The following is a 230,686-nucleotide window of genomic DNA, read 5'->3' on the forward strand; positions in this document are numbered from 1 at the left end:
CTGGAGGGCGCGCACAGCACCGAACGACTTGCTCACGTTGACCAGTGCCAATGTCGGTGGTGCCGACCGGCCGGGTGCACCCATCGCGGCCCTCCTCGCGGGGCAGGTCTATGACGTACTGATGAAAAACGTTTTAACGAGATGTTGCGGAGGACGCTAGAGTCAGGCCGCGCAGCCGTCAAGAGGGAACCGGCCTCCAGATTCGGCTCGATCCAGCGAGAACCGCGTCGACACAGGGGCGCGGCGCATTTCGAAGTCACTCGCGGGCGGGGCTCGCGGCCCCGTCCGGTACCCCGGCGCGGCGACAGCGGGCTTGACACGTTTTAATTCGATGACCACAGTTTCGATGACCACACTTCACCGACCACACTTCACCCACCACAGCTCGACGACCACAGCTCGGTGATCACGCTGAAGCGGCACCACCACGCGGACGGACCGGGGGCACACAGATTGAGCACAGACGGCCGCACAGACGGCCGCACGGACGGCCGCACGGACGGCACCGGGCGTCCCGGGCCCCTCAGCCGGACCGTCGGCATCAAGCAGGTCGCGGCGCACGCCGGCGTCTCACCGGGCACCGTGTCCAACGTGCTCAACCGGCCCGAGCGGGTCGCCGAGCCGACCCGGATCCGGGTCGAGCAGGCCATCCGCGAGCTCGGGTTCGTCCGCAACGGCTCGGCGTCGACGCTGCGCGCCGGGCACAGCAGCACGATCGGGCTGATGGTCCTCGACCTCGCCAACCCGTTCTTCACCGACGTCGCCCGCGGCGTCGAGGACATCGCCAGCGAACGCGGCTACGCGGTGATCCTGTCGTCGTCCGGCGAGTCGGACGAGCGCGAGCAGCGCAACCTGCGGGTGCTCGCCGAGCAGCGGGTCCGCGGCGTCCTGCTGACCCCGGTCGGCGATGACGGCGAGGCCGCCGACCGGCTGCAGGAGCGGGGCGTCCCCGTGGTGCTGCTCGACCATCCGACGCCCCGCGCGAACCAGTGCTCGGTCGCCGTCGACGACGTCGCGGGCGGCGAACTCGCGGTCGGCGAGCTGCTGGACGGCGGCGCCCGCACGCTGGCGTTCGTCACCGGGCCCAGCGTGCTGCGGCAGTGCACCGACCGCCGCAAGGGCGCGCTGCGGGCCCTGCGCGCCGCCGGTCTCGGCCGCGAGGTGATGCGCGAGGTGACCGTCGGGGCGATGAACGCCCGGTCCGGGCAGGAGGCGGCGCGGCGGCTGCTGGAGGCCGGCCCGCCGCTGCCCGACGCGATCTTCTGCGCGAACGACCTGCTCGCGCTCGGGGTGCTGCGCGTCCTGCTGCAGGCCGGGCTGAAGGTCCCGGCCGACATCGCGCTGATCGGGTATGACGACATCGAGTTCTCGGCGGCGGCCGCGGTCCCGCTGAGCTCGGTGCGGCAGCCCACCTACCAGCTCGGCCGGATCGCGACCGAGCTGCTGCTGGAGGAGTGCGACGAGGCGGGCGGGCATGCTCACCAGCAGGTCATGTTCCAGCCCGAGCTGGTGGTCCGCGAATCCAGCCGGCCGGGGACCGGAGGCGACGCGGGCACCGCGGGAGGCACCACATGAAGGTCGCACTGTTCCTCACCTGCGTGAACGACACGATGTACCCGGAGACGGGCAAGGCGATGGTGCGGCTGCTGCGGCGGCTCGGCCACGACGTCGAGTTCCCGGCCGGGCAGACGTGCTGCGGGCAGATGCACCTCAACACCGGCTACCGGCGGCAGGCCCTCCACCTGGTGAAGGGGTTCGCGGAGACGTTCGAGCCCTACGACGCCGTCGTGACGCCGTCCGCGTCATGCGCCGCGATGATCCGCGACTGGCATCCGAAGCTGGCGCCGCGGACCGCCGGGGTGGCGTCGCGCGTGCGTGAGCTGTCGGAGTTCCTCGTGGACGTGCTGGGCGTCACCGATGTGGGCGCCTACTATCCGCACCGCGTCACCTACCATCCGACGTGCCATTCGCTGCGGATGCTGCGCGTCGGGGACCGGCCGCTGCGGCTGCTGCGGGAGGTCCGCGGCATCGACCTGGCCGACCTGCCGGACGCCGCCGAATGCTGCGGGTTCGGCGGGACGTTCGCGCTGAAGAACTCCGAGGTGTCCGCCGCGATGTGCGCCGACAAGGTCACCGCCGTCCGGAAGACCGGCGCCGAGACGCTGTGCGCCGCCGACAACTCCTGCCTGATGCACATCGGCGGCGCCCTCACCCGGACCCGCGCCGGCGTGCGGACCGTCCATCTGGCCGAGATCCTGGCCTCCACCGAGGAGGACCCCTCATGACCTCCGGTTCCGCGATGCCCACGTACGTCGGGATGCCGTCCTTCCCGGACGCGGCCCGCCGCGCGGTGGCCGACACGCGGCTGCGCGGCAACCTCGCCCACGCGACCACCACGATCCGGGGCCGGCGCGAGTCCGCCGTCGCCGAGCTGAGCGACTGGCCGGAGCTGCGCGAGGCGGGCAAGCAGATCAAGGACCACGTCCTGGAGAACCTCGGCCACTACCTGCGCCTCCTGGAGGAGAAGGTCACCGAGGCGGGCGGGACGGTGCACTGGGCGCGGGACGCGGGCGAGGCGAACCGGATCGTCGCCGGCCTCGTGAAGGCGACCGGCGAGACCGAGGTCGTCAAGGTCAAGTCGATGGCCACACAGGAGATCGGCCTGAACGAGTTCCTCGCCGGGGAGGGCGTCACCGCCTACGAGACCGACCTCGCCGAGCTGATCGTCCAGCTCGGCGACGACCGGCCGTCGCACATCCTCGTCCCCGCCATCCACCGGAACCGCGCCGACATCCGCGACATCTTCCTGCGCGAGATGGAGGACGTGCCGGAGGGGCTGACCGACTCCCCCGCCGCGCTGGCGGAGGCGGCCCGCCGGCATCTGCGCGCCAAGTTCCTGTCGGCGAAGGTCGCCGTGTCGGGCGTGAACTTCGCCGTCGCCGACAGCGGCACCCTCGTCGTCCTGGAATCGGAGGGCAACGGGCGGATGTGCCTCACGCTCCCCGAGACGCTGATCTCGGTGATGGGCGTGGAGAAGATCGTCCCGAGCCTGCGGGACCTGGAGGTGTTCCTGCAGCTGCTGCCCCGCTCGTCCACGGCCGAGCGGATGAACCCCTACACCTCCACCTGGACGGGCGTGCACCCCGGTGACGGCCCGCGCGACTTCCACCTCGTCCTGCTGGACAACGGCCGTACCGACACGCTGGCCGACGAGGTGGGCCGGCAGGCGCTGCGCTGCATCCGCTGCTCCGCGTGCCTGAACGTGTGCCCGGTCTACCAGCGCGCGGGCGGTCACGCCTACGGGTCGCCGTATCCGGGGCCGATCGGCGCGATCCTGTCCCCGCAGATCAGGGGCATCGGGTCGGACGTGGACGCCTCGCTGCCGTACGCGTCGACACTGTGCGGGGCGTGCTTCGACGCGTGCCCCGTCGCGATCGACATCCCGGAGGTGCTCGTCCATCTGCGGGCCCGGGCCGTCGAGAAGGGCCCCCGCCATCCGCTGGAGCGGGTCGCGATGACGGCGGCCGGGTGGACGCTGCGCTCCCCCACCCGGCTCGGGCTCGCGCAGCGCGCCGCGTCCGCGAGCCGCCGCGTCGTGGCGCGCGGCGGCCGGATCCGGCGGCTGCCCGGCCCGCTCGGCGCGTGGACCGAGACGCGGGACGCCCCCGCGCCACCGCCCGAGTCGTTCCGCGCCTGGTGGGCCCGCACGGGCGGACGCGAAGACACGGGCGGACGCGAAGACACTGGCGGACGCGAAGACACTGGCGGACGCGAAGACGGACGCGGCGGACGCCGCGGGGAACGCAGAGCCGGAGAAGATCACTCAGGGGGGAACCCGTGAACGCGCGTGAGGAGATCCTCGGCCGGATCGGGGAGATCGTGCCCACCCGCCCGGCCGCCGAGGTCGCCGCCTCCTACGGCCGGATCGACCGGAACTACCTGCGCCGCCACCACGACGGGTCGGCGGCGGCGGGCGTCCTCGACCTGTTCGCCGAGCGGGTCGCCGACTACCGCGCGACGGTCCTGCGGGTCTCCCCGTCCGGCGTGCCGGCGGCGATCGCGGAGCGGCTCTCCGCCCGGCCCGGAACCTACGGCGTGCCCGGCGACCTTCCCGCCGAATGGCTCGCCGCGACCCGGCCGGTCGCGGGGACGGGCGTCCCGCTCGTCCGGGACCCGGAGATCGCGTCGCTGGACGGTCTGGCGGGCGCGGTCACCGGCTGCGCCGCCGCGATCGCCGAGACCGGCACGGTCGTCCTCGACCACGGCGCCGCGCAGGGGCCCCGCGCGCTGTCGCTCGTCCCCGACTACCACCTGATCGTCGTCCTCGCCGATCAGGTCGAGCCGGACGTGCCCGAGGCCCTGGAACGGCTCGACCCCCACCGGCCGCTGACGCTGGTGTCCGGCCCGTCCGCCACGAGCGACATCGAGCTGTCACGGGTGGAGGGCGTGCACGGCCCGCGCACGCTGGAGGTACTCGTCGTCTCATGAGCCTCGCGACCTTCGCGGCCGTCGACCTCGGGGCGTCCAGCGGGCGCGTCATGGCCGGACGTGTCGGCCCGCACACCCTGGAACTGGACGAGATCCGCCGCTTCGCCAACCGTCCCGTCCGCGTCAACGGCACTCTGCACTGGGACATCCTCGGGCTTTACGGCAACGTCCTCGACGGTCTGCGTTCGGCCCCGCCGGGGCTGGCCTCGGTGGGCATCGACTCGTGGGCCGTCGACTACGGCCTCCTGGATGCGGGCGGGCGCCTGCTGGGAAACCCCGTCCACTACCGCGACGCCCGCACCGACGGCGTCATGGACCGCGTGCGCGCGGAGCTGAGCGACGACCTCCTCTACGGGACGTCGGGTCTGCAGTTCCTCCCGTTCAACACGATCTACCAGCTGGTGGCGGACGACCTGTCCCGGACGGGCACGCTGCTGCTGATCCCCGACCTTCTCGCCTACTGGCTGACGGGAGAGATCGGCGCCGAGCGGACCAACGCGTCCACGACCGGCCTGCTGGACGTCCGCGGCGGCACCTGGTCGCGTGATCTGCTGACGCGCCTGAACCTTCCGGCGGAGATCCTGCCGCCCCTGCGGAATCCGGGTGAGATCGTCGGGACCCTGCGCGGGGACGTGGCGGGCGAGACCGGCCACCCCGGTCTGCGGGTCGCCGCCGTCGGCTCCCACGACACCGCCTCCGCCGTCGCCGCCGTCCCCGACACCGGCGAACGGTTCGCCTACATCTCCTGCGGCACCTGGTCCCTGGTCGGCGTCGAACTGGACGCGCCCGTCCTGACCGAGGCGAGCCGCAAGGCCAACTTCACCAACGAGGGCGGCGTCGACGGGACGGTCCGCTACCTGCGCAACGTGATGGGCCTGTGGCTCCTCCAGGAGTCCCTGCGGACCTGGGGCGACGCCGAACTGCCCGCCCTGCTCGCCGAGGCGGAGCACGTCCCGGGCCTGCGCCGCCTCATCGACCCCGACGACCCGGAGTTCCTGCCGCCCGGCGACATGCCCGCCCGCATCGCCGCGCACTGCCGCCGCCGCGGCTTCCCCGCGCCGGTCACCCGCGCCGAGACGGTCCGCTGCATCCTGGACAGCCTCGCCCTGGCGCACCGCGCGGCACTCCGCCAGGCGTCCCGGCTGTCCGGCCGGGAGATCGACGCGGTCCATCTCGTCGGCGGCGGCAGCCGCAACGACCTGCTGTGCCGCCTGACCGCCGACGCGGCCGGCCTCCCGGTCGTCGCAGGCCCGGTGGAGGCGACCGCGCTCGGCAACGTCCTGATCCAGGCCCGTGCGCACGGTGTCATCGGAGACCTGGCGGAGGCCCGTGCCCTCGTCGCCGGGACGCAGGCGCTGCGCCGCTACGCACCGTCCGGCGACGAGTCCGCATGGGCGGCCGCCGCCGCCCATCTCGGCCTGGAGCGCTGACGGATCGGCCTGGGGCGCTGACGGAGCCGGCCGGGCCGGATAAGGATGTCACGACGACGAGACGGTTTACCCTCCCGAGGTTGACATGCGGCCCCCCAGGACGGTTGATGGCAGTGAACGTTGGTGGCAGTGACATTGGTGGCAGTTGAGCATTGGTGGCTTGAGCACTGGTTGCTTGAGCACTGGTGGCAGTGAACGCCGATGTCATTGGGAGGAACGGTCACGGAGGAGACCGGTCCGTGGGATGGCGCGCTGGCGGGAGGCGGGTTGTCCCACCTTATTGACGTTCCACCCGATAGGGTGAGTCTCGCCAGTTCTCAGGAACCGCAACGATGAGCAAGATCACGGCGTATCGGCCGCCTGTCGCTGTTGGGGTGTGGACATGGAGGGTCGTTCGGCCCGCGATGCCGGGGATCGGTCCGGCAACTCTCCGCTGGTTGGGCGACAGGCCGCGCTGCAGGACATCGGCCGCGCTCTCGACGCGGCCGAGCGCGGCTACAACTTCTTGGCGCTGATCGGCGAGCCGGGCGCGGGCAAGACGCGGCTGCTGAACGAGCTGGCGGACGCGGCCATCGCGCGGAAGCTGCCGTTCGTGGCGGGCCGCGCGGCGGAGTTCGAGCAGGAGATGCCGTTCGGCGCGGTGGTCGACGCCCTCGACGACCACCTCGAAGAGCACACGCTGAGCCTGTCCCCCGCGGCGCTGCGGCTTCTCGGGACGGTCTTTCCCGCGCTGGGCGACCTGTCCGACCCGGCTCAGATCACCGGCGGCGCCGGCTCCCCCGACTCGCACGTGGCCCGGTACCAGCTGCACCGCACCGTCCGGCACCTGCTGGAGCACCTCGCCGACCCGCACGGGCTCGTGCTGATCCTGGACGACCTGCACTGGGCCGACGACGCGACGATCGAGCTGATGGACCATCTGGTCCGGCATCCGCCGCGCGCCCGGGTGCTGGTGGCGGTCGCCTACCGCCCCGCGCAGGCGTCGCCGCGGCTGGCGGCGCTGGTGGACGCCGCGGGGCCGCAGGGCGCGCGGATCACCGCCGACCCGCTCACCCAGACCGAGGTGGCGGAGTTCCTCGGGCCGGGCGTGAGCCGGTCGCGCTGCGAGTCGCTGTTCAAGGCCAGCGGCGGCAACCCGTTCTACCTGGAGGCCCTGTCCAAGATGGGCGAGGGGGCCGGCCCGGCGGGACGTGACGAGACGCGGTTGCAGGACGAGAACGGTGTCGCGAGCCTGACCGAGGTGCCGCCCGCGGTGCGGGCCGCTCTGCAGGTGGAGCTGAGCGCCCTGCCGCCCGAGGCGCTGCTGATGGCGCGGGGCGCCGCCGTCGCCGCCGACGTGTTCGAGCCCGCCCTCGCCGCGGTGGCCGCGGAGATGGAGCAGAACGCCGCCTTGACCGCGCTGGACGTCCTGACCGGCCATGACGTGGTCCGTCCAGCGCCGGGTGGGCGGTTCAGGTTCCGGCATCCGCTGGTGCGGCACGTTGCCTACGCGTCGACGGCGGCGGGCTGGCGGATCGCCGCGCATTCACGGGTGTCGTCGCGGCTGTCGGAACTGGGCGCCCCGGCGGCCGTCCGCGCCCATCACGTGGTGCGGTCGGCGCGGTTCGGTGACCGCGAGGCGATCGGGACGCTGGTGGAGGCCGCCCGCGTCGTCGCGCTCCAGGCGCCCGGCACCGCCGCGTACTGGCTGAAGGCGGCGCTGGAGCTGATGCCGGACGCCGCCGGCGCGCAGCACCCTGACAAGACCCGCTCCCCAGATCAGACCGGCTCCCCGGACAGGACCGGGTATCCGGACAAGGTGGAACTGCTGGTCGAGCTGGCCCACATGCAGGCCGTCAGCGGCCACGCCGAGGAGGGCCGCGAGACCGCCCACACACTGCTGGGCCTGCTGCCGCCCGACGACACCGTCCGCCGCGCCCGGACGGTCCACATGTGCGCGATCATGGAACGGCAGGTCGGCCGGATCCACGAGGCCCGCGCGATCGTCCTGGACGAGCTGCGCCGCACCACCGACCGGCAGACCCCCGAGGCGGTCCTGCTGCGGATCCGGCTCGTCGCCGACCGCATCCAGCGGGCCGACGGCCGCGGGTCGCAGGCCATCCTGGACACCATCCCCGACAAGGCCCCCGGGTGGGGGCCGGGGCTGACGGCGGCGGTCGCGTCGATGCGCCCGATCGTCGCCTACGTCCGGGGGGAGGTCGAGGAGGCCATCGGGCACGCGCAGACCGCCGACCAGCTGTTCTCGGCCGCGTCCGACAACGACTTCGCCGACTGCCTGGACTGCTTCGCCTGGCTGGTGTTCGCCGAGTCGTTCCTCGGCATGTACGACCCGGCGCTGCGGCACGCGGAGCGGCTCGTGTCGATCACCCGGACGACCGGGCAGACGTTCATCCTCGGCTACATGCTGGCCGGGCAGTCCCGCGTCCTGGCGCAGCTGGGCCGCATGGAGGAGGCCGCCGCCGTCGCCGACGAGGCCGCCGCGGTCGGCCGTGACCTGCGCTCGCAGGAGGTACTGGCCTACGGGCTGATCCAGCAGTGCCTGACGGCGAGCTGGATGGGCGACCACGACCGGGCGCTGCGGGCCGGTGCGGAGGCGGTCGCCAACGACACCGGGTCGGGCGAGTGGTGGACGCACATGGCGCACGTCGCCCACGCCCTCGCGGTCGTCAACGAGGGCAGGCTGGAGGAGGGCGCCGCCGCGCTGATCGCCGCGTGCGGCGACGGCACGCTGGGCCTGGACTTCAGCACGCTGGTGATCTGCGCGGAGGCGCTCGCGGGGGTCCGCGCCGCGCAGGATGACGCCGGCGACGCCGCGAACTGGGCCGACATCGCCGAGGCGATCGCCGATCCGATGATGACCGGTGACGTCGGCCTGGCGCGGCTGACCCGCGCCCACGCGATCCGCGCCGCCGACCCGGCCGGGTCGGCGGCGCTGGCCGCCGAGGCCTCCGAGCTGCTCGCCAAGGCCGGGCGCCGCCCGGATGCGGGACGCGCCGACCTGGCCGCCGGCCTCGCGCACGCGGCCGCCGGCGACCGCGCCCGGGCCCGTGAGCGGGTCCGCGCGGCGGCGGAGACCTTCGAGGCGTGCGGGCTGCGGGGCCTGCACGCCCAGGCCGTCCGTGAGCAGCGGCGGCTCGGTGTCCGGGTGCCGGGCGGACGCTCCGCTTCGGGCACGGCCAAAGGCGCGAAGGGCACGAAGGAGAAACTGCGGTTCGGGCTGTCGCCGCGCGAGCACGAGATCGCCATGCTCGTCGTGGAGGGCTGCAGCAACCAGCAGATCGCCGAACGCCTCTATTTGAGCGTCCGGACGGTCGAGACCCACCTGTCGCGGGTGTTCGCCAAGATCGGCGTCTCCTCGCGAGTCGGGGTGGCCACCAAGATGAACCGGCCGGAGTAATCGGGCCGGAGTGATCGGGCCGCAGCGAACGGACCGCAGTGAACCGGGCGGAGTGAACCGGGCGGAGTGAACCGGGCGGAGTGAAGTGGCAAGGGTGAAACGCCCAGAGTGAACCACGCGGGCCGATTTCGACTCTTAGTTCACGTAGGTCCCGTAGGTTCGGCGCGCCCGGCGACGCACGTAAGTACGGGTTCTCCACGATGCCGAGCCGTTGTACGCGTTTGGCAAGGTTAGGGCGTCAGGAACCGGAGGGGATGGACACATGGACCAGCAGCGGATCGCGCGCTTCACCCGCGCGGGCGTCGCCGACGCCGAGGTGTCCGCCCACCCCTTCTCCACCGAGGACGGGATGGGCCTGAACCTGACCCGGTTCCGCCGCGCCGACTGCGACGATGTGGTCCTGCTGGTGCACGGGCTGACGACGTCCAGCGACATGTACATCATGCCGGAGCACACCAACCTGGTGAACTTCCTGCACGACGCCGGGTTCGGCGACGTGTGGGCGCTGGACTTCCGGATGAGCGGGCGGTTCCCGTACAACGCCGAGACCCACCGCCACAACCTCGACGACGTCGCGCTGTACGACCACCCGGCGGCGCTGGCCGAGCTGCGCCGCCACGTCGAGGGCAGGCGGGTGCACGTCATCGCCCACTGCCTGGGCTCGGTGTCGTTCTCGATGGCGCTGTTCGCCGGGACGGTCACCGGCATCACCAGCCTGGTCTGCAACAGCGTCTCGCTGACCCCGCGGACGCCGGCCTGGTCGAAGATCAAGCTGGGGTACGGGCCGGCGCTGATGGAGTACGCCGTCGGACCGTGCCACCTCGACCCGCGCTACGGGAAGGCCCCCGTGCTGACCCGCGGCTGGATGCTCGCCAAGGCGGTCGCGCCGTTCCATCGCTCGTGCGACGAGCCCGCGTGCCACATGCTCAGCTTCATGTGGGGCGGCGGGAAGCCGATCTTCTCGCACGACAAGATGTCGCCGGTCACGCACGGCCGCCTGCCCGACCTGTTCGGGGCGTGCAACGTCCACTACTACCGGCACATGCACACGATGGTGAAGGCCGGCCGGGCCGTGAAGTACGACCGCGGGAACCCGGGCCACGCGGACCTGCCGGACGACTATCTCGCGGACGCCGCGTCGGTCACCACGCCGATCCTGTTCCTCACCGGAGACCGCAACAACGTGTTCACCGACTCCAACATCGTCTGCCACCACCTGCTCGAATCGATCACGCCCGGTCTGCACGAGCTGGCGATCCTGCCCGGATACGGCCACCAGGACCCCTTCATGGGCGCGAACGCCGACGCCGAGGTGTTCCCCCAGGTCCTCGACTTCCTGAAGCGGAAGGCGAGCTGACCATGGAGCATGTAGGCGGGGAGCATGTAGGCGGAGGGCATGCGAGCGGAGCGCATGTAGGCGGGGAGCATGTGGACGCCGTCGTCGTCGGGTCCGGGTTCGGCGGGTCCGTGGCCGCGTACCGGCTGGCGGAGGCCGGACGGTCGGTCGTCCTGCTGGAGCGCGGGCAGCCGTACCCGCCGGGCTCCTTCCCGCGGTCGCCCCAGCAGATGGGGCGCGCGTTCTGGGACCCGGCCGCCGGGCTGTACGGAATGTTCGACGTGTGGCGCTTCAAGGGCTGCGACTCCGTCGTGTCGTCGGGGCTGGGCGGCGGCTCGCTGATCTACGCGAACGTGCTGCTGCGCAAGGACGAGAACTGGTTCGTCCACGACCGGCCGCTGCCCGGCGGCGGGTACGAGCCGTGGCCGATCTCGCGCGCCGACCTCGACCCGCACTACGACGCGGTCGAGAAGATGCTGGGCGCGACTCCCTACCCGCTCGACCAGGTCCCCTTCGACGACACCCCGAAGACGCACGCGATGCAGGACGCGGCGGCGGAGCTGGGGCTGCAGTGCACGCTGCCGCCGCTGGCGGTCAGCTTCGCGTCGCAGCCGGGCGGCACGCCCGCGCTGAGCCTGCCGATCGCGGACGCCGGGTACGGCAACATCCACGGCGTCCCGCGGCGGACGTGCCGGCTGTGCGGCGAGTGCGACATCGGCTGCAACGAGGGCGCCAAGAACAGCCTCGACCACACCTACCTGTCGGCGGCGGCGCACCACGGCGCCGACATCCGCACGTCTCGCGAGGTGAAGGCGCTGCGGCCGCGGCCCGGCGGCGGGTACGAGGTCGACTACGTCCACCACGCGGATCTGACGGCGGGTGAGAGCCGCCCGCCCGTCCGGACGATCACGTGCGACCGGCTGATCCTGGGCGCCGGCACCTACGGCACGACGTTCCTGCTGCTGAAGTCGCGGGAGGCGTTCCCGGGGCTGAGCGACGCGCTCGGCACCCGGTTCAGCGGCAACGGCGACCTGCTGACATTCCTGATGCGGGCCAAGGACCGCAACCGGGTCCGGCCGCTGAACGCCAGCCGCGGCCCGGTGATCACCACCGCGATCCGGCTGCCGGACGAGCTGGACGGCGTGCCCGGCGCCGGCCGCGGCGCCTACATCGAGGACGGCGGCTACCCCGGGTTCACCGACTGGATCGTCGACGGCATCGACATCGGCAACGACTTCGAGCGCGCGGTGAAGTTCCTGTGGGACCGGTTCACCGACCTGTTCCGGGACGCGCCCGACACCAACCTGTCCAAGGAGATCTCGGACCTGATCGGCAACGGGGCCCTCACGGTCAGCTCGCTGCCGCTGCTCGGCATGGGCCGCGACTCCGCCGACGGGCGGCTGCACCTGAAGGAGGGACGGCTCGCCGCCGACTGGACGGCGGAGACCAGCGAGGAACTGTTCAGCCGGGTCCGCAAGACCATGCAGCGCATCGCGGACGTCCTCGGCGCCGACTACGCCGACAACCCGATGTGGTTCCGCAAGCGCATCATCACCGTCCATCCGCTGGGCGGCGCCCCCATGGGCGTCCACCCGGGCGAAGGCGTCTGCGACGCCTTCGGCGAGGTGTTCGGGTTCCCGGGCCTCTACATCGCCGACGGGGCGGCGATGCCGGGACCGGTGGGCCCGAACCCCTCGCTCACGATCGCCGCGCAGGCCGACCGGCTGGCCACGCGGCTGCTTGAGGACGCGTCCGCACAACGGGGTGCGGGCGGCTCCGCCACGACCGTCCCGTCTGCCACGGGGGCCGAGCCGGTCGGGGGAACCGGCTCGCCGGACGGGGCGGGGAACGGCTCGGCGTACGGTCCGGATTCGGGGCGCCACGGAGGGACACGGGGACCGTCCACCGTGGCGGCGGACCGTACGTCGCTGTCGTTCACCGAGGAGATGAAGGGGTTCGTCACCTACGGGGAGACCGATCCGCGGATCGGTGAGCTCGCCGACGGCCGCCGCCCGCTGTCGTTCCGGCTGACGATCACCGCGGAGGACACCGACCGGTTCCTGTCCGAACCGGGCCACGAGGCGCGCGCCGAGGGGTGGGTCGACGCCGCCGGCCACGGGGGCCGGTGTCCCGTGGAACGCGGCACGTTCAACCTGTTCGTCGCCCCCGGCGGGCCCGGGGCGGATGACGGGCGCGGGCAGGTTGACCGGCGGCTGATGAAGTACCGGCTGTTCTACACCGACGGCGATGGCGCGCGGCGCACGCTGAGCGGGCAGAAGGACGTCCTGCACGGGCCGCCGACGCGGATCTGGCCGGACACGTCCACGCTGTACGTGCGGGTGCTGGACGGCCATGTCGGTGAGGACGAGGAGGACGGCGCCGAGGTCGTCGCGGCGGGTGTGCTGCACATCCAGCTGACGGACTTCGCGCGGCAGCTCACGACGTTCCGGACGGCGGGGCCGGGCGGAGTGGAGAAGCTGCTGAGCTTCGGCAGGTTCTTCGCCGGTGAGCTGTGGGAGGTCTACGGCCCCGATCCCGTGTGAGCGGGAGGGGCCCGACGGGGGCCATGTTCGTGCAGGCCGAGGGAACTGCGGGGTGCTCTCGGCCTGCACCTTTTCGCCGGAGGTCGCGCGGGGGGTCGCGCGGCCTCCGGCCCCATGGTGTCCGGGGGGACGCCGCCGGACCCTGGCGTGTCCGCCGGGCTCAGATGTCGCCGGCCTGGCGGGCGGGGCAGTCCGGGGGGCACTTCTCGACGTGCGCGGGCAGCCAGCGGGTGAAGGCCGAGATCATGTGCCGGAACACGAACCGCATCAGCGGGCCGGTGCCGGGGATCAGCGGCTCGAGCTCCGCCTCCCAGCGGATGGCGGTACCGGAGTCGCGGGCCTCCAGGTGGACGTCCGACCGGTAGCGGCGGACGGGCAGCCCCGACAGGGCGATGTAGGCGAAGTGCGTGTACGGCTCGCAGACGACGGTCTGCTCGCTGGCGGGCCCGATCTTCTTGACCGTCCCGACGCCGTAGGTGGTCGTGTCGCCCTTGCGTGTCTGCTTGGCGGAGGTGGGGAACCTGCCCCACGCGCTCCACGCCTCGGGGACGGCCAGATGCCGGAACAGTTCCTCGGGCGTGGCGGTGGACGTGGCGGTGGCCTGGATCATTACCGAAAGGTAGCCAGCCGGGCACCGCGGACACAAGCGCCCCTCCCCGTCTGTGTCAGTGACCACTTGCATGCGTGCAATTCGGTGCGCCCGTATCGGTGCGCCCGTATCGGTGCGGACGCGGTCAGCGGGCGATGCCGTACAGGCGCTCGACGCGGAGGCGGATGACGAGGCGGCGGTCCTCGACCATGGCGCGGCGGTAGTCGTCCCAGTCGGGGTGTTCGCCGCGGATGTCCCGGTACACCGCGACGAGTTCCTCCACGGCCGCGTCGCCGGGGTCGGCTGCGACGGCCGACAGGTCGGCGCCGCCCTCGGCGACCGCGTACGACCAGCCGTCCGGTGAGCTGACGTGCAGGCTCGCCCGCGGGTCGCGGGCCAGGTTGCGGGCCTTGGCGCGGTCGGCGGTGACGGAGATCCGGACGAGCCGGCGGTCGGGATCGAAGTGGTAGTTGATGTTGGACAGCTGTGGCCGCCCGTCGCGCTTGAGGGTGGCCAGCACCCCGAGGTCGCGTTCCGCCACCAGCTTCGCCAGCGCCGCGTCGTCCGCCATCGTCCGCCTCCGTTGGGTAGTTCCGGTTTCCGTCGACAACCCCGCGGCGGATCGATCCCTTCCCGCCCCCGGGAGGGGATCCGGGCGGGCTACCTGGACGCGAGGGCGGGGAAGTCGAGGACGCGGGCGCCGGGGGCCGGCCCGATGTCCGATCCGTCCCGCTCACCGCCCGCGTCGCCCGCATCGTCGCGGCCGTCGCGGCGGGCCGCGCGGCCGGTGAGGATGTGGCCGCGGAACGACGCGCCCTTCGCGGTCACCTTGATGGCCTGGAACGCCCCCGGCGGCAGTGCGCAGAACCCGGTGCGGACGACGTCCTCGAACAGCGAGTCGGAGACGACGTAGGCCAGGTCGCGGTCCGCGTCGTCCACCAGCAGGCGGCGCAGCGGCGCGGCGTCCAGCAGCCGCTGGACGACGATGGGCGCGTCGCCGGCGGGCCCGAACGGCCCGGCCGTCAGCGTGCCGTGGTGCAGGGAGAGCCGCACCCGCAGCCTGAAGCGGCCCGCGTCCCGGTTGACCTCCCGCAGTGCCTCGGCGAGGCGGATGACGAAGTCGCCGGCCACCGGTGCGGGGTCGATCCCGTCCGGCAGCGTGGCGAGTTCGCCGTCCCCGCCGACCTGTTTGTCCCAGCGGCCGCGGTCGAGGCCGACGCCGCGTGCCGCGTGGTCGAGCGCGTCCGACAGCTGTCGCTGCGCGAGCAGCTGCTCGCGTGTGTCGCGCTTGCTGTACCCCTGGATGTCCACCGCCAGCAGCAGGCGGTAGATGAGCTGCGTGTTCCCGTTCCCTTTCATCACCATGCCGATCCGCCCCTCGGTCCTGTGTGGGCAAATGGGCCTGATGCCCGCATTCGCTCCAAGCGTGGAGTGAGCGTTGCCCGGCGGAGGTCCGCCGCGGTGGGTCGTCTGGCTGGTGGGTCGTCTGTGGGTCGTCCGGCATTAGGACGCGGCCGGCGGGCGGCACGCGCCAGAGGTAAGGAAAAGGTAGCGAACTAGTAAGGGCTGAACTGGAAAATCCATGGTGAATCCATGGTGAATCGTGCGCCGTTGAACCTCCGGCCGCCGGGATCCCGTACTGCCTCCCAACGTGACACCAGGCTCACGGTCACCGCGTCGCCCAGCCCCCGCACCCGCCGGAGACCCCCGATGGCCCACAGATCACCGACCGCCGTGTCGGCCGCGCGAGAACGACCCGCCGGCCCGTGGAGCTGGTTCCGCGGCCCGCAACCCTCGGGCGGTGTCGACGACCAGGTGATCGTGACCGAGCTGTACCGGGTGTACGGCCGCCCGCTGCTGTCGTTCGTGCTCCGCCTCACCGGCGGCGACCGGCACTGGGCCGAGGACGTCGTGCAGGAGACCATGATCCGCGCGTGGCGCAGCGCGCACCAGCTCGACGAGAACGCGGCCTCGCTGCTGCCGTGGCTGGCGACGGTCGCCCGCCGGATCGTCATCGACGACCAGCGCCGCAAGAACGCCAGGCCGCAGGAGGCGGGCGAGGGCCCGCTGGAGAACATGCGCGTCCCCGACGGGTTGGAGGATCTGCTGCGCTCCGTCGTCGTGTCCGAAGCCCTCCTCGCGCTGTCCCCGGCCCACCGCGAGATCCTCAACGAGACGTTCTTCCGGGACCGTTCGGTGAACGAGGCGGCCAAGCATCTCGGCATCCCCGTGGGCACCGTGAAGTCCAGGGTCTACTACGCGCTCCGGGCGCTGCGCGTCGCCCTGGAGGAGAGGGGTGTGACGCCATGAGCGCGGACATGCTGCACATCGACGTCGGCGCCTACGCCCTCGGCCTGCTGGAGGAGCCCGACAGGCGCGCGTTCGAGGCGCACCTGCCGACGTGCGCCGCCTGCCACGAGGAGCTCGGCGAGCTGCGCGGGATCGCCCGGACGCTGGACGGCATCGGGCCGATCGCCGAACCGGCGGGCGCGATCCCGGTGCCGCCGGAGCCCGCGGTCGTTTCGGACCTGATGCGGCACCGGGTCCGCAAGCAGCGGCGGTACCGCGCGGCGCGGGCGTTGGCCGCGGCCGCCGCCGGGGTCGTCCTGCTCGGCGGGGCGCTCGGCACCGGGTTCACGCTCGGCGCCGACCGGGAACAGGAACCGCCGGCACAGCCCGACACCGGCACCGCCGCGCTGCTGCGGGACGGCGACCAGGTGTCGGCGTCCGACGCGGGCACCGGCGTGACCGGGACGGTCGCGATGCAGGGCAAGGCGTGGGGGAGCCGGATCGGGCTGAAGCTCAGCAAGGTCCGCGGACCGCTGCAGTGCGAGCTGGTCGCCGTGGACGGGCGGGGCGACGCGCACACGGTCGCCGGCTGGTCCGTACCCGCCAAGGGGTACGGGCTGCCCGGGTCCGCGCAGCCGCATCTGACGCTGCAGGGCGGCACGGCGTTGAACCCCGAGGAGATCAGCCGGTTCGAGGTCCGGACCATCGGTGAGGGCCGCACGCTGCTGACCGTCCCGGCGTAGGCCCGGCGGATACGACCGCGCAGGCAGACCAGCGGCGCGTTCCCACGGCCCGGCCGCACCGGCCCGCGGGAACGCGCCGCCGCCCTGCGTACCGGGGCCCTGCGTACCGGGGCCCTGCGTACCGGGCCCTGCGTACCGGGGCCTGCCTACCGGGGCCTACCTACCGGTGCCTGCCTACCGGGGCCTTACGTACCGGGGCCGCGTGTCTCATAGGCTGATGTGGTGAGTGCGATCCGATCGTCCGCGAGCCCGGAGCTGATGCTGCCGGGGCTGCGCGAGGTGTACGCGGCCTACGTCCGGGAGGCCGGCGCCCTGCCGTCGCTGCCCGGCCCGCTGCAGGCGGAGGTGTGGGTGTCCGCGCAGCTCGGCGGCCTGGAGGCCGCGGCCCCGCACGTGCAGGGGCGGCGCGCCGCGCTCGGCGACCTGATCACCTGCCTGCGGGCGGCGGCGACTCCGGGCGCGCGAGCCTTCCTGCGGGCACTCGCCGTGATCGGCCCGGTGGAGGGACGCAAGGCGGCGGGACGCGCGGCCGACGGGCTCGGGGACGTCCCGGCGGCGCCCTGGGAGGGGTCGCTCGGACGCGTCGTCCCAGGCCAGGTGTGGCTGATCCAGGAGGGGCCGCTGGACGGCGACCGCCTCGTCTGCGAGTTCCGCTACGAGGACGCGGGCACGCGCGGCATGCACGCACTGGCGGTGCGGATGTCGCACGGGGACGCCCCCTCCGAAGTGGTGATCGTCGGGGACGTCCCGGCGCTGATGGGGGCGGCGCGGCAGGCGATGCAGGCGGAGCTGTGCGTCGTCCAGCCCTACGACCCCGCGGCCGTCGGGCCGAGGCTCCGCGCCGCCCTCGGCAACGCGGAGCCGCTGCCCGAGGGGTGTTATCCGGCGCTGGCGCTGGCTCGCCACCGCGCCGCCCTCCTGCCCGGCGGCTGACCGGGCGGCCGGGCCGGCGGCGTGGCACCGGCCTCGTGGCCGAGTACGGCTAGCGGCCCATGGCGCGGTAGCGGCGCACCGACAGCGGGATGAACACCGCCGCGATCACCAGCGGCCACACCAGGGCCATCAGGACGCTGTGCTGCGCCGCCCACGAGGCGCCCGTCTCCGCGTGCCCCGGGGCGCCGAACAGGTCCCGGCACGCGGTGACGGTCGCCGACATCGGGTTCCACTCGGCGATCGCGCCCAGCCAGCCCGGCATCGTGCTCGGCGCGATCAAGGCGCTGGACAGGAACCCGATCGGCCACACCAGGATCTGGATCGCCGCGACCGACTCCGGTCCCTTGGCGATCAGGCCGAGGTAGATGCCCAGCCACACCAGCGAGAACCGCAGGAGCAGCAGGAGCCCGAACGCGGCGAGGGCGCCCGCGGCGCCGTCGTGGACGCGCCAGCCGATCAGCACGCCGCACACCGCCATGACGGCCAGGGCGGCGACCGAGTGCAGCATGTCGGCGGTGGCGCGTCCCACGACGACGGCGGACTGGGCCATCGGCATCGCCCGGAACCGGTCGGTCACCCCCTTGGCGGCGTCACCGGCGACCGCGGCGAACGTCGTCTCCACGCCGAACGCCATCGTCAGCGCGAACATGCCGGGGACGATGAACTCGCGGTAACCGCCGCCGCCCGGGACGTCCATCTGGCCGCCGAACAGGTAGCCCATCATCAGCACGACCATCACGGGGAACAGCAGCGCGAGGGCCACCTCGCCGGGCCGCCGCGCCCAGTGCGCGAGGGCCCGCCCGGTCAGCGTGCGGCCGTCGGCGACGGCCCACCGCAGGGTCTGGACGCTCATGAACGCACCCCCTCCCTGTCGTCGCCGGCGTACTCGTCGCCGGCGGTGTCGGTGTTGTCGGTGTCGGTGTTGTCGGTGTCGGTGTTGTCGGTGTCGGTGTCGGTGTCGGTGCCGGTGTCGGTGCCGGTGTCGGTGAGGTGCAGGAACACCTCGTCCAGCGTGGGGCGGCGCAGGCCGATGTCGGCGACGGTGATGCCCGCCTCGTCCAGGGCCCGGACGGCCTCGGTCAGCGTCGCGGCGCGGCCGGTCACCGGCGCCCCGATTCGCAGGGCCTCGGCGTCCACGTCGACCTCGCCGGACGCGACGCGTCCGACGATCGCGGCGGCGGCGGTGAGCGACCCGGGGTCGTCCAGGACGACCTCGATCCGGTCGCCGCCGAGCCGTGCCTTCAGCGTGTCGGGGGTGCCCTCGGCGATGGCGCGGCCGTGGTCGATCACGGAGATCCCGGTGGCGAGCCGGTCGGCCTCCTCCAGATACTGGGTGGTGAGCAGGACGGTCGTGCCGCCGTCCACCAGGGTGCGGATCGCGTCCCACACCTCGTTGCGGCCGCGCGGGTCGAGGCCGGTGGTGGGCTCGTCCAGGAACAGCACGGGCGGTGCGAGGATCATGGACGCGGCCAGGTCGAGGCGGCGCCGCATGCCGCCGGAGTACTCCCCGGCGGGCCGGTCGGCGGCGTCGGTGAGCCGGAACCGCTCCAGCAGCTCGTCCGCCCGCCGCCGCGCCCGTTTCGCGCCGAGGTGGTAGAGGCGGGCGAACATGACGAGGTTCTGGCGTCCGCCGAGCACCTCGTCGACCGCCGCGTGCTGCCCGACGAGGCCGATCCTGGTGCGCACCTCGGCGGCCTCGCGCACCACGTCGTGCCCGGCGACGCGGGCGGTCCCCCCGTCCGGCGCGGTCAGGGTCGTCAGGATCCGGACGGCGGTGGTCTTGCCGGCGCCGTTCGGGCCGAGCAGCCCGTGCACGGTGCCGGCGGGCACGCGCAGGTCGAGCCCGTCCAGGGCGCGGGTACCGCCGTAGCGCTTGCGCAGGCCCTCGGCTTCGACCGCGAACCGTGATTCGGCCACGCGTCCTCCCCAGCTGTGTGCGCCAAAACTATGTACGCAGTACGGATTTACCATCGGGAGCAATATAACGTACTAGGTACAGAGTTTCATCCCTGGAAGGATGCAGCGGGTGACGACCGAGTACAGCGGGGCCGGTGATCCCCGCCGCAGCCTGGAGCTTCTCTGGGGGGTCAGGGAGGCTCCCAAGCGCGGCCCCAAGCCCCGCCTGACCGCCGAGAAGATCGTCCGCGCCGCGATCGGGGTGGCGGACGCCGAGGGCCTGGACGCCCTGTCCATGCGCCGCATCGCCGAGGACCTGGACGTGTCCGCCATGTCGATCTACACCTACGTCCCGGGCAAGGCCGAGCTGATCGACGTGATGGTGGACCGTGCGTTCGGCGAGCTGTCGCCGCCGTCCCACACCGGCTGGCGGGCGCGGCTGGACCACATCGCCCGCGACAACTGGGCGCTGTTCCACCGCCACCCATGGCTGCTGCGGGTGACCCTCGCGCGCCCGCCGATGGGCCCGAACACGATCGCCAAGTACGAGCACGAGCTGAGCGCCGTGGAGGGCGTCGGCCTCACCGACCTGGAGATGGACTCGGTCGTCGCCCTCGTCACCGGCTTCGCCGAGAGCGCCGCCCGGGTCTCGGTCAACGCCGCCGAGGCCGAGCGCCGCAGCGGCATCAGCGACATGCAGTGGTGGGAGGCCGTCGCACCCGTCCTGGACGCTTTCGTGAACGAGGACGACTACCCGCTCGGCACCCGCGTCGGCACAGCCGCCGGGGCGGAGTACGGCTCCGCCATCGCACCCGGCCGCGCCTTCGAGTTCGGCCTGGCCCGCGTCCTGGACGGCATCGAGGTCCTGATCAGCTCCCGCTAGCGCGCTTGGTCCGCTTCGTCGGGACGGCCCCGGCCGGGTCCTCGGGCCACGGATGCTTCGGGTAGCGTCCGCGCAGCTCGGCCCGGACGGCCTTGTAGCCTTCGCGCCAGAACGAGGCCAGGTCCGCGGTGACCGCCGCCGGGCGTCCCGCCGGGGACAGCAGGTGCACGACCAGCGGCACCCGCCCGCCCGCGAGCCGGGGCGCCGCGTCCCACCCGAACAGCTCCTGCAGCTTCACCGCCAGGACGGGCCGCTCCGGCGCGTAGTCCACCCGGATCCGCGACCCGGACGGCACCTCGACCCGCTCGGGCGCGTACTCGTCGAGCCGCCTCGCCTGCTCCCACGGCAGCAGCCCGCGCAGTATCGCCGCGACGTCGAGGCGCCGCAGGTCGGCCCGGCGCCGCGCGCCCGCCAGCCACCCGGGGGCGCCCTCCAGCAGCGCATCGTCGCCGACGTCGGGCCACGGCTCGCCGAGCGCCTCATGCAGGAACGCGAGCCGCTCCCGCAGGGCGACGGCGGCCGGCGTCCAGTTCAGCAGGCCGAGCCCTTCGGCGCGCACCCCGTCCTGCAGCGCCGCCCGCACCCGCTCCGGATCGGGGTTCCGCAGCGGCGCCGCCTCCAACTCGATCGCGCCGAGCCGCTCGACCCGGCGGGCCGCCACATCCCCGTCCCGCCAGGCGATCTCCTCGGCGGTCTCCAGCAGCGGCGCCGCGGCGAACCGCGCCACGTCCTCGTCGATCACCACGGCCTGCCGCACCCGCGCCGACGCCGACCCGGCGGGGCGGTCGGCCGCCGCGACCGCGAGCCACTCCGGCCGCGCCGCGGCCAGCGCGGACCCGCCGGCGAGCACCGCCCCCGTCCCGGACGCCATCAGGTGGCCGCTTCCCCGCCGCGCCCGCGCCACCCGCTCCGGGAACGCCAGCGCCACCACGACCCCCGCAACGGCGTCGTCCCCGCGCCCCGCCCAACGCGAGGCCGTCCGCCTCGCCGCCGGCGCTCCCCGGCCGGGCGGGCGGTCCCGCCGGGACGTCCCGCCACCGCCGGCGTCTCCCCCGCCGACCACGTCGGCGCCGGCGGCCGCGCTCACATCGGGCGGCGCGTCCCCGGCGGGCGGTCGGCCGGCGGCGTGGAGACGTGCCGTGAGGGCGTTGCGGAGGCGTTTGGTCTCGTCGCGCCAGCGGGCCGCGTGGGCGTCGGCGGGGCGGCCCGCGCGGCGGAGCGCGCGCCAGGTGGCGGTGAGGTCGTCACCGGCGGAACGGGGCGGAGGTTCGGACAGCAGGGCGACGATCTCGGCGGCGGCGCCGGCTCCGACCTCGGAGGCGCCGTCGATCAGGGCGCGGGCCAGGCGGGGGTGGAGGCCGACGCGGGCGAGGGCGCGGCCGCGGTCGGTGACGCGGCCGCCGTCCACGGCGCCGAGGGCGCGCAGGGTGGTCCGGGCGGCGTCCAGGGCGGCGGGCGGCGGCGGGTCGGGGAGGGCGAGGCCGCCCGCGCCGGGGTCGCCCCAGCAGGCGGCCTGGAGCGCGAAGCCGGTGAGGTCGGCCAGTTCGATCTCGGGGCGGGGCCGGGCGGGCAGGCGTTCGTGCTCGGCCTGCGTCCAGCAGCGGTAGACGGCGCCGGGGGCCTCGCGTCCGGCGCGTCCGGCGCGCTGACCGGCGGTGGCGCGGGACGCGCGGACGGTCGTCAGGGCGCCGAGGCCGCGGGCGTGGTCGGTGCGGGGTTCGCGGGCGAGGCCGCAGTCCACGACCGCCCGGACGCCGGGGACGGTGAGGCTCGACTCGGCGACGGAGGTGGCGAGCACGACGCGCCGCTGGTCGGAGGGGGCGAGGACCGCGTCCTGCACCGCCGGCGGCGCCTGCCCGTGGACCTGCAGGACGTCGGCGGGGACGCCGCCGAGCAGGCCCGCGACGCGGGCGATCTCACCGGCGCCCGGCAGGAAGCACAGGACGTCGCCGGCGCGTTCGGCCAGGGCGCGGCGGACGGTGGCGGCGACGTGGTCGAGCAGCGCCGGGTCGACGCGCATGCCGTGCGGCGGCGGGACGGGCCGGGGCGGCGGAGACCAGATCGTCTCGACGGGGTGCAGCGCGGCCGCGGTCTCCACGACGGGGGCCGCGCCGCCGTCACCGCCGAGGAGGCGCGCCCACGGGCCGGTGTCGGCGGTGGCGGACGCTGCGACCAGCCGCAGGTCGGGGCGGAGGGCGGCGCGGACGTCCAGCAGGAACGCCAGCGCCGTGTCGGCGTCCAGGTGCCGCTCATGGCATTCGTCCAGGATCACCGTGCCGATGCCGGCGAGTTCGGGGTCCGACTGGAGTCGCTGCAGGACGACGCCCGTGGTGACGACATCGACGCGGGTGCCGGGACGGGTCTCTCCGCGGACGGTGACGCCGACCCGGCCGCCGGGGCGTTCGCCGAGGAGCCAGGCCATGCGGCGGGCGGCAGCGCGGGCGGCGAGGCGGCGCGGTTCCAGAACGAGGACCTTGCCGCTGGTGGGCGGGCCGGGGGCGCGCGGGCCGTCCTGCCGGGGCGCGAGCGCGAGTCCGGCGAGCGCGAGGGGGACGAGCGTCGTCTTGCCCGTCCCGGGAGGCGCCGCGAGCACGGCCGCGCCGCGCTCGTCCAGGGCCGCGCGCAAGGCGGGGACGGCGTCGCGGACGGGCAGGCTCTCGGCGGCGCGGAGGTGCATCCGACCAGTGTGCCCGGTGCCGGTGAGTGATCGTTCATGCCGGAAAAGCAACCGAAACGAAAAAGGCTCCGAGCGTTGCGGTGATAGTTGCACCGTGCCTTTCAGCCATTCGTGGTGGACACTTAAAAGTTTTCCCCGGGAATCGGAGCCGCAACCACGGGAAACGCCAGGTGGGCAATGATGTCAAGACCCGCGCTTGCCTTTCCGTTTGGTTTACGTCACCTTGCGAACTGTAGCGACAATGCCGAACGCATCCCCATAATGAGGGCGTCATCGCAGGGTGCTGGGAGGTTCGTCATGATCGGCAGCTCCATCTACCTGAGGGACCGGGCCGCGTTCACCGGCGGTTCCCCCCAGGCGGTATACGAGGAGCTCTGGCAGCGCGGCCGAAAAGGTAGATTGCGGACCCGCGCAATTCTGGCGGGCGCGACGCTCATACTGTGCGGACTGCTCGTCAACGCCGTATTCGGAATCGCGATGGCCGCCGCGGTGGCGTCCGCGGACGCGTTCGTCCATTGGCGCCTTTACAGCGCGTCCAGCGTGTGGCGGCGCGGGCTGCGCGGCGAGCAGCGGATGAACCGGCTGCTGCGCCACACCCTGGAGCGGCGCGGGTACCGGGTCCTGTACGAGCGGACCGTCCCCGGGCACGGGCAGGCCGACGAGCTGGTGGTCGGGCCGGGCGGCGTGTGGCTGGTGCACAACGAGGCGTGGCACCCGGAGGCGGAGATCTCCCAGCACGGGGGCAGGCTGTTCATCGACGGCCGGACCCAGTCCAAGCTGGTCGGTGCGGTGACCGCCCGCGCCGACGCCGCCGCCGAACTGATCTCGCAGGTCACCGAGGTGCCGGTGAAGGTGACGCCGGTACTGGCCGTGCACTGCGGCAAGCTCGTCAGGACGCCGTTCACCGCGGACGGGATCGTGTTCGCGCCGCCGCTGAGGCTGATCCGCTGGATGAGCCGCAACCCGTCCGCCGACCGCTCCCCCGACGAGGTCGAGGCGATCACCAGGGCCGCCGTCCACGCGCTCCCCATCGGCGGCCGCATCACCCCGCCCGCGGCCGCCGCGTGACCGGGCCGGCGGCCCTCACACACCTGTGGCCGGAGGGCTCACACGCCGCCGCCCACAGGGCGCCCACCGCCCGTTTCGGGCCCGCCACCCAGACGGGCGGTGCGGCGCAACCACAGCAGCCCCGCGACCGGGAGCACCAGCGGAACGAATCCGTACCCGCGCCCGAAGGCGGACCAGACGGTCTCGTCGGGGAACGCCGCGGAGTCGGTGAGGCTGAGCGTTCCCACGATCAGCACACCGGCCAGCTCGACGCTGCAGGCCGCTACGGCGACCCGGAACGACGTCCGGCCGCCGAGGGCCAGCGCGACCGTCGCCAGGACGTAGACGGCCGCGGCGAACGCCGACAGCGCGTAGGCGGCCGGCGCGTCGGCGAACCGGGTGGCGATCTGCACACCCGCGCGCGCACCGGCCGCGAGCGCGAAGATCCCGTAGACGGCGACCAGCACCCGTCCCGGCCCGCCGCCGGTGCTGGGGCGGGCCGCGCTGGGGCGGGCCGCGCCATCCTTGCCGTCCTTGCCGCCCGTGCGGGCGTCGGCGCCGGCGCGGATGCCGTCGCCCGCACGGGCCTCGCGGGCGCCGTCGGGTTCAGCCACCGGTGCCGCTCCACAACTGGTTCATCCGAACCATCATGACGGCGACCACCAGCCCGGCGACCACGATCACGCCGGGCCCCCACCGGGTGCGTTCCAGCAGGCCCCACCCGGCGCCCGCGAGGGGGATGAGCAGGACGCCGACGAGGTAGCCGATGAAGGTGGCGGAGCTCTCGGGGCCCTCGTCGCCGGACAGCCTGACGAACCCGACGACGGCCTGCGCGATCAGGAGGACCTCCAGCACGCCGAGGGCGGCGAGGTCCCCGGTCCCCATCGGACGGTTGCGCAGGGTCGTCACCAGGGCGTAGCCGGCGACGAGCAGCGCCACCACGATGATCACGGTGGCCAGGACGTTCGTCACGGCACAGAGAGTACTACCGGTCGTAGAGGACGGCACCGCGCCGCCGCCCGATTTGCGGCGGCATGTGGAGCGGCATGGGGGGCGGCGTGGCAGCATGGCGGGGGATGAACGCGCTGCAGTGGCTGAACATGACCCGGCATGGCGAAAGCACCGGCAACCTCGCCTACCGGGCCGTGGAGGGCACCGACGCCGAGGAGGCCGGCATCCCCGAGCGGGACGCCGACGTGCCCCTGTCGGACACCGGCCGCGCCCAGGCGGCGACGCTCGGCCGCTGGCTCGCCGCGCTCCCCGAGGACGAGCGGCCGACGCTGGTCGTGTCCTCCCCCTACGTGCGGGCCCTGGACACCGCGACGATCGCGCTCGCCCAGACGGCCTACGCCGCCCCGCAGGACCCTGGCGGGCTGCGGCCGCGGGTGGACGAGCGGCTCCGCGACCGCGAGCAGGGCGCACTGCAGGGCCTCACCGCCGTCGGCGTCGAACGCCGGTTCCCCGACGAGGCGGAACGGCTGCGGCACCTCGGCAAGTTCTACTACCGGCCGCCCGGCGGGGAGTCGTGGGCCGATCTGGCCCTGCGGCTGCGCAGCTTCTACCGCGATCTGGAGGCCGAAGCCCCAGGCGGGCGGGTCCTGGTCGTCGCGCACGACGCGATCGTCGTGATGACCCGCTATCTGGTGGAGGACCTGACCGAGGAGGAGGTCATGGAGATCGAGAAGGAGACGGTCGGCAACGCCTCCATCACCCGGTGGTGCCAGGACGGCTCGGGCCTGCAGGCCGTCCGCTACAACGACTGCGCCCACCTGGTCAACGCGGGCATCTCCGCCCCGTGACCCCGGCGCCGCGCCGCCGGCCGGCCGCGCGTCAGATCTCGCCGTCGAGAAGGCGGTCGCTGCGGGAGGCGACGGCCGCGAGCCGCGGGTCCCCCGGCGGCAGGACGGCGCCGAGCCGCTCCAGCACCTCCAGGTCGGCGCGGCCGGGCTCGGTTTGGGCGTAGGTCCACAGCGTGTCGCCGCATCCCCGGTCGAGCACCTGCCGCCGGACCCGCACCGCCAGCTCGTCCCGCTCGGCCCGGACGGCGGGCGCGTCGGAGCGGGGCAGCAGCTCGCCGGTGTACAGCCGCACGGCCGCGGCGACGTCGCCGCCGTCGTCCAGGAGCCGCCGCACGGTGAGGAAGTCGGCCTCGACCACGCACCCGAGCCGGTAGGGGCGGGCGGAAACGATGCCGCCGAACTGCTGGCGGAGCCGGTGGATCTCGGGCCGGACGGTCGCGGCGCTGCCGTCGTCGCCGTACAGGCACAGCGCCAGCCCGTCGCCGGTCAGGCCCCGGGGGTGCAGGGCGAGCAGCGCGAGGATCTCGGCGTGCCGCAGCGTCAGGATGACCGGCCGGCCGGCCAGGCGGGCGTGCGGGCGGCCGTCGCCGAGGAACGACAGTGTCAGCGGCGGCCCCCCGCCGGCCGCGGTCCGTGCCGCGTCCCGCGCGGAGGGGCGCCGGCCGGGCGGTACGTCGCGGCCGGGGCGGGCGCGGAGACCGGCCGGGCGCAGCAGGAACGCTTCGCCGAGCGGCTCGGCGACGGCGGCGCGGCCGTCGGGCAGAGTGACCGTCCCGCCGGACTCGGGGACGTTCACACGCCGCCCCCGCCACCCCGCCGGACCGGAACCCGCGGAGCCCGCGGAACCCGGGGCGGCCGGGTCGGCCGGGTCGGTGAGGATGCGGCCGGTGGCGGTGACGAGCACACCGCCGTCCCGCAGCCCCCGCAGGTGCGGCAGGAGCCGCTCGCGCAGCCGCTCGTCCCGCTGCCGCATCTCGTTCTCCAGCCGCGACTCGGCGAGCCGCGCGGCGGTCGCGACGAGCGCGACGGCCGCAGGATGCAGCGCATGCACGGTCGCGCTGACGTCGATGCAGCCGATCACCCGCCCGGAGTCGGGGTCGGTGATCGGGGCGCCCGCGCACGACCAGCAGTGCAGGACGTGCGCGACGTGCTCGGCGGCGTACACGAACTCGGGGCGGCCGGTGGCCAGGGCGGTGCCGATGCCGTTGGTCCCGACGGCGTCCTCCGCCCAGCGGAACCCCTCGGTCAGCCCGATCGCGTCGGCGGCGCGGCGCGCGGCGGGCGGGCCCTGCGTCCATAGCACGTGCCCGGCCTCGTCGGTGATCACCATCAGGTGCTCGGTCTCGTCGGCGACCCTCCGCAGCAGCCCCTCCAGCATCGGCAGATGCCGTTCGAGGGGGTGGGCGCCGCGCGCGTCGGCGACGACGTCCCGGTCGAACACCAGCGGCGCCGCCGGCACGGTCACGTCGACGCCGGCGTCCCGGGAGCGCCGCCACGACTCGGAGATCGGCGGCCGCACGGCCACCGGCTTGCGCACCATGAGCGAAACCTTTTTCGTCCTCGGCAGGAGCTGCAGGGCAGGGCTCTGGCGACACGCCCGGCGAAAGGCTCAGCCCTTTCCCCGGAGCGAACCTCGGCCCGTCCGAGGATCAGCCCATCCGCGGGGGCGGCGCAACCGATTCGCGATATGTCGCCAACCCGAATCCGGCACGGTGCGTGACCGAATCGTCGCAACGTGCATGCAACCTGAGCATGCGTACCGTGGGCCCGCGCTGGGAGCCGACGGGCCATCGTGCGGCCCCGCCGTCCCGCACGCATCGGGGGGGGAATGCGGGCGGGACGGCGGGCTCCCGGCATCACGGGGAGGACGAACGACGCATGCTCTGCCTGACCTGTCACCGTGTCCGCCCGGCGCTGAGCCGGGCCGACTACACCGCCGAACGCGCCTGGCTCATCGTCCGGCGGGGCCTGTGCACGTGCAGCGGGCCGCCGCCGCACGCCACCCGCGCCGCGGCCGTTCGAAAACCCACCCGGACCGCCAAATAAACAACGCGGTTCATAAAATGTTCACGCCCGGTTGGCCTAGAGTTTAAGGAGAATCCATTCGCCCTGCCCCTTGGAGGGAGCGCCATGACCTTGATCCCGGGTCTCGTCCGCCGCGCCGCCGCCGAGGCGGAGCGCCATGTGCGCGAGGGCGCCTGCCTGCTCGGCAGGCTCGGGCGAGATCTGGAACGGTCGGCGGAACTCGGGCGGCTCCTGCCCGCCTACATCGAACGCATGGCGAGTCTGGAGCAGGCCGTCCGGCACCAGGACGCCGAGCTGCGGGCACTGCGCACCGAGCTCGACTCGCTCGTCGGGCAGCTCAACGACCGGCTGCTGCCGCGCATCGACGAGCGGATGGACGACACCGAGCGTGACCTGGCCTCCGTCGCCACCAGCCTGATCCGCACCGGCCGCGACACCGCCGCCCACCGCACCCGGCTGGAGACCGCCGAGCGGCGCATCACCGACCTGCGCACCAAGATCGCGCAGCTGGAGCAGCGGACCGGCCTGTGGCGCGACCTCCAGGCCACCATGGCGCGGCTCGGCGACGACCTCGACGCCGTGCGCGCCCGGATGGCGCTGCGCTCCGCCGATCCCCCGGCCGACGCCGCGCCCGCCCCGGTGCAGAACATCACCGACCGTCCGGCCTGACCCGCGGCCCCCGCCGGACACGGAAAACGCACGGGCACGGGAATGGCACGCCCGGGTCCGCGTGAATGCCCCGGGGTGAATGCCCCGGGGTCCGCTTCAATGCCCGAGTCTCAATGCCCGAGTCCTCAATGCCCGAGTCCGCGAGAATGCCCGGGGTCCGCGTGAATGCCCCGGGTCCGAGAGAATGGAACCATGACGCAGCCGCCGGCCGAGCACCGATCCAATGGCAGTCCGACCGCCGCGCGCGGTTTCGCCAGCGACAACCAGGCGGGCGTCCATCCGGACGTCCTCGCGGCGCTGGCCGCCGTGAACGACGGGCACCAGCCCGCCTACGGCGACGACGACGTCACCCGGCGGCTCCGCGAGGTCGTCCGGCGGCATTTCGGCGACCGCGCCGAGGTGTTCCCCGTGTTCAACGGGACCGGCGCGAACGTGGTGTCGCTGCAGGCGATGTCGGAGCGGTGGAGTTCGGTCGTGTGCCCCGAGTCCGCCCACATCAACACCGACGAGTGCGGCGCGTCCGAGAAGATCGCGGGCCTGAAGCTGATCACGGCGCCGGCACCGGACGGCAAGCTGACGCCCGAGCAGGTCGAGGCGCACGCCACCGGCTTCGACAACGTGCAGCGCCGCCGCCCCGCCGTCGTGTCGATCACCCAGAGCACCGAGCTCGGCACCGTCTACACCGCGCGGGAGACCGCGGCGGTCGCGGCGGCGGCACACGAACGCGGCCTGTCGGTGCACATGGACGGCGCGCGGATCGCCAACGCCGCCGCGTCCCTCGGCCTGCCGCTGCGCGCCCTCACCACCGACGCGGGCGTGGACGTGCTGTCGTTCGGCGGCACCAAGAACGGGCTGCTGCTCGGCGAGGCGATCGTCGTGCTGAACCCGGACGCGGTCCGCGGGGTGGCGTACCTGCGCAAGTCGAGCATGCAGCTGGCGTCCAAGATGCGGTACGTGTCCGCGCAGCTCCTCGCGCTGCTGGACGGCGACCTGTGGCTGCGCAACGCCTCCCGCGCCAACGCCATGGCCGGGCGTCTCGCCGGCGCCGCCCGCGCGGTGCCCGGCGTCGAGATCACGCAGGCCGTGCAGGCGAACGCGGTGTTCGCGACCATCCCGAAGGACGTGGCGGAGCGGCTGCGCAAGCGGTTCCCGTTCTACACGTGGGACGAGCGCACCGGGGAGGTCCGCTGGGTGTGCTCGTTCGACACCACCGAGTCCGACGTGGACGCGTTCACCGCCGCGCTCGCCGGCGAGATGTCCGCCTGACCGGCGGGTTCCCCGCACCGGCCCGGGGGCGTCCCGGCCATCGGGATGCGCGACCGGCGCGCGTCCGGGCCGGCACGTTATCGTGGCACCGAACATGATTCGGTACAGGAGGCGAGCCTGATGGCCAACCGCACCTTCGTCGTCGGCGTGGGCATGACCAAGTTCGAGAAGCCGGGCTCCCGCGACTGGGAGTACCCCGACATGGCCAAGGAGGCCGTCGGCAACGCCCTGCAGGACGCCGGCGTCGCCTACGACCGGATCGAGATGGCCTACGCCGGCTCGATGTACGGGTCAATGGGCCAGCGCGCCCTTTACGAGACCGGTATGACCGGCATCCCGGTGATGACCGTCCAGAACGCGTGCGCCACCGGATCCAGCGCGCTGTTCCTGGCCCGCCAGGCCGTCCGCGGCGGCCTCGCCGACTGCGCGCTCGCGCTCGGCATGGAGAAGATGAAGAAGGGCTCGCTCGGCGCGGGCATGGGCGAGTCCAAGGTCACCATCATCGACCACCACCTCACCTCGATGGCCGCGGGCCGCGCGTGGGAGATGGACAAGGCGCCGATGCCGCAGATGTTCGGCAACGCCGGCCGCGAGCACATGGAGAAGTACGGCTCCACCCCCGACCACTACGCGTGGATCGGCTGGAAGAACCACAAGCACTCGGTCAACAACCCGTACGCGCAGTTCCAGACCGAGTACTCCCTCGACGACGTCAAGAACGCCACGATGATCTTCGACCCGCTGACCAAGCTGCAGTGCTCCCCCACCTCCGACGGCGCCGCCGCCGCGGTCGTGGTCAGCGAGCGGTTCGTGGACGAGCACGACCTGTGGGACCAGGCCGTCGAGATCGCCGGCCACCACATCGCCACCGACATCCCCGAGAGCTTCGCCGACAACTCCTCCATCCAGGTCGTCGGCGCCGGCGTGTCCCGGCTCGCCGCCCGCAAGGCGATGGACGAGGCGCAGGTCTCCATCGAGGACGTCGACGTCATCGAACTGCACGACTGCTTCAGCGCCAACGAGCTCATCACCTACGAGGCCCTCGGCATGGCCGAGGTCGGCGAGGGCCACAAGCTCGTCGACGACGCCGCGACCACCTACGGCGGCACGTGGGTCGTCAACCCGTCCGGCGGCCTCATCTCCAAGGGCCACCCGCTCGGCGCCACCGGCCTCGCCCAGTGCGCCGAGCTGACCTGGCAGCTGCGCGGCCAGGCCGGGAACCGCCAGGTGGACGGCGCCCGCGTCGCCCTCCAGCACAACATCGGCCTCGGCAGCGCCTGCGCGGTGGCGGTCTACAAGCCCGCCACCGTCTGACACCCGACTCCCGTCTCCGTGCGGTGTGTCGCCCTTATGACGGTGTTCCTACAGCGGGGCTCGTAAGGGCGGCACTCCGCAGGCGGGTACGGCACGGCCTGGACGTGTGACAAAGATTGACTCTTGTCTCATCTCGGCTATCCTCGCAGTAAGTGGTCACTGCCAGGAGGTGCGATGCCCGCCTCGTCCTCGCCCCCGACGGTCGTCACCGCCGCCGCCCGGACGTCACGGCACACCGCCGCGCACGCACCGCTCGGACCCGGGACGCTGCTGTGGCGCCACGCCGCCGACCTGCGTTCGCTGCTGCCCGGGGCCGCGGCCGGGCTCATGCAGCTCATGCATCCGGGCATAGGCGCGGGCGTCGCCGAGCACTCCGCGTTCTTCGACGCCCCCTTCGACCGCATCCACCGGTCCGTCCCCCAGATCTGGGCGACGATCCTCACCCCCGACGGCGCCGCCCCCGACGGGACCGCCCGCGCCCGCACCATCCGCGACCTGCACCGCGCCATCGGCGGCGTCGACGAGCACGCCCGCCGCTACCACGCCCTCGAACCCGAGACGTTCTGGTGGGCGCACGCCACCTTCACCTGGGAGATCTTCAAGGCCGCCGAGACCTTCCACCCCGGCACCCTCACCGCCGAGGACCACGAGCAGATGTACGCCGAAACCGTCACCTGGTACTCCCGGTACGGCGTCAGCATGCGTCCCGTCCCCGCCGACTACGCCGCCTTCCAGTCCAAGTTCTGGCACATCTGCACCAAGCGACTGGAACTCACCCCGGCCGCCGCCCGCGCCCTGGAGATCGCCAAGCACGGCTCCGAGACCATCACGATCCTGCCCGTGGGCGGGCCCCGCCTCGACCGCGCGGGACGCCTCGTCATCGAACGCCCCCTGCGCCTGCTCACCTTCGGCTGCCTGCCCACCATCGTCCGGCAGCGCTTCGACATCCCATGGACGCCCCTCGACCAGGCTCGGTTCGCCGCGCTCGCCCTCGCCAACCGGCAGGGCTACCGCATGATGCCCACCGGCATCAACCACTGGGCCCTCCGCAGCATGCTCCGCTACATCGGCGCCCACACCCGCCCCCACCGCTACCGGCCGGCGGCGTGATCCACCGGGGGTTCAGCCCGCCGGGGCCGGGGCGGCGAGTTCGGTGACCAGGCTGCGGCAGGCGGCGACGATCCGGTTCACATCGTCGTCGGTCAGGCCGGCGTGGGCCGAAAGGCGCACCAGGGTGCGGCCCACGGACGCCGTGGGCGGGAACAGTGCGGCGCTGAAGATGTCGCGCGCGACCAGCGCGTCCCGTATGAGGGTCGCGTCGGCCTCCGAGCCGGTCTCGAGCGCGATGATCTGCGTGTCGGACTCGACGAGCCGGTAGCCGAGACCGGTCAGGCCGTCCCGCAGGCGGCGCGTGACGGCGTGCAGGCGGTCGCGGCGGCGGCGCTCCTCCCGGACGACCTTCAGCGCCGCGGCGAGGCCCGCGACATCGTGCGGCAGCAGCGTCGAACTGAACACGGACGGCAGCGCGGTATGGACGAAGTAGTCCGCGAAGCCGGGACGGTCGCAGGCGATCAGCCCGGCGCGTCCGGACAGGGCCTTGGCCAGGCTCGCGGTGCGGAAGTCGACACGGCCGGTGAGGCCCAGCGCCGCGACGAGTCCCTCGCCGCGCGCACCGTGTGTGCCGAGCGAATGCGACTCGTCCACCACCAGGAGGCAGTCGTGCTCCTCGGCCACCTCCACCAGGCCGGGCAGCGGGCACACCGAGCCGTCGGTGCTGTAGACGGCGTCCACGGCGATCACTCCGGAGCCGCCCACCTCGATCCGGCGGCGCAGGTGGCCGAGGTCGTTGTGGCGGTAGTAGGCGAGCTCCGCGCCCGCCGTCCGCGCGCCCTCCCACAGCGACATGTGGGCGAGGGTGTCCAGGTAGACGGGGACGTCCGGCCCGGCCACCACCTGCATGAGCCCGGTGTTGGCCGCCCAGCCCGACGGGCACAGCACACCGGCCCGCGCGCCCATGTGCCGGGCGAACTCCGCACCGAGGACGATCTGCGGGTGGTCGTCGGGCAGGCACGGGCCGGGCACCGGCGCCGCGCCGTCCGCCGCCCGCAGGCTGGCGATCATGGCATCGGCGATCGCGGGATGCTCGGAGAGGGCGAGATAGTCGCTACAGGTCAGCATGATCGTCCGGCTGCCGAGGGCCTTGGCGGGCGAGGGGCGCCGGCCGCCCCTGGTGCCCCGGAAGCGGCTGATGCGTTCGCCCAGTCGCTGGTGAGCGCTGGTCATGGTCGTCACTCTCCCCCGGCATGTGATCGTCACATCCTGTAGCGGACCCTGATCATAGTGTGAAAAGAATCTAAGGTGTCGACCAAAACCCGCGCTCCGCACGGGAAGAATTCCATCAGCGGAACGAATCATTCCGTTCTGCCATGAGGCCCGCATGAACGAGATCACGCCCTCCGGCTGGGCGTCCTCGACACCGCCCACGAGGCCCTGCGCGTCATCGTCCGCGACCCCGGCTGGAGGCCTGAGAACCCGCCGTGCCCGCCCGCCGGCCACGGACGTCCGTCAGCGTTCGCGTCGAACCACCCTGGCCGTCGCATACTCTTCAACCAGGCAGCCGAACAATAAGGTGTGGAGACGATCGCCGCAGGCGCTGAAACCGCGGCGCCCGCCAAGCTCCCCGAACTTGGCGGAAACGCCGCCGCCCCACCCCGCGTCCGGCGGATCCCCCGGGTCCGCTGGGCCGTCCTCGGGACCCTGCTGACCGCCCTCGTCACCGCGGGGCTGGTGACCGCCGGCGCGCCACGCCCGGCCCTGTCGGAGCTCCTGACGCCGATCGGCACGATGCACTGGGCGTACCTGCCCGTCCTGCTCCTGCTGTCGCTGCTGCACTTCGTCTGCTCCGCGGTCGCGCTGCGCGCCGCGTCCGGCCGGCCGATCCCGCTCTACCAGACGACCCTGACGCAGTTCACCGCGGCGGCCGCCAACCGCGTCACGCCGGGCGGCCTCGGCGCCGTGGCGGTCAACACCCGCTACCTCGTCTGCCGCGGGCTCCCGCTCCCTCAGGCCGCCGTCACCGTCGCCGCCGTGCAGGTGGCGGGCGTCCCCGCGGACCTGCTGCTGCTGGGCGCGGTCGTCGGGCTCGGCGGCGGGAACGGCCGGCTGCTGGACGCGCTCGGCCGGCACGCCGCCGACGCCGCCGGGCTCGTCCCTCCCGTCCCGCTGCTCATCGCCGCCGGTGCGCTGCTCCTGGCCGCCGGGCTGTGGGGCCGCCGCGCCCTCCGCTCCGCCGTCGTCGGACGGGCCGTGGCCGGGCTCACCGGGCTGTGCCGCCGGCCGCGCGACCTGGCGGTGGTGCTCGCCGGGTCGGCCTCGACCACGCTCGTGCTCGGCCTGGCGTTCGCGCTCAGCGTCCTCGCCGTGCCCGGCACGGCCGCGGGCCCGGCCGACGTCCTCGCGCTGGTGGCCGCCTACCTGGTGGGGGCCGCCGCGGGCTCGGCGGTGCCGTCCCCGGGCGGCGTCGGCTCCACCGAGGCCGCGCTGGTCGCAGCCCTTGCGGCCCTCGGCATCGCCGCCGGCCCGGCCCTGCACGCCGTGCTTCTGTTCCGGGCCGTCACGTTCTGGGCGCCCGTTCCGCTGGGCCTGATGGCCTGCCGGACGCTTCGCCGCTGAGCGCCTTTACATTGTAGATCATTAAGTTGTCCAAGATCAACTTTGGCGTCGTCAGAGGTGGAAGACGTGCTTGGCGTTGCCCGACAGGAACGCCTCCTTCGCGTCGTCGCTCAGCCCCAGGTCGTCCAGCCCCTTGAGGGCCCGCTCCGCCGTCATCATCGGGAAGTTCGTGCCGAACAGGACCTTGTGCCGCCGGTCCTGGGTCATGTAGCGGACGAGTTCCGGCGGATACCTCCGCACCGTGTAGGCGGACGTGTCGATGTAGACGTTCTCGTGCTTGCGGCACACGGCGACCATCTCCTCCGTCCACGGGTAGCCGATGTGCCCGCCGACGATGACGAGCTCCGGGAAGTCGAGCGCGACCTGGTCGACGTAGGGAATCGGACGTCCCGTCTCGCTCGGCCGCAGCGGACCCGTGTGCCCGACCTGCGTGCAGAACGGGATGCCCAGCTCAACGCATTCGGCGAACAGCGGGTAGTAGCGCCGGTCGGTGGGAGGCAGCTCCCACAGCCACGGCACCACGCGCAGCCCCCGGAACCCCAGTTCGCGAACGCATCGGCGTAGCTCCCGGACGGCGTCCATGGGCTTGCGCAGGTCCACCGACGCGATGCCCAGCAGGCGTCCCGGGGCCTGCTCCACGTACGAGGCGACCTCGTCGTTGCTCACCAGGGCGCCCTCCGGGCCGTACCAGGCGCTGATGAGCCCGACGTCCACTCCCCCGGCGTCCATGGCGCCGACCGTCATCTCGACCGGCACCTCCTCCTCCGGAGGCTTCTGCCCGGTCCACCGCCACAGCGAATCCAGCATCTCGTGCTGGAGGAACCGCACCGTCCCGTGCTGCATCCACGCGTCAATCACCATGGTTACCTCCCACCGACCGCCATGCGGCCTCGCTAAGCAACACGACCTGTTCGTCGACCGGCTCCCGGGTCTGGCCGTTCAGCCACAGCCGGCTCAGTTCCTGCGCGGGCCCGAGCCACAGCACGAACGCCGTCACGACGTCCACGTCGGCCAGTTCCCCGTGGCGCACCTGAACGCGCCACCAGCTGCGCACCTCACGGAAGAACATCCGGTTGCGCTCGTCCAGCCCGGCACTCCCGGACGGACGTTCCGTGAACATGAACCTCGCCTGCTCCGGATGCTCCCTGCACCACCGCACATGAAACGCCACCACCCCGGGCACCGCCCCGCGCGCGCTGTCATGCGCCCGAAGCTCTTCCAGGAAGGCGTCCTGATACCGCGCAAGGCACTCGATGAACAGCGCCTCCGCGACCTGTTCCTTGCCCGCGAAATGGTGGTAGAAGCTGCCCACGCTGACGCCGCTCGCCGCCCGCAGGCTGCTCAGCGTCGTCCCGGCGACCCCGTCCCGCCCGAACAGCTCCAGCGCCGCGCGCAGCACCTTCTCCCGGCCGGCCTCGCTCATAGAACATTATTCTGCCATCACAGAACAATATTCTGTCAACTCACGGCTCACCGGACATGCCCGGGCCCCGGCCTCCGCTCGCCCGTGGGGGCGGAGGTGACCGGGGCCCGCGGCCGCTATGGCGTCGCGCTCGTGGCGCCGGCCGTCACCCTTCGCTCTTGGAGGAGGTCTTGGCGGGGCTCTTCAGGGCGGTCCGGGCGGAGCCGGTCAGGGCGGGCAGGTAGCCGAGCCGGTGGCCCCGCGCGGTCGGGTGGTAGGACGACTCGATCGGCCACGTCACCGCGTTGAGCCAGTCGTCGCCGGAGCACAGCTCGTGCCCGGAGAACTCGTCCCGGACGTCGGACCAGGTGAAGCCGGAGCGGCCCGCGGCCTTGGCGGTCACGCCCGCCAGTGTGTCGGCGGCGTCGTTGAGCGCGGTGCGCTTGGCGTTGCCCAGCCCCACGCACCAGTCGACGATCGTGTAGAGGCGCGGGTAGCCCAGCACCACCACGCGCGCCGACGGCGCCTTCGCCCGGATCTTCGAGTACAGCGAGTCGAGGCGTCCCGGCAGGGTGTCGCGCATGTAGGTCTCGGCCTGCGCCGCCCTGCTCTGGCACGTCGAGGTCGAATACAGGACGCATGTCTGCATCACGTCGCTGAAGCCGGCATCGTTGCCGCCGGCCGTGATGCTCACGAGCGTCGTCGAGGAGTTGAGCGCGCCGAGCTGGCCGCTCGCGACGTCCGTGGTCGTCGCCCCCGAGCAGGCGACGAACCTGAACGACTCCGTGGTGTGCGACGCCGCCCACAGGTTCGCGTAGGCGTTGGCGCTGCGCTTGCACGACCCGCTGTCCGGATCGTAGCTTCCGGCCCCCGTGCCGGACGAGTAGGAATCCCCGAGTGCGACGTAGCTGGGCCCGGCCGCATGAGCGGCCCCGGACCACACCATTGAACCGGCGGCGAGAGTCACCGCACCGAAAGCGGACAGAAGGGGGCGGGAGAGACGCATCTGCACTCCGGAGCGACGAAGCGAATTGGGTCGCCCGCCTTATACCCGCGCCACCATTCTCCCAAGCTTCAACTCTGATCAACAACATTTGTCATAATTTGCCGCAGAAATCCGCGAATCTCACCGATTCGCCGCTGTCAAGACGCAAAAGGTAACAACCATTTCAGTCCAAATCACAATAGCCCCAGAAACCCCAGGAGCCCATTCTTCACACCGCGTCCTCCACGTCCACTGGACGGTATGACCGGCGCGACCTCCCGGCCCCGCAACCGGTGCCGCGACGCCCACATGTGGCCTGGCACCGACCCGATCACCTGATCGGCTATCCAACGTCTTGATCAAGTGCTAGCCTTCGCGTTGATCGAGTTCACAGCAAGCATCTGGTTCGGATCGCGCGTGAACACGTGCGCGGCATACGCCGTCCCACGAACCAAAGCGCGCCACGCTCCCCGCGCTACCGCTGCCGCAGCGACCAAGAAAGGGCGGGCCTCCGCGTGCACGCTTCACCCGCACACGGCCAGGAGGCGGTGGCCGGCTGGCCACGGCGTCTTCCACCCGGCCGAGGACGAGCGGGACCATCACGCGCCTGCTGACGCACATGTCACATCGTCCGAGAACGCGAAAACGGAGGTCTCCCTAGATGCAGGCTCACGAAGTCGCCTTTTTCAAGCTCATCGAGGGCGAGAAGCAGTTCCAGATCCCGCTGTACCAGCGCACCTATAGCTGGGGGCACCGGGAATGGACGCGGCTGTGGGCGGACGTGCTCGAACACGCGGAGATCATCGCGGCCGGAGAAGACCGGACGCCGCACTTCATCGGCTCGGTCGTCCTGGCGCCGGGCACGATGTCGGCCGGAGACATCCAGCGGTGGCTGGTCGTCGACGGGCAGCAGCGCCTGACGACGCTGATGCTGGCGAGTTGCGCCCTGCGCGACAGGTTCCGCGAGATCGCGCCCCGTGAGGCCGACCGGATCCACAAGCAGTACCTCGTCAACGAGTACCGCGAGGGCCTCGACCGCTTCCGGCTCCTGCCCACCCAGGCCGACCGGGAGGCGTTCACCGCGTGCGTGGAGAGCGGGGCGACGGCCGGAGGCAGCGACGGCATCGGCGCCGCGTACCGCTTCTTCAAGCAGGCCCTCATCGACTACGCCCCCGACGGTGACGTGGCGGCGCTCAAGCGGCTGGAAACCGTCGTCCGCGGCCGGCTGTCCGTCGTGGAGATCACCGCCGAGCAGGGCGACAACGTCTACCGGATCTTCGAGTCGCTCAACAACACCGGCGTCAAGCTCAGTCAGACCGACCTGCTGCGCAACTACGTCTTCATGCTGCTGCCGACGATCGGCGAACGCGTCTACACCAGAATCTGGCTGCCCATGCAGGAGGAGCTGGGCGCCGGCAGCCTCGAACTGCTCGGCTGGCTCGACCTCGTGATCCGCGGCGACTACCGCGCGAAGCAGAGCGAGGTCTACCGCGCCCAGCAGCGGCGCCTCGGCGAGATCGTCGAGCGGGGCGGCGAGCCGGCCCTCGAAGGGGAGATCGCCGAGCTCTACCGGCGCGGCCGGCTGCTCATGCGGGTGATCGAACCCGCGCGGGAGACGGACCCGCACCTCCGCGCCGTCCTCATGCGTCTGCAGGAGTGGGGCGGGCAGATCACCTTCCCCATCGCCCTGCACATGCTCGACCTGCTCGACCACGAGCGGGCGACGGCGGCCGAGGTCACCCGCGGGCTGTCCTACGTCGAGAGCTTCCTGGTCCGCCGGATGATCGCCGGCATGCCGACGAACAACCTCAACCGGATCCTCAACAGCGCCCCGAAGGAACTGGAGACGGACCGGCCGATCGACGAGTCCGTGCACCGCTACCTGTCGGGGGAGCGCCGCTATTGGCCGACCGACGAGCAACTCCGCACCGCCATAAGGACGAGGCCGTTCTACTGGTCCGGCCGCCCGAACCAGCGCTTCTTCGTGTTGAAGCGGCTGGAGCAGAGCCACCGGTCGAGCGAGCCGGTCGATTTCGCGGCGGCCAAGCTCACCATCGAGCACGTGATGCCGCAGACCGCCACGCAGGAGTGGATGGATCTTCTGTCCGCCGAAGTGACGGACGAGGACGGGCCCGCAGAGCTCCATGCGGAGCTGCTGCACACGCTCGGCAACCTCACATTGACGGCGGACAACTCCAAGCTCTCCAACAGCCCGTTCCACCGCAAACAGGAGATCTACGACGCCAGCGCGCTGCGCATGAACCGCGAGATCGCCGACGCGCCGGGCTGGGGCAAGGCGCAGATCCTGGAACGCGCGGAGAGCCTGACCGAGCGTTGCGTGTCGCTGTGGCCGGCACCGCTGCGCGGCGGGTCCGACCTCGAGGACGAGCGCCGCACCTGGATCCTGCTCCGGCGCCTGCTCGCCGAACTCCCCACCGGCTCCTGGACGACCTTCGGCGACCTGGCCACGGTCATCGGCTCGAACCCCGCCGGTGTCGGGACGTACATGGCCTCCCGTCCCGGGCTGGAGCACGCCCACCGCGTCCTCACCTCCGATGGGACGGTGTCACCGTCGTTCCCCAGGCCCGACGACCGCGCCGCGGCACCTCGCGACGTCCTCGAATCCGAGGGGGTGGCCTTCTCCGGAGGCGGCGCCGCCGACCCCGCCCAGCGGCTCACCGCGAAGGACCTCGCCGGGCTCATCGGCATGGACGCGCCCGAAGACCCCGACGACGAACGCGACAGCCCCGAGGACCGCTTCGCGCGCCGGCTGTCCCTCCTCGGCGACGACATCTCCGACCTCGTCGGCCAGGCCCTGCGGCACTGGACCGGCCGGGGCGGCGAACTCGACTTCGGTACGGCGGAGACGAACTGCCTCCCCTGGCTCCACCACCCCGGTGCCCACGACTGGATCTGGCCCGTCGTCTTCTATCCGCGCAGCGCGAAGATCGAGGTGGTCTTCCAGCATCTCGCGAAGCGCCCTCCGTTCGACGACGACTCCGTGCGCGACGAATTCCGCCGCCGCCTCAACCGCATCGGCGGCGTGGACATCCCCGAGGACCGCCTCACCAAGCGTCCCAGCATCCCCATCGCCGTCCTCTCCGGCGGCGGCCTCACGCCCTTCCTGGAAGCACTCGACTGGTTCATCGACCAGGTCGGCACCGCCGTCCCCCGAGACGAGAAGCCAGAGGACACCGAAACGGCCGACGCGGACCTCGCCGCCGAGTTCCACAGCGCGATGCTGCTCCTTTACGCCCGCACCAAGACCGAGGCCGTATACAACGCGTCCGCGTTCCTGGGCATGGTCACCGAGCACGGCGGCGTCGGCGCCGCCAAGCGCCTTCTGGCGTCCCCGCACATCTCGGACGGCTTCACCGCCCTCCACGAACGCGGCCGCCTCGACCTCACCGTGGAAGCCCACGCCATCGACCCGCGCTTCGTGCCGCTCTTCACCGGAGACGAACGGGACAGAGCCCACCACCGCCTGACCGAGGCCGGCTACCGCCCTTAGCGGCAGCGGGTGATCGCCAGACCATTGCGGCTTGGACGCGGCGCGGCCGACGTGGCATCGCCATGAGCAACCCGGCCGAGACGTCCGCCGAGCCGACGCCCACCAAGGCGTCGCCGTCACGCAAGGCGACTCCATCGCGCAAGGCGGCTCCCAGCCCGACGCGTAAGCGTCCGAGCAGGCCCGCCCGGACGAAGGCACCGGCCGCGCCCACGGGCGGAGTGCCATTCTGGACGATTTTCCGGCGGAGGGCGGCCCGTACGGTATCTGCTACCGCGACCAGTACCTCATACTGCTGCGCGACCCGGTGAGGTTCCCGGACGGCCGGATCGGCGCGTATCTCCGGGTGGTGCATGCGAACAGGCAGGCGGGAGCCGCCGTCCTCGCGACCTGCGACGGCAGGGCCGTTCTCATGCGGCACTTCAGGCATGCGACCCGTGAATGGCACTGGGAGATCCCGCGCGGCTCCCCCGAACCGGGCGAGACACCGGAACAGACGGCACGCCGGGAACTCGAAGAGGAAATCGGCGTACCGGCACGGTCGATCGAGTTCCTCGGTGACTTCTACGCCGACACCGGTGTCGTCGGAAGCAAAGCGGGCCTCTTCTGGGCGGACGTCGCCCACCCCCGCGATTCGCACCCCGAAGAGGGCATCGACCGGATCGAACTGTTCTCCCCGCAGCAACTCGACCTCATGCTGGACCGGGGTGAGATAACCGACTCGTTCACCATGGCGGCGCTCCTGCACGCTAGGCGGCGCGGCCTCGCCCCATTCTCGTTCTGACCTGGCGCCACGCGGCGCGGGCGTAGCCGTTCACGCGTTCGCTGATGCGGCGTGCCCGGGGGAACTCGGTGCCCAGCAGTCCCAGCCCGGCGAGGATCGCCACGATGCCGGGGCCGGGCAGCACCAGCATCGCGACCCCCGCCGCGATCAGGCCGGCCCCGACGACCGCGACGCCGATCTTCCGCAGCAGCCGGACGGGCACCCTGTGCCGCGGTACCGGCGCCGAATCGGCCTCCGTCTCTGGTCGGTGCATCACGCTCGCGGTCAAATCGGCCCCCAGGGTCGTCAGCTCTTTCCTAAGGGACGAACCGGAACGTCCCCGAAGATCCCGATCAAGCCGTGGTGTGGCCGAAGCCACATCGGCCCGGGACGGCTAGCATTCCGCAATGAAGATCCGGTTTGCCGCGCTGCGTGCGCGAAGGCGCCTCGGGACGCTGGTTCACCGGACGGCCGCGCGGATGTGGAAACGCCTCGGCGGGCGGATGCAGTGGCGGCTCGCCCGGCTGAGGCATCGGACGTTCCTGGTGTACGCGGGCGGGATCGTCCGGGATGATCAAGGGCGGATCCTGCTGCTGCGGCACCGGCTCTGGCCCGCCTACCGCGCGTGGGGGCTGCCGGGCGGATACGTCAACGCCGGCGAGCGGCTCGAGGACGGCGTCGCCCGCGAGATCCGGGAGGAGACGTCCCTCGAAGTGGCGGTCAGCGGGCGGCCGGTCGGCCTCGCCAGCGGGTTCCGGCACCGGGTGGAGGCGTACTACGAGGCGCGGGTGACGGGCGGGCGGCTGGAACTCGACGCGGCGGAGATCCTGGAGGCGCGCTGGTACGCGAGCGACGAGCTGCCGGACGAGATGTCCCCGCGTCTCCGCACCCTGATCGCGTCCCTGTAGACCGCCGCCTGCCTCGTGCAGCGGCCGCAGCCGCCTTGGCGGCCCGCTCCGGACCGGCCGATCAATCCGGTCGATCACCGGACACGCGCCCCGCGCCGGTCTGCGCGGCCTACGGCTCCTCCCCCGGCTGCGGCTCCGACGGCCCTGTACCGGGTCCGGCGGGCGGCTCTTCCTCGCTCGGCACCGGGGCGGACGGCTCAACGCTCGTCTCACCGTCCGAAGGCTCCGGTGCCGGAGTCGACGACTCCGGGCTGGACGGCTCCGTGCTCGGGCCCGGCTCCCCCGTCTGCCGGCCGGGCCAGGGCTCGCAGTCAACGCCATCGTGGTCGGCGTCGATGTACCAGTCGTACTCGGGGTCCACATCCTTGACGTACGGGCCGTACCCGTGGGCGTTGGCCTCCGCACACGTGTCGAAACGCGGATCGAGGGCGTACCCTTCGCGCGGCTCCCGGGTGGGGGGCTCCTCGCCGGGTGCACCTGGCAGGGCGGGCGGTGGTCGTCCTTCGTCCGGCGTACCCGGGGTGGACGGCGCCGCGGATCCGGACGGTGTGCTCTGCGGGGCCTGCCCGTTCTCCTGACCGCACGAGGCGAGACAGCAGAGAAGCAGGACCGCGGCCAGTGCGGCGAGAGCCGCTGAGAATCGCCGCTTCGGACGAGTGCGGCGTGCGAGGCGCCCCGGAGTCGATGCGGGCATGGCGGGACCTTCATCCGTGGAGTCCGCCGCACCAGCCTCATTCCATCCCAACCATCCCAATATGGACATAAGTAGCAGATACCGCAGCAGCAAACATCCATCTAATTATCGGGCGCGCGTGTTCGGCCCGGCGTCCACGACACTTGACCTCAATCATGATTGAGGTCGCAAGCTGGCGACATGAGCTTCACAGACCTCGAACGCGAGTACCTCGCCACCCAGCGGCTCGGCCGCCTGGCCACCGTCGGCCCCAAGGGCGACCCGCAGAACAATCCCGTCGGATTCACCTACAACACCCGGACCGGCACCATCGACATCCGCGGCTACGACCTCGCCAACACCCGCAAGTACCGCAACCTGCGCGACAACGACCGGGTCGCCCTCGTCGTCGACGACCTGGCCTCGGTCAAGCCCTGGCACGTCCGCGGCATCGAGATCCGCGGCCGCGCCGAGACGGTCGTCGAAGACGTCCCGCAAGGTTCCCACGTCACCGCCGACCTCATCCGCATCCATCCGGACAAGATCTTCACCTGGGGCATCGACCCGTCCGCCAAAGGCATGACCACGCGCACCCTCTCTCAGCCCCGGTGAGCCGAGGACGCGCGGGGCGGCGCGGTCCGCCCCCCTCGTCCGGCGGTCACCAGGACGCTCCGAAGCGGCGGGACAGCCGTGGATGAACGTTCGAATCTCACACCCCGCCGTTTAAGAGAGTCATTCATGCAAGTTTTTCATGGATGTTGACAAGACAGTCGAGTAGTCATAAGAATCCCCGCGAAGCCGAGCTTCGCACCCTCCCCGGGCGCACCCCGCCGAGCTCAGGCATCTCTGCCGCCGATGCGGAGAACAGGCCGTCGCACGGCTGCCGTTCGGACACGCCCTCGGGAGAGTGATGAACGAGAAGTTGGAAGAAACGCGACCGTGGCTGCGGGTGGAGAGGGACGACTGCCCGGTCAGCACGCCCCAGCAGGCGTGGATCGAAAGCTCGATGAAATGGTTCGCCGGCGAGTTCGGCCCGGCACCGCTGTCCGGCGGCATCGTGCTGCCGGGCCCGAACCTCACGTCCGGTTACACCGGGACGTCGCGGCAGATCAGCCGCTTGATCACGGGCGTATGCACGGTGATGTCGGTCGATCCGTCCGAGCTCACCGTGGAGTTCTTCGACCTGCGCGACGAGGACGATGCGCAGGCACGCAAGGGCAGGCGAGCGGTCGGGCACTACTACGTCCGTGACGGCCGTCCGGTCGTCGGGCTGGACGTGAGCGAAGCGTCCGACGCCGACTACCTGACGGCGATCATCGCGCACGAACTGTGCCACGTCCGGCTGCTCGGTGAGGGCCGCATCACCACCGAACGCAGGGACCACGAGCGGCTGACCGATCTCCTCACGGTCTATTTCGGATTCGGAATCTTCAGCACCAACGCCGCGCTCAGATTCGGGGACGCCGCGCGCGGATTCTCCGTCCAGCCCATGGGTTACCTGGACGAACGCATGCTCAACGCCGCCCGCAACGACGGCTACTCCCGGGTCGGTTACCTCACGGAGCCCGAGTTCGGCTACGCGATGTCCTGCTACGCCTGGCTGCGGAAGGAAGCAGAGCCCACCTGGGCCGGCCACCTCGACCCCGGGCCGCGCACCCACCTGAAACAGGGCTTGGCGTATCTGTCCCGCTGCGCCGGGCAGGGCGAGTTCCCGACCACCAGAACCGACGGCGTACCGGTATCGATCAACGTGGCGACGAAGAGTCCCGTTCCCGGCCTGCACCTGCCGTTCCCGGTGTTCACACGGAGTGCATGGCCCCCGGTCATTCCAGGGCGATAGCGCGACATCACGCCGGCCTTCACACGGCGGCCGCACCCGCCGTGGTGTTGCACGGCGGGGCGGGGTCGGGCTGCACGCCGGGCTGGCGCCGCCAGTTCGATCACCACCGCTACCGGATCGTTCTCTTCGACCAGCGCGGCTGCGGACGTAGCACGCCGAGCGCCGCCGGCCGGGCGGAGCCCGACGACCGGCGGCGGGCCGGACGGCCGGTCAGGCGCGGACGTAGCGCACGTACGTGGTTCCCGAGGCGAAGGAGCGGTGCTCGACCGGGCGCAGCCGCAGGTCGCTTCCCACGGGCAGGAACGGCTTGCCACCGCCGACGATCACGGGGAGCGCGCACACCCAGAACTCGTCGACCAGGTCCAGCAGGGAGGCGGCCAGCTCGGGGCCGCCGATCTGGAGGGGGCCGTCGATCTCCTGCTTGAGGCGCGTCACCACGGACACGGCGTCCTTGCGGCGGACGAGCGTGACCCCTTCGGGGACGGTCTGGAGGGTGTCGGAGAAGACGTACCGCGGCGTCTCCTTGTAGATCTGGGCGAACTCGCGCTCGATGGCCGGGGTGCCTTCCTTGCCGAGCTCCTGCGTCCAGGGCTCCTCCATCACTTCGTACAGCCGCCGCCCGAACAGGAACGCGGCGGCTTGCCGAGCCTGGTCGTTCGCCGCCTGGTGAACGTCATCGGCCGGCTCCGAGAAGGCGAAGCTGCCTTTGGAGTCTTCGACGTAGCCGTCGATCGAGGTGTGCATCCCGTAGATGACCTTGCCCATGAGGCTTCTCCTTGGTCGTAAGGGTCGTCTCGGAGTAAGACCTCATGCAGCGTCGAAACTCATCACTCTTCGACCGGGCGGGCGAGGATTCGACCGCGGCCCGAAAGGATCACCATCTTCTTCGGGTTCGGCGTCTTCACCACGAACGCCGCGCGACCGTTCCACGATGTCCGGTTTGTGCCAGATCGGGGACGGCTGAGAGCGGTGACGTACCGTTCAGGGCGACGAACGGAGCGGATCATGACCGTCAAGCGTTCGACCGCATCTGCCGCCGCACTCATGCTGCTGCTGCTCGCCGGATGCGACGGGGTGACGACGCCGCCGACGTCCATCACGTCCAGCTCGGCGACGCTGACCGCCGAGGTGAGCTGCGCGGCCGACGCTCCGGAGAATCCGTGCCTCGGCTGGTTCCAATGGTGGGAGGACGGCCCCACTCCTACCGTGCAGAGCTCCCAGTCCACGCCGATCGGCCCGGTGTCGTCCTCCGGGTCGGATGTCACGATCACGCACGAGCTGAGCGGTCTGGACCCGGGCGGGCTCTACCACTACCAGGTGTGCGGCTCCGGTGACAGCAACATCTCCGCCTCGAGCCCGCTGTGCACCGGGCCGTTCGCCACGCAGGTCAACGTGCCGGGCGCCACCCCGGCCGACCTCGGCGACTTCGACGCCTTCCAGACCTTCCGGACGGCGACGGGCACCACCGCCGGGACGTCCGACCTCGGCCGGATCCTCACGACGGCCGACACGCCCGCGAACCGCATCTCCCGCGACGGCGGAGTGAGCGCGGTCTACGCCCCGGGCAAGGCCCTGTGGGTGTTCGGCGACACCGGAGTGAACGGCGATCAGCTCCCGAACTCCGTGACCGGCACCGCGGCGATCGGCCCGTTCACCCCCGGGCAGGCGCCCCGCGCTCTCACCGAGGTGCCGACGCCGCCGGCTCCGCCGCGCACGCACCTCACCTCGTCCCAGCCGTTCTTTCCGAGTCCGACCGGGTTGAAGAGGCCGGGCAGCCCACCGGTCTCGTGCTCACCGGGCGGCGTAGCCGTCGCCTGGATCGGGGGCGCGGCGGCCATTCCCGGTACGGAGCGGGTGCTGCTGACCTACGCCGAGATGTGCCTGGTGTCAGGCGGAGACTGGCTTGTGGAGCGGCTGGTGCTCACCGTGTACGAGCCCGCCAGCAACACGTTCACCTCTCGATCCGTCCCGTTCGACCTGTCGGCGACCGCCGGTGACCTGCCGCTCGGCCAGGGCGTCAGTTCTCCGATCTTCGGCGGCGACGGCTACCTGTACCTGTTCGACTCTGATCGCGTCAGCACCCCCGGCGCCTTCGTGGCCCGCGTCTCCAGTTCCGACCCCGGCCTCTGGGGCAACGCGGCCAATTACCAATGGTGGGCCCAACCGGTCGGCGGCCAGCCGGCCGGCTGGTACGGCTGGGCGCAGGCGGACGGCCACCTGACGTCGGTCCTCCCGGACGGAGTCGTGCCTTGGGGGGCGACCGTCCAGGACTACTCCGCGACGACCTCCAAGGGCCTGGCGATGGTCGTCCAAACGAACTTCGGATCCGCTCCCTTCACCGTCTACACCGCCACCTCCCCGACGGGCCCCTGGACCGCCGCCGTCTCGGCGAAGGTCCCCGACTCCTGTATCGGCGGGTGGGGCTGCTACGCCCTGATCGGCCACCCGGAACTGAGCAGCGACGACCAACTCGTCTACTCCTGGCGCAGCCCCGGCGACCGCGGCGGCGAAACCCACCTCCGCCTGGGCGCCGTCCCCTGGCAGTGAGGGGCCCCGCCAGGGCGGGGAAGGCGCGAGGTCCGCGCCGGTGGACGATGCGCACGCGACCCGCCCATGTGCACCCGCTCGTGCACGGTCGGGCTCCGGCCTGAGACCGGGGGCACGCCTGATCGCCCGGGGCAATCCGGCCATCCCTGTCTCGCTTTGCCGGGGCCGATTTCACACCCGTCCTGAAGAGACGCAGGGCTCAGTCAGGGAAACGGTTGCCGTCGGGCGCTCACACGCCACCCGAGCGCACCCCGGCCGCAAAGTCCGACAAATAGGACGTAGTCATATTCCTTGAATCATGAGCGGCTGAACCATCGACCAACCTGGATTCAGTGCCGTTGGGGGACGAGGTCATGGCACAGCAGCCGTAGCACGGAGCGGTTCGTGTGTGCGGTGTCGGATCGCTTGTGCGCGCACGTGCAAAGTTCGCACGTGCGCGATTTCATGGGGGCTGGTGTGGCCCGGCGTCAGCCCCGCGCGTCAAGGCACACGCCCGGCGAACCGTCCGGCCGACCCCCTGGCGGACGGGTTCGCACCCCCCAGGGAAAGGGCCGCCAGCGTGGGCGTGGAAGACAACACCGGGACCGACACCCGCACCGAAACCACCGACAAGCCCACGTCCCGAGACCGGCCCTACACCCCGCCGCCCGACAACCCCGGCTCCCCCGGCCAGCCGTCCCGCCGCGAAAGCATCGCCCGCGCCCGCCAGGCCCAGATGGAGAACGGGTCGCCGCAGCCGTCCCAAGGCACCGACACCAGCCCCAAGCCGCCCCAGGAACGCGACGACAAACCCGCCTCACCACAGATCGGCAGCCAGAACGAGAAGGCCGAGACATCCCGCGAACCCGAAGCCGAGGACGAGGAGCACGACCGCGACGACGGCAGGCCCGAGACCGGGCAGGGCGGCCGGCGGGACGGGCGTGAACAGCAACCGCACTCCCAGGACGACCGCACTCCGGCCGACGGCAAGGCCGACACCGGCACATCCGGCGACCGCGACCGCCCCCAGACCACGTCCACCGACCAGGGCACCGACACCCGCACCGAAACCGCGGACAAACCCACCTCATCCGAACGGCAATGGACGCCGCCGCCCGACAACCCCGGCTCCCCCGGCCAGCCGTCCCGCCGCGAAAGCATCGCCCGCGCCCGCGAAGCCCAGCTTGAGAACGCGTCGCGGCAGACCGAAGGCACCGACACCAGCAGCGAGCCGCTACAAGACCGCGACGACCAGCCCGCCTCGGCACAGTCCCAAGACGACGGTGTGAGCACACCGGCAGCGGGCAAGGCCGAAGCCGCCGGTGGCGAGCATGAAGCAGACCGGCCGGAGGCCGACGAGGGCGGTCCCGAGTCCGGCGAGGCCACCAGGCAGGACGAGACCGGCGCGCAGACCCACCCCCGAGACGCCGGTACCCCTGCCAACAGCACGATCGGCACCGATGTACCCGGCGACCCCGCAGCCGACGAGCCGGAAACCCGGGAGCGTCCCGCCGAACCAGCGCGAGACCCCGAACAGAACCCGCAGATCGCCGACGGGCCACCCGACGGCGGTCACCCAACGCGACCCGAATCAGCCGAGCAACCCGCCTCTCCCGGCAACGACACCGCCACCGGCGCCCAAGACGGCGAACCAGGCGACCGCCACACCACCGACAACACCCCGGCTGCGCCGCAAGAAGCAGATCAGGCCCCAGGAACACCGGAACTTCACGGCGACCAAGACGACGACCGTGATAGGAAAGCCGAGGAGCCGGAAAGCAGCGAACCCGCCGATCAGAACAACCCACCAGACCGCGACACAGGTCAATCCGGCGAAACGGAAGAACCCGGCAGAGAGCTGGCCCCTAACGAAGCAAACACCACAGAAATAGAGGAGGAGCCCAGACGATTCCAAGGGCATATCACCATTCCCGTCGACAGCGACGGCCGACCCATCCCACCATCCCGCGATAACGGAAACGACACCCCAGACCACGACGAACCCCGCCGACCTGAGGACGATCCCGCCAGCCGTGACCTCGCTGAATCCGACCCCGAGCGCCGATCTCGCAGTCGTGATTTCTATCGTAGCTTCCTCGCCAAGGCAGATGACACGAGGAGCGCGGCAGATAAGTTCGCTGAACCCGCTCAAAACAAGCTTGAGCGAGTCCAGCCAACTGGTCAACTGGCGGGAGCTCGTAACAATTATGATCAAATCAAACCCGTTGACCAACAGATAAAGTCGGGGAACGCCCTAGTGGGAGCCGTGGGCGCCGTAATAGTCTTGTCCGAAGCGGGCCGCTTTGGAATTAAAATGATGCGGAAAGTGAGAGGAAGCGAAGATGCCCGTAACCGATGAGCAGATTGCCACGTTGCGTGCACAACTGAAAGGAAATATCACCGAACATCGTCGCCTGCTGAGCCAACTCGACCCGGAAGAAGCTAATGTGGGCTATTCAGCGCTGGTCACAGCTGCCTTTATTGAGGCGGCCGAGCAACGCTTCATCAAGGGCGGGGAGATGGCGGACAAATCAGATGTCATTGATTTTGTAGCACAAGCAAGAGAAGGCGACGACGAGGCACCGGAAGTCATCAATCCGGAGATCGCCGAAAGCATGATCCTTCACTTGCTCGGCAAGGGGTCGATGGTCGATGCCGACGCAGAAACAAAACTCGGCCATCAAATTGTCTTGCTCGCCACCCTGGTGGGCGAAAGACAGTTCACCGAAAATGAACTGGACGCCTTCCTGCTCAGTGCCCGTTCACTCGCCAACGACTTGATCGGGTAATGGATTTCTCGGCTGTTGAGGTTCGCGAGGAGAACATCCTGGCGTTACGGGCCTTCCTGCTGGAGGGACCGCAGGCATGGGTGCCCCTGCAAGACGATATCCAGAAGGACGACGAGACCGCGGCCGGTTACATGTCGCTGCTCTACGGAGCGTTCAACGTCTCGGTGCGCCGAAGGTTCTCACCGACCTACACCGTTGGTGAGATCGTCCGCTTCGTCGCCAACCTGCGGATCAGGGCTGAGGAAGACGCTGACCTGATCAACACTCTCGTCGCCGAGGACATGATTCGCCGCGCCGTCGACGCCCCTCCGTTGAGGGACGGTGGGCCCGACGATTTGAAAGCCGTCCTGAACACCGAGGTCTACATCCTGCTGGCCCTGGTCGGCGAAGCGGATTTCGACCGGGCGGGTCTGGAACAGTTCATCGAGGACGCCACGACTTACACACAAAAGTGGCTCGCCGCGCAGCGGGCCAGATCCGCAGGTGTCGTCGGCCAAGCGTCGCCGTAGCCCGCCCGTCCGGGATCGAGCCGGAACACTCGGTCGCACGGGTCGCTCTCGGGGGTCCAGGGACAGGACATCGCTTGCGCTTCAGCCGATGCCACGTTCGCGCTCCAGCGCGCTTTGCAGGCGGGCGACTCAGCCTTCGGCGCATCCATCTGACCACCTTCGCCGGGACGGTGGGACTGGTCGAGTGGGAATGTGGCATACGTGCTCGTGAATCCGGACATCTGGATATTATGGGTTCATTTCTTGAGGTTTCCGCCAGTTTCGACCGAGCGAATCCGTCACGTGCGAAAGGCGCACGTGCTGATATCGACTAGGGCGTTGTCGTGTCGAGTGTTTGACCGAGCGTGACCTTATGATTGCTCGATAGTGGTCGAACACAGAGAGTCATTGATACGAACAGGTCGTGACTGACGCGATATCGGGAGGACGGCCATGCCGAGCCCCTACGTCCGCCGCCGGCGACTGGCGGCCGAGATCCGCAAGCTCCGCGAGAGCCGTGGCCTCACCACCGATGGCCTCGCCCGGCTCATGTACTACTCCCGCACGAAGATCTCTCGGCTGGAGAACGCCCAGAGCCGCCCGGACCTGGCTGAGATCATGAACATGCTGGAGGTTCTCGAGATCACCGGCAGCCAGTACGACAGGCTGCTCCAGCTCGCCCGCGAGGCCGCGCATAAAGGCTGGTGGGACAAGTACGGCGTCTCCATGGGTCCCCGCCAAAAGCTCGCAGCCGACCTCGAGTACAACGCCGACACCGTTCGTAGCTATGACCAGTCGGCGATGCCCGGCGCCCTGCAGTGCCGCTCGTTCATCGACGCTCTCGTCAAGCTAGACGAGAGCCAACAAACGCTCGACTATCAACCGGGGCGGATGGCCGAAGCCCGCGAGAAGCGGCAGCGAGAGCTACTCCGTCCAGATGGACCGTCCTACGAGACCGTCCTGGACGAGTCTGTGATCCATAGGTTGGGAGTACCACGGGAGGTCATGGCCACCCAACTCCGGCACATGATTGCGACGGTCTCGGAAGAAGAGCGGATCACGGTCCGCGTGCTGATGCACAACGCCCGCATCCCTGGAGGCTTCCTCCCGAAGTCGTCCTTCTACCTCTACACCTTCGCGGAGCCAGGCGACCCACCCATGGCGATCGTCGACACAGTCACCACTGACCTCGTCCTGACACAGCGAGGCGAGGTGGCACGGTATACCGGGAGGTACGACCGCCTCCGGGAGGCCGCGCTATCCACAGAAGACAGCATCGCCTTCCTGGATCAGGTGGCCAACCGGCTCACCGACCAGACAGGATCGGGTACATGACCAAGGACTTCAACGCCTGGCGCAAGTCACGCCACAGTGAACCCAACGGCCACTGCATCGAAGCGGGCCAGGCGACGGACGGCACGATCGGTGTCCGCGATACCAAGCTTCACGGCAACGGTCCCACTCTGGAGTTCACCAGAGAGGAATGGCGGAAGTTCCTCCACATGATCCGTTCCGACGTCCCCTGATCCTCCCAATATCTGCGGTCTTGGGACGAACCAACTTGCCCCAAGGCCGCTGACATTTCCGAGGACGTCCACGCCCACGTCTCCGAAAGACCCGAGCCTTCTCCCGGCGGCTCGCGGTTTCAAACCCTCCGCGCCCCACCGCGAAATGGTCGAGGCCGGCCTGCGGCACGGTTCCACGGCGGCGCGTCCACGACCTTACGGCGCCGGGCCGAGCTGACCGGCGCCATCAGCCGCCGCCTCCCAGGAACTGCTCGCTCAGGAGCGCAGGTCCATGGCGACGGTGCGGCCGCCGTCGGTGACGGCGAGGACCTGGTAGCCGTCGACGTAGAGGAGCCTGACCACCGTCGCAACGTATCCGTGCAGGAGGGATGATGGCGTCGGCGTCGCCGCTGACGGCCTGCCGATAGGCAGCGAAACGCGTGACCAGCAGGTCGGAGACGAGATTCCGCCGCTTCAGATCACCATGCGGGGTACCTAGCGCGGCGTTCAGTTCCTCAACCGTCCAGCCGGAGCTCCCCCACTCGTCGTCCTCGGTGGACGGCGGGGTCTGTAAGGAACGCCTCGTCCCTCCATCAACACCCGGAGCGAGCGCCCGCGCGTTCTCCAGCTGCAGGTCGTCCGGTACACCGGCGTGGGAGATCCACCCCTGGGATGGGGATGCGACCGGCCGCGCAGGTCAGCATAGGTGGCCGTGGCGGGTAAGCGGGCGCTGTCAGGTGGTCAGAGTTCGCCGCGTTTGTAGGTGCGGTACTGCGGCGCGAGAGTGTCGGGGTCGTAGGCGGGCCAGAGGGGCAGGGTGCCGGTGTTGCGGTCGATGATGAGGACGTTGTCGGGGGCCTCGGGCGGCGGGGTTCCGGGGCGGGCGATGAAGCCCTCGTCGAAGGGCTCGATGGACAGAAGGACGGGGTGGCCGGCGGTGCGGGTGTACCAGGCGTCGGCGCGGCGCCAGGCTTCGGGGCGGTCGACCGGTTCCACCTGGAGGGCGTAGGCAGTCAGGACGTCGGAGATGCACCGGACCGTCCGGCAGCGGTCGATGCCGCAGGCCAGGCAGACGAGGCGGTCGTAGCGGTCGCGTCCGTACCGGTGGGCGGTCAGGACGGTGGTGAGCGCGGCGGACGTCGCCAGCGTCAGCATCCGTCCCGTCCGCAGGAACGACGAGCTGTAGGGGTCGAGGGCGGCGGCGTTCTTCTCGGCGAGCGCGTCGAGGGCGTTCGGGTCGGTGCGCATGGCGGCGGTCATGGCGGAGCGGACCTGGGCGACGGTCCATTCGCGCAGGTCGCGGCCGCTCACGCCGCCTCGCTCAGGGGCGCGGAGAAGAGCGCGGCCACGGTGCGGGACCGGTCGTTGCCGAACCAGCCCCAGCCGGACGCCAGCAGCGACACGGTGCGCAGGCCCCGGCCGGATTCGGCGTCGTCGGCCGCGTCGCTGACGGCGGGTTCGGAGGGGGCGCCCTCGTCGGTGACGGCGACGGTGACCGCGCCGTCCCAGTGGGCGATCTCGACGGTGAAGGTGCCGCCGGGCTGGCCGGACTTGGTGTGCCGCAGCGCGTTCACCACGAGTTCGTCCACGGTCAGGAGCACCTCGTCCAGCTCGGGGCGGCCGGCGAGGAGGGCGGCGGTGAAGCGGCGGGCGGCGCGGGCCTGGTCGAGTTCGCCGGGGAAGGCGCGGCGCCAGCGCTGCGCGCTCGCGGGGGCGGACGGGAGGGGTATCGGGTACGACATGAGGGTTCCTCAGCGCGTGGTAGCCGGTTCGTCATCGTGCGTGTTCATCGTCACAGCACGAACCGGCACGCACACGCGAAAAGCCTAGTCGGGCCGCTGATTCGCACACCCAGGGGCCGAACCTCGACCGGCCTGAGCGTGCGGGATCCGAACGTTCAGGTGATGCGGACGGGGAGGGTGCGCGGCCCGCGGACCTGTCCCGCGGACCACGTCACCGCGGACGGGTCGTCCAGGGTGAAGGCCGGGATCCGTTGGAGCCACACGTCGAGGGCGACGCGGAGTTCCATGCGGGCCAGGTGGGAGCCGACGCAGCGGTGGATGCCGAGGCCGAACGCGGAGTGCCGGTTGACCTCCCGGTCGATCACGACCTCGTCCGCCCGGTCGAACTGCGCCGGGTCGCGGTTGGCGGACGGGAACGACAGCAGCACCCAGTCGTCGGCCTTCATGTCCACGCCGCGCCAGTGCATGTCGTCTTTGACGAGCCGCGCCATCGTGACCGGCGCGTAGGCGCGAAGGAATTCCTCCATCGCGGTCGGCACCAGGCGAGGGTCCGCGACGAGTCGCTCGCGGTCGGCCGGTGTCTTCGCCAGGTGCCACAGGGAGGCGCCGATCGCGCTCCACGTGGTGTCGATGCCCGCGATGAGCAGCAGCGCCATCGTCCCCGCGACATGGGACGGTTCGAGCTTGCGGCCGTAGATCTCGGCGTCGATGAGGTAGGTGGTGAGGTCGTCGCGCGGGTTCTCGACGTGGTCGCGGATCTGGACGTGCAGGTAGTCGAACAGCTGCTCCATCCGCTCGAGGCGCTCCTCGGGCGGCAGGTTGACGCCTTCGAGCGCGTTCTCGACGAACCGGCGGAACCGCGGCCCGTCCTCCTGCGCAAAGCCGAGCATGTCCGCGATGACCCGCATCGGGATGTGCTGGGCGTACTCGTGTGCGGCGTCGACGACGTCACGGCCTTCGAAGGAGTCGATGAGCGCGTGGCAGAACGCCCTGGTCGCCGGCTCCAGCCTCCCGACTGCGGACTTGGTGAACGCCGGGAGCAGCAGCCTGCGCGCGTCGCGGTGGAACGGCGGGTCGGACGAGATCGGCGGCACCCCGCCCACCGGCGCGATCTCCCGCGGCGGCCGGAAGTTGCTCATGATGATCGACCGAGACGAGAAGTGCTCGGTGTCGTAGGCGATCGCCGCGACGTCCTCGTGCCGCGTGGGCAGCCAGCCGCCGCCGAACCGCTCGGTGCGGGCGAACGGGCAGCGCTGCCGCAGGTCGTCCTGGATCGGATACGGGTCGGCCGCCCATTCTGGTTCGAGATGGGAGAAGTCGGTCGTCCAGTCCGCGACGGGGCCGGTGATGATCTCGTTGCGGGTGCCGGTGGGGCGGCTCTCGCGCATCTCCTCGAAGCCCCTGTCGAAGCGGTCGTCGGCGGTCATGTCACCCTTCCTTGAGGACGTCGATCGCCCGTTCGGGGCAGTTGGCGACCGCCCGGCGGGCGCTCGGCTCTCCGTCCGGTGCCACGGCGCCATCGCCGAGGACCGTCCCGTAGCCCTCGTCGTCCTCGCCGAACAGGTCGGGGGCCAGGTCGTAGCAGCGGCCATGTCCCTGGCAGCGCTCGGGGTCGATCTGTACCTTCACTGTGTTCCTCCCGTCTGTGCCGTGGGGGCAGGCGGCGCGAGCGCGGCCGCGATCCGGGTGAGGAGCGCGGACCACTCCTCGTCCCCGACCGCGTGCATGTCCGGCGTGATGAGTGCGCTGCCCATCCCCAGCAGGAGGCACAGGTGGGCGAGCGCGTTCGGTGAAACGGCGGCGTCGAACTCGTTCCCGGCCTGCGCGACGCGGACCAGCCCGGTGAGCCAGTCGCCGCGTTCGCCCACGTAGTCGCGCATGGGCCGGGCGACGTCCTCGTCGCGGCGGGCGGCGACGAGCGCCTCCACGATCAGGGATCCGGCGGCGTCGCGGCGACGGGGAAGCCACCGCCCGGCGGTGAGCAGCAGCTCGGTGACCGGACGGTCCGGATCGGCGGCGAACAGCTCGTCGAGCATCCGCCGCCCGTGCACTCGCAAAGCCGCCACCAGCAGCTCCGCCTTGGAGCCGAAGTGGGCGTAGAGCGCGCCGTTGCTCACGGCTGCCGCCCGGGCGATGTCGGCGACACGCGTCCCGTCGTACCCGTGCTCCGCGAACGCGTCGGCCGCGGCGCGCAGCAGCCGCTCCCGCGTCTCCGCGGCGGTGACGCCCGCGATACGTCCCATGAAGGAATTAAATGACCGTTCATTTGATGGGTCAAGCCCCCCGGCGACGCCTGCGCCGGCTGCTCCGCCCCACGGCGCTGACCCTGGCCGCAGCCACCATCTGCTGGCGACGCCTCGACCACTGACCCCGCGAAGGTTGTTCGAATCTCTTCCTGGTGGCAGGTTGTGGCCATGGAGATCAACTGCGTGATCGTCGACTCCGCAGACCCGGATCGGCTGGCGGCCTTCTGGAGCGAGCTGCTTGACCGCCCGGTAGTCGCGCGTTCCGGACCGTACGTCTGGCTAGAGCGCAGGGACGGGTTGGGCGTGGGTTTCCAGCGTGCCAGCCACTCCAAGACTGGGAAGAACCGACTACACCTGGATCTGGCATCGGAGGACCCGGCAGCCGAACAGGCCAGAGTGGAGGCCCTGGGCGGACGGCGGCTGACCGAGTACGCCCCTGGAGGTTTCCTCGTCATGGCCGATCCCGAGGGAAACGAGTTCTGCGTCATCCCCAAAGGCTTGTTCGACCTCGATGACGAGGGACGGGCCGACTACCTGCCTGGAGACGCGGAGGCTACCTGATCCGGATCAAGGCCGGACGGCCCTTACCGTCCGGCGCTGCGCGGAAGCACTCCGGCGATGGGCGCCACCTGGATACGCTCGCCGCTCCCCCGCGCCGCCACCACTCTCTGGTACGAGTTCGACCGCCAACCATTCTGTTATGAGCTCTAAGGCCATGCGTCATCCGAGATGCCCTACTCGCGCGGCTCGCGCTCCTGGCGCGGGCGCCCGTTCATCAGATCCCGCAGCGCACGGCATGAAGGTCGAGCGGAGCGTGCACGGTTCGGACATTCGCGGGCTGAACGTCCGGATCCCTGCACCGGGCGACGAAGGCTCAACGTCGGCCGCCCGGGTAGAACCGGTCGGATCTGGTCTGGCCGACCGGTGAGGAGCGGCATCGTTGCGCGCAGTCCTGCCATACGACCTCGACGAACTCCGACGCGATCTTGATCGCGTCTTCGTAGTACGGCGGTCCGCGATCGTGATCTCGTCATCGTCGGATTGAACCGAGTGACACGCTTTCGACGGCATGGGCCGCCGCCTGCGTCTGCGCCCATCTGACGCGTCCGGGGAAGTAGGCGGCCGATGCCACAGCGACGGTGGTCGCCGTATTCGCTGGATATCAGTGCGTCCGCACGCAAACCGTCGCACGCAGTCCGCGTTTTCGCGCGGACGACTCACTTCCTGCCACCCCCTGCCGCTGACTCGAATGAGCGGGGTGTGACCGTCCGAGTCGTGAACGTGCATATCCGGAACGTTCGCGATTACATGGGCGGTGGCGCCTCCGGAGGTCGACCCCGCACGCCCCTCGGATGCATGTCCAACATGTAGCGAAAAGGGCGATAAGTCCGCTGTCAGATTCATAGCGGATGACGGAGTTCCGTTCCCCCGGCGGAGAGGACCAGAAGCGTGGGCATCGACCGGCCCGGCGGGACCGATACCCGCGCGGAGAACGTCGAGAAACCACCGGCCGAGGACCGCCCGCCGGCGCCGCCTCCCGACCGGCCCGGGTCGCCCGGCCAGCCGTCCCGCCTGGAAAGCCTCCGCGCCGCCCGCGAAGCCCAGGAGGCCCGCCGCGCCGAGACCGCAACCCAGCAGACCGACACGCAGGACACCGGCACCGAGCAGCCCGACGAACGCGAGAAGGACAAGGGCGAGCCTTCCTCCGCCGAACCCGCCGACGACCGGCAGGACGCCCAGGCCGAGCCGAAGGCCCCGGAGAGGACGTCGGGCAACGGCGAGACCACACGTGACGCCGAGGCCGAGGGCGGCGAGCGCGAGCGGGAGAGCGACCGCCCCGAATCCGAGACCGGACAGGCACAGCCAGACGGACGCGACGGGCAGCCTTACTCAACGGACATCGGCGAGCTTGCTCCGGAGACGGGCGCGGAACCGCGCGGAGAACTCCGGGATGACAAGACCGAGTCCTCCTCCGACGGACCCTCCGACGAGAGCCAGGACGCACCAGCCGAACCGTGGACCGCCGAAGAGCGGCCGATGACCGTCGAAACCGAACCGGAGCCTGGCGAGAGCAAACAACCGGACGGGCCCGGCGACGAACCTCCCCGCCAGGAGACAGGCGAGGCCGACCAGGAATCACCAGGCGAGCGCGACCGGCCGGACGACCGCGAAGCGGAGACCGAGGCTCCTCAAGACCGGGACCATCAGCCACTCCCCCAACAGGACGGCCGCGTGCCCGGCGACGACGGGAACGAGTTTCGAGGGGAAGCCGGCAACGAACAGAAACCCCAGGCCGACAACGAACCGGCCGGTCACGACCACACTCCGCAGGACGAGCCCGCTCCCGCCGACCAACAGAACGGCGGCAGCGAAACACCGCAGGCCGCCGAAGCCCCGGTTCGCGCCTCCGACAACCCTGAACCGGGGGACGCCCCTCAAGTCCGGGTCGCCTGGCTACCGGCGTCGGAGGAAGGCGTCACACGCTGGGTGTCCCCGATCGTTCAGTTCAACGAGCAGATGCCCGGCAACCAGCTCGAGCGCCGTGATAGGAATGCCGAAGACCGGCCGGGAACCCCGGCCACCACAGAAGACGAACCAAACAAATACCGCGATCTCCCCGATCGCATCACGGACCTAACGCCCGGACGTGGCGAACTGCGCAACGCTGAGGACGATGCCGAGAACCAAGACCTCCGCGAGCCTGACCCCGACAGAACCAGGCGTTCAGAGCGGGTCAGGCGACGAATCGGCAGGGAGACCGAGAATGCTACCGACGTCAGCAAGAAGCTCGGCAACAAGATCGGCAGTTTCCTGGACGACCATCCGCCTGGTCCACTGCAAACGACTACCGGCCGGGATGTTCCCAACTTTACGATGCCGCAGCATAATATGAAGCTGGGCAACGGGGCTATCGGCTTGGCCATTGGCACGATAGTGCTCGTCAAGGCGGGTCAGCGGGTCTACGGTGCGAGCAAGGTCAAGGTAAGCGAGCTTCTGGAAAGGCGCCATGGCGGTAACGGATGATCAGATAAGTACGCTGCGAGCCCAACTTGCAGGACAGACTGAAGAATACCTTCGTATGCTCGACCAACTGGACCCCGCCGAGGCCAATACCGGCTATTCCATGCTTATAGGTGCCGCTTTCTTTGAGGCGGCCGAACGACGCTTCATCAGGAACGGTAAGTACGTGCCTGATGCCGAGGTAATCGACTTCGTCGCCGCAGTACGCTCGGTGAACGAGGATACGGCCGCGACACTCGATCCGGCGATCGCCGAGCGAATTCTCCTCGCCGCGCTCGACAAAGGCGAGATCGATGACCTCGACGACGATACCGTTCTCGGTCACGAGATGTTCCTGTTGGCCGCGATGATCTCCGACGAGGGATTCAGCGACGAAGAACTTGATGCCTTTCTCGCGCAGGCACGCGGGACAGCGGATCAATGGCTTTCCCAGTAATCGACTGCACGGGTGTCGAACTGAGGGACGAGCACGTTGCGGCGCTACGTTCGCTTCTCAAGGGAGAAGCCGGTGCCTGGCGGCCGTTCCAGGTCGCGGAGTCTGAGGAGGAAGCGATCGCCCACACCGTGATTCTGTATGGAGCGTTCAGAGTTGCGGTGTGGCGGAAGTTTTCGCCGACCTACTCGGCCCCTGATGTAATCCGCTTCGTCGCGGACATGCGCATCGGGTACGGACGAGACGTGAGCCCGATCCATCCTCGCGTGGCCGAGCAGTTGATTCTCGAGGCACTGGGGAACCCTACCGCTGAGTCCTATGTTCCGCCGGACGCTGAGACCACGATCGGCGCCGAGGCCGCGATTCTCGATACCTTGCTGCACGAGGCGAACCTTGATGACGCAGGCTTGGAGGAGTTCATTAAAGACTCCGCCGACTTTGCCAGAGAATGGATTGCAGCCCGGCAAGGGGAACCCCGCAACGTCTGAGTAGATACGAACATTCGGAATGGGAAGCCCACCCAAAGACGGGTGTGTTCGTGCGGCGTCGGATCGGAGATTCCAGCAGGCGGACGGCAGCGTCATCTGTTGGACAGGGCTGATTGCATTCTCAAATGTTGAGACCGAGGGCGATGAGTGGGTGGGTGAAGGCGTCGCGTGCCCAGCGGGTTCCTTCGGCGATGTTGGTGAAGCCGAGCAGGCGTAGTGCGCTGATGCCATGGCTGCGTATGACCGCCAGGACCGAGGGCAGTGCGCCGGTCCGCACGCGGCACCGGTCTTCACCCAGTGTCACATCCCGGACGTAATGATCGCGGTTCTCGATCGCCCATTCGCCGCGGACGAAACCGGCCAGCCGCCGGGGGCTGGCTTGGGCGGCGGTCAGGCTGGCGACGCCGAGCACCGCCTGGGCCGACAGAGGGCTGCCGTCCAGGCCGGAGAAGTGGCGTTCGACCAGGAACACCTGCTTGACATGGGGGAATCTGATCCTGCTGGGGGCGGGCATCACCTGGATGGTGCGGATCTCCTGGTGGCCGTGGCCGCGGTCGTAGGTGGTCCACCCGGACGGAACATCGTTCCACGGCAACTGGTCGAGCTGGTCGAACAGGCCCGGCTGGTTCCCGCCGACCGGGAACACGAAGTGGGCGTTTCGGCTGCGCAGGTAGCGAACGTGGTCACGCTGGGTATGCATCATGTCGGCGCTGACCACCATGTTGGTGATGTCGTCGATCTGGTCCAGCAGCGGAACGAACGCGGTGATCTCGTTGCTCTTGCCGTCCACGTCCAGTTGCGCGAGCGTGACGGCGTCGGCGGCCAGCATCGCACCCAGGCGGTGCCGGGCCCGGCCGTCACCGGTGGCGGTGCCGCGCTGGGACTTGCCGTCCACAGTGAGGCCGATCAGTTCATCGTCGCCGTGCAAAGCGGGTACCTGCGCGGCCCGGTAGCGGGCATAGGCGGCATCGACCTGGGCCGGGTCGACCTTGGTCAGGGTCCGGTACACCGTGTCGGGGTGGGGAGCCTCCAGCACGCCGGTGCGGGCATTGCGGCGTGCGCCCACGCTGTGCAGTACCTGCTCAGGCGCCACAGCGATCCAGTGCCCGACTGCCGCCCAGGTGGCCGCCCCCGACATGATCGCGGCCTGGACCAGCGCGAACATCACCGTCAGCGAGTGACGGCGGCCCCGCCGGTCACGCGGATCGGGAATCTGCGCCCACACCTGCAGCAGGTCGTCGCCGGCCGCACCACCGCCCTTCCCGGCCGGGTGCTCCCCGGCCGTGTCCTTGGTGATGACCGTGATCAGTGACGAGAACGCGGACGGCGTGGCAGACTGCGTGAACAACGAGGCTCCGTAGGACGATTGATCTAGGCAATCGCCGTTCTACGGGGCCTTGTTGTCTCCTGGCCTGCGGACACGCCTCACGCGATCATCCCGTGACCTGGCGTCTCGCCCCGGCCATCTCAACATCCGAGAACGCAATCAGCCCTGGGGCACGCGACGACTTCACCCACCCACTCATCGCCCTCGGTCTCAACATCTGAGAATGCGTTCCACCCTGCCACCCGGCCCTAAGGTGAATCAAGCGAATCCTACAGATACCATAACCGGCGGCATCATGCTCGCCACCCTGGCCATAGGCGCCCTCGTTAAGGCGAAGGAAAAGATCAAGAACTCCAGGCGGAGCTGAAATGAAGATCACTGATAAGCAAGTCGCCACCTTGCGGGCCCAGCTTGCGGGGCGGACGGACGAGTACGTGCGCCGGCTAGATAAATTGGAGACCGAAGAAGAGCAGACCGGCTACACCACGCTCATCACTGCCGCATTCTTCGAGGCCGTCGATCGGCGATTCATCACGAACGGCAAAGCCGCGAACAATAGCGAAGTCATCGACTTTATTTCCACGAAGCGCGAAATCAATCCAGTCGCCGCCGAACAACTCGACCCAGGTGTCGCCGAGCAGGTGCTCCTGTCTGCGCTCGGCAAGGGGGCGATAAGCCAGAAGATCGACGGGGACACGTTGATGGGGACCCAGGTGCTCCTGCTTGCGGCACTCATCGGCGAAGCCGACCTCAGTGAGGCCGAACTCGAGAGCTTCCTGGCGAAGGCGCGCGCCGAGGCGGACGAGCACATAGGCTGACACGGCCAACTACCAGAGGGGTGTCCAAATGACGGCCAGTCTTCCCGGCCATGTTACAGACATGCACCTGGCAGCATTGCGCACGTTCCTGGCCGAAGGTCCTGAAGAATGGCTGGAGCGGTACGGGGAGGAAATCAAGAACGAGGTTGACACCGGATATTCGCTACTCGTCTACTGCGCTTTTGGTGAGGCCCTACGGCTGAAATTTTCGCCGACCTACACCATCCCGCAGGTGATCCGCTATGTCGCTGACCTTCGCCTCCAACTTGAGGAGTATGCGCATGAGTTGGACCCCCGCGTTGCTGAAGGCCTCATTCGCTACTCCCTCGGAGACAAGTCTCTTAACGGCCGTCCGCCATTCGGCGTGGACGAAGTGACCATGATGCGCGCCCAGATCCTCCTGCTCGTTGCTCTTGTCTCGGAAGAGGATCTCGATGAGGCGGAATTGGAGAGGTTCATCAAAGACTCCGCCGCTATCGCCCGGGAGCGGGGCGTGGCCTGGCAAGTCGAGTCCCGCAACGTGTGAGCAACGTACGGGCCGTCGGAGTGGGATTGCTGGTCAAGACAGATGTGGCTCGCGCGGCATCGGAGATTCCATGCAGGCGGGCGTCGACCTGGCCTGCTCGACGTGTTGGTGAGGTCTGGTCCGGTGACCACGGGTGATTGGTGCCTCTCGTCGCTTGCGCCTGCGCTCTCCGGCCGAGGAATCATCGACGCCCACACCGACATACAGCGTGTGCTCTCCTCCCGCCTGCCGCGGGCAAGACGCCGAGGTGAGGCAGGCCGGGAGTGCAGTGACCCGCATATGGAACGCTGGGTACCCGAGCGGTCGGGTCAGTCGGCCGATCCGGAGGAAGCGTGGAGGGCGAGGTCGGGGCTGGATGAGTTGGCGCGCGTGTTGGGAGGGTGAGACGGGATGAGCTTCAGCGAGGCCAGCGAGCAGCGGCGTCAGCCAAGCGGCATCCCACCCATCCTGGGTGGTCCGCTTCGATCGACATCATCAACGCCGGCGCCTACCTCCGATGACGGTGCGGGGCTTCATCCCGCCCTGCTGGATCCGGACACCCGGCTGGTGGCGGCGCTGCGGCTGTTCGACTCGCGAAGGTCCACGGCCATGTCGCTCGTGCGGCAGGCGGCCGATCTGCTGGTGCACGTCCGCAAGGTCATCGGGAGGTCCGGCTTCCCCTATCTCCCTGAGTAGATCGACCGCCGCAGCGCCGACCGGACGGCGGCGGGCCGGCAGCTGCCGGCGCGTCCGCCGCGCTGGCTCTCGTGGCGCGGCCGGCGGCGCGCGGCGATGCAGGGGCGATCACTGCCGGGCGGTCGATGCGCATGTGGTGGCTGCGCCGGCGACGTTGACGCCTGGGCTCGGAGGGAGTCGACCTCGCCGAGCTGCTCCTGTTCCGCGCGCACACGGGAGTGGCCCGCGGCCTCGCCGGACGAAGACCTGGCCGGCGGGCTCCCGAGACGACGGGAGGCTCGGCGAATGGTTGCGGGAGTGGTGAGGGAGCGGGTGCCGTCGTGCGCTGGTGGAGGGGCGGTGGCGCGGCGTGTGTTGGCAGAGGGACTGATTTTGTGGGCGTTCACCGGCAACGTTTGTCGGCGAGTTCGATGAACGCCTCTTCTTAGGGCGCTGCCATGTTGATGAGATCGAGCAACACGGCTTGCCAGATAGGCGGGTACTAGCAGGTATGACCTGGAGCGGCCCGTGACCTTCTTCCTCTCGCGGTGGCCAAGCTGAGCTGATCGGACTCGCTCGCTATACTTCGACAGTCGATATATCGTCTCCCGTATGGTCAAACGAGCAACGGTGATGAGCGAGCCCACGTACTTCGTACTGGCCGCGCTGCTGGACGGGCCCGTGCACGGCTACGGGATCATCAAGAGGGCGCACGAGCAGTCGGGCGGGCGGGTCCGGCTGGCCGTCGGCACCCTCTACGGAGCCCTGGACCGGCTGACGAGCGACGGGCTGATCGTCGTGGACCGCGAAGAAGCAGTCCAGGGCCGTCCGCGTCGTTACTACCGGCTGACCGAGGACGGGCGCCTGGCCGTCACCCGCGAGGCTCTGCGGATGGAGCAGGCCGCCCGGGTCGTCACGGGCCGCACCTCCCTGGTGACGGGGGACGCCGGAGCATGAGCGGGTCATGCACCGAACGCTGGTATCGGCTGTTCTTGCGGGCGTTCCCGCCTGGTCACCGCGCCGAGTACGGCGCCGAGATGATCGATGCTCTGCTGAACGGCACCTCTCGCCGTGCTCCCTCGCTGCGGGAGACGGCCGGGCTGCTCACCGCGGGCTTCGCCGCCCGGGCTCGTGCGGCCACCGCCGCGCCGTGGTGGGCCGACGGGCTGCAACTCGGCTTGCTGATGCTGGCACTGGCGAACATGGCCTACGGCATCGCCGACCATTCGTCCCCCTGGTGGCTGGCCGCTTCGGCGGCGCTGGTGGCGGCGTTGCTGCGCGGCCGGGCACTGGTGGCCCTACCCCTCGCCCTGCTCGTAGCGCTCTCGACCAGCCGGGCCATGCTGCTGGGGACTCAGGCGTCATCCTCGCCGGCGCAGATCCTCGGACCGTCGAACCACAACTGGGTCTCACTCGCCCCCTACGGCGTGCTGGCGCTTGGGGCAGTGGCACTCGCGGCCAGCAGGCCGGCCGGGCCGCGGCGTCTGCGTGCGCGGCCGTTGTGGTGGCTTGTCATCCCTGCGGCCTCGTTCGCGCTCACCTACATGCCCGGGAATCACGAGTACGGCCAGAACTGGCAACTGGTCAGGGCAGGCACAGAGAGCGCCCTCCTACTCGCCGGAGTGCTGGCCACCGCGATCGCGCGCAATCCGCGCTGGGCACTGGCTTCGGCCATCTACGTCCTGCCCGGCGTGGCCTCCCCGCTGATCAACCCGCCCGCGAGCGCGCAAGTCACCGGCTACTGGTTGACCCTCATCGGGCTCCTGCTCACCATGATCGCGACAGCATGGCGGCCCCAGCCCCTCCCCGAACGTCGCCATCCGCAATAACCGAACCGCCGAAACGCAGAGCCGCACCGTTGACGGAACTCATCGACATCCCGGAGGCGACAAGGACGCCAACGTTGCCGCCACCGGTGAACAAACGTTCCTGCTTATGACGGCCACACTCAGAGGGACGAATGTGCTGGTTCTCGGTGGGTGGGATCGGTGGGAAACTTGGAGGCATTTGACCAGTTCCTTTGATCGGGCGGCGCCCGTGCCCTGCGGCTTGGTGCCGCCCGATCACCTTGCCGCTATCCCGCCGTGCCGTGGCGGGGTCCATCACAGGGAGTTACCACTCCGCATGACGTGGTTCGAAGCCATCGTCCTTGGGCTTGTCCAGGGGCTTACCGAGTTCCTGCCGATCTCATCGTCCGCCCATCTGCGGCTGACGGCCGTGGCCGCCGGGTGGCGTGATCCTGGGGCGGCGTTCACCGCGGTCACGCAGATCGGGACGGAGACGGCGGTGCTCGTCTACTTCCGGAAGGACATCGCGCGGATCGTCACCGCCTGGGCGCGTTCCCTGGTGAACGAGGAGGCGCGCGGGGACAGCGACGCCAGGATGGGCTGGCTGGTGATCATCGGCTCGGTGCCGATCGGTGTGCTCGGCCTGACTCTGAAGGACTACATCGAAGGGCCCTTCCGCGACCTGCGGCTGATCGCGTGCACGCTGATCGGTCTCGGTGTCGTGCTGGCCCTCGCCGACCGCTACGCCACCCGCAACGCGGACCGGGAGCGGGCCGTCGGGCGGCACCGTGCGGACCGGCCGGTCAAGAACCTGGAGGACCTGACCGTCCGGGACGGGTTGATCTACGGGCTGTGCCAGTCGCTTGCGCTCATCCCCGGTGTGTCGCGTTCGGGGGCCACGATCACCGGTGGCCTGTTCCTCGGATACAACCGTGCGGCCGCGGCCCGGTACTCGTTCCTGCTCGCCATTCCGGCCGTGCTGGCGTCCGGCGCCTATGAGCTGACCGAGATCGGGGAGCCCGGCAGCCACGTTGACTGGGGGCCGACGATCCTGGCCACCGTCGTCGCCGGCCTGGTCGGCTATGCGGTGATCGCCTGGTTCATGAGGTTCATCTCCACCAGGAGCTTCATGCCGTTCGTCCTCTACCGCATCGCCCTGGGCGCCACCGTGCTGGTGCTGGTCTGGTTCGGTGTGCTCGACCCGCTCGCCGGTGGCGCCCACGGGTGATTCCGTGGTTGTCCGGAGGTGGTCGGGCGGTAGTACGGGGTTCAATCGTTCCCGGGTGCGGGGTGCTCCTAGGATGTTCCGACCTGACAACGTTGTCAGGGCGTGAGAAAGGGCGGTGCGGGGTGGCTCAGCTGGCTATTGCGAACTCGTTCATGCCGCAGTACGCCAAGTTGGAGCCGAAGGTGCGCAAGGGCGTGGACGCGGCCATCGGGAAGTTCGCGGAGCACACGCATGCGGGGCTGCACCTGGAGAAGCTCGCCGCCGCCAAGGATTCACGGATCCGGACGATCCGGATCGACCAGTCCTGGCGCGGGGTGGTGCTGGCGCCGGACAGGGGGGACGTGTACTGCCTGCTGGCGGTGATGCCCCACGATGACGCGATCAGCTGGGCCACGAGCAGGAAGTTCTCGGTCAACCAGGCGCACGGCGTGTTCGAGGTACGGGACCAGGTCGCCCTGGACGAGATGTCCCCCGCGCTGGAGAAGGCCGCCGAGAGGACCGGTTACCGGCTGCTGGAGCACGTCTTCGACAAGGACCTGCAGCGGCTGGGCATCGATGAGGAGCTGCTCCCGCTCGTGCGGCTGCTGACGGAGGACGCGCATCTCCAGGCGATGGAGAGGCTGCTGCCCGAGCCGCAGTACATGGCGTTGCTGGCGCTGGCGCAGGGCATGAACCCGCAGCAGGCGTGGGAAGAGGTCGCCAAGACGCTGGCGGTGGAGGAGAAGCCGGCCGACGTCGATCCCGATGACCTGGTGGCGGCCATGCGGCGGACACCCGGGCAGGTCGTTTTCGTGAATGGGCCCGAGGAGCTGCGGGACATTCTCGCGCACCCCTTCGACACCTGGCGGATCTTCCTGCATCCGGTGCAGAGGCGGGTCGCGTTGAGGCCCTCCTACAGCGGGCCCGCGCAGGTGACGGGTGGTGCAGGGACGGGGAAGACCGTTGCGGCGCTTCATCGGGCGAGGTTCCTCGCGTCCAAGGGTGGGCGGGTTCTGCTGACCACGTTCACGCGGAACCTGGCGGAGGCGCTGGAGAAACAGCTCGCGCTGCTCGTGGACGACCCCGAAGTGCGGGATCGGGTTCATGTCAAGACCGTGGACTCGGTTTCCTACGAGGTGGTCGGGAGGCACCACAAGCCTGGAGTGGCCGGGGCCGATGTGCTCGATCCGCTTTGGGAGGAGGCCGCGGAAGGGACGCCGTTCTCGCCCTCTTTCCTGAGCCGGGAGTGGGAGCAGATCATCCTGGCGCAAGGGCTGGAGACCGAGGAGGAGTACCTCGCGTGCACACGGACCGGGCGCGGGGTTCCGCTTGGGAAGGCGCAGCGGCCGGTGGTGTGGCGCGCCATCCGGCATGTGGTGGACGGGCTGGCCGCCGAAGGCAGGTCGACGTTCCCGCAGCTCGCCAATGAGGCGGCGGAGCTGGTGGACGGTCCCGGGTACGACCATGTGATCATCGATGAGGCGCAGGACATCCATACCGCGCAGTGGCGGTTGCTGCGCCGGCTCGTGGCGGAGGGGCCCGATGACCTGTTCATCGTCGGGGATCCGCATCAGCGGATCTACGACAGCCATGTGTCGCTGACGAGTCTCGGCATCAATGTGCGGGGGCGCAGCACGAAGCTGAAGCTGAACTACCGGACCACGCAGGAGATCCTGGCCTGGTCGGTGCCGCTGCTGGGCTTGTCGCCGGCGCAGGGGCTCGATGATTCCGCGGACACCCTCGACGGTTACCGGTCCCCCATTCACGGACGGCGTCCGGTGGTGAAGGACTACCCGGACCAGGACGCGGAGCTGGACGGGCTCGTCGAGCAGATTCGGGCCTGGCTGGACGCCGACGTGGAGCCCAGCGCGATCGGGGTCGCGGCCCGGTACGTGTGGGTGGCGCGTAAGGCGGCGAAGCGCTTGAAGGATGAGGGCATCGCCGCGTATCAGGTGCCCAATAAGTCGGCGGGCGTGCAGGTCGGATCCATGCACAAGATGAAGGGCCTTGAGTTCCGGTGTATGGCGGTCATCGGCGCAGGCGAGAAGTGGATGCCGGCGGCGAATGCCATCACGCCGGAAGGCGAGGACCCGAAGGCGCACGCCCAGGACATCCAAAAGGAGCGGTGCCTGCTGTTCGTGGCCTCCACGCGGGCCCGGGATCACCTGTACGTGTCGTACGCGGGTTCTCCTAGCCCGTTCCTGCCTGGTTGAGGTCGTCCAGGAGGGTACGCAGGCCGGATATCTGCGAATGGTCGTCGCCGTAGAGGGCGGTCAGGTCGGACAGGAGGTCGGTCAGTTCCTTGCGGGCCCGGTCCGTGTCGCCTGCGGCGAGCTTCAGGCGGGCGATCCGTTCGCGGATGCGCAAGGTCAGGGGGTCGCGGGGGCTGCCGCCGGAGGCGTCGTCCAAGAGTTCCTGGAGATGGCTTAGGGCCGTGTCGGTGGCGCCCAGGTGGGCCTGGCAGACCGCTTCCTGTTCGCGGCAGTTCAGGACGTGGGGGTCGTCCGGGCCGTACCACTCGGCCAAGGTCACGGCGGCGGCGCGGTAGGCGTGGACGGCCCGGCGGTGGTCGCCGCCGCGGAAGAGGACATCGGCCAGGTCCAGGCGTAGCCCCGTGTACTCGGGGTCTTCGTCACCGAGGGCCAGGCGGGCGGGTTCTGTCAGGTCGGAGAGCAACTCTGCTGCTTGGGTGTAGCGGCCTTCGTCGGCGAGGTCGCCTGCTTCCGCGCGCGCTTGGACAACCTCATCGAAGGTGGGGAGTTCGACTCGTTCCGCTGGTGCTTGAGTACGCGGAGCCCTGCCGGTTATCCGGATTCGGCTGACGGCGTTGGCGTACAGGTGTTGCGGGGCGACCGTGTCGACGATGCCCGGCAAGGATTCAAGGGACGTGACGAACTCCAGTAGGCGCCGGTAGACCTCGTCGGCGTTCGCAGGGCGGTCGCCCGGTTGTTTGGCAAGGAGTTGCAGGACGAGTGCGTCCAGCCCGGGTGGCATGTCGGGGCGGAGGTCGCTCGGCGGGGTCGGGTCGTCGTCTTCGTGGCGGCGCAGCACCTCGTAGGGGGTGTCGCCCGAGAAGACGCGGCGGCCCGTGAGCATCTCGTAGAGGACGCAGCCGAGGGAGTACAGGTCGCTCTGCGGGCTCGGGGTGCCGTACACCTGCTCCATGGCGGTGTAGCCGGGCGTGTAGGGCGCGCCAAGCCCGGTCGTCGTTCGCCGTACGTCGCCTGGGCCGAGCCCCACGGCGGCGCCGAAATCGAGGACTTTGACCGAGCCGTCTGGGCAGACCATCAGGTTGCTGGGTTTGAGGTCCCTGTGCACCAAGGGGCGGCGGTGTGCGACGTGCAGCACGGCGCATACCTGGGCGGCTATGAGCGCGGCCCACGAGATGGACAGTCTCTCCTCGGCGTCCAGGACGTGGTCGACCGTCATGCCCTCGACGTACTGCATCACCAGGTAGAAGCAGCCGTCGTGGCTTCCGAAGTCGTAGACGGTCGGGACTCCGGGGTGCTCGAACCAGGCCGTGCTGCGGGCCTCCTGTTCGAAGCGACCGACGAGTGACTCGTCCGATACGCGGGTGAACTTGACCGCGAGGCGCCGGTCGAGGAAGCGGTCGTAGGCGCGCCACACCTCGCCCATTCCGCCGCGCCCGATCGCCTGATCGAGTTCGTACCGTTCGCGTTCCCCGAGGAGATCGCCCCGCCGCACCACCCACCTCCTCAGGGCCGTGCCCGCAGCGTACTAGCGTCCGGACGGCGGTGGTGGGGCGGCGTCAATCGGAGGGGCGGCGTCAACCGGAGGGGCGCAGGGTGCCGGCGCCCAGTCCTTCGAGGCCGAGGCGCAGGACGTCCGCGCCCAGTTCGTAGGTTTCGCGGAGGGCGGACTCCAGGTGGGTGAGCTGCCGGAACGCCCGGCCCAGTTCGGTCTGCTCCTCCAGCGTGAGGCGGGGCAGGCGGGCACGGCGGACGTCGAAGCGGGCGGACGAGGTGGAGCTGCGGAGGCGGGCGCCCTGCGCGCCGAGCAGCAGCCAGCCCGCGACGAAATCGGGGTCGGCGCGGGCCGGTTCGACCCGGACCAGGGCCAGGCCGGGGCCGAGGACGGGGCCGTCCCCGGTCATGACGCGGGCGGCGGGGTGGCGGGCGGCGAGGGAGACGACGATGTCGCCGGCGGTCGTCGGCACGTGGTCGGCGTCCGGTGCGGCCGTTCCCGTGGGTGCGCCGCCCAGGGCGACGTCTTCGAGGGTCAGGACGGGGACGTCTCCTTCACCGATCCTCACCCTGGGAGGGGGACGGAGTATCTGGAGCACGCCCGCCTTCGCCAGTTCACCGATCGTCGTCATCGGGACGTCGTCGCGCGCCTCGGCCTGGGTGAGAGCAGATAGTTCGGCGGTCGTTTCCCGTAGTTCGGCGGTCTTCGTCAGGAGGAGGTCCTGTGCGGCGGTGAACGAGCCCTTCGATGCGGGGGCGCTCCGCTGCGGGAGGTAGCGGGCGGGGGTGAGGTCTACCTCGTCGTCCAGCAGGTCGATGATGCGTACGACGACGCTCGCGTCCGTTCCATCTGCCTTGCCCTTGGTGTAGCGGCGCCAGGCGTCCAAGGCGACCTTCGGGAAGGTGTCCGAGTCGGCCGAGGTGTCGACCATCAGGACGTCGTCCGCGGGGGTGTCGCCCGGGGACGGTCGGCGGAGGACCCACACGGCGAGCGCGACCGCCATGTTCGGCACCGCGCCGGAGGGAAGGCCGATGACGGCCCGGAGCGCCCCGCGGCGGAGCAGTTCCGAGCGGACGCGGCGCCCGGAGCGGCGGTTCGCGACGGCGGGGGGCATGAGGATCACGACCGTTCCGCCGGGCCTGACGTGCGCGAGGCCGTGCTGGAGCCACGCCAGTTCCGATTCCATGCGGGGCGGGAGGCCGTACTCCCAGCGGGGGTCGCCGGTCAGCTCCTCGTAGCCCCAGCCGCGGTCGTTGAACGGCGGGTTGGTGGCGACCAGGTCGACCGTCCGGCCGGGGAAGGCGTCGGCGAGGAGGGAGTCGCCCGGGTGGATCTCGGCGGGGGCGCCGTGCAGCGCGAGCTGGATCGCGGACATGCGGGCGGTCGTGTCGTCGATCTCCTGGCCGAGGAGCTCTTCGACGTCCTTGAAGAGGTCGTTCGCCATGCCGAGGTACGCGCCGGTGCCGCAGGCGGGGTCGAGGACGGTGCGGGCGGGGCCGCCGAGGTCGAGCATCAGCCGGACGACCGGTTCCGGGGTGAGGTAGACGCGGCGGCTGTGGTGCTCCAGGTAGCGGGTGCGGAGGAACTCGAAGGTCTCGGCGACGCCCAGTTCGTCCACGAGCTGGGAGAGGGCGCGGACGAGGGGGACGGCGTCGGGGGGCGGGCCGTCCGGCATCAGGTCGGTGTGGGCGCGGACGGCGCCGGGGAGGGCGGCGGCGATCTTCTCGTCCGGGGCGGGCGCGAGGCCCCGCCAGTGGCCGGGGTCGGCGCGCAGGTAGAGGAGGAAGGCGCCGGCGAAGGTGAGGACGTCGGCGAGTTCGACGTCGCCGTACGCGGCGGCGCGCAGCGTCTGCCAGACGCGTTCGCGGACGGGTGAGTCGGCGAGTTTTCCCTGGCCGCGGAGCCAGTCTTCGACGTCGGCGAGGGAGAACGTCGGGCTGACGGCCGTGCCGCCGACCGGCTGGGGGAAGTCGTCGTGGCGGCGGCGCCAGTTGCTCACCGCGGCCCGGCCGACCGCGGCCAGCCGCGCGATATCGGCCGCGGTCACCGTCGCGTCGTGCGGCACCGGCACTCCCATCAGCGGACAGCCTCGATGATCTCCACCCTAGCGCCTACCACGGCCATTGCGGCGGTTGATCTCGTTCACGCCGCCATCACAGTCGTTTCAAGGCGAGTCTGTTGTGAACGCTCCTTCTTCGGTTGATTGCGTTCACAGATAGATGTGTGGTTTGCTGTGTACAGCCGATCCGCTTCCCCCGAGATCAGCGGAGTTGATTTCCATGCTTGTCCCGACGATGTCGCTGCGAGAGTTCGATGACGCCCAGAGCCGCATGCCGCCCGGCCTCGCCGACCGCACCCAGCGGATGCGCGCATGCGCCACACGGGCCGCCTGGTGCGGCTGCTGCGGCGTCGCGCGGAGGCTGCTGCGGCTGTGCTTCGCCGCCGTCCGGCACGGCGACGACGCGATCGCGGAGATGCTCGTCACCGAGGCCGAGCACTACATCGGCGGCGGGCGGCACCCCCGGACCTGCCCGCAGGCGCCGAGGCCCGCGGTGCGCGGCCGCAGGGCGCCGGCGCAGGGGCGGGTGCCCGGCTGGTCCGCGTTCCCGGGCGCGCTCGTCGCCGCGACGGACGCGAGCTGGAAGCAGGGCACCTGCGGGATCGGCTACGTCGTCAGCGACGGCCGGTGGGGCATGCGCGGCTGGACGTTCGGCCCGCAGGACCCGACCGGGCCCCGCAGGGTGCTGGTCAGCGAGCTGCGGGCCGTGGCCCTGCTGCTCGACCGCGTCGAGGACGGCCGGGACCTGGTGCTGCTCGTCGACAGCCTGTCCGCGCTGCGGTACCTGCGGGCGTGGCGGCACGGCGACACCGGCCTGATGCCGGACGGCTACGACCTGCGGCCCCGGCGGTCCGGGGCGGCGCCGACGCTGGTCCGGCTGGCCCGGCAGGTCGTCGGGCGGCCCGGACTGCGGCTGGAGTACGTCAAGGGCCACTCCGGCCACCCGCTCAACGAGACCGCGGACTCCCTGGCGTCCATCGCCCGGCGCCGCGTCACCGAGACCTTCGATTCCATCGCCCGCGCCGAGGGCCTCGTCGAGGCGTTCCTGCACGCGTGGCACCGCACCGGCGGTATCGCCGCCTGAACTTCCAGGAGATCGAGATGAGCCATGACCAGTACGGCCCGTACGGCCGCCGTCCCGGCCCGCCCCCGCCGATGCCGGTGCCCGCGTTCGCGGTGCCGCCGCAGAGGCAGCGCGGCAAGGGATGCCTGTACGCCCTTATCGGGGGCGTCGCGACGCTGTTCCTGATGGTGTCGTGCGCCGCGATCGTGGCCACCGGCGGCAGCACGTCCGACCCGGCCGCCACGTCCGGTGACGTTCCGGCGGCGGCCGGTGGATCTCCGGCGGCGTCCGCGCCGGCCAAGGGGACCGCGGAGAAGAAGTCCAAGAAGCCCGTCACCAACGGGATCGGCCGCGAATACCGGGACGGGAAGTTCGCCTTCACCGTCACCAAGGTGAAGAAGGGCGTGAAGAAGGTCGGCAACGAATACTTCGGAGACAAGGCCCAGGGGCAGTTCGTCATCATCTCCGTGACCGTGAAGAACATCGGCGACAACGCCCGGACCTTCACCCATCACAATCAGACGCTTCTCGACACCAAGGACCGCAAGTTCGAGGCCGACCCGGAGGCGTCGCTGTGGACGAACCAGGACGGCAAGTCGTTCCTGCAGCAGATCAACCCTGGGAATTCCGTCAAGGGCCAGCTCATCTACGACGTTCCGCGCGGGGTGAAGCTGAAGGCCATCGAACTGCACGACTCGATGTTCTCCGGCGGCGTCACCGTGCCGCTGGGCGGGAGGTGACGGGTTGTCCGGCGTGACGTGGGCGCTGACCGTCCCGCAGCCGGCCGCGGGCCGACCAACGGTTCGTCCACTGGAAACTTTCGGAGGGCTCGAAGGCGGGCCGCCCACTCCCCTGGCGGTGCGGGACGCGCTGCTGCCGCTCCCGGGCGCCGCAAAGGGGTACCGGCACGTGCTCCTCCTCGGCACGATCCGTCACCTGGTGCGGACGGAGCGCGCGGGCATCGACGTGTCCGGCGACGACCGGGCGCCCGAGGAGATCGTCGAGGACGAGCTGGAGACCCGCGTCCGCCGCTCCGGCGTCACGGCCCGGATCGTCGACGCCCTCCTCGCCGCCATCAAGGACTCCCGCGCTCCTGACGTCCGCCCTCGATTCATGAGCGCAAAGGGTCGGAGCGGAGATTGGTCGAAGGGGGAGCTGGTGCTGCTCGCCCGCGGTGCCTTCCGCGGGCGCGGGTGCGTCCCTCTCGGCGGAAAATGATGACTCGCGCTACGGCAACCGGTCGCCTGACCTGGGCGTCCCATCAGACACAGGGGCTTCTCCCGCCACATCGGACATTTTCGCCGTCACTGGCGGGCGGAATGACAGGAGTCACGGCTTGACCGATCGCAAGTCCACCCTCGCGGAAGAGCAGCGCGCCGTCGATCGCGCCTACGCGTGCTACGAGCGCAGGTTCCGCATCAATCGCGAGACCTTCCGTCCTTCGGAGATCACCGACTCGCGTGCGGGGACGGCGTTCATCCCGGACGTGGCGCCGGAGGTTCGGTTCGAAAGCGACCTCGACAGCGAGGCCCTGGTCATCGCGCGCGTGGACGTCGACGAGGACGAGGAGGCCGGCACCTGGTACATCGGGCGCCGCAACGTCCGCGACGAGGCCGGGGACACGTTCGTCGTCAACTGGCAGACGCCGATGGCCACCGAGTGGCTGCTGCGGCCTCCGGACACCCCCGGCGGGATACGGCTGCGGCGCCGGCTCCGCTGCGAAGGCGACAGGGTCAAGGACTTCCGGGACGAGATCAGGGCGGACGCCGCGGCGCCTCCACGCTCCCCGGCACCCGGGCGAGCTCCGGCGCCCAAGCGTGCTCCGCTTCCCGAGCGCTCCCAGCCCCCTGAGCGCACCCGGGCACCCGAGCCGACCCGGGCTCCTGGACGGGCTCCGGTCCCCGAGCAGGTCTCGGTCCCGTCGCCCGCCGAGCCGGGCGACGAGGCCGCGGCCACCCCGGAGCCCGCGGTCTCCCCCACCGGAGGGCTGAAGGACTTCCTCCTCGAAGACCTGGAGCGGGCCCGCGATGGGCACATGCGCGACATCGTCGAGACGATCCAGCGTGAGCAACTTCTTCTGGTGTCCGACAAGCGCAAAGGCGTCCTCATCGTGCAGGGCGGGCCGGGCACCGGTAAGACGGCCGTCGGGCTGCACCGGATCTCTTGGCTCCTCTACAACCAGCATTTCAAGACCGGCGAGGTGCTGGTCGTCGGGCCGCACCCCGGCTTCCTGCGCTATGTGCGCGGCGTCCTGCCGCGCCTGGGGACACGCGACGTGACGGCGGTCGTGCTGAACAAGCTCTGGGACGAGCCACGCGGCGTCGACCCGCGGGCCGCGCGCCTGGTCAAGTCGGATGCCCGGATGGCGGAGGTGCTGCGGCGCGCCGTGGAGGCGATCCCGCGCGCCGGCGTGGTCGGCCGGCTGCGCGACGACGTCTTCGACATCCGGTTCGAGGGCGTCCCCCTGGCCGTGCCCGGTGCGGCCCTGCGCGAGCTCGCCGAGGCGAACGACACCGCGCCCTTCGCGGTCCGGAAGCGCCGTTTCAGGACCCACCTGGTCGATCACCTGATGCGGTTGCGCGCAGAGGCGGTTCACGGCCGCCCCGACGACGACGTCCGCCGCAGGATCGACCGGGACCCGCGGGTCGTCGGGCTGGTGAACACGGTCTGGCCGAACGTCACCGCCGAGGGCGTCCTGCGCGGGCTGCTCGGCGACCCGGCGGTGCTGCGGACCGCAGCGGACGGTGTGCTCACCGAGGAGGAGCAGGCGGCGATCGCGCGCCCGCCCGCCGCCCGCGTCGGGGAGGAGCCCTGGTCGCGCGAGGACCGGGTTTGCCTAGAGGAATTGCGCGTCCTGCTGACCGGCGACGGCCCGCCCCGCTACCGGCACATCATGGTGGACGAGGCGCAGGACCTGACGCCGATGCAGGCCCGGTCGCTGGCGCGGCGCTGCCCGAGCGGGTCCATGACCGTCCTCGGGGACCTCGCGCAGGCGACGGGAGACCACGCCTATCGGGACTGGTCCGTGCTCGGTGATTCCCTCGCCGCCGGGGACGGCTGGCATCTGGAGGAGCTGACCGTCGGCTACCGGGTGCCGCGGGAGGTCATGGAATTCGCGGAGGTCCTCGGCCGCAGCGTCTCACCGGGGGCGGCGTTCCCCCGGTCGATCCGGCCGGTCGGCCCAGAGGCGGTCACGATGGTGCCGGTGGACTCGTCCGCCCTGCGGGACGAGGCCGCCGAACGGGCGCGGTCCCTCATCTCGCCGGACGACGAGCGCTCCGTCGCGGTGATCGTCCCCGAGGCCCGGCGGGACGACATACAGGCGATTCGCGCGCAGCTGCCGGGTGACGGCCGCGCCACCGTGCTGACCGCGGCGGAAGTCAAGGGCTTGGAGTTCGACCATGTGGTCCTGGTCGAGCCCGCCGAGATTGCCGCCGGGACGCCCGGAGGCCCCAGTCTGCTCTACGTGGCGATCACCCGGTGCACGCGGTCGCTGGTGATCGTGCACGGCGCTCCTGTCCCCCGCGTCCTGCTGCCGGCCACCGTCAACCCAGAGGAAGGCGACTTCGTGATCGACGCACCCGCACCCGCGCCCGCAGCCCAGAAGACCGAATCCGGGACCGGTTTCGAGGCGTTCATCGCGGACCTCGAATGCACCGTGCGGGAAGAGCGCCGGAGCACCGTGCACGAGGGCGTCCGGCACGCACTGATCGCCGAGCTCTACACGGCCGGGCTCGTCCCCACCGTGGACTCCCCCACCGCGGACGTGATCTGCGACGGAACCGGCGGCAGAGTCATCTACGAGGTGCTCGGCGAAGGCGGCAACGCCTACCGGCGCATGCGGGATGCGGTCCTGCGCATCCTGGAGGTGCAGCATGCCGAGGGCGAACCGGCGGAGCACCGGTTCCTGGTCCTTCCCGAGCCGCCGGCGGAGCCGTGGGCACCCGAGGTTCTCGCCGAGGCGTTCGGCATGTCCGTCATCTGGCGCGCCGACGGCCGATGGGAGGGCCGCAACCTCGACACAGCCCTGGGCCGAACCAAATCATGACGGCAACCGTAACGACCGGGGCGACGACGCCCTGGTCGTTCACTTCCTACCTGGCCCTCCAACGAAAGGCCGGGGTTAGGTGGGGAGGTTGGAGAGGGCGGTGGCATAGAGGTGGGTCGGGGCGTTCGGGGCGGGGGCGTAGTAGCCCGGGAGCGGGGGCAGGTCGCGGGCGTGGGGCAGCAGCGTGTGGACGACGTCGGCGGCGGTGGCGGGGCGGGCGGCCGGGTCGTCGGTGAGCAGGGCTTCGACGACGTGCGCCACCGGTTCCGGGAGGGCGTCGCGGAAGGCGACGGACAGCGCGGCGGGGTGGCGGCCGGTGAGGAGTTCGTGGAGGACGCAGCCGGCCGAGTACAGGTCGCTGCGGGCGTCGGCGGTGGCGTAGCCGTCGAGTTCAGGGGCGATGTAGTGGGCGGAGCCGGGGGTCTCGCCGGGGTGGGTGATCGCGGAGAACTCGGCGGGATCGAGGGCGGTGGCGACGCCGAAGTCGAGGATCTTCACGGTCCCGTCGGGCGAGAGGACGATGTTGGACGGGGTGAGGTCCCGGTGGATCAGCCCGGCCCCGTGCGCGGCGGCCAGGGCGGCACAGAACTGGGCGCCGATCAGGGCGGTCCAGGGGACGGGGAGCAGGTCGTCGCCGCGTTCGGCGATGAGGTCGCGGAGGGTCACGGCACGGGGGACGAGTTCCATGACGATGAACAGGTCGTCGTCATGGGCGCCGAAGTCGTACAGGGCGGGGATGCCGGGATGGTGGAGGCGGGCGAGGATGCGGGCCTCCCGGTAGAAGCGGCGGCGGGCGGCGGGGCGGTCGGGCAGGCCGGGGCGGATGACCTTGATGGCGACCTTGCGGTTGAGGCGGTCGTCGGTGCCCTCCCAGATCTGTCCCATGCCGCCGATACCGAGGGGTTCGCCGCGCGTGTAGCGGTCGCCGATCTTCACCGGTCCCCCAGGAAGGGGCTGGGGTCGCCGTGCCAGGTGAGGTGGAGGGTGTCGCGGGCGCGGGTGGCGGCGACGAACAGCAGGGAGCGGGCGCGCTGGAGTTCCCGCCGGTACCGGGACGGGTCGGACTGCTCCCATCTGCGCAGGTACGCCTGGGGGACGAGCCCGTCGGAGACACCGGCGACGATCACGTGCTGGTATTCGAGGCCCTTGAAGCGGTGCATGGTGCCGACGTGGACGACGTCGTCGGCGCGGGGCCCGTCGGGCCCGATGGAGGCGGCGGGGATGCCGGCTCGGGCGAGGCGGGCTTCCATCTCGGCGACCTTGGCGCGTTCGGGGACGCTGACCGCGATGGACGGCGAGGGCCCGTCGATCAGATCGCTGATCAGCGACGCGATGTAGTCCTGTTCTTCTTCCCAGGTCGCGGCGCCGTGCAGGACGGGACGGGAGCCGCGCAGGACGGAGCGGTAGCCGGCGAGGTCGTCGGTATCGCCCTCGAGGTCGTCCCACGATTCTTCGCCGAGGAGCCGGACGGCGGAGCCGAGGATCTCGTGGGTGGTGCGGTAGCTGAGCGTGAGCCGCGACGAGCGCCGTCCGCGGATGTTGATGCCGAGCACGCTCAGTGAGACGTAGTTGTCGTAGAGCCGCTGGTGGACGTCGCCGACGAGGAAGATGTCGTCGGGTCCTTCGGGGACCATGGCGCGGAGCATCTTCCAGTGCGCGGCGGCGAGGTCCTGTGCCTCGTCCACGACGATGTGGGAGTAGCGGTGGCGCATCCGGGCGACGGAGGCGTCCTCGCGGTGGACGTTGAGACCGCCCTCCTGGTGCCGGCGCATCTTTTCGGCGCGTTCCTGTTCGAGGCGGGCGGCGTGTTCGGCGACCTGCCGGTACGTCCACAGGTTCTTCTCGTCGAGGCGGAGCCGGAACTTCTCGACGAGCCGCCAGATCTCGGCGCGCTGGGCGCGGCCGATGCTGCGTCCGCGTCCGGGGCGGCGGGTGCGGAAGTAGTCGGCGCGGGAGTTGCCGGACATGCCGAGGATGACGTGGGTCCATTCGGCGTGCAGGAACTCGGGGTCCCAGCGGGTCTCGCCGAGTTCGAGGAGCAGGGCGCGCCATTCCTGGACGGCTTTGGCATCGTCGATCCAGCGGCGTTTGCCGCCGGGTTCGGCGCGGGCGACGACGTCGGCGGCGAGCTTGTCGATGTTGACGATCTCGACGCGGGACACGGTTTCGGGGCCGCCGAGTTCGAGGAGGCGTTTGCGGAGGTCGGCGGCGAGGTTCTTGTTGTAGGTGGTGAGCAGGACGGGTTTGCCGCCGCCGGGCGGGAGCCGGTCGACGAGGTGTTTGACGCGGTGCAGCGCGACGATGGTCTTGCCGGTGCCGGGACCGCCGCTGACCCGGGCGGAGCCCTTGTTGCGGCGTTCGACGAGCTTGCGCTGGCCGGGGTGGAGGAACACCTTCCAGCGGCCGAAGTCGTCTTCGAGGACGGCCTGCAGTTCGGTGTCGGACGTGGTGACGCGGGTGGCGGGACGGCTGAGCGCGGTGGCGTAGTCCTCGGTGTCGACGTCGTCCTCGGCCTGGACCGGCGTGGTGATCTTGTCGAGGACCTCGTCGAACGTCTTGCCGAAGTACAGTTCGAGGAGCACCTCCTCGGTGAGTGCCGGAGCGAGTTCGGTGAGGCCGAGCAGCTCGTCCTCGGTGGTGATCTTCCTGATCAGGGGGAGCAGGGCGGCGGCGACGCCGAGTTGGAGGAGCTGGTCGTCGGTGAACCCGGCGAACAGCGGCGAGGGCGCGGCGGGTTCGGCGGGCGCGGGTTCCGGCGCGTCCGGCGGCGGTGCGGGACGGGCGGCCGGTCGGGGCGTGGAGACGTTCTCCTCGACGCTGACGAGGTCGACGAACTCGATCCCGCCCGTCACATCGTTGATCTTGTACTGGTAGCGGTCGAGGTTGTCGTAGACGTCCTTGCGGTGTTTGACGGCGACGAGGATGTAGTCGCGGTTGCCGGCGTGCAGCAGCAGCGCCCGGTATTCGGCGCTGATCCGGGCGGAGTGGAGCCGGGTGTGGCCCTGCAGCTGCTTGAGCCGAAGGCCACGCGCGTCGGGGTTCTTGCGGAAGTCGTGCTGGAACTCGTAGATCGCGCCTTTGACGACGCGCGGCAGCTTCTGGATCTCCTTGTCGGCCTTGTCGAGCAGCCGCAGCGTGGCTTCGCCCTGCGTGGTCATGGGTTCGCCGCCTCGATTCGTTCCGCCAGTTCGTCGCAGTCCCACCAGGCCGCCGAGCGGGTCTCCCAGCCGGCCTTCGCGTAGGCGTGGTAGCGGCCGGTGGCTTCGTCGTCGTTGCCCGCGAGGACGACGGCGACTTTGGCGTCCGGCCAGGCGAGTTCGGCCTGCCATGCCTGTTCGCCCAGCTCGTAGCCGACCTCGGGGGCGGGGGCGCCGCGCGCGATCAGGCGGCGCGCCAGGTCGGCGAGGTGGGGTTCGTCGGGGTCGAGCAGGTCGAGTGCTTCGGCCCAGGCGTCGTCCGGCACGGACGCGTCCGCGGTCGTGGGCGGGGAGGCCGCGGCGTCCGCCGGGGACGGCGGCGCGCTCGCCCGATGCGGGTCGGCCCGGGTGGGTTCGGGTTCCGGCGGCGCTTCCTGGACGCTGCCGGGCGGCAGGTCGTCGGGGTCGGGCGGCAGGAGGCTGAGCGTCGGCAGCAGACCCGCGCCGCCGGTGAGAGCGAGCGAGCCGGGGTCGAACCCGGACAGGTCGGTGTAGGCGAGTTGGACGCCGTCGCCTTGCCCGTGGGAGAGGAACTGGAGGAGGTTGCCCCAGTACAGCCAGGCGTGCCAGCGGCGGCGGTGGGCGTCCTCGTCGGCCTCGATCGCGGTGGTCCGGTCGTCGATGACGGCGAGGGCCGTCCAGGCGCGGGTCCGGGCGTCGGCGGCGACGGTGAGGGGGCAGCCGGTGGCGTCGGCGGTGCGGGCGAGCATCAGGTCGCCGGGCGGCGGCGTGGGCAGGTCGTCGCCGTGGACGGCGGCGGTGAGCAGGTCACCGATCCCGTCGGGCGTGGCGCGCCGCATTTCGGCGCCGGGCATCACGAGCCCGGTCACGGCGGCTTCGGCGCGGCGCCGCCAGCGGTCGCCGTCGGGGTCGGACAGGTAGGCCAGCAGCGTCTGGATCGGGTTGGCCCAGATCAGGTCGGCCAGCTCGGCGGGGTCGCCGCCGCCGTCGAGGTAGCCTTCGCGCGCCCGTCCCTGCGCGATGCCCTGGTAGGGGATCCAGGCGGGCGATTCGGGGAACAGGCCGGACTCCCAGTGTTCGACGTCGTTCCAGGTGATCTGGAAGACGACGCGGCCGTGGGCGCGGAGCCGGGCGCGTTTGGCGGCGTCGCCGGCGAGCCGGTTGGCGTGCGGGGCGGCGTGGTAGTTGTAGCCGTCGAGGTAGACGGCGACTTCCAGGGGCGCCCCGTCGAGCCGTTTGAAGTAGACGTCGGGCCGGGTCTCCTTGATGGTGTTCTGCAGGATCACCTGCCAGTGGACGACGTCGTCCCCGGCGGTGATGCGCAGGTCGGCGGTGCGGCGGTCGTTGAGGCGGGGGCCGGAGCTGAGGGCGCGGCCGCTGCCGGGCTTGCGCGCCCACCGCATCAGCGCGTCGAGGAACCGGGCCTCCAGTTCGCTTTCGACCTGGTTGACGAGGGAGATGTCGTCGGTGCTGGCGACGGACGCGGTCTCCCATTCCTCCAGCAGTTCGGCGAGCATCTCGGCGGCGAGGCCGCGGTCGGCCTTGTCGAACTCCTCGCCCCGCACGTGGGACAGCAGGCAGCGGTGGCAGGCGGCCTTGCCGTCCTCCTCGTTGGCGCAGGGGCAGTTGAACACGACTTCGTACGCCTCTTGCAGGACTTCGCGGAAGCCCGCCTCGGTGGACATGCGGTGCAGGTAGCCGGTGCCGCCGGGCAGCGTGTCGTGCAGGACGAGGAAGCGCCGCCGGTGCCCGCTGTGGTGCAGGTGGTCGGGCATGGTGGCGGTGACGATGCGCAGGTGGGCGGGGTCGCCGCCGTACTTGCGGGCGATTCCGGCCATCAGCGCGGCCTCGAACGTGACGGTCCGCTCGGGGATCATCGTGGTGGCGATGGGGACGAGGATCCGCAGCGCCTCGGTGCGCAGTTCGTGCGCGAGGATCAGGGGTTCGTGGGCGACGTCGCCGCCGCGCCGCTGCGGGCACCAGGGGCGGTGGTGGCTGCGGGACGTGTCGTACCCGGAGGTGGTGCCGGTGAGCCGCCCGTCCCCGTCGGGCGGGCCGTCGGCGGTGGCCCCGCCGCACGTCCGGCACACGTGGAAGGGGTTGAGGCGGCGCAGGTCTCCGGCGAACGGGTCGCCGGCGGGGCGGTCCATGCGCAGCGATCCGAGGTTGAACCGGCGGATGACGGCGCGGCGGGTGAAGTCGACGCCGAACACCCGTTTGGCGTGCCGCCAGGCGCCGGGCGCGATCTCGTCGCGGGGGATGTCGACGGCGACGGCGGTCTCGTAGTAGCGGCGCTGCCGGTCGTCGTGGTCGTCGCGGATGCGGGCGTCGTCGCGCAGGTCGTGGGCGGTGACGCGGGTGGGGATGAGGACGGTGTGCAGGCCGCTGCTGTCGCCGATGCGCTCGTTGCCGCACTGTGGGCAGGGGCTGTGGTCCTCGGCGGCGGCGGTGGTGCGGACGTAACCGCATTCCTGGCAGACGCGCCACTGCTGGTAGGCGGGGCGCTGCGGGGTGCCGATGTCGAGGCCGGTGATCTCGTGCCGGTAGCCGCGAATGTAGAAGTGGTTGCCGGGGGCGAGTTCGGTGAGGGCCAGGGATGCGGACCGTTCGTATTCGCGGAGTTCGCTGTGGAAGCGCCGGTCGCCGCGGGCCCGGTCGGTCCGCTGCCGGCCGGCGGGCGCGGGCGCCTCACCGGTGTCGTCGCCGACGCGCTCTTCCCAGGTGAGGGTGGCTTCCAGGGCGGTGGCGGTGTCGATGAGCGAGTAGTTGGGCAGGAGCCCGAGTTCGACGAGGGTGCCGTGGGCGTCGCTGCGTCCGATCTCGCCGATGCGGGCCTGGACGGCGCGGCGTTCGGCGCGCAGTTCGTTGCGGCGGTTCCGCTGCTGCTGGTCGGAGTCGATCATCGCGGCGATGGCGGCGTCGATGACGTCGAGGCGGGCGCGCAGGTCGGCGAGCCGCTCGTCCCAGACGCGGGCCGCGGCGGCGATGGCCTCTTTCAGCCCCGCGGCGGCGAAGTCGCGGAGCCGCAGGGCGGCCTCTTCGGTGACGCCGGTTTCGGGGTCGCCCTGGGTGAACAGGGCGAGGAACCCGTCGGCGAGGGCGTCGCCCTGGCCGAGGACGGCGTCCTGGAACGCGGTCAGCCATCCGGATTCGCCGAACAGCGCGGAAGCGAGTCGCGGCATCGGCGGCAGCCCGTCGAAGTGTTCGCGGGCGGCGAGGTCGGCGAGGTGCGCGACGTACTGGCGTTGGAGGATCTCGACGGCGGACAGGTAGCAGCCGGGCGGGACGATGTCGCCCGCGATCATGTCGGTGGGATCGGTCAGGTAGTACTTGTCGCGCGGGTTCCGTCCGATGAGCGTGAGGAGGAAGGCGTTGCCGGTTTTGCGTCCGGCGCGTCCGGCGCGCTGGATGTAGTTGGCGGGGGAACGTGGAAGCGACGCGAGGACGACGGCGGACAGGTCGCCGATGTCGATGCCGAGTTCCAGCGTCGGTGTGCACGCGAGGACGTTGGGGTCGCTGTAGCGGGTGCCGTCGCGGAACTGCTGCTCGACGGTTTCGCGCTGCTGCCGGGTGAGCGCGCCGGTGTGCTCGGCGGTGATGACGCTGAACGGGCGGGCGCTGCGGTAGAGGCGGCGGTAGTAGTCGTTCTCGTACAGGTCGCTGCGGCGGGTGTCGGTGTCGAGGCGTCCGGTGCAGCGGTAGCGCGGGCAGTGCGCCTCGACCCATTCCCGCAGGCGTTCGGGGTGGACGGTCTGCTGCCAGTTGCAGACGGGGCAGTACACGCCGGCGCCCTCGACCTGGTCGTCGTCGAGTTTGCGGACCTGGACGTGGCCGGGCCGCAGCCCGAAGACGGGGGTGGCGCCGTCCCCGGCGGTGCGGCGGGCGATGACGTCCTCGTCGGTGAGGACGTTCAGCAGCCGGGACAGGTAGTGGCCGGACGCGCCGTGCTCGATGCCGAGGCAGCGGGCCGTCCAGTCCTGGAGCCAGCTGTGCCGCCCGGTGATCCCGTCGAACTCGCTGCGGTTTTTCGGCGCGCCGAGCACGAAGCGCGGCGCGGACAGCCCGCGCGGGAAGGCGGGCATCCCGTCGGGGCGTTTGCCCCAGATGGTCATGTACCGCTTGGTTCCGGCGCCGTCGATCCACGCGTCGAGCCAGTGGTGTTTGATGGCGCCGCGCATCCGCATGCGTTCCAGTAGCCCGCGCACGTACGTCACGTAGGTGTCGTGGCCGGGCAGGCCGGTGAGTGCGGCGGGTCCGGCGAGCTGGAGGTCGCGGGCGAGGTCGGCGATGCGGTCGATGTCGTGGACGGCGACCTCGGCGGCGACGGTGCGGGTGAGTTCGAGTGTGCGGCCCTGCCGGGAGCGGAGCCCGAATTCCAGGACGGACGCGAACGCGAGCCGCTCCCCGATCAGCGTCCAGGTCCGCGCGGACCCTTCGGATTCGCCGGCGAGGAGCGCGTCGACGTCGTCGCGGTCGTGCAGGTCCGGCGGCACCACCGAGGGGAGGTACTCGGGGACGCTGGCCTCCTTGACGGTGTCGGAGATCAGCTCGTGCAGCGGCTTCGGCCCGTCGGCGCCGTCCAGCTGGGACGCGAGGAGGAGGCGGAGGGAGAACCCGAACGACCGGTTGGCGACGAACCCGGCCCGGTGCGCGGCGTCCTGCACCGAGTCGTTGAACAGGAGGGTTTTGCGTTCCTGCTTCTCGAGCTGGCCGCCGGTGAACAGTTCCGTCACCGCGACGGACGCGAGCGCCGCCAGCCCGGAGCCGAGGAACCGCGTGCCCTGTTCCATGCCGCAGGCGGGGCAGCGGTCGTTCTCGGCGTCCCGGTTGCTCTCCTTGCTGTGGGAGAGGTCGGTGAGGACGAACACGTCGCGGAAGTCGGTTTTGGTGGAGTTCTCCAGGTCTTTCTCCGCGTCCAGCGGCCGGATGTGCTGGCCGTTCGCCGCCAGGACGAGAACGTTCGGGCCGCCCTGCTCCCCCGCCGCCTTCGCCTCCACTTCACGCCGCGTCGCGGTGATCAGCGGCCGGACGAGGCGTTTCTCCGCGATGCCGGACCGGTAGATGCGCGCCGGTTCGGTGACGAGGTCGTGCGGGTCGCGTTCCGGGGAGATCGCCGCCCATCCGGACCGTCCGCAGTGGCGGCAGTACACGGCGGGAAGCATCTCCCTGCCGCCGCCGGTGGCCGTGGTCTCCGCGTCGACCGGCGGGGCCTCGCCGTACCAGCCGAACCCGGGCCGGGGACCGACCGCGCGCAGCAGCCGCGTCACCGACCGAACCCACAGATGCGTTTCGACATGGAGGAAGGGGCGGCCCGCGTCCTCGGGGTCCCGCGCTTCGGACAGCAGCGCGACGAACCGCGCGAGCGCCGCCGCGGCCTGCACGGGTGAGAGCCGGACCGCCGTGCCCCAGCTGTAGGCGCCCTTGCGCGGGAGGAGTTCGAGGATCTCCCCGAGCGTGTGCGGCTTCCCGTCGAGGACTTCCAGGACGGCGCTGGTGAGGATGTGCTGCCGCAGTACCGTGCCGAGTTCCTGCGGGGTGAGCGAGTCCCGCCCGGTGACGGCCTGCATGATCTGCGCCATGGCGCCGTCGTCGCCGTGCGGGTCGGGAATGGACGCGAGTTCCTGCGGGTCGGGCAACGGCAATGTGTAGTCGATCCCGGCCTCTTCGATGAATTCGTCGGTGCTCTGCCGGTCCTCCCCGATCACCGAGTCGGGGTCGAAGGCGGTACCGAACACCGCCTCGGCGACCCGCCGGATCTCGGCCCCGTCTCCGCTCTCCCCCAGCGTCGCGCTCGTCGCGACCGGGCAGATCCTGCCGAGCGGCCGGCCCGGCTCACTGTGCCCGATCGCCGCCGCGAGGCGCCGGAGCAGCATCGCCACATCGGTGCCCTGCGCGCCGTCGTAGGTGTGGAACTCGTCCACGACGACGTAGGCGAGGTCGGCGCCCTCCCAGAGCGGCAGGTCGTCGGCGCGCTGGAGGAGCAGGTCGAGCATCTTGTAGTTGGTGATGAGGATGTCGGGACGGGACCGCCGGATCTCCGCTCGGTGCGTGTACACGCGCGGGTAGCCGGTCTCCGGGGTGTCACCGATGTAGAGGCCCGCGGTGACGTCGCCGAGGCCGGGCTGCTGGAGGTAGTCGTTGAGCCGCTGGGCCTGGTCGGTGGCGAGGGCGTTCATCGGGTACAGGAGGACGGCCTTCACCCCCGTTCTTTTTTGAGCGCGTGCCCTGCGGCAGTGGTCGAGCACCGGGATCAGGAAGGACTCGGTCTTTCCGGAGCCGGTCCCCGTCGTGATCAGCGTCGGCTCCGCCTTGCGGTTGAACGTCGTCAGGCGCCGGAAGGCTGCGGCCTGATGGCGGTACGGGACGAACCCGGCCGGCGCCCACTGGAGCAGGCCCCGCCACCCGTCGCCCTCAAGGCGGAAGGGAGTACGGATGCGCAAGTAGGGGCCGCGGAAGATGCCCTGCTCAGGATGGTTGAGGAAGCGTTCCAAGCCGTCGCGGACCTGCTCGTCCGCCAGCGCGAACGTCGTCGTGAGGTACTGCGTCAGATTCCGCCGAACCTCATCGGCCGCCAACGTCGGCTTCATCCCGCGCCCCTCTCCATCCGTTGCACTCCCCCGCCGAGCCGGCCGATCTTGAAGCGAGCCACCCGCTTCAAGATCGGCCCGCGTTTCCATCAGGCCCGGTCGAGAGCCCCTTCCTTGATCGCCTGCACCAGGCTTCCGAGTTGCGCCCGGTTCACGACAAGCCGTCCGCCCTCCGGATCCTTGGAGTCTCTGACCCCGACTCCATCGGGCAGCACGGCCAGTTCGACGCACGCTTCATCGGTCGCGCCACCGCTGTACGAACTCTTGCGCCACGCGGTAGTCATGCGTACTCCTCCATCACCTTGCGGATCAGAGCCCTGGAGGCGTCTTCATGGAGGGCTTTCGCTCCGATCCGCTCGAAGTCCATGCTCAGTTGCCTTACTTCGGACGGGACCTCCACCAGCCGACCTCCACGAAAAGCCCCAATGTAGGCGATGTCCCGAGCTTCCAGACTCATGATTTGAAACGGGCCGTCAAGACCTATATAGGCCCCGGCCGCCCTCGGGATGAGGCGAATGATCACGTTGGGACGCTCGCCGAACTCCAGCAAGCGCTGAAGTTGCGCCTTCATCACGTCTGCGCCACCGACCGGACGGTAGAGGACACCCTCGTCCAGCAACACGAGCAGCAGTGGGTCCGAGGAGCCACCCAGAAGCGCCTTCTGTCGAGCCCTGCGCGCGGAGACGGCGGCCTCGACGTCGGACGTGCCGCCGACCTCCACGAACGCCCTGGCGTACTCCTCAGTCTGGAACGGGACGGGGATGATTTGACCCTGATAAATCCTGATCACAGTCGCCTGTGACTCGTACTGGACGTACTGCCGGAACCAGTCGGGCTCATGCGCTGTACGGGCGAACCAAATCAGCATTTCGAAAAGCCTGGGGGTGTTGTACCTTTTGTCCAACACCCTCGCTTGGTCGTCGTGAAGTTTGAGGCGCCCGGCTTCCATGTTGGAAACAGTCGAGCGAGCAGCGTTGATGATCTGCCCGCATTGGGTCAACGAGTGATCGTGCTTCTCGCGCTCGAACCGCAGTGCGTACGCCAGAAAGTGCCACAGAGAGATCTTGGGGTCGAGTGGCTCCCTGGTGTTGGCCATGCACCCTCCAGTGTTTCCGGATTTCCCAGATACGCGCGAGGTTAGCCCCTCCACCTGATCCTGGAGATAGAAATCCGGAAACACCCAAGGGAAGGCGAGGCGATGCTCACGACCGCCGACGGCCTGCTGATGCCTATGCTGGCCTCGAAGGCAGCACCGGGCCTCGCGCGCACACTGACACGAACGCGACTGGACAATTGGGGCTGTTCGCATATTTCGGACGATGCATTCTTGATCGCCTCGGAATTGATCACGAATGCCGTGGAAGCAACACCCGGCAAGGAGATCCGCTACCAGTGCAGCCGCGACACCGCCGGCGTCCTCATCGCCGTATGGGACGCCAGCCCGACCCCTCCACGAGTTCACCCGCTGATCGAGTTGACGCTCGACACGCTGGACGTCTCGGAGGAGAACTGGGACGACAACGGCGGCCGGGGCCTCCCCATCGTCACCGCCCTCGCCACCGAGTGCGGCCACACCCCCGACCCGTCCGGCGGCAAGTGGGTCTGGGCCCGCCTCAAGCCCTGATCCCCACCACGTTGATCTGCGGCATGTCCCTCTGGTGAGGCGCCCCATCGAAGCGGCATGCCGCAGATCACCGTCCGACGCCGTCCTGAGCCCAACCGTCGTAGGACGACGCCCGGGGGCACTACAAGACGCCATCATGTGGACGAGTCCCAGCCACCGGTCGTCCACCGCTCACCCCTCATCCGCTGCCATGGGGGGCACCGAGCATTGACTTTTCTGCCTCTGCAGGGAGGACGGAACCGACCTGCAGCGGCTCAACTCGCAAGCATCGCCCAGCACTCAACTCATGCAGGACGCCACGACGCGTGCCGACCGACGTAGCTGAGGAGGAAGCCCATCTCCCTGCCTTGGCAAACTCCTGATCCGGCCTGAACCGTGCCGAGGATTGATATGTCCGCCCCGCCGTGCACGGCGTAGCCATGGCATGCCACGATGCACATTCCCGCACCGGCCCCTGCCCGACTCTTGCCGAGACCTCGAAAGCGCGACGGCCGAGCATCATGTACACGAATCCCCACCCTCGGGCGTCCACCCCTCAGCCTTCGCCCGCTCCAACCGCTCTGAGAACACAGCATGCGCCCGCCGATACTCAGCCTCCCGATCTACCCGATAGAACGGCTGCTCGTAGCCCTCCGGCGCCAATACGTTGTCCGGGTCACAAAGGTGCTCGTGCAGGCGCTCGTGATCTTCCTTCTTCTGTTTCGTACCGTATGAGTTCCAGTTCGCCGCAATTTTACTGCCCTTCGCGTCGAACCACATGGCCGACTCATAGCCGAACAACTGTGGGAAGCGAGCCCGGTAGATAGCACAGAGCTGCTCGGACGAAAGTCCCAGCCACACTGCCACCAGCGCATCTATTTCTACCAGTGCAGCTCGGCGCTCAAACTCTGTACGCAAAGGCGTGGTCAAGTTCCACAGCGGCTCGACCGATTCGAGCGCTGAAGTCCCAGCCCAATCGACAGCCCAGCCCTCCTGTTGCCAGCTTGAGCTGTAAAGCCTTTTCCATAGTTCTGAATACGCCTCGGTCATACAATTAAGTCGAAGCGTCCTAAGCAGCAAGGCGACAGCAAGGGGATGTTGCGTTTCCGGTGCAGGCATGGAGCGTGTCACCTTTACATCAAGATGCTCGCGCCCTGTGATACGGAGCAAGTAATCCATCGGCAGCGCTGCCCAGAAACCAGCCACCAATGCGGTCTGCAGGTCACTCCTGAAGGCCATACTTCGAATGACATTCACGTGGGCCGGCCCAGGTGGATAGAGGGCAGGAAATAGACTTCTGTCAGTGTCATGCGGGATCATCTCTCGCCAGAATAGACGATAGAAGTCCGTGTAAGATCTTAGTACATGACCACTATCGCGAATGGCATTTTGAGTTGCCGTCCCCGCCAACAAGCCAGTATCGGCGACGATCTCACCGGTGCCATCCATGTCACGGTTTAGGTGTGCTGGCGACGCTGAACCATAGTCCACCCACTTATCCTGCGCTTCACGGTACGCGGCAATGTCCACTGCTCGCACGTATTCGGAACGGGGGATAGCGTCTCGTGGCAACACCGTCAAATCTTGAGGGCGACCCTTTGTGCCCGTGTTCGGTGGTTGTTTAAAGAAGGGCGTTGCAACACCAATCTGAGGACCTTTGAGGACTACCTCACGCCAATTATTTCGGTCCCCGACACTCCATCGAATCAACCCAGTCTTCACCGCATTTGTTTCATTGTAACCCTGACTGATGCGCGGCTCCCAGACGCCCAGGCGACGCGTGATGCCAGCGAGAATCTCTATGGCCTCATGTTCCGCGCTGCTAATCGGGTAGAGCAGTCGCGCTTCCTCCGGCAGAACTTCATCGCCCGCCACACCTCGCCATTTATCCAGCACTTCTTGGGTTACTCTGATGACCCGAGAGGAATGCGGTCGCTCATCCCATGTGCCGTTGTATTTAATGCCTGGCAGGTCCCCCGAGCCATGATGATTAAGTGAATCAACCAGTACAGTTGGCGAGAACAACCAACTCAGATGAATGAACCCGATGCGCTTCGCCGAGGAATATATGTGCAGGCCGAAGTGTGAAGACCGGTTAACCGGAGGAGGGAAGAAGCGATTACCGGAATTAACAAAGTCACCGTGTATGCGCAAATGTCCGTACGCTGCCGCCCGGAGCTTCCGCTCTTTATCGCCGGTGAAATGAGTGTCCGGGTGGAGCAACCCCGCCATCCCCGATTTCCCGATGCTTGCCCAAACTCGAACCATAAAAGCCCGGTAGAGGTCTGGACGTGTCCCAGCGAGAAGTGGGTATGTTGCGGGAGACCTCACAAACTCCGAGGCGGCGGCTTGAGTGGCTAGCTCCCACAAAACGAATCGACGTGCCGAATCGATAGCGAGGAGCAGATTCTTACGACATGAGCGCTCTTCCGCAGTCGGCTTCTCCACCAACTTGAACCAAGGCATCCACTCCGCCAGTACCGCAGCCTCGTCCCACTCCGGTCGCACCCACGGCGGGTTGCCTACCTGGAGGTCGAAGCCGCCCTTCGTGAAGACTTGAGCGAACTGCAGTTCCCAGTGGAAGAAGCCCTGTTGCCTGGCTATCTCCTCAACAGTTTTGAGCCAGGGGAAGCGTTCGTTCAGCTTGAATTCGTTGTCCATGCCCATCCAGGCAGGGAGCTGTTCTTCATGCTCGCCCAACTCCCCCAACGAGACGAAGTGGGCACCGAGGGAGTCTTCCGGGATGTCCATGGTGCCGAGGAGGGCCTCGGCGAAGTCGAGCCAGTCGTCCAGGTCGGCGAGCGGGATCACCGAGCGGCGCTCGACGCGGGCGGGCTTGCGGGGTGATTTGGGCCGCGGCTTCGACTGGTTGATCGGGATCTGGACAGGGGTCTCCCCGAAGAGCGACGCCGCCTCCCAGCTTTGCGGGAATCCGGCCGGGTCGGGGTCCGGTGCCTCTACCTCGGCGACTGCGGGCGGGATGCTGTCGAGAGCGTTGTCCTTCAACCGCTCGTAGATGCCGTCCGAGTCGTCCAGCAGGCCAGCCTTGTCGAGCGGCCAGAACCACAGGGCGCACCATGCGTCCATCAGCGTCTTGAGACGCCAGAAGGGCGTCCCCGGCCACATCAGGTCGTCAAGGATCTGCTCGCGGGAGACGATCTCCTCCCCCGGCTCGCGTAGGTCGTCCGCTCCCCAGACCTGGATGCGACGGCTAATGTCCTTCTCGGACAGCTCCAACCGCTTGATGACCAGCTCCCACAGGTACTCCGCGCGGCGGGCGAGGCCCTGGAGGCGCTGGACCTGGGTGAGCTTCTGACCTTGTTTCCTCTTGGTGGACGGGTCCTTGAGCATCCCCTTGCGCCAGTCGCCGAGGCGCTTAGCGTCGTCGGGCGCGAGGTTCTTGGCTTCCTTCTCGCTCGCCACCGCTCCCCAGCCCTGGGCGGGCAACAGGAAGTGGTGGATGTGGCCGTCGGGGATCGGGCCGTCGCGGAAGGGGTGGTCCTTTGGTGCGGTGGTGAGCCACGCTTTCTTCTTCAGGTGGTGCGCCTCGTACAGGCGGCGGCCCGCGCCGATGAGGGAGTTGCCCCGGCGCAGGTGCAGGCCGAACCACGGAGCTTGAAGCCCCTGGTGCATGACGTTCAGCCACAGCGAGACCTCGGCCAGTTCGACGGCCGTCTCGTTGAGGTCCACCCCGTACGAGTTGTGCAGGGCGATGTACGCCTTGACCTTCTGTAGTTCTTCCGCGTAGCGGTCGGGTTCGAGGCTCTGGTTCTTCTCGGCCTGACGTCGTTTCAAGTACTCGGCGGCGACCTGGTTGATGGCCTCGTTGAGGAACGCGCCGGAGCCGAGGGCGGGTTCGCAGATCGTCCAGTCGAGGATCTCGCGGGCCTTGGTTGTCGTCTCGTCCTGATCGAGACGCTCGCGAAGCGCCAGCTGCACGGTGACCTGCGTCAGTGACTCGGGCGTGTAGTAGGACGCGCTGGTCTGGCGGTCGCGGCCGGCGAGCCGGTAAACGAACGCGCCGGGCTTGTAGCGGACGCGGTCCTCGGTCTTGATTCCGTTCTCGTCCACGCGGCGGACGAAGACGGCGTCCTCGTAGTCGTCGACCTTGGAGGCGGGGATCATCCAGGAGCCGTCCTTCGGGTCGCCGTTCTTGGCGACCTCGTACAGCTCCTCCTTCGCGATGAACCCCGTGTACGACATCAGTCCCTCGTACACTGCGCCGAGCTGGTTGATGCCGAGTTGCGCGTACGAGATGAAGCCGCCGCGTTCCTTGCGCTTGCCCTTGGCGAGCATGAGGAGGCGCAGCACTTTATACAGGGCCTCGTTGCGGAGGCGGGTGTCGATGGGCGTGGAGTCGGGGTCGTCCTCGTCCAGGTCGATCGCGGCCTTGCCGATGAAGCGGGTGCGGGCGGGGTCGAACAGGTCCGACTTGAGGGGTTCGAAACGGAGTCCTTCGCCTTCGGAGCCGAGGATGCGGCCCGCGCCGCGCGGGTTGTGCCCTTCGTTGACCATGTGGAACAGCAGGTCGAGCGACTCGTAGAGGTGGACGCTGCGGCGCGACTCCTCCGAGATCAGGTCGCGGACGATCAGGTCGCCGAGGCGGGCCATGCTGTAGCCCCTGACATACGCCTCGTCGTCGGTGGGGAGGATGCCGAGTTCCGGGCGGGCCTCGGCATACAGCAGAAACAGAATGCGATAGAGGTAGCGGAGGGCTTCGCGGCCGAGTTCCTTGGCGAAGGCCGCCGGTTCCATGACCTCTTCGGGGCGGACGCCCTGCTCCCGCATCCGGTTGAGGACCTCGTTCGCGATGATCTCGACGGATTCGCGGAGTCCTTCTCGAAGTTCTTTGGACACGCCGACGGCGTGCTGGCGGGAGCCGGAGAGCAGTTCGGCGAGGGGTTCGGCGCCGCCTTCCTCGGGCGGCAGCAGCGAGTCGGCGCTGAACAGGGCGGCGATCGTCTCGATCTCGCTGGTCGCGGCGGTGCTGCGGCCGAGCGCGATGTCCAGGCTGACGGCGAGGTACCGTCCCTCGCCCCAGGTCATCCGGTCGGCCAGGATGATCACGCCGCCCGCGAGGATCAGCACGTAGCGGGGCGGTTCGTCGGCGGCGAACAGCCAGGACGCGAGTTTGTCGCCGGTTCGGAGCATGTGCGGGTGGTCGAGTTCGACGGGGGTCAGGAGCCGTCCGGCGTCGGTGATGTCGAGGGCGGCGTCGACGTCCGGGGCCCATCCGCACTCGATCGCGACGACGCTGGGACGGTCGGCCGGCTCGGCGTGCGCGACGGCGACCTCGTACCGCTTGTCCGACCGCTCGACCGTGAGGACGCGCGGCTCGGCGTCGAAGCCCAGGGCGCGGAGGACGTCGCCGTGCAGTTCGTGGAGGGCCTTCTTCCACTCCTCGATCTTCGGGATGTCCTTGCCCTCGCGGACGGTCTCCAGGGCGTCGGCGAAGGTGGGACGGTCCTTGAAGTAGCTGCGCTTGAGGCCGCGCAGGCCGGTGCGGGGGGTCGGCTGCCCGTCCTTCTCGGCCTCGGTCCAGCGGGCGAGCAGGCCGTCCTTCTTCTTCAGGTCCTTGGGGAGGACTTCGGCCAGGTAGTGGGCCGAGAAGTAGTCGCCGCGGTTGACGATCGAGTCGTAGGTCATGCGTCCCCCTCAAGAACGGCGAGGATGCGCAGCAGCGGTTCACCCGTGGTCTCCAGGCTCTGGAGCAACCGCTTCTGATCGGCGACGGTGTCGGTCACTTGCCCCCGCTTCTTCGCGCCGTGCGACGTCCCGTCCAGGCTCTTCAAGCTTTCGCGCTCCCACAGTTCGAGCTGCCCGTCGTACTCCCGGAGGGGCCGCGCCACCTCGTCGTCGTGGCGGTCGCGCTGCTCGTCCAGGTGGCGGCGCGCGGCGTGGATCGCGGGCTCGATGAGGGGCGTGAGCCGCTCGAAGTCGGGCGTCCGGCTGGTGTTGATCATCTTGGGGCCGACCCCGGCCTCGGTGAGGACCTCGGTCATGTCGCGGACGACCGGCGCGCCGGGCAGGCCGCTGATCGCCATCCAGTCGACCACCGTGGGCTGCCCGAGCGCGTTGGAGTAGATGCCCTGGACGAGGAACGTCGGCTCATCCACCTTCGCGGTGATGACGGGCGCCTGCCGCCGGACGAGCTGCACCTGCACCTTGTCCACCAGCCACTCGACCATCGGGTGCAGGTCGGACAGGTACGCGATGTCCGGCCACATGGTCTTGGTGCGGCGGGCCTCGTCCAGCTTGCGCTGCGCGAGGTCCGGGTCGAAGGTGACCTTCATCCGCTCGGTGATCTTGTGGGTGCGCAGGTAGGACGCCGGCAGCGCGGACAGTCGATGCACCAGATCGGGGGGCGGCCCGAAGGCGAGCAGGCCGCCGTCGTCATCGACGCGCAGGGTCGGGCAGACGGTGCGCAGCGCCTCCCGGACGAACTCCTCCGTCGACGCGAACAGTCTCGGGACGCGGGCGCGGCTGACCTCCGCGCGTGCCTCGCCCTGCTCCACGGCGCCGAACAGCTGGGCCATGAAGTCGACGGGCGGTGCCTCCGCGAGGGACTCCTCCACCGACTTGCCCTTGAGGAGGTCCTTGATGAGCCGGTCTTCTTCCTTCTTCGCCGTGAACTCGCGGGTGACGGCCTCCGCCGTCCCGATGCTGCGGTGCGCCTCCTCCTCACGCCTCAGCAGCTTCTCCGCGACGGTCGTGTCGTCCAGCGCGCCCTCGGTCTCCGAGGTCAGGACGATCGCGCGGAACTGCGGCTCGTGCTCCTGCCCGTACCGGTCGATACGGCCGTTGCGCTGCTCGATCCGGATCAGGCTCCACGGCAGGTCGTAGTGGATCAGGTGGTGGCATTGGCGGTGCAGGTTCACGCCCTCGGACGCCACGTCCCCGGTGAACAGCAGCCGGACCTTGCTGTCGGCCAGGGAGAACGCCTCGACGATCTCCTGCTGGCGCTGATCGGAGAAGCCGCCGTGCATGATCTGCACCTGGTCGGCGGTGAGCCCGAGTTCGGCGGGGACGGTCCGGGCGAGCCACTCCAAGGTCGGGATGCTCTCGGAGAACACGACGGCGCGCATCGTTCCCTTGGCCTTCACGCCGATGTTCTTCAACTCGTCCACGAGGGTCTTGAGCTTGGCGGAGTCCCCGTCGCCCATCTGCTCGACGAGGAAGGCCAGGTTGTTGAGCGCCTCGATCTCGCGCGCCTCGGTGGCGTTCTTCAGCCGCTTCGCGACCGTCGTGCCGAGCGCGACATGGGACGACAGGAACGCCTTCGCGAGCGTGTAGGGGAACAGGCGGCGGTCGGCGTCGACCACGGAGCCGCCGGTGCGGTCCGGGCCGGGCAACCAGACCTCGGCGAGCTCGGCGAAGACCGCCTCTTCCCTGGCGGTGGCGGGGCTCCGCAGCGACACCGACGGCCCACGGTCGGGCCACCTGCCGCGGATCCGGTCGCGGACCTCGTCGCTGATCTTCGTCCGGCGGATGTAGAGGTGGTCGATCTCGGACGCCGAGTACTGCTTCGGGTTCGCGATGGCGGCCGGGTCGAGCAGGCCGATCAGCTCGGCGAACGACTTGGCGTCGCCGTTGTGCGGGGTCGCGCTCGCCAGCAGCAGCGCGTCGGTGCGCCTAGCGAGGAGGCGGGCCAGCTTGTTGCGGAGATTGCCTTCGTTGATGAGGTTGTGGGACTCGTCGATGACGACGGCGTCCCAGTGCATGTTCTCCAGGTGCTGCCCGTACCGGCCCTGGTTCTTGAGGGTATCGACGGAGATGATGACGCGCTTGTAGTACAGGAACGGGTTACGGCCGGCCGGGATGTCGCGCTGGATCCGCTCGATGCCGACGGAGTCGAGCCGGACGAGCGGGATCGCGAACCGCGTCCACAGCTCGTGCTGGAACTGCTCCAGGACCTGCTGCGGCGTCACGACGAGGATGCGTTCGCCGCGCCCCCGGCGGATCAGTTCCGCCAGGATCAGTCCTATTTCGAGGGTCTTGCCGAGGCCGACGACGTCGGCGAGGAGGATGCGGGGACGCAGCCCCTTCAGCGCCAGTTCCGCCGGGCGCTGCTGGTAGAGGAGCGGGTCGAGGAGGAACCGGTCGGCCAGCGCGAGGCCGCGCTCGGACTGCGGCAGCGGCGTGCGGCGCAGCACCGACTCCAGGTAGAGGCGGCTGCGCGCGAACGCCGAGGACGTGTCGGCGACGAGCTGGGTGTCCTCGGGACGGAGCTGGACGACGTCGTCGATCTCGGTGAAGAAGACCGCGTCCTCGTCCCGGACGAACTCCGAGACCCCCACCGCGGTGACCTTGAAGCCGTCGCGGGGCGTGGGGGTGCAGGTGCGCACCATCCACTCCGCGTCGCGGACCTCGATGCGCGCGCCCGGCGCGTACGGGGTCGCGGTGTCTGCGGAGGAGGTCACTCGACGGGCTCCTAACGGATCGTTCAAAGGGTCGGGGTGGCGGTGCGGGCGCCGGTCAAAGTCTCGCGCCCGGCGCGTAGGCGAGGGCCAGCCGGTCCGCGAGCGACGCCACGACGGGGCGCGGCGCCGGACGCTCCCGATGTCGCGGCCGGGCGGGACGCCGGGGCGGCTCGATGTCGGACGGCGGGTCGTCCGGCCGTTCGACGTAGGTGAGCGTCGCGAGATGGACGCGGGCGTCGCGGACGGACAGCCCGGCGGCGTCCAGGACGCCGCGGAACTCGGCGGACGCGTCCGCCGGGGTCGGACGGGCTTCCGGGGCGTGCGCCAGCATCGCCTCGATCACCGGTGACAGCGACGCGGGCAGGCCCGACACGTCCGGCCCCTTGTCGGGGTTCGCGATGGCGAAGTACAGGGCGTGCTCGTTCTTCTGGGCGTACGGGTAGTGCTTGGTCAACGCGTAGAGCAGCGTGGCGCCCGTCGAGTACACGTCGGCCGGCGGCGTGAGGTCCTTCGCCGACTCGACCTGCTCGGGCGGCATGAAGACGGGGGTGCCGAGCCGCGTGCCGGTGCGGGTGAGGCTCTCCTCCGCCTCCACCAGGTCGACGAGGCCGAAGTCGATGACCTTCGGGCCGTCCGGGCCGAGCAGGATGTTGCCGGGCTTGAGGTCGCGGTGCAGGATCCGGGCGGCGTGGATGCCGGTGAGCGCCTCCGCGAGCATCACGCCCAGCGCCGCCCCCATCTCCGCGGTGAGCGCGGGGTGCCCCGCCAGATAGTCCCGGAGCGTCTCGCCGCGCACGTACTCCATCGCCAGCCACGGGTGGTCGGCGCCCGGCTCGGCCGCGGCCACCAGACCCGCGACGCGCGGGCCCTGGACCATGCCCATCGCGAGCACCTCGCGGTCGAACCGCTCGCGGATACCGGCCTGGTTCGTGAGGTCGTCCCGGATCACCTTGACCGCGACCTGCTCCGCGTCCGGGGTCACCCCGAAGTAGACGACGCCCATGCCGCCCTTGCCGAGCCGGCCGTGCAGCTCGATGCCGCCGATCGTCCGCGGATCGGACGGTTCGAGCGGCTCCATCGGCACCCGCTTTCCCAGGACGGCACTGACCAGGGTCGTCCGGCCGGATGACCGGCCGGGCAGCCAGGATAGGCGGGCGCGCGAGGCGGCGACGCCGTTACCAATGGGTCGCCGGACGGTGACAGTGCGGCATCCCGGGCCGGCCTTTCGGGGCGAGGCCGGTGGGCGGTCCTCCTGACCGGACATCGTCCCAGGTCGAACGGGCGACTGGGGCGGAGAGTCCTGGTCAGCGGGCATCGGCCGGTGATGCCTGACCTGGGGCTTGACATGCCTGGCCGTATTCGGACACAGTCTCCGGTCAACCGGGCCGCCGGTGGGGAGTCGCGCGAGGTCGGCGTCCGGATGCACGGGACCTCCTGCGTGAACGACCGGATGATGCGAGCACTCACATTACACTCATCGAGACTTTAAACACCTAGTCTGATGGTCGATCAAGTTCACGCATAGACCTGTGGCCGATGACCGCCACCGGACAACCGGGGAGTCCCGCGGGACGTCCCACTGTGCACATTGCGGCGGAGATGGTGGTGCGGGATCTCTCCGGTGCGCCGCGGCACGGTCTGGGCACGCGCCGTCAATCGCATGCCCGAGTGGGTACTGCGTCTGGAGCCCGGTGCGCCGCCGCCGTTCCCCTATCTCGCTCTCGCCTTCACGATCGGAAAGCGCCGGTCACCGGGAACTAGTCTTCGGGGTGTGGACATGACGGCCGGCTGACGGAGGTGGCTCGTGCGGGCAGGTGAGGTGGCGATCGAGGACCTGGAGGCTCTGCGCGTCCCGCTGACCGGCTTCTGCTACCGGCTCCTCGGCTCCGCCGCCGACACGGACGACGCGGTTCAGGAGACCCTGATCCGGGCGTCGTCCAGGCTGGACCGGTACGACCCGGGCAGAGCACGGTTGAGCACATGGGTCCATCGGATCGCCACCAATGTCTGCATCGACATGCTCCGGGCGGCGAAGCGGCGGGCCCTGGTCATGGACGTGGGGTCGGCGGCGGCCCAGGGCCCGGAACTCGGTGCGCCGCTTCCGGCGGAGATGTGGGTGGAGCCCATGCCCGACTCGCGTCTGCTGGAGCGCCGGGACGCCGGTGACGTGGTCGTGGGACGGGAGTCGGTGCGGCTGGCGTTCATCGCGGCGCTTCAGCACCTCGCTCCTCGTCAGCGGGCCGTCCTGGTGCTGCGGGACGTCCTGGTGTTCACCGCCCAGGAGACCGCCGAGATCCTCGGGACCACGGTGCCCGCGGTGAACAGCGCGCTGCAGCGCGCACGGGCATCATTGGAGGCCGACCGGCCCGACCCCTTCGACCTCTACGACCCCGAGGACGCCGGGCAGCGTGATCTGCTGCGCCGGTACGTGACCGCCTTCGAGGCCCACGACATCGCCGGGCTGGCCGCGGTGATGCGCGAGGACGCGGTGGCTTCGATGCCGCCGTTCCAGTGGCGGCTGGTGGGCGCACAGAAGATCGCTGCGCTCGCCGGGGCCAGCGACTCCTGCGCGGGCGCCCGACTGGTCCCATGCCGCATCAACGGCGCCTCGGGGTTCGGGCAGTACCGGCCCGGCGACGACGGCGTCCTGCGCCCGTTCGCTCTCGTTTCGGTCGACATACGGGACGAGCGGATCAGCCGGATGGTGACGTTCCTCGGTACCCAGGACCGATTCGCCGAGTTCGGCCTCCCGGAGTCCCTCCGAGGTGCGGAGCACGTCACCGCGTGACCGATGAGTTCTCGCCCGACGCGTCGTACAAGTCGGTGAACACCCTGACGACGCGGAAGGACCAGCTCGATGGAAACGACCTCGGCCCACCTGGCCAGCGAAACCCGGGCAGAGCGGGAGCGGCTCGCCGGCCTGCTCGGTGACCTCACGCCGGAGCAGTGGGACACGCCGTCCCTGTGCGACGGCTGGCGGACCCGTGAGGTGGTCGCCCACATGACGATGCCGTTCCGGACCAGGGCGATCGGGGTGATGGCGGGTCTGGTCCGGGCCGGGTTCTCGTTCAACCGGTATGCCGACCGGGATGCCCGGTCGGCGGCGCAGTCGACGAGCGAGAGCGATCTGCTCGACCTCCTCCGGCGCAACATCGACCACCCCTGGCAGCCACCCGGCGGCGGGCAGGCGGGCGCCCTCAGCCACGACGTCATCCACGGCCTCGACTTCACCGAGCCGCTCGGCCTTCCCCCGGCACCGGCCGAGCGGCTCGCGCTGGTCCTGGCGTCGACCAGGCCCCGGCAGCTGAAGTACTTCGGGGTCGACCTCGGCGGGAGGAGACTGGCCGCCACCGACTCCGACGCGGTCGTCGGCGAGGGATCCACCGTCGTGGAGATGACGTCCAAGGACATCCTCCTCGTGGTCACCGGACGGCGGCCCGTCGAGGGATGATCACGCGATCACGTCGCGGATGGGGCGCTGGGAGCGCTGGAGGTGAGGGCGGGGGCGGCGACGCGGCGGCCGGCTAGTTGCCGACCGGCTTGCCGTCCTTGTCGATGCGGGTGTGGCCGAGTGGCTCCACGTTCGGGCGGTTGGTCAGTGGCTGGTCGTAGAGCAGCACGTTGATTCCCAGCCCGGCCGTGTACTCGACGTAGGAGTTGGTCGTCGCGTCGATGCCGAAGTAGCGGTCGCAGTCGCCCTGTCCGTAGTACACGCCGTCGACGGCCGGTGCCTTGCGCACGACACCGGCGTCACTTGTGCCGCTGACCTGCTCCGGGGGTGTGAGGCTGACGCAGTAGGGCACCGGGAGTCCCTTGAACACGTAGTAGCCGAGCAGGTCGCCGTCGCCGTTCTGCAGGTAGACGTAGCTCAGTTTGCCGGGCTTGTTCCAGGTTTCGATCCAGAAGTTGGCCGTGTTCCGGGTCGGTGAGTAGTTCATGGTCTTGCTCGGCTGTTGCGCCACGAGCCGCGTGTACCCGCCCAGGGTCCGATCCTGCTCCTCATCGCCGGCGTCCTCGGTGCAACCGGCAAGGGTGATCAGGGCCACGCCCGCCATGGCCAGCAGGACCAGGAAACGCCTCAGGTCCGAGCGGGTGATGGTGAACTCGACGTGCATGATGTCTCCTCGGTGCTCAGACTGAGCCGGTACGGCAGCCCCGAACTCCGGAACCGCCCTTCGGTGTGCTTCTTCGCGGCATCCGCGTTGTACTGGTTGATGTTCTCGGCGCGGTTGTTCTGCAACGCCGTGATCGACGCGTTGATCTGCAGAACGCGCTGATCGGTGGGCTTCGGTTCCGATTTCAGCTCGCGCCGCAGGTTCCTTATCGACGCCTCGTCGGACTGAACCTGGGCACAGAGGTCAAAGAAATGGTCGTACGCGGCGATCCGGTAGTCCCCGCTTCCCTCGATCCGTTCCCGCTGCTCGGCCGCGCCGCGCCACGGCGCCGTGGTGCTGGAGAAGAAACCCCAGCCGAACACGTACATGATGCTGAGGATGAGGACGACGACGATCGCCGCGACACCCACCTTGAGGACGATTCCACTGTGGCGGATCACGTCTTTCAGGGTGTGATCGAAATCGTCGTCGGGCATGCGCGGTACCTTCCTTCGCCGTCAGAGCCGAGAGGTCGACCCGCAGAAACCTGAGCCGCAGCCGAACACTTGCCGGGTAGGACCACAAGGCGGATGGGGGCCGCCGGCCCTGCCGCATTCCGTCAGCTCGCGAATAATCAATGCTGTGCGGGAGGAGAGCAAATTCGTCCGATCATTCTTCTGCAGGCTCGGTGAATCACGATAGTCGGAGAATGCCCGGTGTGTCGAAGCCCGCAAGAACACGGCGCCGAACCGCATCCCGTGCTCTGGAGTCGTCCCCCATGGTCGTCCCGGCGATTGCGCTGGTCACATCACATCGGTCATGATCGGAACCAGATCCCAGGTTTACGGGTCGAAGAGGGATCGCCGGAGGTTCGGCGAGCTCGATGCCGTGACCGCCCTGGATGTTCCCGCCGCGCTCACCGACCGGGCAGCGGCTCGCCGCGCGGCTCGTCCCCGACCCCGGGCCCCGGGCTGACAACAGGAAGTGACCGAGACACGTGACCGAATCAATGGTGTTCGACGCCGCCGTCGAGGTGGGCATCGCCGCGTTCTGCGCCGGCGCCGAGCCGCCGGGTGACGACGAGGTGTGGGGCCGGCTCACCGGGGCCGGGGTCGAGCCGTGGCTGGCCGAGAGGCTGCTGATCTTCCTGCCGATGGCGTTCACGCGGCGGCTGCTGCCGGACGTCGCGTTCCCGGACGCGGTGGTGGCTCCGGGGGGACGAGTGAGCCTGCCGGCCGAGGCGGTGTTCGTGGCCGCGCTGGCACGCGCCCAGCAGGCGGGCCGCGGCGAGATCGAACGGGTGGCGCTGCGCAGCAGCGAGATCAAGGCGATCAACAATGCGCTGTCCGCCGGGTCGGAGCTGTCGGATCTGGAGCTCGGCGAGACCGCGCTGGCCCAGGACCTGGAGCCGGTCGAGCCGGGCGACGGCGGCGTCCCCTCGCCGCGGGCCGTGTTCGAGGGCCTCCTGCGGGGGCACCACGTGCTGCTCGACGGCGAGGCGAAGGCCGATGCGAAGTTGTTCGTCCACCCCGCTCCGGCGGGCATGGTGATGGCCCAGGTCGACTTCGCCGTGTCGCACCCGGCGCTGGCCACGCCATGGCTGGTGGAGAGCTTCGCCGGGCACGGCACCACCTGGCGCGAGGCGATCGGCGGGGCGCTCCGCAAGTTCGAGCGCGGCTCCCTGCATCCGATCGTCGACGGCCTGCTGCGTCCCGGTGCCGCTTCCGACCAGGTGGTGCGGGAGCGATACGAACACCCCGGCGGCGCGTTCGAGCTGGTCCTGGGTGCTCAGCTCACCATGTTCACCGACCGGGCGGTGCCGTCCGCCGGGCCTCTGCTCGACCGGCTGCTGGACGAGCTGCGCTCGGTTCCGCTCACCCGGAGGGTGCACGGGCTGCGCCTGTTCACCGCCTACCACGACGGCCGGCTGCAGACCAATGAGGTGCTCCTGGACGGCGAGCCGTGGCCCGGTGGTGAGGCCGTGGTCGCGGACAGTCCGGCGCCTCTGCCCCATGGGAGGGTGGCGGTGCGGCTCTTCTCCCTCCTCGTGCCTGCCGACGGCGTCCAGTACTCCAGTGGTAAGTCGTGATCTGTAATGGCCCGGAGCGCGCTCCGTGTAAGCAGCCTCGTGTAAGCAGCCTCGTGTCAGCAGCCGTCATCGATATCGATGACCGCGATCCTGTCCGGTCCGACCAGAACCAGGCAAGCCCCGTCGCCGGTGAGCTCCAGCGGAAGCCCTTTGCCATAGGCGAGCCGTGGTGGACCGTCGGGGGTGCCGGTGACCTCGGCCCGGATGGTGTTGAGCAGATCCTTCAGCAGCCAGTGGACGAAATGGTCACCGGGATCCTCCATCGAGGGTGAGCCACCCGCACCCATCCCCGTTCCCCAAGCGAGCTCGATCAACGCGCGCTCAGAATCGGCCAGGGCGGCCTCCAGTTCGTCAAGGGACCATCGCAAGAGAAGGCCGTCGTCGTCCTCCTCCTCGGGAGTTTCGGCGAAGTCCCAGCCGATGCCCGGTGGCGGCGCGGCTCGCAGCGCGGCGTCAGCGGCATCGAGATCGACGGAGACCGGCAGGTCATGCGCCATGAAGGTCACCTCGAACGTGACCTGGTTGTTGTTGTTGATGTAGAGCAACTCACTGAGCAACGTAGTGAGGCACGCGATGCGCGATTCCGCGTCGCCCTGATCAGGAGGCGTCGCCCCAGCGGGTGCCACGGACAGGCGGCCGGTGTCGCCTCTCCAGGTTCGCACCATCAGGTGAACCTCGTCTTCCAGCGGCGAGCCGCCGGGCTCGGCTGCGACCTGTATCCGCAGCAGGTCCTCGTTGTCCTCGACCAGCATCCCGGCCACGAACGCGGCGACCGCCCGTGTCCGGCGGTCCAGCGGACCGGCGGCGGCCTCCAGAACGGGAACCAGGAACGCCAGGGCCTGCTCCGCGCCCGCGTCCGGGAATCCCGCCGCAGCGCGGTGGGCGCCGAACATCTCGTCCGCGTCCTCGATCTCGAACCGTTGGACGGCCACCGGACGGCGTTCCGCCCGGCCGGCGAATCCTGCGTACTGGGCCACCTGCGCCAGTGACGGCGGCTGCTCCTCCCAGTCCACGTCGAGCGCGCGCGGCGCCTCGCCGTGGACGAGAGACACCCGGACACCGGGCAGCCAACGCTCGAGCAACTTCACTCCGGCCGCCAGCGGATCGTTCGCCACCATTGCTCCTGCACGTTCGGGGGTCTGGTCAGGCGGCCTTGGGTCGGGGACGTCGCTTGGCGTCGGTCGCTGGGCCGGGTCCCGCATTGCCACCTTTGTTGTGGGCGGCATTCCAGTGGCCGCACCGTGCTCCAAAAACCGTGCTCCAAAAACCGTGCTCCAAAAACCGTGCTCCAAAAACTGCTCGCCGCTCGACATGAGCATGCCCGAGAATAGCGAGATGTTCGACATGAGCAAGATCGACGCGCTGAACTCGGCGACGAAGTATCCCTCGATCCTCACCTACCATGCCCTCGGGGAGCGTGGGGCACTGACCGAGGAGCTGACGACCTTCGACGGCTTCGACGGCATGGCGTATCTGACGGAGAAGATCGACGGCACGAACGGCCGGATCGTCCTGCTCCCCGGCTCGGCCGACTACTTCATCGGCTCCCGCGAGGAACTGCTGTACGCCCGGGGTGACCGCGTCGGAAACCCGGCCCTGGGCATCGTGGAGGCGCTCAGGCCGCTGGCGGAGCGCCTTGCGCAAAGCCACCACTCCGATTTCCACCGGCCGATCGTCACGCTGTACCTGGAGGTCTACGGCGGCAAGATCGGCGGCCAGGCCAAGCAGTACAGCGCGAAAGGCGCCGTGGGGTATCGGCTGTTCGACCTCACCTCGGCCGATATGGACGTCCTGGGCTGGGAACGCAGCCGCATTTCCTCGTGGCGTGACGGCGGCGGGCAGGAATTCCTCGATGTGGATGCCCTGCGGAGCCTGGCGGAGGGCTTGGACATTCCCCCGGTGCCGTACCTGAGCGTCGTCAGCGGCGGGGAACTGCCGAAGGACGTGGAGGGCATGTCGGCCTTCCTGACCGCCCACCTCTCTGAGTCCCGGGCAGGCCTGGACGAGACGGCGGGCCGTCGGCCGGAGGGCCTGGTGCTGCGCAGCCTCGACCGGTCAAGGATCGCCAAGGCGCGCTTCCAGGACTACGAGCGGACCCTGAAACGCCGCCGGCAGCGGCGGTGAGGGACGCGTGTCACCCGACACGGTAGGACGGCAGACCTACGGGACGTGCCCTGACCCGGTGGTCCGGGCGGGAACGGTCAGACGGTATCCCGTTCCATCGAGGTGATCCCGGCGACGACGACGCGGAACGGGTCGCCTGCCGCGGAAGGCCGATCGGTCTCCAGTTCGCAGGTCAGGCACAGCGCCAGCAGCCGGATCGCGGTGACCTTGTCGGGCGTGAGCGGCTTCGTCCCGGTGAACACCGGGATGGCGATGTGTTCGAGGCGTCCCGCGGCCTGGCCCGCCCATGCGCTCGGGGCCGTGTCGCCGAGCGCCCGGCACCCGTGGCGGAGGTCGGCGGCGAGGTCGCCGGTGGCCGCCCGGCTGCCGCGGACCATCGCGGTGCTCGCCTCGTCGTGCAGGACGCCGGCGACCCGGCGGCGCCAGGCGCGTTCGGGCTCCCGGCTGAACAGGTAGTGGCGGGCCTGGTAGTATGGGCCCCGTTCGAAGACACGGTCGAGGGCCCGATCCAGCAGCAGCGATCCGGCCTCGCCCCTGCCCAGGTCGCCGGGCAGCCCGCGTAGGGCCTCGCCGGCGTGGTCCTGCTTCTCCTGCCACCGCCTCCCCATCTCAGCGGCCCGCTGCTTGTCGAGGCTGTCGGGGTCGGTGGCCAGGTGGTAGTCCGCGTATGCGTCCCTTTCGCTTCTGATGGCCGTGCTCAGCCGGTCGGCTCCGGTGATCGCGGTGGTGAGGTCGTGGTCGACGTCGTGGTCGGGGACCAGGGCGCGGGCCAGGTTCCGTGTGGTCGTCCCCGCCGCCCGGAGTTCCTCCCGGCAGTCGGCGGCCATGTCCTGCGCCACCCAGAGAGAATGGTCGCCGCGCCGGTGGCGGATGTTCCAGATCGCGCGGATCACCAGCAGCCGCGCGAGCAGCGGCGCCACCCGGTCGACGTCTCCGGCGATGTGACGGGCGAGCGTCCTGCGGTCGATCGCACTCGGTCGATCCATGAGGAGCTCCCGTCCGCCGGGCGAACCGCGCTTTCCGGAAAAGCCTAACGGACGATGCTCAGCCGACCGGGAAGCCGGCACCTGGGGCGGCGTAGTCGATGGGGCCCTCGAAGCGGGTCGAGGCGGCGGCCACTGCCTGCCGGGGCGTGAGGGAGCGCCCGACGTGTGTGACGATCAGCCGTCCCGCCCGGGCCGCGCGGGCGGTGTCGCCGGCGTCCTCCGGCGTGTGGTGGACCTGCACTTCGGCGTCCGAGGCGTGCGCGCTGTCCGCCTCGCACAGCAGCACGTCGCATCCCTCGGCCATGCTCGTCAGCGCGGGGCAGGGGCCCGTGTCCCCGGAGTACACCAGCGAGCGGCCCGCGGCCTCGACGCGCAGGCCGAAGGCCGGGATGCCGTGTGACACCGCCCGGCTGGTCAGCGTGAGCGCGCCGGCCCGCACTTGATGCCCGTCGTGCAGTTCCTCGATGTCGAAGGCGGATTCGACCGGGCTGCGGGTCGAGGTGTTGGTGAGGAAGTGCGCGAGCCGGTCGGCGATGCCCGGAGGGCCGTACAGGGGAATCGGGGCGGCGAGCCGGATGTCGGCGTAGAGCGCGCCGTAGTAGGCGGTGAGGAGGTCCGCGCTGTGATCGGCGTGCAGGTGCGAGATCCAGATCGCGTCCAGCTCGTCCAGCCGGACGTGGCGTTGCAGCTCGGCCAGCGTCCCGGTGCCCGCGTCCACCCACACCCGGGTGCCCGCGCCGGTCACCAGGTAGCCGGAACAAGGGTTGTCCGCGCTCGGGTACGGCGTGGCGGAGCCCAGAACCGTGATGCTGAGAGGCTCGCTGGTCATCCGCGAAGTCTAGAACGCTGAACATCAGGTGTTGATCCGCCGGCCATGGCCACCCGCGCTGCGGGGCGGCCGGAGACGCGGCGCGGGCGGCGATGGCGGCGCCGGGCGGCGACGTTCCGCGGAGACGGAAGGGATGGAAGGCCGATCGGGAGGATCTGGAGTACTGGGCGGCGATTCGCGAGGAGTTCGGGAGCGTCATCTCCGCGGGACGCAGGCCCTGACCGGCCCGGCTCACCGGGCTCCGCGGCCGTTCATAACCGTGGTGCTCACCCCGGTTCGCGGAGTCAGAAGCCGAAGGCGCTGAGCAGGGCCGCGATCAGCATGGCCGTCCCGAGCACGGACACCGCCGAACCGGCGGCGACCTTGAAGCGGAGGACCTTGGCCAGGTCGGCCTTCTCCGCGGGGGCGGCCGGGTCGTAGAAGACGGGGACCTCCTGCCCCGGGCGCGGCAGTCCCGGGATGCGCGAGAAGCTGACGGCCTCGACGGAACGGCCTTCCGCGGTCGTGAACTGGAAGACGGCCGTGATCTTCCGCGGGGTGACGTCCGTCGGGCCCCGCCTCCGGTACTCGACGACGAGGCCGGTCGCCGGCGTGCCCCGCCGGGTCAGACGCCACCAGTCGCGTACCAGCACATAGCCCAGGGCCAGCAGGATCCCGCCGCAGACGATGGCGGGGACGAAAGTGGACATGCTCCCCCTTCGGCAGGTCGACGTCATCGACCAGGTTCCGCAGGCACCCGTCAAGGCTTCGCGAACGTCAGCCGAGTATGCCGGACGATGCGATCCGGCAGCCGCTGCGGGGGCAGACGAAGCCCGAGTCGGTCTTCACGCGGGTGGTGATGCCCGGTCCACCCGGCCGGCGGATCGAGATCTTCGCCGACGAGTTGTTCGTCATCTGCGAGGACGCCCCGCCCGACGTCGTCCGGAGCGAAAACGTCGGGCAGTCCGGGCGGCCCTCGTCCCCTATCCGGGGCGGGAGCCGGCGCGTGGGGGCGGCGTTGGTCAGAGCCAGCCGAGATCGGTGGGCTGGGGGAAGCCGCGGCGCCAGATGCCGTACGCGGCCAGGGCGATCAGCGCGGGCGCGAAGGCGGGGATGAGGACGCGGCCGAGGTGGTGCCGGGTGCGCAGGCCCCAGGCGGTGAAGACGGCGGCGACGATGAGGCCCATGACGGCTGTGCCGCCTTCGAGGGAGTTGGTGGTCCAGGTGAGGGCGACCGCCAGGGCGGGGACGAGCGCGAGGTGCGCAGGCGGGGCGGGGCGCGCCGCGAGGGTGCGGGCCAGGGCGGCGACGACCACGGCGGTTCCCGCGTACCAGAGGTAGTGGCCGACGACTTCGTCCCACAGGTGGACGACGGCGATGCCGGGGGTGTCGTTGCCGACGGAGTTGGCGGCGAGGTGGATGCCGTGTCCTTCGACGTAGGTGATGGCGCCGACGAGGTAGACGGCCCAGCTGCGGCGGTCGGCCCGCCCGGTGTGGAGGGCGGCCGCGGCGGTGAGCAGGACGGCGTAGGGGACGAGGATGTCGATCCAGTCGGCCCAGCGGGTGTCGCCGATGGTGCCGAGCCCGGCGAGGCCGAAGCCGAGGTGATGGGTGAGGCCGTAGACGAGGGCGCAGGCGGCGAGCCAGCGCTCGGGGTGTCGGTCGCGTGCGGTGGATGCGGTGGGTGCGGTTGGTGCGGCCGGTGCTGACGTCATGCCCCTCCCCGGTTCGGCGGGTGCCCATCATGGCGCAAACAGGGCCGTGCGGGGGCGGTTCGGAGCCGGGGCTCTTCGGTTCCGGGGCTCTTCGGCGGGAGGCCGCGCCGGGTGGAGTTCCCGGCGCGGCCTCCCTGGGTGATTCGGCGGTCAGCAGAGGCCGCGTGGTTTGGAGGTCTTGCAGCGGTTGTGATCGAAGCGGTTGGTCCTGCTGCCGCTCTTGTCGACCAGGTCGTACGGCGCGTTGCCGCGGACGTGGTTGGCCTTGATCAGGTTGTGCTCGGCGGGCCGCCTCTTCGGCGGGACGCCGCGCTGGAGGACGATGCCGCCGGAGTAGCGCAGGTCGCCCCGGTTCCGCTTGACCTTGTTCTTCGCGATCGTGTTGTGGTCGCCGCCGAAGAGCAGGATGCCGGTGCCGTTGAGCGCGGGGACCGGGCCGTACGCCTTGCAGTCGCGGTTGTTCTTCGAGACGTTGTTCTTCCAGATCGCGTTGTTGCCCTGCCCGCCCTTCTGGCCGTCGTCGACCAGCGCGATTCCGGTGCAGTTCCGGACGAAGTCGTTGCCCCAGACCTTGACGTGGCGGGCGTGCCGGATGAGCAGGCCCAGCGCGTTGCCGGAGGCGTGGTTCCCGGCGACCACGGTCCCGTGCGCGTCGGCGATGTCCCCGACATAGAGGCCCGCGTGTTCACCGGAGTGCTCAACCCAGTTGTGCACGAAACGGCCGCGGGTGGAGTTGAACTCCGCGATGCCGTACTCGCCGTTCTTCTTGGCCAGGACGTACTCCACCGTCAGCTTGTCGGTGTGGAGTCCGAGCACGCCGGTCTCCTTGAACTTCCAGACGCTGAGCTTCTTGACCGTCACGTTCCTGACCGGGTGCCCGGCGCGGCCGACCACGCAGATTCCCATTCCGGGCTGCTCGACCTTCGCGCAGTGGTCCCTGCGGCCGGGCCGCAGGACGGTCTTGTTGCCCACGCCGCGGATCGTCAGCGGCTTGCGGACGAGGACACCCCCGTCATAGCGGCCCGCCTTGAGCTGGATGATGTCACCGCGCTTGGCCTTGTTGACGGCCTTCTGGATCGAATGCCCCGGCTTCACCACGTGAATCCGGGCGTCCGCCGACGCCTGGCCGGCCGGCACGAGCGCCGCGAACGCGACGACCGTGCCGAGCGAGACCGCAAGAGTCCGCCTCATCCCTTTTCCCCCGTTTCTTTGCTCCGACTCGGGACCGCCCGCCGCCTTTCGCGGCCGGGCAATTCCTCGATCATCTTGGACCGGCCAGGTAATGCCGCCGGTGCCGGAAGCGTAAAGCCCGGGGAATCACGCTCGATTTTGCCGTCCCTTTCGCAAGCCCAGACGGCTTCGGGGGAAGCCGCCGGACAACGGGCGATTAGGGCTGAGCGTCCGCGCGGAAGCGCGAGCGTTCCCCCGAGGGGAAAAGGGCCGCCGGCCGGCGACGCCGCGGCCATTATGAACGACTCGGCGCGCGGGCGGGCGTGGCCCGAAGACCCGGGCCGGCCGGTCAGGTGGCCTTGGGACGGGGTGACAGGGCCGACAGGAGGACGCCGCCCAGGCCCTTCACGGACGCGGCCATGAACGTGGTCCAGTCGAAGTAGTCGCGCCAGAGGGTGATGCGGTCGTCGAGCACCTTGAAGGTGCCGCACACCCAGAACTCGGCACGCCAGGCGCCGGCTTCCAGGACGTCGGTGCGCTCGGTCAGGACCACGGGGCCGTTGGAGGCGATGTTGTGGACGCGGGCTTCGAAGCCGGTGCCGTAGCGGGACATGGCGCGGAGCGTCTTCTCGACGGCGGGCAGGCCGCGAGCCGGCGGGAGCGGGACGTTCTGGTAGACCATCTCGGGCGCGGCGTAGGTGAGGGCACGGTCGATGTCGAGGTCTTCGAGGGCGGAGAGGAAGTCGGTGACGATCCGGGTCTCGCTCATGGCGGTCCTCCAAGTTCGGTGGCACCACCGTAGTTCAGGGATGCGGGACAATCGGGGACGAGCCGCCGCGCGGGAGGCCCTCGTGGACGGCATGCACGCCGCCCTGCTGTGCAGCGCGGTGTTCGCCGCGCTGGTCGCGGTGTTCGCGCTCATCACGCTCCGCGACGTCCCCACGGTGAGCCCCGAGGCCGAGGAGCCCGATCTGGTCACGGTCGCCTGACATGTCCCGATGTGGATAAACTGATATCACTTTGCTAGGTTGGTGATAACGCTAGACGAGGAGAACCGAACATGGCCGACGAGGCGACGAAGGTGGACATGCCGCGCCCGAAGATCACCGAGCGGGCGGCCCGGGACCGCGGCGGGTGGGCGATGCTGGGGCTCGCCGTCGTCCTGGTGCTGGTGGGCGCGGCCGCGGTACTCGCCGGAGTCGCGGTGGGCGGGACCGCCGCCCTGGCGGCGGGCATCGCGGCGGGATCGCTGCTCGCGGTGGCCGGCCTGGTCGCCGCCGCCGGCCTGACGCCCGTGGCCCCCAACGAGGCCCGGGTCCTGCTGCTGCTCGGACGGTACAAGGGGACGGTCCGCACCGACGGGCTGCGGTGGGTGAACCCGCTGACGACCCGGGAGCGCGTGTCGACGCGGATCCGCAACCACGAGACGGGGCTGGCCAAGGTCAACGACCTGGACGGCAACCCGATCGAGATCTCGGCCGTGGTGGTGTGGCAGGTCGCCGACACCGCGCGGGCCGTGTTCGAGGTCGACGACTTCGTGGAGTTCGTGGCGTTCCAGACCGAGGCGGCCGTCCGGCACATCGCGGGCAGCTTCCCCTACGACGACGCCGACCGGACCTCGCTGCGCGACAACGCCGACGAGATCACCGCGCAGCTGTCGGCCGAGCTGGCCGAGCGGGTCGCGTCCGCCGGGGTGGAGATCATCGAGTCGCGGATCACCGGGCTGGCGTACGCCCCGGAGATCGCGCAGGCGATGCTGCGCCGCCAGCAGGCCGGCGCGGTCGTCGCTGCGCGGCAGCGGATCGTGGAGGGCGCGGTCGGCATGGTGCAGCTCGCGCTGGAGCGGCTCGACGATCAGAACGTGATCGAGCTGGACGAGGAGCGCAAGGCCACGATGGTCAGCAACCTGCTGGTCGTGCTGTGCGCCGACCGCGACGCCCAGCCGGTGGTGAACACCGGCAGCCTCTACCAGTGACCACCCTTACCAGTGACTGAGCGCAAGAAGATCCTGCTGCGGCTCGACCCGGCGGTGCACGAGGCGCTGGCCCGGTGGGCCGGGGACGAGCTGCGCAGCACCAACGCCCAGATCGAGTTCCTGCTGAGGCGGGCGCTCGCCGACGCGGGGCGGATGCCCGGGTCGGCCCGCGCGATGCGCGGGCGCGGCCGCCCCCGCGGTGCCGCCGAGGACGAGGAAGACCCGCCGCCCGGCGGGGGCGAGGACTAGTCATGGTCAGTGTTCCGGAATCGCTGCCGGCACGGATGTACCTGCTGGCGTACGACCTGAAGAAGCACAGGATGAGCAAGGGCGGCCCGCGGCTCGGCTACGTGCTGCGGGCGGCCGCCCTGACCGAGCTGTACCTCGACGGGCGGCTCGGCGAGGAGCGGCGCAAGCCCGTCCCGGGCACGCCGGGCGACGATCCGTACGGGGTCCTGGCGCAGATCGCCGGGTCGCGGCCCAGGTCGTGGCAGCACTGGGTGCGCAAGGACGGCAAGGCCATGGTGGTGAAGGTACGGGACGAGCTGGTCCGCGACGGGTGGATCCGCGTGCGGCCCCGCCGGAGGCTGGGCCTGTTCCCGGGCCGGGAGGTCACCGTCAAGGATCCCCGCGTGGTGAAGTCGCTGTGGGGCGGGGCGTCGTCGGCGCTGCGGGGGCGTCCGGTGGCCCATGTGAACAGCTACGACGCGGCGGCGGTCGCGCTGGCGGCGGCGGGCGGGCTGACGACCGTCCTGCCGGGGGCGGACCGGCGGCGGCACAAGCGGCGGATCGAGGAGCTGACGGCCCGGACGGGGCCGGCGGCGACGGCGGTCCGCACGGTGATCCGCCGGCAGAACGCGGCCGCCGCCGCGGGCTGAGCCGCCGCCGGCCGGCCGGCTACTCGTAGACGAGCTCGACCGGGACGTTGCCCCGGGTGGCGTTCGAGTACGGGCAGACCTGGTGGGCGCGTTCGACCAGGTCGCGTCCGTTCTCCAGGTCGTCGGGCAGCTCGATCCGCAGCACGACGGTCAGGCCGAACCCGTTCTCGACGTCACCGCCGATGCCGACCTCGGCGGTGACGGAGACGTCCCGGACGTCCTGCTCGGTCGTGCGGGCGACGGCGCCGAGGGCGCTGGCGAAGCAGGCGGCGTACCCGGCGGCGAACAGCTGCTCGGGGTTGGTGCCGGCGCCGCCGCCGCCTCCCATCTCGGTGGGGACGGCGAGGGCCAGGTCGAGACGGCCGTCGGAGCTGACGGCCTTGCCGTCGCGCCCGTTGGCGGTGGCGACGGCGGTGTAGTGAACGTCCACCCGTTCCTCCTTTTGATTGCGTACAACTTAGTTTTACACAACCAATGTAGTGGCAGGAGGGTCCCCGCGCATCCCCGGGGGCACCGGACATCCGTCGCCGATGTTTGAGAGTGCCCGAAAGGGCACGCTTCACCTGGACGGAACGTGGACGGAGACGACGTGGAGATCAGCCTCGACCTCCTGCTCCCCCGTGACGCGGCGAGCGTCCCGGCGACGCGGAAGCTGCTGGACGCGGCCCTGACCGCCCTCGGGGTGGAGGACCAGATCCGCAGCGACATCGAGGTGATGCTGACCGAGGCGTGCACCAACGTGATCAGGCACGCCGAGCACGGGGCCGACTACACGGTGCGGGCCATCATCCAGGACCGCCACTGCATGATCAAAGTGATCGACTCGGGGACGGGCTTCGACGCCGAGCGGATTCCGCGACCCGAACCCGGGGCGGAACAGGGCCGCGGACTGCTGATCATGAGATCGCTGGCCGACGACGTACGGTTCCGCACCTTCCTCCAGGACGGGGCGCTCGTCGCCCTGGAGAAGAACCTACAGTACGGGGAGGACAGCCTCGGCGGGCTGCTCACCGCCGGCAGCGGGGTTCCGCTCATGAACGACGCCGACCCGGAGAGAAAAGAGTTCGCGACCCGCCTGTTCGAGATGGCGCGCGGCGGCGAGACGGCGGAACTCGCCGGCCACGTCGACGCGGGGGTGCCGCCGAACCTGTCCGACGACAAGGGCGACACGCTGCTCATGGTCGCCGCCCACCACGGCCACCCCGGCACCGTCCGGGCCCTCGCGGCCCGCGGCGCCGACCCGGAGCGCGCCAACGACCGGGGCCAGCGGCCGCTCGCCGGGGCGGTGTTCAAGAAGGAGTCGGAGGTGGTGCGGGCCCTGCTGGACGCGGGCGCCGACCCGCGGGCGGGATCCCCGTCCGCCGTCGACACAGCGCGGATGTTCGGCCGCACCGAGTTCCTCGCCTGGTTCGACGAGAACGTCCCCCCGCCCGCCTGACGACCTACCCCGCCGCGCCGCCGGGCCGGACCGGTCAGACCACCGGTTCGCCGCTGCGGGCCGGCTCGCCGTTGCGGCCCGCCCCGTCGTGGCGGGCCGAGATCTCCTCGAGGGCCACGCGGTGGTGCCAGTAGGGCGGCGCGATGCCCCGCTCACGGATCGCCCTGTGCAGCCGCTTGAGGTACTCGTGCTTGATGCGGAACTGGTCGCCGAACTCCGACGACCGCAGGATCACGTGGAAACCGACGGCGCCATCGTCGAAGTTCTTGAACCGCACGAAGATGTCGCTGTCGGCCACGCCGCCCTGCACCTCCTTCATCACGTCCTGGCCGACCTCGATGCAGAGCGCCTCGATCTCGTCCAGATCGGCCTCGTAGTTCACCTTCGCGTCCACCAGGATCGACATGTCCTGCGCGGGGCGGTGGAAGTTGGTGAGGATCGTGTCGGAGAACCGCATGTTCGGAATGACTTCGATGTTGTCCGACAGCGTCCGGATGGAGGTGTTGCGCCAGTTGATGTCGACGACGTACCCCTCCTGGCCCGTGGCCAGCTTGATGTAGTCGCCGGGCTCGATGGTCTTGGCCGCCAGGACGTGCACGCCCGCGAACAGGTTCGAGAGGGTGTCCTGCAGCGCCAGCGCGACCGCCAGGCCGCCGATGCCCGCGGCGCCGAGCAGCGGCGTGATCGACACACCGAGGCTCCCCAGCATCACCAGGATGCCGAGGCCGAGCACGATCACCCGCGTGATGTTGGCGAAGATCGTCACATTTCCGGCGACGCCCTGCCGGGCCATCGCGACGGAGGCGACCGACGCCGCGATCAGCCGGGCCAGCGCCAGCGTGACCACCAGGATCGTCACGGCGGTGAGCACCTTGGCCGTGGCGTCGAGCGTGCCGCGCGGCAGCTGCAGCACCTTCGCCGAGATCCACAGGCCGAGCAGGACCGAGACGGGCACCACCAGGTCCTTGATCAGCCGGGCGCCCAGGTCGTCCCAGGCCCACCGGGTGTCGCCCGCCCGCTTGAACAGCCGGGCCGTCAGCAACCGCAGGACCACCGCGATCGCCAGAGCGGACGCCAGCACGATCCCGGCGGCGATGACCCGCTCCCAGCTCACATCACCCATGGCGCGTGCATCTCCCCCTTCGCGCGGGCGGCCTCGCCGCCCGCCCGTCAGATCCCGTTTCCGCCGTCTTGTGCGCCCTCGATCGTATAGAAGACCCGGAGCGTGCGAGGCACATCACGGACTCCGGGGGCTGACGCGACCGACGGGGCGATTACGATCGATCAAGTGGTAGGCGTGGGAATGATGCGCCGGCTCGGGGTCACGGCGCTGGGACTGCGGAACGGCCCCCACCAGGTCACGGTCGAGCGGGACCTCCCGGTCCCCGCGGCCGACGGGGTGACGCTGCTCGCCGACCGGTACGCGCCCGTCGACGTGGAGCGGGCGCCCACCGTGCTCGTCCGCTCCCCCTACGGGCGGCGCGGGCCGTTCGGGCTCATGTGCGGGCAGGCGTTCGCGTCGCACGGGTTCCAGGCGGTGGTGCAGAGCGTCCGCGGCGGGTTCGGGTCCGGCGGCGTGTTCGAGGCGCTGGACGAGCGGGAGGACGGACTCGCCACCATCGAGTGGCTGAAGTCACAGCCGTGGTTCGGCGGGACGTTCGCCATGCACGGGCCGAGCTACCTCGGCTACGTCCAGTGGGCCGTCGCCGCCGAGGCGGGCCCGGAACTCCGGGCACTGTCGATGCAGGTCACCGCCTCGACCTTCCGGGACGCGGTGAACGTCGGCGGGACGTTCGCGCTGGAGTCGGCGCTCATCTGGGTGGACCTCACCGCGCGGATGAAGAGCTCCCTGTCGGGCATCACGACCGGCATCATGTCGCCGCGCCGCGCCCGCCGCGCCACCCTCTCGGGACGCCCGATCGCCGAACTCGACCGGCTCGCGACGGGCGGGCAGCAGCGGTTCTTCCAGGAACTCCTCGTCAACGGCCCCGACACCCAGTTCTGGGACAAGCGCGACTTCAGCCCCACCGTCTCGCGGGTGACGGCGCCGGTGAACATGACCGGCGGCTGGTACGACATCTTCCTGCCGTGGCAGATGAAGGACTACGCCGCGCTCCGCGCCGCCGGGCGGCGCCCCTACCTGACGATCGGCCCGTGGTTCCACGCCGACCAGCGGATGATGCGCGGGTCGGTCGGCGAGTCGGTCGCGTGGTTCCGCGCCCACCTGCTGGACGACCCGTCCGGGCTGCGGGACCAGCCCGTCCGGCTGTACATCACCGGCGCGGGCGAATGGCGCGAGTTCCCCGACTGGCCCGTCCCCGGGATGCGCGAGGAACGCTGGCACCTGCGGCCCGCCGGCGCCCTGTCCCCCGAGGACCCGCCCGACTCGGAACCCGACGCCTACCGCTACGACCCGAACCACCCGACGCCGTTCCTCGGCGGCCCCACCCTGCTCGGCGAGACCCGCCCGTCCACCGACCAGAAACGCCTGGAGCGCCGCCGGGACGTGCTGACCTACACCTCCGCCGTCCTCGACGACGACCTGGAGATCATCGGCCCGGTCACCGCCGACCTGTACATCCGCTCGAACCGCGAGCACACCGACTTCGTGGTGCGGCTGTGCGACGTCACTGCGGACGGCGAGTCGCTGAACCTGTGCGAGGGCATGCGCCGCCTCGTCCCCGGCACCCCGGAACCGGACGCCGACGGCGTGAGACACGTCGCCGTCGAACTATGGCCGGCCGGTCACCGCTTCCGCCGCGGCCACCGCGTCCGCGTCCAGGTCGCGAGCGGCGCCTACCCCCGCGTCGCCCGCAACCCCGGCACCGGAGCCCCCATCGGCACCGCCACCGAAATGCTCACCGCGGACCAGGAGATCTTCCACTCCCCCGCCCACCCCTCGGCCATCAACCTCCCCGTCGTCCGCGTCGTCCGCTGACCCGCGGCGCCCGAGTACGGCTAGCGGGCCCGCAGGGCGTCCAGGGCGCGGTCGGCGTGGGTGTTCATGCGGATCTCGCTCTTGACGACCGCCAGGATCCGGCGGTCGGTGTCGATCACGAAGGTCTGGCGTCTGGTGGGCAGGAGGGCGATGCCGCGTTTGACGCCGAAGCGGGCGCGGACGTCGCCGTCCGGGTCCGACAGGAGGGGGTAGCCGAAGGAGTGCTTGTCGGCGAACTCCTTCTGCTTGGCGACCGGGTCGGCGCTGACGCCGACCGGGTGGGCGCCGGCCTCGGCGAGTTCGGCCACCACGTCCCGGAAATGGCAGGCCTCGGCGGTGCAGCCGGGGGTCATCGCCGCCGGGTAGAAGAACAGGACCACCGGGCCCTTCTCCAGCAGACCGGTCAGCGTGCGCGGCTCGCCCGTCTCGTCGGGCAGTTCGAAGTCGTCAACGACGTCACCGACGTTCATGGGTCGAACCTAGCCGTCCGGATGGTGGGCGGCCAGGGCGGTGGTGGGCGGTGATGCCGCCGGGACGTCCACGTGCCGGGCCGCAGGCCGCTCACCGAAATGTTTCGTCGTCCATCTGGTCCAGTATTCAACCAGGTTGAAGGCGGTTTACCGGGTCCAAACGAACCGGAGATCCCATTCGCGACGTTTGACGGGGAGTGCGGACGGATATGAAACTGTCCGAGCAGGTGTCTACGACGCAGATACCTCCGTGCTTCCCCTGTGATGTCCCGGAGGATCCGTCATGCACCGCACGCTTAACATTGCTCTCGTGTCCGCCTCCGACCTCGACGGCGAACACCTGCAGTCCGTCCATGTACGGGACCTCGCCCGTTCGCTCACCCGCCCGCTGGCCAATGACGGGGAGCCGAACCAGGTCACGGTCTACACGCGGCGCCAGGACCCCGCCGCCCGCAACCGGGTGCGGCTGGTGCCCGGTGCCGCGCTCGTCCACATCGACGCCGGGCCGGCCCGCCCGCTGTCCGATGAGGACACGCTGAAGCACGTCCGTGACTTCGCCGACGAGTTGCGCCGCCGCTGGACGGGCAACGGACGTCCCGACATCGTGCACGCGCACGGCTGGATCGGCGGGCTCGCCGCCTGCGCCGTCGCCCGCGAGCTGGGCATCCCGTTCGCGCAGAGCTACCACGGGGTCGCCGCCGCCGAGCGGCGCGCCGGGAACCCCGTGCACCCCCATCGGGACCGTCTGGAGAAGGCCATCGGCCGGGACGCCGACATCGTGCTGGCCGGGCACACCGAGGAGGCGGACGCGGTCGTGCGGATGGGCGTCCCCCGCCCCGCCGTCGCCGTCGTCCCCTACGGCGTCGACGGTGACCAGTTCGCGCAGATCGGCCCCGCGATGCCCCGCGGCGACCGGCGCCGGCTCGTGATGGTCTGCGACGACCTGGAGGCCGGGGACGTCGAGACCGCGCTGCACGCGCTGGTGCACGTCCCGCACGCCGAGCTGACCGTCGCGGGCGGCCCGGCCCGCGAGGACCTGGACCACGACCAGGTCGTGCACCGGCTGACGCTGCTCGCCAAGGAACTGCACGTCGCCGACCGGGTGATCTTCCTGGGCCGGCTGCCGCGCAAGGCGCTGCCGAAACTGCTGCGGACCGCCTCCCTCGCCCTGTGCCTGACCCCGCACGACCCGTGCCCGTCGACGCCGCTGGAGGCCATGGCCTGCGGCGTACCCGTCGTGACGACCCCCGCGGGCGGCAACGCCGACGAGGTGCTCGACCGCATCACCGGCCTGCACGTCCCCGCGGGACGGCCGGTCGTGATCGGCCGCGCCATCCGGCACCTGCTGGCCGAGGAGACCACGCTGCACGGCTACTCGATCGCCGCCGCCGACCGCGCCCGCTCCCGGTACTCGCTGGAGCGGATCGCCGCGGAGACGCTCCGCGCCTACCAGAAGGTGCTGCCCGTTCCCGAGCCCGAGCCCGTCCCCGAGCCCGCGGCCGAGTCCGCGGACGAGGACGCGGCGGTGCGCGAGACCGACAGGACCCCCGCCCTGGTCGGCTGACCGTCCGCCAGCCACGGGCCCCGGATCCGCGCTGGATCCGGGGCCCGTTCATGTCCGATCGGGTGGGATACTGGGCGCGATGACCGAAGGGGACGGCCAGGCGCCGACGAGCAGGCTGATCGGCAGGGCGGCCGAGTTCGCGGAGCTGACCGCGGCGCTGGAGCGGGCCGCCGGCGGCGCCGCCGGCGTCGTCCTCGTCAGCGGCGACGCGGGCGCCGGCAAGACGCACCTGGTGTCCGCGCTCACCCGCGCGGCACGCGACCGGGGCTGCGCCGTCCTCGTCGGGCAGTGCGCCGAACTCGGCGAGAGCATGCCGTACCTGCCGCTCACGGACGCGCTGTGGACGGCCGCGCACGCCGGTATCCCCGAAGCGGACGAGGTCCGCGCCGCGATCGGCGCCCGGCCCGTCCTCGGACGGCTGCTGCCGGACGGCGACGGCGGCCCCGGCGCGGCGTCCGAGCTGGGCCAGCAGCAGCTCTTCGGGGCCGTGCTCGGGCTGCTCGGCGAGCTGGCGGCGGACCGGACCGTCCTGCTCGTCCTGGAGGACCTGCACTGGGCCGACCGTTCGACCCGGCATCTGCTGACGTTCCTCAGCCGGGTGCTCCAGCGGGAGCGGGTCTGCCTCGTCGGCACCTACCGTTCGGACGACCTGCACCGGCGGCATCCGCTGCGGCCGGTGGTGGCGGAGCTGCTGCGGCTGCCGAACGTGACCGGCGTCGAGGTCCGCCCGTTCGGGCCCGGTGAGACCGCCGAGTACCTCGCCGAGCTGTCACGCGGGTCCGCGCCGGTGACCGCGGAGGTCGTCGAGCGGGTGCACCGGCGCTCGGAGGGCAACCCGTTCTATGCCGGCGAACTGTACGCCGCCGGGCTCGACGGCGCCGGGCTCGACGGGGCCGGGCTCGACGGGGCCGGCGCGCAGCCGGCGGAGCTGCCGTCCGGGCTCGCCGACCTGCTGCTGTCGCGGGTGGAGCGGCTCTCGGACGCCGCGGAGCGGGTCGTCCGCGTCGCGGCGGTGGCCGGGCGCCGCATCGACGACGAGCTGGTGCGCCGCGTGTCCGGGCTGGACGAGGCGGCGGTCGGCGGGGCACTGCGCGAGGTCGTCTCCCAGCAACTGCTCGTGCCCGCCGGGGCCGGGTACACGTTCCGGCACGCGCTGCTGAGCGAGGCCGTCTACGCGGACCTTCTGCCGGGCGAGAGGACCCGCCTGCACGCCGCGTTCGCGCGGCTGCTCGCCGGTCTCCCGGACGGGACGCGCGGGTCGGCGGCGGAGCTGGCCCACCACAGCCTCGCCGCGCACGACCTGCCCGCCGCGTTCACCGCGTCCGTCCGGGCGGGACGTGAGGCCGGGCGGCTCGGCGCGCCCGCCGAGGCGTCCGGGCATTACGAGCGGGCGCTGGAGCTGTGGGACGCGGTGCCGGACGCCGAGGGCGCCGCCGGCACCGACCGGGTGCGGCTGACGCTGCTCGCCGCCCAGCAGTCCGCGCAGGCCGGTGAGCTCCGGCGCGCCGTGCACCGGCTGCGGCGGCTGCTGGACGAGGTCGACCCGGCGGACGCGCCGCTCGGCTGCCGGATCCGCGAGGTCCTCGCGTCGTACCTGGGCGACATCGACGACATCGACCAGGCGGTCGCCATGGCGCGGGAGGCGGTCGCGATGCTGCCCGCCGACCCGCCGACGATCGAGCGCGCCGACGCCCTCGCCACCTACGCGCGGATGCTGCTCTACCGGGACGGCGACGGCGAGCTGCCCGGGCTGGCCGAACGGGCCGCCGAGGCCGCCCGCGCCGCCGGGGCCGCCGGCGCCGAGGCGAGCCTGCTGGTGACGCTCGGCGTGCACCGGGAGGCGGAAGAGGCCGACTCGGGTGTCGCGGAGGTGTTCGCGCGGGCCCGCGACCTGGCCGCCGCGGGCGGCGAGAACCCGATGGTGACGATGCGCGCCGCCTGGCACTACGCCCGGACGAAGTTCGACCGCGGCGACCTCGCGGGCGCGGCGCGCGCCGCCGACGACGGCGTGAAGTTCGCCCTGGAGCACGGTCTCGGATGGAGCACCTTCGGGATCATCATGCGGTCCCTGCGGTACCTGATGCACTACACGACGGGGGACTGGGCGGAGGCCGACCGGCTCGCCGAGGACTTCGCGGTCCAGGTCGTCCGGCCGTACGAGGCGCAGATCTCCGCGTACGCCCTGTTCGTCGAGGTCGCGCGGGGCGGGCCCGCCGCCGACGAGCGGCTGCGCTGGATCACCCCGCTGTGGGGCCAGGACCTCTTCCTCAACTACCTCGCCCGTGGCCTCGCCGCCGAGCAGGCCCTGTGGCGGGGCGACCCCCGGGCCGCGAGCGAGCACGTCGCGAGCATCATCGGCACCTCCTACGGCGACACGGTCAGCGTCATCCGGATCGCCGCGACGGGGCTGTGGGCGCAGGCGGAGATCGCCGCGCGGGCGCGGGCCGCCGGCGACGACGGCGCCGTCCGGGAGGCGGCCGAGGCCGGCGACGACCTGCTGTCGCGGGCGAGGCGGGCCGTCGCCTTCACCGACAGCGGGCGGCCGCGCGCCTGGATCGGGCTCGAAGGGCACGCGTGGCTGGCCCGCGCGGAGGCGGAGCGGCGCCGCGTGGACGGCGTCCACGACGTGGACCTGTGGCGGAAGGCGGCCGGCCTGTTCACCTACGGCGACCCGGACGGCGGGTTCGTGTACGAGGTGGCGCGGTCGCGGTGGCGGCTGGCCGAGGCCCTCGCCGAGAACGGAGACCGCGACGGCGCCGCCGAGCAGTGGCGGTCCGCGGTCCGCGGCGCCGAACGGCTCGGCGCCGCGCCGCTGCTGGCCGCCCTCCGCGACCTCGGCGCCCGCGCCCGGCTCGGCGCCGCGCGCCCCCCGGCCGGCGCGTCCGCCCCGTCCGGCCCGTTCGGCGCCCTCACCGGGCGGGAGCGGGAGGTGCTGAAGCTGGTCGCGGAGGGGCGCAACAACCGGGACATCGCGGCCGCGCTGTTCATCTCGCCGAAGACGGCGAGCGTCCACGTCTCCAACATCCTCGCCAAGCTGAACGTCACGAGCCGTACCCAGGCGGCCGCCGCCGCGCACCGCGAAGGAATCTGATCTTGCATTGAATTGCCGGCGCGGGTAATCTTTTATTCCGTGACTGCCGGGTCGGCCATGGGCCATGAGCGAGTGAGGTACCCGGCCTCCGAGTGAGGCCGGCGCGGGCGCGAGGCCCGCCACTCCCATCCTCGCCCCTCTCTTCTTCATCTTTCTTTTTTCGCGTGCATCACGCGACGTCATCGGGCTGCCCTGGGCGGCGGACACCGTCTTCGGCCTGCCCTTCCCCGCCATTCTTCAGCCACGGTCGCGCACCGTTTCCGTGGCTTATTCGCCATGCCCGAAAACAGTTCAGGAGACATATGGATTTCAACAGGCAGGTCATCGAGGAGTTCCGCGCGAACGGCGGCCGCGTCGGCGGCGTGTTCGAGGACGGCCGGCTGCTCCTGCTGACCACCACCGGGGCGCGGTCGGGTGCCAGGCACACGACGCCGCTCGGGTACCTGCCGGATGGCGCCCACCGCGTCCTGGTCATCGCCTCGGCCGGCGGGTCGCCGAAGCACCCGGCCTGGTTCCGCAACCTGGTGGCGAACCCGCGCGTCACGGTCGAAAGCGACGCCTTCACCTACGAGGCGGACGCCGTCGTGCTGGAGGGCGGCGAACGTGACGCCGCCTTCGCCCGCGCCGCCGAGGCCGACCCGGGGTGGGCCGAGTACGAGACCAGGTCGGGACGGACGCTGCCCGTCGTCGCGCTGGTCCCGGTCGCGGCCGGGCCGCCCGGCGGGCCGAAGTCGCTCGGCGCGATGCTCGTCGCGGTGCACGGCGCGTTCCGCAGGGAGCTGGAGCTGATCCGCAAGGAGGTCACCGCGTCGGGCGCCGGCCTGGGCGCGCAGCTGCGGGTCAACTGCCTGGCGCTGTGCCAGGGCCTCGGCAACCACCACAGGGGCGAGGACCAGCAGATCTTCCCGCTCCTGGAGCGTCACCATCCGGATCTGGGGCCGACGCTGGACGAGCTGAAGGACGACCACGAGAAGATTCAGGAGCTACTGGACGAACTGCGCCGCGTCCTCGACGCCGGAGATCCCGCGTCCCTGCTCGCCGAGGTCGAACGGCTCACCGGAACCCTGCACGCCCACCTGGATCGCGAGGAGGAGCGGCTCGTCCCGCTGCTGGACGCGATCGGGCTCTAGAGCAGGCCGCGTCCCGGGATGAGCGGCAGGTCGAGGGCGGTGAGCAGCCCGGACGGCGCCTGGACGACGGCGGGCACGGCGTTGACCAGGCGCATCGCGGTGGCCTTCAGCCCGGCGGTGTTGTGGTCGCCGTCGGTGCCGAGGAGCCGGAGGTCCACGGTGTAGTTCGGCTCGCCGTGGACCTCCACGCGGTAGCAGCCGTGGCCGGCGGGCTGCGGCCAGTCGGGGGCGAGGTCGTCGCGGAGCCGGGTGACGTGCTCCAGGACGACGACGGCCTCGCCGCCGCGCATCCCCCGCACCTCGAACCGCAGCGCCGCCTGCGTGCCCTTCTCGACCGTCCCTGCGGAGACGGCGATGGTGCCGGGGGCCGGGAGGCGGGTGTGCCACTCGGTGATCTCGTCCAGTTCCACGCCGAGACCCGAGGCGATCTGCCGGACGACGCTGCCCCACGCCATCGTGAGGACGCCGGGCTGCAGCAGCATGGGCGTCTGGTCCAGGGACCGGCCGAAGCCCATGATGTCGAACAGGACCGTGCCCTGGTCGTAGGTCGCGTAGTTCAGGATCTCCATGCAGCGGACCTGGTCGATGCGCTCGCTGATGCCGGTGACGGCGAGGGGGAGCACGTCGTTGGCGAAGCCGGGGTCGATGCCGTTGACGAAGATCGACGCTCCGCCCTCGGCGGCCGCCTCCCGCACTGGATCGGACATCTCGGGCGGGACGACGCCGTCCGGGAACTGCAGGAACACCGGGCTGCTGGACACGACGTTCACGCCCGCGCGCAGGATGCGGCACAGGTCGTCGATCGCCTCCATCAGCCGCACGTCCGCCATGGAGGTGTAGACGACGCAGTCGGGCCGCGACGCGAGCAGCGCCTCCTCGTCGCCGGTGGCGGTGACGCCGAGGTCGCGGCCGAGGCCCGCGAGTTCCCCGGCGTCCTTGCCGACCTTGGCCGGGTTGGACACCCAGACCCCGGTGAGTTCGAGGTCGGGCCGGGCGTCGATGCCCGCGATGGCGTGCCGGCCGACGTTGCCGGTGCTCCACTGGACGACGCGGTAGGTCACAGATCCTCCAGGCCCAGGTCGAGGTTCGGGGTCTCGATGCCGCCGTCCACGCGCAGGAGGGCGCCGGTCGTGTAGGCGGAGGCGGGTGAGGCGAGGTACAGGGCGGCGGCGGCGACGTCCTCGGGGGCGCCGACGCGGTGCAGCGGCGTCTTGCGCTCCATCTCGGTGCGCAGCTCGTCGCTGGTCATGACGATGTCGAGCGCGGACGTGGCGATGGAGCCGACGGAGATGGCGTTGACGCGGACGCGCGGCGCCAGGTCGAACGCGGCGAGCCGGGTGTAGTGGGCGAGAGCGGCCTTGGCGCTGCCGTAGGCGAGGTAGCCGCGGCCGGCGATCCGCCCCATCACGGAGGAGATGTTGACGACGCTGCCCGCGCCCGACTCCAGCAGGTGCGGGACGGCGGCGCGGGTCAGCGCGTGCGCGGTGCTCACATTGAACTGGAACGCGTTCTCAAGATGGCGCGGCTTGGTCGCCATGAACGGGGCCGGCATCGCGCCGCCCATGTTGTTCACCACGATGTCGAGGCGGCCGAGGCCGTCGGCCGCGCGGGCGGCCAGGTCCGCCGCCGCGTCCGGATCGCTGAGGTCGGACGGGACGATCAGCGCCCGCCGCCCGGCCGCCTCGATCTCGGCCGCGACCTTGCCGAGCTGCTCCTCCGTCCGGGCGGAGATGAGCACGTCGGCGCCGGCCTGCGCGAGCGCGACGGCGGTCGCGGCGCCGATGCCGCGGCCGGCGCCGGTCACCACCGCGACCCTGCCTTCGATGCGGAACCGATCAAGGATCACCGCGGTCACCTCCGGGCCGTCCAGTAGTGCCGCACAGCCTACGCAGGAGGTAGAACGTGTTTCAATATGCGCGGCCTCCGGGTCAGGCGAGGAAGTCGAACCGGGTCCCGGCGCGGGTGCCGCGGGCCGCCTCGTAGGCGGTCCAGCTCACCGCGAGGTCCTGCCAGGGCAGACCGACCGGCGCGTACACGGTGACCTCGCCGCCCTTCACCCGTCCCGGCACCTGGCCGCGCAGCAGGTCGCGGAGCGTCCCGGCGGCGTGTTTGACGTCGAGCCCGGCCCCGGCCAGCACGCCCATCTCGACGGCGAGGGGGACGTCGTCGACGACGACGCGGGCGCCCTCGATCAGGTCGGGGGCCAGTTCGGCCTTGCCGGGCTCGTCGGCGCCGAGCGAGGTGATGTGCGTTCCGCGGGTCACGTCGGCGGCGCACAGGATCGGGCGGCGCGCCCAGGTCGCCATGACGACGATCCCGGCGTCCCGGACGGCGTCGCGCGGGTCCGCCTCGACGGTGGCGGTGAGCCCGAGCCGTGCGCCGTGCCGTTCGGCGAAACCGGCGGCGCGGCCGGCGTCCAGGTCGCAGACGGTGAGGGCGTGCACCTCGCGCAGCTCCGACAGCCCCCGCATGACCAGCTCGGCCTGCGCCCCGGCGCCGATGACCGCCACGGCCCCGGCGTCCGGACGGGCCAGGGCGTGCGTGCCGAGCGCGGCGGCCAGCCCGGTGCGCCACGCGGTCACGGTCGCCGAGTCCAGCTGCGCCAGCAGTTCCCCGGTGCCGAGGTCGTGCAGGCAGACGACGCCGCGCAGCGCGGGGCGGCTGCCGGGGAACTTGGCGTTGACCTTCACCGTGTAGGCGGGGAGTTCCTCGATCACGCCCGGCAGCAGCGCCGTCGCGGTGCCCTGGCCGGGGAGCCTGCCGACCACCCGGCGCGCGACCGCCTCGCCCTCCGCGGCCGTGAAGCCGCGGCGCAGCGCGTCGAGGCACTCCGCCGGGTCGAGGAGGGACTCAAGGTCAGACCGGGCCAAAAGGAGCGTCACCGGACCATTCTCCCGCCCGCACCGTCGCGCCGTCACTACTCAACATCGGACTGTTGGGACGAATGTGACGATTGGTCCTTTATTCCGTGGCCCTTTCCCCTCCGCCGGGCGGATCAGGGCACCGGGACGTTGTAGGAGATCAGGGCGGTGGAGCGTCCGGTCATCCGCAGCTCGGTGACGGCGCAGTTGCGGACCTGCGGGAAGACCGTGCGATAGGACGACGGCGCGATGCCCAGCAGCCCGCACAGGGTCAGCCGCAGCAGCGTGTTGTGGGTGACGACCAGGGCGCGCTCGCCCCGGTGGCGGGAGGCGATGCGCCGCAGCGCCGTCATGCCGCGTTCGACGGCCTTGCGGGGATCCTCGGCCCCCGGGAACACCCCCGTCACCGGGTCGGCCAGGAAGGCGTCCACGTCCGCGGGCGGCAGCTCCGCGCGGGTGCGGCCCTCGGCGGAGCCGAAGTCCACCTCCATCAGGTCGCCGTCGATCGTGATGGGGAGCCCGAGCGCGGACGCCGCCGGGGCCGCCGTCGCCCTCGACCGGCTCAGCGGAGAGGCCCACACCGCCTCCGCCCCCGTCTCCGCCGCCCACCGGCCGAGCCGTTCGGCCTGCTCGCGTCCGGTGCCGGTGAGCGCGACGTCGCTGACGCCCGCGTACCGGTTCTCCGCGTGCCACTCGGTCTGGCCGTGCCGGACGACGTAGAGGGTGGTGTTCAAGGCACTCCTGACCATGCTGTCCTACCCGTGCTCTCGTGCGTAGGCGGCCACCTCGGCGGGCAGCCAGCCGCGCTTTTCCAGTTCGTCCACGAGTTGCCCGAAGGGGGCGTCGAAACGCTCCGTCATGCCGGGGCGGGGCTCCACGACCGTGCGGATGCGCACCATCGACTCGGCCACGCCGGCCGGCGAGCGGCCCGGCATCGTGCCGTAGGCCGCGAGGACCGCCATGCCCAGCGCGGCGTCGGCGTGCTCGGGGATCCGGGCCGGGCGGCCCAGGACGTCCGCGCGGAGCCGGGTCCAGTAGTCGCTGCGCACCGCACCGCCGGTGAAGGTCACGGGTCCCTCGACGGCGGCTCCGAGCCGCCGCACGTAGGCCAGCGCCAGCCGCTCGACCAGGGCGACGCCCTGGAGCAGGGCGGCGTGCCGGTCGCCCTCGCCGCGGGGCGTGCCGAGCATGAAGCCCTCGGCCTGGGGCGCGAGGAAGGGGAAGCGCTCGCCGGGCGAGACCAGCGGGTAGGCGACCGCGCCGGCCGGTTCGTGGCGCGCGGCCAGTCCGTCCAGCCGCTCCAGGTCCGCGACGCCCGCGAAGACGCCCGCGCCCACGCTGGACGCGCCGCCGGGCAGCCAGGCCCCGTCCGGTGCGCGGTGGCTGTACATCACCCCGGCCGGGTCGCGGACGGGCGAGGCCGTCACCCCCTTGAGCACCAGGGTCGTGCCGAGCACCGAGTTCCACCGGCCCGGCCGCAGCGTGCCGGAGCCGAGCTGGGCGGCGCACCCGTCGGTCATCCCCGCGATCACCGGTGTGCCGGCCTTCAGCCCGGTCTGCCCGGCGGCCTCGGCCCCGACCTCGCCGAGGACCGTGCCGGGCCGTACGACCTCGGGGAAGAGCGTGGCGGGCAGCCCGAGCCGGTCGTGCAGATCGCGCGGCCACCGCTCACCGAGGAGGTCGTAGCCCGTCTTGAGCGCGTGGCTGGAGTCGGTCGCCACCGGCTCCCCCACCAGCCGACCGGTGACCAGGTCGGCCTGGTGGGCGATCCGCGCGCGGGACAGGACGCCGGGCCGGTCGCGGGCCAGCCACAGCACCTTGGCCAGCGCCCAGGAGGGCTGGATGCGGTGCCCGAGCCGGTCCCACAGCGGCGCCCCGGCCGACTGCGCCAGCCGCGCCTCGGCGGACGCCCGCGCGTCGTCGTACATGATGCCGCCGGTCAGCGGACGCCCGTCCGGGTCGGTGAGCAGGACGGTCCCCGAGGTGGCGCACACCGCCAGGCCGCGCACCGCCTCCGGCGCCGAGTCCCGCAGCGCCTCCCGGGTGGCCAGGGTGACGGCCTCCCACCAGTCGCCGGGCCGCTGCTCGTGCCGCACGCCGTCGCGCCGCCCGGTCAGCGGGGCGGATCCGCGGCCGGCCACCCGGCCGTCGGCGGTGACGGCGAGCGTCCGCACCCCCTGCGTCCCGACGTCCACGCCGACCCACAGAGGCCCGGACGAGCCAGCTTGCACGATAGGACTCCCTAGTTTTATCGCTTAAAGATGTGAACTTATAATGCCAGGGCATCATATCAATCACTTGTTACCGTCTCGATGACCCCCCGGAGACGACGGGACGGGGTTGACGTGGGACGTCCCGGTGTTACAAGCTCGATGGCGCTGGGGTGATGGTTGTTAACATCACGAATCCCAGTATCGCAGTTCGGGTGGCCGATCACCCCTCCGCCGGCGAGCGGCCACGAGAGGATCGCAGCATGACCAAGGAGATGAGCGGCAGGCGCGGACCTGACGCAAGGCGCCAGGCCATCGCCGACCATGTGCTGTCCGTAGGGTCGGTCACCGCCGGGGACCTGGCCGAGCGCTTCGGCGTCAGCCTCATGACGATCCATCGCGACCTGGACGACCTCGAACGGCAGGGCATCGTCCGCAAGTACCGGGGCGGCGTCACCGCGCAGCCGTCCGGCGTGTTCGAGAGCAACGTCGCCTACCGCATGAAGTCGATGCGGCCCGCCAAGGACGCCATCGCGGCGAAGGCCGCCGAGCTGGTCGAACCCGGCATGGCGGTGATGCTCGACGACTCCACGACCACCCTGGCGCTGGCCCGCAGGCTGGCCGGCGTCACCCCGCTGACCGTGATCACCAACTTCCTGGAGACCACGAACCTGCTGGCCCGCGAGCGCGGCATCCGGCTGATGGCGCTCGGCGGGGAGTACGACGCGCTGCACGACTCCTTCCTGGGGGTCTCCTGCGTGGACGCGATCACGGCGCTCCACGTCGACCTGTGCTTCGTGTCGACCTCCGCCGTCTCCGGCGGGTACGCCTACCACCAGGAGCAGCACATCGTGTCGGTCAAGCGGGCCATGCTCGACGCCGCCGCGCGCAACGTCCTGCTCGTGGACCACTCCAAGCTCGGCCGCGTCGCGCTGCACCGGGTGGCGCCGCTGTCGGCGTTCGACCGCCTCATCGTCGACGACGGCGCGGACGCCGAGGTGCTGCGGGAGCTGGACGAGCACAAGGTCGCCTACGAGGTGGCCGTCACCTGAGCCCGGGGCCGCGTGCCCGCCGTCAACGACCCGACGAGAGAGACCCGATGAGAGTGCTGGCCGCGGGAGACCGCTTCGTCCTGCCGGAGCTGCTGGCCGGCGCGCTGGACGCCGAGCTCGGCGGCGCGGGCGACGTCCGCCGCCTGGAGCTGCCCTGGCCGGTCGTGCCGTTCGGCCCGGTGGCCGAGGTCGACGAGGCGTCCGGCGACGAGGACACCATGATCGACGCGCTGGACGGCGTCGAGGCGTGCGTGACCCAGATGGCCCCCGTCACCGCGAAGATCCTGGACAGCGCGTCCGGCCTGCGGCTCGTGGCGGTCGCGCGGGGCGGCCCCGTCAACGTCGACGTGGCGGCGGCCACCGAACGCGGCGTGCGCGTCTGCTACGCACCGGGACGCAACGCGACCGCGACCGCCGAGTACACCGTCGGGCTGATGCTCGCCGTGCTGCGCCGCATCCCCGAGACCCACGCCGCGCTGGCCGGGCGGGGCGAGTGGGGCGGGCGGTACTACACCTACGACGCCACCGGCCTCGAGCTTGAGGGAACGCCCGTCGGGCTGGTCGGCGGCGGGGCCGTCGGGAGCCGGGTCGCCCGGATCCTCGCGGGCTTCGGCGCCGACGTCCAGGTCTACGACCCGTACCTGCCCGGCGGCGGCGGCGCCGCGAGCCTGGACGACCTGCTGCGCCGCTCCCGCGTCGTCTCCCTGCACGCCCGGCTCACCCCCGACAACCGGGCCATGATCGGCGCCCGGGAGCTGGCCCTGATGCCGCCCGGCTCGGTGCTGGTCAACTGCGCCCGGGGCCCGCTGCTGGACGAGGACGCGCTGTGCGACGCGCTGGATTCGGGTCATCTGCTCGGCGCGGGCCTGGACACCTTCGCCGTGGAGCCGCCGCCCGCGGACTCGCGCCTGTTCGGCATGCCCGGCGTGGTGATGACCCCCCATCTGGGCGGCGCGAGCCGCGCCGTGGCCGAGAAGGCGGCCCGCATCGTCGCCGCCGAGGTCGGGCGGCTGCACCGGGGCGAGCCCCTGGCGCACTGCCTCAACCCGGCCTGATCCACCGGCCCGCCAGGAACAGACAAGGAAGCTCGCCATGTACGTCGGAATCGACGTGGGAACGTCCGTGGTGAAGGCCGCGGCGTTCGACGAGGACGGCCGGACCCTGGCGGTCGAGTCGCGTCCCGCCCGGACCGTGCGCGGGGACGCCCGGGTCGAGCAGGACACCGACGAGGTCGTGTCGGCCGCCGGGGAGGTGCTCGGCGCGCTGGCCGCGCGGCGCGCCCGCTTCGCCGCCCCGGACGCCGTCGGCGTGACGGGCCAGGGCGACGGCGTGTGGCTGGTGGACGGGCGGGCCCGGCCGGTCCGTCCCGCGATCTCCTGGATGGACGGCAGGTCCGCCGCGATCGTCACGGAGTGGACGGAGGGCGGCGTCGCGGCGGAGGTCTTCGCGCGCACCGGGAACGCCATGTTCCCCGGCTGCCCGGCCCCGCTGCTGGCGTGGCTGGACCGGCACGAGCCCGCCGCGCTCGACGCCGCCGCCACCGCGGCCTACTGCAAGGACGTGGTGTTCCAGCGCCTCACCGGGGTGCGCGCGACCGACGCGAGCGACGCCTCGGTGCCGTTCCTGGATCCCCGGACGCGCACCTACGACGCCGCTTCCCTGGCGGCCTGCGGCCTGTCGCACCGGGCGGATCTGCTGGCACCGGTCGCGGAGCCGCTGCCGCGGGGCGGGATGCTCGCCGGGGGGCCGCTTCCGGCCGGCACGCGGGTCACCGCCGGCCCTTTCGACGTGCCCGCCTGCGCCCTCGGGGCGGGGGTGACCGGGACCGGCGACGGACTGCTGATCATCGGCACGACGCTGGCCTGCCTGGCCGTGGTGGACGAACCCGCGCTGGACGGTGAGCCGACCGGGTTCTGCTTCGCCACCGGGCGGCCGGACCGGTGGCTGCGCGGCATGCCCGCGATGGTCGGCACGGCGGCGCTGGAATGGGTGCTGGCGAGGGTGGGCGCGTCCCATCGCGACCTGGACGACCTGCTGGCGGCCTCGCCTCCGGGTGCGCGCGGGGTGCGGGTGCTGCCGTTCTTCTCGCCCTCGGGGGAACGGGCGCCGTTCGTCGAACCGGCGGCGCGGGCCGAGATCACCGGGGTGAGCCTGGAGACCACCACCGCGGACCTGGTGCGGGCGACCTGCGAGGGCATCGCCTACGCGGCGCGGCACTGCCTGGCCGCCGCCGGGTTGCGCGGCGCGCTGTCGGTGGCGGGCGGCGGAACCCGCAGCGACCGCTGGCTGCAGCTGTTCGCCGATGTGCTGGGCCGGCCGCTGCGGGTCGCGGCGGAGGAGGCGGGGGCGCGGGGCGCGGTGCTCGCCGGGGGCCACGGGCTGGACGCGGCGGCGTGGACCCGTCCCGCCTCCGTCCGCGACCCGGACCCGGCCCGGGCCGCGTTCCACGACGGGGAGCACCGCGCCTACCTGGCGCGGGTGGAGACCGCCCGTGCACGCTGGCGCACGACTTCATAACGCTCGATCATGTTGTTATCGCATCCATGACCTCCCGCCCCGCCACAGGCCCCTGGGGAACGGCTCTGCCGGCCCCCGGAGCCCACTTTCGACGGCTTTGCCCGGTCGCAGGTACCGTGACCGTTGCAGACGAGGCGGCTGGTCCCCGGATACGGCCAGAGCAGGGATCGACGCGATACGCGGCAGGTCACGCCGTAACATGATCTGTGCGGCATATTGACACTAGATCTCGATATCTCTACCCTCAATCTCACATTCAGAAGTGTTAACTAACCGCATGATGATGCGAGCGATCGGAGGCGGGCTCATGACCGGCACTCCCACCGCGGCACTGGTGCCCTACGGCCTTCGCTGCGAGCACCTGGCCGAGCCGCTGGGCGTCGACGAGCACGCCCCGCTGCTGTCGTGGCGGCTCTCCTCCCCCCGCCGGGGCGACGCGCCCGCCCGCCACCGCGTGCGGGTGTGGACCGTCCCCGCCCCCGGAGCCGGCGCCGGTTCGCCCGAATCCGGAGCACCGGTCTGGGACACCGGCGAGGTGAGCGACCCGGCCGCGGTGTCCGTCCGCTACGCGGGCGCGCCGCTGAGCCCTCGCACGCGCTACCGCTGGGAGATCGCCGTCACCGCCGAGGACGGCGCGACCGCCGCGGCGCGCTCCTGGTTCGAGACGGGGATGCTCCGCCCGCCGGCCTGGCGGGCCTCCTGGATCACCCACGACACCGGTGACCTCGACGTGGTGGACGCGCCCGAAGAGGGGGAGCTCGCCCTCGCCGACCACGGACTCCAGCCCGCCGTCCGGCTCCGGCGCACGTTCGAGACCCCCGCCGCGCCCGTCCGCGCGCGCCTCTACGTCACCGCCCGAGGGCTCTACGAGATGCGGCTGAACGGCCACCGGGCCGGCGACGCCGAGCTCGCGCCGGGCTGGACCGACTACCGCGACCGCATCGACTACCAGGTCCTCGACGTGACCGCGCTCGTCGGCGCGGGCCGCAACGTCCTCGCCGCCACCCTCGCCGACGGCTGGTGGAGCGGCTACGTGGGCTTCGACCCGCGCCGCCTCGGCGCCCACTATGGAGCGTTCCCGCAACTGCTGGCCGAACTGCACCTCGACCACGCCGACGGCCGCCACGAGGTCATCGCCACCGACGGGACCTGGTGGACCCGCCGCTCCCCCGTCCGGTACGCCGACCTGCTGAAGGGCGAGTGCCACGACCTGCGCCGCGAGACCCCGGGCTGGGACCGCCCCGCGTTCGCCGAGGCGGACGGCTGGCGTTCCGCGCAGGTCACCGGCACCGATCACGACCTGCTCACCGCCTCCGCGGCGCCGCCGGTCCGCGCCGTCGGGGAACTGCCCGCCCGCACCGTCACCCGCACCGGCGGCGGCCGGCACCTGGTGGACTTCGGCCAGAACTTCGCCGGACGCGTCCGCATCACCGCCCGCGGCCTCACCCCGGGCGACCGCGTGGTGATCCGGCACGCCGAGGCCCTCGACGACGACGGCGCGCTCTACACCGACAACCTGCGCACCGCCGACGCGACGGACGTGCTCATCGCGGGCGGCGATCCCGACGTCGTGTTCGAGCCGCGCTTCACCTACCACGGGTTCCGCTACGCCGAGGTCACCGGCCTCACCGCACTGGACGCCGCCGACATCACCGGCGTCGTCCTGCACAACGACACCCCCTGGACGGGTGACTTCGCCTGCTCCGACCCGGACGTCGAGCGCCTGTACCGGGGCATCCGCTGGGGGCAGCGCTCCAACTTCGTCAGCGTCCCCACCGACTGCCCGCAGCGCGACGAGCGGCTCGGCTGGCTCGCCGACGCGCAGGTGTTCCTCCCCACCGCCTGCCTCAACGCCGACGTCGCGGCCTTCTTCGAGGGCTGGCTGCGGGAGGTGCGCGGCGCCCAGTCGCCCGGCGGCGCCTTCACGAACGTGGCGCCGAGGCTGACCGGCGTCGCCGACGAGGGCGCGCCCGGCTGGGGCGACGCCGGGGTCCTGGTGCCCTGGCACCTGTACCGCGTGTACGGGGACGAGCGCTTCCTGGAACGCAACATCGACGCGATGTGCGCCTGGGTCGACCACGTCCACCGGCACAACCCGGACCTGGTGTGGCGGCACCGCGTCGGCCCGCACTTCGCCGACTGGCTCGCCCCGGAGCCGACGCCGCGCGAGGTCGTCGCCACCGCCTACTTCGCCCGCAGCGCCGACCTGACCGCCCGCGCCGCCGAGATTCTCGGCCGGGACACCGCCGCGCGGCGGTACGGCACCCTCGCCGGGCACGTCCGCAAGACCTTCGCCGAACGCTTCGTCACGCCCTGCGGCCGGATCTCCGGCGACACGCAGACCGCCTACCTGCTGGCCCTGGCGTTCGACCTGCTGCCGGACGACCTGGCGCCGCACGCGGCCGGCCGCCTGGCCGAGCTGGTCGAAGCGGCCGGCCCCGGCATCACCACCGGATTCCTCGGCGTCGGCCTCGTCGCCCCGGTGCTGGACGCCTGCGGGCGGCCCGACCTGGCGCACGCGCTGCTGCGCAGGACCGGCCCGCCGTCCTGGCTGTACCCGCTGCGGCACGGCGCGACCACGATCTGGGAGCGCTGGGACGGCTACACCGAAGAGCGCGGCTTCCAGGCCGCGGCGATGAACTCCTTCAACCACTACGCGCTCGGCTCGATCGGCGAATGGCTCTACGAGGGCGTCGCCGGGCTGAGCCAGGCACCCGGCTCCGCCGGCTACCGCGAGCTGCGGATCCGCCCCCGGCCCGGCGCGCTGACGTGGGCGCGCGCCGCCTACGAGTCGGTGCGCGGCACCGTCCGGACCGGGTGGGCACGGGCGGACGGCGAACTGCGGCTGGACGTGAGCGTGCCACCGGGGGCCACCGCGATCGTGCACGTGCCCACCGGCGATCCCGGCGGCGTGCACGAGAGCGGGGTCCCGGTGGCGGCCGCCGCGGGGATCCAGATCATCGGCACCGAACCCGGCGCGCTCCTGTGCCGGGTGACCTCGGGGGACTACCGCTTCACCGCGGAAGATCCATCGGCCGCCGTCCCCTGACGGTGGACGGCACACCCGCGGCCCCGGCCGCACAACTCGCGGCGGCCCCCGGCCGCAGCACCCATGGCGGCCCCGGTCGCGAATGATCACCGCGGCGCCGAAGCCGCGTTTCGAGGAGGACTCATGACATCGTCGACAGGGCTCAGCCGCCGCGGCTTCCTGGGGCTGACCGGGGGCGTCGCCGCCATGGGCGCACTGGCGGCCTGTGGCGGGACGTCCGGTTCGGGCGGCGGGACGCTGCGGCTGGTCGGTGTCGCCGACCAGCAGAAGCCGCTCGACCTGCTGCTCAAGGAGTACACCAAGACCAAGTTCAGCGCCTCCTTCGCGCCCACCGACCAGGTGCAGACCTCGGTGCGCACCCAGCTCGGCGCGGGCAACGCCCCCGACGTGCACGTGGTGTTCCCGGGCGACGGCTCGGCGATGAGCATGAAGCAGGTCTCCGATGCCGGCCTGCTGGCCGACCTGAGCGGCCAGTCCTGGACCAAGCGGATCCCCGCCGGGTTGAAGCCCGCGTTCCAGAACGGCGGCAAGACCTTCATCTACTCCGCCGGGTCCAGCGTCATCGGCGCCATCTACAACAAGAAGGTCTTCGAGGAGGCCGGCGTCGAGCCGCCCACGACCTGGTCCGGGTTCCTGGAGGTCTGCGAGAAGATCAAGAAGAAGGGCACGGTGCCGATCGCGCTGGGCGCCCAGACCCCGTGGGTCACCCAGCTGATCACCTACGCCCTCGTCCCGTCCACGGTCTACGCGAAGACGCCCGATTTCGACGAGCGGATGAAGGCGGGCTCGGCGAGCTTCGCCGGCTCGGGCTGGGCCGACGCGCTGGAGATGTACCTGGAACTCCAGGAGCGCGGGTACCTCAACGACAACCCCAACGGCACGACGTTCGAGCAGCAGACCTCGATGGTCGCCACCGGCAAGGCCGCGATGGCGATCCAGGTGTCGGCGGTGCTGCCCGACTTCCGCAAGTCCGCCGCGAGCGCCGACGCGCTGGGCATGTTCCCGGTGCCCGGCTCCGACGACGCGAACCAGGTGTGGATCCCGGCGGGTGTGAGCGTCGGCCTCGGCGTCAGCGCACGCGGCAAGCACCTGGACGAGGCCAAGGCGTTCATCGAGTTCCTCGGCGAGCAGAAGAACATGAACCGCTGGGCCGAGGCCATCGCCTGCGTGCCGCTGACCCGCGACGCCGGCTCCAAGGTCGACCCGGTGCTCGAGTCGTTCCTGCCGTTCATCGACGGCAACAAGGCGGTGCCGTTCATGGACCAGGCGTGGCCGAACGCCGAGATCCAGCCCGCCCACTTCGCGGCGGTGCAGGAACTCCTCGGCGGCAAGACGACGGTGGACGCCGCACTGAAGAAGCTCGACGAGACCTACCGGAAGAACTGAACGTGACCTCGACCACCAGCCCCGCCCCGGTGAAGCGGCCCGTCCGGCCGGACGCCGCGGGCCGCCGCCGGCGGCGGGGCGCCCGCTTCCTGTCGCCGCCGTGGTGGTTCGCGGCGCCCGCCCTGGCCGTCTACGCCCTGGTGGTGCTGTACCCGAGCCTCAGCGGCATCGTGTACGCCTTCACCGACTGGAACGGCCTGGGCGAGCGGAGCTTCATCGGCCTGGGCAACTTCACGGAGCTGTTCCGCGACGAGGCCGCCCGCGGCTCGCTGGTCAACACGCTGCTGCTGACCGTGGCGATCGTGTTCGTCCAGAACGGGATCGGGCTGCTGCTGGCGCTCGGCGTGCACGCCAGGATCAAGTCGCGGACCGTGCTGCGGGTCGTGTTCTTCGCCCCGGCCGTGGTCAGCCCGGTGATGGTGGCGTTCCTATGGAAGTACATCTACAACCCGGCGCCCGGCGCCGGGCTCAACGGCATCCTCGGCGCGGTCGGGCTGGGCTCCCTGCGGCAGGACTGGCTGGGCGACCCGTCGCTGGCCCTGTGGTCGGTCGCGGGCATGGTGATCTGGCAGTTCGCCGGGTACTCGATGGTGATCTTCCTGGCCGGGCTGGAGGGGGTGCCCGCCGAGCTGCACGAGGCCGCGATGATCGACGGCGCGGGCCGGTTCCAGCGGTTCCGGAACGTGACGTGGCCGATGCTGGCGCCCGCGGTCACCATCAACATGATGCTGTCGACCATCGGCGGGCTCAAGCTGTTCGACCAGGTCTACGCCGCGACCAGCGGCGGTCCGGGACACGCGAGCGAGACGCTGTCCACGGTGCTCTACAAGCAGGCGTTCGTCTTCGGCAACTTCGGCTACAGCACCGCGATCGCGCTGGTGCTGGCGTTGTTCGTCGCGGCGGTGTCGATGGGCCAGATCCACTACCTGCGGAGCCGAGAGGTGAGCGGATGAACATGCGGTACGGGCTGCGGACGTTCGGGCTGGAGATGGTGATGGTCGCCGCCGCCGTCGCCTTCCTGTTCCCCGTGTACGCGCTGGTCACGCTGTCGCTCAAGGACCAGCGGCAGGTCGCCGAGTCGCCGCTGGCGCCGCCGTCGAGCCCGGCGCTGGACAACTACTCCGCCGCCTGGACGCGCGCGGAACTCGGCCCGGCGCTGCTGAACAGCACGGTCATCACGGTGGTGAGCCTGCTGGTGCTGATCGCGATCGGCTCGTTCGCCGCCTACTTCCTGTCGCGCCGCGCGTCCCGGCTGGGCTACGGGCTGTACGTGCTGTTCCTGCTGGGCATCGTGCTGCCGTTCCAGCTCGGGATGATCCCGCTGTTCAAGATGGTGGACGGGGCGGGGCTGCTCGGCACCTACCCGGGCATGATCGTCTTCTACAGCGGGATCCAGCTGCCCTTCACGATCTTCCTCTACACGGGGTTCATCCGGGCGCTGCCGGGCGACTACGCGCACGCCGCGCTGATCGACGGCGCCGGCCACTTCCAGGCGTTCACCCGGGTGGTGTTCCCGCTGCTGCGGCCCGTCACCGGCACCGTGCTGATCCTCAACGCGGTGTTCATCTGGAACGACTTCTTCACTCCCCTGCTGTATCTGGGGGGCTCGGCCCGGGAGACGGTGCCGGTGCGGATCTTCTCCTTCGTCGGCCAGTACGTCTCGGACAACGGGCTCGTGTTCGCCGGGCTGGTGCTGGCCTCACTGCCGATCCTGATCGTGTTCCTGGTCCTGCAGCGGTATGTGATCAAGGGCTTCGCGAGCGGACTCAAGGGATGATCCCGGACCGGCTCCGGGCGGTGCTGGACGCGCCGCCCCGCGCGTACTCCCCCGCGCCCATCTGGTGGTGGAGCGGCGAGCGGCTGGACCGGCGGCGGCTGCGCGACCAGCTCGAACGCTTCGCCGAGGGCGGCGTGTACAACCTGGTGATCCTGAACCTCGCGCCGTCCGGCCCGATGTTCGGCGCCGACGCCGACGAGCCCGCGTTCTTCACCGACGCCTGGTGGGAACTGCTCGACGGGGTGTGCGAGGACGCCGCCCGGCTCGGCGTGTCGCTGTGGTTCTACGACCAGCTCGGATTCTCCGGCGCCGACCTCCAGGCGCGGCTGGTGCGCGACGTCCCCGAGTTCGCCGGGCGGTGGCTGGAGCCGGGCGGCGGCACGTCGGCGCGCGGCTTCGACTACCTGTCGGCGCGGGCGTGCGCGGCGCTGCTCGACCGCGTCCACGGGGAGTTCGAGCGGCGCCTCGGTCACCGCCTCGGCAACGTGATCGTCGGTTCCTTCCAGGACGAGCTGCCCGCGCTGCCGACCTGGACGGAGGGGTTCGCCGAAGAGTTCGCCGCCCGCCGCGGCTACGACCTGGCCCCGCACCTGCCGTCCCTGTGGCAGGACGGCGGCGACGCGGCGGGCGAGGTCCGGCGCGACTACCACCTCACCCGGGCGGAGCTGGCCGAGGAGGCGTTCTTCCGGCCGCTGGCCGGATGGCACGAGCGGCACGGGCTGCTGCACGGCTGCGACCAGCAGGACCCGGCCCGCGCCGGGCACCCGGTGGACGGGGTGCGGCTGTACGCCGACTACGCCCGCACCCACCGCTGGTTCGGCGCGCCGGGCTCGGACCACCACGGCGACGCCCGGATCCACTCGTCCCTGGCCCACCTGTACGGCCGGGACCGCGTGTGGATCGAGGCGTTCCACTCCAGCGGGTGGGGCGGCACGCTGGAGGAGACGTTCGACTGGCTGCTGCCATGGCTGCGCTCAGGCGCGACCCTCTACAACCCGCACGCGGCCTACTACACGACCAGGGCGGGCTGGTGGGAGTGGGCGCCGCCCTCGACCGACTGGCGGCAGCCCTACTGGGCGCACCACCGGGTCTTCGCCGACGCGGTGACGCGGCTGTGCGCGGCCCTGTCGCTGGGCCGCCATGTCTGCGACACGGCCGTGCTGTTCCCGACGTCGACCGCCCAGGCGGGCACCCGGCTCGACGGCGCCGACGCGTCCGCCGCGCTCGCCCAGGACACCTACCGGGCGCTGGTCGGCGACATGGCGTGGTTCCAGATGGTGCCCGGCGCCCTCGACCGGTTCCGCGTCGACGCCGACGTCATCGACGACGACTCCGTCCGGCGGGCCACGGTGGCGGACGGGCGGCTGAACGTCGCGGACGAGTCGTACGGCACGGTGCTGCTGCCCGCCTGCACCGTCCTCGAAGGGGACACCGCCAGGCGGCTGGCCGCACTGGTCGAGGGCGGCGGCCGGGTCGTCGCCGTCGGCCCGCCGCCCCGGCTCGGCGTCGGCGACCCGGCCGCCGGCGAGGCCGTGGCCAGGCTGGCGCCGCTGCTGGAGACCGTCCCGGACACCGGCGCGCTCGGCCCCCTGCTGGACGGCTCCCGGCGGGTCGAGGCGCCGGTCCCCGCGCTGGTCCGCGAGGTCGACGGCGCGACGGTGGTGTTCGTGACGGCGGCGGAGTCCATGGCCAGCCGCGTGTCGGTCGGCCGCCCGGACGAGCGCGGCATCGACCTGGGCTGGCTGGACGTGACCTACGACTTCGATCCCGGCCGCTACCACCGCGACATGCGGATCCGCGTGAAGGACGTGACGGGCCCGGCCTACCTGGTGAGCCCGTTCGGCGGCCCGCCGCGGGAGCTGCCCGTCACGTCCGGACCGTCGGGGGCGGAGGTCGTCGTGCCGTTCGACGACGGCCCCGCCGCGCTGCTGGTGTTCCCGGGCACGGCTCGCCCGCCGCGGGACGAGGCGGCCCCGCCGCGGGACGAGGCGGCCCCGCCGCGGCGTCCCGCCGCCGAGCTGGACCTGGGCTCCACCTGGGACATGGAGCCGGTGCCGACGCTCGACAACACGTGGGCGGATTTCGCCCGTCCGGCCGGCGCCATGGCGGCGTTGGAGCGCTGGCGGCTCTCGCACCGGGTGGAGGACGACCCGTCCGCCGGCTGGACGCCGGCCTACGCGACGTTCGGCCCCCACGGGCTGTGGTCCGGCGCCGGGGGCGGGTGGCGGCCGGTCGTCTACTCCGACAGCCGGGGCATCCGCAAGGACCCGGTCCACCGGGCGGCGCTCGGGCCCAAGGGGCACGTCCCCGAGGAGTTCCTCGACTTCGGCGAGGTCGCGGCGGGCGAGCGGATCACCCTGCGCACCCGCGTGACCGTGCCGGCTCCGGGCGGGTTCCCGGTGCTCGGCTTCCCCGCCGCGAAGACGCTCCTGGTGGACGGGGCCGAGGCCCCGCTCGACGACCGCGGCTACCTGGCGGTGGGCGGCGCGGCGCTCGCGCCCGGCGAGCACACGCTGGAGATCCGCCTGGTGCCCGGTGAGGACGTGCGGCTGCGCGGCCACCTGTCCGTCGTGACCGAGCCCGCCCGCTGCGTCCGACCCGAGTGGATCACCGCCGGGGGAACCGTGCGCCCGGGTGGGCGGGTCGCCTTCACCGCCGAACTGCCGCGCGTCCCCGGCCCGTCCCGCCTCCAGGTCGCGTCGGCGTCCCCGTGCCGGGTCCTGGTCGACGGGGTGGAGATCGGCCGGCAGGGCGGCTTCGATCCCTACGCCGAGCACGAGGCCCCCCGCGTCGGCCGCTACGACCTGCCGGACGCGCCCGGCGCGCCGCTCACCCTCGTCCTCACCGAAGGCGAGGCCCCGGCGGCGGTCCTGGTGGACGGCCCGCTCGTGTCCGGCACCGGCTGGCACGCCGCCCGGGACGGCGTCGCGGTGCCCGTCGCGCCCAGGCGGGCGCAGAGCGGCGATCCCGCCGCCCTCCACCTGCGGCGCCGCCCGCACCCCCTGCCCTGCGCGCACTGGCTGGAGGACGACGTGAGCGACGGCACCGTCCTGCCCGCGTCCTTCGCCGACCCCGGCGCCCTGCCCAGGACCGAGCGGCTGCGCTTCGCGGTGCCGCCGGGCGCGACCCGGATGCGGTTCACCGCACGGGGCGAGGTCACCGGCATCCTGCTCGACGGCGTCCTTCTCGAAGGCGTTTCGCTCGGCGCAGCGCACGACGGCGCCGGCACCGTCGACCTCGAACTCCCCGGCCGCGCACGGCCGGCCGGGACCGCCGAGCTGCGGCTGCGGACCCGGCCCGGGTACCGGGAGGGCGCGGCGCTGGCGGGGCCGGTCGCCTTCGCCGTCGGCGCGGGCACGATCGGGCTGGGCGACTGGGAGGACGCGGGCCTGGCCGGTTACAGCGGCGGCGTCCGCTACCGGCGCGTCCTGGACCTGGCGGCCGCTCCCGGGGGCGGCGAGCTCGATCTCGGCCGCGTCCGCGGCACCGCCGAGGTGACGGTGAACGGGCACGCGGCGGGCGTGCGGATCTGCGCCCCGTACACCTTCGACCTCGGCTCGGCCCTGCGCGCCGGCCCCAACGAGATCGAGATCGTCGTCTACGGCACCCTGGCCCCCCACCTCGACGAGACCAGCCCCACCCATTTCGTCTTCCCCGGCCAGCGCACCTCCGGACTCCTCGGCCCGGTCGTCCTGAGGACCGAGATCTGAGGCCTACGGGCGCCACTGGCGCTGTGCGGCCAGCGAGTCCCAGTCGGTGAGCCAGTTGCGGCCCTCGTCGTCGATGAACGAGCCCGGCGGCGGGGTCACCCGGTGCTCGGCGAGCCACGCCCCGGGGCGTCGCATCGAGGGGCGCAGGCCGCCGCCGCTCGGCATGAGCTGCGGCGGGATCGGCGCGGGCATCGCCTGCGGCGCGGACTCGCTCGCGACCTCGGCGAGGTCCTTCTCCTCCGCCATCCCGATCGGCCCCTGCCGGCGCGCGTTGAAGAACTGGTTCACCGCGGGGTGCGTGCTGGACAGCACCATCTCCCGCGGCCCGAACATCACCAGGCCCCGGCGGAACAGCAGGCCGAGGTTGTCCGGCAGGACGCGGGCGGTGCCGATGTCGTGCGTGACGATCAGGAACGTCGCGCCGAGCTGGGTGTTCAGGTCGACGAACAGCTGGTTGAGGTAGGCGGTGCGGACGGGGTCGAGGCCGGAGTCGGGCTCGTCCGCCAGGATGATCTCCGGGTCGAGGACGAGGGCGCGGGCCAGTCCGGCGCGCTTCTTCATCCCGCCGGAGATCTCACCCGGCAGCTTGCTCTCCGAGCCGGACAGGCCGACCATCTCCATCTTCTCCAGCACGATGCGCCGGATCTCCGACTCGCCCTTCCTGGTGTGCTCGCGCAGCGGGAAGGCGATGTTGTCGTAGAGGTTCATGGAGCCGAACAGGGCGCCGTCCTGGAACAGCACCCCGAAGTGGCGGCGCAGCTCGTAGAGGTCGCTCTCGCGCAGCCGCGGGACGTCGCCGCCGCCCACGTACACGTGGCCCCGGTCGGGACGCAGCAGCCCGACGAGGTTCTTGAGGAACACCGACTTCCCGGTTCCGGACGGCCCCAGCAGGGCGGAGATCTCGCCCGCCGGAATGGTGAGGGACACGTCCTCCCAGATGACCTGCCGCCCGAACGACTTCCTGAGCCCTTCCACCCGGATCTCGACACCCATGGGCACTCCCATGCGGGGGAACCGGGGGCGGGGGATCCGCAGCTTACGTCCGGCCCCCCGTCGCCTTGACTGTACGTCGCGCTTCGCCTGCCGGGGAGGCCCATTGGACGCGCCGTCCATCGAGGGACGACCACGGAATCCGTACCCAGTGTGACAATCCGTGGCTGCCCGATTGGTCACTTTATTGCCTTACGTCCGCGTTCAGGTTTCTTCCAGCATGTCCGGTGACCTCCGGCGCGCCAATCCGGGCGCGCCCAATCCCCCCTGGAGGCACAGTGAAAATCCGTCCCACGCGCATCCGCGGTACCGCCGCCGCGACCATGGCCGCGTCCGGGCTGCTGGCGGCCGCTCTGGCCGCCGCTCCCGCCGCGAACGCGTCGCTCGACGCGGCCGGCGCGCCCCTCGCCACCACGTCCGACACGGGCAGAGTGGCCGTGAAGCTGGCGGGGCAGCTCGGCTCCCGCACCGCCGGCGCCTATCTCGACCGGGCCACGAGCAGGCTGGTGGTCACGGTCACCGACGCCAAGGCGGCGCAGGCCGTGCGCGCCGCCGGCGCCGTCCCGAAGACCGTCACCCGCAGCGGCGCCGACCTGAAGCGGGTCATGTCCGCGCTCAAGCGCGACGCCACCGTCCCGGGGACCGCCTGGGCCGTCGACCCGGCCGCCAACCAGGTGGTCCTGACCATGGACGGGAGCGTCAAGGGCGCCGGGCTGAAGAAGGTGAAGGCCGCGGCCGCCGAACAGGGAGCGGCCGTCCGCACCGAGCGCGTCGCCGGGAAATTCCGTCCGTACGTCATCGGAGGCGACCCCATCTACTCCGGCGGCTCCCGCTGCTCGCTGGGCTTCAACGTCACGGACGGAACCGACTACTACTTCCTGACGGCGGGGCACTGCACCGCGGCGGGCACGACCTGGACCGACGGGTCGGGGACGACGCTCGGCGGCAACACCGGCAGCAGTTTCCCCGGCAACGACTACGGCATCGTCCGGTACACCTCCACCCCGGAGGACACGCGGGGCGGCGTCAGAGGCCCCGGCGGCTTCCAGGACATCACCGACGCCGGGAACCCCACCGTCGGGCAGACCGTGACCCGCAGCGGCAGCACCACCGGCGTCCACAGCGGGCAGGTCACCGCGCTCAACCAGACGGTGAACTACCAGCAGGGCAGCGTCAGCGGCCTGATCCGCACCACCGTGTGCGCCGAGCCGGGCGACAGCGGCGGCCCGCTGTTCGCCGGGTCCATCGCGCTCGGGCTGACGTCCGGAGGCAGCGGCAACTGCTCGTCCGGAGGCGTCACGTTCTTCCAGCCCGTGACCGAGGTGCTCTCGGTGTACGGGGTCGACGTCTACTAGCACCTGCCGGATCGCGGGCGATTGATCCACAACATGAAGGCGTTTCATGGTCTGACCACGGGACCACTGTCAGGGTGCCAACCACCTCGTCCCGAATTAGTCACCTTCTGCGTCTTACGCCCGCATTGACGGTTCTTACACCATGTCGGTGACCTCCGGCGCGCCACTCGGGTGCGCCCATCCCCCCGTGGAGGCACAAGTGAAGATCCGAAACAGGCGCGTCGGCGCCGTCGCCGTCACCACGGCGACCGCTGCAGTGGTGGCGGCCACCCTCGCCACCGCACCCGCCGCGTTCGCAAGCCCGGCGGCACCCGCCGCCCCCGTCGACCACGGCGCGGTCGCGTCGTCGCTCGCGCACCAGCTCGGCTCCCAGACCGCCGGCTCCTACCTCAAGGGCGGCAAGCTGGTCGTGACCGTGACCGACGCCAAGGCCGCACAGGCGGTGCGCGCCGCCGGCGCCGTCCCGAAGACCGTGGCGCGCAGCGGCGCCGACCTGAACCGGGTCATGGCCGCACTCAAGCGCGACGCCACGATCCCGGGCACCGCCTGGGCCATCGACGCGGACACCAACCAGGTGCTGCTCACGATGGACAGCACCGTCAAGGGCGCCGCTCTCAAGAAGGTGCAGGCCGCCGCCGCCGAGCACGGCGCCGCCGTCCGCACCGAGCGCGTCGCCGGGAAGTTCCAGAAGTTCACCCTCGGCGGCGAGGCCATCTACGCCGGCGGCTCCCGCTGCTCGCTCGGCTTCAACGTACGGAGTGGCAGCACGTACTACTTCGTCACGGCCGGGCACTGCACCAACATCAGCTCGACCTGGACCGACAGGTCGGGGCGGACGCTGGGCCGGGTCGTGGCCAGCAGCTTCCCCGGCAACGACTACGGGGTCGTGCAGTACAGCTCGACGCCCACCGACACGCGCGGCGCCGTCAGCCTGTACAGCGGCACCCACGACATCACCCGCTCCGGGAACGCCACGGTCGGGCAGACCGTGTACCGCAGCGGCAGCACCACCGGCCTGCACAACGGCCGGGTCACCGCCCTCAACCAGACCGTCAACTACTCCCAGGGGTCGGTGTCCGGCCTGATCCGCACCACCGTGTGCGCCGAGCCCGGCGACAGCGGCGGCGCCCTGTTCGCTCCCAACACGGCGCTCGGCCTGACCTCCGGCGGCAGCGGCAACTGCAGCTGGGGCGGGACGACGTTCTTCCAGCCCGTCAGCGAGGTGCTCAACCGCTACGGCCTGAGCGTCTACTGACCGACACCCGACAGAGGCGGGCCGCCCCGGACCATCGCTCCCGCGGGGCGGCCCGCCGCCGTCCGGGTCAGGGGACGGCGGGGACCTCGAGGGTGCGGAGGATCTCCGCGATGACGTCCGGCTGCCGGTCCGTCAGGTAGAAGTGCCCGCCCGGCAGGGTCCTGAGCGCGAAGCGCCCGTCGGTGACCCGCGCCCAGCCCGCGGCCTGCTCCTCGGACACGTGCGTGTCGGCGTCCCCGATGATCGCGGTGATCGGGACGGTCAGCCGCGTGCCGGGCCGGTGGGCGTAGTCCTCGATCATCCGGAAGTCGTTGCGCACGTACGGCAGGACGAGTTCGCGCAGCTCGGGGTCCTGCAGGGCCTCGGCGTCGCTGCCGCCGAGGTTCACCATCTCGGCGACCACGCCGTCGTCGTCCCTGTCGGCGACGCGGTCGTCGCCGCGGTCGTGCGGCGGGCGGGCGCCGGAGGCGAACACGTGCACCGGGGCGCTGCCGCGCTCCTGCAGCAGCCGCGCCACCTCGTAGGCCAGGACGGCTCCCATGCTGTGCCCGAACAGGGCGGCGGGGCGGTCCATCAGCGGCGCCATCGCACCGGCGATGAGGCGGGCGAGCTGGTGGGCGTCGGTGACCATCGCGTCGGCCATCCGGTCGGCGCGGCCCGGGTACTGGACGGCGTGCACCTCGACGGCCGGGCTGATCTCCTTGGCCCACGGCCGGTAGAACACCGCCGACCCGCCCGCGTGCGGCAGGCAGAACAGCCGCATCGACGCCCACGGACGGTTCTCGGTGCAGCGGAACCAGGTCAAGTGATCAACTCCTCCTGCTCGTGGCGGCGGGAGGCCACGCGCGGATCGTGCGGCAGCGGCCACGGCGCGGCCCGCGGGTCCGGGACGAGCTTGGGCGCGGTGGTCTCCGCGGCCACCTTAAAGCCCCGGCGCCGGTAGTTCGCGATCGCGTTCGGGTGGTCGAGGCTGCTGGTGCGCAGCCACACCCGGGTGGCGGGGCCGCCGTCGAGGGCCCACAGCTCGCCGCGCTGCCAGGCGCGGCGGGTGCACTGCTCGACGAGGTAGCCGCCGTAGCCGCGGCCCACGAACGCGTGCGTGAGGCCGACGAGGTGGATCTCGGTGTCCCCGCCCGGCTGCGCCTCGATCTCGAAGAAGCCCGCGATGGTGCCCTCGGCCATGGCGATCCAGGTGGACAGCTCGGGCCGCTCCACCCACGCCCGCCAGTCGGCGTGCGTCCACGGGAACCGGTCCGTCCAGCAGACGCGGGCGCCGACGGCCGCGTACATGGCGCGGTTGACCTCGGGCGACGGCCGCCCGGCGAGCGTGAACGTCATCTCGACGCCCGGCAGCGGCGCGGGACGCAGGTCCGCCGCGTCGAGCATCTCCATCGTCCACTCGGTGACCGCCGGGACCGCGATCGCGTCCCCGCGGAACGCCGGCGGGCCGCCGTCATTCACCCATGGCCTCGATGAGGCTCTTGGGGCGCATGTCGGTCCAGTTGTCGTTGATGTAGTCCAGGCACGCCTGCCGGGTGTCCTCGTCCTTGGCCACCGTCCAGCCGGCGGGGACCTCGGCGAACGACGGCCACAGCGAATGCTGCCCCTCGTCGTTGACGAGGACGACGTAGGTGGCGTCGGGGTCCTCGAAGGGGTTGGTCATCTCTGGTTCCCTTTCACTGCGTGCTCTGTAGTTTGTCGAGCTTGGCGGCAAGGACGGCGCCCATCTCGGCGGCCGGGCCCGGCTCCATGAGCAGATGGTGGTCGACGTCGACGGGGTAGTCCTCGATCTCGCCCTCGACGAGGGGGCCCCAGTTCGACCGTGCGGTGGGCGAGTCGCCGGTGCGGCCCTGGAGCGCGGTGAAGAAGACGATGTCGCCGCGGAACCGTCCGGGCCGGTACTCCTCGGCCTGCCGGAGGCCGTTCTCGTAGTTGCGGTAGACGTTGACCAGGTCGTCCTCGCCGAGGGTCGCGAGGGCGTCGTCGCGTGCGGCGAGCACCGCCATGATCTGCTCCATGTCGGGGTTGCCGTCGGCGGCGATCATGCCGGCGTCGATGCCGATGCTCTCCAGAAGCTCGGGGAGGATCTCGCGCCGCTCCGATTCGAGGTCCTGGGTGTGGTACGCGTCGATGAGGGTGAGCAGCCCGACCCGTTCTCCGGCGGCCTGGAGCCGGACGGCCATCTCGTAGGCGATGAGCCCGCCGAGCGACCAGCCCGCGAGGTTGTAGGGGCCGGACGGCTGGACGGCGCGGATCTGCTCCAGATAGTCCTCGGCCGCCTCCTCGACGGTGCCGGGCAGCTCCGGCCGCGTGAAACCGGCGGCCTGGAGCCCGTACATCGGCTGGTCGGGGGCGAGGTGCCGCTGGAACTGCAGGTAGCTCCACGACAGGCCGCCCGCCGGGTGGACGAAGAAGACCGGCGGGCGGGTCCCGGACGTCCGGATGGGCAGCAGCATCTCGAACCCGAGCCGGTCCTCGGGCCCGCCGGCCCGCGTGAGGGCCTCGACCGTCTGGTGGGTGAACACGTCGCGGGGGGTCAGCTCGAAGTCCGCCCGCCGGGCCCGCGTGACGAGCTTCAGCGCGGCGATGCTGTCGCCGCCGAGGTCGAAGAAGCTGACGTCGGCGCCGACGCGGTCGAGGCCGAGGACGTCGGCGACGATGGCGCAGAGCCGCTCCTCCTCGGGTGTGCGGGGTTCGCGTCCGGCGGCGGCCTCGCCGTAGTCGGGGGCGGGCAGGGCGCGCCGGTCGAGCTTGCCGGTCGGGCCGATCGGGAACGTGTCGAGCCGGACGAACGCGGCGGGCACCATGTACTCGGGCACCCGGGCGGCGACGAACTCGCGCAGGCCGTCCACACCGCGTCCCCCACCGGCGGGTTCAGCGGGGTCGTCCCCCCTGGAGGGCGGGGTTTCCGCGATGACGTAGGCGACGAGGGCCTTGACGCCGGGGGTGTCCTCGCGGGCGATGACGGCGACGTTCGCGACGGCCGGGTGGGCGGCGACGGCGGCCTCGATCTCGCCCAGCTCGATCCGGAAGCCGCGGACCTTGACCTGGAAGTCGACGCGGTCGACGTATTCGAGGGCGCCGTCCGCCCGCCACCGGACGAGGTCGCCGGTGCGGTACATGCGGCCGCCGGGTGCGCCGAACGGGTCGGCGACGTAGCGTTCGCCGGTCAGGGAGGGCCGCCGCAGGTAGCCGCGGCCGAGGCCCGCGCCCGCGATGTAGGCCTCGCCGACCACGCCGGGCGGGACGGGACGCAGCCCCTCGTCCAGCACGTACACGCGCATGTCGTCGAAGGGGCGGCCCAGCCCCGGGGTCGTCTCGGACGGGTCGGCGAGCGGGGCGCGCTGCGCCGAGTACGTCGTGTACGTGGTGGCCTCGGTGGGGCCGTACACGTGGCCGACCTCGGTGTCGGGGCACGCGGCGAGGACCTTGCGCATCGCGGCCGGTGATCCGGCCTCCCCGCCGGTCAGCACCTCGCGGAGCCGCGCGAACGCCTGCGGGCGCTCGTCCGCGACGAGGTTGAACAGGGTCGTGGTGATGAAGAGGCCGGTGAGGTCCTCCTCGGCGATGACCGTTTCGAGGGCCTCGCCGTTCAGATGCCCGGGAGGCGCGAACACGGCCGTGCCGCCGTGCAGCAGCGGCGTCCACAGCTCGTAGATGGACGCGTCGAACGCGTGCGGCGAGTGGACGAGCACCCGGTCGTGCGCCCCGCCCCTGAGCCGGCCGTCGGTGGCGAGGTCGACGGCGTCGCGGTGGCGGAGCATGACGCCCTTGGGCACGCCCGTCGAGCCGGACGTGAACAGCACGCAGGCGAGATGGTCGGGATGGCACCGCACGCCCGGGTCGGTGCCGGGCAGTGCGGCCGTCTCGGGGTCGTCGTCCACGACGAGGATCCGCGCCGGCGTGTCGAGGCCGGCGACGCGGTCGCGCATGGCGGCGTCGACGACCAGGACGGGCGCACCGACCTCGGCGACCGCCCACGCCATCCGCTCCGGCGGGTAGCCGTGGTGGATCGGCGCGTACGCGCCGCCCGCCTTGAGGATCGCGAGCGACACCACGGCGACGTCGGCGGACCGTTCGAGGAGGACGGCGACCGGCGTGTCCGCCGCGACCCCGAGCCCGATGAGGCGGTGCGCCAGCCGGTTCGCCCGCGCGTCCAGTTCGGCGTAGGTGACGGTCTCCCCTCCGGCGCGGACGGCCGGGGCGGCGGGCGTGCGGGCCAGCTGCTCCGCGAAGCGGCCCGTGACGGTGCCCGGGGTCCGGTCCGTCGCCGGTCCCTGCCAGGTCTCCAGGACGTGTTCGCGTTCGTCGTCGTCCAGGACGTCGATGCGGCCCAGCGGCAGGTCGGGGCGGTGGGCGACGGCCTCCAGGATGCGGATGAAGCGGCGCATCAGGCGTTGCGCGTCGTCCTCGGTGAACAGGTCGGCGCGGTGGTCGATGCGCAGGGACAGGCCGCGGCCGGGGACGGCGGCGAAGGTCAGCGGGTAGTGGGACGCGTCGTATCCGTCCACGTCGTGGAGGGACAGGCCGCCGAGGTCGGCGCCGGCGGCGTCCGGGTCGAACGGGTAGTTCTCCAGCACGGTCATCGTGTCGAAGAGGGTGCCGGTGCCGTTGAGGCGCTGGATGTCGGCCAGGCCGAGGTGGTGGTGCGGCATCAGCGCGGCCTGCTCGTCCTGGAGGCGGATCAGCGCATCGGCGACGGTGTCGGCGGGCCGGACGCGGACGCGGATCGGCAGCGTGTTGATGAACAGGCCGATCATCTGCTCGACGCCGGGGAGTTCCGGTGGACGGCCGGACACGGCGGCGCCGAACACGACATCGGTCGAGCCGGTGAGGCGGCCGAGCAGCGTGCCCCACGCGAGTTGCAGGACGGTGTTGAGGGTGACGCCCTGGGCGCGGGCGCGCGCGCTGAGCGCCGAGGTGAGGGCCTCGGTGAGGCGGGTCCGGACCCGTCCGGGCGTGTCCGCGCCGGGCTCGGGTGCGCCCGGCGCCACGAGGGTGGGTTCGTGGACGCCGTCGAGGGAGCGGCGCCAGGCGTCCTCGGCGGCGGCGCGGTCCTGGGCGGCGAGCCACGCCAGGTAGTTCTTGTACGGGGTGACGCGCGGCATCCCGGCGTCGTCGCCCCCGGCCAGGTAGAGCGCGAACAGTTCCGTTTGCAGGACGGGCGTGGACCAGCCGTCCAGCAGGATGTGGTGGTTGGTGAACACCATGCGGTGCAGGCCGTCCGCGAGCCTGATCAGCAGGAAGCGCAGCAGCGGCGGTTTCGTCATGTCGAACGGCCGGGCGCGTTCGGCGTCGACCAGCTCCCGCGCCTTCGCCTCGCGTTCGGCCTCCGGCAGGGCGGACAGGTCGGCGTCGTCCCACGGGAGGCGGACCTCGCGGTGCACGACCTGGACCGGTGACCCCTCCTTGCGCTGCCGGAAACCGGCCCGCAGGTTGGCGTGCCGCCGCAGGAGCGTCGCGGCGGCGGCCTTCAGGGCGTCCGCGTCGAGGGGGCCGCGCAGGTCGAACACGATCTGCGCGGTGTACACGTCCCCTCTGGTCGCGCTCGCCTGCCCACTCGTTCCTCGCTCCGCCGCTCGCCGCTCCACAGGCCCCGAGTCGTACAGCGCGTGGAAGAAGAGCCCCTGCTGCAACGGGGACAGCGGGAGGATGTCCTCAAGCTGCGACTTGCTCAATCCAGCTCCCATTCGCCGTCGAGCTCGGCGGCGAGCTCGTCGATCTCGTCCTGGCTGACGTCCACCAGCGACAGGTCGGACGGGGTGAACCCGCCGACGGGCCCGTCGGACGCGCCGTCCACGACGTGCGCGACCAGGCCGCGCAGCGCCGCGTACCAGCGCTCGGCGAGGTCCGCGATCGCGGCCTCGTCGAACAGTCCGCCCGCCCACGTCCACGTCGCGGACAGCTCGGGGCCGTCCGGCAGGTCGCGGGTGTGCGCGTTGACCTCGATGGCGTGGACGAGGCCGAGCGCGTCGTCCTGCCCGGTGCCGAGGGCGTCGCCGTCGGCCTGTCCCGCCGGACCCCAGTCGGTGGCCTCGGGCGCGGCGGACCGGCCGAGGTAGTTGAACGCGATCTGCGGATGCCCGGTGAGGCGCGCGCCCGCCGCGGGGTCGAGGTAGCGCAGGAGGCCGTACCCGATGCCGTTGTCGGGGATCTCGCGGAGCTGCTCCTTGACCCGCTTCAGCGCCGTCCCGACGGCCTGGCCGCCCTCGCGGACGTCGGCGGGCTCGACCCATCCGGCGTCGAGCCGCACCGGGTAGATCGAGGTGAACCAGCCGGCGGTGCGCGACAGGTCCACGCCGGGGACGATCTCCTCGCGGCCATGCCCTTCGAGGTCGATGAGGACGGCCGTCTCGTCGCAGGTGCCGCGTTCGCGCCGCCATTCGGCGACGGCCAGGGCGAGGCCGGTGAGCAGCACGTCGTTGACCCGCCCGTGGAAGGCGGCCGGGACGTCGGCGAGGAGCGGCGCGGTGACGTCGGCGGGCAGGTCGAGCGTGCGGTGCCGCGCCGTCCCGAACGTGTCGGCCGCGGGGTCGAGCGGGCGGGGCCCGAGGACCGGGTCGGGGGTGGCGAGGATGTCGTCCCACAGCGGCAGCTCCGCCGTGCGGGCCGGGTCGGACGCCTCGGCGGCGAGGCGCTGCGCCCAGCGGCGGAACGACGTCGGGACGGGGTCGAGGTCTCCCCCGCCCCACGCGGCGACCAGGTCGGGCAGGATGATCCGCCATGACACGCCGTCCACGGCGAGGTGGTGGAGGGTGAGCAGCAGACGACCGGATTCGGCGGGGCCGGCGTCGAACCAGACGAGCTGCGCCATCGTCCCGGCGGCCGGGTCGAGGCGGCGGCGGGCGGCCTCGGCCTCGGCGGCGAGGACGGCGCGGAGCCCGCCGGTGTCCAGGCCGGCGACGTCCACGCGGCGGACGAGCGCCGCCGCGTCGACCGTGCCGGGTTCGGCGACCTCGAACTCGGTGCCTCTGTTGTCCGCGGCCTGCGAGCCGTCGGCGTCGGCGTCGGCGTGCATGCGGAGCCGGAGCATGTCGTGGTGGTCCAGGACGGTCTGCAGCGCGGCGGTGAGCCTCTCCACGCCCAGGTCCGGCGGGACCTGGAGCAGCATCCGCTGGCTGTAGCCGCCGACCGGGCCGTTCAGGTCCTGGAACCAGCGCATGATCGGCGTGGCGGGGACCTGGCCGATGCCGGCGCCGGGGGCCTCGGCGTCGACCCGTTCGCCTTCGCCCACCGGACGCGCGGTCGCGGCCAGTTCCTCGACGGTCTGGTGCTGGAACACCTCGCGCGGTGTGATGACCAGGCCGGACTGGCGGGCGCGGGAGACGAGCTGGATCGCGATGATGGAGTCGCCGCCCAGGTCGAAGAACCCGTCGCCGACCCCGACCCGTTCCAGGCCGAGGACCTCGGCGAACAGGCCCGCGAGGACCTCCTCTTCGGACGTGCGGGGCGCGCGGGAGGACACCTTGGCCGCGAAGTCCGGCGCGGGCAGAGCCTTGCGGTCCAGCTTGCCGTTGACCGTCAGCGGCAGAGCGTCCAACTCGACCACGGCCGCCGGAACCATGTAGTCGGGCAGGTCCTGACCGGCGAACCGGCGCAACTCCGACGCATCGACACCGCTCCCGGCCACATAGGCGACCAGGCGGTCGTCCCGGACGACCACCGCGGCGTCCCGGACGGCCTCGTGCCGGGTCAGGACCGCCTGGATCTCGCCCAGCTCGATCCGGAACCCGCGCAGCTGCACCTGCTGGTCGGCGCGTCCCAGGTATTCGAGCGTCCCGTCGCGGCGCCAGCGGCCGACGTCGCCGGTCCGGTACATGCGGGTACCGGGCCTGCCGTGCGGGTCGGCGACGAACCGCTCGGCGGACAGGCCCGGACGGTTGAGGTAACCGCGCGCCAGCCCCGCGCCCGCGACGTACAACTCCCCCGCCACACCCGGCGGTACGGGCTGCAGACGATCGTCCAGGACGTAGACGCGCAGATCCGGGATGCCCACGCCGATGACGCTGCCCGCCGCAGTCGCCGCATACGCCCGGTCAAGAGCGACGTAGGACACATGCACCGTGGTCTCGGTGATCCCGTACATGTTGACCAGCGTCGGCGCATCCTCCGGGTGCCGCGAGTACCAGTCCTCCAGACGCCCCAGTTCCAGCGCCTCGCCACCGAACACCACGTAGCGCAACGCAAGATCGGTGCCCGGGTTCTCCTTGTCGGCCGCCATCAACTGGTAGAACGCCGACGGAGTCTGGTTCAAAACGGTGACACGCTCGTCCGACAGCAGCTTCAAGAACTCCTGCGGCGAACGCGACGTCATGTACGGCACGACCACCAGACGACCGCCGTACAGCAGCGAACCCCACAACTCCCACACCGAGAAATCGAACGCGTACGAGTGGAACAACGTCCACACGTCATCCACGCCGAACCCGAACCACCCCTCCGTCGAACGCAGCAGCCGCACCACATTCTGATGCGGAACCACCACACCCTTCGGACGCCCCGTCGAACCCGACGTATAGATCACATACGCCGGATGGTCCGGATCGATGGCGACACCCGGGTCGCCATCGTCGTAACCGAACGCGTCCAGATCGTCCGGGCCGAGAGTGAGGGCGGGCTCGGCGTCCCCGACCATGTACTCAATGCGGTCTGCCGGATAGTCCGGGTCGATCGGAACATACGCCGCACCCGCCTTCAGCACCGCCAGAATCGCCACGACCAGATCCGCCGAACGCGGCAACGACAACGCCACGAACCGCTCCGGCCCCACACCCTGCTCGATGAGCCGATGCGCAAGACGGTTCGCCCTCGCGTTCACCTCGCCATACGCCCACGTCACACCATCGAACGTCACCGCCGGCGCATCCGGACGAGCCGCCGCCTGCGCCTCGAACAACGCCGGGATGGTCGTCCGCTCGACGTCGCCGCCCTTGCCTCCGGCCCACCTGCGCAGCAGTGTCCGGCGCTCGCCGCCGCTCAGGATCTCGGCGGCGCCGATGGACGCGTCCGGGTCGGCGATCAGTTCGCGGACGAGCCGTTCGAAGCGGGCGGCGATGGTCTCGGCGGTGCCGGGGTCGAAGAGGTCGAGGGCGTATTCGAGACCGGCCTCGATCCCGGCGGGCGCGCCGTCGTCGCCGTGCCGTTCCTCCAGGTAGAGGGACAGGTCGTACTTGGCGGCGCCCGATCCGAGGGGTTCGGCGCCTCCGCTGAGCCCGTCCAGCTCAAGGCGGGCCTCGGGGTTGTTCTGGAACGACAGGACGACCTGGAACAGCGGGTGCCGGGCCATCGACCTGGCCGGGTTGAGCACCTCGACGAGCCGCTCGAACGGAAGGTCCTGGTGCCCGTAGGCCGCGAGGTCGGTCTCCTTCACCCGCCCGATCAGGTCGCGGAACGACGGGTCCCCGGACGTGTCGGTGCGCAGGACGAGCATGTTGACGAACATGCCGACGAGATCGTCGAGCGCCTCGTCGGTGCGGCCCGCGATCGGCGACCCGATCGGCACGTCCGTCCCGGCGCCGAGGCGGGTGAGGAGCGCGGCGTAGGCGGCCTGCATGACCATGAACAGGCTCGCGCCGCTCTCGCGGGCCAGGCCCAGCAGCCCGGCGTGGAGTTCGGCGTCCAGCTCGAACGTGTGCGTCGCGCCCCGGTAGGTGGCCTCCGGCGGGCGCGGCCGGTCGGCGGGCAGCGCGAGTTCCTCCGGGAGCCCGGCGAGAGCGTCCTTCCAGTAGGCGATCTGCTTGGAGATCAGGCTGCCGGGGTCGTCCTCGGAGCCGAACAGCTCGCGCTGCCAGAGCGTGTAGTCGGCGTACTGGACCGGCAGCGGCGCCCACTGCGGCGCCTTCCCGTCGGCGCGGGCCGCGTAGGCGAGGATCACGTCGCGGGCGAGCGGCGCCATCGACCAGCCGTCCGCCGCGATGTGGTGCAGGACGAGCATCAGGACGTGCGTGTCGCCGCCGAGCGCGAACAGCCGGGCCCGCAGCGGCGGCTCGACGGACAGGTCGAAACCCTGCCCGACGGAGGCGGCGAGGGCCGTCGGCAGCGCGGCCTCGCCGGTTTCGGTGATGTCGAGCCGGGGCCGGGCGGCGGCCGGGTCGAGGACGAGCTGGCGGGCGGTGCCCGACCCGTCCGGGAAGATCGTGCGGAGCGACTCGTGCCGGGCCACGACGTCGGCGAGCGCGTCGCGGAGCGCGCCGAAGTCGAGGGCCCCGTCGAGCCGGAGCGCGACCGGCATGTTGAACGTCGCGGAGGCGCCTTCGAGGCGGTTGAGGAACCAGAGCCGCTGCTGCGCGTACGACAGCGGCACGACGCCGGGCCGTTCGGCGCGGACCAGCGGCGGGCGGACGTCGCCGGCGGCGTCGGCGAGCCGTTCGGCGAGGCCCGCGGCGGTCGGCGCCTCGAACAGCGCGCGGACGGGAAGCTCCACGCCCAGCGCGGAGCGGATCCTGCTGACGAGGCGGGTGGCGGTGAGCGAGTCGCCGCCGAGGTCGAAGAACCCGTCGTCCACGCCGACCCTCGGCACGCGGTTCACGCTGGGGGGCGACCCCCCAGACCCCCCGGCGACTCCACCGAGGATCTCGGCGAACAGGCCGCAGAGGATCTCCTCCTGCGGGGAGCGCGGTGCGCGGCTGACGGACGCGCCGGTGTCGGGCGCCGGGAGCGCGGCCCGGTCCAGCTTGCCGTTCACGGTGAGCGGCAGCGCGTCCAGGACGGTGAACGACGGGACCATGTAGTCGGGCAGCCGCTCCGCCGCGAACCGCCGCACCGCCGCGACGTCGATGCCGCCACCGGCACCGGTGCCGACGAGGTAGGCGGCGAGGCGCCGGTCTCCGGGACGGTTCTCGCGGACGACGACGGCGGCCTGCGCGACGCCCGCGCATCCGGCGAGGACGTTCTCGATCTCGCCGGGCTCGACCCGGAAGCCGCGGATCTTGACCTGGTCGTCGGTGCGGCCGAGGTACTCGATCGTCCCGTCCGGCAGCCACCGGGCCAGGTCGCCGGTGCGGTACATGCGGTCGCCGGGCGCACCGAACGGGTCGGCGACGAACCGCTCGGCGGTCAGGCCGGGACGGCCGAGGTAGCCGCGGGCGAGCTGCGCGCCCGCGAGGTACAGCTCGCCGGGGACGCCGGCGGGGGCCGGCTGGAGCGCGGTGTCCAGGACGTAGGAGCGGACGTTGCGGTAGGGGCCGCCGACCGACGGGCGCTCGCGGTCCGCGACGACCTGGTTCATGGTGTCGATCGTGGACTCGGTCGGCCCGTAGAGGTTGCGCGCGGTGATGCCGGGGATCGCGCGCAGGTCCGTCCACAGGGCCTCGCCCATGGCCTCGCCGCCGAGGAGGAGCTGCGTCGGCAGGTGCCGTCCGTCATCGTTCAGCAGGCCCGCTTCGCGCAGCGAGCTGAAGTGCGACGGGGTCGTGTTCACCAGGTCGATCTGCGCGCGCGCCACGTACGCGGTGTACGCCTCGACATCGCGGCGGGTTTCGTCGTCGATGAGGTGCAGCTCGTGGCCGTACATCATCCACAGCAGGCCCATCCAGGACGTGTCGAACGAGAACGACGCCAGGTGTGCGAACCGCATCCTGCGCCCGCCGGCGGCCTCGATCGCGGGATCGATGAACGCGTCCCGGTGCGTCTCGAAGTAGTTCAGCAGGCCCGCGTGCGGAATGGTCACGCCCTTGGGGCGGCCGGTCGAGCCCGACGTGTAGATGACATAGGCGGCGTTGCCCGTTCGCAGCGGCCTCACGCGGTCGGCGTCGGCGGGGTCGTGCGCGGGCCGTCCGGTCGTGTCCGGGAAGGCGCCGGCCCTGATGGTGAGGGCCGGCCGGCAGTCGTCCAGCATGTAGGCGACGCGGTCGGGCGGGTACTCGGGGTCGACCGGGACATAGGCGGCGCCGGCCTTCAGCACGCCCATGATCGCCACGACGATCTCGGGCGTGCGCGGAAGGACGAGCGCGACGCGGTCCTCCGGGCCGATCCCGCGTGCGATGAGTTCGTGCGCGAGGCGGTTGGCGCGCTCGTTCAGCTCCGCGTAGGTGAGGCGGACCCCGCCGCACACGAGGGCCGTTTCGCCGGGGGTGCGGGCCGCCTGCCGCTCCAGCATGGCCGGGAGCGTGCCGGACGGGACGTCGCCGCCCGTGTCGTTCCAGGCCGCGAGGGCCGCGCGTTCGGCGTCCGTGGGGAGTTCCACGGCGCCGATGAGCTGCTCGGCGTCCTCGGCGAACGCCTCCAGGAAGCGGCGGACGCGGGCCAGGAGCGCCTCGACGACGGGCTGTTCGTACACGTCGGGCCGGTAGTGCAGCCGCAGCGACAGCCTCTCGCCGGGCGCGACGACGAACGACAGGGGGAAGTGGGTCGCGTCGTAGGAGTCGGCCGCGGCGATGCGGACGCCGTTGAGGGAGCTGTCCAGCGAGGCCGGGTCGAACGGGTAGTTCTCCAGCACCGTCATCGTGTCGAACAGCGCGCCGCCGTGCCCCGCCACACGCTGGATGTCGGTGAGGCCCAGGTGGTGGTGGGCGAGGAGTTCGGTCTGCTCGTCCTGGATCCGCTCCAGCAGCGTGCCGAGCGAATCGTCCATCCGGTACCGGACGCGGATCGGCAGCGTGTTGATGAACAGCCCGATCATCTGCTCAATGCCGGGCAGTTCGGGCGGGCGGCCCGACACGGTCGCGCCGAACACCACGTCGTTGGAGCCGAGCAGCCGCCCGAGGACCAGACCCCACGCGCCCTGCAGGACGGTGCTCAGGGTGACGCCATGGCGCCGGGCGGCGCGGGTGAGGCGCCTGGTGGTGCGCTCGTCCAGTTCGGTGATGGTCCGCCGCGGTCGTTCCGGCGCGCGTCCGGCGGCCTCGGGGGCGACGAGGCTGGGTTCGTCCACGCCGTCGAGGGCGCGCCGCCAGGCCTCCTCGGCGGCGGCGCGGTCCTGCTTGGCGAGCCAGGCCAGGTAGTTCTTGTACGGGGTGACGCGCGGCATCCCCGTGTCGTGGCCGCCCTGCATGTAGAGCATGAACAGCTCGGTCGCCATGATCGGCGTCGACCAGCCGTCCAGCAGGATGTGGTGGTTGGTGAGGATCAGGCGGTGCCGTGCCGCACCCATCCGGACGAGGACGAACCGCAGCAGCGGCGGCGCGGTCATGTCGAAGCCGCGCGCCCGCTCCCGCGCCACGACGGCGTCCGCCTCGGCGCCCGCGGATGCGCTGACTTCCTCCCACGGCAGTTCGACCGTGCGGGGAACGACCTGCACGGGACGCGACAGGTCCTCGTGCCAGAACGCGGCGCGCAGGTTCGGGTGGCGGCGCAGCAGGGTCCCGGCGGCGGTCCGCAGCGCGGCGGCGTCCAGCGGCCCCTCAAGGTCGATGACGAGCTGCGCCGTGTACACGTCCGTGTCGCCGGCGTCGAAAAGGGCGTGGAAGAAGAACCCCTGCTGCAACGGCGACAGCGGCAGGATGTCTTCTAGGTCCCCCCGGTTCAATGCTGCCGCCTCCACGCGTCCTGTAGCTTGTCGATCTCGTTCTGGTCCAGGTCGACGAGCAGGTCGGACGGGGTGAACCCGCCCGCCGGCCCGTCTTGGTCACCCGAGGCGACGTGCGCGACGAGGCCGCGCAGGGCCGCGAACCAGCTTTCGGCCAGTTCCCGAACGTCGCCGGACTCCATCAGCCCGCCGGGCCACGTCCACGTCGCGGACAGCACGGGGCCGCCGGGCAGGTCGCGGGTGACGGCGTTGATCTCCAGGACGTGCGCCATCGGCATCCGGGGGTCCTCGCCGGCGGGCGGCTCCTCGGGCGCCGGCGTCCAGTCGCCGCCCTCGCCGCCGTCGATCCGGCCGAGGTAGTTGAAGGCGATCTGCGTGGGCGGCACCTCGGCCAGTTCCTCGGCGGCCTCCCCGCCGCCGTAGCGCAGCAGGCCGTAGCCGAGCCCGCCGCCCGGGACGGCCCTGAGCTGCTCCTTGACCTTCTTGACGGCGGTGCCCACGACCGAGCCGCCGTCGCGGACCTCGGCCCAGTCGGCGATCCCCGCGTCCAGCCGGACGGGGTGGATCGAGGTGAACCAGCCGGCGGTGCGGGAGATGTCGACGCCGGGCACGACGTCCTCCCGGCCGTGGCCCTCCAGGTCGATGAGGACGTCGGTGCCGCGGCCGCCGTGGTGCCGCCGCCACTGGGAGACCGCGAGGGCCAGGCCGGTGAGGAGGACGTCGTTGGCGCGGCCGTGGAACGCGGCGGGGACGCCGGTGAGCAGCGGGCCCGTGACGTCGGCGGGCAGATCGAGGGTGAGCGACCGGGCGCGTGCGGCGATGTCGACGCGCGGGTCGAGGGCGCTGCCGGCGAGCTTCTGGTCCGGGCCGTCGACGACGTCGAGCCAGTCGTCCAGTTCGCCGGCGTCGCCGCCGGACGCGGTGAGCTTCTGCGCCCAGCGGCGGAACGACGTCCCGACCGGCTGGAGCTCTCCCCCGGCCCAGGCGGTGACGAGGTCGGGCAGCAGGATGCGCCATGACACGCCGTCCACGACCAGGTGGTGGAGGACGACGAGGAGGCGTCCCTGGTCCTGGCCCGCGTCGAACCAGACGAGCTGCGCGACCGTCCCGGCCCGGGGGTCGAGGCGGTCGCGGGCGGCGGTCGCCTGCTCGGTGACGACGGCGCGGAGCTTGTCGGTGTCCAGCCCGGCGACGTCGACGCGGGTGACGAGTTCGGCGGCGTCGGACGAGCCGGGCTGCCGGACGACGGGCTGCCAGCGGTCGTCCTGCGCGTCCAGGCGGAGGCGGAGGATGTCGTGGTGGTCCAGGAGGGTCTGGAGTGCGGCCGTCAGCCTGTCCATGCCGAGGTCCGGCGGCGTGCGCAGCAGCATCGACTGGTGGAAGCCGCTGATCAGCGAGGCGTCGCCGCCCACCCGGTCGCGCAGCCACGCGACGATCGGGGTGACCGGGACCGGGCCGACGCCGGCGCCGGGCGCCTCGGCCTCGATCTGCTCGCCCTCGCCCACCGGACGCGCGGTCGCGGCCAGTTCCTCGACGGTCTGGTGCTGGAACACGTCCCGCGGTGTGATGACCAGGCCGGACTGGCGGGCGCGGGAGACGAGCTGGATCGCGATGATGGAGTCGCCGCCCAGGTCGAAGAACCCGTCGCCGGCCCCGACCCGTTCCAGGCCGAGGACCTCGGCGAACAGGCCCGCGAGGACCTCCTCTTCGGACGTGCGGGGCGCGCGGGAGGACACCTTGGCCGCGAAGTCCGGCGCGGGCAGAGCCTTGCGGTCCAGCTTGCCGTTGACCGTCAGCGGCAGGGCGTCCAACTCGACGACCGCCGCCGGAACCATGTAGTCGGGCAGGTCCTGACCGGCGAACCGGCGCAACTCCGACGCATCGACACCGCTCCCGGCCACATAGGCGACCAGGCGGTCGTCCCGGACGATCACGGCGACATCGGAGACAGCAGCGTGCCGCGCCAAGGCCGACTCGATCTCGCCCAGCTCGATCCGGAAACCGCGCAGCTGCACCTGCTGGTCGCTGCGGCCGAGGTATTCGAGGCGGCCGTCGTTCAGCCGGCGCGCGACGTCACCCGTCCGGTACATCCGCGTGCCCGCCGCACCGAACGGGTCGGCGACGAACCGCTCGGCGGACAGGCCCGGACGGTTGAGGTAACCGCGCGCCAGCCCCGCGCCCGCGACGTACAACTCCCCCGCCACACCCGGCGGTACGGGCTGCAGACGACCGTCCAGGACGTAGACGCGCAGATCCGGGATGCCGACGCCGATCACGCTGCCCGACGCGGCCGCCGCCAAGGCGCGGTCGAGGGCCACATACGAGACGTGCACAGTGGTCTCGGTGATCCCGTACATGTTGACCAGCGCCGGAGCATCCTCCGCATGCCGCGAGTACCAGTCCTCCAGACGCCCCAGGTCCAGCGCCTCACCACCGAACACCACATAGCGCAACGCAAGACCGGTGCCCGGGTTCTCCTTGTCAGCCGCCATCAACTGGTAGAACGCCGACGGAGTCTGGTTCAAAACGGTGACACGCTCATCCGACAGCAGCTTCAAGAACTCCCGCGGCGAACGCGACGTCATGAACGGCACAACGACCACACGACCGCCGTACAGCAGCGGACCCCACAACTCCCACACCGAGAAATCGAACGCATACGAGTGGAACAACGTCCACACGTCATCCACGCCGAACCCGAACCACCCCTCCGTCGAACGCAGCAGCCGCACCACATTCTGATGCGGAACCACCACACCCTTCGGACGCCCCGTCGAACCCGACGTATAGATCACATACGCCGGATGATCCGGATCGACGGCGACACCCGGGTCACTGTCGTCATAACCGGTCGCATCCAGATCATCCGGACCCAAGGTCAGAACCGGGCCGGCGTCCTCGACCATGTACGCCACCCGGTCAGCGGGATAATCCGGGTCGATCGGAACATACGCCGCACCCGCCTTCAGCACCGCCAGAATCGCCACGACCAGATCCGCCGAACGCGGCAACGACAACGCCACGAACCGCTCCGGCCCCACACCCTGCTCGATGAGCCGATGCGCAAGACGGTTCGCCCTCGCGTTCACCTCGCCATACGCCCACGTCACACCATCGAACGTCACCGCCGGCGCATCCGGACGAGCCGCCGCCTGCGCCTCGAACAACGCCGGGATCGTGGCCCGCTCCACCGGAGCGGCCCCTGCCCCGGCCCATTCGCCGAGGATCGTGGCGCGCTCCTCCGGGGAGAGGGCGTCGGCTGCGGAGATGGACGCGTCGGGTTCGGCGAGCAGCGCGGACAGGTACCGCTCGAAGCGCTCGATGAGGCGCCGGGCCGTGGACGGGTCGTAGAGGTCGAGCGCGTACTCCAGCTCGCCGTCGAGCCCGTCCTCCCGCTCGGTGAGGATCATCAGCAGGTCGAAGCGGGCGACGCCGGCGGTCAGCGGCTCCACCTCGGCGGTGAACCCGGGCATCTCCAGCCGCGCCTCGGGGTTGTTCTGGAACGTCAGCCCGACCTGGAACAGCGGATGCCGGGCCAGGTGCCGCGGCGGGTTCAGCACCTCGACGAGCCGCTCGAACGGGACGTCCTGGTGCGCGTAGGCGGCAAGGTCGGTCTCCCGCACCCGTCCGACCAGCTCGCGGAACGACGGGTCCCCGGACGTGTCGGTGCGGAAGACGAGCATGTTGACGAACATGCCGACGAGGTCGTCGAGCGCCTCGTCGGTGCGGCCCGCGATCGGCGACCCGATCGGCACGTCCGTCCCGGCGCCGAGCTTGGTGAGCAGCGCGGCGAACGCGGCCTGAGCGACCATGAACGGGCTCGCGCCGGTGTCGCGTGCCAGGCCCAGCAGCGCCTTGTGGACGTCCGCGCCGAGACGGAAGCGGGCCGTCGCGCCCCGGTAGGACGCCTCCGCCGGACGCGGCCGGTCCGCCGGAAGCGGCAGTTCCTCCGGCAGCCCCGCCAGGGCGTCCCGCCAGTAGGCGATCTGCTTGGAGATCAGGCTGCCGGGGTCGTCCTCGGAGCCGAACAGCTCGCGCTGCCAGAGCGAGTAGTCGGCGTACTGGACCGGCAGCGGCGCCCACTGCGGCGCCTTCCCGACGGCGCGGGCCGCGTAGGCGGTGATGAGGTCGCGCGCGAGCGGCGCCAGCGACCAGCCGTCGCCGCCGATGTGGTGCATGAGCAGCAGCACGACGTGCTCCTGCGGCTCGACCCGGAACAGGTGGGTGCGCAGCGGCGGCTCGGCGGAGATGTCGAAGGCGTACCCGGCGGCCATGGCGAGCCGGGTCGGCAGCTCCGCCTCCGTCGTGCCGACGACCTCCAGCTCGGGGCGGGCCGCGGCCGGGTCCAGGATGAGCTGGCGCGGCACTCCCCCGCTGTCGGGCAGGACCGTGCGGAGCGTCTCGTGCCGTTCGACGACGTCGCCGACGGCGGCGCGGAGGGCGTCCACGTCGAGGGGACCGCGGACGCGCATCGCCAGCGGCATGTTGTAGGTGGCGGACGGTCCCTCGAACCGGTTGAGGAACCAGAGCCGCTGCTGCGCATGCGACGGCGGGATCACGCCGGGACGCTCGCGCGGCTCCAGTGCGGGACGGCCCGGCTCCCCGCCGGCGCCGCCGAGGAAAGCGGCAAGGCTCGCGGCGGTCGGGGCCTCGAACAGCGCCCGGACGGGCAGCTCGGTGTCCAGGACGCGGCGGATGCGGCTGACGACCCGCATCGCGATGAGCGAGTTGCCGCCGAGAGCGAAGAAGTCGTCGTCGGCGCCGACCCGGGCGGCGCCGAGCAGGTCGGCGAACACGGCGGCGACGGCCTCCTCCGTCTCCCCGGACGGGGCGCGGTAGGCGGTCGCCGGCGTGACCGCCGGCTCCGGTTTCGGCAGCGCCTTGACGTCGACCTTGCCGTTCGGGGTGAGGGGCATCTCGTCCAGGACGACGACGGCGGCGGGCACCATCGACTCGGGCAGGCTCTCCCGGATGTGGGCGCGCAGTTCCTCGGCGTCGAGCGTCTGCCCGGGCGCGGCGACCACATAGGCGACGAGCCGCTTCTCCACCGGCCCTTCGATCGCCTCGGCGACCGGCTCGGCGGCGGCGAGACCGGGCAGGTCGAGGCCCTCGACCGTGACGGCGGCCTTCGTGGCGACGACGCCTTCGAGGGTCCGCCGGTACCAGCGGGTGAGCCGCTCGGCGGTCTCCCGGTCGAACAGGTCGAGGGCGTATTCGAGGGTTCCGGTGAGGCCGCCCCGGCCGTCGCGGGCGTCCTCCAGCAGGAACTCCAGGTCGAACTTGGCGACCCCGGCGTCCACCGGCTCGACGGCGACGTTCAGGCCGGGCAGCTCGACGGACGCCTCGGGGTTGTTCTGCAGGGTCAGCATGACCTGGAACAGCGGGTGCCGGGCCAGGGACCGCGCCGGGTTCAGCACCTCGACGAGCCGCTCGAACGGGACGTCCTGGTGCGCGTACGCGGCGAGGTCGGTCTCGCGGACGCGGGCGAGCAGCTCGGCGAACGACGGGTCGCCGGACGTGTCGGTGCGCAGCACGAGCGTGTTGACGAAGACGCCGACGAGATCGTCCAGTGCCGCGTCGGTGCGGCCCGCGATGGGCGAGCCGATCGGCACGTCGGTCCCGCCGCCGAGGCGGGTGAGCAGGGCCGCGAGCGCGGCCTGCAGGACCATGAACACGCTGACCTGGTGGTCGCGGGCGAGCGCCGCGAGGCCGTCCGCGAGCTCCGCCGGGACCTCGAAGGAGACCTGCCCGCCCCGGTAGGACGCGCGGTCGGGGCGGCGCCGGTCGTGCGGCAGCCGGATCTGGTCGGGCAGCCCGGCGAGGGCGTCCTTCCAGTAGGCGATCTGGCGTGCGGCGAGGCTGCCCGGGTCGCTCTCGGAGCCCAGCAGCTCCCGCTGCCAGAGCGCGTAGTCGGCGTACTGGACGGCCAGTGGCGCCCAGTCGGGGGCGCGGTCGTCGCGGCGCGCCAGGTAGGCGGTGATGAGGTCGCGGGCGAGCGGCGCCAGCGACCAGCCGTCCCCGGCGATGTGGTGCAGGACGACCAGGAGAAGGTGCTCGTCCTCCGCCAGCTTGTACAGGTGGGCCCGGATCGGCAGCTCGTTCGCGAGGTCGAAGCCGCGCGTGGCGTCCATGAACAGGGCGCCGTGCACGTCGGCGGTCTCGCCGACCGTCAGATGCGGTTCGGCCTCCCCGGGGCCGAGGATCACCTGGTGCGGTTCGCCGTCGCCGTCGCCGAACAGCGTCCGCAGCGACTCGTGCCGGGCGACGACGTCGCGCAGCGCGTCGCGCATCGCGTCGTGGTCGATCGCGCCGGTCAGCCGCAGCGGGATCGGCACGTTGTAGGTCGCGGTGAGCCCTTCGAGCCGGTTCAGGAACCAGAGGCGTTCCTGCGCGTACGACACGGGCAGCGGGGCGGGACGTCCGGCGGGGCGCAGCGCCGGGCGTTCGGCGGCGGACGCGGAGGCGATGTGCCCGGCGAGGCCCGCCACGGTGGGGGCCTCGAACAGCGCGCGGACCGGCAGCTCCACGTTCAGGGCGGCGCGGGCGCGGGCCACGACGCGGGTCGCCTTCAGCGAGTCGCCGCCGTGGTCGAAGAACCCGTCGTCGATGCCGACCCGGTCCAGGCCGAGGACGTCGGCGAAGATCCCGCAGAGGATCTCCTCGCGGGCGTCGCGGGGGCCGCGGGCGGTGACGGACGCGGCGAAGTCCGGCTCCGGCAGCGCGGACCGGTCCAGTTTGCCGTTCGGGGTGAGCGGCATGGCGTCCAGCACGACGATCGCGGACGGCACCATGTAGGCGGGCAGCGTCCGGGCGACGAACGCGCGCAGTTCGCCCGGGTCGACGGCGCCGACGACGTAGCCGGCGAGGACGCTGTCGCCGACGGCGTCGCGGCGGGCGACGACGACGCTCTGCGCCACGGCCGGGTGCCCGGACAGCGCCGCCTCGATCTCGCCCAGTTCGATCCGGAACCCGCGGACCTTCACCTGGTGGTCGAGGCGGCCGAGGTACTCGATCTCCCCGGCGTGGTTCCAGCGGACCAGGTCGCCCGTCCGGTACATCCGCTCGCCCGGCCCGCCGAACGGGCACGCCACGAACCGGTCGGCGGTCAGGGCGGCGCGGCGCAGATACCCGCGCGCCAGCCCGTTCCCCGCCAGGTACAGCTCGCCCGGGACGCCGGCGGGGACGGGGTTGAGCCGTCCGTCCAGCACGTACAGGCGGGTGTTGGCCATCGGGCGGCCGATCGGGGCGATCCCTCCGGGGTTGCCGTCGTCGTACCAGCCGGTGACGAAGATCGTCGCCTCGGTGGGGCCGTAGATGTTGGAGATCCGCGCGTCCGGCAGCAGCGCGCGGGCGTCCCTGACCAGCTGGGGCGGCAGCGCCTCACCGCCGAACGCGATGTCGCCGACGTCGAGCCGCAGCCCGCCGCGCGCCAGCAGCACCGCCAGCGCGGAGGGCACGCCGCTGATCAGCGTCCCGGACCAGCCGCCGCGCTCGGCGATCTCCAGGAGGTCGCGCACGACCTCGATCTCGCCGCCGATCGTGAGCGGCACCAGCCACTCGAACAGCGACACGTCGAAGTTCAGCGACGTGGAGAACAGGACGCGGCGCATCCGGTCGGGGCCGTAGCCGGCCATCGACTCGGCGCAGAAGTCCATGACGTTCGCGTGGGAGATGACGACGCCCTTGGGGCGGCCCGTCGAACCCGACGTGTAGATGATGTACGCCGGGTTGGCGGGGTGCAGCGGCCGGACGCGCTCGGCGTCGGTGACGTCCGCACCGGAGCGGCCGTCGAGGGAGAGGGCGTCGAGTTCGACGCGGGGCGTCCCGCCGGGCAGGTCCGCGTCCCGGGTCGTGATCACGCAGGCGGGGGCGGCGTCCGCCAGCATGTAGGCGATGCGGTCGGGCGGGTACGCCAGGTCGATCGGCTGGTATCCGGCGCCCGTCTTCAGGACGGCCATCGCCGCGACGACGAGGTCGGCGTCGCGGGGCAGGGACAGGGCGACGAAGTCCTCCGGGCCGATGCCGCGCTCGATCAGGTACCGGGCGAGGCGGTTCGCGCGGTCGTTCAGCTCCGCGTAGGTGAGGCGGGTCCCGCCCGCGACGACCGCCGTCCGGTCCGGCGTCCTCGCGGCCTGGGCCTCGAACAGGTCCGGGACGACGCCGGGCGCGACGGGCAGGGCCGTGTCGTTCCACTCCTCCAGCACGCGGACCCGCTCGGCGTCGCCCAGCAGGTCCACTTCGTGGAGCGGCGTGGACGGGTCGGCGTCGCCCAGGGCGCGCAGGAACCGGACGTAGCGATCGAGGTGCGTGGAGACCTGGTCCTCCGTGTAGAGGTCGGGGTGCGCCTCGAAGTCGACGCGCATGCCGGCGCCGTCGGAGTTGTCGTAGATGTTGATCGACAGGTCGTCGATCGGACCGGTAGTGAGGGCGTGCGTCCTCGCCGGCAGGCCCGCGAAGTCCAGCCGGTAGTCGAACGCCATGATGTTGATGACCGGCCCGTACAGCCGGTGGCGCTCGCCGAGGAGCTTCAGGTCGCGCAGCAGGTCGTCGCGCCGGTACCGCTGGTGGCGCAGCGCCCGCGCGCTCGCCCGGGTCGCCGACCGGACCAGTTCCTCCACGGTCATGTCCGGCGCGACGTGCACGCGCAGCGGCAGGACCGTCGACATCATCGCGGGGGTCTCGCGTGCGGTCTCCGTGGTGCGGCAGGCCGCCGCGAGCCCGAGGACGACGTCCTCGGTGCCGGTCATCCGCGCCACGTACGCGGCGGTCGCGGCGATCGCCAGCCCCGGCGCGGCGGTGCGCAGCCGGCGGGCGCCGGCCCCGAGCGCGGCGGCCTCGTCGGCCGGGATGACGGTGATGCGGCTCAGGTAGCCGGCGGTCGGCTCGGCCATCTCGTCGGCCAGCGACACGGCGACGGGCTTGTCGGCGAACCGCTCCGTCCAGTACGCGCGGTCCCGCTCGAACTTCTCCGACGCGCGGTAGTCCTCCTCCTCCGCGAGGAGGCCCCGGAAGTCGCCCAGCTCGCCCGGCTCGTACTCGCCGCCGTTCGCCAGCACGGTGTAGACCTCGGCGGCGCGGCGGCTGACCAGCAGGCCGGCGTAGCCGTCCAGGGTCACGTGGTGGGCGTGCACGAACCACCGGTGCAGGTCGGGGGCCAGCCGCAGCAGCGCGGTACGGAACAGCCGCTCGCCGTCCAGCGGCAGCGGCTCGGCCATCCGCTCGTTCATCCACGCCCGCGCGGCGGCGTCCGGGTCGGGCTCGCCGGACAGGTCGACGAGGGGGATCGACACGGTCGCGTCCGGGTCGAGAATCTGGTGCGGAACGCCGTCCACTTCGACCAGCCGCGCGTTCTGGGCGAGGGCCTCGTGCGCGGCGATACGCGCCACCCGGTCGAACAGCTCGTGGTCGACCGGTCCCTCGATCTCGATGTACTGCGCGATGTGGATCGGCGTTTCGGGTGCCAACTGCTGCGCGTACCAGACGCTCCGCTGAGCGGCAGAAAGAGGAACGTACTCGGTGGACATCAAGCGGCACTTTCCCGGTCGAAGGGGGTTTGCTTTACGCCCGGCATCGGGACCGGCTCGGCGCCGGCGGGCAGAAAATCAAAGAGAATGACCACAGAAATCGGGCTGTTTCCCCGTCCCCTTTCACCCCGAGTCCCTTCCGGAACCGCGATCGGCCGCATGAATGCGGGACCCAACGCCCTGTGGTCCGGCCAATACAGAGCGCCGCCACGTTCCGTCCTCGCCCGGGACCGCCCTGGACCATGCACTACTCAGGAGTAGCGGAGCCACAGTCAACCAGCCTGTCACATGCCTCGCAATCCCCTCAAAAGTAGAACTTGACCCGTCCTATTGCTAACAGGAGTGACAAAACCGCCGATGAGGCACCACCACCCGGCGTGGTGCGACGCTCACCGCGTGACAAAAGTTCACAACACATTCGACCTGATGCGGCTACACAGCGTGACAAATTACCCGGACGGGTAATCGTGCACGACGACCGCGGCGGCCCCCACCGACGGATGCCGCTGCAGCACCGCCTCGATCTCGCCCAGCTCCATCCGCACCCCGGCGATCTTGACCTGCCGGTCGACCCGTCCCAGGTACTGCAGGGTGGGGCGGTCCTCGCCGCCCGCGCCCGCCGGCAGCAGCCGCACCGCGTCGCCCGTCCGGTAGAGGCGGCCCGTCGGGGAGTCGCCGAACGGGTCGCGGTAGAACGCCTCGCGGGTCCGCTCCTCGTCTCCCAGATAGCCGCGCCCGACGACCGCGCCCCCGACGAACAGCTCGCCGGTCTCGCCGGCGTCGCACGCCGCCCACGTCCCGTCGTCCTCTTCCCGCAGCACGTACAGCCGCGCGTTCACGACCGGCGTTCCGATCGGCAGCCGGAGAAGCCGCAGGTCACCGGCGGTCACGTTGTGGTGGGTGACGTCGTCGGAGCATTCGGTCGGGCCGTAGGCGTTCAGCAGGCGCGCATGCGGCATCGCCTCCAGCCAGCGCCGCGACAGCTCGGCGGGCAGCTCCTCACCGGTCGCGATCATCCAGCGCAGCCCCTGCAGAGGCCGCTGCCGGGAGGTCTGCGGGGTCGTCCCCCCGGGATGACGGGGCTCCGGGGTCAGGTCGTCCAGGAGGTGCCTGACCATGGTCGGGACGAGTTCGACGATCGTGATGCCCCGCTCGTCCACGGCCTGCGCGAACGCGACCGGATCGTGCCCGGTCTCGTCGCCGACGACGTCCACCCGGCCGCCGAGCAGCAGCGGGCACAGCATCTGCCAGACGGAGATGTCGAAGCCGAGGGGGGCCGTGAACGCCACGACGTCCGCGCCGGTCAGCCCCATGTCGGCGATCTTGGCCCAGAGGTGGTTGACCATGCCCCGGTGCTCGACGACCGCGCCCTTGGGCCGGCCCGTCGAACCCGAGGTGAACAGCACGTACCGGGGCTGGTCGAGAGTGTTCAGTCGCGGTTCACCGGTCCAGGGCGCGAGGCCGTCCGCCGCGGCGGCCCGCAGCACCCGGCAGCCGGCGGCCGCCGCCCCCTCCGCCAGCGCGCCGGCGTCATCCGCCATGACCAGCACGGACGCGCCCGCCTGGACGAGGACGTCGCGGACGCGCCCGGCGGGCCACGACTCGTCGGCCGGCACGTAGAGAGCGCCGACCAGCTCGATCGCGAGGAACGCGGCGATGACGCCTGCCGAGCGCGGCCCCCCGACGCCGACGACCGTGCCGGGCTCGACGCCCTCGTCCTCCAGCAGTGCCGCCAGCCTGCGGGCCTCGGCGGCCAGTTCGGCGTAGGACACCGTACGCGTCCCGTCGGTGACGGCGGGACGGTCCCATTCGGCGGCGAACCGCTCCACCCGCGTGATCACGGGGTCGGCGACGTCGACGTCCTCCTCGCGGAGCATCCCGTGCCGGACGGCCAGCTCCCTGGCCCGCCGGACCTGTGCCTCGGGCACGTCCAGGGCGGGCAGCCCGGCCAGGGGGAGCAGCCGGTCCGCGGCGGGTCCGCGAGCATTCATCATTACTCTCCGTGATGTAGAACTTCTCCACCGTCATCAGCAAAACAAGCGGAGGGCATAGCATATCCGTGGTACGACAGAAGCATCTCGCATTCGTCGCTACCCGTCGGTAAGTAGGGGGTTGCGTGAAGAAGATGCAGGCCGGTACGGTGATGCCTCGCCAAGGCCGGGCGCGGGCACGCGGTGGACATCGGGGAAGATGAGGGAATTGCTTCTTCATTTGAGGGTGACAGTGTGCCGATAATCACCTCGCCGCAGGATTTCAATGTCGACGACCTTTACGTCGATCTGCGGCACGTCATTGACCGTCCGCTCTACCTCAAATGTGAGGGCTTCAATTTCGCGGGTTCGGTCAAACTGAAGGCCGCCGCCGCGATGGTGGAGGCGGCCGAGGCGGAGGGCGCGCTCACCGAGAACTCGATCATCGTCGAGTCGTCGTCCGGCAACCTCGGCATCGCGCTCAGCCTCATCGCGGCGAGCCGCGGGCTGAAGTTCGTGTGCGTCACCGACCCGCGCTGCAACCCCGCGTCCATGCGGGTCATGCGGGCGCTCGGCGCCGAGGTCCGGGTCGTGTCCGGCAGGGACGCCAACGGCGGCTATCTCGGCGGCCGCATCGCCTACGTCCGGGAGCTGTGCGAGTCCGGCCGCGAGTACGTGTGGCTCAACCAGTACGCCAACCGCAACAACTGGCTCGCCCACTACCGCGGGACCGCTCCATCCATCGACCGGGAGTTCCCCGACCTGGAGGTTCTCTTCGTCGGCGCGGGCACGACCGGCACCCTGATGGGCTGCGCCCGCTACTTCCGCGAGCGGAACCGCCCCGTCACGATCGTCGCGGTCGACGCGGTCGGCTCCGTCACGTTCGGCGGCATCCCCGAACGCCGCATGGTGCCCGGCCTCGGCACCAGCAGCAGGCCCGCCCTCGTGGACGAGTCGTTCATCGACGACGTCGTGCACGTCGCCGAGCCCGACACGATCCGCACCGTGCACGCCCTGTCGTCGCGCGGGTTCCTGTTCGGCGGCTCCACCGGCACCGTCGTGTCCGGCGCGTCCCGCTGGCTGGAGGCCAAGTACCCCGGCGAGGACCCTGTCGCGGTGGCCATCGCACCCGACCTCGGCGAGCGCTACCTGGACTCCATCTACGAGGAGAGCTGGCTGCGCGAAAACTTCGGCGACGAGCTGCCCGATATCCTCGACGCCTGATCACTCGGATAGGACACGGAGCACTTTTCATGACGCAGGCCCCCTCATTCGCCGTGATCTCCGGCGCCCAGGTCCACGACGCGGTCGCCGGGCGCGAGAAGCAGGTCACCGGGATGGTCGAGGCCGCCTACCGGCTGCACGGCGAGGGCCGGACCGTCAACCCCGACTCCTACTTCCTCCGGTTCCCCGACCGCCCGTCCGACCGGATCATCGCCCTGCCGGCCTCCGTCCAGGGCGACGTCGGCGTGCACGGCATCAAGTGGATCTCCAGCTTCCCCGGCAACGTCGCGAACGGCATCCCCCGCGCGTCCGCCGTGCTGATCCTCAACGACGCCGAGACCGGGTACCCGTTCGCGTGCCTGGAGAGCTCCATCATCAGCGCCGCCCGCACCGCCGCGTCCGCCGCCCTCGCCGCCGCCGCCCTCGCCGACGCGCGCGGCGACCGGCCCCGCCGCGTCGGCTTCATCGGCGTCGGCCTCATCGCCCGCTACATCCACACGTACCTGGCGGGCAACGGCTTCACGTTCGACGCACTCGGTATCCACGACCTGTCGGCGGAGCACGCCGACGGCTTCAAGGGCTACCTGGAACGCACCGAGAAGGGCGACATCACGATCCACGACACGGCCGAGTCGCTGATCCGCTCCTCGGACCTGGTCGTCTTCGCCACCGTCGCCGGCGAACCCCACGTCACCGACCCGGCCTGGTTCGCGCACAACCCGCTCGTCCTGCACATCTCCCTGCGCGACCTCTCCCCCGAGATCATCCTGTCGTCCTGCAACATCGTGGACGACGTCGAGCACTGCATGAAGGCCGACACGTCGCCGCACCTGGCCGAGCAGCAGGTCGGCAACCGCGACTTCGTCGACGGCACCCTCTACGACGTCCTCACCGGAAAGACGACCCCGCCCGCCGGCAAGCCGGTCGTCTTCTCACCCTTCGGCCTGGGCGTCCTGGACCTGGCCGTGGCGAGCTACGTCTACAACCGCCTCGACGAATCCGGCGCCCTGCACACCGTCCCCGGCTTCTTCCACGACCTCAGCCGCTACGGCTGACGGCGGCCGGACCGCCCGAGCGGCGATCCGGGCCCGGACCTCTGCGGAGCCCGGGCCCGGGATCGTTTCCCGTCAGTAGTGCGGGTTGTTGGTGTGCGGGATCTCGATGCTGATCGGCAGGTCCCCGCCGGACAGGACGAGCAGGGCCGCCAGGCGGAGGATCTCGTCGAAGGCCCAATAGGCCTTCTGCAGGGCGCCCGGCGCGTCCTCGAGCGAGAGCAGGCCTTCGCGGACGGCGATGAAGGGCTCCCAGGCGACCGCGAAGACCTCGTCCCAGAACGGTTCCCGGGGGATCTTCAGCCATTCGGCGATCTCGTCACCGAGGACGTAGCGGGTGAGTGCGCCGAGGATGGGCTTGGTGACGTACTTGAGGGGGCCGCCCGGGACGATCGTGGCCAGGTTGAGCAGCATGTCGGCCAGCTTGACGCCCTCGGGCGTCGGCGCCAGGATCGGCGTCAGGACCTGCGCGGCCTGCGAGTCGGCTTCGGCCCAGGAGTTGGGGATGTACTCGTCCTTGATGCCGAGCATGTGCGCGCACAGCTGCCACGAGTGCAGGAACGCCTCGGACTCGCCGGCCGGGATCGGCACCTTCCACTTCCGCAGGTTCTGCATGACGGTCGTGGGCAGGCTGTGCCAGGTGACCATCATGTCCGCCTGGCTGATCGGGATCTTCTCGTCGGCGACCTTCGACCAGTACGGGGACTGCGGAAGCAGGTGACGCACCCCCGCGTGCGCCAGCCGGGTCTTGACGCACGTGACGATCATCTCGCCGCGGTCCTTGTAGGCGTTCGACGTGCCGATGTCGTACCCGAGCTTGGCGGTCTTGGTGATGCGGTCCCGCATGTCCGCGCCGCCCTTGGAGTAGTAGACCGCGCGCGCCTCCTTCGGGATGACCGTGCTCATCATGCCGCTGGCGAAGCCGTAGGTGACGCCGAGGTAGAGCCCGCGCTTCTCGTTGAAGTCCACCGCGGTCTCGAGTTTGTCCTCGTCGGCCCATGACGGCATCTCGCGGGCCTTCTCGATGAACGTCCGCAGTTCGCGGGGCAGCAGGAGCGGCAGGAACTGGCCGTTCTTGGTCCATTGGCGCATCTGCATGTTGACGAAGTCCACGTGGCCGCTGTCGATCAGGTCGGCGACGAGTTCGTCGGCCTCCGGATCCCACACCCCGCGGGGGTCGGCGCCTGGCCCCGCGCCCGCGATCGAGCCCTGGGGCGACCACGTCCAGAGTGCGGACGCCTGCGCGGGCGTGGCGGCGCCCAGCGCGCCCGCCACGCCCAGCGTCCCGCCTGTGACCAGCACGTTCCGCCTGCTGGGTCTCTCCATACCTTCGCTCCTTCTCGGGCCGAGCGCGCCAGACTGATATGGTGATACGCAACTTGCATCTGCGTATCATTGACATGCCAGTAATGACAGCACACCGTGTCGGCCATCACAAGGCCTAGAGTGTTGGTGATTTGAGGCGGAATCAGCCTCCTCGGGAGGAGAACGTGGAACCTGCACCGTCCGCACTCATGGCGACATCGAGCCAGGAGTCGTTGCTCGAACGCGCTTACACCGACGCCGTCGACCATGTCGGCGACGCCGACGAGTCCCGTGTGCGCATACTCGATGCGGCCCATGAGCAGTTCTGCCGGATGGGCATCCAGCGCTCCACCATGGAGGACGTGGCCCGGCGCGCCGGGGTTTCGCGCATCACGGTCTACCGGCGGTTCGCCACCAAGGACGCGCTGGTGGAGCAGGTCGTGCTGCGGGAGTACCGCCGGTACTTCGACCGGTTCCTCATCGACATCCAGCGGGCCGAGACCGTCGCCGACCGGGTCGTGCTGGGCTTCGTGAGCTCGTTGCGCGCCATCCAGCGCAACCCGCTGATCGGCGGCATGATCGCGGCGGAACCGGACCTGCTCGTCTCCTCCATGATCAACGACGGCGGCCGGACCGTGGCCACCGTGCGGCAGTTCGTCGCAGGCCAGCTCCGCCGCGAGCAACGCGCCGGCAACGTGCCGGACGACCTGGACATCGACATGGTGGCCGAGATGATGGTCCGCGTCTCCGCCTCGTTCCTGGCGATCCCCAGCCGGCTCATCGACCTGGACGACGACGAGCAGTTGGCCGGTGTGGCCCGGCGGTTCCTCGTACCTCTGCTGGCATCACCCCGGGACGACGGGCGATAGCCGTTCGCCCGGTCAGGACCCCTCGTTCTCGTCCTTCAGGCGCTCGGGGAACCGACCCGCAGGATGGGCCGGTCACCACCGGCCCGCTGTCAGGCGAACTCGGAGGTGTCCAGGTCGATTTCGAACGGCTTCGGCAGTGGAAGCGTCTTCCCGAACGGCACCTGATCCGTGTGCCCGTAGTCCTTGCCATCCGGCCCGCTGAACAGCACCGTCCTGCCCTCCTCCCGGTCCACCAGCAGGTAGAAGGGGATTCCCGCTCTCGCGTACCCGGTGCGCTTGGCCTGGCGATCCCGCGTCGGCCGGGAGGACGTCACCTCGACGACCATGATGATGCCGTCATCCTCGACGGGCATCCATGTGGGCGCACCGTGGAACGGGTCCGCCTCGATGGCGACGAATGTGATATCCGGAATCACCCGATTGTCTGGATGTCCATCCAAGCCCGGCACCTTGAGGCCCTTGTTGCAGGCGCATTCGAACTCGGTGGCGCTGTACCGGATGACCTGGCGGATGATCTTGCCGATGCACCGCTCATGGTCGCCTAGCGGGGGTGGGGTCACGACGATCTCTCCGTCGATCAGTTCGGCTCGGAAGCCCTCGGGGGTCTCAAGGGCGAGGAAACCGTCCAGGAGAACGTCGTCTCCCTGCGTCAGAGGCTCATCAACCATCACAGTCATGCCCTGCTCCTTCCCTCGCGAGCGAGCGTACAAGCAGAGCGCCACCCTTCGCATACAGATCGTAATCACAGGGCCTTGCGAACTCAGCCTACGAGCTGAAGCCCCGTGTCGGACAGATAGAAGGTCCGGGGAACGGGCACGTGTCGTCTATGGACGAGCGAGAGTTCAGGCGCGGGGACGTTCAGGAGCTGACGGACTTCGAGCTGACCGTGTACGAGACCGTGGCGACGATCGACAAGGGCGGCGGGGCGGCGGACTTCGACACGATCGAGGAGCTCGTCGGCGCACCGGAGGAGGACCTCTGGGCGGCGCTCGGGCACCTGGTGTCGATCAACCATCTGCACTCCACCAGCCGGGGGTACGCGCTCGGCCCGCACGACTGGGCACCCTGACCCGTCCCGGTGGATGGGAACGCCGGCCGGCCCGGCGGCGCGCGTGCGGCACGATGACCGGGCAAGCGTGAGCACGTGTGGGAGGCCGCCGGAATGCAGCTCGTCGTCACCGAGGAACAGCGGGAGCTGAGGGACGCGCTGCGGCGCTTCTTCGCCGACCGGTCGCCTTCCGCCGAGGTGCGGCGGCTGATGGAGACGGCCGAAGGCCACGACCCCGGGGTGTGGGCGCAGATGGCCGGGCAGCTCGGGTTGCAGGGTCTCGCGATCGGTGAGGAGCACGGCGGCGCCGGGTTCGGGGTGCGGGAGCTGGCCGTCGTGTTCGAGGAGATGGGGCGGGCCGTGGTCTGCGCTCCGTTCCTCGCCACGATCACGGCCGCGGCCGCCCTGGAGGCCGGGGAGGGCGGTCATGATCTCCTGGCCGGGATCGCGGACGGGTCGACGATCGCGACGCTGGCGGTGGCCGAAGAGGACGGGCGCTGGGACCTCGGAGCGGTCGGGGCGACGTTCGAGGACGGGGTGCTGCGCGGCACCAAGGACTTCGTCCTGGACGGGCATGTCGCCGATCTGGTTCTCGTCGCGGCCAAGGGCGCGGACGGTGTGGGGTTGTACGCCGTGGAGGACGTCGCGGGGCTCGTCCGGACGGTGCTGCCCACGCTCGACCAGACGCGGAAGCTGGCGCGGATCGAGTTCGACGGCGTCCCGGCCCGGAGGGTGGGCGGGGAGGGCGCCATCCTGCGAGCCCTTGACGTGGCGGCGGTGGCGCTGGCCGCGGAGCAGCTCGGCGGGGCGCAGAAGACCCTCGACATGACGGTCGAGTACGCGAAGGTGCGGCACCAGTTCGGGCGGCCGATCGGGTCGTTCCAGGCGATCAAGCACCGGTGCGCGGACATGTTCGTGCTGGTGGAGTCGGCGCGGTCGGCGGTGCTGAACGCGGCGGCCGCGGCGGACGAGAGCCCGGAGGAACTGCCGGCCGCGGCGGCGCTGGCCAAGGCGTACTGCTCGGATGCCTTCTTCCACACGGCGGGCGAGGCGATCCAGTTGCACGGCGGTATCGGGTTCACGTGGGAGCACGACGCGCACCTGTACTTCAAGCGGGCGCAGGGGTCCCGGCAGTTGTTCGGGGCGCCGGAGCGTCATCGTGAGCGGCTCGCCGTGCTGGCCGGCCTCACGGATGCAGCCGAAGCCCCTTGAAGACCTTGTCCACGCCGTTCTTCGGGCCGTGGACGGAGAACCCGACGAGCGGCATCTCGTCGGCGGTGACGGCGCGGACGGTCTCGCGGTTCGCCTCGTCGTGGCCGGTTTTGAACATGTCCTCGATGTAGACCGCGATGTCCATCTCGCGTGCGAGGGCGCGTTCGTGGGCTTTGCGGATCGTCTCGGCGTCGGCCTCGTAGATCAGGACGGGCTGCCGGAACATCGCCAGGTAGGTGTTGCCGGACGCGTCCTCGTACGGTTCGCCGATGACGCCGGGGAAGGCGCCGGCGACGGCGCTCGCGAGGAACGCGGTGACGTTGAGCCGCTGCCATGCGGCCAGGTCGTCCCGGACCACGACCCCGATCTTGGTGTCGAAACGCATGTCGTCCAGGGTGCCTCGGCTGCGGGGACACTGTCTTGAACGCTCGTGCGCCAGACTGGGACGCGTGGAGTGGAGCAGGTACTGGCGGTCGCCCGACCGTCCCCTGGAGGCGATGCACGCCCATTTCGAGCGGCACGTGTATCACCGGCACAGCCACGAGACGTTCTCGTTCGGCGTGACCGAGGACGGGTATCAGGCGTTCCGCTGCCGGGGCGGCGCCCACACGAGCGCGGCCGGGATGGTCATCGCGTTCAATCCGGATGATCCGCACGATGGGCACGCCGCCGACGAGCTGGGGTTCACCTACCGGATCGTGCATATCGGGCCGGAGCTGGTGTCCGGGGTGCTGGCCGACATCACCGACCGTCCCGCCGCGCTGCCCTTGTTCGGGTCGCCGGTCGTGGCCGATCCCGTTCTGGCGCGGAATCTGCGCGGCCTGCACGCGGCGCTGCTCGGCGGCGCCCCGGCGCTGCGGCGGGACGAGCTGCTCACCGCGACGGTCGGGGCGATGGTCGACCGGGCGGCGACGCGGCGGTTGCGCGTCTCGTCCGCGAACGGCGCCGTCGAGCGGGCGCGGCGGCGGCTCGAGGAGTCGTTCCTGGACGACGTGGGCGCCGACGAGCTGGCGGAGGCGGCGGGATGCAGCCGCTTCGCGCTGTACCGGGCGTTCCGGCGGATCCACGGGATGGCGCCGAGCGACTACCAGCGTCAGCTGCGGCTGCGCGCGGCTCGCCGGCTGCTGGCGCGCGGGGACGCGATCGGGGAGGTCGCGGCGGCGGCGGGGTTCGCCGACCAGAGCCATCTGACGCGCTGGTTCGTCCGCTGCTACGGGATGACGCCCGGTCGTTTCCGCGGCGCTTCTTCCGATTGAGGAAGAATGCCGCCCATGAGACGGGCGAGCGGGGCGATGTTCGGGTCGGCGTACGGGGACTCCCTGGGCGCGCCGACCGAGTTCCTCACGATGCAGCAGATCCACCGGCGTTTCGGCGAGCACGGGCCGACGCAGCTCAACGGTGATCCGGCGCGGGTCACCGACGACACGCAGATGGCGATCGCGGTCGGCCTCGCCCTCCTGGACGCACTGGAGAACCCGCCGTTCACCCCCGATCTGATCACGCCGATGTGGCGGCGGCGGTTCGTCGACTGGCTCGACAGCCCCGACAACGACCGGGCCCCCGGCCATACGTGCCTGCGGGCGTGCCGGGGCCTGGCCGCCGGGAAGCCGTGGGTGGAGGCCACCGTGGCGGGTTCCAAGGGCTGCGGCGCCAACATGCGCGTCGCGCCGGTCGGTCTCGCGCCCGGGCTCTCCGATGAGACCAGGGCGGGCGCATCGCAGCTTCAGGCCGCGCTCACGCACGGGCATCCGACGGGTCTGGCGGCCAGTGAGCTGACCGCGTTCGCCGTCCGGTGGCTGGCCGGCGGGATGAACCCGTCCGACCTGCCCGCCGCGCTCCGCGCCCGCTGCCACGACCAGCGCACCGCCTACCACGAGCGCTGGCTCGGCACCCTCTGGCAGCAGCCGGGCATGGACTCCCCGGAGGCGTTCATCGCCCGCGGGTGGGACGAGTGCCTGGCCGTCCTCGACCGGCTGGACGAGGCCCTCGCGCGCGGCGACCGCGCGTCCGACCCCTGCGAGATCACCGGGGAGGGCTGGATCGCCGAAGAGGCCCTGGCGACCGGGCTGCTGTGCTTCCTGCTCTTCCCCGAGGAGCCGGTCGGGGCGATCTGGCGCGGTGCGGCGAGCTCCGGCGACTCCGACTCGATCGCCTGCCTGGCGGGGGCGTTCGCGGGCGCGCACCTCGGCATGGACGCCTGGCCGGACGAGTGGTCCGCGCGCATCGAGTACGCGGGTGACCTCGCGCGGATCGGTGGGGCCTGGGACCGGCCTTAGGACGCCGACCAGCCGGTCCACGCGTCGATCGTGATGGCGATGACGGGGCCCTCGGGCGGGCGGTCGCGGTACTGGGCGTAGCGGCCGGCGAGGAGCCGGACGGGCTCGGCCATCCCCTCCGGCTCCCCGACGATGCTCGCGTGGCCGTCCACGCGGACCCACCAGAGCCGGTCCCAGTCGTCCTCGTAGTGGTCGGCCAGCAGCGCGACGTGGGGGTTGGCGCGGATGTCGGCCAGCCGCCGCAGGTCGCGGGTGCTCTTCGGCTTGTGGTCGACGGCCGTGTAGACGGCTCCCCGGTGGACGGCGAACGTCACCGGGACGAGATGCGGCCGCCCGTCCTCGCCGACGGTCGCCAGGCGCACGACGGGAACTGTCGTCAGCAGCCGGCGCGCGTCGTCCGGGGAAAGCTTCGGCACCCCTTCAGCCTGTCATGCCGCCGCCCGCGCGTCAGTCCTCGAAGTCCGGGGGGCGGTTCTGCTTGCGGGCCTTGATGGCCTCTTCGAAGTTGTGGGTGGTGAGGCGGACGTAGAGCTGCGCCAGTCCCTCCTGGCCCATGTGGGCGTCGAGGCTCGCGGCGTCCAGGCTCGACCACAGCATCCGCTTCGTCAGCTCGGTGCCGGGGCGGCTGAACCCCGCGATCCGCTCGGCCAGCTCATAGCAGGAGTCGAGCAGCTTGTCGGACGGGACGACGCGGGAGAGCAGGCCGACGCGTTCGGCCTCGGTGGCGTCCACGTCGCGTCCGGACAGCATCATCTCGAAGGCGCGGGACGCGCCGATCGCGCGGGGCAGCAGGTAGCTGAGGCCGAGTTCGCTGGCGGTGAGGCCGTTGTTGATGCCGGCGGCGCGGAACAGGGCGGTGTCGGCGCCGAGCCTGATGTCGGCCGCCAGGGACAGGCAGAGCCCGCCGCCGATCGCCGGGCCGTTGACCGCCGCGATGACCGGCTGGTGGACGCGGCGCATCGCGCGGATCACGTCGTCGAGCAGTTCCATCGAGCGGAGCGCGATGGTGGGGAGCGTGAGCCCGTCGATGCCGGGGATGTCTCCCGGGTTCTCCAGGTCGGCGCCGGAGCAGAAGCCGCGCCCCGCGCCGGTGATGACGACGACGCGGGTGTCGTTGTCGCGGCTGACCTCTTCCAGCGCCTCCCGGAACGGGACCATGACGTCGAAGGCCATCGCGTTCATGCGTTCGGGCCGGTTGAGCGTGATGAGGGTGATGTGCGGGCGCGGCTTGTCGATCAGGACGAAGGGCAAAGCGGACCTCCCACGCGGTGACCTAGCAAGCGTTAGGTTACACGCGGGGGAACTCGGGGGGCGTGAGGCCGCGCTCGACGACCGCCGCCAGTTCCCCGTCCGTCAGGACGCGCGGCTCGCCGATCATCCTGGCCCGCACGTAGACGCCGCAGAGCCACTCCAGGAGGCGCGCGTTCTCGAACGCCTCGTCCAGGTCGCGGCCGATCGTGACGCCGCCGTGGTTGGCCATCAGCGCGGCGCGCTTCCCTCCGGCCATGGCGGTCCGGACGTTGTCCGCGAGTTCGGGCGTCCCGTAGGTGGCGTACTCGGCGACCTTGACCACGCCGCCCAGCAGGAGGGTGTTGTAGTGGATCGGCGGCAGCTCCGGCATGGTCGTCGCCACGACGGCGCCGTAGGTGGAGTGGGTGTGGACGATGGCCGCGGCCGGGGTCGCCTCGTACAGGGCCAGGTGCATGGGGGTCTCGGACGACGGCGCCCGCTCCCCCTCGACCAGCCGGGCCGACATGTTCACGACCGGGCAGTCGGCGGGCTCCATCCGGTCGAGCATCATCCCGCCCGGAGTGACCGCGACCAGATCGCCCGACCGGACGCTGATGTTCCCGGACGCGCCGGTGACCAGGCCGGTCTCGGCGAGGCGGCGGCCGGCCGCGCACAGTTGGTCCCGCTCGTCCCTCAGCAACATGCGAATACCTCTCACCTTTTCGGGTCCGTACCCCGTACGCTACGACCCTGACGATCTTCAAGGGGTGTGGTCATGGCGGTTGTAACACTGGGTGCGCACATCCTGGACGTGCTCGCGCGGCCCGTCGAAGGCATCCCCGGCGGGCAGGACACCGTCGTCGTGGACGAGATCAGGGTGACCGCCGCGGGCGCGGCCGCCGGGACCGCGGTCGCCCTCGCCAGGCTCGGCAACGACGTCGTCTCGGTCGGCGCGATCGGGGACGACGACCTCGGCGACCTGCTGATGACGATCATGACGCGGAACGGCGTGGACGTGCGCGGGCTCGTCCGGCGCACCGCCGACCAGACGAGCGCGTCGATCCTGCCGATCCGGCCGGACGGCGGGCGGCCGAGCTTCCACGTCCCGGGCGCCAACCTGACCCTCACCGCCGGCGCGGTCGGCCCCGGCCTGCTCGCCGCGGCGAGCATCGTGCACCTCGGCGGGCCGGACGTCACCTTCGGCCTCAACGATCCCGCGTTCTTCGAGACGCTCGCCGCCGCGCGGGAGACCGGCACCGTGGTGACGATGGACCCGCTGTCCAACATGCCCGACCTCCTCGCCGGCGCCGGCGCGTTCCTGCCGTACGTCGACCACTTCCTCCCCAACGAGGAGCAGGCCGCGGCGATGACCGGCGAGAACGACCCGGAGAAGGCCGCCAAGGCGCTGCTGTCCCGGGGGCCGGAGACGGTGATCATCACCCTCGGCGGGGACGGCAGCCTCGTCGCCACCGCCGACGGCGTGCACCGGCTGCCCGCCCTGCCCGTCGAGGTCGCCGACACCACCGGCTGCGGCGACGCCTACTGCGCCGGGTTCATCACCGGGCTCGTGCGGGGACGCGACGTCCTGGAGTCGGCGCGCTGGGGCACGGCCGCGGCGGCGACCGTCGCCCAGGGGCTCGGCTCCGACGCATGCCTCACCGACCTGGACGCGGTCCTCGCACTGCTGAGATGAGTCAGATCTTCTGCGCCTGGCCCTCCCAGTACGGGTCGCGCAGAAGGCGCTTGTAGAGCTTGCCGGTCGGCGTCCTCGGCATCGCGTCGACGAAGTCGACCGAACGCGGCGCCTTGTAACCGGCGAGCGCGGTGCGGACGTGCTCGATCAGCTCGTCCGCGAGGGCGCCGGACGGCTCGGCGCCGTCGGCGAGTTCGACGGCGGCCTTCACCTGCTCGCCGAACTCCTCGTCCGGCACGCCGAACACGGCGACGTCCCGGACGGACGGATGGGTGATCAGGACGCCCTCGATCTCCGCCGGATAGATGTTCACCCCGCCACTGATGATCATGTCGATGACGCGGTCGGACAGGAACAGGTAGCCGTCGTCGTCGAGGTAGCCGACGTCGCCGGTGGTGAACAGGCGGTCCCCGCGGTGCATCGAGCGGGTCTTGTCCTCGTCGCCCCAGTACTCGACGTCGTCGCCGCTGGTGTAGCGGAAGAAGATCTGGCCGGGTTCCCCCGGCGCGGCGGGCTCGCCGTCCTCGCGCAGGATGTGGACCTCCGTCGTCGGCAGCGGACGGCCGACGCTGCCGGGCTTGTCCAGCCACTCCGGCGCGGTGATGACGCTGTTCACCGCCGCCTCCGTGGAGCCGTAGTACTCGTGGACGATCGGGCCGAACCAGTCGATCATCTGCCGCTTGACATCCGGCGAGCAGGGCGCGGCGCCGTGCCACACGACCGAGAGGCTGTGGCCGGCGAACGACGCGCGGGTCTCCTCGTCCAGCCGCAGCAGCCGGACGAACTGCGTCGGCACCAGGTGAACGTTCGTGATGGCGTGGTCGTCGATCAGCCGGAGCGTCTCGGCCGGGTCGAAGGCGCGCCGCATCACCACCGGCCGCCCCACGAGCATGAACACGTAGGACCACAGCCACTGCGCCGAGTGGTAGACGGGCCCGACGAGCAGCGACCGCCCGTTCGCGGGGATCTGCAGGACGTCGGCGAACACGTCCCCCAGGAGCGTGGCCGTCTCGATCGGGGCGCCCGCGCCGAGCTGCTTGCGTCGCACGCCCTTCGGCCGCCCGGTGGTGCCCGAGGTGTAGAACATCGGGAACCCCATCACCGGGTCGGCGATCTCCTCCTGCGCGCCGCCCGCGAGGAACTCCTCGTACGGGGTGAAGCCCGCGATCCCGTCGCCGAACGCGACGCGGGCGTCCAGGCCGAGCCCCTCGGACGCCTCGCGTGCGATGTCGCCGAAGACGTCCTCGGAGAACAGCGCCCGCGCGCCCGCGTCCTCCAGGACGTAGCGCAGCTCGTCGGCCGTCCAGTGCCAGTTGACCATGACATGGCGGAGCCCGATGTGGCCCGCGGCGCACATCAGCTCGAAGTACTCGCGCCGGTTGCCGGAGTGGATGGCGATCGCGTCGCCGGTCGCCAGGCCCAGGCCGCGCAGCGCGCTCGCCAGCCGGTCGGTCCTGGCGTCCAGCTCCCGCCAGGACGTGCTGCCGCGTTCGTCGGTCAGCGCGGGTTCGTCTGGCCTCGCATCGACGTGAGGGCGCAGCAGTACGGCCATCGGCCACCTCCGGGAACACGGCAGGGTCTGGACTGCGACTCTAGGACCGGGTGCCCCGGAAGGCCAGGTCAGACGACGGACCGTCCGGCGCGGTCACCGGCCAGGACGATGTCCGCCGCGCCCGCGAGCTGCTCCAGGCGCGACACCTCCGTCCGGTGGAACGGCGGCGCCCCCGTCCGGGCGGCGACCAGCACGATACGGCCTTTGAGCAGCGGGCACATCGCGTGGTGCGTGCCGTCCGGCGCCGTGAACGCGCGCGGGCGGAGCGGCAGGAGCCCGTGCAGGGCGGCGCCGGACATGCCGCCGGCGCTGACGTGCACGAGCACCGCGTCGCCCGTGTCGCCCGCGTCGCCGCCCGCCGGCTCGGCGAGCCCCGCCCAGTCGGCGCTCAGGACGGCCGGGACGGCGTCCGCGAGGATCTCGGCGCCGCGCCCGGGGTCGGCCGCGACCTGCCCGATCACGGCGGCGTCCGGGCAGAGGCCCTGCGGCTCGGCCGTTGGCCACACCCCGGCGACGTCCACGCCGGGCACCGAGCCCAGCCCCTCGACCAGCCGCTCCACGCCCGCCCCGGCGGGCCACGCGACCGTGAAGTCGTCCATCGCCCGGCCGTTGCCGCGCTCCAGCACCGCCATCTGGACGACGTCGGCGCCGGCGGCGCCCAGCGTGCGGGCCACCCGCCCCAGCGATCCGGGACGGTCGGGCAGCCGGATGCGTATCCGCAGCAACATCGCCACCTCCAGTTCCCCCGTGTGATGCCCCCACTTTCGCCGGAGGCCGTTTCCCTGGTGTTACCCACAGGTGTCGACGCGAGAAAACGCCGTCGTTGCCGGTGCTGGAATGGCGGGTACAGGTCAAACTAGAGTCCAGTGAAGGTCATCAGCAGGCCTATCGCCTCACGTCGCCCAGCATTAAGGTAACTCCACGTGTCGAGGGACGGGGACCCCCCAGTCAACGAGGACTCCGGAGCCGAGCCGGACCCGGTGCCCGCCGGGGACGACGCGGCGTCCGGCGACGAGGCGTTCCGCGCCGACGTCAGGGACGCTCTCGCCGGGCTGGCCGCGCGGCTCGACCGCGAGCACGAGCGCGCCGCGCACCGCGAGGCCGTCATCGACCGGCTGCACGAGGAGAACCAGCGGCTGCGGCGCGGGGAGCTGCAGGCGATGCTGGAGCCGGTCCGGGCCGCGCTGTACCGGCTGCACGACCAGGCCCGCCGCGAGTCGTGCCGGCTCTCCGCGCCGGACATGACCGAACCGCCGGATCCAGAGGGGACGGCGCTGCTGCTGGGGGCGATGGCCGACGACGTCGCCGACGCGCTGGCGCGGCTCGGCGTGGAGAGGTTCACGGCCGAGGCGGGCGCGCCCTACGACGCGTCCCGGCACCGGCCGGTCGCGGTCACGCCCGTCGACGACCCGATGCGGGACGGCACCGTGACGACCGTCCAGTCCGACGGGTTCGAGCAGAGCGGGAAGGTACTGCGCAAGGCGGCCGTCAGCGTCGGGCGGCACCGCGCCGGCGCCGCGGGCGGCGGCGCCGGCGGGCACGACGAGGCGGACGACCAGGTGGGCGACAAGGCGGACGAAGCCCCCGAGACCGGATCGAACGGGGCCGGTCACTCGGTCAGGGCCGGCTCAAATCGCCTGCGCGGGACCGGGCGCGGCGAGACGATGAACAGCGGACTCGGTACCGATAGGTGAGAGGGACATGGCTGTCTACGGGATCGACCTCGGAACCACGTACTCCTGCATTGCCTCCATCGACGATGTCGGGCGGCCGGCGGTCCTGCGCAACCTGGAGGGCACCGACACCACCCCGTCCGTCGTCTACTTCGAGAGCGGCGAGAACGTCGTCGTCGGCGCCACCGCGAAGGACACCGCGGTCCTGGAGCCCGACAACGTCGTCAGCCTGATCAAACGGGACATGGGCCGGGAGGTGGCGCGTCCCATCCACGGAATCGACTTCACCCCCGAGGAGCTGTCGGCGTTCATCCTGCTGAAGCTCGCGACGGACGCGCGCACCACGACGGGCGAGGAGGCCCGCGACGTGGTCATCACCGTCCCCGCCTACTTCGGCGCGGCCGAGCGCGACGCGACCCGCAAGGCGGGGCGGATCGCCGGGCTGAACGTCATCGACATCGTGTCCGAGCCGATCGCCGCCGCGATCACCTACGGCGTCCTGAACCCCGAACAGGACAGGACGATCCTCGTGTACGACCTCGGCGGCGGGACGTTCGACACCACCGTCATCTCGCTGCGCGGCGGGCACATCGAGGTGGTGTGCACCGACGGCGACCACGAGCTCGGCGGCGCCGACTGGGACGCGCGGCTCGTCGAGCACCTGGCCGAGCGGTTCCGCGCCGAGCACCCGGACGCCGGCGACCCGCTCGACGACAAGCAGACCGAGCAGCAGCTCCGCCGCGACGCCGAGGACGCCAAGAAGGCCCTCACCACCCGCACCGCCCACACCGTCCGCGTGATGCACGCCGGGCGGGTCGCGTCGGTCGAGGTGTCGCGGGAGAAGCTGGAGGAGCTGACCAAGGACCTCCTCGACCGGACCGTCGAGATCACCGGCCGGACCCTCGCGACCGCCGCCGACAAGGACGTCGACGACTACGACGACCTCGTCCTCGTCGGGGGGTCCACGAAGATGCCGGTCGTCGCGGCGCGGCTGGAGACCGAGCTGGGCCTCACGCCCCGGCTGCAGGACCCCGACCTCGCGGTCGCCAAGGGCGCGGCGCTGTACGCGTTCGAGGAGACCTACCGGCGGCTCGTCCGGGAGGGCGCCGCCGAGCGCGCCGAGGAGATGGCGAGCCGCGCGGGGCTGTCGGCCGAGCAGCAGAAGCAGATCGCCGGGCGGCAGATCAAGACGGTCGCCTCGCACGCGTTCGGGATCGTGGTGGTCGACCGGGAGACGGGCGCCGAGAACGTCGCGCATCTCGTGCACGCCAACGACGAGCTGCCCGCCTCGAAGACCGAGGACTTCTTCACCGTCTACGACGACCAGACGTCCGCGGACGTCCGGGTGATGGAGCAGGCCGGGGTCGTGGAGTCCACCGACCTGATCGACAACACCGAGATCGCGACCGGGGAGATCCGCGTCCCGCCGGGCAAGAAGGCGGGCTGGCCGATCGGCGTCACGTTCGCGCTCGACTCGTCCGGCCTGCTGAACGTCACGGCCGTGGAGAAGGAGACCGGCGAGCGGCTGGAGCTGAAGGTGGACGTCGGCGGAATGTCGGAGGAGGAGGTCGAACGCTCCCGGAAGGCCCTCTCCCGGGTCCAGGTCAGCTAGCGGCCGGAGGGGCCCGTGGCGTTCGACGACGACTACCGGCGGGAGGTGCTGGAGCCCGCGCGGGCGGCGGGCGATCACCCCCCCGAGGACCTGCGCGTCCGGTACGCGCTGGCCGATCCACCGCCGTTCGGCGGACGGGCTCCGCTCGACGGTCTCACCGGGCCGGAGGTCGCGGCGCGGGTCAAGGAGGTCCGGCAGTGCTGGCGGCGGGCCCGCGGGCAGCTGAAGTACCGCAAGCTCATCGACCGGCTGGAGGCCGAGCACCGGGAGCTGACGCCGCTGTTCACCGCCGCCGAACGCGGTGACCTGCGGCCGCTGGACGCGCGGCTGCGCGGCGGGCGGGAACGCGGCGAGCGGCGCCGCGCCCAGGCGCGCGCCCGGCTCGCCGACGCGGCCGGGACGCTGAAGATGGCGGCGCCCGCCGAGGTCGAGGGCATCGCCCGCACCGCCGGCGTGTCCCGCGCCGAGCTGGAGAGCCTCGCCGCCGGCGACGGCATCGAGATCCGCGAACCGGACCCGCTGCCGTCCGCCGCGCCCTATCCGGCGTACCGGAAGGTCCAGGAGTCGCTGGACGTCCTCGGCAAGCGGCACCTGGCCGACTTCCTGTTCGGGGCGCGGCTGACCGGGCCGGTCCGGCTGCTGGGCGGGTTCGCCGCGCCGGGCGGGGACCTGCCGCTCGACAAGGACGCGGTCGCGGCGGCGGGCGCGGAGTGGGCGCGCCGCAGCCGCGACACCAGCACCACGCACGCCGACACGATCCTCGCCGCGCTGCGGTCGGGGGCGGACCTGTCCGAGCTGGTGCTCTACGACGTGGTGGAAAGGCTCCGCGAGCGGCTGCGGCAGCGGGCGTCGGAGCGGGCGCTGCTGCGGTACGCCGCGGAGGACCTCGGCATCGACCAGGGCGACGCCCGCCGCATGGTGTTCGCCGTCGTCCGGGAGACCGGGCCGGGCGGCGGCCTCGCGGGGCGGCTGCGCGCGCTGCTGGACGCGGGCGAGGTGTTCGCGGCGGCGGAACTGGCGGACGCCGCCGGCGTCCCGCCGTCCTCCGTCGCCCCCCGGGCTTCCGGGGACGCGGAGCCGCCGGAGGAGGAGGTCCTCGCCGCCGAGGCCCGGCACCGCCTCGACACCGCGCTGCGCCTCCGCGAGACCGCCGCCGCCGACCCCGACCCCGACCGCGCCCACCGGCTCCTTGCCGACGCGCTCCGCCTCGTCCGCGACCTCCCCGGCGCCGCCGCCCACCAGCGCCGCCTCCCGCCGCGCCCCGTCACTTCGCTGCGCGCGGACGTGGACATCGCCCCGGCCTGCGCCGGGCCCGCCGATGGCGGACGCCGCGGCGGGGCGTCGGTGCGGCTGTCGTGGGACGGCTCGCCGTCCCCGGGCGGGGAGATCGTCTACCAGATCGTGCGGCAGGTGGGGCGGGCTCCGCGTGATGTCAGGGACGGCACGCCCCTCGGCGGGGCGCTCGACGAGCGGCCGCCCGTGAACGTCCCGGTGTACTACGGCGTGGTCGCGGTGCGCGGGGAGGCGGCCTCCGCGCCCGCCGTGGCGGGGCCGCTGCTGGTGCGGCCCGATCCCGGTGAGGTGGAACTGCTGGCCGGGGACGGCCAGGTGACGGGGCGGTGGCGCTGCCCGGCGGAGGCGGCGCGGGTCGTCGTCGTCCGCGACGGGCAGGCCGTTCCGGCGGGCCGCGACGGGTTCCGCGAACAGGTCCCGAACGGGCGGACGCACCACTACCGGATCTGTGCGGTGTACCTCGACGCGTCCGGCCGGGAGGTCGTGACGGGCGGGGTGCGGGCGTCGGTCACGCCGAGCGCGCCGCCCGAGCCGGTGTACGCGCTGTCCGCCGAGACCGACGCGTCCGACCCGGGGCTCGTCCGGGCCCGGTTCGACGCGCCCGGCAGCGGGACGGTCGAGCTGGTGCTGTCGGAGGGGCCGCCGCCGTGGCCGCGCAGCGCGCTCGTCCCGCTGGAGGAGGTCCGGCGCGAGACGCGGCGGCTGGCGTGCACACCGGTCCCCGGCGGGCTCGCGGCACGGCCCGGCTCCAGCGGATGGCTGCTCGCGGTGACCGTCGCGGAGGGCACCGCCGCGATCGGCGCGTACCACCGGCACGTGAACCTGCCGCCGCCGCGGCGGCTGGTCGCCGAGCGGCGCGGCGACTACGTGCACGTCGGGTTCGACTGGCCGGCGGACGTCGCGGAGGTCGACCTCGTGTACCGGATCGGCGCCGGGCCGCCGCACCTCGCCGAGCCGCCCGCAGGCGAGGTCGTGACCCGCGCCGCCTATGACACGCAGGGCGGGATCCGGCTGCCCGTCCCCGAGGACGAGCCCGTCGAGCTGTCGGTCGCGGCGGCAGGGACCGTGGGCGGCGCCCGGGTGACCGGCCCGCCGGTGACCGCCGAGGTCGCGGCCCGCACGATCGTCCGCTACGACGTGCTGCGGTCGGGTCCGCCGTGGCGGCGGTCGCTGACGGTCCGGTTCACCTCGTCCCGCCCGCTGCGGGTGGCACGGCTGTCGCTGGTGCTGCGGGCCGGGCGCGTCATGCCGCACCGCCCCGCCGACGGGGAGACGCTCGGCAGGTGGGAGCAGGTGCCCGTGCCGGGTGAGCTGTCCCTGGCGGCGCCGCACGTCTCCGGGCCGTACTGGCTGCGCTGCTTCGCCGACGACGCCGCCGTCGAGCTGAGCGACCCGCCCGTCCGCCGGCTCCGGGTCCAGTGATGGCGAGGCCGCTCGCCCGGACCGGGATCCCCGGTGTGCCGTCCCGGCAGCGCACGTCCAAGCAGGGCGTCACCTGCCCGTACTGCTTCGCGTCCGTCGCGCCGCAGCGGATCCTGTTCCGGTGCCGCGGGCAGGCCGGGCGGCGGCGGGGCTGCGCGCCCGTCCTCGACGAGGAACTCGCCGCGTACACGGGGTCGACGGCGGGCGCGTCGCTGCCGCCGGTGTTCTCCGCGTCCGGGCGCGGGGGCCGCGCGGACTGCCCGGACTGCGGGCTCCCGACCGGCAGCCGGGCCTGCCCGGAGTGCCACAACCCGCTCCCGTCCGCGTACTGCGACTCCCCCGGCCGGATCGTCGCGCTCGTCGGGGCGAAGAACGCGGGCAAGAGCACCTACATCGCCGTCCTGCTGCACGAGCTGATGAACCGCGTCGGGACGGAGCTGGACGCGTCGCTGGTGGCGTGCGACGACCGCACGATCGAGCGGTACAAGCGCGACTTCGCGCGCCCGCTGCTCGAGGAGCGGCGGCTGCTGCCGACGACGGCCAGCGCCGCGACCGGCCCCCGCGAGCCGCTGGTGTACCTGCTCACCCGGACGCGGCGGGGGCGTTTCTCGCGTCCCCGCAACGACTCGCTCGCGCTGGTGCTGTTCGACACCGCGGGCGAGGACCTGCGCAGCCGCGAGGTCACCGACCTGCACCTGCGGTATCTGGAGGCGGCCGACGCGGTCATCTTCCTGGTCGATCCGCTGGAGCTGCCCGGTGCCCGGACCGGCGTGCGCGACGCCGTCCCGGGGCCGCGCACGGCCGGTGAGGACCCGGGCAGCGAGCCGCTGAACATCATCGCCCGCGTCACCGACACGCTCCGGCAGCGGCACGGCACCCGGCCCGGCGTGCCGCTGCCCGTCCCCGTCGCGGTCGCGCTCACCAAGATCGACGTTCTGCGGCCGGGTCCGCTGGAGCAGTCGGCGCTGCACCGGTCCCGGTCCGGCCGGGGCGTTCTCGACCTGGACGACAGGGACGCGGTGAACGAGCAGGTCCGGGCGCTCCTGCACGAGTGGCAGGCGGGCCAGCTCGACACCTATCTCGGGCAGCAGTACGCCGAGCACGGGCTGTTCGGCCTGTCGGCGCTCGGCGCCGTCCCGGACGGGGAACGCGTCGGCGCGGGCGGTGTCCGGCCGTACCGGGCCGAAGATCCGCTGCTGTGGCTGCTGTACCGGTTCGGGATGCTCGACGGCGTGCGTCCCGGAGGGTCGTAGCCGTGGCCTGGCAGCTGCACTACACCTCCGCGCGGCGCGGCCCCACCGGCCGGGCGGGTTTCCAGTTCGTCGCGGAGACGCCCGGGCTGCCCGACGGGGTCCGGGCGGGCGTGACGCCGTACCTGTCGTACCGTCCGCCGCCCGACGCGCCGCCGTCGCCCGACGACTCCGAGCTGGGCCTGTTCCCCGTGTCGCTGCTGTACGACCGGGTGGACGGCCGTCCGCTGCTGCTGCGCTGCAGCTACCTCGGCCGCGACTACTCGGGCCGCTACGGCAACTTCTTCGCGCACGCGGTGGTGGCCGAGCCGGACGAGCTGGAGGGCGTGCGGCCCGCCGAACTCTGGCACGCGCCGCACTGGACGCACCGCCCGGAGCCGGAGACGCCGGTTCTGGAGTCCCTGGACGAACTGGTCCCCGGCGCGGCGCTCGATCCCGAGGCGCTCGCCGCGTGGCTGTCCGCCTCGGGCCCCGGCGACCCGTACGCGCTGCTCGGCCGTCTCGTGGACGCCGTCGCCGGCGTCCTCGGCCGGGGTCATGGACGGGTCGTGCTCGTCGCCGACGACGTCGAGCTGGTCGCCCGCTGGATCGCGGTCGTGTCGTACTCGCTGCCGGTCGCGGCGGCGGCCCGGCTGTCGTTCGTCACCTACACCGCCGACCCGGACGGCGCGGCGCAGCGCCTCGTCGGCACGACCCCCGCGATCTGGGCCTCCGCGCAGCACCACGCCTCGCACGCCTCCGCGTTCGACCTCCGCAAGGGCGTCCGGGACGGGGACGCGAGCCGGTTCGCGCGGACCGTCGCCGGCTGCTGGCGCGGCCCCGACCTCGCCGGGCTCGACGCCCTCGGCGAGCTGGCGCCGCTGAACGATCCCGCGCAGGAGGCCGCCGCCGCGCTGCTGGCGCTCTGCCGGGGCGACGCGACCGTCACGGCGGCGGAGGAGGGCGCGGCCGCGGAGCTGCTGTCGCGGCGCGGGCCCGGGATCCCCGAATGGGTGTGGCGCGACCTCGTCCCGGGCGTCCCGTCCATGGGCCTGGATCTGGCGCTCGCCCTGCATGAGCGGGCGCGGGCGGCGGGCGCGGCGGAGGTCGCCCGGCAGTGCTCGCTCCGCGTCACCGAGGGGGTGTCGGACGCGCTGGCCGGGGCGTCCGCGCTGGCCGATGTCGCGGCGGCCGCGGGGGTCGCCGGGCGGGCGGGCGTGCCGGTCGACCCCGCGGAGGTGTCCGCGGCGGCGGCGCGGTGCGCACGGCGCGGCGGCGGTGATCTCGGCGCGGCCCTCGCCGGATGCCCCGGCGGGTCGCGCGACGCCCTGCTGGACGGGGTCGTCGCCGGGCTCGCCGGGGCCCGCGAGCGGGAGCGGGCGGCGGTGCTCACGCCCGGGAACTGCGATCTGCTCTACGCGCACGCCGGCCGGCTGCGCGCCGTGCCGGTGATCGCGTGCGCGGTGCTGGCGTCCGTCGGGCGCCGCCGTCCGGGACACCGGATCCCGGTCACCGGCGAGCTGCTGCGGCTCGACGGCGAAACCGGCGGCGAGGTCGACGCCGCGCTGGGCGAGGTGTGGTCGGAGCCGCCGTCCGCCGGTGAGTGCGCCGACCTGCTGGACGCGCACGGCGACGCGATGGCCCGGCGTCCCGCGCTGGCGGGGCTGCCGTCCCGGACGTTCACGCGGCTCGCGTTCCCCGGCGGCGACGGCCTCACCGAACCGGCGGCGCTGCGGCTCGCCGAACGGGTCCGCGAGGTCATGCCCGGCGGCCGGGCGGGACGCGACGCGGTCCTCGTCCAGGCGTACGGGAAGGCGATCACCGCCGGGCCGGCCGGCGCGGCGCGGGCACTGGACGACCTCGCGGACGCGGACGGCGCCACCCCGCAACTCGCGGGCGAGGCGTTCGTCGGGGCCGCGCGGCGGCTGTGCCCGCGGCCGCCGGCGTTCCGGGCGGAGCTGCTCGCGGCCCTGTCCCCGTCCGCCCGCGCCCGGCTCGGCGCGCGCTGGACCGCCGAGCTGCCGGGACGTGCCCGCGCCGGGCGCGCCCCGCTGCGCGGCGCCGAGGTCGGGCAGCGCAACGAGCTGGTCGAGGTCGTCCTGCGGCTCAGGGAGCGCGGCGTCACCGAACCCGCCCTGGAGGCATGGGCGCGGGCGGCGGCCACCCGGTGGCTCGCGGCCAAGCAGCTCGACGTCCACCTGGCGCGCAGCCCGCGGTTGCGGGCCTCGCTGCGCGACCTCCTCGGCGACGGCCCGCCCTCTCGCGGGGGGAGGTGAGCCGGTGCATCCCATCCTCGTGCTGCTGCTGATCGCCGTGTGGGGCGCGGCCATGTGGCTCGGGTTCATGTACGTGTTCCCCGTGCTGTTCGCCGCGACGCTCGTCGTCGCCGGGGCCGCCGCCCTGGGCCTGTACTACCTGCACGCGTGCCGGACGCTCGCGCCGTCCACCCTGGAGGGGCCCTCGCCGGTCGCCGAACCGAAGATCGCGTTCCGGCACTACCTGCTGGGGCAGGTGTGGCGGGACTGGTGGACGATCAGCCGCACGGTCGTCCCGCAGGTGTACCGGACGGCCAGGGGCGTCATCGTCCGCCTGACCCGGCTGCTGCTCGGCGGGCTCTGGGGCTTCTTCGTGTTCCCCGTCTGGCTGGCGCTGTGCGCGGGCATCGTGGCCGCCGCCGTCCCGGCCGGCGTGTTCGTGCTGGCGCTCACCTTCCTGTACGGGGTGGTCGCGGCGATCGGGCTCGCCGTGTGGCTGCTGTGCGTGCTCGTCCTGGCGGCGGTGGAACGCGTCTTCATGACGTACGGCCGGATCCTGCAGACGTGCCCGCACCCCTTCTGCTACGAGCGGATCGGCCTGCCCGAGTACGAATGCCCAGGGTGCGGGGCACGGCACGCCCATCTCGCCCCGGGGTCGGGCGGCGCGTTCCGGCACGTGTGCCGGTGCGGGGCTCGGCTGCCCACGACCGTGCCGCTCGGACGGTTCCGGCTGGCCGCGTACTGCCCGCATTGCGGCGGGCGGCTGCCCGAGCGGATCGGGCGGGTCCGCGTGGAGCCGCTGCCGTTCGTCGGCGGCCCGGCCGCCGGCAAGACCACGTTCATGGTCCTCGGCATCCGCGCCCTGCACGCGCGCGTCCGCGCCGTCCACGGGCGGCTCGCGTTCGTCGAGCAGCGGCACGCGCAGGCGTACGCGGGCGCGATCCGCGAGTTCCAGCGCGGCGGGCGGCTCGCCAAGACCGGGCCGGAGCTGCCCCTCGCCACCATGGTGGACGTGGAGCTGCCGGGACGCGCTCGGCGCATCCTCTACCTGTTCGACCCTGCGGGCGAGCACTACACGGGCGCCACGGAGGTGGAGTCACTGCGCTACCTCGACCACAGCGAGGCGCTGCTGTTCGTCGTGGACCCGTTCGCCCTCCCCCAGCTGCGCGGATCCCTGACCGGAGACGAGCGGGAGTTCGTCGACCGGTCCGCCGCGTCGTCGGAGGAGGACCCCGCCGACACGTTGCAGCGGGTCCTGAACGAGCTGCGCTCCCGTCCCGACCAGGGACATCAGAAGCGCGTCGCCGTCGTCGTCACCAAGACCGACCTGCTGGCCCGCACGGAGATCGGCCGCTGCCTGGACACCGAGGCCGGGCTGCGCGAATGGCTCGGCGACGTCGGCCTCGGCAACACCGTCCGGACCCTCGACCAGGTCGCGGGCCAGGTGCGGTACTTCGCGTCCGGTCTGGCCACCGAGCCGGCGGACGTCGCGGACCTGCTCGGCTGGGTGACCGGGCTGGCCCCGGCGGGCGGCGGGGGCGGGCCGGCCGCCGACGCGGCCCAGGAGCTTCCCGGGACGGCGCCGCTGCGCGCCCCGTGGCCGGTGCGCGGCCGCGGCCCGAGCCGCGTCCCCGTCGGCTACCAGGTGGGGCGCTGGGCGGTGCTGTCCGGGCTGTCGGTCCTCACCGTCGCCACCGTGACCGGCGCGGTCGTGGCCGCCGCCGAACGATTCCCCTTCTGAGTGACTGTGACCGACCCCACTTCCTGACATGGAAGATAACGGACCGTCGCCTGATTGAACCCTCTCAGAGCCCCTACCCCGCGGCTCCCTTCCCGACCGAGAGGCGACGATGACGCAGACGGCCGATCCGGCCGCCGGAACGTCTCACGGCCGTGCGCCGGACCGGCGGCTCTGGCTGGTCGTCATGCTCGGGGCGCTGACGGCCGTGGCGCCGCTGTCGATCGACCTGTACCTTCCGGCGCTGCCCGCGCTGACCTCCGACCTGTCGACGGGCGCGGTGCAGGCGCAGCTCACGCTGACCGCGTGCGTCGCCGGCCTCGCCGCGGGGCAGGCGGTGGCGGGGCCGCTCAGCGACACGTTCGGGCGCCGCCGGCCGCTGCTCATCGGCGTCGCCGCCTACGCCGCCGCGTCACTGCTGTGCGCCGCCGCACCGACCGTGGAGACGCTCATCGCGCTGCGGCTGGTGCAGGGCTTCGCCGGGGCCGCCGGGATCGTGATCGCGCGGGCGATCGTCCGCGACCTCTACGACGGCGTGGCCGCCGCCAGGTTCTTCTCGATGCTGATGCTGGTGACCGGGCTGGCGCCGATCCTCGCGCCCGTCTTCGGCGGGCAACTGCTGCGGGTCGTGCCGTGGCCGGGGCTGTTCGCCGTCCTCGCGGGGGTCGGCGTGGCGCTGTTCTTCGCCTCGCTGCTCTGGCTGCGGGAGACGCTGCCGCCCGTGCGGCGCGCGACGGGCGGGCTGCGCGCCACGCTGGGAACGTTCCGGGCGCTGGCGGGCGACCGGACGTTCGCCGGGTACGCGCTGACGATCGGCCTGGCGTTCGCCGCGATGTTCACCTACGTCTCGGGGTCGCCGTTCGTGCTGCAGGACATCTACGGTCTTTCGCCGCAGGCGTTCAGCATCGCGTTCGGCGTCAACGCGCTCGGGCTCGTCATCGCCGGGCAGATCGGCGGCCGGCTCGCGGGGCGCGTACCGCTGCGGCGGCTGCTGGGCATCGGGCTCGGCATCGTGGTCGCGGGCGGGGCGGGCCTGCTCGTCGCCGTCCTCACCGGCGCGGGCCTGTACGCGGTGCTCCCCGCGCTGTTCCTGGTCACCTCCGGGCAGGGGCTCGTGCTGCCGAACACGACCGCCCTCGCGCTGTCGGGCCGCGCGCCCCGGGTGGCGGGCAGCGCGTCGGCGCTCCTCGGCGTCGCGCAGTTCTCGCTGGGCGGGGCCGCCGCGCCCCTGGCGGGGATCGCCGGGCCGGACACCGCCGTCCCGATGGCGGTGTCCATCGCCGTGCTGGCGGTGCTCGCGGCCGCCGCCACCGCGGCCATCACCCGCCCTCCGAGGGTTGCGTCAAAGAACTGATGCCGCGTACGGCCGGCGGTGTGATCGACAGCGAACACAGCGCCGCAGCTTCAGACGCGGCGCTGATCCAGGGCCGCCAGGACGAAGCCGGCGACCTCGTCGGCGAGCTGCTCGGCCGTCTTCGGGCCGTCCGCCCGGTACCAGGACGGCATCTGGTTGACCATGCCGAGCGCGACGATCGTGACGGTCTCGGCGGGCGTCGCGTCGCTGAACACCCCGTCCCGCTGCCCCTGCTCGACGAGACCGCGGAACGTCACGTGGTAGCGGCGGCGGTCGGCGCGGACCGAGCGCATCCGGGCGCTGTCGAGGCGGTGCATCTCGCGGGAGAACACCTTCGCCTCGTCGATGTGCCCGGCCGTGCTCCGGACCAGCCCGGCCAGCACGGCGCGGACGGCCTCGCGCGGCGGCAGCCCGCGCGCCAGCACCTCGCCGAGGTCGGCCAGCTGGCGGGCGATCAGCGAATGGTAGATCTCGTAGAGGAGATCGTCCTTGGAGTCGAAGTAGTGGTAGAGGGCGCCTTTGGTCACCTCGGCGGCCTCCACGATGCCCTGCACGGACGTCCCGTCGAAGCCGCGTTCGGCGAAGAGCGTGAGCGCCGCGTCCAGGATCCTCCGCTCGACCGCGCTCGCCCGCACGGGCGCCGCCGACTCGGGCGCCGGCGGCCCCGGGTCGAGCGTGGGTTCGGTCTTCGCCACGTCGGGCACCTCCCATGGAAAGCTGGGCGTTGACTCCGTGTGCGCCACGCCATAGCTTGCCAGAAAACCGACCGGTCGGTATGCCCCCCGCTGCCCACAGAGCCCGCCGCCTTACAGAGGGAGAGCCCATGCCCGCAGTAGAGACCGTCCGCGGCCCCGTCGACGTCGCCGGCCTGGGACGCACCTTCATGCACGAGCACGTCTTCGTCCTCAGCACCGAGAACGTCCAGAACTACGGCGCGGGCGACTGGTGGGACGAGGACGAGAAGGTCGCCGACGCCGTGGCCAAGCTCCGCGAGCTGGCCGGGCGCGGAATCACCACGATCGCCGACCCCACCGTGTGGGGGCTCGGCCGCTACATCCCGCGGATCCAGCGGATCAACGAGCAGGTACCCGACCTCAACATCATCGTCGCCACGGGGATCTACACCTACCACGACATCCCGTTCCAGTTCCTGCACCGGGGCCCCGGCACGATGGTGGACGAGGGCCCCGACCCGATGATCGCCGACTTCACCCGCGACCTCACCGAGGGCATCGCGGGCACGGGCGTCAAGGCCGCGTTCCTCAAGTGCGCCGTCGACGCCCCCGGCCTCACCTCCGCCGTCGAGCGCATCCTGCGGGCCGTCGCCGCCGCGCACCGCGAGACGGGCGCGCCGGTCACCGTGCACACCGAGAGCTCGATCCACGCCGGGCGGACGGTCGTCGACCTCCTCGGCAAGGAGGGCGTGGATCTCGCCAAGGTGGTCATCGGGCACGCCGGCGACAGCAACGACCTCGACTACCTGATGGAGCTCGCCGACACCGGCGCGATCCTCGGAATGGACCGCTTCGGCCTCGACATCATCAACCCGACCGAGAACCGGGTGGCCACGATCGCGTCGCTGTGCGAGCGCGGCTACGCCGACCGGGTCGTGCTCAGCCACGACGCGAGCTGCTTCATGGACTGGTTCGGCCCCGACCCCGCGACGGTGCCCGCGATGCAGCCGAACTGGCACTACCGGCACATCACCGACGACGTCCTGCCCGCCCTGCGCGCCGCGGGCGTCACCGACGCCCAGATCGACCAGATGCTGGTGGACAACCCCAAGCGCTACTTCACGCGCTGAGGGCCCGGGCGCGGGACGGCGCCCGTCCCGCGCCCGTCCGGCGCCCGCCCGTCCGGCCTCCTCGTGCGACCACCCGGTCATGACCCGCCCGGGGTATACGACTAATCCCCGGAAATCGGGAATCATGGGAGGAACAACGAGGAGGGGCCAGGTGAGCGAGGACACCGTGCGTCGCGGCGCCCGAGCCGCGATACCGATACTCCTGGTCACGCTGCTGTCCCTGCTCGCCCCCGGCTGCCGGATCGTGGAGGGCGGCGCGACCCGGGACGTCCCGCCGCCCGTCACGGCCGCGCCCACCACCACGCCGGCCAAGCCCAGCGGCAGGCGCCCCGGTGTCGTCAACATCAAGACCGAGCAGGACCTGAACGGCACCCGCGCCGCCGGGACCGGCATCGTGCTCGACCCGTCCGGCCTCGTGCTGACCAACAACCATGTGATCCGCGGCGCCACCGAGATCGTGGGCACCGACACCGACGACCGCCGCACCTACACCGCGCAGGTCGTCGGCTACGACCGGGCCGGCGACATCGCGGTGATCCGGCTGAAGGGCGCCTCCCGGCTCAAGGCCGCCGTGTTCGACTCCGCGTCCGGCGTCAACGTCGGCGACCCGGTCACCGCCGTCGGCAACGCGGGCGGCAAGGGCGGCACGCCCAGGGCCGTCACCGGGAAGGTCACCGCCCTGGAGCAGTCCGTCACCGCCCGCGACGACAGCAACGGCACCACCGAGCGCCTCACCGGCCTGATCGAGACCAACGCGCCGATCAAGCCCGGCGACTCGGGCGGCCCGCTGCTGAACACCGCGGGCAAGGTCATCGGCATCAACACCGCCGCGTCCGCCGGTCTGTCGGTGGACGGGGCCGAGGAGAAGAAGAACCACCGCGGGTACGCCATCCCGACCGACCGGGCCCTGGACATCGCCCGGCAGATCCAGCGCGGCGAGGCGTCCACCACCGTGCACATCGGCCCGACCGCCCTGCTCGGCGTCAAGGTCCGCTCCAACGCCAACTCCCCGGGCGCCCGCGTCGCCGAGGTCGTCCCCGGTACCCCCGCCGACACCGCGGGCGTCCCCGTCGGCGCCGCCATCGTCACCTTCGACGGCCGCGCCGTCGACTCCCCCACCGCCCTCACCACGCTGATGATGGCCCACCACCCCGGCGACGTCGTCCAGATGCAGTGGACCACCGCCCAGGGCGCCCACGTGTCCGCGACCGTCCGCCTGGGGGAAGGCCCGCCCCAATAGCGCCCGGCGGCACGCGAGCCCGTCCGGCATGCATTGCATTTCCATCCTGCGGATTCGGTCGGGTCCCAGAGGGCGTCCTCATGCGACAGTGGGAGGAATCCAGGCGACCACGAGGATGTGCATGCCATGAGCCGCAAGGCGCCCTCCGGCGACTTCGACGACGCGGGCCTTGAAGTCTCGAAGCCGAAGACGTGGGCCGCGGGCGTGCCCGGTGTCACGGCCGCGCTGCGCCGGTCGTACGAGCAGATGGGGGTGCGGCGCACCGCGCTGACGCTGCTGCGCGTCAACCAGAAGAAGGGCTTCGACTGCCCGGGGTGCGCGTGGCCGGAGGGCGACCACCGGCACACGGCCGAGTTCTGCGAGAACGGCGCGAAGGCCGTCGCCGAGGAGGCGACGACGCGGCGGATCACCCGGGAGTTCTTCGCGCGGCACACCGTCGCCGAGCTGGCGGAACGCTCGGACCACTGGCTCGGGCAGCAGGGGCGGCTGACCGAGCCGATGCTGAAACGCGCCGGGTCCGAGCACTACGAGCCGGTCTCGTGGGACGAGGCGTTCGGGCTGCTCGCGTCCGAGCTGAACGCGCTGGAGTCGCCGGACGAGGCCGTCTTCTACACCTCGGGCCGGACCAGCAACGAGGCCGCGTTCGCCTACCAGCTGTTCGTGCGCTCGTTCGGCACGAACAACCTGCCGGACTGCAGCAACATGTGCCACGAGTCGTCCGGGTCGGCGCTGAGCGAGACGATCGGGATCGGCAAGGGCTCGGTGCTGCTGGAGGACCTCCACCAGGCGGATCTGATCTTCGTCGTCGGGCAGAACCCGGGGACGAACCATCCGCGGATGCTGTCGGCGCTGGAACGGGCCAAGAAGGAGGGCGCCCGGATCATCGCCGTCAACCCGCTGCCCGAGGCGGGGCTGATGCGGTTCAAGAACCCGCAGCGTCCGTCCGGCGTGACCGGGCAGGGCACGGTGCTCGCCGACCGGTTCCTGCAGATCCGGCTGAACGGCGACCTCGCCCTGTTCCAGGCGCTCAACCGGCTGCTGCTGGAATCGGACGCGCCCGACGCCGTCGACCGCGGGTTCCTCGACGCGCACGCCCACGGGTTCGAGGCGTTCGAAGAACACGTCCTCGGCCTGGACTGGGACGACGTGCTGGAGGCGACCGGGCTGACCCGCGACGAGATCTCCGCGGCGCTCGGCGACGTCCTCGGCGCCGGGCGGATCATCGTCTGCTGGGCGATGGGCCTCACCCAGCACCGCAACTCGGTGCCGACGATCCGCGAGATCGTCAACTTCCTGCTGCTGCGCGGCAACATCGGCCGTCCCGGCGCGGGCGTCTGCCCGGTGCGCGGCCACTCCAACGTCCAGGGCGACCGGACGATGGGAATCTGGGAGAGGCCGAAGCCCGAGTTCCTGGACGCGCTCGCCGCCGAGTTCGGGTTCGAGCCGCCGCGCGAGCACGGCGTCGACACCGTCGACGCGATCCGCGCCATGCGGGACGGCCGCGCGAAGGTGTTCCTCGGGATGGGCGGCAACTTCGTCCGCGCCACTCCCGACTCGGCCGTCACCGAGGCCGCGCTCCGCAACTGCCGGCTGACCGCGCAGGTGTCCACCAAGCTCAACCGCTCGCACGCCGAGGCCGGCGAGCTGGCGCTGATCCTGCCGACGCTCGGCCGCACCGAACGCGACGAGCAGGAGTCCGGGCCGCAGCTGGTGTCCGTCGAGGACTCGATGGGCATGGTGCACGCCTCCCGGGGCCGCCTCGCCCCCGCGTCCGGGCATCTGCTGTCGGAGGTCTCGATCGTCTGCCGTCTCGCGAGGGCGACGCTCCCCGGCTCGGGCATCGGGTGGGACGCGATGGAACGCGACTACGACGTGATCCGCGACCACATCTCCCGTGTCGTTCCGGGCTTCACCGACTACAACGCCCGCGTCCGCGAGCCCTCCGGCTTCACCCTCCCCCACGCCCCGCGCGACGAGCGCAGGTTCCCGACCGCGACCGGCAAGGCCAACCTGACGGTCAACGAGCTGGAGGTCCTGCGAATCCCGGAGGGGCGGCTGCTGCTGCAGACCGTCCGGAGCCACGACCAGTTCAACACCACCATCTACGGGCTGGACGACCGCTACCGCGGCATCAAGGCCGGACGCCGCGTCGTGTTCGTCAACCCCGCCGACCTGTCCGCCCTCGGCCTGGACGACGGCGCGGCGGTCGACCTCGTCTCCGAATGGTCGGACGGCGTCGAACGCCGCGCGCCGTCCTTCCGCGTCGTGGCCTACCCGACCGCGCCGGGCTGCGCGGCGGCGTACTTCCCGGAGACCAACGTCCTGGTCCCCCTCGACAGCACCGCCGAGGTGAGCAACACCCCGACGTCCAAATCCGTCGTCGTCCGCCTCGAACCGGCACGGCCCTGACCGGGTCCGCCTGGTTTAGGCTCGGTGCATGACGAACCTCCCCGAGCGCGCCGGATCCCCCGCGACGCCGGAGATGCGCGCCGGCGACGCCGACCGCGAGCGGGTCGCGCAGGTGCTGCGCGACGCGGCGGGCGACGGGCGGCTGACCCTGGCCGAGCTGGACGAGCGGCTGGACGCGGTGTACGCGGCCAAGACGTACGGGGAGCTGGAGCCGATCACCCGGGACCTGCCCGCGCCGGGCGCCTCCCCGCCGCCCGCCCCGCTGTCCGGGGCGCCGGACTGGCGCCCGCTGGAGGGCGCGCCGACGTGGAAGAGCGGCATCGGGATCATGAGCGGGTTCCGGCGGGCGGGCGTGTGGAACGTCCCCCGCAGGTTCCGCGCGTTCGCGTTCTGGGGCGGCGGCAAGATCGACCTGCGGGAGGCGCGGTTCGACGAGCCGGAGACGACGATCCGGGCGCTGGCCGTCATGGGCGGCTTCGAGATCATCGTGCCGGACGACATCACCGTGCACGTCAAGGGGCTCGGGATCATGGGCGGTTTCGACCAGCGGGCGAGCGGACCCGGCGTGCCCGGCGCGCCCACGGTCGTCGTCAAGGGGCTGGCGTTCTGGGGCGGCGTCGGGGTGAAGCGCCGCAGGTCGAGCCGGCAGAAGAAGCGCGACAAGGAACTCAAGGGGCCCGAGACCGACTGACTAGCCGTCGGCGATCCGGTCCAGCCATTCGTTGAGCAGGGCCGCCTCCGGCGCGGACAGGCGCGTCGGCGGGTCGGCGGTCAGGGCGGCGCGCAGGGCCACGGCGTGTGCGGCCGCCGGCGCGGCCGCGTTCTCCTGCCCGCCGGGTGAGACGGTGATCGCGCCGAGGATCGCCTCCCTCGTCCGGACCGACAGCTCGCCGTCGTCCCCGCCGGAGATGATCGCGAAGGTGACGCCGACCCCGGCCGCGTGGATCATCCGGGCGGCGGTGCCGACGGGGACGCGCAGGCGCCCGGCGCGGGCGACGGCGCCGACGAGTCCGAGCAGGATGCCGTGCGCCTCGTCCGCGACGGGCGGCGTGCGGGACGTCCCGTACATCAGCGTGTAGAACGCGGGGTTCGTCCGCCCGTACTCGATGTGCAGGTCCCAGCCGCGGCGCAGGTCGTCGACCGGGTCGCCGGTGCCGTCCTGGGCGCGCTTGCTCGCCAGGTACTCCTCGAACCCGTACGCGGCGACGGCGTCGAACAGGCCGCGCTTGTCGCCGAAGTGGTGGTAGAGGGTCGGCGCCCCGACGCCGGCGGCCGTGCAGACGGCGCGTGTGGAGACCGGCTCGCCGCCGGCCTCGGTGAGCAGCCGGACGGCCGCCCGCAGGATCCGGTCCCGGGTGTCGGGGTCCTTCTGAGCAGTCACAACATCGATGTTACAGAAAATTGCCGAGCATCGCTATGCACAGCGATATAGCGACGCTATGTTGGTTGATGTATCGATGCTATGGACGACACACGAGAGGGAGGCTGCCATGCGCAGCGCGCTTCTGTCCGCACCCGGCAAGCCGCTGGAGATCGTCGAGCGGGAGGTGCCCGAGCCGGGCCCCGGCGAGATCCTGGTCGAGGTCACCGCGTGCGGGATGTGCTACTCGGAGGTCAACCACCTGCGGGGCCACTATCCGTTCGGGACGTTCCCGACCGTCCCCGGGCACGAGATCAGCGGCGTCGTCGCCGCGCTCGGCGAGGGCGTCGCCTGGCCGGAGGTCGGCACGCCGGTCGGCGCCGCGTGGCTGTACGGGTCATGCGGCCACTGCGACCAGTGCGTGCGCGGCGACCAGATCCTGTGCACCGGCGCGCCGAGGCCCGTCACCGGGGTCAACCGCGACGGCGGCTACGCCGAGTACTTCGTCGGCCGCGCCGGGTTCGTCACCCCGCTGCCGGACGGCCTGGACCCGGTGGCGGGCGCGCCGCTGATGTGCGCCGGGATCACCGCGTTCAACGGACTGCGGCAGGCGGGCGCGGTCCCCGGGTCGAAGGTCGCGGTCCTCGGCACCGGCGGCGTCGGGACGCTCGCGGTCCGGTTCGCCGCCGCGATGGGCGCCCGGGTCGCCGTGGTGTCCCGGTCGCGCCGCGCCGAGGACACCGCGAAGGGCTTCGGCGCCGAACTGTTCGTGGCGACCGAGGAGCAGGACCCGGCCGAGGCGCTGCAGAAGTGGGGCGGCGCGGACGTGGTGATGAACACCGCGCCCGACACCGCCACGGGGCTGGCCGCCTTCGGCGGCCTGCGCCCGGACGGCACCCTGCTCTTCCTCGGCTTCGACGCCGCCAACGTGGACGTGCCGCCCCTCGCCCTCGTCGCCAACCGGCTGCGGGTGATGGGAAACCCGTCCGGCTCCCCGCGCGACCTGCGCGACACCCTCGCCTTCGCGGTGGCGCACGGGATCGTCCCCGAGGTCACGCCCGTCACGCTGGACGACGCGCCGCGCGTCCTCGCCGAGATGGACGAGGGCGTCCACCGGAGCCGCGCGGTCATCACGTTCGGGTGAGGCGGCGCTCCTTCCGGAGGACGACGGCCCCCAGCCCCCCGCCGGGCGGCCTCCCCTCCACTACGGACGCCGCTTCGGCCAGGGACGGGCCTGCTCGTAGGCGTGGCAGGCGGCCATGACCAGGGCGTCGGCGTGCCGGGCGCCGACGACCTGGAGGCCGATGGGCAGGCCGCCGGAGGTGAAGCCGCACGGCAGGTTCGCGGCGGGCTGCTGGGTCATGTTGAACGGGTAGGTGAACGGGGTCCAGCTCGTCCAGCGCGGGGACGGAGAACCCGGCGGGACCTCCAGACCCGCCTCGAACGCCGCGATCGGCATCGTCGGGGTGAGCAGCAGGTCGTAGCGCTCGTGGAACAGGCCCATGATGCGGCCCAGCTCCATGCGGCGCGCCGTGGCGGTCAGGTACTCGCTTGCGGAGTAGCGGTCGCCCTGATCGCAGATCTCCCGCAGCCCCGGGTCGAGCCGCGCGCGGGCCTCGGGCGGCAGGTGCTCGACGACCTTCGCGGCGCCCGCGAACCACAGCACCTCGAACTCCTCGACCGGGTCGCCGCCGAGACCGGGGTCGGCCTGCTCGACCTTCGCGCCGAGCTCGGCGAAGAACTCGGCGGCGGCCGCGACCGACGCCGCGACCTCGGGATCGACCTTCGCGAACCCGAGGTCGGGGCTGAACGCGACGCGCAGGCCGGTCAGGTCGTCCAGGCCGCCCTCGCTGAACGGGACGTCCGGCGGCGGAAGCGACGACCAGTCGCGGCCGTCGTGGCCGCAGATCGCGTCGAGCAGCAGCGCCGCGTCCGCGACCGTGTTCGTCATCGGGCCGGTGTGCGCGAGCGTCCCGAACGGGCTCGCCGGGTAGTGCGGGATGCGGCCGTAGGTCGGCTTGATGGTGAAGATGCCGGTGAACGCGGCGGGGATGCGCACCGAGCCGCCGCCGTCGGTGCCGAGGGCGAGCGGCGCCATGCCCGCCGCGACCGCCGCCGCCGCGCCGCCGCTCGACCCGCCCGGTGTGCGGGACGGATCCCACGGGTTGCGGGTGACGCCGGTGAGCGGGTTGTCGGTCACGCCCTTCCACGCGAACTCGGGCGTGGTCGTCTTGCCGACGAACACCGCGCCCTGCTCGCGCAGGCGCGCGACGGACGGGGCGTCCTCGTCCCACGGGCCCGCCGGGTCGATCGTCGTGGAGCCGCGCAGCGTGGGCCAGCCGCGGGTGAGCAGGATGTCCTTGATGGAGACGGGCACGCCGTCCAGCGGGCCGAGTGTCGTGCCGCGCCGCCGCCGGTCGGCCGCCTCGCGGGCCATGGCGAGCGTGGTCTCCTCGTCGACGAGGCAGAACGCGTTGAGCCGGGGGTCGTCCCGCTCGATCCGGGCGAGGACCGCCTCGGCGGCCTCGACCGGGGAGAGCGTCCCGGCCTCGTACTGCTCCAGCAGCTCGGTCGCGGTCAGATCGGCCGCGTCGGTCCCGGTCGCCTCTGTCTTGGTCACGGTCACTGCTACCCCCTCTGTGTCACAGGTGAGCCGACGTAGCCGAGCCGCTTGTCCACGACGTTGTGGAGCCCGCGGCCGGTCGCGTAGCGGTCGAAGTTGCCCGCGAACAGGCGGACGAGCTCGTCCCGCCAGCCGATCACGTCGCCGGACATGTGCGGGGAGACGACGACGTTCGGCATGTCCCACAGCGGCGACGACGCCGGGAGCGGCTCGTCCTCGAAGACGTCGAGCGCCGCGCCCGCGATCCGGCCCGCCCGCAGCGCCGCGACCAGGTCGGCCTCGGCCACCAGCTGCCCGCGCCCCACGTTGATCAGCCGCGCGGACGGCCGCATCCGGTCCAGCGCCGCGGCGTCGATCATGCCGCGGGTATGCGGGGTGAGCGGCGCCGCCAGCACGACGTAGTCGGCCCCGGCGAACGCCTCGTCCAGCCGCTCCACCGGGTGGACGAGCCCGAAATCGGGGTCGCCGTCGCGGGCCGTGCGGCCGGCGCCGGACACCGCCAGGCCGGCGGCGGACAGGCGGCGCGCGATCGCGCGGCCGATCGGCCCGGTGCCGACGACCAGCGCGCGGGCGCCGGTGATCCGCTCGGTCTCGCGGTGCCGCCAGTGCCGCTCGCCCTGCAGCCGGACGGTCGTGTGCAGGTCCTTGGCGAACGTCAGGACCAGCCCGAGGACGTACTCCGCGATCGGCTCGTCGAAGACGCCGCGCGAGTTGGTGACGACCGCGTCGCTCTCGACCAGGCCAGGGAACAGCAGCCGGTCGACGCCCGCGCTCGCGATGTGCACCCAGTCGGGGCCGCCGTCCCGCGGCCACGCCCCGGCGAGGGCGTCGGAGAGGAAATCCCACATGAACAGGACGTCGGCGCCGGGAAGGGCCTCCGCGAGCTCCGGCTCGCGCACGTAGCGGACGCGGGCGCGGCGCTCGACGCCGGCCATGCCGCGCGGCGGGACGTCCCCTACGAGCACCACCACGTCGGGCGGCCCACCGGGTGCGGGCGGAACATGCTCCATCGGCGCCACTTTCAGGGAGTCCGGAGTTTACGTGAAGGGAACTCGGGGAGGCATTGACACGCTAGGATCGGTTCGTAGGATTGTCAACAATCAGCGCGGTGCACCGCGGCCCTGGTCACCGCACTGAGATCTCGTGTGCTGCAAGACCGTCGCAACCTGCCCATGCAAGGCCAGGACGGATCCCAGAGCGCTCTAACGGAAGAGTCCTTCGGGTGGCGACGCTCTCGCCCACCCCTGTTCACGGGGAGGTCCGGCATGCCCAAGCTCATGACCATCACTCTGGAGCACCGCGGCGTCTCATGCGTCGCGGAACTGCTGGAGAAGGACGCGCCGCGCACCTGCGAGGCGGTGTGGAACTCGCTGCCCCTCGGTGGCGACGCCTACCACGCCAAGTACGCGCGCAACGAGGTCTACACGATGGTCGAGCGGTTCTCCGAGGAAGAGGTCGGCCTGGAGAACCCCACCGTCACGCCGATCCCGGGCGACGTCGTCTACTTCTCCTTCGCCGGCGGCATGCTCGACCGGCGTTTCAAGGAGGAGAAGGGCATCCACGCGCTGCCCGGCGTCATCGACCTGGCGATCTTCTACGGGCGCAACAACCTGCTGCTCAACGGAGACGTCGGATGGGTGCCCGGCAACGTGTACGCGACGATCGTCGACGGGCTCGACCGCATGGCCGAGGCCTGCAACGACGTGTGGCGCTCCGGCGGCGTCGGCGAGCGCCTGGTCTATGACCGTGCTGAGTCCTAGAGCGGTGGGCGCGCAGATGACGTTCGACCCAACGCTGGTCGTCGGCCCCGAGCTGCTCGCCCAGCACGGCATCGGCGTGGTCGCGCCTTTCGACTTCGCCCTTGACCGCGAGCTGTGGCGGTGGACGCCCGACGACGTGTCCCTGTTCATGACCCGGCTGCCGTACGTGCCGGTGCCGGTCACCGTCGAGATGGCGTCCGCGCTGTCGGACCAGTCCATCGTCCGGCAGGCCACCCGGGACGTGCTCTCCCCCGAGCCGCTCGCCGTCGCCTACGCCTGCGCGTCGGGGAGCTTCATCGGCGGCAAGGCCGGCGAGATGCGGCTGCACCAGTCGATGACGATGGCCGGCGCACCCGTGTCGACGACGACCTCGGGCGCGCTGGTGGAGTCGCTGCGGCTGCTCGACATCAGCCGTATCGCGGTCGTCACGCCCTACATAGACGCCGTCACCGAACGGCTGGTGTCCTTTCTCGGCGAGTACGGCATCGACGTGGTGTCGTCGGTCGGGATGGGGCTCCTCAGCCACATCTGGAAAGTCGGCTACGGCGAGATCGTGTCGGCGGTGTCGACGGTCGACGCCCCGGAGGCCGAGGCGGTCTTCATCAGCTGCACGAACGTGCCGACCTACGACATCATCGCCCCGCTGGAACAGATGATCGGCAAGCCGGTCCTGACCGCCAACCAGGTCACGATGTGCGCGGCGCTGCGCTCGATGGGCCGCTCCGCGGCCGGTCCCGGGCAGTCGCTCGTACAGCTGGCCCCGTCCACCGCAGCCTGATCGCCGATGATCCGCAAAGGTAGGATTGACGACTCCATGCTTGAGAACGGGTTGCGCGCCGGGTTCCTCTACCCCGGCTACAGCGCTGAGGACGACTACCCCGCCATCGAGCGCGCTCTCGGCGGCGTGAGCCTCCCGGTCGTGCACACGCTGATGCGCGAGGACGCCCACAGGGTCGACGCCCTGCTGGACATCGGCGGCGCCGACGTACTCGGCGACGGCGCCCGCGCGCTGCGCGGCATGGGCGTCCGGTCCGCCGTGTGGGCCTGCACCAGCGGGAGCTTCGTGTTCGGCTGGGACGGTGCCGCGCAGCAGGTCGAGGGCGTCCGCGAGGCCGCGGGCGTCCCCGCGTCCAGCACGTCGTTCGCGTTCGTGAACGCCGCCCGCGCCCTCGGCGTGACGCGGGTCGCGGTCGCGGCGACCTATCCGTCCGACGTCGCGGAGCGGTTCGCCGCGTTCCTCGGCCACGCCGGCATCGAGGTGGTGGCGCTGTCCTGCCGGGGCATCGTCACCGCCGCCGAGGTCGGCACCCTGGGCCGCGAGGAGGTCCTCGCGTTCGTCGCCGCCAACGACCATCCGGACGCCGAGGCGGTGCTGGTGCCCGACACCGCACTGCACACCGTGTCCTGGCTCGACAAGCTGGAGGCACGGGTCGGCAAGCCCGTGCTGACCGCCAACCAGGTGAGCGTGTGGGAGGGGCTGCGGCTCGCGTCCGGTCCCGGGGGACTCTCACCGCGCACCGGGCTGGGCCGGCTGTTCGCCGTGCCCGCCACCGTCCCGCCGGGCGTCTTCGAGCACGAACGAGATACCCGGCAGCTATGAGGAAAGGACCCGCGGCATGGGCCGATTGGGTGAGCTGGAACCCGTCCCCCGCAAGTCGACCGTCGAGATCGTCTCCGACGAGCTGCGCGCGGCGATCATGTACGGGTCGCTGGAACCCGGCGCCCAGCTCGGCGAGGTCGAGCTGGCCGGCCGGCTGGGCATCAGCCGCGGCCCGCTGCGCGAGGCGATGCAGCGGCTCGTCCAGGAGGGACTGCTGGTCAGCGAGCCGCACCGCGGGCTGTTCGTGATCACGCTGGACGAGGGGGACGTCGAGGACGTCTACCTCGCCCGGCTCGCGATCGAGCGGGAGGCCTGCCAGCTGATCATGGAGCGGAACCGCGGTGAGGCCGTCGCCCGGCTCACCGAGGCCCTGGAGGCGCTCATCGACGCCGCGAGCGAACGCGACCGGGTCGCGATGAGCGACGCCGACCAGGCGTTCCACGAGGTGCTGGTCAGCTCGTCCGGCAGCCGGCGGCTGGAGCGGATGGCGCACACCCTGCTGGTGGAGACCCGCATGTGCCTGAACGCGCTGCAGGACACCTACCCGGAACCGTCCGAACTGGTCGAGGAGCACTCGCGGCTGGTCGACGCGATCGGCGACGGCGAGGAGGAGCGGCTGCTGACCCTCATCGAGGAGCACATGACCGACTCCATCGACCGGCTCCGCGTCTCCTAGCCGCGGCATTCGCGGCGGCGCCCCCTCGGCGCTGGACATCCGGGCCGAGGGCCACCTACATTGCAGATTGTCGACAATCTACGAAGGCACCGGAGGGACGACGCATGGCGAAGCTGTCACCCCTGCTCAAGCAGGCCACCCCCGTCCTGGCCGAGCGCGGCGAGGGCGTCTACCTGTACGACACCGACGGCCGCCGGCACCTGGACTTCACCGCGGGCATCGGCGTCACGGGCACCGGCCACTGCCACCCGCGCGTGGTCGAGGCGGCGCAGCGGCAGGTCGGCACGCTGATCCACGGGCAGTACACGACGGTCATGCACGAACCCCTGCTGCGGCTCACCGACGCGCTCGGCGAGGTGCTGCCGTCCGGCCTCGACTCGCTGTTCTTCCTCAACAGCGGCAGCGAGGCCGTCGAGGCGTCCATCCGGCTGGCCCGGCATGCCACCGGCCGGCAGAACATCGTCGTCTTCCACGGCTCGTTCCACGGCCGGACGATGGGAGCCGCCGCGCTGACCACCGCGGGCACCAAGTTCCGCGCCGGGATCGGCCCGCTGATGCCGGGCGCCGCCATCGCGCCGTTCCCGCAGGCGTACCGGTACGGCTGGGACGAGCAGGAGGCCACCCGGTTCGCGCTGCGCGAGCTGGACTACCTGCTCGTCACCGCGAGCCCCGCGTCCGACACGGCGGCGTTCATCGTCGAGCCCGTCCTCGGCGAGGGCGGCTACATCCCCGCACCGGACGGGTTCCTGGAGGGGCTGCGCGAGCGCGCCGACCGGCACGGCATCCTGCTGATCATGGACGAGGTGCAGACCGGGTTCGGCCGGACCGGCCGGTTCTGGGGCCACGAGCACTCCGCCGCGCGTCCCGACGTCCTCATCACCGCCAAGGGCCTGGCCAGCGGGTTCCCGCTGTCGGCGATCGCCGCGCCCACCGAGCTGATGGAGAAGGCCCGTCCCGGCTCGCAGGGCGGCACCTACGGCGGCAACGCCGTCGCCTGCGCCGCCGCGCTCGCCACGCTCCAGGTCATCCAGGACGAGGACCTCGTCGGCAACGCCGCCCGGCAGGGCGCGCGGCTGAACGACGGCCTCCGCAAGGTCGCCGCCGACCACCCGGAGATCGGCGACGTCCGCGGGCTCGGGCTCATGCAGGCCAGCGAGTTCACCACGCCCGGCGGCGAGCCCGACGCGGCCGCCGCGCAGCGGGCGCACCAGGCGGCGACCGAGCGCGGGCTCCTGCTGCTGACCTGCGGCGCGTACGGCAACGTCGTCCGGATGATCCCGCCGCTGATCGTCACCGAGTCGCAGATCGACGACGCCCTCGGCCTCTGGTCGCAGTCCGTCGCGGACGCGGTCGGCTGAGCCGCCTCGGACGCGGAACGGCGCCCGGCGGGAGGATCCGCCGGGCGCCCGTGTTCAGGACTGCGCGACCGCGCCTTCCTTGAGGAGGGTCTCGGCGTCGTCGAAGCCGAGGTCGTCCAGGACGGCGCGGGTCTGGCCGCCGGGGAGGGCGGGGACGCCGTCGGTCTCGGCGGCGGTCCGCGAGAAGCGCGGGGCGGGGGCGGGCTGCGGATGGCCGGCCATCTCGGGGAAGACGTCGCGGGACGTGTTGTACGGGTGTTCGGCGGCCTCGGTCAGGGACAGGACGGGCGCCACGCAGGCGTCGCTGGGGACGAAGATCTCCGTCCATTCGTCGCGGGTCTTCGTGCGGAAGACGGCGGCGAAGCGGTCGCGGAGGGCGGGCCAGCCGGACTGGTCGTGCTGGGCGGGGAGGTCCTCGCCTTCGAGGCCGATGAGGCGGAGGAACTCGGCGTAGAACTGGGACTCGATCGCGCCGACGGCCATGTGGCGGCCGTCGGAGGTCTCGTACACGTCGTACCAGGGCGCGCCGGTGTCGAGCATGTTGACGCCGCGGCGGTCCTCCCACATGCCGCCCCGGAGGAAGCCGTGGATGAAGGTGGACAGGTGCGCGGCGCCGTCCACGATGGCGGTGTCGACGACCTGGCCGCGTCCGCTGGTCTTGGACTCCAGCAGGGCGGACAGGACGCCGACGACGAGGTACATGCTGCCGCCGGCGAAGTCGCCGAGGAGGTTCATCGGGACCTGCGGCGGGCCGCCGGCGCGGCCGATGGCGTGCAGGGTGCCGGTGATGGCGATGTAGCCGACGTCGTGGCCGGCCGTCTGGGAGAGGGGGCCCTCCTGGCCCCAGCCGGTCATCCGGCCGTAGACGAGTTTCGGGTTGCGGGCGAGGCAGTCGTCCGGGCCGAGGCCGAGGCGCTCGGTGACGCCGGGCCGGAACCCTTCGAGGAGGACGTCGGACTTCTCGACCAGGCGGAGGACGACCTCCTTGCCCTTCTCGCTCTTGAGGTCGATCGCGATCGAGCGCTTGCCGCGGTTGCTGAAGTCGGTGCCGCCGGTCGCCTGGCCCGCCCTGACCGCGGAGGCGCGGTCGACGCGGATCACATCGGCGCCGAGGTCGGCGAGCAGCATCGCGGCGAACGGCCCCGGCCCGATCCCGGCCAGCTCGATCACCCGTACTCCGGACAGCGGCCCCTGGCCCATGTGCGGCTCCCTGAATCTCGTTCGGTGACCCTAGTGTGCACGATGAGCGTAAGCGCATGCTGACCCGGCCCGCCGCTATCGGGCGGTGAGTTCCACAGGGGTGTCCTTCGAGCCGGTGGCGATGAGGAGACGCTTCCTCGTGGTGGGGCGGCGGACGCCCTCCGCGTGGGGGACGAGGCCGCGCCCGGCGGCGGCCAGGTAGTACCGGCGGCCGGACGGGGACCGCCACCAGGTTCCGCTCACCGGGCGGCGGGCGTCGCACAGGCCCGTCGCCCGGTCCTGCGCGGCGAGCAGCGCGGCGCGGGCGGTGGTGGCGCCGCCGGGGTGGGTCAGCCGGGTGCAGACCCAGTCGGCGGGCTTCCCGCCGTGCGGCAGTCTGCCGGACCAGAAGTTCCACGCCATCGCCTCGGAGACCGGGCGGTCCGGCCGGGGCGTCAGGCAGGCCACGCGGTCCCAGAGATCCCGGGCCTTCTCGCCCAGGCGGGCCGGCGGGCCCGCCCGGCCCGGCCGGTAGGCGGGCGAGTGGTAGGTGAGGACGGTGGCGCGCGGGCCGCCCAGGTCGCCGACCGTCCTCGCCCCGAGGTGGAAGAGCGGGCCGCGGCCGCAGCCGGAGCGGGCGCGGGTGGGTGCGGTCACACCGTCCGAGGTCGCGAGGCGGTCCCCGGTGAAGGTCTCGGGGCGGGTGTCCCAGGGGGCGAGAAGGTAGCGTCCGCCGCCGAGCGCGATCGGGGCGGACGGGTCCTGCCCGGCTTCGAGGACCGTGAGGGCGCCGCCGGGCGTGTAGCGGGCCAGCCGGCCGCCGTGCCGCATCAGGGCGACGGGCGTGCCGCCGACGTGGCCCGCGTAGAGGAGCTGTGCGGTGCCGCCCGGGCGGCGCCCGGCCGGCGCGGCCGCCCAGGCGCCGGCGGCCCGTCCGGTGAACGCTCGGTCGCGGGCCAGGTCGCCGCGGGCCGGCCAGGCGTCGAGGGTGCGGGCGCCGCGCGTCCAGGCCTCGGGGGCGGCCGAGACGAGCCGCGGGCCGGGCGCCCGGGGGTCGCCGCGCTCCGTCATGACCAGCGCGCCGACCAGCGCGGCGGTGAGGACGGCGGCGGTGGCGAGCGGCAGTACCGAGCGGTTGCGGACGGGACGCAGCAGCGCGGGCTCGAACCGCACGGGGCGCCGGACGGCCGGCGGGGCGACCGCGTCCGCCGCACGGATCACCGGCCACGGATCGCGGACGCGCAGCTCGACGAGCTGGTCGTGGACCGCGTACCGGGGCAGGCCCTCGACGTGGCGCAGGACGTAGGCGACGCGGACATGCGGGTGGAGCTTCGCCAGGACCGCGGTGAGCGCCGGGTCGGGCGGCCGCGCGGGCAGCGCGCGCAGCCACGGGCCGAGCCCGATCTGCAGCCGGCGGGAGGGGCGCAGCGCCCGGCGGAGCACCCGGGTGCGGCGGCGGGCGAGCCCGGCGGGCGAGCGGTCGCGGACGCCGCGCGCGGTGGTGTCCACGATCCGGCGCGCGATCGCCAGCCGGTAGCCGCGCTTTCCCGTGCCGGGAAGAACGAAATATGCCAGCCGGACAAGGTCGCCATAAGCCGATTTCGAGATCGGCGATTCCGTCCGCGTATTCGTCAGGACATCTTCCGTCACGGCGGGCCACTCCCTCTGGGCCGTTCTCTCGTCGCGAACCCCGAGGTTAAGCCGCATCCCGGCGGGAGCGGGGCGAAGTTGGAACAACGATTAATCAGCCGATTGGAAATGTCCCCCTATTTCCATACAGGAGGCGGCGCGGGGCGGGAGGCCGCGGCCGTCGGCCGAGACCACCCGCGACCGATTCCTCCCCGTACTACGCTGTTGACCTCCGGGGGAACCTCCCCGGACCGCAGGACATCGAATGATCGCGCCCCCCGCCGCGACCCGGACGAGCAACGGAGAAGGATCCCCCCACCCATGACCGAGGACGTCCCCGGCTACCGGGTGCTGGAGCAGGTCGGCGAGGGCGGCTTCAGCGTCGTCTACCGCGCCCACCAGGAGCACCTCGACCGGATGGTCGCACTGAAGGTCCTGTCGATCGCCTCGGTCGACGACGCGGCGATGCGGCGCTTCCAGCGGGAGAGCAAGATCACCGGCCGGCTGTCCGGCCACCCCAACATCGTGACCGTGCTGGACACCGGCATCACCCGTTCCGGACGTCCCTACATCGCGATGGAGTACTTCGAGCACGGCGCGCTCACCGACCGGCTCGCGCGGGAGGGGCCGCTGCCGTTCGAGGACGTGCTGCGCATCGGGGTGAAGATGGCGGGCGCGCTCGCCGCCACCCACGAGACCGACGTCCTGCACCGCGACGTCAAGCCGCAGAACGTGCTGCTGTCGCGGTACGGGGAGCCGGCGCTCGCCGACTTCGGCATCGCCCGCCTGGTCGACTCCTTCGACGCGACGCACACCCAGGCGTTCACCCCGCACCACGCGGCGCCCGAGCTGCTGGAGGGCCGGACGCCCGGCGTCGGCGCCGACATCTACTCGCTCGGCTCGACGCTGTACCAGCTGCTGGCCGGGCAGCCCGCCTTCAAGGGCCCGGCCGGCGAGGGCATCGCGCTGCTGATGCTGCGGATCCTGAACGAGCCGCCGCCGCCGATCCCCCGGCCGGACGTCCCGCAGCAGGTCTCCGGCGTCATCGGGCGCGCGATGGCCAAGACCCCCGAGATGCGGTTCGCGACCGCCGTGGAGTTCGCGGAGACGCTCCAGCGCGTGCAAGCCGAGCTGGGGCTGCCCGTCACGGACGTGGCGCACAGCAGCGGCTCGGTCCGGCCCGTCCCGCGGGCCGACGGCGGCGCCGGCTCGCCGTCCTCGGGCCACTCGTCCTCGGGGCACTCGTCGTCCGGTTCCCTGCCGGGGCCGCGGATGTCGTTCCCCGACGCCTCCGGTCCGCCGCGCGTCCCGGAGTGGGCACCGACCGCCCAGGCGCCGCCCGCGCCGGTCTCGCCGGCCGTCGCGCCGCCGTCGCCGTGGCATCCGGACGCGCTCCCGCCGCGGACACCGGACGCCCTCCTCCCGCAGGACGGCCCGCGGCCGCAGCAGCCGCCCGCCGCCCCGGACGCCGCCACCTGGGGGGCGGCCCGGACGCCGGCCGGCGCGCCACCGCAGGCCGGCGACCCGCGGGCGAGCGGCTCGCACACCACCCCGCACACGAACCCGTACCGGCTCACCCATGACCGGCCGGACGACGGGCCGCGCCGCGGCCTCATCGTCGCCGCGGGCGTCGCGCTCGTCGGCGGGCTGGCGCTCGGCATCGGGGCACTCGCCCTGACCCGCGGAGGGGACGACGGCCGGCAGGACGCGGGGGCGGCCGTGGCCTCCACACCGGCGCCGCAGGGGCAGGCCACGGGCGTCCCGCCGGAGCCCATCACGTCCGCGCAACTGGCCGCCACGCGCCCGCGCAAGCTCGCCGCCAAGCCGGTCGGCCGCACCGCCGCGCTCGCCTGGGTGCTCCCGCCCGCCGCGGCGGACCTGCCGCTGCTCATCCAGCGGCACCCCGCCGGCGCGGAGCCGCTCATCACCGTCAGGGCCGGGTCCCGCGCGGCGACCGTGCCGGGCCTGCGGCCGGGCACCCGCTACTGCTTCAAGGTCGGCGCGGTGCTGCGCCTCAACCCGGGCCAGGCACCGGACGTGTCGTGGTCGGCGCCCACCTGCATCCCCAAGAACAAGAAGAAGCGGGGCTAGCGGAGGCCCACCGGCGGGCTAGAAGCTCGGGCTAGAAGCTGTTGGACGGCTCGCACTTCCAGATCGACGGCCCGACGAAGCTCTTCCAGCTGCCGGGCGTGGAGATCAGGTAGGCGGGCACGTAGCCGCGCTTCCCCTTCCACGTGATGTTGGTGTACATGTCGCCGCTGAGGTTGGGGTCGCTGGAGTGCTCGAACCGGAGGCCCTGCTCCTGGCAGTTGACGGTGACCTGCTCGCCGTTGTTGTCGTTCATGGTGGCGACGACGGTGCTGCTGGTGCTGGCAGTGGCCCTGATGTAGGCGTTGGAGTTGCCGTTCATGCGCACGGCGTAGGTGCTGGTGGGGCCGGTCAGTTTGGCGTTGATCGTCGTGCCCGAGCCGGTTCCCGCGCCGTTGGCGGCCGCGACGGTGAAGGTGTAGTTCCCGTTCGACCACACGTCGCCGAGCGTCGCGGACGTGGCCGAGACCGTCTTGCTCCCCGAGACCGGGCCGCTCCACGTGAGCTTGTAGGAGGCGGAGCCGCCGCCGGGCGGGGCCGTCCAGGAGACCTTCGCCCCGGACTTCGTCGCCTGCGCCTTGAGGCCCGTCGGCGCGCCCGGCGTCACGCAGGGGCGGACGGGGTCGCTGGCGGTCGACAGCACTTCACGCGTCCTGCCGTTGGCGTCCTTGTACCGCACCGCGACGCGGAAGCGGTACTCCTGCCCGCAGTCGCCGCCCGTCACGGTGAACGTGAAGGGACCCGCGCCGGGGCCGATCGCGGACGGGGCGGCCGACAGTCCGGCCGGGACGTCCTTCAGCGCGTATCCGACGATCCCCTCACCCTGCGACGGCTGGAAGCCGATCCGCATGGTGCCGGCGCCGGGCGTGACCGACACGTTGGCCGGCGCGGTCGGCGGGTCACCGGGGCGCGGCGGTGAGGCCGGCCGGTTCGTCGGGGGCGTCAGCGGCGGGGACGACGGGTTCCTGCGGGCCGGCGGCGGGGCGTCCCCGTCGCCGGGCAGCGGGATCGTCCGGCGCTTCGGGCCGCCCGCGACCCTGTCCTTGTACTTGTTGATGCCCTTCTGCACGCCCTGCCGGTCGATCACGACGGCGCGGGGACCGGCCGGGTCGTTCGCCCAGATCATCCCGTCCTTGACGAAGACGTCGAGCGTGGACCGCGGGTTCGTCACCGGGATCGGCTTCTCGAACCGGTTGGCCGCCGAGTTGTACACGATCAGGGCGCCGGCGGTCTCGTCCGGGATGTAGACGTTCGCGCCGAGCATCTGCGGCGGCCGGTACCGGTGCTTCGGCATCGGCAGCCGGGTGCTGGAGTACCGCCCGGTGTCGGTGTCGACGGTCACCAGGGATCCGGTGCCGGGCACCAGCAGCGGAACGGTCTTGCCGTCGGTGTGCGCGGGGGCCAGCACGCCGCCGCGGCCGGCCTGCCGCACGGTCGTCGGCAGGCTGATCTTGAGCGGGGACCCGGACGAGGTGACGACCGTGGCGGTGGAGGAGGTGGAGTCGGTGACGACCGGGGCGCCGGCCGCGATGGTCAGCGCCAGGTCGTCGCCCGGCTCACCGACGCGGACGGGCGGCTGGACCTCGCCGTCCTTGAACGCCGCGACCTCGCCCTTCTGCGACACCGGGACCCAGAGGGCGCCCTTGCCGTCGATCCCGGCCTGGCCGAGGACCGGCGGCAGGTCGGCGGCCGCGCCGACGGGGGTCAGGCCGACGGGGTCGATCTGCTGCACGACGCCCTTGACCGAGTCGACCGTGTACGCCTTCCCGGCGCCGGCGAGGACCTGGATGCCCTTGCCGAGCGAGCGGCTCTGGCCGATGCTCAGCTGGGACGGGTCGAGCCGGCTGACGACGCCCGTGTCCAGGTCGATGATCAGGATCGTGGCGCCGTCCTGGACGATCTTGATGTTGTGGCCGCGCATCTGCGGGATCACGCCGGCCTTGCCGTCCACCTTGGCGGCGGGGCCGTTGACGTGCACGACGGCGCCCTTGCTCTTCGCGGACAGCCAGGCGCCGACGTCGGCGAGGCGGTACTGGGCGCTCGCGACTCCCACCCCGTACACGGCGGCGGCGATGACGAGCACGCCGACGAGGCCGACCGCGACCTGCCCCGTCAGTCGGTCACGTCGGATCCAGCTCAGGCCAGCAACCCGCACGACTACGATCACCTTCCCCCGGTTCGAGGAGCACCGTAGTGGGTTCCGACCCGAGTTGCCGGTGTTTTCCCGGATAAAGAATGGTGGTCAGCTGTCGCCAATGGCGTCAGTGAATGTCGGGACTGTAATATTACGTCCGGTAATGATCACTATAAGGCGGCCGGTGACCTCGATCTTCCCGGCGAGGACGGCGGCGACGCCGGCCGCGCCCGCCCCCTCGGCGACCAGCCCGTGCTCGCCGAACAGCCACCGCATCGCCGTCCGGATCCGGTCATCGGTCACGGTGGTCAGCTCGGCGGTCCGGCCGATCACCTCCGGTGTGACGCTGCCGGCCTCCAGGTTGCCGGGAAGGCCGTCGGCGAACGTCTCACCGACCTCGACCCCGACGACCCGCCCGGCCGCCACCGACGCGGACACGCCGCGCGACACCGCCGACTCCACGCCGACGATCCGCACGTCCCCGCGTTCGCGCGCCCACAGGCACAGCCCGGCGAGGAGACCGCCGCCGCCGACCGGCGCGACGACCGTGAGCGGGCCGTCCGCCTGCCGGTCGAGTTCCCGCCCGATGGTGCCCTGCCCCGCGATGACCGCCGGGTCGTTGTACGGCGAGACGTAGTGACCGGGCAGGGTCATCGCGTGCGCCTCGGCCTCGTCGTAGGTCGTCCCGTGCTGGACGAGCCGCACCGGATACGCCCCGATCTTGTCGACCTTCACCGGGGACGCCCGGGTCGACACGACCACGGTGACGTCCGCGCCGGACCGGGCCGCCGCGTAGCCCATGCCGAGCCCGTGGTTGCCCGCGCTCGCCGTGACGGCGGGCTCCCCCGCGGGAAGCGCCGCGACGGCCGCGAGCGCGCCGCGCACCTTGAACGCGCCGGTCGGCTGGAAGGTCTCCAGTTTCAGCAGGGCGCCGGGGGCCAGGCCGGACGGCACCAGCGGCGTCGGCTCGAGCTCGGCGGAGACGGCCCGCCAGGCGCGGTCCAGGTCGCCGGGGCCGGGCGGGCGGACGGCGCGGACCGTCACGGGCGTTCCCCGGGCGCGTCGTCCAGCCGTTCGTGGAGGCGCTGCCTGATCTCCTCGGGCGTGTAGGCCCGGCGGCGCCGCTCCGCCCGGACGATCACCGCCCCGGTCGCGGCGACGCCGAGGAACCCGGCGATGCCCAGCGCCTTCCAGATGCCCAGTGCTTTCCAGACGCCCAGTGCTTTCCAGACGCCCAGCGGCTTCGTCCATCGCATGCGGCTACCGTATCGATCATGCCTGGTACGAGCATCTCCCTCGACGAGGCCGCCGACCTGACCCGCACGGGGGACGTGTGGCTGTTCCGCGGCCGGACGGTCGCGGACCGCGCCATCCAGATGACGACGAACAGCCCCGTCAACCATGTCGGCATGTCGCTGGTCATCGACGACCTGCCGCCGCTGATGTGGCACGCCGAGCTGGGGCGGTCGCTGCGGGACATGTGGTCGGGCGGCCACCATCGCGGCGCGCAGCTGCACGACCTGCGCGACGCCGTATTGGCGTGGGGGTCCCCACGCAGTCCGGGGGGTGCGGGGGGTCGGCCCCCCACAAGGCACGGGTACGGGCAGCGAGCGTGGCTGCGGCAGCTCGAACCACCGCCGACCGCGGGGATGGAGGACGCGGCGCTGCGCGCGGTGGCGCGGCTGAACGGCACCCCGTTCCCGTCGACGTCGAAGCTGGCGACGCGGTGGGTGCGGGGGCGGGTGCCGATCCGGCGCCCCGCCGGGCACGACGCGCGCCGCGGCGCCGACGTCATGGAGACGGCGTTCTGCGCCGAGATCGTCGCGGTGACCTACCAGGCGATGGGGCTGCTGCCGAAGGGGCGCCGCCCGAACTGGTTCGACCCGGGGCGGTTCTGGAGCGGCGACGACCTGGAGCTGGAGACCGGCGCCGTGCTGGGCGGCGAGATCGCGGTCAGCCTGCCCGTCTCCTGACGGGCGCCTCGGCCGGGGTCTTCTCGGCGGGTGCGCGGCGGTCCTTCAGCGAGCGGGGGTGCAGGCGGCGCCGGAGGCGGCGCAGGCGGCCGGCCTTGGTGGTGACCAGGCGTCCCAGTGCGTCGGTGTGCTGCCAGGCCTGGTCGGCGGCGCGCGGGTCCGGGCGGGACGCGGCGAAGCGGCTCCGGTTGACGAGGTCGGCGAGCGGGCGCAGATGCCCGTGGGCGTCCTCGCCGACGCTGGACGCGCCGAACCGCGCCACCTCGTGCGCGGTCAGCGTGCGGGCCGTGGACAGGCCGACGTCCGACAGGTGGTCGAGGGCCTGGTGCCAGGCACCGGTGATGCGGGCGGCGGGCGATCCGGCCCGGCGGCGCCGCTTGCGCAAGGCGGGGGCGAGCAGGACGGCGAGCACGTATCCGATGACCAGCACGGCCCCCGTGATCGACGCGAACACCCACCACGGTGTGGGCGAGTCTTCGGCGACGGGCTTCTGCGGCCCCTTCTGCGTGGTGTTGCCAGGCCCTTCCCCGCGCTCCTGGGACACGGCGTTTTTCTGCGCCTGTTCGAGTTTCTGTTCCGTCTCGCCCGCGGCGACCGAGTCGTTCCCCTTGGAGGGGCGTCCGGTGTCCGGGAGCGGGTTGAAGCGGATCCAGCCGAGACGCTCGAACTTGATCTCGGGCCACGCCATCACGTCCCCGGAACGGACCTGGACGGTGTCGCCCACGCGGTTCCCGCCGTCGAAGCCCACCACGACCCGCGACGGCAGGCCGAGCGTGCGGGCGAGCAGGGCGTAGGCGGTCGCGAAGTGCTCCGGGGTGCCGCGCCGGCCCTCGGCGAGGAAGTAGTCGAGCTGCCGGTAGCCGTGCCCCGGCGGCGCGGTCACGTCGTACTTGGCGTAGCGCTTGAGGTACTGGGCGAGCAGTGCGGCCTTGTCGATGGGCGACACCGCGCCCTGCGTCGCCGCCTCCGCGAACCTGCGGAACTCGGCGAGCTGGACGGGCGGCTCCTTCGCGCCCGGCCCCCAGGGCAGTTCGAGCGCCGCCCCGGCCTCGGCGTCGGTCGCGACGGCCGCGGCGGCGAGGTCCTCGGCCGTCCATTCGGGGACGACGGAGGCCACCCGGTACGTCTGGCCGGGGCGGAGCGGCTGCGCGGCGGCCAGCGCGCCGCTCTCCGGGTCGACGACGACGGGCAGCCCGTCGACCTGCCGGGGGCGGTCGGGGGCGGGCACCCACACGCCGGGCAGGTCGCGGATCGTGATGCGCTGCTCGACCTCGTGCTCGCGTTCCGGCCGCGGGCCTTCCGGCACGCGGCTCCCGGTGGGGACGAACCGGGCCGTGGACGACCAGGTCACGCCGTTGAACCGGTCGAGGACCGCGAGCCGCTCGATCTCGTTCCGGCGGCCGGACTGGACGGTGAACATGACCTGGCCGGGGTTCAGCAGCCAGCCGCCCACGCGGTCGAGGGGGCTGACGCCGTCGCGCTGCTGCGGCGGCGGGGCCCGCACCTGCTCCCGCGGGTTGTACGGCTCCGCGCTGACCGGGACGACCGGCGCCGCCGCGAACGCCACCGCCCCCAGCACGACGGCGGCGGGCGTCCCGATGGCGAGCGGCCGCCACGCGACCCCGGAACCGGGGCCGTCGGCGCGGACGAGGACGAGGACCGCGACCAGCACGACGGTCGCGGCGGCGAGGGGCGCGTTGGAGCCGGGGCCGTCCACGCCCAGCAGGAGCGCGACCGCCCACACGCCGAGCGCGGGCAGGCACGGCGCGGCGCGCAGCGAGGTCCGCAGCGCCAGCTCGGCGGACGCGAACGCCGCCAGCCACACCACCACGTTGACCAGGACGAGGAACTCCGGCGTGGCCGGGGCGGGCAGCAGCGTGGTCAGGATCGCCTTCCACGAGCCGAGCACGCCCTCGCGGAGCGTCTGCGGCAGCGTCCCCGCGCTGAGGGCCGGGCGCAGGACGGTGACCGACACCGTGCCCGCCCACGCGACCACCGTCAGCACCAGCGAGATCCACAGCGGCCACGGGTCACCGCTCCTGCCCGGCCCGCCCTTGCGCGGTCCGGACAGCAGCCCGCACAGCGCCGCCGGCACGACCGCGGCGACGACGGCGACCGGGACCACCGGGCCGAAGCCGAAGACCCGCTGGAACGACAGGCCGGCGACGGCCGCAAGGCAGGCCGTCACGGCGAGCGACACGTACCGGGTCACCGGACGCGCCCCAGCCGCCGCCACGACTCCGCCAGCCCGTCCAGATCGGCGAAGTCGATCACCTGGACGCCGGGCGGCGCCGGCGCCGCCTCGGGCGGCCGGACCCGCAGCACGACGACGCGGTCGAAACGGTTCCGGACGGCCGCAACCTCTCCCAGCTCCACGGCACCGGACGTGACGACCACGAGCGACCCGCCCGCGCGCACACGGCGCACGGCGTCCATGGTGGACTGCGGGCCCTCCTGCGTCGCGGCCGAGGTGAGCCGGTCGAGCAGGACCTCCGCGTCGTCGCGTCCGCCGCGCGTCTCGGCGAGCTGCCCGTCGCCGGTCAGGAGCCGGACGGGGAAGCTCGCCGACGCCGCCGTCATCGCGACCGACGCCGCCGCGTCCACCGCCAGCTCGAAGTCGTCGGGCTCCGGCCACGACGCGGGCCGCGCCTCCAGGACGATCGTCGTGGTCGGCAGGCTGGCGTCGACGAGCTGGCGGACCATGAGGGTGCCCGTCCGCGCCGAGGACTTCCAGTGGATGTGGCGCAGCTCGTCGCCGATCACGTATTCGCGCAGCGCGTGGAACGTCGCCGTCCCGGCCGGGGACCGGTCGCTGGTCGGCCCGTCCAGGTGGTGGGCGCGGCCGGACGGCAGCAGCGACAGCGGCACCGTCTTCGGCCGGACGAGCAGGACCTCCGGCCTGCCGTACTCCCGGGTCCGGCGGGCCAGCCTGAGCGGATCGGCGCGCACCAGCCGCAGCGGCCCCACCGGGATCTCGCCGCGCCGGCCGGTCGGCAGCCGGTAGGTCACGGACCGCGTGCCGCCGGCCCGCAGCCGGGGCACGTCCACCGCGACGGAGTCGGGGCCGGCCGCGTCCTGCGCGCTCACCCCCCGCGCTCCGCGTCCCCGGTTGGTGACGTGCAGGACGCCCACGGCCGGTTCGCCGCGCTCGACCTTCTTCGGCGCGATCTCGCGGCTGACGTCCAGCTTCGCCTGCGGCAGCGTCCACAGCGCCGCGCCCGCCACCGCGGCGAGCCCGGCGAGCCCGAACATCGCGGGCTCCGGATAGCCGAGCCACCAGCCCGCCGCGTACAGCGGCGCGCACACGGCCGCCGTCCCCCATCCCAGCGGCGTCAGCACGTCACACCCCGGCGGCCTGCGGAGTCGGCACGTTCTGCAGGGCTTCGCCCACCACGTCCGCGCCGGAACGCCCGCGCAGCTCCGCCTCCGGCGTCACGATCAGCCGGTGTGCGATGACCGGGACCGCGAGCGCCTTCACGTCCTCGGGGACGATGTAGGACCGGCCGGCCGCCGCCGCGCGCACCCGCGACGCCCGCAGCAGCGCGATGCTGGCCCGCGGGCTCGCGCCGAGCCGCAGGTCGGGATGCGTGCGGCTGGCCGCGACGACCCGCACGAGGTAGTCGTACAGGGGCGGCGCGACATGCAGCCGCTGCGCGAAGTCGATCATCCGGGCGAGGTCCTCGCGGCCCATGACGGGCGGCATCTGGTCGAGCATCGCGCCGGTCGGCGCGCCCGCGAGCAGCGCCACCTCGGCCTGGTGGTCGGGGTAGCCCATCGAGATCCGCATCAGGAACCGGTCGAGCTGCGCCTCCGGCAGCGGATACGTGCCGTCCATGTCGACGGGGTTCTGCGTCGCGATCACCATGAACGGGCGCGGCACCGGATGCGGGGTGCCCTCCACGGTGACCCGGCGCTCCTCCATGACCTCCAGCAGCGCCGACTGCGTCTTCGGGGAGCCGCGGTTGATCTCGTCGGCGACGGCGAGGTTCGCGAAGATCGGCCCGGGGTGGAACTCGAACGCACTCGTCCCCTGGTTGAAGATCGAAACGCCGGTGATGTCGCTGGGCAGCAGGTCGGGCGTGAACTGGATGCGCGTCCACTCCGCCTCCACCGACGCCGACATCGCCCGCGCCAGGGTCGTCTTGCCCACGCCCGGGACGTCCTCGACGAGCAGGTGGCCCTCGGACAGCAGGCAGATGAGCGCCAGCTCGACCTTCTCCCGCTTGCCGCGCACCACCCGCTCGATATTGCCCGCCAGCGCCGCGAACATCTGCGCGAACCGCCCGGCCAGGGCGTCCGCGTCCACCCCCGCGTTATCGTTCATTCAGCTGCCCCCCAGCCGCGCGGGGCCGTGTCCCGCGCGGGGGATCGGTCCCCGGTCAATCCCCGTCACCTCTCGTCGCGCCAGGTTCCGGAGTCGGGAGCCGCGACCCCCGGCGCGAAGGGCACAATAACGGTTTTCAGCGCCGTCCCGTGCCGGTATTCACCGAATGACCGCCGCGAACCGAACGCGAACGTTATCCGTGACGTCCTAATGTTGGGCTTCGCGACGACGACTTCGAGGTGGACGTGGACGACATCAGCATCACCGACCTGTGGGACCGCGTCACGGGAACGCAGCCCGATCCCCCGTGGTGGCTGGTGGCCTTCGTCGGCCTCGTGGCGCTCGCCGCGGTGCTCCACGGCCCCACCTGGCGGGTCGCGCGCAACACCGTGACGATCGCGCACGAGGGCGGGCACGCGCTCATCGCCCTCGTCACCGGCCGCAAGCTGGACGGCATCAAGCTGCACTCCGACACCTCCGGGGTGACGGTCTCGCGCGGCAAGCCGCACGGCCCCGGAATGATCTTCACGGCGCTGGCGGGCTACATCACTCCCCCGCTGCTCGGCCTGTTCTTCGCGCTGCTGCTCGCCGCCGGCCGGATCACGCTGATGCTGTGGTTCTCGCTCGCGCTGCTCGGCGCGATGCTCATCATGATCCGCAACGCCTACGGCGTGCTCTCCGTGGTGGCCACCGGCGCGATCATCCTCGGGGTGTCGTGGCTGGGCAGCGCCGAGGTCCAGGCCGGCTTCGCCTACCTGGCCGCGTGGTTCCTTCTGCTCGCCGCGACCCGCCCGGTGATCGAGCTGCAGCGGATGCGCTCCCGGCGCATGGCGCCGAGCTCCGACGCCGACCAGCTCGCCCACCTCACCGGCGTCCCCGGCCTGGCCTGGGTCAGCCTGTTCGGCGCCACCGCCCTGCTGGCGCTCCTGGCGGGCGGCGCCCTCCTCGTCCCGGACGTCGACCTCCCCGACCTGTCCACCCTCCCCGGCTACTGACCCGCGGGCTGACGCGAAGTCAGCGGGCATGGGATGTCCGAGGGCAGCGATAGTTTCGGCTGTGTGAGCGAACGATGGGATCGGGACCAGGTGCTCGGCCTCGCACCCGACGCCGCGTCCGCGAAGGCGGCCGGCGGCATCGCCGCGCCGGGCAGGTGGGCCCGGACTGGGTGTGACGACGAGGCGGTCTGGGGCGAGTGCCAGGGCAGCGGCAAGTCCGTCTACCGGGCGTGCGCCGATCTGACCGAGCCCGCGTTCCGGTGTTCGTGCCCGAGCCGGAAGTTCCCGTGCAAGCACGCTCTCGCGCTGCTGCTCCTGTGGGCCGACGGCACCGTCGGCGCCGAAGGCGGACCGGGGGGCGCGGGGGGCGGGCCACCCTCGACGAGCACGGTGGAGAGCGGGCCGCGCCCGGGGTGGGCGGCCGAGTGGATCGAGGAGCGGCGGGAGCGCGCCGACCGCGCGGGACGGCAGCGGGCCTCGGCGGCGGCCAAGACCCGGGACCCGAAGACCGTGGAGCGGCGGGAACGGCGCGTCGACGACGGCCTCGCCGAACTCGACCAGTGGCTCCGCGACCAGGTCGCGCACGGGCTCGCCCAGGCGGACAAGGCCCCCTACCGGCTGTGGGACGACGCCGCGCGGCGGCTCGTCGACGCGCAGGCGGGCGGCCTGGCGGGCCAGGTCCGGGGGCTCGCCGCCATCCCGCGGACACCCGGCTGGCCCGACCGCCTGCTGGAGGAGTACGCGCTGCTGCGGCTGCTCGTCCGGGCCTACCGGCGGCGGGACGAGCTGCCGGAGGGCCTGCGCGACACCGTCCGTTCCCGTGTCGGGTTCACCGTCCCGCAGGACGAGGTCGTCGGCGGCGGGGAGCGCGTCAGGGATCACTGGTGCGTCACCGGGTCGCGTGACACCGCGCAAGACCTGCTGACGACACGGCGGGTATGGCTGCGAGGGCGCCGGACGGGCCGTCCCGCGCTCGTGTTGTCGTTCGCCGCGCCGGGCACGTCGCTGGACGCATCGCTCATCGTGGGTACGGAGGTCGATGCGGAGCTGGTGTTCTTCCCGGGGTCGCAGCCGTTGCGGGCACTGGTCGCCGAGCGGTTCGGGACCGCCGCCCCGGGGGCGCCCGCCGGGACGTCCGTCCAGGGGTTCCTGGACGAGCACGCGGCGGCGCTCGCGCTCGATCCGTGGCTGGACCGCTGGCCCGTGACGCTGGGGAACGTCCGCCTGGCCCGTGACGGAGGAGGCGACCTGTACGTGGTCGACGCGGCCGGGGACGCGCTGCGGCTCCGGCTGGCGGATCCGTGGCGGCTGCTCGCGCTGTCGGGCGGCGGGCCGGTCACGATGGCCGGCGAGTGGAGCCCGCGCGGCCTGTACCCGCTGGCCGCATGGCACGAGGACGAGGGGACGGTGATCCTGTGACCGCGTGGAACGAGCACGTCACGGCGGCCCTGCTCGGCACCGAACGCCGTGACCCGCCCGTCCTGCCCGGTGCCTCCGAGGAGCCGGGCGACAGGGCGGGGCGGCTGCTCGACCAGGCGGCGGTGCTGGCCGTCCGGCGCCGGGCCGGGCGCGTCCCGTCCGGTGCGGCGCCCGTGCCCGTGGCGCTCGCGCCGGTGGAGGACGCCCCGGTCGTGGCGGCGCCCGCGGCGGCGCGGCTGCGGCGGATTCTGCGCGGGGAACAGATCCGGGTGCTGCCCGAGTGGCTGGAGGCGGCGGCGGCACGGGGTCTGCGGGTGCCCGCCCAGCTGCTTCCCGACCTGCTGGAACGCGGGCGCGGCGACCGGATGCTGCGGCCGTCGATCGCGCGTGCGTCCGGCCGGCGCGGCGTGTGGCTGGCGTTGCAGAACACCGACTGGGCGTACCTGGTCGGCTCCGGCGACGATCCCGGCGGCGGCCCGGAGGTGTGGGAGACCGGCACGCGCAACCGGCGGGTGGCCTACCTGACCGGGCTCCGCCGCACCGAGCCGGGGCGCGCGAGGGAACTGCTGCTCGGGACGTGGGCCAAGGAGCCCGCGCCCGACCGCGCGGCGTTCCTCGCCACGTTCGGGGACGGGCTGTCGGCGGACGACGAGGAGTTCCTGGAGGCCGCCCTGGAGGACCGGGGCAAGGACGTCCGGCAGCTCGCGTCCGACCTGCTCGCCCGCCTGCCCGGGTCCGCCTACGGGGAGCGGATGGCGGCACGGGCCCGCGGCTGCCTGACCCCGAGGGTCCGGACGGTGCGGGGGCGCGAGCAGACGTGGATCCAGGTCGATCCGCCGCAGGCCCACGACGAGGAGATGGCGCGTGACGGCGTCCCGTTCCATCCGAGCGGGTCGTTCGCGCCGAGAAGCGGCGGCGGGCCGGTCGGGACGAGGGCCGCGTGGCTGCGCGAGATCCTCGCCCGCACTCCCCTGTCCACCTGGACGGACCTGTTCGGGCTGCCGCCGATGGAGATCGTGTGCCTTCCGTTCAGCGCAGGTGCCGGAGGGGCGCCTCCTCAGAACGACTCCGAGGCCGACGGGCGTGACGTCCACATCGGGTGGGCCCGCGCCGCCCTCGCCGGGCGCGACCCCGAATGGGCGCGGGCGCTGCTCAAGGGCGGCGTCATGGTGGACGAGCCGGAGGCGCTCGCCGACCTGCTGTCCGTCGTGCCCGAGGGGGAACGCGACGCGGCGGCGGCCGACCTGATCCGCTGGGTGGAGGGGCGGCCCGATCTGCTGCGGGTCCTCGAACGGGTGCCGGGGCCGTGGACGGGCGCGCTCGCGTCGTCGGTGGTCGCGACCCTGACCGCGTCCGCCGAACGTCCCACCCGCCGCGACGAGCACCTGATCACGCAGCTGTGCCGGCTCGCCGACCAGCGGCTCGACCCCGCCGCCGCGCCCCGCCTCGACGTGCTCGTGGCCGAGCAGGGTGCGGCCGTCCCGCGCGCCGTGACCGAACTGATCGCCACACTGCGATTCCGCGACGAGATGCTGAAGGAGCTTGCTCTGTGACCGAGAACGCGGTTCTGCGTCCGCATGCCGAGCAGGAGCACGCCGGTGAGCTGGCGCGGCTGGCCGAGCACGACGACCGGCCCCGGCCGCCCGGCTGGCGGCTGTCCCCGTGGGCCGTCACCACGTACCTGCTCGGCGGCGAGCTGCCCGACGGCACGGCGATCAGCCCGAAGTACGTGGGGCCGCGCCGGCTGATGGAGGTCGCGGTCGCGACGCTGGCCACCGACCGGGCGCTGCTGCTGCTCGGGGTGCCGGGGACGGCGAAGACGTGGGTGTCGGAGCATCTCGCGGCCGCCATCAGCGGCGACTCCACCCTGCTGGTGCAGGGGACGGCGGGCACGGCGGAGGAGGCGATCCGCTACGGGTGGAACTACGCGCGGCTGCTCGCCGAGGGCCCGTCCGAGCGGGCGCTGGTGGAGAGCCCGCTCATGCGCGCGATGCGGCGGGGCGCGGTCGCCCGCATCGAGGAGCTGACCCGGATGCCGTCCGACGTCCAGGACTCGCTGATCACCGTCCTGTCGGAGAAGACGCTGCCCGTCCCCGAACTGAACACCGAGGTGCAGGCGCGCAAGGGCTTCACGGTCATCGGGACGGCCAACGACCGCGACCGGGGCGTGAACGAGCTGTCCAGCGCGCTGCGCCGCCGGTTCAACACCGTCGTGCTGCCGCTGCCGGAGTCCGCCGAGGAGGAGGTCGGCATCGTGGCGCGGCGCGTCGACCAGATCGGCGCGGGGCTGGAGCTGCCGGAGTCCCCGGCGGGCCTGGAGGAGATCCGCCGTGTGGTGACCGTGTTCCGTGAGCTGCGCTCCGGGGTGACGAGCGACGGGCGCACCAAGCTCAAGTCGCCGAGCGCGACGCTCAGCACCGCCGAGGCCATCTCGGTGATCACGAGCGGGCTGGCGCTGGCCGCGCATTTCGGGGACGGTGTGCTGAGGGCCGCGGACGTGGCCGGCGGGATCGTCGGCGCCGTCGTCCAGGACCCGGTGTCCGACCGGGTGGTGTGGCAGGAGTACCTGGAGGCGGTCGTCCGCGACCGGCCGGAGTGGCGTGACTTCTACCGCGCGTGCCGGGAGGTGTCTTGAGCGACGTCGAGGTCTACGGGATCCGTCACCACGGGCCCGGCTCGGCGCGGGCGCTGCGCGGCGCCCTGGAGGAGTTCAAGCCGGACGCGGTGCTGATCGAGGGTCCGCCCGAGGCGGACCCGATCGTGGAGCTGGCCGGCGACCCGGGGATGGTGCCGCCGGTCGCGCTGCTGGCCTACTCCCCGGCCCCGGCCCCGGGCGACGGCGACGGCGGGCGCAAGGCGGCGTTCTGGCCGTTCGCCGGGTTCAGCCCCGAATGGCAGGCGGTCCGGTACGCGCTGGGGGCCGGTGTTCCCGTCCGTTTCTGCGACCTGCCGGCCGCGAACCAGCTCGTCCCGTCTCCCGGCGAGGAGGAGGCGGACGAACCGGAGGAGGGCGGGCCTTCCGCCTCGGAGGCCGCGGAGGGGATCCGGCTCGATCCGCTGGGGTGGCTGGCGAAGGCGGCCGGGTACGACGACGCCGAGCGGTGGTGGGACGACGTCGTCGAGCATCGCGGCGGCGGGCCGTCGCCGTTCCCGGCCATCGCCGAGGCCATGGCGGAGCTGCGCGAGCAGCTGGCCGCGCTGCCGGAGGGGTC

At 71.8% G+C, this 230,686-nt stretch carries 180 protein-coding genes and 3 pseudogenes (2 of these 183 only partly in view); 102 read left to right on the forward strand and 81 right to left on the reverse strand.

Annotated features, from left to right (window positions below; translation table 11 throughout):
• A protein-coding gene (locus ACGFK0_RS00225; RefSeq protein WP_392897774.1) for a sugar ABC transporter ATP-binding protein crosses the window boundary here: on the reverse strand, positions 1-84 show its start. It extends 1,470 nt beyond the left edge of the window; the window shows 84 of its 1,554 coding nt (coding positions 1-84); the start codon lies at positions 82-84; the stop codon falls past the left edge of the window.
• A gap of 369 nt (positions 85-453) precedes the next feature.
• Between ACGFK0_RS00225 and ACGFK0_RS00230 the strand changes: the two genes are divergently transcribed.
• From ACGFK0_RS00230 to ACGFK0_RS00265, 8 genes are all read left to right on the forward strand, one after another.
• The gene (locus tag ACGFK0_RS00230) at positions 454-1,575 is read left to right on the forward strand and encodes a LacI family DNA-binding transcriptional regulator (protein ID WP_392897778.1); all 1,122 of its coding nucleotides are present in this window, start codon (positions 454-456) and stop codon (positions 1,573-1,575) included.
• A complete protein-coding gene (locus ACGFK0_RS00235) occupies positions 1,572-2,285 on the forward strand; it encodes a (Fe-S)-binding protein (RefSeq protein WP_392897780.1) in 714 nt (237 codons plus the stop codon). The genes ACGFK0_RS00230 and ACGFK0_RS00235 overlap by 4 nt, the downstream gene beginning before the upstream one ends.
• A complete protein-coding gene (locus tag ACGFK0_RS00240; RefSeq protein WP_392897782.1) occupies positions 2,282-3,841 on the forward strand; it encodes a LutB/LldF family L-lactate oxidation iron-sulfur protein in 1,560 nt (519 codons plus the stop codon). Before ACGFK0_RS00235 ends, ACGFK0_RS00240 begins: the two co-directional genes overlap by 4 nt.
• The gene (locus ACGFK0_RS00245; RefSeq protein ID WP_392897785.1) at positions 3,838-4,488 is read left to right on the forward strand and encodes a lactate utilization protein C; all 651 of its coding nucleotides are present in this window, start codon (positions 3,838-3,840) and stop codon (positions 4,486-4,488) included. Before ACGFK0_RS00240 ends, ACGFK0_RS00245 begins: the two co-directional genes overlap by 4 nt.
• Positions 4,485-5,918, forward strand: a complete 1,434-nt coding sequence (locus tag ACGFK0_RS00250) for a rhamnulokinase family protein (protein WP_392897788.1) — start codon at positions 4,485-4,487, stop codon at positions 5,916-5,918. Before ACGFK0_RS00245 ends, ACGFK0_RS00250 begins: the two co-directional genes overlap by 4 nt.
• 382 nt (positions 5,919-6,300) lie before the next feature.
• Complete coding sequence (locus tag ACGFK0_RS00255; RefSeq protein ID WP_392897791.1) at positions 6,301-9,315, forward strand: AAA family ATPase; 3,015 nt, start codon at positions 6,301-6,303, stop codon at positions 9,313-9,315.
• Between the two features lie 262 nt (positions 9,316-9,577).
• Positions 9,578-10,672, forward strand: a complete 1,095-nt coding sequence (locus ACGFK0_RS00260) for an alpha/beta hydrolase (RefSeq protein ID WP_392897793.1) — start codon at positions 9,578-9,580, stop codon at positions 10,670-10,672.
• A gap of 71 nt (positions 10,673-10,743) precedes the next feature.
• Positions 10,744-13,194, forward strand: coding sequence for a GMC oxidoreductase (locus ACGFK0_RS00265; protein ID WP_392897796.1), 2,451 nt, complete (start codon positions 10,744-10,746; stop codon positions 13,192-13,194).
• A 160-nt stretch (positions 13,195-13,354) separates the two neighbouring features.
• Here the strand turns inward: ACGFK0_RS00265 and ACGFK0_RS00270 are convergent, their stop codons facing one another.
• The 3 genes from ACGFK0_RS00270 to ACGFK0_RS00280 form a co-directional block, all read right to left on the reverse strand.
• Positions 13,355-13,804 carry an SRPBCC family protein gene (locus ACGFK0_RS00270; RefSeq protein WP_392897799.1) on the reverse strand — a complete coding sequence of 150 codons (450 nt, stop codon included), beginning with the start codon at positions 13,802-13,804 and terminating at the stop codon, positions 13,355-13,357.
• A 124-nt stretch (positions 13,805-13,928) separates the two neighbouring features.
• Positions 13,929-14,354 (reverse strand): PPOX class F420-dependent oxidoreductase, encoded by a 426-nt coding sequence (locus tag ACGFK0_RS00275; protein ID WP_392897802.1) that lies wholly within the window; start codon positions 14,352-14,354, stop codon positions 13,929-13,931.
• 89 nt (positions 14,355-14,443) lie between these two features.
• Positions 14,444-15,148, reverse strand: a complete 705-nt coding sequence (locus ACGFK0_RS00280) for a hypothetical protein (RefSeq protein WP_392897805.1) — start codon at positions 15,146-15,148, stop codon at positions 14,444-14,446.
• 456 nt (positions 15,149-15,604) lie between these two features.
• On the opposite strand from ACGFK0_RS00280, the gene ACGFK0_RS00285 reads away from it, so the two are divergent.
• From ACGFK0_RS00285 to ACGFK0_RS00295, 3 genes are all read left to right on the forward strand, one after another.
• Entirely contained in the window at positions 15,605-16,093 is a 489-nt protein-coding gene (locus ACGFK0_RS00285; RefSeq protein WP_207400443.1) for a sigma-70 family RNA polymerase sigma factor, read from the forward strand.
• Positions 16,090-16,815 carry an anti-sigma factor family protein gene (locus ACGFK0_RS00290; protein WP_392897807.1) on the forward strand — a complete coding sequence of 242 codons (726 nt, stop codon included), beginning with the start codon at positions 16,090-16,092 and terminating at the stop codon, positions 16,813-16,815. Before ACGFK0_RS00285 ends, ACGFK0_RS00290 begins: the two co-directional genes overlap by 4 nt.
• A 222-nt stretch (positions 16,816-17,037) precedes the next feature.
• Positions 17,038-17,748, forward strand: coding sequence for a hypothetical protein (locus ACGFK0_RS00295; protein WP_392897809.1), 711 nt, complete (start codon positions 17,038-17,040; stop codon positions 17,746-17,748).
• A 49-nt stretch (positions 17,749-17,797) separates the two neighbouring features.
• Here ACGFK0_RS00295 and ACGFK0_RS00300 read toward each other — a convergent pair whose 3' ends face one another.
• Together ACGFK0_RS00300 and ACGFK0_RS00305 are read right to left on the reverse strand one after the other, a co-directional pair.
• On the reverse strand, positions 17,798-18,601 hold the full coding sequence (locus ACGFK0_RS00300) for an ABC transporter permease (protein WP_392897811.1): 804 nt from the start codon (positions 18,599-18,601) through the stop codon (positions 17,798-17,800).
• The gene (locus tag ACGFK0_RS00305) at positions 18,598-19,665 is read right to left on the reverse strand and encodes an ATP-binding cassette domain-containing protein (protein WP_392897814.1); all 1,068 of its coding nucleotides are present in this window, start codon (positions 19,663-19,665) and stop codon (positions 18,598-18,600) included. The genes ACGFK0_RS00300 and ACGFK0_RS00305 overlap by 4 nt, the downstream gene beginning before the upstream one ends.
• A gap of 100 nt (positions 19,666-19,765) precedes the next feature.
• Here ACGFK0_RS00305 and ACGFK0_RS00310 point away from each other — a divergent pair, with 100 nt between their 5' ends.
• Entirely contained in the window at positions 19,766-20,527 is a 762-nt protein-coding gene (locus ACGFK0_RS00310) for a TetR/AcrR family transcriptional regulator (protein WP_392897816.1), read from the forward strand.
• Here ACGFK0_RS00310 and ACGFK0_RS00315 read toward each other — a convergent pair.
• Positions 20,514-23,204, reverse strand: a complete 2,691-nt coding sequence (locus tag ACGFK0_RS00315; protein ID WP_392897819.1) for an ATP-dependent RNA helicase — start codon at positions 23,202-23,204, stop codon at positions 20,514-20,516. The genes ACGFK0_RS00310 and ACGFK0_RS00315 overlap by 14 nt on opposite strands.
• A gap of 297 nt (positions 23,205-23,501) precedes the next feature.
• Between ACGFK0_RS00315 and ACGFK0_RS00320 the strand changes: the two genes are divergently transcribed.
• Positions 23,502-24,272 (forward strand): nuclease-related domain-containing protein, encoded by a 771-nt coding sequence (locus tag ACGFK0_RS00320; RefSeq protein ID WP_392897821.1) that lies wholly within the window; start codon positions 23,502-23,504, stop codon positions 24,270-24,272.
• A 38-nt stretch (positions 24,273-24,310) separates the two neighbouring features.
• Here ACGFK0_RS00320 and ACGFK0_RS00325 read toward each other — a convergent pair whose 3' ends face one another.
• Both ACGFK0_RS00325 and ACGFK0_RS00330 read right to left on the reverse strand, forming a co-directional pair.
• On the reverse strand, positions 24,311-24,718 hold the full coding sequence (locus tag ACGFK0_RS00325; RefSeq protein ID WP_392899555.1) for a hypothetical protein: 408 nt from the start codon (positions 24,716-24,718) through the stop codon (positions 24,311-24,313).
• A 139-nt stretch (positions 24,719-24,857) separates the two neighbouring features.
• Positions 24,858-25,223, reverse strand: a complete 366-nt coding sequence (locus tag ACGFK0_RS00330; RefSeq protein WP_392897824.1) for a hypothetical protein — start codon at positions 25,221-25,223, stop codon at positions 24,858-24,860.
• 104 nt (positions 25,224-25,327) lie between these two features.
• Here ACGFK0_RS00330 and ACGFK0_RS00335 point away from each other — a divergent pair, with 104 nt between their 5' ends.
• Entirely contained in the window at positions 25,328-26,050 is a 723-nt protein-coding gene (locus ACGFK0_RS00335) for a histidine phosphatase family protein (RefSeq protein WP_392897827.1), read from the forward strand.
• A gap of 31 nt (positions 26,051-26,081) precedes the next feature.
• Here the strand turns inward: ACGFK0_RS00335 and ACGFK0_RS00340 are convergent, their stop codons facing one another.
• Positions 26,082-27,590, reverse strand: a complete 1,509-nt coding sequence (locus ACGFK0_RS00340) for a GAF domain-containing protein (RefSeq protein ID WP_392897829.1) — start codon at positions 27,588-27,590, stop codon at positions 26,082-26,084.
• A 590-nt stretch (positions 27,591-28,180) separates the two neighbouring features.
• Between ACGFK0_RS00340 and ACGFK0_RS00345 the strand changes: the two genes are divergently transcribed.
• The 4 genes from ACGFK0_RS00345 to ACGFK0_RS00360 all read left to right on the forward strand — a co-directional run bounded on the left by ACGFK0_RS00345 (position 28,181) and on the right by ACGFK0_RS00360 (position 32,434).
• Positions 28,181-28,744: a hypothetical protein gene (locus tag ACGFK0_RS00345; RefSeq protein ID WP_392897832.1), complete on the forward strand. Its 564-nt coding sequence runs from the start codon at positions 28,181-28,183 to the stop codon at positions 28,742-28,744.
• Positions 28,745-28,936: 192 nt separating this feature from the next.
• A complete protein-coding gene (locus ACGFK0_RS00350; protein ID WP_392897834.1) occupies positions 28,937-30,010 on the forward strand; it encodes a threonine aldolase family protein in 1,074 nt (357 codons plus the stop codon).
• Positions 30,011-30,130: 120 nt separating this feature from the next.
• Positions 30,131-31,324: a beta-ketoacyl synthase N-terminal-like domain-containing protein gene (locus ACGFK0_RS00355; RefSeq protein ID WP_392897837.1), complete on the forward strand. Its 1,194-nt coding sequence runs from the start codon at positions 30,131-30,133 to the stop codon at positions 31,322-31,324.
• Between the two features lie 174 nt (positions 31,325-31,498).
• A complete protein-coding gene (locus ACGFK0_RS00360; protein ID WP_392897841.1) occupies positions 31,499-32,434 on the forward strand; it encodes an oxygenase MpaB family protein in 936 nt (311 codons plus the stop codon).
• Between the two features lie 12 nt (positions 32,435-32,446).
• On the opposite strand, the gene cqsA is transcribed toward ACGFK0_RS00360, so the two are convergent.
• Positions 32,447-33,607 carry an alpha-hydroxyketone-type quorum-sensing autoinducer synthase gene (cqsA, locus tag ACGFK0_RS00365; RefSeq protein WP_392897843.1) on the reverse strand — a complete coding sequence of 387 codons (1,161 nt, stop codon included), beginning with the start codon at positions 33,605-33,607 and terminating at the stop codon, positions 32,447-32,449.
• A 348-nt stretch (positions 33,608-33,955) separates the two neighbouring features.
• On the opposite strand from cqsA, the gene ACGFK0_RS00370 reads away from it, so the two are divergent.
• Positions 33,956-34,996: a YbhN family protein gene (locus ACGFK0_RS00370; protein ID WP_392897845.1), complete on the forward strand. Its 1,041-nt coding sequence runs from the start codon at positions 33,956-33,958 to the stop codon at positions 34,994-34,996.
• 51 nt (positions 34,997-35,047) lie between these two features.
• Here ACGFK0_RS00370 and ACGFK0_RS00375 read toward each other — a convergent pair whose 3' ends face one another.
• From ACGFK0_RS00375 to ACGFK0_RS00385, 3 genes are all read right to left on the reverse strand, one after another.
• Positions 35,048-35,857, reverse strand: coding sequence for an amidohydrolase family protein (locus ACGFK0_RS00375; RefSeq protein WP_392897848.1), 810 nt, complete (start codon positions 35,855-35,857; stop codon positions 35,048-35,050).
• The gene (locus ACGFK0_RS00380) at positions 35,847-36,419 is read right to left on the reverse strand and encodes a TetR/AcrR family transcriptional regulator (RefSeq protein WP_392897851.1); all 573 of its coding nucleotides are present in this window, start codon (positions 36,417-36,419) and stop codon (positions 35,847-35,849) included. Before ACGFK0_RS00380 ends, ACGFK0_RS00375 begins: the two co-directional genes overlap by 11 nt.
• Positions 36,420-36,564: 145 nt before the next feature.
• Positions 36,565-37,404, reverse strand: a complete 840-nt coding sequence (locus tag ACGFK0_RS00385; protein ID WP_392897854.1) for an SGNH/GDSL hydrolase family protein — start codon at positions 37,402-37,404, stop codon at positions 36,565-36,567.
• A gap of 640 nt (positions 37,405-38,044) precedes the next feature.
• Between ACGFK0_RS00385 and ACGFK0_RS00390 the strand changes: the two genes are divergently transcribed.
• Both ACGFK0_RS00390 and ACGFK0_RS00395 read left to right on the forward strand, forming a co-directional pair.
• On the forward strand, positions 38,045-40,894 hold the full coding sequence (locus ACGFK0_RS00390; protein ID WP_392897857.1) for a DUF262 domain-containing protein: 2,850 nt from the start codon (positions 38,045-38,047) through the stop codon (positions 40,892-40,894).
• Between the two features lie 304 nt (positions 40,895-41,198).
• Complete coding sequence (locus tag ACGFK0_RS00395; protein ID WP_392897860.1) at positions 41,199-41,675, forward strand: NUDIX hydrolase; 477 nt, start codon at positions 41,199-41,201, stop codon at positions 41,673-41,675.
• Here the strand turns inward: ACGFK0_RS00395 and ACGFK0_RS00400 are convergent.
• The gene (locus ACGFK0_RS00400; protein WP_392897863.1) at positions 41,641-41,928 is read right to left on the reverse strand and encodes a PGPGW domain-containing protein; all 288 of its coding nucleotides are present in this window, start codon (positions 41,926-41,928) and stop codon (positions 41,641-41,643) included. The genes ACGFK0_RS00395 and ACGFK0_RS00400 overlap by 35 nt on opposite strands.
• A gap of 133 nt (positions 41,929-42,061) precedes the next feature.
• Here ACGFK0_RS00400 and ACGFK0_RS00405 point away from each other — a divergent pair, with 133 nt between their 5' ends.
• Positions 42,062-42,562 (forward strand): NUDIX hydrolase, encoded by a 501-nt coding sequence (locus tag ACGFK0_RS00405; RefSeq protein WP_392897866.1) that lies wholly within the window; start codon positions 42,062-42,064, stop codon positions 42,560-42,562.
• A 109-nt stretch (positions 42,563-42,671) separates the two neighbouring features.
• Here ACGFK0_RS00405 and ACGFK0_RS00410 read toward each other — a convergent pair whose 3' ends face one another.
• Positions 42,672-43,256 carry an excalibur calcium-binding domain-containing protein gene (locus ACGFK0_RS00410; protein ID WP_392897869.1) on the reverse strand — a complete coding sequence of 195 codons (585 nt, stop codon included), beginning with the start codon at positions 43,254-43,256 and terminating at the stop codon, positions 42,672-42,674.
• A gap of 180 nt (positions 43,257-43,436) precedes the next feature.
• Between ACGFK0_RS00410 and ACGFK0_RS00415 the strand changes: the two genes are divergently transcribed.
• From ACGFK0_RS00415 to ACGFK0_RS00425, 3 genes and pseudogenes are all read left to right on the forward strand, one after another.
• Positions 43,437-43,847 carry a PPOX class F420-dependent oxidoreductase gene (locus ACGFK0_RS00415; protein ID WP_392897871.1) on the forward strand — a complete coding sequence of 137 codons (411 nt, stop codon included), beginning with the start codon at positions 43,437-43,439 and terminating at the stop codon, positions 43,845-43,847.
• Between the two features lie 298 nt (positions 43,848-44,145).
• Positions 44,146-45,075, forward strand: a complete 930-nt coding sequence (locus tag ACGFK0_RS00420; RefSeq protein WP_392897874.1) for a hypothetical protein — start codon at positions 44,146-44,148, stop codon at positions 45,073-45,075.
• Positions 45,076-45,101: 26 nt separating this feature from the next.
• A pseudogene (locus tag ACGFK0_RS00425) lies at positions 45,102-45,242 on the forward strand (alpha/beta fold hydrolase); the annotation flags it as partial.
• A gap of 43 nt (positions 45,243-45,285) precedes the next feature.
• Here ACGFK0_RS00425 and ACGFK0_RS00430 read toward each other — a convergent pair.
• The gene (locus tag ACGFK0_RS00430; RefSeq protein WP_392897877.1) at positions 45,286-45,840 is read right to left on the reverse strand and encodes a dihydrofolate reductase family protein; all 555 of its coding nucleotides are present in this window, start codon (positions 45,838-45,840) and stop codon (positions 45,286-45,288) included.
• Positions 45,841-46,080: 240 nt separating this feature from the next.
• Between ACGFK0_RS00430 and ACGFK0_RS00435 the strand changes: the two genes are divergently transcribed.
• The 6 genes from ACGFK0_RS00435 to ACGFK0_RS00460 all read left to right on the forward strand — a co-directional run bounded on the left by ACGFK0_RS00435 (position 46,081) and on the right by ACGFK0_RS00460 (position 52,404).
• On the forward strand, positions 46,081-47,622 hold the full coding sequence (locus ACGFK0_RS00435; protein ID WP_392897880.1) for a hypothetical protein: 1,542 nt from the start codon (positions 46,081-46,083) through the stop codon (positions 47,620-47,622).
• Positions 47,623-48,187: 565 nt separating this feature from the next.
• Positions 48,188-49,960 carry a hypothetical protein gene (locus ACGFK0_RS00440; RefSeq protein WP_392897883.1) on the forward strand — a complete coding sequence of 591 codons (1,773 nt, stop codon included), beginning with the start codon at positions 48,188-48,190 and terminating at the stop codon, positions 49,958-49,960.
• Positions 49,944-50,390 carry a hypothetical protein gene (locus ACGFK0_RS00445; RefSeq protein WP_392897886.1) on the forward strand — a complete coding sequence of 149 codons (447 nt, stop codon included), beginning with the start codon at positions 49,944-49,946 and terminating at the stop codon, positions 50,388-50,390. Before ACGFK0_RS00440 ends, ACGFK0_RS00445 begins: the two co-directional genes overlap by 17 nt.
• Complete coding sequence (locus ACGFK0_RS00450; RefSeq protein WP_392897889.1) at positions 50,390-50,899, forward strand: hypothetical protein; 510 nt, start codon at positions 50,390-50,392, stop codon at positions 50,897-50,899. Before ACGFK0_RS00445 ends, ACGFK0_RS00450 begins: the two co-directional genes overlap by 1 nt.
• A gap of 432 nt (positions 50,900-51,331) precedes the next feature.
• Entirely contained in the window at positions 51,332-52,213 is an 882-nt protein-coding gene (locus tag ACGFK0_RS00455) for a helix-turn-helix domain-containing protein (protein ID WP_392897892.1), read from the forward strand.
• On the forward strand, positions 52,210-52,404 hold the full coding sequence (locus tag ACGFK0_RS00460; RefSeq protein WP_392897895.1) for a DUF397 domain-containing protein: 195 nt from the start codon (positions 52,210-52,212) through the stop codon (positions 52,402-52,404). Before ACGFK0_RS00455 ends, ACGFK0_RS00460 begins: the two co-directional genes overlap by 4 nt.
• 720 nt (positions 52,405-53,124) lie before the next feature.
• On the opposite strand, the gene ACGFK0_RS00465 is transcribed toward ACGFK0_RS00460, so the two are convergent.
• From ACGFK0_RS00465 to ACGFK0_RS00485, 5 genes are all read right to left on the reverse strand, one after another.
• The gene (locus ACGFK0_RS00465; protein ID WP_392897898.1) at positions 53,125-53,694 is read right to left on the reverse strand and encodes a hypothetical protein; all 570 of its coding nucleotides are present in this window, start codon (positions 53,692-53,694) and stop codon (positions 53,125-53,127) included.
• Positions 53,691-54,125: an ATP-binding protein gene (locus ACGFK0_RS00470; RefSeq protein ID WP_392897901.1), complete on the reverse strand. Its 435-nt coding sequence runs from the start codon at positions 54,123-54,125 to the stop codon at positions 53,691-53,693. The genes ACGFK0_RS00465 and ACGFK0_RS00470 overlap by 4 nt, the downstream gene beginning before the upstream one ends.
• A gap of 155 nt (positions 54,126-54,280) precedes the next feature.
• Positions 54,281-55,552, reverse strand: a complete 1,272-nt coding sequence (locus ACGFK0_RS00475) for a cytochrome P450 (protein WP_392897904.1) — start codon at positions 55,550-55,552, stop codon at positions 54,281-54,283.
• Between the two features lies 1 nt (position 55,553).
• Positions 55,554-55,754, reverse strand: coding sequence for a ferredoxin (locus ACGFK0_RS00480; RefSeq protein WP_392897906.1), 201 nt, complete (start codon positions 55,752-55,754; stop codon positions 55,554-55,556).
• Positions 55,751-56,368, reverse strand: a complete 618-nt coding sequence (locus ACGFK0_RS00485; protein ID WP_392897909.1) for a TetR/AcrR family transcriptional regulator — start codon at positions 56,366-56,368, stop codon at positions 55,751-55,753. Before ACGFK0_RS00485 ends, ACGFK0_RS00480 begins: the two co-directional genes overlap by 4 nt.
• 171 nt (positions 56,369-56,539) lie before the next feature.
• Here ACGFK0_RS00485 and ACGFK0_RS00490 point away from each other — a divergent pair, with 171 nt between their 5' ends.
• The 4 genes from ACGFK0_RS00490 to ACGFK0_RS00505 all read left to right on the forward strand — a co-directional run bounded on the left by ACGFK0_RS00490 (position 56,540) and on the right by ACGFK0_RS00505 (position 60,313).
• A complete protein-coding gene (locus tag ACGFK0_RS00490; RefSeq protein ID WP_392897912.1) occupies positions 56,540-56,932 on the forward strand; it encodes a VOC family protein in 393 nt (130 codons plus the stop codon).
• Positions 56,933-57,820: 888 nt separating this feature from the next.
• On the forward strand, positions 57,821-59,395 hold the full coding sequence (locus ACGFK0_RS00495; protein ID WP_392897915.1) for a hypothetical protein: 1,575 nt from the start codon (positions 57,821-57,823) through the stop codon (positions 59,393-59,395).
• A gap of 55 nt (positions 59,396-59,450) precedes the next feature.
• Positions 59,451-59,828, forward strand: coding sequence for a hypothetical protein (locus tag ACGFK0_RS00500; protein ID WP_392897917.1), 378 nt, complete (start codon positions 59,451-59,453; stop codon positions 59,826-59,828).
• Entirely contained in the window at positions 59,813-60,313 is a 501-nt protein-coding gene (locus ACGFK0_RS00505; protein WP_392897920.1) for a hypothetical protein, read from the forward strand. Before ACGFK0_RS00500 ends, ACGFK0_RS00505 begins: the two co-directional genes overlap by 16 nt.
• A gap of 121 nt (positions 60,314-60,434) precedes the next feature.
• Here the strand turns inward: ACGFK0_RS00505 and ACGFK0_RS00510 are convergent, their stop codons facing one another.
• The gene (locus ACGFK0_RS00510) at positions 60,435-61,661 is read right to left on the reverse strand and encodes an ISAs1 family transposase (protein ID WP_392897923.1); all 1,227 of its coding nucleotides are present in this window, start codon (positions 61,659-61,661) and stop codon (positions 60,435-60,437) included.
• Between the two features lie 347 nt (positions 61,662-62,008).
• On the opposite strand from ACGFK0_RS00510, the gene ACGFK0_RS00515 reads away from it, so the two are divergent.
• From ACGFK0_RS00515 to ACGFK0_RS00545, 7 genes are all read left to right on the forward strand, one after another.
• The gene (locus ACGFK0_RS00515) at positions 62,009-62,458 is read left to right on the forward strand and encodes a hypothetical protein (protein WP_392897926.1); all 450 of its coding nucleotides are present in this window, start codon (positions 62,009-62,011) and stop codon (positions 62,456-62,458) included.
• Positions 62,459-62,486: 28 nt separating this feature from the next.
• A complete protein-coding gene (locus ACGFK0_RS00520; RefSeq protein WP_392897929.1) occupies positions 62,487-62,984 on the forward strand; it encodes a hypothetical protein in 498 nt (165 codons plus the stop codon).
• 390 nt (positions 62,985-63,374) lie between these two features.
• A complete protein-coding gene (locus ACGFK0_RS00525; protein ID WP_392897932.1) occupies positions 63,375-63,659 on the forward strand; it encodes a hypothetical protein in 285 nt (94 codons plus the stop codon).
• A gap of 591 nt (positions 63,660-64,250) precedes the next feature.
• The gene (locus ACGFK0_RS00530; RefSeq protein WP_392897935.1) at positions 64,251-64,595 is read left to right on the forward strand and encodes a PadR family transcriptional regulator; all 345 of its coding nucleotides are present in this window, start codon (positions 64,251-64,253) and stop codon (positions 64,593-64,595) included.
• Positions 64,592-65,467, forward strand: coding sequence for a hypothetical protein (locus ACGFK0_RS00535; protein ID WP_392897938.1), 876 nt, complete (start codon positions 64,592-64,594; stop codon positions 65,465-65,467). The genes ACGFK0_RS00530 and ACGFK0_RS00535 overlap by 4 nt, the downstream gene beginning before the upstream one ends.
• Positions 65,468-65,762: 295 nt before the next feature.
• Entirely contained in the window at positions 65,763-66,653 is an 891-nt protein-coding gene (locus ACGFK0_RS00540; RefSeq protein ID WP_392897941.1) for an undecaprenyl-diphosphate phosphatase, read from the forward strand.
• A 122-nt stretch (positions 66,654-66,775) separates the two neighbouring features.
• Positions 66,776-68,845 (forward strand): UvrD-helicase domain-containing protein, encoded by a 2,070-nt coding sequence (locus tag ACGFK0_RS00545; RefSeq protein WP_392899558.1) that lies wholly within the window; start codon positions 66,776-66,778, stop codon positions 68,843-68,845.
• On the opposite strand, the gene ACGFK0_RS00550 is transcribed toward ACGFK0_RS00545, so the two are convergent.
• Together ACGFK0_RS00550 and ACGFK0_RS00555 are read right to left on the reverse strand one after the other, a co-directional pair.
• Positions 68,823-70,337 (reverse strand): protein kinase, encoded by a 1,515-nt coding sequence (locus ACGFK0_RS00550; RefSeq protein WP_392897944.1) that lies wholly within the window; start codon positions 70,335-70,337, stop codon positions 68,823-68,825. The genes ACGFK0_RS00545 and ACGFK0_RS00550 overlap by 23 nt on opposite strands.
• A gap of 82 nt (positions 70,338-70,419) precedes the next feature.
• The gene (locus ACGFK0_RS00555) at positions 70,420-72,414 is read right to left on the reverse strand and encodes an N-6 DNA methylase (protein WP_392897947.1); all 1,995 of its coding nucleotides are present in this window, start codon (positions 72,412-72,414) and stop codon (positions 70,420-70,422) included.
• Between the two features lie 202 nt (positions 72,415-72,616).
• Here ACGFK0_RS00555 and ACGFK0_RS00560 point away from each other — a divergent pair, with 202 nt between their 5' ends.
• From ACGFK0_RS00560 to ACGFK0_RS00575, 4 genes are all read left to right on the forward strand, one after another.
• On the forward strand, positions 72,617-73,480 hold the full coding sequence (locus tag ACGFK0_RS00560) for a ribonuclease HI (RefSeq protein ID WP_392897950.1): 864 nt from the start codon (positions 72,617-72,619) through the stop codon (positions 73,478-73,480).
• A 17-nt stretch (positions 73,481-73,497) separates the two neighbouring features.
• Positions 73,498-74,199 (forward strand): DUF4352 domain-containing protein, encoded by a 702-nt coding sequence (locus ACGFK0_RS00565; protein WP_392897953.1) that lies wholly within the window; start codon positions 73,498-73,500, stop codon positions 74,197-74,199.
• A 4-nt stretch (positions 74,200-74,203) separates the two neighbouring features.
• Positions 74,204-74,677, forward strand: coding sequence for a hypothetical protein (locus ACGFK0_RS00570; RefSeq protein ID WP_392897956.1), 474 nt, complete (start codon positions 74,204-74,206; stop codon positions 74,675-74,677).
• 118 nt (positions 74,678-74,795) lie between these two features.
• Positions 74,796-77,507 carry a hypothetical protein gene (locus ACGFK0_RS00575; protein ID WP_392897959.1) on the forward strand — a complete coding sequence of 904 codons (2,712 nt, stop codon included), beginning with the start codon at positions 74,796-74,798 and terminating at the stop codon, positions 77,505-77,507.
• Between the two features lie 75 nt (positions 77,508-77,582).
• On the opposite strand, the gene ACGFK0_RS00580 is transcribed toward ACGFK0_RS00575, so the two are convergent.
• From ACGFK0_RS00580 to ACGFK0_RS00600, 5 genes are all read right to left on the reverse strand, one after another.
• Complete coding sequence (locus ACGFK0_RS00580; protein WP_392897962.1) at positions 77,583-78,443, reverse strand: serine/threonine-protein kinase; 861 nt, start codon at positions 78,441-78,443, stop codon at positions 77,583-77,585.
• Positions 78,440-80,665, reverse strand: coding sequence for a UvrD-helicase domain-containing protein (locus ACGFK0_RS00585; protein WP_392897965.1), 2,226 nt, complete (start codon positions 80,663-80,665; stop codon positions 78,440-78,442). Before ACGFK0_RS00585 ends, ACGFK0_RS00580 begins: the two co-directional genes overlap by 4 nt.
• Positions 80,662-87,252, reverse strand: coding sequence for a DEAD/DEAH box helicase (locus tag ACGFK0_RS00590; protein ID WP_392897968.1), 6,591 nt, complete (start codon positions 87,250-87,252; stop codon positions 80,662-80,664). Before ACGFK0_RS00590 ends, ACGFK0_RS00585 begins: the two co-directional genes overlap by 4 nt.
• 89 nt (positions 87,253-87,341) lie before the next feature.
• Positions 87,342-87,536, reverse strand: a complete 195-nt coding sequence (locus tag ACGFK0_RS00595) for a DUF397 domain-containing protein (RefSeq protein ID WP_392897972.1) — start codon at positions 87,534-87,536, stop codon at positions 87,342-87,344.
• Positions 87,533-88,348 carry a DUF5753 domain-containing protein gene (locus ACGFK0_RS00600; RefSeq protein WP_392897975.1) on the reverse strand — a complete coding sequence of 272 codons (816 nt, stop codon included), beginning with the start codon at positions 88,346-88,348 and terminating at the stop codon, positions 87,533-87,535. The genes ACGFK0_RS00595 and ACGFK0_RS00600 overlap by 4 nt, the downstream gene beginning before the upstream one ends.
• Positions 88,349-88,483: 135 nt before the next feature.
• Between ACGFK0_RS00600 and ACGFK0_RS00605 the strand changes: the two genes are divergently transcribed.
• A complete protein-coding gene (locus tag ACGFK0_RS00605; RefSeq protein WP_392899561.1) occupies positions 88,484-88,876 on the forward strand; it encodes an ATP-binding protein in 393 nt (130 codons plus the stop codon).
• Between the two features lie 498 nt (positions 88,877-89,374).
• On the opposite strand, the gene ACGFK0_RS00610 is transcribed toward ACGFK0_RS00605, so the two are convergent.
• From ACGFK0_RS00610 to ACGFK0_RS00620, 3 genes are read right to left on the reverse strand one after another with little or no spacing between them, the layout of a single operon-like run.
• Positions 89,375-94,501, reverse strand: coding sequence for an Eco57I restriction-modification methylase domain-containing protein (locus ACGFK0_RS00610; RefSeq protein WP_392897979.1), 5,127 nt, complete (start codon positions 94,499-94,501; stop codon positions 89,375-89,377).
• Positions 94,498-97,275, reverse strand: coding sequence for a DEAD/DEAH box helicase (locus ACGFK0_RS00615; RefSeq protein ID WP_392897982.1), 2,778 nt, complete (start codon positions 97,273-97,275; stop codon positions 94,498-94,500). Before ACGFK0_RS00615 ends, ACGFK0_RS00610 begins: the two co-directional genes overlap by 4 nt.
• Positions 97,276-97,330: 55 nt before the next feature.
• Positions 97,331-98,353, reverse strand: coding sequence for a serine/threonine-protein kinase (locus ACGFK0_RS00620; protein ID WP_392897985.1), 1,023 nt, complete (start codon positions 98,351-98,353; stop codon positions 97,331-97,333).
• 726 nt (positions 98,354-99,079) lie between these two features.
• Here ACGFK0_RS00620 and ACGFK0_RS00625 point away from each other — a divergent pair.
• Positions 99,080-100,063, forward strand: coding sequence for an RNA polymerase subunit sigma-70 (locus ACGFK0_RS00625; protein WP_392897987.1), 984 nt, complete (start codon positions 99,080-99,082; stop codon positions 100,061-100,063).
• A gap of 69 nt (positions 100,064-100,132) precedes the next feature.
• A complete protein-coding gene (locus ACGFK0_RS00630; protein ID WP_392897990.1) occupies positions 100,133-100,726 on the forward strand; it encodes a maleylpyruvate isomerase family mycothiol-dependent enzyme in 594 nt (197 codons plus the stop codon).
• Positions 100,727-100,799: 73 nt separating this feature from the next.
• Here the strand turns inward: ACGFK0_RS00630 and ACGFK0_RS00635 are convergent, their stop codons facing one another.
• A complete protein-coding gene (locus ACGFK0_RS00635; RefSeq protein WP_392897992.1) occupies positions 100,800-101,390 on the reverse strand; it encodes a hypothetical protein in 591 nt (196 codons plus the stop codon).
• Positions 101,354-101,866: a hypothetical protein gene (locus tag ACGFK0_RS00640; protein ID WP_392897994.1), complete on the reverse strand. Its 513-nt coding sequence runs from the start codon at positions 101,864-101,866 to the stop codon at positions 101,354-101,356. Before ACGFK0_RS00640 ends, ACGFK0_RS00635 begins: the two co-directional genes overlap by 37 nt.
• Before the next feature lie 500 nt (positions 101,867-102,366).
• Between ACGFK0_RS00640 and ACGFK0_RS00645 the strand changes: the two genes are divergently transcribed.
• Complete coding sequence (locus tag ACGFK0_RS00645) at positions 102,367-103,458, forward strand: DUF6348 family protein (RefSeq protein WP_392897996.1); 1,092 nt, start codon at positions 102,367-102,369, stop codon at positions 103,456-103,458.
• A gap of 56 nt (positions 103,459-103,514) precedes the next feature.
• Here ACGFK0_RS00645 and ACGFK0_RS00650 read toward each other — a convergent pair whose 3' ends face one another.
• Positions 103,515-104,576, reverse strand: a complete 1,062-nt coding sequence (locus ACGFK0_RS00650) for a hypothetical protein (RefSeq protein ID WP_392897999.1) — start codon at positions 104,574-104,576, stop codon at positions 103,515-103,517.
• Positions 104,577-104,793: 217 nt separating this feature from the next.
• On the opposite strand from ACGFK0_RS00650, the gene ACGFK0_RS00655 reads away from it, so the two are divergent.
• Entirely contained in the window at positions 104,794-105,582 is a 789-nt protein-coding gene (locus ACGFK0_RS00655; RefSeq protein ID WP_392898002.1) for an RNA ligase family protein, read from the forward strand.
• Between the two features lie 77 nt (positions 105,583-105,659).
• Here the strand turns inward: ACGFK0_RS00655 and ACGFK0_RS00660 are convergent, their stop codons facing one another.
• From ACGFK0_RS00660 to ACGFK0_RS00690, 7 genes are all read right to left on the reverse strand, one after another.
• Positions 105,660-106,568, reverse strand: a complete 909-nt coding sequence (locus tag ACGFK0_RS00660; protein WP_392898005.1) for a hypothetical protein — start codon at positions 106,566-106,568, stop codon at positions 105,660-105,662.
• Positions 106,569-106,626: 58 nt separating this feature from the next.
• Positions 106,627-107,397, reverse strand: coding sequence for an MBL fold metallo-hydrolase (locus ACGFK0_RS00665; RefSeq protein WP_392898008.1), 771 nt, complete (start codon positions 107,395-107,397; stop codon positions 106,627-106,629).
• Between the two features lie 284 nt (positions 107,398-107,681).
• Positions 107,682-108,086, reverse strand: a complete 405-nt coding sequence (locus tag ACGFK0_RS00670) for a DUF3592 domain-containing protein (protein WP_392898011.1) — start codon at positions 108,084-108,086, stop codon at positions 107,682-107,684.
• Positions 108,087-108,153: 67 nt separating this feature from the next.
• On the reverse strand, positions 108,154-108,291 hold the full coding sequence (locus tag ACGFK0_RS00675; RefSeq protein WP_392898014.1) for a hypothetical protein: 138 nt from the start codon (positions 108,289-108,291) through the stop codon (positions 108,154-108,156).
• 107 nt (positions 108,292-108,398) lie between these two features.
• Positions 108,399-109,091, reverse strand: a complete 693-nt coding sequence (locus ACGFK0_RS00680; protein ID WP_392898016.1) for a hypothetical protein — start codon at positions 109,089-109,091, stop codon at positions 108,399-108,401.
• A gap of 150 nt (positions 109,092-109,241) precedes the next feature.
• A complete protein-coding gene (locus tag ACGFK0_RS00685) occupies positions 109,242-110,282 on the reverse strand; it encodes a nitrous oxide reductase family maturation protein NosD (RefSeq protein WP_392898019.1) in 1,041 nt (346 codons plus the stop codon).
• A gap of 328 nt (positions 110,283-110,610) precedes the next feature.
• Positions 110,611-111,030, reverse strand: coding sequence for a limonene-1,2-epoxide hydrolase family protein (locus ACGFK0_RS00690; RefSeq protein ID WP_392898021.1), 420 nt, complete (start codon positions 111,028-111,030; stop codon positions 110,611-110,613).
• Positions 111,031-111,070: 40 nt separating this feature from the next.
• On the opposite strand from ACGFK0_RS00690, the gene ACGFK0_RS00695 reads away from it, so the two are divergent.
• The 4 genes from ACGFK0_RS00695 to ACGFK0_RS00710 all read left to right on the forward strand — a co-directional run bounded on the left by ACGFK0_RS00695 (position 111,071) and on the right by ACGFK0_RS00710 (position 113,114).
• Positions 111,071-111,250 carry a hypothetical protein gene (locus ACGFK0_RS00695; RefSeq protein ID WP_392898023.1) on the forward strand — a complete coding sequence of 60 codons (180 nt, stop codon included), beginning with the start codon at positions 111,071-111,073 and terminating at the stop codon, positions 111,248-111,250.
• A gap of 71 nt (positions 111,251-111,321) precedes the next feature.
• Positions 111,322-112,236: an SPFH domain-containing protein gene (locus tag ACGFK0_RS00700; protein WP_392898025.1), complete on the forward strand. Its 915-nt coding sequence runs from the start codon at positions 111,322-111,324 to the stop codon at positions 112,234-112,236.
• Positions 112,237-112,248: 12 nt separating this feature from the next.
• Positions 112,249-112,485: a hypothetical protein gene (locus tag ACGFK0_RS00705; RefSeq protein WP_392898028.1), complete on the forward strand. Its 237-nt coding sequence runs from the start codon at positions 112,249-112,251 to the stop codon at positions 112,483-112,485.
• A gap of 2 nt (positions 112,486-112,487) precedes the next feature.
• On the forward strand, positions 112,488-113,114 hold the full coding sequence (locus tag ACGFK0_RS00710; protein WP_392898031.1) for a GPP34 family phosphoprotein: 627 nt from the start codon (positions 112,488-112,490) through the stop codon (positions 113,112-113,114).
• Between the two features lie 19 nt (positions 113,115-113,133).
• Here ACGFK0_RS00710 and ACGFK0_RS00715 read toward each other — a convergent pair whose 3' ends face one another.
• On the reverse strand, positions 113,134-113,544 hold the full coding sequence (locus tag ACGFK0_RS00715) for an organic hydroperoxide resistance protein (protein WP_392898034.1): 411 nt from the start codon (positions 113,542-113,544) through the stop codon (positions 113,134-113,136).
• 144 nt (positions 113,545-113,688) lie between these two features.
• Between ACGFK0_RS00715 and ACGFK0_RS00720 the strand changes: the two genes are divergently transcribed.
• Positions 113,689-114,552 (forward strand): ATP-binding protein, encoded by an 864-nt coding sequence (locus ACGFK0_RS00720; protein WP_392898037.1) that lies wholly within the window; start codon positions 113,689-113,691, stop codon positions 114,550-114,552.
• A 34-nt stretch (positions 114,553-114,586) separates the two neighbouring features.
• Here ACGFK0_RS00720 and ACGFK0_RS00725 read toward each other — a convergent pair whose 3' ends face one another.
• Positions 114,587-115,675, reverse strand: a complete 1,089-nt coding sequence (locus tag ACGFK0_RS00725) for a mechanosensitive ion channel family protein (RefSeq protein WP_392898040.1) — start codon at positions 115,673-115,675, stop codon at positions 114,587-114,589.
• Between the two features lie 165 nt (positions 115,676-115,840).
• On the opposite strand from ACGFK0_RS00725, the gene ACGFK0_RS00730 reads away from it, so the two are divergent.
• Positions 115,841-117,490 (forward strand): CocE/NonD family hydrolase, encoded by a 1,650-nt coding sequence (locus ACGFK0_RS00730; RefSeq protein ID WP_392898043.1) that lies wholly within the window; start codon positions 115,841-115,843, stop codon positions 117,488-117,490.
• 20 nt (positions 117,491-117,510) lie between these two features.
• Here ACGFK0_RS00730 and ACGFK0_RS00735 read toward each other — a convergent pair whose 3' ends face one another.
• A complete protein-coding gene (locus ACGFK0_RS00735; RefSeq protein ID WP_392898046.1) occupies positions 117,511-117,960 on the reverse strand; it encodes a peroxiredoxin in 450 nt (149 codons plus the stop codon).
• A gap of 310 nt (positions 117,961-118,270) precedes the next feature.
• Between ACGFK0_RS00735 and ACGFK0_RS00740 the strand changes: the two genes are divergently transcribed.
• From ACGFK0_RS00740 to ACGFK0_RS00750, 3 genes are all read left to right on the forward strand, one after another.
• Entirely contained in the window at positions 118,271-119,524 is a 1,254-nt protein-coding gene (locus ACGFK0_RS00740) for a glycosyltransferase (protein ID WP_392898049.1), read from the forward strand.
• A 79-nt stretch (positions 119,525-119,603) separates the two neighbouring features.
• A complete protein-coding gene (locus ACGFK0_RS00745; protein ID WP_392898052.1) occupies positions 119,604-122,615 on the forward strand; it encodes a BREX system ATP-binding domain-containing protein in 3,012 nt (1,003 codons plus the stop codon).
• A 302-nt stretch (positions 122,616-122,917) separates the two neighbouring features.
• Positions 122,918-123,745 (forward strand): nitroreductase/quinone reductase family protein, encoded by an 828-nt coding sequence (locus ACGFK0_RS00750; RefSeq protein WP_392898055.1) that lies wholly within the window; start codon positions 122,918-122,920, stop codon positions 123,743-123,745.
• On the opposite strand, the gene ACGFK0_RS00755 is transcribed toward ACGFK0_RS00750, so the two are convergent.
• The 5 genes from ACGFK0_RS00755 to ACGFK0_RS00775 all read right to left on the reverse strand — a co-directional run bounded on the left by ACGFK0_RS00755 (position 123,742) and on the right by ACGFK0_RS00775 (position 128,837).
• Positions 123,742-124,806, reverse strand: coding sequence for a dihydrodipicolinate reductase (locus tag ACGFK0_RS00755; RefSeq protein ID WP_392898057.1), 1,065 nt, complete (start codon positions 124,804-124,806; stop codon positions 123,742-123,744). The genes ACGFK0_RS00750 and ACGFK0_RS00755 overlap by 4 nt on opposite strands.
• Positions 124,803-125,591, reverse strand: coding sequence for an SDR family oxidoreductase (locus tag ACGFK0_RS00760; protein WP_392898060.1), 789 nt, complete (start codon positions 125,589-125,591; stop codon positions 124,803-124,805). The genes ACGFK0_RS00755 and ACGFK0_RS00760 overlap by 4 nt, the downstream gene beginning before the upstream one ends.
• A gap of 82 nt (positions 125,592-125,673) precedes the next feature.
• Complete coding sequence (locus ACGFK0_RS00765) at positions 125,674-126,627, reverse strand: ornithine cyclodeaminase family protein (RefSeq protein ID WP_392898062.1); 954 nt, start codon at positions 126,625-126,627, stop codon at positions 125,674-125,676.
• A 113-nt stretch (positions 126,628-126,740) separates the two neighbouring features.
• Positions 126,741-127,340 carry a histidine phosphatase family protein gene (locus ACGFK0_RS00770; RefSeq protein WP_392898065.1) on the reverse strand — a complete coding sequence of 200 codons (600 nt, stop codon included), beginning with the start codon at positions 127,338-127,340 and terminating at the stop codon, positions 126,741-126,743.
• Between the two features lie 21 nt (positions 127,341-127,361).
• Positions 127,362-128,837, reverse strand: coding sequence for an FGGY-family carbohydrate kinase (locus ACGFK0_RS00775; protein WP_392898068.1), 1,476 nt, complete (start codon positions 128,835-128,837; stop codon positions 127,362-127,364).
• 242 nt (positions 128,838-129,079) lie between these two features.
• Between ACGFK0_RS00775 and ACGFK0_RS00780 the strand changes: the two genes are divergently transcribed.
• The 8 genes from ACGFK0_RS00780 (at position 129,080) to ACGFK0_RS00815 (ending at position 142,307) form a co-directional block, all read left to right on the forward strand.
• Entirely contained in the window at positions 129,080-129,868 is a 789-nt protein-coding gene (locus ACGFK0_RS00780; protein ID WP_392898071.1) for a DeoR/GlpR family DNA-binding transcription regulator, read from the forward strand.
• 47 nt (positions 129,869-129,915) lie between these two features.
• Positions 129,916-130,923, forward strand: a complete 1,008-nt coding sequence (locus ACGFK0_RS00785) for a 2-hydroxyacid dehydrogenase (protein WP_392898074.1) — start codon at positions 129,916-129,918, stop codon at positions 130,921-130,923.
• 37 nt (positions 130,924-130,960) lie between these two features.
• Positions 130,961-132,385 carry an FGGY family carbohydrate kinase gene (locus tag ACGFK0_RS00790; protein ID WP_392898077.1) on the forward strand — a complete coding sequence of 475 codons (1,425 nt, stop codon included), beginning with the start codon at positions 130,961-130,963 and terminating at the stop codon, positions 132,383-132,385.
• 307 nt (positions 132,386-132,692) lie between these two features.
• On the forward strand, positions 132,693-135,434 hold the full coding sequence (locus ACGFK0_RS00795; protein WP_392898079.1) for a family 78 glycoside hydrolase catalytic domain: 2,742 nt from the start codon (positions 132,693-132,695) through the stop codon (positions 135,432-135,434).
• 123 nt (positions 135,435-135,557) lie between these two features.
• Positions 135,558-136,820 (forward strand): ABC transporter substrate-binding protein, encoded by a 1,263-nt coding sequence (locus ACGFK0_RS00800; protein ID WP_392898081.1) that lies wholly within the window; start codon positions 135,558-135,560, stop codon positions 136,818-136,820.
• Positions 136,821-136,822: 2 nt separating this feature from the next.
• The gene (locus ACGFK0_RS00805) at positions 136,823-137,773 is read left to right on the forward strand and encodes a carbohydrate ABC transporter permease (RefSeq protein WP_392898084.1); all 951 of its coding nucleotides are present in this window, start codon (positions 136,823-136,825) and stop codon (positions 137,771-137,773) included.
• Entirely contained in the window at positions 137,770-138,597 is an 828-nt protein-coding gene (locus tag ACGFK0_RS00810; protein WP_392898086.1) for a carbohydrate ABC transporter permease, read from the forward strand. The genes ACGFK0_RS00805 and ACGFK0_RS00810 overlap by 4 nt, the downstream gene beginning before the upstream one ends.
• Positions 138,594-142,307, forward strand: a complete 3,714-nt coding sequence (locus tag ACGFK0_RS00815; protein ID WP_392898089.1) for a glycosyl hydrolase — start codon at positions 138,594-138,596, stop codon at positions 142,305-142,307. Before ACGFK0_RS00810 ends, ACGFK0_RS00815 begins: the two co-directional genes overlap by 4 nt.
• 3 nt (positions 142,308-142,310) lie before the next feature.
• Here ACGFK0_RS00815 and ACGFK0_RS00820 read toward each other — a convergent pair whose 3' ends face one another.
• Positions 142,311-143,300, reverse strand: coding sequence for an ABC transporter ATP-binding protein (locus ACGFK0_RS00820; RefSeq protein ID WP_392898092.1), 990 nt, complete (start codon positions 143,298-143,300; stop codon positions 142,311-142,313).
• 275 nt (positions 143,301-143,575) lie between these two features.
• Between ACGFK0_RS00820 and ACGFK0_RS00825 the strand changes: the two genes are divergently transcribed.
• Both ACGFK0_RS00825 and ACGFK0_RS00830 read left to right on the forward strand, forming a co-directional pair.
• Entirely contained in the window at positions 143,576-144,652 is a 1,077-nt protein-coding gene (locus ACGFK0_RS00825) for a S1 family peptidase (RefSeq protein WP_392898094.1), read from the forward strand.
• Between the two features lie 199 nt (positions 144,653-144,851).
• Positions 144,852-145,907 carry a S1 family peptidase gene (locus ACGFK0_RS00830; protein ID WP_392898097.1) on the forward strand — a complete coding sequence of 352 codons (1,056 nt, stop codon included), beginning with the start codon at positions 144,852-144,854 and terminating at the stop codon, positions 145,905-145,907.
• Between the two features lie 67 nt (positions 145,908-145,974).
• Here the strand turns inward: ACGFK0_RS00830 and ACGFK0_RS00835 are convergent, their stop codons facing one another.
• The 9 genes and pseudogenes from ACGFK0_RS00835 to ACGFK0_RS00875 form a co-directional block, all read right to left on the reverse strand.
• Positions 145,975-146,712 (reverse strand): thioesterase II family protein, encoded by a 738-nt coding sequence (locus ACGFK0_RS00835; protein WP_392898100.1) that lies wholly within the window; start codon positions 146,710-146,712, stop codon positions 145,975-145,977.
• Positions 146,709-147,368, reverse strand: coding sequence for a GNAT family N-acetyltransferase (locus tag ACGFK0_RS00840; protein WP_392898102.1), 660 nt, complete (start codon positions 147,366-147,368; stop codon positions 146,709-146,711). The genes ACGFK0_RS00835 and ACGFK0_RS00840 overlap by 4 nt, the downstream gene beginning before the upstream one ends.
• Entirely contained in the window at positions 147,361-147,570 is a 210-nt protein-coding gene (locus tag ACGFK0_RS00845; protein ID WP_392898104.1) for an MbtH family protein, read from the reverse strand. Before ACGFK0_RS00845 ends, ACGFK0_RS00840 begins: the two co-directional genes overlap by 8 nt.
• A gap of 13 nt (positions 147,571-147,583) precedes the next feature.
• On the reverse strand, positions 147,584-151,585 hold the full coding sequence (locus ACGFK0_RS00850; RefSeq protein WP_392898106.1) for an amino acid adenylation domain-containing protein: 4,002 nt from the start codon (positions 151,583-151,585) through the stop codon (positions 147,584-147,586).
• The gene (locus ACGFK0_RS00855; RefSeq protein WP_392899562.1) at positions 151,582-156,591 is read right to left on the reverse strand and encodes an amino acid adenylation domain-containing protein; all 5,010 of its coding nucleotides are present in this window, start codon (positions 156,589-156,591) and stop codon (positions 151,582-151,584) included. Before ACGFK0_RS00855 ends, ACGFK0_RS00850 begins: the two co-directional genes overlap by 4 nt.
• Positions 156,592-158,004, reverse strand: a pseudogene (locus tag ACGFK0_RS00860) (amino acid adenylation domain-containing protein); the annotation flags it as partial.
• Positions 158,005-158,067: 63 nt separating this feature from the next.
• Positions 158,068-159,387, reverse strand: a pseudogene (locus ACGFK0_RS00865) (condensation domain-containing protein); the annotation flags it as partial.
• Positions 159,369-168,896, reverse strand: coding sequence for an amino acid adenylation domain-containing protein (locus tag ACGFK0_RS00870; protein ID WP_392898109.1), 9,528 nt, complete (start codon positions 168,894-168,896; stop codon positions 159,369-159,371). The gene ACGFK0_RS00870 and the pseudogene ACGFK0_RS00865, both read right to left, overlap by 19 nt.
• Positions 168,897-169,345: 449 nt before the next feature.
• The gene (locus ACGFK0_RS00875; RefSeq protein ID WP_392898112.1) at positions 169,346-170,887 is read right to left on the reverse strand and encodes an amino acid adenylation domain-containing protein; all 1,542 of its coding nucleotides are present in this window, start codon (positions 170,885-170,887) and stop codon (positions 169,346-169,348) included.
• Positions 170,888-171,121: 234 nt separating this feature from the next.
• On the opposite strand from ACGFK0_RS00875, the gene sbnA reads away from it, so the two are divergent.
• A complete protein-coding gene (gene sbnA, locus ACGFK0_RS00880) occupies positions 171,122-172,090 on the forward strand; it encodes a 2,3-diaminopropionate biosynthesis protein SbnA (protein WP_392898115.1) in 969 nt (322 codons plus the stop codon).
• Between the two features lie 29 nt (positions 172,091-172,119).
• Positions 172,120-173,145, forward strand: coding sequence for a 2,3-diaminopropionate biosynthesis protein SbnB (gene sbnB / locus ACGFK0_RS00885; protein WP_392898118.1), 1,026 nt, complete (start codon positions 172,120-172,122; stop codon positions 173,143-173,145).
• A gap of 72 nt (positions 173,146-173,217) precedes the next feature.
• On the opposite strand, the gene ACGFK0_RS00890 is transcribed toward sbnB, so the two are convergent.
• Positions 173,218-174,468: an oxygenase MpaB family protein gene (locus ACGFK0_RS00890; RefSeq protein WP_392898120.1), complete on the reverse strand. Its 1,251-nt coding sequence runs from the start codon at positions 174,466-174,468 to the stop codon at positions 173,218-173,220.
• A gap of 188 nt (positions 174,469-174,656) precedes the next feature.
• On the opposite strand from ACGFK0_RS00890, the gene ACGFK0_RS00895 reads away from it, so the two are divergent.
• Positions 174,657-175,316 carry a TetR/AcrR family transcriptional regulator gene (locus ACGFK0_RS00895; protein ID WP_392898122.1) on the forward strand — a complete coding sequence of 220 codons (660 nt, stop codon included), beginning with the start codon at positions 174,657-174,659 and terminating at the stop codon, positions 175,314-175,316.
• An 89-nt stretch (positions 175,317-175,405) separates the two neighbouring features.
• Here ACGFK0_RS00895 and ACGFK0_RS00900 read toward each other — a convergent pair whose 3' ends face one another.
• Positions 175,406-176,047 (reverse strand): Uma2 family endonuclease, encoded by a 642-nt coding sequence (locus tag ACGFK0_RS00900; protein ID WP_392898126.1) that lies wholly within the window; start codon positions 176,045-176,047, stop codon positions 175,406-175,408.
• Positions 176,048-176,142: 95 nt separating this feature from the next.
• Here ACGFK0_RS00900 and ACGFK0_RS00905 point away from each other — a divergent pair, with 95 nt between their 5' ends.
• On the forward strand, positions 176,143-176,385 hold the full coding sequence (locus ACGFK0_RS00905; protein ID WP_392898129.1) for a hypothetical protein: 243 nt from the start codon (positions 176,143-176,145) through the stop codon (positions 176,383-176,385).
• A gap of 93 nt (positions 176,386-176,478) precedes the next feature.
• Positions 176,479-177,576 (forward strand): acyl-CoA dehydrogenase family protein, encoded by a 1,098-nt coding sequence (locus tag ACGFK0_RS00910; protein ID WP_392898131.1) that lies wholly within the window; start codon positions 176,479-176,481, stop codon positions 177,574-177,576.
• On the opposite strand, the gene ACGFK0_RS00915 is transcribed toward ACGFK0_RS00910, so the two are convergent.
• Complete coding sequence (locus tag ACGFK0_RS00915; protein ID WP_392898134.1) at positions 177,551-177,961, reverse strand: DUF2000 family protein; 411 nt, start codon at positions 177,959-177,961, stop codon at positions 177,551-177,553. The two genes, ACGFK0_RS00910 and ACGFK0_RS00915, sit on opposite strands and share 26 nt — an antisense overlap.
• Positions 177,962-178,025: 64 nt before the next feature.
• Here ACGFK0_RS00915 and ACGFK0_RS00920 point away from each other — a divergent pair, with 64 nt between their 5' ends.
• Both ACGFK0_RS00920 and ACGFK0_RS00925 read left to right on the forward strand, forming a co-directional pair.
• A complete protein-coding gene (locus tag ACGFK0_RS00920; protein ID WP_392898137.1) occupies positions 178,026-178,832 on the forward strand; it encodes an AraC family transcriptional regulator in 807 nt (268 codons plus the stop codon).
• Between the two features lie 15 nt (positions 178,833-178,847).
• Positions 178,848-179,852, forward strand: a complete 1,005-nt coding sequence (locus ACGFK0_RS00925) for an ADP-ribosylglycohydrolase family protein (RefSeq protein ID WP_392898140.1) — start codon at positions 178,848-178,850, stop codon at positions 179,850-179,852.
• Here ACGFK0_RS00925 and ACGFK0_RS00930 read toward each other — a convergent pair.
• Genes ACGFK0_RS00930 through ACGFK0_RS00940 form a run of 3 tightly spaced genes read right to left on the reverse strand, consistent with a single transcriptional unit; the run spans position 179,849 to position 181,785 of the window.
• Positions 179,849-180,268 carry a TIGR03668 family PPOX class F420-dependent oxidoreductase gene (locus tag ACGFK0_RS00930; RefSeq protein ID WP_392898143.1) on the reverse strand — a complete coding sequence of 140 codons (420 nt, stop codon included), beginning with the start codon at positions 180,266-180,268 and terminating at the stop codon, positions 179,849-179,851. The genes ACGFK0_RS00925 and ACGFK0_RS00930 overlap by 4 nt on opposite strands.
• A 31-nt stretch (positions 180,269-180,299) precedes the next feature.
• Complete coding sequence (locus tag ACGFK0_RS00935; protein WP_392898146.1) at positions 180,300-181,103, reverse strand: enoyl-CoA hydratase; 804 nt, start codon at positions 181,101-181,103, stop codon at positions 180,300-180,302.
• A 37-nt stretch (positions 181,104-181,140) separates the two neighbouring features.
• Positions 181,141-181,785 carry a class II aldolase/adducin family protein gene (locus tag ACGFK0_RS00940; protein WP_392898148.1) on the reverse strand — a complete coding sequence of 215 codons (645 nt, stop codon included), beginning with the start codon at positions 181,783-181,785 and terminating at the stop codon, positions 181,141-181,143.
• A 72-nt stretch (positions 181,786-181,857) separates the two neighbouring features.
• Here ACGFK0_RS00940 and ACGFK0_RS00945 point away from each other — a divergent pair, with 72 nt between their 5' ends.
• Positions 181,858-182,775 carry a carbohydrate kinase family protein gene (locus ACGFK0_RS00945; RefSeq protein WP_392898150.1) on the forward strand — a complete coding sequence of 306 codons (918 nt, stop codon included), beginning with the start codon at positions 181,858-181,860 and terminating at the stop codon, positions 182,773-182,775.
• A 1-nt stretch (position 182,776) separates the two neighbouring features.
• Here the strand turns inward: ACGFK0_RS00945 and ACGFK0_RS00950 are convergent, their stop codons facing one another.
• Both ACGFK0_RS00950 and ACGFK0_RS00955 read right to left on the reverse strand, forming a co-directional pair.
• Positions 182,777-184,327, reverse strand: a complete 1,551-nt coding sequence (locus ACGFK0_RS00950; RefSeq protein WP_392898153.1) for an AMP-binding protein — start codon at positions 184,325-184,327, stop codon at positions 182,777-182,779.
• Positions 184,328-184,395: 68 nt separating this feature from the next.
• Positions 184,396-185,055: an ACT domain-containing protein gene (locus ACGFK0_RS00955; RefSeq protein ID WP_392898156.1), complete on the reverse strand. Its 660-nt coding sequence runs from the start codon at positions 185,053-185,055 to the stop codon at positions 184,396-184,398.
• 195 nt (positions 185,056-185,250) lie between these two features.
• On the opposite strand from ACGFK0_RS00955, the gene ACGFK0_RS00960 reads away from it, so the two are divergent.
• The 7 genes from ACGFK0_RS00960 (at position 185,251) to ACGFK0_RS00990 (ending at position 196,903) form a co-directional block, all read left to right on the forward strand.
• Positions 185,251-186,021 (forward strand): nucleotide exchange factor GrpE, encoded by a 771-nt coding sequence (locus tag ACGFK0_RS00960; RefSeq protein WP_392898159.1) that lies wholly within the window; start codon positions 185,251-185,253, stop codon positions 186,019-186,021.
• 7 nt (positions 186,022-186,028) lie between these two features.
• Positions 186,029-187,612, forward strand: coding sequence for an Hsp70 family protein (locus tag ACGFK0_RS00965; RefSeq protein ID WP_392898161.1), 1,584 nt, complete (start codon positions 186,029-186,031; stop codon positions 187,610-187,612).
• 15 nt (positions 187,613-187,627) lie between these two features.
• Positions 187,628-190,327: a hypothetical protein gene (locus tag ACGFK0_RS00970; protein ID WP_392898166.1), complete on the forward strand. Its 2,700-nt coding sequence runs from the start codon at positions 187,628-187,630 to the stop codon at positions 190,325-190,327.
• Positions 190,327-191,580, forward strand: a complete 1,254-nt coding sequence (locus ACGFK0_RS00975; protein ID WP_392898169.1) for a hypothetical protein — start codon at positions 190,327-190,329, stop codon at positions 191,578-191,580. The genes ACGFK0_RS00970 and ACGFK0_RS00975 overlap by 1 nt, the downstream gene beginning before the upstream one ends.
• A gap of 2 nt (positions 191,581-191,582) precedes the next feature.
• On the forward strand, positions 191,583-193,832 hold the full coding sequence (locus ACGFK0_RS00980) for a hypothetical protein (RefSeq protein ID WP_392898172.1): 2,250 nt from the start codon (positions 191,583-191,585) through the stop codon (positions 193,830-193,832).
• Positions 193,833-193,836: 4 nt separating this feature from the next.
• Positions 193,837-195,552 (forward strand): hypothetical protein, encoded by a 1,716-nt coding sequence (locus ACGFK0_RS00985; RefSeq protein WP_392898175.1) that lies wholly within the window; start codon positions 193,837-193,839, stop codon positions 195,550-195,552.
• A 109-nt stretch (positions 195,553-195,661) separates the two neighbouring features.
• Positions 195,662-196,903 (forward strand): multidrug effflux MFS transporter, encoded by a 1,242-nt coding sequence (locus ACGFK0_RS00990; protein ID WP_392898178.1) that lies wholly within the window; start codon positions 195,662-195,664, stop codon positions 196,901-196,903.
• 50 nt (positions 196,904-196,953) lie between these two features.
• On the opposite strand, the gene ACGFK0_RS00995 is transcribed toward ACGFK0_RS00990, so the two are convergent.
• Positions 196,954-197,598: a TetR/AcrR family transcriptional regulator gene (locus ACGFK0_RS00995; protein WP_392898181.1), complete on the reverse strand. Its 645-nt coding sequence runs from the start codon at positions 197,596-197,598 to the stop codon at positions 196,954-196,956.
• Positions 197,599-197,726: 128 nt separating this feature from the next.
• On the opposite strand from ACGFK0_RS00995, the gene ACGFK0_RS01000 reads away from it, so the two are divergent.
• From ACGFK0_RS01000 to ACGFK0_RS01015, 4 genes are all read left to right on the forward strand, one after another.
• The gene (locus ACGFK0_RS01000; RefSeq protein WP_392898184.1) at positions 197,727-198,707 is read left to right on the forward strand and encodes a phosphotriesterase; all 981 of its coding nucleotides are present in this window, start codon (positions 197,727-197,729) and stop codon (positions 198,705-198,707) included.
• 151 nt (positions 198,708-198,858) lie between these two features.
• Positions 198,859-199,947 carry a S1C family serine protease gene (locus ACGFK0_RS01005; RefSeq protein WP_392898189.1) on the forward strand — a complete coding sequence of 363 codons (1,089 nt, stop codon included), beginning with the start codon at positions 198,859-198,861 and terminating at the stop codon, positions 199,945-199,947.
• A gap of 126 nt (positions 199,948-200,073) precedes the next feature.
• Complete coding sequence (locus tag ACGFK0_RS01010; protein WP_392898193.1) at positions 200,074-202,356, forward strand: FdhF/YdeP family oxidoreductase; 2,283 nt, start codon at positions 200,074-200,076, stop codon at positions 202,354-202,356.
• Between the two features lie 28 nt (positions 202,357-202,384).
• A complete protein-coding gene (locus ACGFK0_RS01015; RefSeq protein WP_392898195.1) occupies positions 202,385-203,047 on the forward strand; it encodes a DUF1707 domain-containing protein in 663 nt (220 codons plus the stop codon).
• Here the strand turns inward: ACGFK0_RS01015 and ACGFK0_RS01020 are convergent, their stop codons facing one another.
• Positions 203,048-203,737: a TetR/AcrR family transcriptional regulator gene (locus tag ACGFK0_RS01020; RefSeq protein WP_392898197.1), complete on the reverse strand. Its 690-nt coding sequence runs from the start codon at positions 203,735-203,737 to the stop codon at positions 203,048-203,050.
• 109 nt (positions 203,738-203,846) lie between these two features.
• On the opposite strand from ACGFK0_RS01020, the gene ACGFK0_RS01025 reads away from it, so the two are divergent.
• Complete coding sequence (locus tag ACGFK0_RS01025; protein ID WP_392898200.1) at positions 203,847-204,860, forward strand: alcohol dehydrogenase catalytic domain-containing protein; 1,014 nt, start codon at positions 203,847-203,849, stop codon at positions 204,858-204,860.
• A 60-nt stretch (positions 204,861-204,920) separates the two neighbouring features.
• Here the strand turns inward: ACGFK0_RS01025 and ACGFK0_RS01030 are convergent, their stop codons facing one another.
• Both ACGFK0_RS01030 and ACGFK0_RS01035 read right to left on the reverse strand, forming a co-directional pair.
• Positions 204,921-206,342: an amidase gene (locus ACGFK0_RS01030; RefSeq protein ID WP_392898202.1), complete on the reverse strand. Its 1,422-nt coding sequence runs from the start codon at positions 206,340-206,342 to the stop codon at positions 204,921-204,923.
• 2 nt (positions 206,343-206,344) lie between these two features.
• Positions 206,345-207,349 (reverse strand): D-2-hydroxyacid dehydrogenase, encoded by a 1,005-nt coding sequence (locus ACGFK0_RS01035; protein WP_392898205.1) that lies wholly within the window; start codon positions 207,347-207,349, stop codon positions 206,345-206,347.
• Between the two features lie 267 nt (positions 207,350-207,616).
• On the opposite strand from ACGFK0_RS01035, the gene ACGFK0_RS01040 reads away from it, so the two are divergent.
• The 5 genes from ACGFK0_RS01040 (at position 207,617) to ACGFK0_RS01060 (ending at position 211,733) form a co-directional block, all read left to right on the forward strand.
• On the forward strand, positions 207,617-208,099 hold the full coding sequence (locus ACGFK0_RS01040; RefSeq protein ID WP_392899565.1) for a DUF3830 family protein: 483 nt from the start codon (positions 207,617-207,619) through the stop codon (positions 208,097-208,099).
• A gap of 16 nt (positions 208,100-208,115) precedes the next feature.
• On the forward strand, positions 208,116-208,877 hold the full coding sequence (locus ACGFK0_RS01045; protein ID WP_392898208.1) for an Asp/Glu racemase: 762 nt from the start codon (positions 208,116-208,118) through the stop codon (positions 208,875-208,877).
• Positions 208,878-208,913: 36 nt separating this feature from the next.
• The gene (locus ACGFK0_RS01050) at positions 208,914-209,699 is read left to right on the forward strand and encodes a maleate cis-trans isomerase (protein WP_392898211.1); all 786 of its coding nucleotides are present in this window, start codon (positions 208,914-208,916) and stop codon (positions 209,697-209,699) included.
• Positions 209,700-209,715: 16 nt separating this feature from the next.
• Positions 209,716-210,375: a GntR family transcriptional regulator gene (locus ACGFK0_RS01055; RefSeq protein WP_392898214.1), complete on the forward strand. Its 660-nt coding sequence runs from the start codon at positions 209,716-209,718 to the stop codon at positions 210,373-210,375.
• A gap of 104 nt (positions 210,376-210,479) precedes the next feature.
• Complete coding sequence (locus ACGFK0_RS01060) at positions 210,480-211,733, forward strand: aspartate aminotransferase family protein (RefSeq protein ID WP_392898217.1); 1,254 nt, start codon at positions 210,480-210,482, stop codon at positions 211,731-211,733.
• A 54-nt stretch (positions 211,734-211,787) separates the two neighbouring features.
• On the opposite strand, the gene ACGFK0_RS01065 is transcribed toward ACGFK0_RS01060, so the two are convergent.
• Entirely contained in the window at positions 211,788-212,933 is a 1,146-nt protein-coding gene (locus tag ACGFK0_RS01065; RefSeq protein WP_392898219.1) for a CaiB/BaiF CoA transferase family protein, read from the reverse strand.
• A gap of 75 nt (positions 212,934-213,008) precedes the next feature.
• Positions 213,009-214,562 (reverse strand): hypothetical protein, encoded by a 1,554-nt coding sequence (locus ACGFK0_RS01070; protein WP_392898222.1) that lies wholly within the window; start codon positions 214,560-214,562, stop codon positions 213,009-213,011.
• Positions 214,563-214,862: 300 nt separating this feature from the next.
• On the opposite strand from ACGFK0_RS01070, the gene ACGFK0_RS01075 reads away from it, so the two are divergent.
• Positions 214,863-216,632 (forward strand): protein kinase, encoded by a 1,770-nt coding sequence (locus ACGFK0_RS01075; RefSeq protein ID WP_392898225.1) that lies wholly within the window; start codon positions 214,863-214,865, stop codon positions 216,630-216,632.
• Positions 216,633-216,663: 31 nt separating this feature from the next.
• On the opposite strand, the gene ACGFK0_RS01080 is transcribed toward ACGFK0_RS01075, so the two are convergent.
• From ACGFK0_RS01080 to ACGFK0_RS01090, 3 genes are all read right to left on the reverse strand, one after another.
• Positions 216,664-218,784, reverse strand: a complete 2,121-nt coding sequence (locus tag ACGFK0_RS01080) for a fibronectin type III domain-containing protein (protein ID WP_392898228.1) — start codon at positions 218,782-218,784, stop codon at positions 216,664-216,666.
• An 87-nt stretch (positions 218,785-218,871) separates the two neighbouring features.
• Positions 218,872-219,807: a threonine/serine dehydratase gene (locus tag ACGFK0_RS01085; RefSeq protein ID WP_392898231.1), complete on the reverse strand. Its 936-nt coding sequence runs from the start codon at positions 219,805-219,807 to the stop codon at positions 218,872-218,874.
• Positions 219,804-220,019: a hypothetical protein gene (locus ACGFK0_RS01090; RefSeq protein WP_392898234.1), complete on the reverse strand. Its 216-nt coding sequence runs from the start codon at positions 220,017-220,019 to the stop codon at positions 219,804-219,806. Before ACGFK0_RS01090 ends, ACGFK0_RS01085 begins: the two co-directional genes overlap by 4 nt.
• 18 nt (positions 220,020-220,037) lie before the next feature.
• Between ACGFK0_RS01090 and ACGFK0_RS01095 the strand changes: the two genes are divergently transcribed.
• Entirely contained in the window at positions 220,038-220,736 is a 699-nt protein-coding gene (locus ACGFK0_RS01095) for a hypothetical protein (RefSeq protein WP_392898235.1), read from the forward strand.
• On the opposite strand, the gene ACGFK0_RS01100 is transcribed toward ACGFK0_RS01095, so the two are convergent.
• The 3 genes from ACGFK0_RS01100 to ACGFK0_RS01110 are packed head-to-tail and all read right to left on the reverse strand — an operon-like array spanning position 220,717 to position 225,060.
• A complete protein-coding gene (locus ACGFK0_RS01100) occupies positions 220,717-222,948 on the reverse strand; it encodes a DUF3488 and transglutaminase-like domain-containing protein (RefSeq protein WP_392898238.1) in 2,232 nt (743 codons plus the stop codon). The two genes, ACGFK0_RS01095 and ACGFK0_RS01100, sit on opposite strands and share 20 nt — an antisense overlap.
• Positions 222,945-224,075, reverse strand: coding sequence for a DUF58 domain-containing protein (locus ACGFK0_RS01105; RefSeq protein ID WP_392898241.1), 1,131 nt, complete (start codon positions 224,073-224,075; stop codon positions 222,945-222,947). The genes ACGFK0_RS01100 and ACGFK0_RS01105 overlap by 4 nt, the downstream gene beginning before the upstream one ends.
• Position 224,076: 1 nt before the next feature.
• Positions 224,077-225,060, reverse strand: coding sequence for an AAA family ATPase (locus tag ACGFK0_RS01110; protein ID WP_392898244.1), 984 nt, complete (start codon positions 225,058-225,060; stop codon positions 224,077-224,079).
• 245 nt (positions 225,061-225,305) lie between these two features.
• Here ACGFK0_RS01110 and ACGFK0_RS01115 point away from each other — a divergent pair, with 245 nt between their 5' ends.
• The 5 genes from ACGFK0_RS01115 to ACGFK0_RS01135 all read left to right on the forward strand — a co-directional run.
• The gene (locus ACGFK0_RS01115; protein ID WP_392898246.1) at positions 225,306-226,055 is read left to right on the forward strand and encodes a M50 family metallopeptidase; all 750 of its coding nucleotides are present in this window, start codon (positions 225,306-225,308) and stop codon (positions 226,053-226,055) included.
• Between the two features lie 63 nt (positions 226,056-226,118).
• Complete coding sequence (locus ACGFK0_RS01120) at positions 226,119-227,474, forward strand: SWIM zinc finger family protein (protein WP_392898248.1); 1,356 nt, start codon at positions 226,119-226,121, stop codon at positions 227,472-227,474.
• Complete coding sequence (locus ACGFK0_RS01125) at positions 227,471-229,027, forward strand: DUF5691 domain-containing protein (RefSeq protein ID WP_392898251.1); 1,557 nt, start codon at positions 227,471-227,473, stop codon at positions 229,025-229,027. Before ACGFK0_RS01120 ends, ACGFK0_RS01125 begins: the two co-directional genes overlap by 4 nt.
• Positions 229,024-230,109, forward strand: coding sequence for an AAA family ATPase (locus ACGFK0_RS01130; protein WP_392898253.1), 1,086 nt, complete (start codon positions 229,024-229,026; stop codon positions 230,107-230,109). The genes ACGFK0_RS01125 and ACGFK0_RS01130 overlap by 4 nt, the downstream gene beginning before the upstream one ends.
• A protein-coding gene (locus tag ACGFK0_RS01135; RefSeq protein WP_392898255.1) for a DUF5682 family protein crosses the window boundary here: on the forward strand, positions 230,106-230,686 show its start. 1,711 nt of this gene lie beyond the right edge of the window; the window shows 581 of its 2,292 coding nt (coding positions 1-581); it begins with the start codon at positions 230,106-230,108; its stop codon lies off the right edge, out of view. The genes ACGFK0_RS01130 and ACGFK0_RS01135 overlap by 4 nt, the downstream gene beginning before the upstream one ends.

It is taken from the genome of Spirillospora sp. NPDC048823 (assembly GCF_043198445.1).
Taxonomy (GTDB): Bacteria; Actinomycetota; Actinomycetes; order Streptosporangiales; family Streptosporangiaceae; genus Spirillospora.

What these genes read in the sequence shown, in the direction of transcription:
- ACGFK0_RS00235 (WP_392897780.1), top strand. Translation starts at nt 1,572, where the DNA reads ATGAAGGTCGCACTGTTCCTCACCTGCGTGAACGACACGATGTACCCG.
- ACGFK0_RS00240 (WP_392897782.1), top strand. Translation starts at nt 2,282, where the DNA reads ATGACCTCCGGTTCCGCGATGCCCACGTACGTCGGGATGCCGTCCTTC.
- ACGFK0_RS00250 (WP_392897788.1), top strand. Translation starts at nt 4,485, where the DNA reads ATGAGCCTCGCGACCTTCGCGGCCGTCGACCTCGGGGCGTCCAGCGGG.
- ACGFK0_RS00255 (WP_392897791.1), top strand. Translation starts at nt 6,301, where the DNA reads ATGGAGGGTCGTTCGGCCCGCGATGCCGGGGATCGGTCCGGCAACTCT.
- ACGFK0_RS00260 (WP_392897793.1), top strand. Translation starts at nt 9,578, where the DNA reads ATGGACCAGCAGCGGATCGCGCGCTTCACCCGCGCGGGCGTCGCCGAC.
- ACGFK0_RS00270 (WP_392897799.1), bottom strand. Translation starts at nt 13,804, where the DNA reads ATGATCCAGGCCACCGCCACGTCCACCGCCACGCCCGAGGAACTGTTC.
- ACGFK0_RS00275 (WP_392897802.1), bottom strand. Translation starts at nt 14,354, where the DNA reads ATGGCGGACGACGCGGCGCTGGCGAAGCTGGTGGCGGAACGCGACCTC.
- ACGFK0_RS00280 (WP_392897805.1), bottom strand. Translation starts at nt 15,148, where the DNA reads ATGGTGATGAAAGGGAACGGGAACACGCAGCTCATCTACCGCCTGCTG.
- ACGFK0_RS00290 (WP_392897807.1), top strand. Translation starts at nt 16,090, where the DNA reads ATGAGCGCGGACATGCTGCACATCGACGTCGGCGCCTACGCCCTCGGC.
- ACGFK0_RS00300 (WP_392897811.1), bottom strand. Translation starts at nt 18,601, where the DNA reads ATGAGCGTCCAGACCCTGCGGTGGGCCGTCGCCGACGGCCGCACGCTG.
- ACGFK0_RS00310 (WP_392897816.1), top strand. Translation starts at nt 19,766, where the DNA reads ATGCAGCGGGTGACGACCGAGTACAGCGGGGCCGGTGATCCCCGCCGC.
- ACGFK0_RS00315 (WP_392897819.1), bottom strand. Translation starts at nt 23,204, where the DNA reads ATGCACCTCCGCGCCGCCGAGAGCCTGCCCGTCCGCGACGCCGTCCCC.
- ACGFK0_RS00320 (WP_392897821.1), top strand. Translation starts at nt 23,502, where the DNA reads ATGATCGGCAGCTCCATCTACCTGAGGGACCGGGCCGCGTTCACCGGC.
- ACGFK0_RS00335 (WP_392897827.1), top strand. Translation starts at nt 25,328, where the DNA reads ATGAACGCGCTGCAGTGGCTGAACATGACCCGGCATGGCGAAAGCACC.
- ACGFK0_RS00340 (WP_392897829.1), bottom strand. Translation starts at nt 27,590, where the DNA reads ATGGTGCGCAAGCCGGTGGCCGTGCGGCCGCCGATCTCCGAGTCGTGG.
- ACGFK0_RS00345 (WP_392897832.1), top strand. Translation starts at nt 28,181, where the DNA reads ATGACCTTGATCCCGGGTCTCGTCCGCCGCGCCGCCGCCGAGGCGGAG.
- ACGFK0_RS00350 (WP_392897834.1), top strand. Translation starts at nt 28,937, where the DNA reads ATGACGCAGCCGCCGGCCGAGCACCGATCCAATGGCAGTCCGACCGCC.
- ACGFK0_RS00355 (WP_392897837.1), top strand. Translation starts at nt 30,131, where the DNA reads ATGGCCAACCGCACCTTCGTCGTCGGCGTGGGCATGACCAAGTTCGAG.
- ACGFK0_RS00360 (WP_392897841.1), top strand. Translation starts at nt 31,499, where the DNA reads ATGCCCGCCTCGTCCTCGCCCCCGACGGTCGTCACCGCCGCCGCCCGG.
- cqsA (WP_392897843.1), bottom strand. Translation starts at nt 33,607, where the DNA reads ATGACCAGCGCTCACCAGCGACTGGGCGAACGCATCAGCCGCTTCCGG.
- ACGFK0_RS00375 (WP_392897848.1), bottom strand. Translation starts at nt 35,857, where the DNA reads ATGGTGATTGACGCGTGGATGCAGCACGGGACGGTGCGGTTCCTCCAG.
- ACGFK0_RS00380 (WP_392897851.1), bottom strand. Translation starts at nt 36,419, where the DNA reads ATGAGCGAGGCCGGCCGGGAGAAGGTGCTGCGCGCGGCGCTGGAGCTG.
- ACGFK0_RS00385 (WP_392897854.1), bottom strand. Translation starts at nt 37,404, where the DNA reads ATGCGTCTCTCCCGCCCCCTTCTGTCCGCTTTCGGTGCGGTGACTCTC.
- ACGFK0_RS00390 (WP_392897857.1), top strand. Translation starts at nt 38,045, where the DNA reads ATGCAGGCTCACGAAGTCGCCTTTTTCAAGCTCATCGAGGGCGAGAAG.
- ACGFK0_RS00400 (WP_392897863.1), bottom strand. Translation starts at nt 41,928, where the DNA reads ATGCACCGACCAGAGACGGAGGCCGATTCGGCGCCGGTACCGCGGCAC.
- ACGFK0_RS00405 (WP_392897866.1), top strand. Translation starts at nt 42,062, where the DNA reads ATGAAGATCCGGTTTGCCGCGCTGCGTGCGCGAAGGCGCCTCGGGACG.
- ACGFK0_RS00410 (WP_392897869.1), bottom strand. Translation starts at nt 43,256, where the DNA reads ATGCCCGCATCGACTCCGGGGCGCCTCGCACGCCGCACTCGTCCGAAG.
- ACGFK0_RS00415 (WP_392897871.1), top strand. Translation starts at nt 43,437, where the DNA reads ATGAGCTTCACAGACCTCGAACGCGAGTACCTCGCCACCCAGCGGCTC.
- ACGFK0_RS00420 (WP_392897874.1), top strand. Translation starts at nt 44,146, where the DNA reads ATGAACGAGAAGTTGGAAGAAACGCGACCGTGGCTGCGGGTGGAGAGG.
- ACGFK0_RS00430 (WP_392897877.1), bottom strand. Translation starts at nt 45,840, where the DNA reads ATGGGCAAGGTCATCTACGGGATGCACACCTCGATCGACGGCTACGTC.
- ACGFK0_RS00435 (WP_392897880.1), top strand. Translation starts at nt 46,081, where the DNA reads ATGACCGTCAAGCGTTCGACCGCATCTGCCGCCGCACTCATGCTGCTG.
- ACGFK0_RS00445 (WP_392897886.1), top strand. Translation starts at nt 49,944, where the DNA reads ATGCCCGTAACCGATGAGCAGATTGCCACGTTGCGTGCACAACTGAAA.
- ACGFK0_RS00450 (WP_392897889.1), top strand. Translation starts at nt 50,390, where the DNA reads ATGGATTTCTCGGCTGTTGAGGTTCGCGAGGAGAACATCCTGGCGTTA.
- ACGFK0_RS00455 (WP_392897892.1), top strand. Translation starts at nt 51,332, where the DNA reads ATGCCGAGCCCCTACGTCCGCCGCCGGCGACTGGCGGCCGAGATCCGC.
- ACGFK0_RS00460 (WP_392897895.1), top strand. Translation starts at nt 52,210, where the DNA reads ATGACCAAGGACTTCAACGCCTGGCGCAAGTCACGCCACAGTGAACCC.
- ACGFK0_RS00470 (WP_392897901.1), bottom strand. Translation starts at nt 54,125, where the DNA reads ATGTCGTACCCGATACCCCTCCCGTCCGCCCCCGCGAGCGCGCAGCGC.
- ACGFK0_RS00475 (WP_392897904.1), bottom strand. Translation starts at nt 55,552, where the DNA reads ATGACCGCCGACGACCGCTTCGACAGGGGCTTCGAGGAGATGCGCGAG.
- ACGFK0_RS00485 (WP_392897909.1), bottom strand. Translation starts at nt 56,368, where the DNA reads ATGGGACGTATCGCGGGCGTCACCGCCGCGGAGACGCGGGAGCGGCTG.
- ACGFK0_RS00490 (WP_392897912.1), top strand. Translation starts at nt 56,540, where the DNA reads ATGGAGATCAACTGCGTGATCGTCGACTCCGCAGACCCGGATCGGCTG.
- ACGFK0_RS00500 (WP_392897917.1), top strand. Translation starts at nt 59,451, where the DNA reads ATGCTCGACCAACTGGACCCCGCCGAGGCCAATACCGGCTATTCCATG.
- ACGFK0_RS00505 (WP_392897920.1), top strand. Translation starts at nt 59,813, where the DNA reads ATGGCTTTCCCAGTAATCGACTGCACGGGTGTCGAACTGAGGGACGAG.
- ACGFK0_RS00515 (WP_392897926.1), top strand. Translation starts at nt 62,009, where the DNA reads ATGAAGATCACTGATAAGCAAGTCGCCACCTTGCGGGCCCAGCTTGCG.
- ACGFK0_RS00520 (WP_392897929.1), top strand. Translation starts at nt 62,487, where the DNA reads ATGACGGCCAGTCTTCCCGGCCATGTTACAGACATGCACCTGGCAGCA.
- ACGFK0_RS00525 (WP_392897932.1), top strand. Translation starts at nt 63,375, where the DNA reads ATGAGCTTCAGCGAGGCCAGCGAGCAGCGGCGTCAGCCAAGCGGCATC.
- ACGFK0_RS00530 (WP_392897935.1), top strand. Translation starts at nt 64,251, where the DNA reads ATGGTCAAACGAGCAACGGTGATGAGCGAGCCCACGTACTTCGTACTG.
- ACGFK0_RS00535 (WP_392897938.1), top strand. Translation starts at nt 64,592, where the DNA reads ATGAGCGGGTCATGCACCGAACGCTGGTATCGGCTGTTCTTGCGGGCG.
- ACGFK0_RS00540 (WP_392897941.1), top strand. Translation starts at nt 65,763, where the DNA reads ATGACGTGGTTCGAAGCCATCGTCCTTGGGCTTGTCCAGGGGCTTACC.
- ACGFK0_RS00555 (WP_392897947.1), bottom strand. Translation starts at nt 72,414, where the DNA reads ATGGGAGTGCCGGTGCCGCACGACGCGACGGTGACCGCGGCCGATATC.
- ACGFK0_RS00560 (WP_392897950.1), top strand. Translation starts at nt 72,617, where the DNA reads ATGCTTGTCCCGACGATGTCGCTGCGAGAGTTCGATGACGCCCAGAGC.
- ACGFK0_RS00565 (WP_392897953.1), top strand. Translation starts at nt 73,498, where the DNA reads ATGAGCCATGACCAGTACGGCCCGTACGGCCGCCGTCCCGGCCCGCCC.
- ACGFK0_RS00585 (WP_392897965.1), bottom strand. Translation starts at nt 80,665, where the DNA reads ATGACCACGCAGGGCGAAGCCACGCTGCGGCTGCTCGACAAGGCCGAC.
- ACGFK0_RS00590 (WP_392897968.1), bottom strand. Translation starts at nt 87,252, where the DNA reads ATGAAGCCGACGTTGGCGGCCGATGAGGTTCGGCGGAATCTGACGCAG.
- ACGFK0_RS00595 (WP_392897972.1), bottom strand. Translation starts at nt 87,536, where the DNA reads ATGACTACCGCGTGGCGCAAGAGTTCGTACAGCGGTGGCGCGACCGAT.
- ACGFK0_RS00600 (WP_392897975.1), bottom strand. Translation starts at nt 88,348, where the DNA reads ATGGCCAACACCAGGGAGCCACTCGACCCCAAGATCTCTCTGTGGCAC.
- ACGFK0_RS00605 (WP_392899561.1), top strand. Translation starts at nt 88,484, where the DNA reads ATGCTGGCCTCGAAGGCAGCACCGGGCCTCGCGCGCACACTGACACGA.
- ACGFK0_RS00610 (WP_392897979.1), bottom strand. Translation starts at nt 94,501, where the DNA reads ATGACCTACGACTCGATCGTCAACCGCGGCGACTACTTCTCGGCCCAC.
- ACGFK0_RS00620 (WP_392897985.1), bottom strand. Translation starts at nt 98,353, where the DNA reads ATGGAGCCGCTCGAACCGTCCGATCCGCGGACGATCGGCGGCATCGAG.
- ACGFK0_RS00630 (WP_392897990.1), top strand. Translation starts at nt 100,133, where the DNA reads ATGGAAACGACCTCGGCCCACCTGGCCAGCGAAACCCGGGCAGAGCGG.
- ACGFK0_RS00635 (WP_392897992.1), bottom strand. Translation starts at nt 101,390, where the DNA reads ATGCACGTCGAGTTCACCATCACCCGCTCGGACCTGAGGCGTTTCCTG.
- ACGFK0_RS00640 (WP_392897994.1), bottom strand. Translation starts at nt 101,866, where the DNA reads ATGCCCGACGACGATTTCGATCACACCCTGAAAGACGTGATCCGCCAC.
- ACGFK0_RS00650 (WP_392897999.1), bottom strand. Translation starts at nt 104,576, where the DNA reads ATGGTGGCGAACGATCCGCTGGCGGCCGGAGTGAAGTTGCTCGAGCGT.
- ACGFK0_RS00655 (WP_392898002.1), top strand. Translation starts at nt 104,794, where the DNA reads ATGTTCGACATGAGCAAGATCGACGCGCTGAACTCGGCGACGAAGTAT.
- ACGFK0_RS00660 (WP_392898005.1), bottom strand. Translation starts at nt 106,568, where the DNA reads ATGGATCGACCGAGTGCGATCGACCGCAGGACGCTCGCCCGTCACATC.
- ACGFK0_RS00665 (WP_392898008.1), bottom strand. Translation starts at nt 107,397, where the DNA reads ATGACCAGCGAGCCTCTCAGCATCACGGTTCTGGGCTCCGCCACGCCG.
- ACGFK0_RS00670 (WP_392898011.1), bottom strand. Translation starts at nt 108,086, where the DNA reads ATGTCCACTTTCGTCCCCGCCATCGTCTGCGGCGGGATCCTGCTGGCC.
- ACGFK0_RS00675 (WP_392898014.1), bottom strand. Translation starts at nt 108,291, where the DNA reads ATGACGAACAACTCGTCGGCGAAGATCTCGATCCGCCGGCCGGGTGGA.
- ACGFK0_RS00680 (WP_392898016.1), bottom strand. Translation starts at nt 109,091, where the DNA reads ATGACGTCAGCACCGGCCGCACCAACCGCACCCACCGCATCCACCGCA.
- ACGFK0_RS00685 (WP_392898019.1), bottom strand. Translation starts at nt 110,282, where the DNA reads ATGAGGCGGACTCTTGCGGTCTCGCTCGGCACGGTCGTCGCGTTCGCG.
- ACGFK0_RS00690 (WP_392898021.1), bottom strand. Translation starts at nt 111,030, where the DNA reads ATGAGCGAGACCCGGATCGTCACCGACTTCCTCTCCGCCCTCGAAGAC.
- ACGFK0_RS00695 (WP_392898023.1), top strand. Translation starts at nt 111,071, where the DNA reads ATGCGGGACAATCGGGGACGAGCCGCCGCGCGGGAGGCCCTCGTGGAC.
- ACGFK0_RS00700 (WP_392898025.1), top strand. Translation starts at nt 111,322, where the DNA reads ATGGCCGACGAGGCGACGAAGGTGGACATGCCGCGCCCGAAGATCACC.
- ACGFK0_RS00710 (WP_392898031.1), top strand. Translation starts at nt 112,488, where the DNA reads ATGGTCAGTGTTCCGGAATCGCTGCCGGCACGGATGTACCTGCTGGCG.
- ACGFK0_RS00725 (WP_392898040.1), bottom strand. Translation starts at nt 115,675, where the DNA reads ATGGGTGATGTGAGCTGGGAGCGGGTCATCGCCGCCGGGATCGTGCTG.
- ACGFK0_RS00735 (WP_392898046.1), bottom strand. Translation starts at nt 117,960, where the DNA reads ATGAACGTCGGTGACGTCGTTGACGACTTCGAACTGCCCGACGAGACG.
- ACGFK0_RS00745 (WP_392898052.1), top strand. Translation starts at nt 119,604, where the DNA reads ATGACCGAAGGGGACGGCCAGGCGCCGACGAGCAGGCTGATCGGCAGG.
- ACGFK0_RS00750 (WP_392898055.1), top strand. Translation starts at nt 122,918, where the DNA reads ATGGATTTCAACAGGCAGGTCATCGAGGAGTTCCGCGCGAACGGCGGC.
- ACGFK0_RS00780 (WP_392898071.1), top strand. Translation starts at nt 129,080, where the DNA reads ATGACCAAGGAGATGAGCGGCAGGCGCGGACCTGACGCAAGGCGCCAG.
- ACGFK0_RS00785 (WP_392898074.1), top strand. Translation starts at nt 129,916, where the DNA reads ATGAGAGTGCTGGCCGCGGGAGACCGCTTCGTCCTGCCGGAGCTGCTG.
- ACGFK0_RS00790 (WP_392898077.1), top strand. Translation starts at nt 130,961, where the DNA reads ATGTACGTCGGAATCGACGTGGGAACGTCCGTGGTGAAGGCCGCGGCG.
- ACGFK0_RS00795 (WP_392898079.1), top strand. Translation starts at nt 132,693, where the DNA reads ATGACCGGCACTCCCACCGCGGCACTGGTGCCCTACGGCCTTCGCTGC.
- ACGFK0_RS00800 (WP_392898081.1), top strand. Translation starts at nt 135,558, where the DNA reads ATGACATCGTCGACAGGGCTCAGCCGCCGCGGCTTCCTGGGGCTGACC.
- ACGFK0_RS00810 (WP_392898086.1), top strand. Translation starts at nt 137,770, where the DNA reads ATGAACATGCGGTACGGGCTGCGGACGTTCGGGCTGGAGATGGTGATG.
- ACGFK0_RS00815 (WP_392898089.1), top strand. Translation starts at nt 138,594, where the DNA reads ATGATCCCGGACCGGCTCCGGGCGGTGCTGGACGCGCCGCCCCGCGCG.
- ACGFK0_RS00820 (WP_392898092.1), bottom strand. Translation starts at nt 143,300, where the DNA reads ATGGGTGTCGAGATCCGGGTGGAAGGGCTCAGGAAGTCGTTCGGGCGG.
- ACGFK0_RS00845 (WP_392898104.1), bottom strand. Translation starts at nt 147,570, where the DNA reads ATGACCAACCCCTTCGAGGACCCCGACGCCACCTACGTCGTCCTCGTC.
- ACGFK0_RS00870 (WP_392898109.1), bottom strand. Translation starts at nt 168,896, where the DNA reads ATGTCCACCGAGTACGTTCCTCTTTCTGCCGCTCAGCGGAGCGTCTGG.
- ACGFK0_RS00875 (WP_392898112.1), bottom strand. Translation starts at nt 170,887, where the DNA reads ATGAATGCTCGCGGACCCGCCGCGGACCGGCTGCTCCCCCTGGCCGGG.
- sbnB (WP_392898118.1), top strand. Translation starts at nt 172,120, where the DNA reads ATGACGCAGGCCCCCTCATTCGCCGTGATCTCCGGCGCCCAGGTCCAC.
- ACGFK0_RS00890 (WP_392898120.1), bottom strand. Translation starts at nt 174,468, where the DNA reads ATGGAGAGACCCAGCAGGCGGAACGTGCTGGTCACAGGCGGGACGCTG.
- ACGFK0_RS00895 (WP_392898122.1), top strand. Translation starts at nt 174,657, where the DNA reads ATGGCGACATCGAGCCAGGAGTCGTTGCTCGAACGCGCTTACACCGAC.
- ACGFK0_RS00900 (WP_392898126.1), bottom strand. Translation starts at nt 176,047, where the DNA reads ATGCGAAGGGTGGCGCTCTGCTTGTACGCTCGCTCGCGAGGGAAGGAG.
- ACGFK0_RS00905 (WP_392898129.1), top strand. Translation starts at nt 176,143, where the DNA reads ATGGACGAGCGAGAGTTCAGGCGCGGGGACGTTCAGGAGCTGACGGAC.
- ACGFK0_RS00910 (WP_392898131.1), top strand. Translation starts at nt 176,479, where the DNA reads ATGCAGCTCGTCGTCACCGAGGAACAGCGGGAGCTGAGGGACGCGCTG.
- ACGFK0_RS00915 (WP_392898134.1), bottom strand. Translation starts at nt 177,961, where the DNA reads ATGCGTTTCGACACCAAGATCGGGGTCGTGGTCCGGGACGACCTGGCC.
- ACGFK0_RS00925 (WP_392898140.1), top strand. Translation starts at nt 178,848, where the DNA reads ATGAGACGGGCGAGCGGGGCGATGTTCGGGTCGGCGTACGGGGACTCC.
- ACGFK0_RS00940 (WP_392898148.1), bottom strand. Translation starts at nt 181,785, where the DNA reads ATGTTGCTGAGGGACGAGCGGGACCAACTGTGCGCGGCCGGCCGCCGC.
- ACGFK0_RS00945 (WP_392898150.1), top strand. Translation starts at nt 181,858, where the DNA reads ATGGCGGTTGTAACACTGGGTGCGCACATCCTGGACGTGCTCGCGCGG.
- ACGFK0_RS00950 (WP_392898153.1), bottom strand. Translation starts at nt 184,327, where the DNA reads ATGGCCGTACTGCTGCGCCCTCACGTCGATGCGAGGCCAGACGAACCC.
- ACGFK0_RS00955 (WP_392898156.1), bottom strand. Translation starts at nt 185,055, where the DNA reads ATGTTGCTGCGGATACGCATCCGGCTGCCCGACCGTCCCGGATCGCTG.
- ACGFK0_RS00965 (WP_392898161.1), top strand. Translation starts at nt 186,029, where the DNA reads ATGGCTGTCTACGGGATCGACCTCGGAACCACGTACTCCTGCATTGCC.
- ACGFK0_RS00975 (WP_392898169.1), top strand. Translation starts at nt 190,327, where the DNA reads ATGGCGAGGCCGCTCGCCCGGACCGGGATCCCCGGTGTGCCGTCCCGG.
- ACGFK0_RS00990 (WP_392898178.1), top strand. Translation starts at nt 195,662, where the DNA reads ATGACGCAGACGGCCGATCCGGCCGCCGGAACGTCTCACGGCCGTGCG.
- ACGFK0_RS01000 (WP_392898184.1), top strand. Translation starts at nt 197,727, where the DNA reads ATGCCCGCAGTAGAGACCGTCCGCGGCCCCGTCGACGTCGCCGGCCTG.
- ACGFK0_RS01010 (WP_392898193.1), top strand. Translation starts at nt 200,074, where the DNA reads ATGAGCCGCAAGGCGCCCTCCGGCGACTTCGACGACGCGGGCCTTGAA.
- ACGFK0_RS01015 (WP_392898195.1), top strand. Translation starts at nt 202,385, where the DNA reads ATGACGAACCTCCCCGAGCGCGCCGGATCCCCCGCGACGCCGGAGATG.
- ACGFK0_RS01025 (WP_392898200.1), top strand. Translation starts at nt 203,847, where the DNA reads ATGCGCAGCGCGCTTCTGTCCGCACCCGGCAAGCCGCTGGAGATCGTC.
- ACGFK0_RS01035 (WP_392898205.1), bottom strand. Translation starts at nt 207,349, where the DNA reads ATGGAGCATGTTCCGCCCGCACCCGGTGGGCCGCCCGACGTGGTGGTG.
- ACGFK0_RS01040 (WP_392899565.1), top strand. Translation starts at nt 207,617, where the DNA reads ATGACCATCACTCTGGAGCACCGCGGCGTCTCATGCGTCGCGGAACTG.
- ACGFK0_RS01045 (WP_392898208.1), top strand. Translation starts at nt 208,116, where the DNA reads ATGACGTTCGACCCAACGCTGGTCGTCGGCCCCGAGCTGCTCGCCCAG.
- ACGFK0_RS01050 (WP_392898211.1), top strand. Translation starts at nt 208,914, where the DNA reads ATGCTTGAGAACGGGTTGCGCGCCGGGTTCCTCTACCCCGGCTACAGC.
- ACGFK0_RS01055 (WP_392898214.1), top strand. Translation starts at nt 209,716, where the DNA reads ATGGGCCGATTGGGTGAGCTGGAACCCGTCCCCCGCAAGTCGACCGTC.
- ACGFK0_RS01060 (WP_392898217.1), top strand. Translation starts at nt 210,480, where the DNA reads ATGGCGAAGCTGTCACCCCTGCTCAAGCAGGCCACCCCCGTCCTGGCC.
- ACGFK0_RS01065 (WP_392898219.1), bottom strand. Translation starts at nt 212,933, where the DNA reads ATGGGCCAGGGGCCGCTGTCCGGAGTACGGGTGATCGAGCTGGCCGGG.
- ACGFK0_RS01075 (WP_392898225.1), top strand. Translation starts at nt 214,863, where the DNA reads ATGACCGAGGACGTCCCCGGCTACCGGGTGCTGGAGCAGGTCGGCGAG.
- ACGFK0_RS01090 (WP_392898234.1), bottom strand. Translation starts at nt 220,019, where the DNA reads ATGCGATGGACGAAGCCGCTGGGCGTCTGGAAAGCACTGGGCGTCTGG.
- ACGFK0_RS01095 (WP_392898235.1), top strand. Translation starts at nt 220,038, where the DNA reads ATGCCTGGTACGAGCATCTCCCTCGACGAGGCCGCCGACCTGACCCGC.
- ACGFK0_RS01110 (WP_392898244.1), bottom strand. Translation starts at nt 225,060, where the DNA reads ATGAACGATAACGCGGGGGTGGACGCGGACGCCCTGGCCGGGCGGTTC.